At 66.6% G+C, this 223,567-nt stretch carries 204 protein-coding genes and 8 tRNA genes (2 of these 212 cut by a window edge); 114 read left to right on the plus strand and 98 right to left on the minus strand.

What is annotated here, in order from left to right:
- On the minus strand, window positions 1-61 hold the 5' end (the start) of the coding sequence (gene otnC / locus ACUTR7_RS08885) for a 3-oxo-tetronate 4-phosphate decarboxylase (protein WP_310637580.1). Its footprint begins 578 nt before the window's first position; only the first 61 of its 639 coding nucleotides appear in the window; its start codon is at window positions 59-61; its stop codon lies off the left edge, out of view.
- A gap of 146 nt (window positions 62-207) precedes the next feature.
- Complete coding sequence (locus ACUTR7_RS08890; RefSeq protein ID WP_013803197.1) at window positions 208-975, minus strand: FadR/GntR family transcriptional regulator; 768 nt, start codon at window positions 973-975, stop codon at window positions 208-210.
- Between the two features lie 206 nt (window positions 976-1,181).
- Between ACUTR7_RS08890 and cobT the strand changes: the two genes are divergently transcribed.
- A complete protein-coding gene (gene cobT, locus ACUTR7_RS08895) occupies window positions 1,182-2,312 on the plus strand; it encodes a nicotinate-nucleotide--dimethylbenzimidazole phosphoribosyltransferase (protein WP_445608636.1) in 1,131 nt (376 codons plus the stop codon).
- A gap of 20 nt (window positions 2,313-2,332) precedes the next feature.
- Here cobT and pdxR read toward each other — a convergent pair whose 3' ends face one another.
- Entirely contained in the window at window positions 2,333-3,796 is a 1,464-nt protein-coding gene (gene pdxR, locus ACUTR7_RS08900; RefSeq protein WP_445608637.1) for a MocR-like pyridoxine biosynthesis transcription factor PdxR, read from the minus strand.
- 105 nt (window positions 3,797-3,901) lie between these two features.
- Here pdxR and ACUTR7_RS08905 point away from each other — a divergent pair, with 105 nt between their 5' ends.
- Window positions 3,902-4,648, plus strand: coding sequence for a GNAT family N-acetyltransferase (locus ACUTR7_RS08905; protein ID WP_445608638.1), 747 nt, complete (start codon window positions 3,902-3,904; stop codon window positions 4,646-4,648).
- Here ACUTR7_RS08905 and ACUTR7_RS08910 read toward each other — a convergent pair.
- Window positions 4,624-5,529: a LysR family transcriptional regulator gene (locus ACUTR7_RS08910; protein WP_026062687.1), complete on the minus strand. Its 906-nt coding sequence runs from the start codon at window positions 5,527-5,529 to the stop codon at window positions 4,624-4,626. The genes ACUTR7_RS08905 and ACUTR7_RS08910 overlap by 25 nt on opposite strands.
- A gap of 143 nt (window positions 5,530-5,672) precedes the next feature.
- Here ACUTR7_RS08910 and ACUTR7_RS08915 point away from each other — a divergent pair, with 143 nt between their 5' ends.
- Complete coding sequence (locus ACUTR7_RS08915; protein WP_445608639.1) at window positions 5,673-6,680, plus strand: tripartite tricarboxylate transporter substrate binding protein; 1,008 nt, start codon at window positions 5,673-5,675, stop codon at window positions 6,678-6,680.
- Between the two features lie 9 nt (window positions 6,681-6,689).
- Here ACUTR7_RS08915 and ACUTR7_RS08920 read toward each other — a convergent pair whose 3' ends face one another.
- A complete protein-coding gene (locus tag ACUTR7_RS08920; RefSeq protein ID WP_445608640.1) occupies window positions 6,690-7,577 on the minus strand; it encodes a helix-turn-helix transcriptional regulator in 888 nt (295 codons plus the stop codon).
- A gap of 105 nt (window positions 7,578-7,682) precedes the next feature.
- On the opposite strand from ACUTR7_RS08920, the gene ACUTR7_RS08925 reads away from it, so the two are divergent.
- The gene (locus tag ACUTR7_RS08925) at window positions 7,683-8,171 is read left to right on the plus strand and encodes a DUF3237 domain-containing protein (RefSeq protein ID WP_016453040.1); all 489 of its coding nucleotides are present in this window, start codon (window positions 7,683-7,685) and stop codon (window positions 8,169-8,171) included.
- Window positions 8,172-8,218: 47 nt separating this feature from the next.
- Window positions 8,219-9,226, plus strand: coding sequence for a Bug family tripartite tricarboxylate transporter substrate binding protein (locus tag ACUTR7_RS08930; protein ID WP_013803189.1), 1,008 nt, complete (start codon window positions 8,219-8,221; stop codon window positions 9,224-9,226).
- Window positions 9,227-9,229: 3 nt separating this feature from the next.
- Here the strand turns inward: ACUTR7_RS08930 and nth are convergent, their stop codons facing one another.
- The gene (gene nth, locus ACUTR7_RS08935; RefSeq protein ID WP_043819386.1) at window positions 9,230-9,883 is read right to left on the minus strand and encodes an endonuclease III; all 654 of its coding nucleotides are present in this window, start codon (window positions 9,881-9,883) and stop codon (window positions 9,230-9,232) included.
- A 231-nt stretch (window positions 9,884-10,114) separates the two neighbouring features.
- Here nth and ACUTR7_RS08940 point away from each other — a divergent pair, with 231 nt between their 5' ends.
- Window positions 10,115-11,188: a PDDEXK nuclease domain-containing protein gene (locus tag ACUTR7_RS08940; RefSeq protein ID WP_445608641.1), complete on the plus strand. Its 1,074-nt coding sequence runs from the start codon at window positions 10,115-10,117 to the stop codon at window positions 11,186-11,188.
- Between the two features lie 74 nt (window positions 11,189-11,262).
- Here the strand turns inward: ACUTR7_RS08940 and ACUTR7_RS08945 are convergent, their stop codons facing one another.
- Window positions 11,263-12,171 (minus strand): LysR family transcriptional regulator, encoded by a 909-nt coding sequence (locus tag ACUTR7_RS08945; protein WP_013803186.1) that lies wholly within the window; start codon window positions 12,169-12,171, stop codon window positions 11,263-11,265.
- 115 nt (window positions 12,172-12,286) lie between these two features.
- Between ACUTR7_RS08945 and ACUTR7_RS08950 the strand changes: the two genes are divergently transcribed.
- The 4 genes from ACUTR7_RS08950 to ACUTR7_RS08965 all read left to right on the plus strand — a co-directional run bounded on the left by ACUTR7_RS08950 (window position 12,287) and on the right by ACUTR7_RS08965 (window position 16,408).
- Window positions 12,287-13,774: an amidase gene (locus ACUTR7_RS08950; protein WP_315530455.1), complete on the plus strand. Its 1,488-nt coding sequence runs from the start codon at window positions 12,287-12,289 to the stop codon at window positions 13,772-13,774.
- Window positions 13,775-13,833: 59 nt separating this feature from the next.
- Entirely contained in the window at window positions 13,834-14,820 is a 987-nt protein-coding gene (locus ACUTR7_RS08955) for a Bug family tripartite tricarboxylate transporter substrate binding protein (RefSeq protein ID WP_065346291.1), read from the plus strand.
- A 137-nt stretch (window positions 14,821-14,957) separates the two neighbouring features.
- Window positions 14,958-16,154, plus strand: a complete 1,197-nt coding sequence (locus tag ACUTR7_RS08960) for an aminotransferase-like domain-containing protein (protein ID WP_445608642.1) — start codon at window positions 14,958-14,960, stop codon at window positions 16,152-16,154.
- Entirely contained in the window at window positions 16,151-16,408 is a 258-nt protein-coding gene (locus ACUTR7_RS08965) for a SlyX family protein (RefSeq protein WP_012204678.1), read from the plus strand. The genes ACUTR7_RS08960 and ACUTR7_RS08965 overlap by 4 nt, the downstream gene beginning before the upstream one ends.
- 55 nt (window positions 16,409-16,463) lie before the next feature.
- On the opposite strand, the gene ACUTR7_RS08970 is transcribed toward ACUTR7_RS08965, so the two are convergent.
- The 3 genes from ACUTR7_RS08970 to ACUTR7_RS08980 form a co-directional block, all read right to left on the minus strand.
- The gene (locus ACUTR7_RS08970; RefSeq protein WP_012204679.1) at window positions 16,464-16,598 is read right to left on the minus strand and encodes a DUF3149 domain-containing protein; all 135 of its coding nucleotides are present in this window, start codon (window positions 16,596-16,598) and stop codon (window positions 16,464-16,466) included.
- 208 nt (window positions 16,599-16,806) lie between these two features.
- On the minus strand, window positions 16,807-18,234 hold the full coding sequence (locus ACUTR7_RS08975) for a M20 family metallopeptidase (RefSeq protein ID WP_197942993.1): 1,428 nt from the start codon (window positions 18,232-18,234) through the stop codon (window positions 16,807-16,809).
- Window positions 18,231-19,259, minus strand: coding sequence for a tripartite tricarboxylate transporter substrate binding protein BugE (locus ACUTR7_RS08980; RefSeq protein WP_445608643.1), 1,029 nt, complete (start codon window positions 19,257-19,259; stop codon window positions 18,231-18,233). The genes ACUTR7_RS08975 and ACUTR7_RS08980 overlap by 4 nt, the downstream gene beginning before the upstream one ends.
- Window positions 19,260-19,450: 191 nt before the next feature.
- On the opposite strand from ACUTR7_RS08980, the gene ACUTR7_RS08985 reads away from it, so the two are divergent.
- Complete coding sequence (locus ACUTR7_RS08985) at window positions 19,451-20,440, plus strand: LysR family transcriptional regulator (protein ID WP_445608644.1); 990 nt, start codon at window positions 19,451-19,453, stop codon at window positions 20,438-20,440.
- 116 nt (window positions 20,441-20,556) lie between these two features.
- Entirely contained in the window at window positions 20,557-21,105 is a 549-nt protein-coding gene (locus ACUTR7_RS08990; RefSeq protein WP_065346287.1) for a DUF2721 domain-containing protein, read from the plus strand.
- Window positions 21,106-21,160: 55 nt separating this feature from the next.
- Here ACUTR7_RS08990 and ACUTR7_RS08995 read toward each other — a convergent pair whose 3' ends face one another.
- A complete protein-coding gene (locus ACUTR7_RS08995; RefSeq protein ID WP_445608645.1) occupies window positions 21,161-22,066 on the minus strand; it encodes an HTH-type transcriptional regulator ArgP in 906 nt (301 codons plus the stop codon).
- Window positions 22,067-22,136: 70 nt separating this feature from the next.
- On the opposite strand from ACUTR7_RS08995, the gene ACUTR7_RS09000 reads away from it, so the two are divergent.
- Complete coding sequence (locus ACUTR7_RS09000) at window positions 22,137-22,787, plus strand: LysE/ArgO family amino acid transporter (protein ID WP_141833794.1); 651 nt, start codon at window positions 22,137-22,139, stop codon at window positions 22,785-22,787.
- 9 nt (window positions 22,788-22,796) lie between these two features.
- On the opposite strand, the gene ACUTR7_RS09005 is transcribed toward ACUTR7_RS09000, so the two are convergent.
- Window positions 22,797-23,108: a hypothetical protein gene (locus tag ACUTR7_RS09005; protein WP_012204686.1), complete on the minus strand. Its 312-nt coding sequence runs from the start codon at window positions 23,106-23,108 to the stop codon at window positions 22,797-22,799.
- A 30-nt stretch (window positions 23,109-23,138) separates the two neighbouring features.
- A complete protein-coding gene (locus ACUTR7_RS09010) occupies window positions 23,139-23,636 on the minus strand; it encodes an Lrp/AsnC family transcriptional regulator (protein WP_180317537.1) in 498 nt (165 codons plus the stop codon).
- Window positions 23,637-23,744: 108 nt separating this feature from the next.
- Between ACUTR7_RS09010 and ACUTR7_RS09015 the strand changes: the two genes are divergently transcribed.
- Window positions 23,745-24,647, plus strand: coding sequence for an EamA family transporter (locus ACUTR7_RS09015; protein WP_034391880.1), 903 nt, complete (start codon window positions 23,745-23,747; stop codon window positions 24,645-24,647).
- Between the two features lie 97 nt (window positions 24,648-24,744).
- Here ACUTR7_RS09015 and ACUTR7_RS09020 read toward each other — a convergent pair whose 3' ends face one another.
- Window positions 24,745-25,530, minus strand: a complete 786-nt coding sequence (locus ACUTR7_RS09020; protein WP_034391882.1) for a MetQ/NlpA family ABC transporter substrate-binding protein — start codon at window positions 25,528-25,530, stop codon at window positions 24,745-24,747.
- A 196-nt stretch (window positions 25,531-25,726) separates the two neighbouring features.
- Here ACUTR7_RS09020 and ACUTR7_RS09025 point away from each other — a divergent pair, with 196 nt between their 5' ends.
- A complete protein-coding gene (locus ACUTR7_RS09025; protein ID WP_063326593.1) occupies window positions 25,727-25,945 on the plus strand; it encodes a DUF3820 family protein in 219 nt (72 codons plus the stop codon).
- Between the two features lie 66 nt (window positions 25,946-26,011).
- On the opposite strand, the gene ACUTR7_RS09030 is transcribed toward ACUTR7_RS09025, so the two are convergent.
- Together ACUTR7_RS09030 and ACUTR7_RS09035 are read right to left on the minus strand one after the other, a co-directional pair.
- Window positions 26,012-26,575, minus strand: coding sequence for a hypothetical protein (locus ACUTR7_RS09030; protein WP_043819363.1), 564 nt, complete (start codon window positions 26,573-26,575; stop codon window positions 26,012-26,014).
- Window positions 26,576-26,829: 254 nt separating this feature from the next.
- Window positions 26,830-27,090 carry a hypothetical protein gene (locus ACUTR7_RS09035; RefSeq protein ID WP_128422609.1) on the minus strand — a complete coding sequence of 87 codons (261 nt, stop codon included), beginning with the start codon at window positions 27,088-27,090 and terminating at the stop codon, window positions 26,830-26,832.
- 1,000 nt (window positions 27,091-28,090) lie between these two features.
- Here ACUTR7_RS09035 and ACUTR7_RS09040 point away from each other — a divergent pair.
- From ACUTR7_RS09040 to ACUTR7_RS09085, 10 genes are all read left to right on the plus strand, one after another.
- Complete coding sequence (locus ACUTR7_RS09040) at window positions 28,091-29,299, plus strand: phage/plasmid replication protein, II/X family (RefSeq protein ID WP_236884664.1); 1,209 nt, start codon at window positions 28,091-28,093, stop codon at window positions 29,297-29,299.
- A gap of 10 nt (window positions 29,300-29,309) precedes the next feature.
- Window positions 29,310-29,681, plus strand: coding sequence for a hypothetical protein (locus ACUTR7_RS09045; RefSeq protein ID WP_445608646.1), 372 nt, complete (start codon window positions 29,310-29,312; stop codon window positions 29,679-29,681).
- Between the two features lie 2 nt (window positions 29,682-29,683).
- On the plus strand, window positions 29,684-29,896 hold the full coding sequence (locus tag ACUTR7_RS09050; RefSeq protein WP_445608647.1) for a hypothetical protein: 213 nt from the start codon (window positions 29,684-29,686) through the stop codon (window positions 29,894-29,896).
- A complete protein-coding gene (locus ACUTR7_RS09055) occupies window positions 29,893-30,033 on the plus strand; it encodes a hypothetical protein (RefSeq protein ID WP_445608648.1) in 141 nt (46 codons plus the stop codon). The genes ACUTR7_RS09050 and ACUTR7_RS09055 overlap by 4 nt, the downstream gene beginning before the upstream one ends.
- The gene (locus ACUTR7_RS09060; protein WP_445608649.1) at window positions 30,033-30,251 is read left to right on the plus strand and encodes a hypothetical protein; all 219 of its coding nucleotides are present in this window, start codon (window positions 30,033-30,035) and stop codon (window positions 30,249-30,251) included. The genes ACUTR7_RS09055 and ACUTR7_RS09060 overlap by 1 nt, the downstream gene beginning before the upstream one ends.
- 73 nt (window positions 30,252-30,324) lie before the next feature.
- The gene (locus tag ACUTR7_RS09065; protein WP_445608650.1) at window positions 30,325-30,558 is read left to right on the plus strand and encodes a hypothetical protein; all 234 of its coding nucleotides are present in this window, start codon (window positions 30,325-30,327) and stop codon (window positions 30,556-30,558) included.
- Window positions 30,559-30,669: 111 nt separating this feature from the next.
- Window positions 30,670-32,172: a hypothetical protein gene (locus ACUTR7_RS09070; protein WP_445608651.1), complete on the plus strand. Its 1,503-nt coding sequence runs from the start codon at window positions 30,670-30,672 to the stop codon at window positions 32,170-32,172.
- A 4-nt stretch (window positions 32,173-32,176) separates the two neighbouring features.
- Window positions 32,177-32,566 carry a DUF2523 family protein gene (locus tag ACUTR7_RS09075; protein WP_445608652.1) on the plus strand — a complete coding sequence of 130 codons (390 nt, stop codon included), beginning with the start codon at window positions 32,177-32,179 and terminating at the stop codon, window positions 32,564-32,566.
- Complete coding sequence (locus tag ACUTR7_RS09080; protein WP_445608653.1) at window positions 32,563-33,930, plus strand: zonular occludens toxin domain-containing protein; 1,368 nt, start codon at window positions 32,563-32,565, stop codon at window positions 33,928-33,930. Before ACUTR7_RS09075 ends, ACUTR7_RS09080 begins: the two co-directional genes overlap by 4 nt.
- A gap of 571 nt (window positions 33,931-34,501) precedes the next feature.
- Window positions 34,502-35,332 (plus strand): recombinase family protein, encoded by an 831-nt coding sequence (locus ACUTR7_RS09085; RefSeq protein WP_445608654.1) that lies wholly within the window; start codon window positions 34,502-34,504, stop codon window positions 35,330-35,332.
- A 108-nt stretch (window positions 35,333-35,440) separates the two neighbouring features.
- Here ACUTR7_RS09085 and serB read toward each other — a convergent pair whose 3' ends face one another.
- The 3 genes from serB to mfd form a co-directional block, all read right to left on the minus strand.
- Window positions 35,441-36,154, minus strand: a complete 714-nt coding sequence (gene serB / locus ACUTR7_RS09090) for a phosphoserine phosphatase SerB (RefSeq protein ID WP_012204694.1) — start codon at window positions 36,152-36,154, stop codon at window positions 35,441-35,443.
- Between the two features lie 79 nt (window positions 36,155-36,233).
- A complete protein-coding gene (locus tag ACUTR7_RS09095; protein WP_445608655.1) occupies window positions 36,234-36,899 on the minus strand; it encodes a hypothetical protein in 666 nt (221 codons plus the stop codon).
- Between the two features lie 17 nt (window positions 36,900-36,916).
- Window positions 36,917-40,411: a transcription-repair coupling factor gene (mfd, locus tag ACUTR7_RS09100; protein ID WP_445608656.1), complete on the minus strand. Its 3,495-nt coding sequence runs from the start codon at window positions 40,409-40,411 to the stop codon at window positions 36,917-36,919.
- A 161-nt stretch (window positions 40,412-40,572) separates the two neighbouring features.
- Here mfd and ispD point away from each other — a divergent pair, with 161 nt between their 5' ends.
- Complete coding sequence (gene ispD, locus ACUTR7_RS09105; protein ID WP_043819361.1) at window positions 40,573-41,403, plus strand: 2-C-methyl-D-erythritol 4-phosphate cytidylyltransferase; 831 nt, start codon at window positions 40,573-40,575, stop codon at window positions 41,401-41,403.
- Between the two features lie 16 nt (window positions 41,404-41,419).
- On the plus strand, window positions 41,420-41,899 hold the full coding sequence (gene ispF, locus ACUTR7_RS09110) for a 2-C-methyl-D-erythritol 2,4-cyclodiphosphate synthase (protein WP_013803157.1): 480 nt from the start codon (window positions 41,420-41,422) through the stop codon (window positions 41,897-41,899).
- A 102-nt stretch (window positions 41,900-42,001) separates the two neighbouring features.
- On the opposite strand, the gene ACUTR7_RS09115 is transcribed toward ispF, so the two are convergent.
- Window positions 42,002-43,504 (minus strand): ATP-binding protein, encoded by a 1,503-nt coding sequence (locus ACUTR7_RS09115; protein WP_012204699.1) that lies wholly within the window; start codon window positions 43,502-43,504, stop codon window positions 42,002-42,004.
- 243 nt (window positions 43,505-43,747) lie between these two features.
- A complete protein-coding gene (gene ompR, locus ACUTR7_RS09120; protein WP_017404718.1) occupies window positions 43,748-44,485 on the minus strand; it encodes an osmolarity response regulator transcription factor OmpR in 738 nt (245 codons plus the stop codon).
- A gap of 305 nt (window positions 44,486-44,790) precedes the next feature.
- On the opposite strand from ompR, the gene ACUTR7_RS09125 reads away from it, so the two are divergent.
- A complete protein-coding gene (locus ACUTR7_RS09125; protein ID WP_043819357.1) occupies window positions 44,791-45,537 on the plus strand; it encodes an SIMPL domain-containing protein in 747 nt (248 codons plus the stop codon).
- 72 nt (window positions 45,538-45,609) lie between these two features.
- Here ACUTR7_RS09125 and ACUTR7_RS09130 read toward each other — a convergent pair whose 3' ends face one another.
- Window positions 45,610-46,404, minus strand: coding sequence for a 3-hydroxybutyrate dehydrogenase (locus ACUTR7_RS09130; protein WP_012204702.1), 795 nt, complete (start codon window positions 46,402-46,404; stop codon window positions 45,610-45,612).
- A 177-nt stretch (window positions 46,405-46,581) separates the two neighbouring features.
- On the opposite strand from ACUTR7_RS09130, the gene ACUTR7_RS09135 reads away from it, so the two are divergent.
- The 4 genes from ACUTR7_RS09135 (at window position 46,582) to ACUTR7_RS09150 (ending at window position 50,415) form a co-directional block, all read left to right on the plus strand.
- Complete coding sequence (locus tag ACUTR7_RS09135; RefSeq protein WP_099750526.1) at window positions 46,582-47,481, plus strand: alpha/beta fold hydrolase; 900 nt, start codon at window positions 46,582-46,584, stop codon at window positions 47,479-47,481.
- Window positions 47,478-49,727 carry a RelA/SpoT family protein gene (locus ACUTR7_RS09140; RefSeq protein WP_034391898.1) on the plus strand — a complete coding sequence of 750 codons (2,250 nt, stop codon included), beginning with the start codon at window positions 47,478-47,480 and terminating at the stop codon, window positions 49,725-49,727. The genes ACUTR7_RS09135 and ACUTR7_RS09140 overlap by 4 nt, the downstream gene beginning before the upstream one ends.
- Window positions 49,728-49,794: 67 nt before the next feature.
- Window positions 49,795-49,871: transfer RNA gene (locus tag ACUTR7_RS09145), tRNA-Val, on the plus strand.
- A 130-nt stretch (window positions 49,872-50,001) separates the two neighbouring features.
- Window positions 50,002-50,415 (plus strand): DUF1801 domain-containing protein, encoded by a 414-nt coding sequence (locus ACUTR7_RS09150; protein WP_445608657.1) that lies wholly within the window; start codon window positions 50,002-50,004, stop codon window positions 50,413-50,415.
- 10 nt (window positions 50,416-50,425) lie between these two features.
- Here ACUTR7_RS09150 and speG read toward each other — a convergent pair whose 3' ends face one another.
- Window positions 50,426-50,956, minus strand: coding sequence for a spermidine N1-acetyltransferase (speG, locus tag ACUTR7_RS09155; protein ID WP_012204707.1), 531 nt, complete (start codon window positions 50,954-50,956; stop codon window positions 50,426-50,428).
- Between the two features lie 4 nt (window positions 50,957-50,960).
- Window positions 50,961-51,641 carry a TetR/AcrR family transcriptional regulator gene (locus ACUTR7_RS09160; protein WP_013803152.1) on the minus strand — a complete coding sequence of 227 codons (681 nt, stop codon included), beginning with the start codon at window positions 51,639-51,641 and terminating at the stop codon, window positions 50,961-50,963.
- Window positions 51,642-51,965: 324 nt separating this feature from the next.
- Here ACUTR7_RS09160 and ACUTR7_RS09165 point away from each other — a divergent pair, with 324 nt between their 5' ends.
- The 8 genes from ACUTR7_RS09165 to ACUTR7_RS09200 all read left to right on the plus strand — a co-directional run bounded on the left by ACUTR7_RS09165 (window position 51,966) and on the right by ACUTR7_RS09200 (window position 60,633).
- On the plus strand, window positions 51,966-53,333 hold the full coding sequence (locus ACUTR7_RS09165; RefSeq protein WP_445608658.1) for an NAD(P)-dependent oxidoreductase: 1,368 nt from the start codon (window positions 51,966-51,968) through the stop codon (window positions 53,331-53,333).
- Between the two features lie 34 nt (window positions 53,334-53,367).
- Complete coding sequence (gene preA / locus ACUTR7_RS09170) at window positions 53,368-54,687, plus strand: NAD-dependent dihydropyrimidine dehydrogenase subunit PreA (protein WP_445608659.1); 1,320 nt, start codon at window positions 53,368-53,370, stop codon at window positions 54,685-54,687.
- A 132-nt stretch (window positions 54,688-54,819) separates the two neighbouring features.
- Window positions 54,820-56,313: an NCS1 family nucleobase:cation symporter-1 gene (locus ACUTR7_RS09175; RefSeq protein WP_034391912.1), complete on the plus strand. Its 1,494-nt coding sequence runs from the start codon at window positions 54,820-54,822 to the stop codon at window positions 56,311-56,313.
- Window positions 56,314-56,343: 30 nt separating this feature from the next.
- A complete protein-coding gene (gene hydA / locus ACUTR7_RS09180; protein ID WP_197943000.1) occupies window positions 56,344-57,804 on the plus strand; it encodes a dihydropyrimidinase in 1,461 nt (486 codons plus the stop codon).
- A 24-nt stretch (window positions 57,805-57,828) separates the two neighbouring features.
- Complete coding sequence (locus ACUTR7_RS09185) at window positions 57,829-59,094, plus strand: Zn-dependent hydrolase (protein ID WP_445608660.1); 1,266 nt, start codon at window positions 57,829-57,831, stop codon at window positions 59,092-59,094.
- Window positions 59,095-59,164: 70 nt separating this feature from the next.
- Window positions 59,165-59,241 (plus strand) — tRNA-Val (locus ACUTR7_RS09190).
- Window positions 59,242-59,454: 213 nt separating this feature from the next.
- The gene (gene phaR, locus ACUTR7_RS09195; RefSeq protein ID WP_013803147.1) at window positions 59,455-59,994 is read left to right on the plus strand and encodes a polyhydroxyalkanoate synthesis repressor PhaR; all 540 of its coding nucleotides are present in this window, start codon (window positions 59,455-59,457) and stop codon (window positions 59,992-59,994) included.
- A 204-nt stretch (window positions 59,995-60,198) separates the two neighbouring features.
- On the plus strand, window positions 60,199-60,633 hold the full coding sequence (locus ACUTR7_RS09200; RefSeq protein WP_445608661.1) for a hypothetical protein: 435 nt from the start codon (window positions 60,199-60,201) through the stop codon (window positions 60,631-60,633).
- 203 nt (window positions 60,634-60,836) lie between these two features.
- Here ACUTR7_RS09200 and ACUTR7_RS09205 read toward each other — a convergent pair whose 3' ends face one another.
- The 4 genes from ACUTR7_RS09205 to ACUTR7_RS09220 form a co-directional block, all read right to left on the minus strand.
- On the minus strand, window positions 60,837-61,766 hold the full coding sequence (locus ACUTR7_RS09205; RefSeq protein WP_445608662.1) for a DUF2971 domain-containing protein: 930 nt from the start codon (window positions 61,764-61,766) through the stop codon (window positions 60,837-60,839).
- 408 nt (window positions 61,767-62,174) lie between these two features.
- A complete protein-coding gene (locus ACUTR7_RS09210; protein ID WP_216293581.1) occupies window positions 62,175-62,441 on the minus strand; it encodes a hypothetical protein in 267 nt (88 codons plus the stop codon).
- Window positions 62,438-62,968 (minus strand): hypothetical protein, encoded by a 531-nt coding sequence (locus ACUTR7_RS09215; protein WP_445608663.1) that lies wholly within the window; start codon window positions 62,966-62,968, stop codon window positions 62,438-62,440. The genes ACUTR7_RS09210 and ACUTR7_RS09215 overlap by 4 nt, the downstream gene beginning before the upstream one ends.
- Window positions 62,965-63,246 carry a hypothetical protein gene (locus tag ACUTR7_RS09220; protein ID WP_216293579.1) on the minus strand — a complete coding sequence of 94 codons (282 nt, stop codon included), beginning with the start codon at window positions 63,244-63,246 and terminating at the stop codon, window positions 62,965-62,967. The genes ACUTR7_RS09215 and ACUTR7_RS09220 overlap by 4 nt, the downstream gene beginning before the upstream one ends.
- Window positions 63,247-63,391: 145 nt before the next feature.
- On the opposite strand from ACUTR7_RS09220, the gene ACUTR7_RS09225 reads away from it, so the two are divergent.
- Both ACUTR7_RS09225 and ACUTR7_RS09230 read left to right on the plus strand, forming a co-directional pair.
- The gene (locus tag ACUTR7_RS09225) at window positions 63,392-63,841 is read left to right on the plus strand and encodes a D-Ala-D-Ala carboxypeptidase family metallohydrolase (protein ID WP_445608664.1); all 450 of its coding nucleotides are present in this window, start codon (window positions 63,392-63,394) and stop codon (window positions 63,839-63,841) included.
- Window positions 63,842-63,843: 2 nt separating this feature from the next.
- Window positions 63,844-64,419 (plus strand): hypothetical protein, encoded by a 576-nt coding sequence (locus ACUTR7_RS09230; protein ID WP_445608665.1) that lies wholly within the window; start codon window positions 63,844-63,846, stop codon window positions 64,417-64,419.
- Window positions 64,420-65,462: 1,043 nt separating this feature from the next.
- Here the strand turns inward: ACUTR7_RS09230 and ACUTR7_RS09235 are convergent.
- Window positions 65,463-66,404, minus strand: a complete 942-nt coding sequence (locus ACUTR7_RS09235; RefSeq protein ID WP_445608666.1) for a hypothetical protein — start codon at window positions 66,402-66,404, stop codon at window positions 65,463-65,465.
- A 326-nt stretch (window positions 66,405-66,730) separates the two neighbouring features.
- Entirely contained in the window at window positions 66,731-68,395 is a 1,665-nt protein-coding gene (locus tag ACUTR7_RS09240; protein WP_445608667.1) for a recombinase family protein, read from the minus strand.
- Here ACUTR7_RS09240 and rimO point away from each other — a divergent pair.
- Window positions 68,394-69,788 (plus strand): 30S ribosomal protein S12 methylthiotransferase RimO, encoded by a 1,395-nt coding sequence (gene rimO, locus ACUTR7_RS09245; RefSeq protein ID WP_013803131.1) that lies wholly within the window; start codon window positions 68,394-68,396, stop codon window positions 69,786-69,788. The genes ACUTR7_RS09240 and rimO overlap by 2 nt on opposite strands.
- A 150-nt stretch (window positions 69,789-69,938) precedes the next feature.
- A complete protein-coding gene (gene adhP, locus ACUTR7_RS09250; protein WP_445608668.1) occupies window positions 69,939-70,967 on the plus strand; it encodes an alcohol dehydrogenase AdhP in 1,029 nt (342 codons plus the stop codon).
- Between the two features lie 63 nt (window positions 70,968-71,030).
- Here adhP and ACUTR7_RS09255 read toward each other — a convergent pair whose 3' ends face one another.
- The 5 genes from ACUTR7_RS09255 to ACUTR7_RS09275 form a co-directional block, all read right to left on the minus strand.
- Window positions 71,031-72,449 carry an MATE family efflux transporter gene (locus tag ACUTR7_RS09255; protein WP_063326577.1) on the minus strand — a complete coding sequence of 473 codons (1,419 nt, stop codon included), beginning with the start codon at window positions 72,447-72,449 and terminating at the stop codon, window positions 71,031-71,033.
- A gap of 54 nt (window positions 72,450-72,503) precedes the next feature.
- Window positions 72,504-73,124: a DUF2239 family protein gene (locus ACUTR7_RS09260; RefSeq protein WP_445608669.1), complete on the minus strand. Its 621-nt coding sequence runs from the start codon at window positions 73,122-73,124 to the stop codon at window positions 72,504-72,506.
- A 138-nt stretch (window positions 73,125-73,262) separates the two neighbouring features.
- The gene (gene efp, locus ACUTR7_RS09265; RefSeq protein WP_012204719.1) at window positions 73,263-73,817 is read right to left on the minus strand and encodes an elongation factor P; all 555 of its coding nucleotides are present in this window, start codon (window positions 73,815-73,817) and stop codon (window positions 73,263-73,265) included.
- A 162-nt stretch (window positions 73,818-73,979) separates the two neighbouring features.
- Entirely contained in the window at window positions 73,980-75,113 is a 1,134-nt protein-coding gene (gene earP / locus ACUTR7_RS09270; RefSeq protein WP_445608670.1) for an elongation factor P maturation arginine rhamnosyltransferase EarP, read from the minus strand.
- Window positions 75,114-75,118: 5 nt separating this feature from the next.
- Window positions 75,119-76,003, minus strand: coding sequence for a LysR family transcriptional regulator (locus ACUTR7_RS09275; protein ID WP_012204721.1), 885 nt, complete (start codon window positions 76,001-76,003; stop codon window positions 75,119-75,121).
- 168 nt (window positions 76,004-76,171) lie between these two features.
- On the opposite strand from ACUTR7_RS09275, the gene ACUTR7_RS09280 reads away from it, so the two are divergent.
- The 16 genes from ACUTR7_RS09280 to ACUTR7_RS09355 all read left to right on the plus strand — a co-directional run bounded on the left by ACUTR7_RS09280 (window position 76,172) and on the right by ACUTR7_RS09355 (window position 93,246).
- The gene (locus ACUTR7_RS09280; RefSeq protein WP_043823498.1) at window positions 76,172-77,389 is read left to right on the plus strand and encodes a CaiB/BaiF CoA transferase family protein; all 1,218 of its coding nucleotides are present in this window, start codon (window positions 76,172-76,174) and stop codon (window positions 77,387-77,389) included.
- Window positions 77,386-78,375, plus strand: coding sequence for a hydroxymethylglutaryl-CoA lyase (locus ACUTR7_RS09285; protein ID WP_445608671.1), 990 nt, complete (start codon window positions 77,386-77,388; stop codon window positions 78,373-78,375). The genes ACUTR7_RS09280 and ACUTR7_RS09285 overlap by 4 nt, the downstream gene beginning before the upstream one ends.
- A 51-nt stretch (window positions 78,376-78,426) precedes the next feature.
- Complete coding sequence (locus ACUTR7_RS09290) at window positions 78,427-79,413, plus strand: Bug family tripartite tricarboxylate transporter substrate binding protein (protein ID WP_013803125.1); 987 nt, start codon at window positions 78,427-78,429, stop codon at window positions 79,411-79,413.
- A gap of 58 nt (window positions 79,414-79,471) precedes the next feature.
- Complete coding sequence (gene uvrC / locus ACUTR7_RS09295; RefSeq protein WP_013803124.1) at window positions 79,472-81,424, plus strand: excinuclease ABC subunit UvrC; 1,953 nt, start codon at window positions 79,472-79,474, stop codon at window positions 81,422-81,424.
- A 77-nt stretch (window positions 81,425-81,501) separates the two neighbouring features.
- Complete coding sequence (gene pgsA, locus ACUTR7_RS09300) at window positions 81,502-82,071, plus strand: CDP-diacylglycerol--glycerol-3-phosphate 3-phosphatidyltransferase (protein ID WP_026062576.1); 570 nt, start codon at window positions 81,502-81,504, stop codon at window positions 82,069-82,071.
- Window positions 82,072-82,523: 452 nt separating this feature from the next.
- A complete protein-coding gene (locus ACUTR7_RS09305) occupies window positions 82,524-82,796 on the plus strand; it encodes an HU family DNA-binding protein (protein WP_012204727.1) in 273 nt (90 codons plus the stop codon).
- 14 nt (window positions 82,797-82,810) lie between these two features.
- Window positions 82,811-82,886: transfer RNA gene (locus tag ACUTR7_RS09310), tRNA-Val, on the plus strand.
- Between the two features lie 60 nt (window positions 82,887-82,946).
- Window positions 82,947-84,842: a SurA N-terminal domain-containing protein gene (locus ACUTR7_RS09315; protein ID WP_063326572.1), complete on the plus strand. Its 1,896-nt coding sequence runs from the start codon at window positions 82,947-82,949 to the stop codon at window positions 84,840-84,842.
- Window positions 84,843-84,916: 74 nt separating this feature from the next.
- Window positions 84,917-84,992 (plus strand) — tRNA-His (locus tag ACUTR7_RS09320).
- A gap of 256 nt (window positions 84,993-85,248) precedes the next feature.
- Window positions 85,249-85,324: transfer RNA gene (locus ACUTR7_RS09325), tRNA-His, on the plus strand.
- 450 nt (window positions 85,325-85,774) lie between these two features.
- A complete protein-coding gene (locus ACUTR7_RS09330; RefSeq protein ID WP_013803121.1) occupies window positions 85,775-86,287 on the plus strand; it encodes a GspH/FimT family pseudopilin in 513 nt (170 codons plus the stop codon).
- A 23-nt stretch (window positions 86,288-86,310) separates the two neighbouring features.
- Window positions 86,311-86,832, plus strand: coding sequence for a type IV pilus modification protein PilV (pilV, locus tag ACUTR7_RS09335; protein WP_260263140.1), 522 nt, complete (start codon window positions 86,311-86,313; stop codon window positions 86,830-86,832).
- Window positions 86,795-87,655 carry a prepilin-type N-terminal cleavage/methylation domain-containing protein gene (locus ACUTR7_RS09340; protein ID WP_445608672.1) on the plus strand — a complete coding sequence of 287 codons (861 nt, stop codon included), beginning with the start codon at window positions 86,795-86,797 and terminating at the stop codon, window positions 87,653-87,655. The genes pilV and ACUTR7_RS09340 overlap by 38 nt, the downstream gene beginning before the upstream one ends.
- Entirely contained in the window at window positions 87,652-88,245 is a 594-nt protein-coding gene (locus ACUTR7_RS09345) for a pilus assembly PilX family protein (RefSeq protein WP_034392036.1), read from the plus strand. Before ACUTR7_RS09340 ends, ACUTR7_RS09345 begins: the two co-directional genes overlap by 4 nt.
- Window positions 88,246-88,291: 46 nt before the next feature.
- Window positions 88,292-92,752: a pilus assembly protein gene (locus ACUTR7_RS09350; protein WP_445608673.1), complete on the plus strand. Its 4,461-nt coding sequence runs from the start codon at window positions 88,292-88,294 to the stop codon at window positions 92,750-92,752.
- Between the two features lie 80 nt (window positions 92,753-92,832).
- Window positions 92,833-93,246: a type IV pilin protein gene (locus ACUTR7_RS09355; RefSeq protein ID WP_174549377.1), complete on the plus strand. Its 414-nt coding sequence runs from the start codon at window positions 92,833-92,835 to the stop codon at window positions 93,244-93,246.
- Window positions 93,247-93,351: 105 nt separating this feature from the next.
- Here the strand turns inward: ACUTR7_RS09355 and ACUTR7_RS09360 are convergent, their stop codons facing one another.
- Window positions 93,352-94,041, minus strand: coding sequence for a hydrolase (locus ACUTR7_RS09360; protein ID WP_013803115.1), 690 nt, complete (start codon window positions 94,039-94,041; stop codon window positions 93,352-93,354).
- 10 nt (window positions 94,042-94,051) lie between these two features.
- Window positions 94,052-94,678 carry an isochorismate family cysteine hydrolase YcaC gene (gene ycaC / locus ACUTR7_RS09365; protein WP_269196901.1) on the minus strand — a complete coding sequence of 209 codons (627 nt, stop codon included), beginning with the start codon at window positions 94,676-94,678 and terminating at the stop codon, window positions 94,052-94,054.
- A 132-nt stretch (window positions 94,679-94,810) separates the two neighbouring features.
- Between ycaC and ACUTR7_RS09370 the strand changes: the two genes are divergently transcribed.
- Window positions 94,811-95,713: a LysR family transcriptional regulator gene (locus ACUTR7_RS09370; protein WP_445608674.1), complete on the plus strand. Its 903-nt coding sequence runs from the start codon at window positions 94,811-94,813 to the stop codon at window positions 95,711-95,713.
- 428 nt (window positions 95,714-96,141) lie between these two features.
- Here ACUTR7_RS09370 and ACUTR7_RS09375 read toward each other — a convergent pair.
- From ACUTR7_RS09375 to ACUTR7_RS09385, 3 genes are all read right to left on the minus strand, one after another.
- Window positions 96,142-96,218 (minus strand) — tRNA-Arg (locus tag ACUTR7_RS09375).
- Window positions 96,219-96,303: 85 nt separating this feature from the next.
- On the minus strand, window positions 96,304-98,061 hold the full coding sequence (locus ACUTR7_RS09380; protein ID WP_065346269.1) for a M14 family metallopeptidase: 1,758 nt from the start codon (window positions 98,059-98,061) through the stop codon (window positions 96,304-96,306).
- 241 nt (window positions 98,062-98,302) lie between these two features.
- Entirely contained in the window at window positions 98,303-100,108 is a 1,806-nt protein-coding gene (locus tag ACUTR7_RS09385) for a DEAD/DEAH box helicase (protein WP_445608675.1), read from the minus strand.
- 267 nt (window positions 100,109-100,375) lie between these two features.
- On the opposite strand from ACUTR7_RS09385, the gene ettA reads away from it, so the two are divergent.
- The 3 genes from ettA (at window position 100,376) to ACUTR7_RS09400 (ending at window position 106,014) form a co-directional block, all read left to right on the plus strand.
- Window positions 100,376-102,037, plus strand: coding sequence for an energy-dependent translational throttle protein EttA (gene ettA / locus ACUTR7_RS09390; protein ID WP_013803101.1), 1,662 nt, complete (start codon window positions 100,376-100,378; stop codon window positions 102,035-102,037).
- A 60-nt stretch (window positions 102,038-102,097) separates the two neighbouring features.
- On the plus strand, window positions 102,098-104,701 hold the full coding sequence (locus ACUTR7_RS09395; protein ID WP_445608676.1) for a DUF1631 family protein: 2,604 nt from the start codon (window positions 102,098-102,100) through the stop codon (window positions 104,699-104,701).
- Between the two features lie 167 nt (window positions 104,702-104,868).
- The gene (locus ACUTR7_RS09400; protein ID WP_097202782.1) at window positions 104,869-106,014 is read left to right on the plus strand and encodes an FAD-dependent monooxygenase; all 1,146 of its coding nucleotides are present in this window, start codon (window positions 104,869-104,871) and stop codon (window positions 106,012-106,014) included.
- 6 nt (window positions 106,015-106,020) lie between these two features.
- Here the strand turns inward: ACUTR7_RS09400 and ACUTR7_RS09405 are convergent, their stop codons facing one another.
- The 10 genes from ACUTR7_RS09405 to ACUTR7_RS09450 all read right to left on the minus strand — a co-directional run bounded on the left by ACUTR7_RS09405 (window position 106,021) and on the right by ACUTR7_RS09450 (window position 114,995).
- Window positions 106,021-107,031, minus strand: a complete 1,011-nt coding sequence (locus tag ACUTR7_RS09405) for a P1 family peptidase (RefSeq protein WP_445608677.1) — start codon at window positions 107,029-107,031, stop codon at window positions 106,021-106,023.
- A gap of 66 nt (window positions 107,032-107,097) precedes the next feature.
- A complete protein-coding gene (locus ACUTR7_RS09410; protein WP_013803097.1) occupies window positions 107,098-107,490 on the minus strand; it encodes a copper-binding protein in 393 nt (130 codons plus the stop codon).
- Window positions 107,491-107,505: 15 nt separating this feature from the next.
- Complete coding sequence (locus tag ACUTR7_RS09415; protein ID WP_043824841.1) at window positions 107,506-108,036, minus strand: DUF411 domain-containing protein; 531 nt, start codon at window positions 108,034-108,036, stop codon at window positions 107,506-107,508.
- 36 nt (window positions 108,037-108,072) lie between these two features.
- A complete protein-coding gene (locus ACUTR7_RS09420; RefSeq protein WP_012204757.1) occupies window positions 108,073-108,564 on the minus strand; it encodes a cupredoxin domain-containing protein in 492 nt (163 codons plus the stop codon).
- Window positions 108,565-108,584: 20 nt separating this feature from the next.
- A complete protein-coding gene (locus ACUTR7_RS09425; protein ID WP_445608678.1) occupies window positions 108,585-109,967 on the minus strand; it encodes a multicopper oxidase family protein in 1,383 nt (460 codons plus the stop codon).
- 1 nt (window position 109,968) lies between these two features.
- Window positions 109,969-111,417 (minus strand): TolC family protein, encoded by a 1,449-nt coding sequence (locus ACUTR7_RS09430; protein WP_279213333.1) that lies wholly within the window; start codon window positions 111,415-111,417, stop codon window positions 109,969-109,971.
- Window positions 111,414-111,773 (minus strand): hypothetical protein, encoded by a 360-nt coding sequence (locus ACUTR7_RS09435; protein ID WP_392416112.1) that lies wholly within the window; start codon window positions 111,771-111,773, stop codon window positions 111,414-111,416. Before ACUTR7_RS09435 ends, ACUTR7_RS09430 begins: the two co-directional genes overlap by 4 nt.
- Before the next feature lie 121 nt (window positions 111,774-111,894).
- Entirely contained in the window at window positions 111,895-112,392 is a 498-nt protein-coding gene (locus ACUTR7_RS09440; RefSeq protein ID WP_445608679.1) for a hypothetical protein, read from the minus strand.
- A gap of 30 nt (window positions 112,393-112,422) precedes the next feature.
- A complete protein-coding gene (locus ACUTR7_RS09445) occupies window positions 112,423-112,809 on the minus strand; it encodes a DUF3703 domain-containing protein (protein WP_445608680.1) in 387 nt (128 codons plus the stop codon).
- The gene (locus ACUTR7_RS09450) at window positions 112,806-114,995 is read right to left on the minus strand and encodes a heavy metal translocating P-type ATPase (RefSeq protein WP_445608681.1); all 2,190 of its coding nucleotides are present in this window, start codon (window positions 114,993-114,995) and stop codon (window positions 112,806-112,808) included. The genes ACUTR7_RS09445 and ACUTR7_RS09450 overlap by 4 nt, the downstream gene beginning before the upstream one ends.
- Window positions 114,996-115,034: 39 nt before the next feature.
- Between ACUTR7_RS09450 and ACUTR7_RS09455 the strand changes: the two genes are divergently transcribed.
- The 4 genes from ACUTR7_RS09455 (at window position 115,035) to ACUTR7_RS09470 (ending at window position 118,140) form a co-directional block, all read left to right on the plus strand.
- Window positions 115,035-115,499: a Cd(II)/Pb(II)-responsive transcriptional regulator gene (locus tag ACUTR7_RS09455; protein ID WP_013803089.1), complete on the plus strand. Its 465-nt coding sequence runs from the start codon at window positions 115,035-115,037 to the stop codon at window positions 115,497-115,499.
- Window positions 115,500-115,571: 72 nt separating this feature from the next.
- Window positions 115,572-116,375 (plus strand): MlaE family ABC transporter permease, encoded by an 804-nt coding sequence (locus tag ACUTR7_RS09460; protein WP_012204765.1) that lies wholly within the window; start codon window positions 115,572-115,574, stop codon window positions 116,373-116,375.
- Window positions 116,376-116,440: 65 nt separating this feature from the next.
- Window positions 116,441-117,433, plus strand: coding sequence for an MlaD family protein (locus ACUTR7_RS09465; RefSeq protein ID WP_013803088.1), 993 nt, complete (start codon window positions 116,441-116,443; stop codon window positions 117,431-117,433).
- On the plus strand, window positions 117,430-118,140 hold the full coding sequence (locus tag ACUTR7_RS09470) for a hypothetical protein (protein WP_445608682.1): 711 nt from the start codon (window positions 117,430-117,432) through the stop codon (window positions 118,138-118,140). Before ACUTR7_RS09465 ends, ACUTR7_RS09470 begins: the two co-directional genes overlap by 4 nt.
- A 59-nt stretch (window positions 118,141-118,199) precedes the next feature.
- Here the strand turns inward: ACUTR7_RS09470 and ACUTR7_RS09475 are convergent, their stop codons facing one another.
- Window positions 118,200-118,364 carry a hypothetical protein gene (locus ACUTR7_RS09475; RefSeq protein WP_013803086.1) on the minus strand — a complete coding sequence of 55 codons (165 nt, stop codon included), beginning with the start codon at window positions 118,362-118,364 and terminating at the stop codon, window positions 118,200-118,202.
- 235 nt (window positions 118,365-118,599) lie between these two features.
- Window positions 118,600-119,628, minus strand: coding sequence for a porin (locus tag ACUTR7_RS09480; protein ID WP_013803085.1), 1,029 nt, complete (start codon window positions 119,626-119,628; stop codon window positions 118,600-118,602).
- A gap of 529 nt (window positions 119,629-120,157) precedes the next feature.
- Between ACUTR7_RS09480 and ACUTR7_RS09485 the strand changes: the two genes are divergently transcribed.
- Window positions 120,158-120,796, plus strand: a complete 639-nt coding sequence (locus tag ACUTR7_RS09485) for a LuxR C-terminal-related transcriptional regulator (RefSeq protein WP_034392075.1) — start codon at window positions 120,158-120,160, stop codon at window positions 120,794-120,796.
- A 24-nt stretch (window positions 120,797-120,820) separates the two neighbouring features.
- Here the strand turns inward: ACUTR7_RS09485 and ACUTR7_RS09490 are convergent, their stop codons facing one another.
- Window positions 120,821-123,472, minus strand: coding sequence for a hybrid sensor histidine kinase/response regulator (locus tag ACUTR7_RS09490; RefSeq protein ID WP_445608683.1), 2,652 nt, complete (start codon window positions 123,470-123,472; stop codon window positions 120,821-120,823).
- A 213-nt stretch (window positions 123,473-123,685) separates the two neighbouring features.
- Here ACUTR7_RS09490 and ACUTR7_RS09495 point away from each other — a divergent pair, with 213 nt between their 5' ends.
- Window positions 123,686-125,014 (plus strand): dicarboxylate/amino acid:cation symporter, encoded by a 1,329-nt coding sequence (locus ACUTR7_RS09495; protein WP_012204771.1) that lies wholly within the window; start codon window positions 123,686-123,688, stop codon window positions 125,012-125,014.
- Window positions 125,015-125,102: 88 nt separating this feature from the next.
- On the opposite strand, the gene ACUTR7_RS09500 is transcribed toward ACUTR7_RS09495, so the two are convergent.
- The 7 genes from ACUTR7_RS09500 to ACUTR7_RS09530 are packed head-to-tail and all read right to left on the minus strand — an operon-like array spanning window position 125,103 to window position 132,725.
- A complete protein-coding gene (locus ACUTR7_RS09500) occupies window positions 125,103-126,275 on the minus strand; it encodes a Gfo/Idh/MocA family protein (RefSeq protein ID WP_192368009.1) in 1,173 nt (390 codons plus the stop codon).
- A gap of 11 nt (window positions 126,276-126,286) precedes the next feature.
- Window positions 126,287-127,300 (minus strand): Gfo/Idh/MocA family protein, encoded by a 1,014-nt coding sequence (locus ACUTR7_RS09505; RefSeq protein WP_445608684.1) that lies wholly within the window; start codon window positions 127,298-127,300, stop codon window positions 126,287-126,289.
- A gap of 15 nt (window positions 127,301-127,315) precedes the next feature.
- Window positions 127,316-128,137, minus strand: a complete 822-nt coding sequence (locus ACUTR7_RS09510; protein ID WP_445608685.1) for a TIM barrel protein — start codon at window positions 128,135-128,137, stop codon at window positions 127,316-127,318.
- A 9-nt stretch (window positions 128,138-128,146) separates the two neighbouring features.
- Complete coding sequence (locus ACUTR7_RS09515) at window positions 128,147-129,070, minus strand: sugar phosphate isomerase/epimerase family protein (protein ID WP_445608686.1); 924 nt, start codon at window positions 129,068-129,070, stop codon at window positions 128,147-128,149.
- A gap of 24 nt (window positions 129,071-129,094) precedes the next feature.
- Window positions 129,095-130,138, minus strand: a complete 1,044-nt coding sequence (locus ACUTR7_RS09520; protein ID WP_445608687.1) for an ABC transporter permease — start codon at window positions 130,136-130,138, stop codon at window positions 129,095-129,097.
- A gap of 28 nt (window positions 130,139-130,166) precedes the next feature.
- Window positions 130,167-131,732: a sugar ABC transporter ATP-binding protein gene (locus ACUTR7_RS09525; RefSeq protein ID WP_445608688.1), complete on the minus strand. Its 1,566-nt coding sequence runs from the start codon at window positions 131,730-131,732 to the stop codon at window positions 130,167-130,169.
- A 3-nt stretch (window positions 131,733-131,735) separates the two neighbouring features.
- Complete coding sequence (locus ACUTR7_RS09530) at window positions 131,736-132,725, minus strand: sugar ABC transporter substrate-binding protein (RefSeq protein WP_445608689.1); 990 nt, start codon at window positions 132,723-132,725, stop codon at window positions 131,736-131,738.
- Window positions 132,726-132,991: 266 nt separating this feature from the next.
- On the opposite strand from ACUTR7_RS09530, the gene iolD reads away from it, so the two are divergent.
- From iolD to ACUTR7_RS09550, 4 genes are all read left to right on the plus strand, one after another.
- A complete protein-coding gene (gene iolD / locus ACUTR7_RS09535) occupies window positions 132,992-134,875 on the plus strand; it encodes a 3D-(3,5/4)-trihydroxycyclohexane-1,2-dione acylhydrolase (decyclizing) (RefSeq protein WP_445608847.1) in 1,884 nt (627 codons plus the stop codon).
- Window positions 134,876-134,940: 65 nt separating this feature from the next.
- Window positions 134,941-135,867, plus strand: coding sequence for a myo-inosose-2 dehydratase (iolE, locus tag ACUTR7_RS09540; protein ID WP_445608690.1), 927 nt, complete (start codon window positions 134,941-134,943; stop codon window positions 135,865-135,867).
- Between the two features lie 44 nt (window positions 135,868-135,911).
- On the plus strand, window positions 135,912-137,009 hold the full coding sequence (locus ACUTR7_RS09545; RefSeq protein ID WP_445608691.1) for a porin: 1,098 nt from the start codon (window positions 135,912-135,914) through the stop codon (window positions 137,007-137,009).
- A 136-nt stretch (window positions 137,010-137,145) separates the two neighbouring features.
- Window positions 137,146-138,120 (plus strand): DUF4434 domain-containing protein, encoded by a 975-nt coding sequence (locus tag ACUTR7_RS09550; protein WP_445608692.1) that lies wholly within the window; start codon window positions 137,146-137,148, stop codon window positions 138,118-138,120.
- 17 nt (window positions 138,121-138,137) lie between these two features.
- Here the strand turns inward: ACUTR7_RS09550 and ACUTR7_RS09555 are convergent, their stop codons facing one another.
- From ACUTR7_RS09555 to ACUTR7_RS09610, 12 genes are all read right to left on the minus strand, one after another.
- Window positions 138,138-139,283 carry an acyl-CoA dehydrogenase family protein gene (locus tag ACUTR7_RS09555; RefSeq protein WP_445608693.1) on the minus strand — a complete coding sequence of 382 codons (1,146 nt, stop codon included), beginning with the start codon at window positions 139,281-139,283 and terminating at the stop codon, window positions 138,138-138,140.
- A gap of 26 nt (window positions 139,284-139,309) precedes the next feature.
- A complete protein-coding gene (locus tag ACUTR7_RS09560) occupies window positions 139,310-140,011 on the minus strand; it encodes an alginate O-acetyltransferase AlgF (RefSeq protein ID WP_445608694.1) in 702 nt (233 codons plus the stop codon).
- Window positions 140,008-141,492: an AMP-binding protein gene (locus ACUTR7_RS09565; protein WP_445608695.1), complete on the minus strand. Its 1,485-nt coding sequence runs from the start codon at window positions 141,490-141,492 to the stop codon at window positions 140,008-140,010. The genes ACUTR7_RS09560 and ACUTR7_RS09565 overlap by 4 nt, the downstream gene beginning before the upstream one ends.
- A 57-nt stretch (window positions 141,493-141,549) precedes the next feature.
- Window positions 141,550-141,789 (minus strand): acyl carrier protein, encoded by a 240-nt coding sequence (locus ACUTR7_RS09570; protein ID WP_012204786.1) that lies wholly within the window; start codon window positions 141,787-141,789, stop codon window positions 141,550-141,552.
- A gap of 21 nt (window positions 141,790-141,810) precedes the next feature.
- Complete coding sequence (locus ACUTR7_RS09575; RefSeq protein ID WP_065346253.1) at window positions 141,811-143,391, minus strand: MBOAT family O-acyltransferase; 1,581 nt, start codon at window positions 143,389-143,391, stop codon at window positions 141,811-141,813.
- A gap of 13 nt (window positions 143,392-143,404) precedes the next feature.
- Window positions 143,405-144,538 (minus strand): alginate O-acetyltransferase AlgX-related protein, encoded by a 1,134-nt coding sequence (locus ACUTR7_RS09580; protein WP_445608696.1) that lies wholly within the window; start codon window positions 144,536-144,538, stop codon window positions 143,405-143,407.
- Window positions 144,539-144,542: 4 nt separating this feature from the next.
- The gene (locus ACUTR7_RS09585) at window positions 144,543-145,583 is read right to left on the minus strand and encodes an alginate O-acetyltransferase AlgX-related protein (RefSeq protein WP_445608697.1); all 1,041 of its coding nucleotides are present in this window, start codon (window positions 145,581-145,583) and stop codon (window positions 144,543-144,545) included.
- A 57-nt stretch (window positions 145,584-145,640) separates the two neighbouring features.
- Entirely contained in the window at window positions 145,641-148,508 is a 2,868-nt protein-coding gene (locus tag ACUTR7_RS09590; RefSeq protein ID WP_445608698.1) for an NfrA family protein, read from the minus strand.
- Entirely contained in the window at window positions 148,505-150,226 is a 1,722-nt protein-coding gene (locus tag ACUTR7_RS09595; RefSeq protein WP_012204791.1) for a glycosyl transferase family protein, read from the minus strand. The genes ACUTR7_RS09590 and ACUTR7_RS09595 overlap by 4 nt, the downstream gene beginning before the upstream one ends.
- A gap of 42 nt (window positions 150,227-150,268) precedes the next feature.
- A complete protein-coding gene (locus tag ACUTR7_RS09600) occupies window positions 150,269-152,497 on the minus strand; it encodes a hypothetical protein (RefSeq protein WP_445608699.1) in 2,229 nt (742 codons plus the stop codon).
- A 99-nt stretch (window positions 152,498-152,596) separates the two neighbouring features.
- Window positions 152,597-153,781, minus strand: coding sequence for a non-hydrolyzing UDP-N-acetylglucosamine 2-epimerase (wecB, locus tag ACUTR7_RS09605; RefSeq protein WP_445608700.1), 1,185 nt, complete (start codon window positions 153,779-153,781; stop codon window positions 152,597-152,599).
- 621 nt (window positions 153,782-154,402) lie between these two features.
- Window positions 154,403-154,492: transfer RNA gene (locus ACUTR7_RS09610), tRNA-Ser, on the minus strand.
- Between the two features lie 694 nt (window positions 154,493-155,186).
- Here ACUTR7_RS09610 and ACUTR7_RS09615 point away from each other — a divergent pair.
- From ACUTR7_RS09615 to ACUTR7_RS09625, 3 genes are all read left to right on the plus strand, one after another.
- Entirely contained in the window at window positions 155,187-156,170 is a 984-nt protein-coding gene (locus ACUTR7_RS09615; RefSeq protein WP_445608848.1) for a hypothetical protein, read from the plus strand.
- Window positions 156,171-156,215: 45 nt separating this feature from the next.
- Window positions 156,216-157,316: a peptidoglycan-binding protein gene (locus tag ACUTR7_RS09620; RefSeq protein WP_445608701.1), complete on the plus strand. Its 1,101-nt coding sequence runs from the start codon at window positions 156,216-156,218 to the stop codon at window positions 157,314-157,316.
- 64 nt (window positions 157,317-157,380) lie between these two features.
- Window positions 157,381-159,207 (plus strand): tetratricopeptide repeat protein, encoded by a 1,827-nt coding sequence (locus ACUTR7_RS09625; RefSeq protein ID WP_445608702.1) that lies wholly within the window; start codon window positions 157,381-157,383, stop codon window positions 159,205-159,207.
- Window positions 159,208-159,230: 23 nt separating this feature from the next.
- On the opposite strand, the gene ACUTR7_RS09630 is transcribed toward ACUTR7_RS09625, so the two are convergent.
- Complete coding sequence (locus ACUTR7_RS09630; RefSeq protein ID WP_445608703.1) at window positions 159,231-160,448, minus strand: MFS transporter; 1,218 nt, start codon at window positions 160,446-160,448, stop codon at window positions 159,231-159,233.
- A gap of 106 nt (window positions 160,449-160,554) precedes the next feature.
- Between ACUTR7_RS09630 and ACUTR7_RS09635 the strand changes: the two genes are divergently transcribed.
- The 4 genes from ACUTR7_RS09635 (at window position 160,555) to ACUTR7_RS09650 (ending at window position 165,730) form a co-directional block, all read left to right on the plus strand.
- Window positions 160,555-161,511 carry a LysR family transcriptional regulator gene (locus tag ACUTR7_RS09635; protein ID WP_445608704.1) on the plus strand — a complete coding sequence of 319 codons (957 nt, stop codon included), beginning with the start codon at window positions 160,555-160,557 and terminating at the stop codon, window positions 161,509-161,511.
- 120 nt (window positions 161,512-161,631) lie between these two features.
- A complete protein-coding gene (locus tag ACUTR7_RS09640; protein ID WP_013803066.1) occupies window positions 161,632-162,180 on the plus strand; it encodes an RNA polymerase sigma factor in 549 nt (182 codons plus the stop codon).
- Complete coding sequence (locus ACUTR7_RS09645; protein ID WP_083571152.1) at window positions 162,170-163,129, plus strand: FecR family protein; 960 nt, start codon at window positions 162,170-162,172, stop codon at window positions 163,127-163,129. The genes ACUTR7_RS09640 and ACUTR7_RS09645 overlap by 11 nt, the downstream gene beginning before the upstream one ends.
- A 222-nt stretch (window positions 163,130-163,351) precedes the next feature.
- The gene (locus ACUTR7_RS09650) at window positions 163,352-165,730 is read left to right on the plus strand and encodes a TonB-dependent siderophore receptor (protein ID WP_445608705.1); all 2,379 of its coding nucleotides are present in this window, start codon (window positions 163,352-163,354) and stop codon (window positions 165,728-165,730) included.
- Window positions 165,731-165,808: 78 nt separating this feature from the next.
- On the opposite strand, the gene ACUTR7_RS09655 is transcribed toward ACUTR7_RS09650, so the two are convergent.
- Window positions 165,809-166,072, minus strand: a complete 264-nt coding sequence (locus ACUTR7_RS09655; protein ID WP_445608706.1) for a hypothetical protein — start codon at window positions 166,070-166,072, stop codon at window positions 165,809-165,811.
- A gap of 205 nt (window positions 166,073-166,277) precedes the next feature.
- Here ACUTR7_RS09655 and ACUTR7_RS09660 point away from each other — a divergent pair, with 205 nt between their 5' ends.
- Both ACUTR7_RS09660 and ACUTR7_RS09665 read left to right on the plus strand, forming a co-directional pair.
- Complete coding sequence (locus ACUTR7_RS09660; RefSeq protein ID WP_319073292.1) at window positions 166,278-166,571, plus strand: DUF2789 domain-containing protein; 294 nt, start codon at window positions 166,278-166,280, stop codon at window positions 166,569-166,571.
- Between the two features lie 86 nt (window positions 166,572-166,657).
- Window positions 166,658-168,589, plus strand: coding sequence for a PAS domain S-box protein (locus ACUTR7_RS09665; RefSeq protein ID WP_445608707.1), 1,932 nt, complete (start codon window positions 166,658-166,660; stop codon window positions 168,587-168,589).
- A 439-nt stretch (window positions 168,590-169,028) separates the two neighbouring features.
- Here ACUTR7_RS09665 and ACUTR7_RS09670 read toward each other — a convergent pair whose 3' ends face one another.
- Complete coding sequence (locus tag ACUTR7_RS09670; RefSeq protein WP_013803059.1) at window positions 169,029-169,151, minus strand: hypothetical protein; 123 nt, start codon at window positions 169,149-169,151, stop codon at window positions 169,029-169,031.
- Between the two features lie 122 nt (window positions 169,152-169,273).
- On the minus strand, window positions 169,274-171,223 hold the full coding sequence (locus ACUTR7_RS09675) for a sigma-54-dependent Fis family transcriptional regulator (RefSeq protein WP_445608708.1): 1,950 nt from the start codon (window positions 171,221-171,223) through the stop codon (window positions 169,274-169,276).
- A gap of 320 nt (window positions 171,224-171,543) precedes the next feature.
- Between ACUTR7_RS09675 and ACUTR7_RS09680 the strand changes: the two genes are divergently transcribed.
- Together ACUTR7_RS09680 and ACUTR7_RS09685 are read left to right on the plus strand one after the other, a co-directional pair.
- Window positions 171,544-173,346, plus strand: coding sequence for an NAD(P)/FAD-dependent oxidoreductase (locus ACUTR7_RS09680; RefSeq protein ID WP_034392119.1), 1,803 nt, complete (start codon window positions 171,544-171,546; stop codon window positions 173,344-173,346).
- 69 nt (window positions 173,347-173,415) lie between these two features.
- Window positions 173,416-174,483, plus strand: coding sequence for a 2,3-butanediol dehydrogenase (locus ACUTR7_RS09685; protein WP_013803056.1), 1,068 nt, complete (start codon window positions 173,416-173,418; stop codon window positions 174,481-174,483).
- 127 nt (window positions 174,484-174,610) lie between these two features.
- On the opposite strand, the gene ACUTR7_RS09690 is transcribed toward ACUTR7_RS09685, so the two are convergent.
- Both ACUTR7_RS09690 and ACUTR7_RS09695 read right to left on the minus strand, forming a co-directional pair.
- Window positions 174,611-174,700 (minus strand) — tRNA-Ser (locus ACUTR7_RS09690).
- Between the two features lie 13 nt (window positions 174,701-174,713).
- Window positions 174,714-175,697 (minus strand): LysR substrate-binding domain-containing protein, encoded by a 984-nt coding sequence (locus ACUTR7_RS09695; RefSeq protein ID WP_445608709.1) that lies wholly within the window; start codon window positions 175,695-175,697, stop codon window positions 174,714-174,716.
- 162 nt (window positions 175,698-175,859) lie between these two features.
- Between ACUTR7_RS09695 and ACUTR7_RS09700 the strand changes: the two genes are divergently transcribed.
- Window positions 175,860-176,264 carry a tautomerase family protein gene (locus ACUTR7_RS09700; RefSeq protein WP_012204809.1) on the plus strand — a complete coding sequence of 135 codons (405 nt, stop codon included), beginning with the start codon at window positions 175,860-175,862 and terminating at the stop codon, window positions 176,262-176,264.
- Window positions 176,265-176,309: 45 nt separating this feature from the next.
- Here the strand turns inward: ACUTR7_RS09700 and ACUTR7_RS09705 are convergent, their stop codons facing one another.
- Window positions 176,310-177,227: an SPFH domain-containing protein gene (locus ACUTR7_RS09705; RefSeq protein WP_012204810.1), complete on the minus strand. Its 918-nt coding sequence runs from the start codon at window positions 177,225-177,227 to the stop codon at window positions 176,310-176,312.
- A gap of 100 nt (window positions 177,228-177,327) precedes the next feature.
- Window positions 177,328-177,753: an NfeD family protein gene (locus tag ACUTR7_RS09710; RefSeq protein WP_012204811.1), complete on the minus strand. Its 426-nt coding sequence runs from the start codon at window positions 177,751-177,753 to the stop codon at window positions 177,328-177,330.
- A gap of 149 nt (window positions 177,754-177,902) precedes the next feature.
- Between ACUTR7_RS09710 and ACUTR7_RS09715 the strand changes: the two genes are divergently transcribed.
- The gene (locus tag ACUTR7_RS09715; protein ID WP_269196862.1) at window positions 177,903-180,506 is read left to right on the plus strand and encodes an arginine/lysine/ornithine decarboxylase; all 2,604 of its coding nucleotides are present in this window, start codon (window positions 177,903-177,905) and stop codon (window positions 180,504-180,506) included.
- 95 nt (window positions 180,507-180,601) lie between these two features.
- Here ACUTR7_RS09715 and ACUTR7_RS09720 read toward each other — a convergent pair whose 3' ends face one another.
- The 3 genes from ACUTR7_RS09720 to ACUTR7_RS09730 all read right to left on the minus strand — a co-directional run bounded on the left by ACUTR7_RS09720 (window position 180,602) and on the right by ACUTR7_RS09730 (window position 184,034).
- Complete coding sequence (locus ACUTR7_RS09720) at window positions 180,602-181,657, minus strand: Bug family tripartite tricarboxylate transporter substrate binding protein (protein WP_445608710.1); 1,056 nt, start codon at window positions 181,655-181,657, stop codon at window positions 180,602-180,604.
- A 136-nt stretch (window positions 181,658-181,793) separates the two neighbouring features.
- Complete coding sequence (locus ACUTR7_RS09725) at window positions 181,794-183,041, minus strand: CaiB/BaiF CoA transferase family protein (protein WP_445608711.1); 1,248 nt, start codon at window positions 183,039-183,041, stop codon at window positions 181,794-181,796.
- A 39-nt stretch (window positions 183,042-183,080) separates the two neighbouring features.
- Window positions 183,081-184,034 (minus strand): hydroxymethylglutaryl-CoA lyase, encoded by a 954-nt coding sequence (locus tag ACUTR7_RS09730; RefSeq protein ID WP_043781550.1) that lies wholly within the window; start codon window positions 184,032-184,034, stop codon window positions 183,081-183,083.
- 157 nt (window positions 184,035-184,191) lie between these two features.
- On the opposite strand from ACUTR7_RS09730, the gene ACUTR7_RS09735 reads away from it, so the two are divergent.
- The gene (locus tag ACUTR7_RS09735) at window positions 184,192-184,923 is read left to right on the plus strand and encodes an IclR family transcriptional regulator (RefSeq protein ID WP_012204816.1); all 732 of its coding nucleotides are present in this window, start codon (window positions 184,192-184,194) and stop codon (window positions 184,921-184,923) included.
- Between the two features lie 27 nt (window positions 184,924-184,950).
- On the opposite strand, the gene ACUTR7_RS09740 is transcribed toward ACUTR7_RS09735, so the two are convergent.
- From ACUTR7_RS09740 to ACUTR7_RS09750, 3 genes are all read right to left on the minus strand, one after another.
- Window positions 184,951-185,871: a ZIP family metal transporter gene (locus ACUTR7_RS09740; RefSeq protein ID WP_012204817.1), complete on the minus strand. Its 921-nt coding sequence runs from the start codon at window positions 185,869-185,871 to the stop codon at window positions 184,951-184,953.
- A gap of 35 nt (window positions 185,872-185,906) precedes the next feature.
- Window positions 185,907-186,542, minus strand: a complete 636-nt coding sequence (locus ACUTR7_RS09745) for a superoxide dismutase (RefSeq protein ID WP_445608712.1) — start codon at window positions 186,540-186,542, stop codon at window positions 185,907-185,909.
- A gap of 61 nt (window positions 186,543-186,603) precedes the next feature.
- Window positions 186,604-187,056, minus strand: coding sequence for a hypothetical protein (locus ACUTR7_RS09750; RefSeq protein ID WP_445608713.1), 453 nt, complete (start codon window positions 187,054-187,056; stop codon window positions 186,604-186,606).
- Between the two features lie 120 nt (window positions 187,057-187,176).
- On the opposite strand from ACUTR7_RS09750, the gene ACUTR7_RS09755 reads away from it, so the two are divergent.
- Window positions 187,177-187,335, plus strand: a complete 159-nt coding sequence (locus ACUTR7_RS09755; RefSeq protein WP_156897953.1) for a hypothetical protein — start codon at window positions 187,177-187,179, stop codon at window positions 187,333-187,335.
- On the opposite strand, the gene fabI is transcribed toward ACUTR7_RS09755, so the two are convergent.
- Window positions 187,332-188,132, minus strand: coding sequence for an enoyl-ACP reductase FabI (gene fabI / locus ACUTR7_RS09760; protein ID WP_034392136.1), 801 nt, complete (start codon window positions 188,130-188,132; stop codon window positions 187,332-187,334). The two genes, ACUTR7_RS09755 and fabI, sit on opposite strands and share 4 nt — an antisense overlap.
- 112 nt (window positions 188,133-188,244) lie before the next feature.
- On the opposite strand from fabI, the gene ACUTR7_RS09765 reads away from it, so the two are divergent.
- From ACUTR7_RS09765 to ACUTR7_RS09780, 4 genes are all read left to right on the plus strand, one after another.
- A complete protein-coding gene (locus ACUTR7_RS09765; protein WP_043796336.1) occupies window positions 188,245-190,074 on the plus strand; it encodes an extracellular solute-binding protein in 1,830 nt (609 codons plus the stop codon).
- A 96-nt stretch (window positions 190,075-190,170) separates the two neighbouring features.
- On the plus strand, window positions 190,171-191,199 hold the full coding sequence (locus tag ACUTR7_RS09770; protein WP_013803046.1) for a microcin C ABC transporter permease YejB: 1,029 nt from the start codon (window positions 190,171-190,173) through the stop codon (window positions 191,197-191,199).
- 143 nt (window positions 191,200-191,342) lie between these two features.
- On the plus strand, window positions 191,343-192,470 hold the full coding sequence (locus ACUTR7_RS09775; protein ID WP_085929073.1) for an ABC transporter permease: 1,128 nt from the start codon (window positions 191,343-191,345) through the stop codon (window positions 192,468-192,470).
- The gene (locus ACUTR7_RS09780) at window positions 192,467-194,155 is read left to right on the plus strand and encodes an ABC transporter ATP-binding protein (RefSeq protein WP_043823549.1); all 1,689 of its coding nucleotides are present in this window, start codon (window positions 192,467-192,469) and stop codon (window positions 194,153-194,155) included. The genes ACUTR7_RS09775 and ACUTR7_RS09780 overlap by 4 nt, the downstream gene beginning before the upstream one ends.
- Window positions 194,156-194,173: 18 nt before the next feature.
- Here the strand turns inward: ACUTR7_RS09780 and ACUTR7_RS09785 are convergent, their stop codons facing one another.
- Window positions 194,174-194,800, minus strand: coding sequence for a lipocalin family protein (locus ACUTR7_RS09785; RefSeq protein ID WP_034398350.1), 627 nt, complete (start codon window positions 194,798-194,800; stop codon window positions 194,174-194,176).
- 244 nt (window positions 194,801-195,044) lie between these two features.
- Between ACUTR7_RS09785 and ACUTR7_RS09790 the strand changes: the two genes are divergently transcribed.
- A complete protein-coding gene (locus ACUTR7_RS09790) occupies window positions 195,045-195,206 on the plus strand; it encodes a hypothetical protein (RefSeq protein WP_012204826.1) in 162 nt (53 codons plus the stop codon).
- An 88-nt stretch (window positions 195,207-195,294) separates the two neighbouring features.
- Here the strand turns inward: ACUTR7_RS09790 and ACUTR7_RS09795 are convergent, their stop codons facing one another.
- On the minus strand, window positions 195,295-195,630 hold the full coding sequence (locus ACUTR7_RS09795) for a chaperone modulator CbpM (RefSeq protein WP_034392145.1): 336 nt from the start codon (window positions 195,628-195,630) through the stop codon (window positions 195,295-195,297).
- Entirely contained in the window at window positions 195,627-196,622 is a 996-nt protein-coding gene (locus tag ACUTR7_RS09800) for a DnaJ C-terminal domain-containing protein (protein WP_071955077.1), read from the minus strand. The genes ACUTR7_RS09795 and ACUTR7_RS09800 overlap by 4 nt, the downstream gene beginning before the upstream one ends.
- 168 nt (window positions 196,623-196,790) lie before the next feature.
- Here ACUTR7_RS09800 and ACUTR7_RS09805 point away from each other — a divergent pair, with 168 nt between their 5' ends.
- The 9 genes from ACUTR7_RS09805 to typA all read left to right on the plus strand — a co-directional run bounded on the left by ACUTR7_RS09805 (window position 196,791) and on the right by typA (window position 207,890).
- On the plus strand, window positions 196,791-197,636 hold the full coding sequence (locus ACUTR7_RS09805) for a c-type cytochrome (RefSeq protein WP_445608714.1): 846 nt from the start codon (window positions 196,791-196,793) through the stop codon (window positions 197,634-197,636).
- Window positions 197,633-198,976: a c-type cytochrome gene (locus ACUTR7_RS09810; protein WP_445608715.1), complete on the plus strand. Its 1,344-nt coding sequence runs from the start codon at window positions 197,633-197,635 to the stop codon at window positions 198,974-198,976. The genes ACUTR7_RS09805 and ACUTR7_RS09810 overlap by 4 nt, the downstream gene beginning before the upstream one ends.
- A gap of 9 nt (window positions 198,977-198,985) precedes the next feature.
- Window positions 198,986-199,387 (plus strand): thioredoxin family protein, encoded by a 402-nt coding sequence (locus tag ACUTR7_RS09815; RefSeq protein ID WP_013803038.1) that lies wholly within the window; start codon window positions 198,986-198,988, stop codon window positions 199,385-199,387.
- A 266-nt stretch (window positions 199,388-199,653) separates the two neighbouring features.
- A complete protein-coding gene (gene rimP / locus ACUTR7_RS09820) occupies window positions 199,654-200,232 on the plus strand; it encodes a ribosome maturation factor RimP (protein WP_034392158.1) in 579 nt (192 codons plus the stop codon).
- An 87-nt stretch (window positions 200,233-200,319) separates the two neighbouring features.
- Window positions 200,320-201,807, plus strand: a complete 1,488-nt coding sequence (gene nusA / locus ACUTR7_RS09825) for a transcription termination factor NusA (protein ID WP_012204833.1) — start codon at window positions 200,320-200,322, stop codon at window positions 201,805-201,807.
- A 23-nt stretch (window positions 201,808-201,830) separates the two neighbouring features.
- The gene (gene infB / locus ACUTR7_RS09830) at window positions 201,831-204,692 is read left to right on the plus strand and encodes a translation initiation factor IF-2 (protein ID WP_013803037.1); all 2,862 of its coding nucleotides are present in this window, start codon (window positions 201,831-201,833) and stop codon (window positions 204,690-204,692) included.
- 6 nt (window positions 204,693-204,698) lie between these two features.
- Window positions 204,699-205,070 carry a 30S ribosome-binding factor RbfA gene (gene rbfA, locus ACUTR7_RS09835; protein ID WP_012204835.1) on the plus strand — a complete coding sequence of 124 codons (372 nt, stop codon included), beginning with the start codon at window positions 204,699-204,701 and terminating at the stop codon, window positions 205,068-205,070.
- Between the two features lie 4 nt (window positions 205,071-205,074).
- Window positions 205,075-206,040: a tRNA pseudouridine(55) synthase TruB gene (truB, locus tag ACUTR7_RS09840; protein WP_012204836.1), complete on the plus strand. Its 966-nt coding sequence runs from the start codon at window positions 205,075-205,077 to the stop codon at window positions 206,038-206,040.
- Window positions 206,041-206,063: 23 nt separating this feature from the next.
- Entirely contained in the window at window positions 206,064-207,890 is a 1,827-nt protein-coding gene (gene typA, locus ACUTR7_RS09845) for a translational GTPase TypA (RefSeq protein ID WP_034398352.1), read from the plus strand.
- A 155-nt stretch (window positions 207,891-208,045) separates the two neighbouring features.
- Here typA and ACUTR7_RS09850 read toward each other — a convergent pair whose 3' ends face one another.
- The gene (locus tag ACUTR7_RS09850; protein ID WP_197943060.1) at window positions 208,046-208,933 is read right to left on the minus strand and encodes a LysR family transcriptional regulator; all 888 of its coding nucleotides are present in this window, start codon (window positions 208,931-208,933) and stop codon (window positions 208,046-208,048) included.
- Between the two features lie 83 nt (window positions 208,934-209,016).
- Here ACUTR7_RS09850 and ACUTR7_RS09855 point away from each other — a divergent pair, with 83 nt between their 5' ends.
- The 4 genes from ACUTR7_RS09855 (at window position 209,017) to ACUTR7_RS09870 (ending at window position 213,020) form a co-directional block, all read left to right on the plus strand.
- Window positions 209,017-210,213: a CaiB/BaiF CoA transferase family protein gene (locus tag ACUTR7_RS09855; RefSeq protein WP_445608716.1), complete on the plus strand. Its 1,197-nt coding sequence runs from the start codon at window positions 209,017-209,019 to the stop codon at window positions 210,211-210,213.
- A 1-nt stretch (window position 210,214) separates the two neighbouring features.
- Window positions 210,215-210,712, plus strand: coding sequence for a MaoC family dehydratase (locus ACUTR7_RS09860; protein WP_445608717.1), 498 nt, complete (start codon window positions 210,215-210,217; stop codon window positions 210,710-210,712).
- Between the two features lie 42 nt (window positions 210,713-210,754).
- Window positions 210,755-211,786 (plus strand): Bug family tripartite tricarboxylate transporter substrate binding protein, encoded by a 1,032-nt coding sequence (locus tag ACUTR7_RS09865; RefSeq protein ID WP_445608718.1) that lies wholly within the window; start codon window positions 210,755-210,757, stop codon window positions 211,784-211,786.
- A gap of 142 nt (window positions 211,787-211,928) precedes the next feature.
- Window positions 211,929-213,020, plus strand: coding sequence for an enoyl-CoA hydratase/isomerase family protein (locus tag ACUTR7_RS09870; protein WP_353175153.1), 1,092 nt, complete (start codon window positions 211,929-211,931; stop codon window positions 213,018-213,020).
- A gap of 74 nt (window positions 213,021-213,094) precedes the next feature.
- Here the strand turns inward: ACUTR7_RS09870 and ACUTR7_RS09875 are convergent, their stop codons facing one another.
- Entirely contained in the window at window positions 213,095-213,760 is a 666-nt protein-coding gene (locus tag ACUTR7_RS09875) for a TetR/AcrR family transcriptional regulator (protein WP_088165187.1), read from the minus strand.
- A gap of 156 nt (window positions 213,761-213,916) precedes the next feature.
- On the opposite strand from ACUTR7_RS09875, the gene ACUTR7_RS09880 reads away from it, so the two are divergent.
- Window positions 213,917-214,612, plus strand: coding sequence for a DAPG hydrolase family protein (locus ACUTR7_RS09880; RefSeq protein ID WP_445608719.1), 696 nt, complete (start codon window positions 213,917-213,919; stop codon window positions 214,610-214,612).
- A 15-nt stretch (window positions 214,613-214,627) separates the two neighbouring features.
- On the opposite strand, the gene ACUTR7_RS09885 is transcribed toward ACUTR7_RS09880, so the two are convergent.
- The 4 genes from ACUTR7_RS09885 to smpB all read right to left on the minus strand — a co-directional run bounded on the left by ACUTR7_RS09885 (window position 214,628) and on the right by smpB (window position 217,065).
- Window positions 214,628-215,467: an anti-sigma factor family protein gene (locus tag ACUTR7_RS09885; protein ID WP_445608720.1), complete on the minus strand. Its 840-nt coding sequence runs from the start codon at window positions 215,465-215,467 to the stop codon at window positions 214,628-214,630.
- A gap of 10 nt (window positions 215,468-215,477) precedes the next feature.
- A complete protein-coding gene (locus ACUTR7_RS09890) occupies window positions 215,478-216,035 on the minus strand; it encodes an RNA polymerase sigma factor (protein WP_445608721.1) in 558 nt (185 codons plus the stop codon).
- Between the two features lie 30 nt (window positions 216,036-216,065).
- The gene (locus tag ACUTR7_RS09895) at window positions 216,066-216,482 is read right to left on the minus strand and encodes a COG4315 family predicted lipoprotein (RefSeq protein WP_012204847.1); all 417 of its coding nucleotides are present in this window, start codon (window positions 216,480-216,482) and stop codon (window positions 216,066-216,068) included.
- A 109-nt stretch (window positions 216,483-216,591) separates the two neighbouring features.
- On the minus strand, window positions 216,592-217,065 hold the full coding sequence (gene smpB, locus ACUTR7_RS09900) for an SsrA-binding protein SmpB (protein ID WP_013803027.1): 474 nt from the start codon (window positions 217,063-217,065) through the stop codon (window positions 216,592-216,594).
- 168 nt (window positions 217,066-217,233) lie between these two features.
- Here smpB and ACUTR7_RS09905 point away from each other — a divergent pair, with 168 nt between their 5' ends.
- Both ACUTR7_RS09905 and ACUTR7_RS09910 read left to right on the plus strand, forming a co-directional pair.
- The gene (locus tag ACUTR7_RS09905; protein ID WP_034398355.1) at window positions 217,234-217,686 is read left to right on the plus strand and encodes a type II toxin-antitoxin system RatA family toxin; all 453 of its coding nucleotides are present in this window, start codon (window positions 217,234-217,236) and stop codon (window positions 217,684-217,686) included.
- Complete coding sequence (locus ACUTR7_RS09910; protein ID WP_065347244.1) at window positions 217,679-218,023, plus strand: RnfH family protein; 345 nt, start codon at window positions 217,679-217,681, stop codon at window positions 218,021-218,023. The genes ACUTR7_RS09905 and ACUTR7_RS09910 overlap by 8 nt, the downstream gene beginning before the upstream one ends.
- A 44-nt stretch (window positions 218,024-218,067) precedes the next feature.
- Here the strand turns inward: ACUTR7_RS09910 and ACUTR7_RS09915 are convergent, their stop codons facing one another.
- Window positions 218,068-218,622 carry a DUF4124 domain-containing protein gene (locus ACUTR7_RS09915; RefSeq protein WP_445608722.1) on the minus strand — a complete coding sequence of 185 codons (555 nt, stop codon included), beginning with the start codon at window positions 218,620-218,622 and terminating at the stop codon, window positions 218,068-218,070.
- Window positions 218,623-218,758: 136 nt separating this feature from the next.
- On the opposite strand from ACUTR7_RS09915, the gene guaB reads away from it, so the two are divergent.
- Window positions 218,759-220,234: an IMP dehydrogenase gene (gene guaB, locus ACUTR7_RS09920; RefSeq protein ID WP_013803023.1), complete on the plus strand. Its 1,476-nt coding sequence runs from the start codon at window positions 218,759-218,761 to the stop codon at window positions 220,232-220,234.
- A 113-nt stretch (window positions 220,235-220,347) separates the two neighbouring features.
- On the opposite strand, the gene ilvD is transcribed toward guaB, so the two are convergent.
- Complete coding sequence (gene ilvD, locus ACUTR7_RS09925; RefSeq protein ID WP_445608723.1) at window positions 220,348-222,042, minus strand: dihydroxy-acid dehydratase; 1,695 nt, start codon at window positions 222,040-222,042, stop codon at window positions 220,348-220,350.
- Between the two features lie 93 nt (window positions 222,043-222,135).
- Here ilvD and ACUTR7_RS09930 point away from each other — a divergent pair, with 93 nt between their 5' ends.
- The 3 genes from ACUTR7_RS09930 to ACUTR7_RS09940 form a co-directional block, all read left to right on the plus strand.
- Complete coding sequence (locus ACUTR7_RS09930) at window positions 222,136-223,065, plus strand: LysR family transcriptional regulator (RefSeq protein WP_445608724.1); 930 nt, start codon at window positions 222,136-222,138, stop codon at window positions 223,063-223,065.
- 142 nt (window positions 223,066-223,207) lie between these two features.
- Window positions 223,208-223,486, plus strand: coding sequence for a type II toxin-antitoxin system Phd/YefM family antitoxin (locus ACUTR7_RS09935; protein WP_012204855.1), 279 nt, complete (start codon window positions 223,208-223,210; stop codon window positions 223,484-223,486).
- A protein-coding gene (locus ACUTR7_RS09940; RefSeq protein ID WP_012204856.1) for a type II toxin-antitoxin system VapC family toxin crosses the window boundary here: on the plus strand, window positions 223,483-223,567 show its 5' portion. Its footprint extends 350 nt past the window's final position; the window shows 85 of its 435 coding nt (coding positions 1-85); its start codon is at window positions 223,483-223,485; the stop codon falls past the right edge of the window. Before ACUTR7_RS09935 ends, ACUTR7_RS09940 begins: the two co-directional genes overlap by 4 nt.

Genomic DNA, 223,567 nt, shown 5'->3' on the forward strand with positions numbered 1-223,567 from the left:
GCTGGAAGAGGCTGGCGCCGGTGGCGCAGATCTGCTCGCGGATGCGGGATTCGTCGCTCATGGGTGAACGCCCAGGCAAAGGCCAGGTGTGCCGGCTGGAAAAAGAGTTGTGACTGATATTGTCATCAGGTCATCATACAAATTTTGCGCAAAAACCCAAACAAGGTGAAAACCCTTGGCCATGCGCCAAGGGGTGGTTTCGGAGGTTCAGGGCTTGGCGGCCAGGATGTCGCGGGCCAGGCGTTCGCCGTCCTGCTCCCAGAAGCTGGCGTCGGCGCGGTGGATGCGGTCTATGGCGTTGCCCATGTGCGTGGCGGCGGCCTTGCGCGCGGCCTTGGGGTCGCCGGCCTCGATGGCCAGCACGATGCTGTGGTGCTCGCGTTCCACGGCCTTGCCGAAGTCCTCGCGCCGCGCCTCGTTGGCGCGCGTGATGCGCATGGCGCCGCGCAGGAACTGCGACAGGTAGTCCAGCGTGCTGATCAGGAACGGGTTGCCCGAAGCCTGGGCAATGGCGCGGTGAAACGCCATGTCTTCCTCCACGCCGTCACGGCCCAGCCGCACGGCCTCGGCCAGGGCGCTCTCCGCATCGTGGATGCGCTGCATGTCCTCTTCGCTGCGCCGGCGCGCCGCGAGCTCGGCCACCTCGGCTTCCAGCGCGCGGCGCACCTCGGTGATCTGGATCAGCGCATTCCTGCCAGCCGCCGGCAGGCCTTCGAAGTCCAGTGGCTCTATGCCTGCCGCCTTCACGAACACGCCGCTGCCCTGGCGCGATTCCACCAGGTTGCGCGACTTGAGCTGGGACACCGCCTCGCGCACCACGGTGCGGCTGACCTCGAGCTGCTGCACGAGCTCGGCCTCGGTCGGCAGCTTCTGCCCCGGCTGCAGATTGCCGGCGCGGATGCGCGCCTCCAGCTGCCGGGCAACCTGGTCCGCAAGCTTGAGACCGGGCTGGATGGCCGAGAAGGAAACCGTCATGGAGGGGGTGGGGGGCTGGGGAGACACGTGTGGCAGCGATTGTCTCAGAACGGGCCGGCCTGTACGGCCTGCTGCGGCAATCGACGCCCAGACCGTCCTTGGCGTCAGGAAAGAGGCCGATGGTTCTGCCGGAGTTGCGCGGCGCGCCATACTTGCGCCTTTGCAATCCGCCCGCCACGCCCGTCCCGGGCCAAGGCCGCTTCGCCATGTCAACGCCCACCCCGCATTCCGCTGCACCCACAGAACACTCGCACGATGGCGCCAATGCCGCCATCGCCTCCCTGGCCGATGCCGCCTTCACCCAGCGCGTGCAGCACGCCATAGACCACAAGACCAAGCCGCTGGGCGCGCTGGGGCGGCTGGAGCAGCTGGCGCTGCGCATTGCCTGCATCCTGGGCCAGGACAGGCCGGTGCTGCAGCAGCCGCAGATGCTGGTGTTTGCGGCCGACCACGGGCTGGCGGCGCGTGGCGTGTCGGCCTATCCGGTGGATGTGACCTGGCAGATGGTCGAGAACTTCATGGCCGGCGGCGCCGCCGTCAGCGTGCTGGCACGCCAGCATGGGCTGGCGCTGAACGTGGTGGACTGCGGCGTGGCGCGCGACTTTCCCGCGCGCGAGCAGGACCCCGACGACAAGCTTCCCCAGCCCGGCCAGCCGCGGCTGTGGCGCCGCAAGCTGGGCTACGGCACGCGCGACTGCAGCCAGGGCCCGGCTATGACAGCCGCCGAATGCGCCATGGCCCTGCGCAACGGCGCGGCCCTGGTGCGCCAGCTGCCGGGCAATGCGCTGCTGCTGGGCGAGATGGGCATTGGCAATACCTCCAGCGCATCCTTGCTGCTGGCGCGGCTGTGCGGCGAACCGCTGGCCGAGGTTACGGGTGCGGGCACCGGCCTGGATGCGGCCGGGCTGGCCCGCAAGATCGGGGTGCTGCAGGAGGTGCTGCAGCTGCACGCCCAGGCCACGGAACCGCTGGACGCGCTGGCGGCCATGGGCGGCTTCGAGGTCGCCACCATGGTGGGCGCCGTGCTGCAGGCCGCCGCCGAGCGCCGTGTCATCGTGGTCGATGGCTTCATCACCACGGCCGCCGTGCTGGTGGCCAGCCGCCTGCAGCCGGCCGTGCTGGAGCGCTGCGTTTTCTCGCACCGCTCGGGCGAGCCCGGCCATGTGCGCATGCTGGCCCACCTGGGTGCCGAGCCGCTGCTGGACTGGCAACTGCGCCTGGGCGAAGGCTCGGGCGCGGCCCTGGCCTGGCCGCTGCTGGTGTCGGCCTGTGCCATGCTGGGCGAGATGGCCAGCTTTGCGCAGGCAGGGGTGAGCACGCGTTCGGAGGAGGCATAGCCGCTGGAGCCGCGCCGCGGCTAGCGCGGTAACGCAGCTGCCGCCAGCTTGCCCAGCCGCCTGACCAGCGCGCCGAAGCGCGCGGCATCGGTGTTGCCATAGCCGATCACCAGGCCGTTGTCCTGGGGCAGCGGTGCCAGGGCGAAGGACGACAGGGCGCCCGGGTTCATGCCGGCGCGCCGCGCCTGCTCCACGATGGCACGGTCGGACAGGTCCGGCGGCAGCCGCACCGTCAGATGCAGGCCGCCGTGGCCGCCCAGCACCTCGTGCTCCACGCCCAGTTGCGTGGCCAGCGCCTCGCGCAGGGCCGCCTGGCGCTCGCGGTACAGGCGCCGCATGCGCCCCAGGTGGCGCGAGAACTGGCCGCTTTCCATGAAGTCCGCCATGGCCAGCTGCTCCAGGCGGTGGCCGCCGCGCAGCATCTCCTGCACGGCGGATGCCGCGCTGGTGGCCAGGGCCTGCGGCAGCACCACAAAGCCCAGGCGCAGTGCCGGGAACATGGTCTTGCTGAAGGTGCCCACATAGAGCACGGGCGCATCCGGCACCTGGCCCTGCATGGCTGCGATGGGCGTGCCCTGGTGGCGGAATTCGCTGTCGTAGTCGTCCTCGATGATCCAGGCCCCCGCGCGGCGCGCGCGCTCCAGCAGGTCCAGCCGGCGCGCCACCGACAGCACGGCGCCCGTGGGATATTGGTGCGACGGCGTGATCTGGATCAGCCGTGGAGGATGGCTGTCCCACAGGCCGGGCGCGATGGCTGCGCCATCCGCATCCACGCGCAGTGTGCTGACGCACAGGTCTCCCCCCGCAAAGGCCGACTTGGCGCCCCGGTAGCCGGGCTCCTCCAGCCAGGCATGGTCGCCCGGGTTGGTGAGCAGTTGCACGCACAGGTCCAGCGCACCCTGGGCGCCTTCGGTGACGATGATGCGCGAGGCATCGCAGCGCACGCCGCGCGAGATGCGCAGGTGCTGCGCAATGGCCTGGCGCAGTGCGGGCTCGCCCGCAGGATCGCCATAGTCCAGCGTGGCGTTGGCGGGAAGGCGCAATGCGCGGTCCTGCGAACGGCGCCAGGCGGGCAGGGGGAATCTGTCCAGGGCGGGCGTGCCCGGCGTCAGGGGCAGGCTGCGGTCGATGGCATGGCGCGTGGGCGCGATGCGGTCCAGGCGCCGGGCCGTGCGGGGTGCGCAAGGGGGCGCGGCTGCCGCCTCGGCGGCTGCCGTGGAATGGGTGGATACAGCCGCCACGCGCGTGCCCTGCCGGTCGGCGATCACATAGCCTTCGGCCGCCAGTTGCTCGTAGGCGATGAGCACGGTGTTGCGCGAGACCCCCAGATCCTCCGACAGCGCGCGCGAGGCCGGCAGGCGGTCGCCGGCCGGCAGGCGGCCCGCCAGGATGGCCTGCTTCAGGCGCTGGATCAGTTGGCGCTGGCGGGGAGCCGCTCCAGGGCCGGATTGCAAGGGACTGGTCAGCAGGTCGGAGGCGTGCATGCAATGGATGGCGTGGCACCATGAAATAAGGGAGATATGGCACTTTCAATGATGCCACGCCAGCGCTATCGTGGCCCTGCCAAATGACCTGACCAGGAATCTCCCATGCCCCCCGCACTCAATGCCCACTCCCAACCCGTAGGCCACGACCTTCCCAACTGGACCCCACGCCAGCGCCCGCCGCGCACGCCCATGCAAGGCCGCTACTGCCGGCTGGAGCCGCTGTCCGCCGCGCGCCATGCAGCCGATCTGTTCGATGCCTTCAGCCAGGCGCCGGACGCCAGCGACTGGACCTACATGTCGGTAGGCCCCTTCGCGGATGCCCAGGCCTATCTGCGCTTTTCCGAGGCCGCCCAGGCCAGCGATGACCCGCTGCACCACGCCGTCATCGACCTGGCCACGGGCCGTGCCATCGGCTCGCTGGCGCTGATGCGCGTGGACACGGCCAGCGGCGTCATGGAAGTGGGCTTTGTCTGCTACTCGCGCCGGCTCAAGCGCACGCGTGCGGCCACCGAGGCGCAGTTCCTGCTGATGCAGCGCGCCTTCGACGAGCTGGGCTACCGCCGCTACGAGTGGAAGTGCGACAGCCTGAACGCGCCGTCCCGAGCCGCAGCGGCGCGCCTGGGCTTCCAGTTCGAGGGGGTGTTCCGCCAGGCCGTGGTCTACAAGGGCCGCAGCCGCGACACGGCATGGTTCTCCATCATCGACAGCGAATGGCCGGCGCTGCGCGCGGCCTACCAGCGCTGGCTGGAGCCGGGCAACTTCGATGCGGGCGGCGGGCAGGTCCTTTCGCTGTCCAGCCTGGTGGAGCAGGGTGCGCCGCAGGCTCAGGAGACGGCAGGCGCGGCGTAGTAGGCCTGCAGCACCTCGATCAGGGCCTGCGCATGGCGCGGCAGCCGGCCCTGGTCGCGCACGAGGATGCGGCGCTCGCGCACGCTCCATGCGTCGGTCAGATCGATCAGCGCCAGCCCCATGCTTTCGCGGTTGCGCCGCGCGGCGCTCTCGGGAACGATGCCTATGCCCACGCCGGCGCCGATCATGCGGCACATGGCGTCGAAGCTGGACAGCTGTATGCGCAGCTTCATGGGCTTGCCCAGGCGCTCGGTCACACCTGCCAGAAATGTCTGCAGCGTGCTGCCCTGCTGCATGCCGATGGCGTCCTCGTCCAGCGTCTCGGCAAACGCAATGCGCTTGCGCCGCGCAAAGCGGTGGCCGCGCGGCGTGGCCAGCACCAGCCGGTCGGTGCTGAAGTGGATGGTCTGCAGGCCCAGCGTATCCACCTGGCCGGCCACGATGCCCAGGTCGGCCCGGCCGTCGAGCACGCCGCGCGCGATCTCGGCGTTGGGCCGCTCCTGCAGGTCCACATTCACGCGCGGGTGGTCGGCAAGAAAGGCGGGCAGGATCTCGGGAAGAAAGTCGGTCACGGCCGTGGTGTTGGCAAACACCCGCACATGGCCGCGCAGGCCGGCGCCGTACTCCTGCAGGTCGTGGCGCAGCTGCTCGGACTGCAGCAGCATGCCGCGCGCATGGTGCAGGAAGGCTTCGCCGGCCGGCGTGGGGCGCACGCCGCGCGCCTCGCGGTACAGCAGGGGCATGCCCGCCTGCTCCTCCAGCGCCTTGATACGCAGGCTGGCTGCGGCCAGGGACAGGTGCTGCCTTTGCGAGGCGCGCGTGAGGCTGCCCAGTTCGGCGGCATGCACGAACAGGCGCAGGTCCGTCAGGTCGAAGTGCATGAGGGGCATGAAGGGCGAAGAGGGCATGGGCGGGGTCAAGGCTTTGTCAATTCCGAAGGCCGGGTCAGGAAATGCGCGATTGTGCGCTGGCCCGGCACGGGCAACCATGCGGGCTTGCGACAAGACCAAATGGAGACATGACCATGCCGGATTCTTCCTTTCCCCTGCCGTCGAGCCTTTTGCGCCGCCGAAGCCTGGTGGCCGCCGCGCTTGCCTTGCCCGTGCTGGGCCGTGCCCAGGCCTGGCCCGCGCGGCCCATCGTGATGATCGTCCCGCAGGCGCCCGGCGGCACCAATGACATCGTGGGCCGGCTGGTGAGCCAGAAGCTGGCCGAGGTGCTGGGCGCCAGCGTGGTGGTCGAGAACCGGCCCGGCGCGGGCGGCAACATCGGCACCCAGGCCGTGGCCAAGGCGCCGCGCGACGGCCATACGCTGCTGATGACCATCAGCAGCAGCCAGGCCATCAACCCCGCGCTGTACCGCAAGCCGGGCTTTGATCCGGTGAAGGACTTCCGGCCCATCGGCCTGATCGGCTCCGTGCCCAATGTGCTGCTGGCCCACCCCGGCTTTGCTGCCAAATCCGTGCCCGAGTTGATCGCCATGGCCCGGGGCCGGCCCGACGAGTTCCGCTATGCCTCGGCCGGCAACGGCACGCTCAACCATCTGCTGGGCGAGATGCTCAACAGCATGGCGGGCATCCAGCTGCAGCATGTGCCCTACAAGGGCGTGGCGCCCGCGCTCAACGATGTGCTGGGCGGGCAGGTGCCGCTGCTGTTCGGCAGCCTGCCATCAACGCTGCCCCATATCCAGGCCGGTCGGCTGCGTGCGCTGGCCGTGAGCGGCGCGGCGCGCTCGCCGCTGCTGCCCGATGTGCCCACCATTGGCGAGACCGTGCCCGGCTACAACGGCACGCTGTGGGTGGGTCTGTTTGCGCCTGAAGGCGTGCCCGCGCCGGTGCTGGCGCAGTTGCAGGACGGCATGGCCCGCGCGCTGGCGGCCAGTGATCTGCGCACCCGGCTGGAAGCCTCGGGCGTGGAGCTGGCCGGGCCGGCGGACAGGCCCGTGCCGCCCGCCCAGATGGCGGCCCTGCTGCGCGAGGACATCGCCAAGTGGGCGCGCATCGTCAAGGCGTCCGGCGCATCGCTGGATTGACGCAAGGCCTCAGCTCTGCGGCTCCATGGCCAGCGCGAACAGCTCGCTGCGAAAGTGGATGCCCAGCCGCGCAAAGGCGCGGTTGCGGTAGGTCTTGACGGTTGGCAGGCTCAGGCACAGGTCGCAGGCAATGCCCTCATGCGTCATGCCCTGCAGCAGCCGGGCGCAGACATCGAGTTCGCGCGGCGTCAGGTCGGGCTGTGCCTGCAGCAGGCGCATGCGCAGGGCCGGCAGTGTCTGCCGCTGCCGGGGCTGGCTGGGTGGGGTGGCCGGGGCCGGGGCCAAGGCCGTTACCACGGCGGGCTGCGCCTGCGTCAGCGCAATGTGCTTGTGCGCCAGGGCCAGCAGCACGGGCGCCATGCTCCCGAAGCGGTCGATCTGCGCATCGCCCAGTGCCCTCTGGTGCTGGTGGCGATAGAAATTGACGGCAAACACACCGCCGTCGTCCTGGTGCTCGACGATGGACACGCGCTCGGCCATGCCGTGCGCGTCGTAGACCAGGGCGCGGTGCTCGCCCTCCACCTCCTGGGCCGTGATGTGGCACAGCGCCGTGCTGCGTGCCGGGCCGGCGTCGCCGTGGTTCCAGGTGCTGTCGCGCAGATAAGGACCCGAGAGATAGGCCCACCAGCAGTCGCGCGTGGTGTCGCGCGCCTCGCTGCTGGCCGACAGGAACAGCTGCGGCCGGCTGCGCGGGCCCGTGCGGTAGACAGACCAGGAGGCGGCGGGCAGCAGCGGGTTCATGGCCTCCAGCACCTGCCGGGCGAAGCCGGGCTCGCCTAGGCTGGCGACCATGTGGCCGATGGCGTGGCTGGGCACGTGGCCGGACGCATGGCCGGACGCATGGGCGCCCAGGGCGCTGGCGTCAGGGGTGTCGGAGGGGGCGGTCCAGTGTCTCAAGGGATAGCAGGGGCGGGCAGGGCGTTGTCATCTTCCGGGATGACGGCCGGCCCGGGCAATGGTGCTTATGCTAGGTCCGATCCCATCCACCGGAGCCCCAGAACCATGCCAGATGACGTGCCGCAGCTTGCGGCCTTGCCCGATCCGCGCTTTCGCTTCTTCGCCGACCTGAGCGTGCAGGTAGGCCCGCCGCAGGAGGTCGGTGCCACGGCGCACGGCGGGCGCCGACTGATCCCCATCCTGGGCGGCACGGCCCGGGGCGACGGCTGGAGCGCGCGCGTGCTGCCCGGAGGCGCGGACTTCCAGCGCATCGTGCACGGCGGGCTGGCCGAGCTCGATGCGCGCTATGTGCTGGAGACCGATGCCGGCGACCTGATCTATGTCTGCAACCAGGCGCTGCGCAGCGGCGACCCGGCGCACATGGCAAAGCTGGCACGCGGCGAGCCCGTGGACCCCGCGCACATCTATTTCCGCTGCGCGCCCCGCATGGAGACGGCCAGCCGTGCGCTGGCCTGGATCAACGAGCGCCTGTTCTTCGGCACCGGCGCGCGCCATCCCGATCGCGTGCAGATGCGCTTTCACGAACTGCTCTGAGCCGCGCCTTTCCCCTCTCGATACCCACAATGCAGGAGACAAGACACATGAAAAACCAGGCATCGAAGTCGCGCCGCACCGCCGTGGCCTGCGCACTTGCCGCCGTGCTGGCCACCGGGCTGGCTCCCTGGACCGTGGTCGGCGCCCAGCCGGCCTTTCCGAGCAAGCCCGTGCGCCTGCTCGTCGGCTTTCCTGCGGGAACCGGGCCGGACATCGTGGCGCGCCTGCTCGCGCAGAAACTCTCCGAGCAATGGGGCAACCTGGGCGTGGTCGTGGACAACAAGCCGGGCGCTGGCGGCCTCATCGCCGCCAGCGAGGCGGCACGCGCCGTGCCTGACGGCTACACGCTGATGCTGGGCGAGACCGGCCAGCTCAGCATTGCGCCCAACACCTACCAGCGCCTGCCCTACGACCCGCAAAAGGACTTCGTGCCCGTCAGCCAGGTCGTCACCTCCGACTTCGTGCTGCTGGTCAATCCGCAGAAGGTGCCGGCCCGCAATGTGCCCGATTTCGTGGCCTGGGCGCGCCAGCGCAAGGAGCTGTTCATCGCCACCTTCGGTGCCGGCACGCCCGGCCATTTCGGCGCCTTCATGTTCGGCAATGCCGTGCAGCTCAAGCCCGAGCCCGTGCACTACAAGAACACCAACGATGCCCTGGGCGGCCTGTTCAGCGGCGACGTGCAGGCCGTCTTCGCCACGGCGGCCCTGGCCGCGCCCCAGGTCAAGGCCGGCAAGCTCACGGCCCTGGGCAGCACGGGCGCCACGCGCACCCAGTCCATGCCCGAGCTGCCCACCATCCGGGAGCAGGGCTATCCGTCGCTGGAGTTCAATTCCTGGTTCGGCGTGGTCGCGCCCGCCAAGACACCGCCCGAGATCGTGGCCAGGCTGCAGGCCGACATCGTGCGCGCCCTGCAGCAGCCCGACAGCCGCAGCCGGCTGGAGGAGGCGGGTTTCCGCGTGACGGGCACCACGGGCGACGAACTCGCCCGCATCATGCGCGCCGATACGGTCACCTGGGGCAAGGCCGTGGCGGCCACGGGCTTCAAGGCCGATTGAGGCTCAGCGCTTGCCCGCAGCCGGGGCAGGCGTCTTGGGCGAGTAGTCGCAGTACGGCGCCACCACGCACTCCCAGCAGCGTGGCTTGCGGGCCTGGCAGACGTAGCGGCCCAGCAGGATGAGCCAGTGGTGCGAGTCCACGGCATAGGCCGGGGGCACGCGCTTCATCAACTGCATCTCCACCGCCAGCGGCGTCTTGCCCGGCGCCAGGCCCGTGCGGTTGCCCACGCGGAAGATGTGCGTGTCCACGGCCATGGTGGGCTCGCCAAAGGCCACGTTGAGCACCACGTTGGCCGTCTTGCGGCCCACGCCGGGCAGGGCTTCCAGCTCCTCGCGCGTGCGCGGCACCTGGCCGCCGTGGCGCTCGACCAGGATCTGGCAGGTCTGCATCAGGTGTTTGGCCTTGCTGCGGTACAGGCCGATGGTCTTGATGTAGCCCTCCAGCCCTTCAAGTCCCAGGTCCAGGATGGCCTGGGGCGTATTGGCCACGGGAAACAGCTTGCGCGTGGCCTTGTTCACGCCCACGTCCGTGGCCTGGGCCGAGAGCAGCACGGCAGACAGCAGCTCGAACACATTGGTGTATTCCAGCTCGGTCTGGGGCGAGGGATTGGCGGCCTTGAGCGTGGCGAAGAAGGGTTCGATGCTGGTGGTTTTCATTGTGGGGGCGCGTATCCATCGATGTGGCGTGCATTGTCATGCAAGCGCGGGTATTTGAAAGTGCGTAACAGGCTCTAGGAATGTTCTGATTTTTCATGTCTGCCAGGGTCAGATCGTCTGGTTATGCAGATGCGGCGTTGACTGGCCAAGGCCGCATCGCAATAGTCGGCCGGATCGATTCCGCCGACACCAGACATCCAGACATCACGCCACCAGGAGGGGGGCGACCACATGGCCACTCGCAAGATATCCGTTTCTCCCGCGCTCGCATCGTCACAGGCCCTGCTGGGCAATGTGCGGGACCTGATCGAGGCCGCGCGGCTTCGCGTGGCAGCCAACGTCAACAGTGAACTCACCCTGCTGTACTGGCACATCGGCCAGCACATCCATGGCCATGAATCCGAGGTGCGGCAGGCAGGCTGCAGCGATGAGGTCCTGCCGGTGCTGGCCGGTCATCTGGTCCAGGACTATGGCAGCAGCTTCTCGGAGAAGAACCTGTGGCGCATGACGCAGTTCTCCACCGCGTTTCCCGACCAGCCCCTGGTCGTCTCGCCGACCCGGAAATTGAGCTGGGCGCATTTCATCGTGCTGATTGCGATCAAGGACCCAGTGCAGCGCGAGTACTACGCCAGCATGGCGAGCCTCGAGCGCTGGAGCGCACGCACGCTGCGCAGCCGCATCGACTCCCAGCTCTATGAACGCCTGGCGCTGCCCTGCGATGCCGAGGCGCTGATCGCGCAGGAGCCGGTCACGCCGCGCAGCACGGAGCGCATGTCGCCGGCGCTGTTCATGCGCGATCCCTACATCTTCGACTTTCTGGGGCTGCACGATGCCTGGCAGGAGGGCGACCTGCAGGCCGCCATCATCCGCGAGATGGAGGCCTTCCTGCTGCGGTCGGGCACGGGCTTCACCCTGGTGGCGCGGCAAATGCACATGCATGTGGATGAGCAGGACTTCCACCTCGATCTGCTGTTCTACAACCGCAAGCTGCGGCGGCTGGTGGCGGTGGAGCTGAAGGTGGGCGAATTCACGGCCGAGGACAAGGAGCAGATGGAGCAATACCTGCGCTGGCTGGACCGGCATGAGCATGAGCAGGGCGAGAACACGCCGATGGGCATGGTGCTGTGCACGGGCAACAGCTCCGAGCAGATCGAGCTGCTGGAACTGGGACTGCGCGGCGTGCAGATGGCCGAGTACCTGCCCGGCCTGCCTGAGCGCCAGGCGTTGGCACAGCGGCTGCGGCAGGCCACACGCCGGGCGCAGTGGCATTGGGCGCAGCGCCAGCTGGAAGGCGGGCTGGCCTGAGCGCCTGCCACTGCGCTTGAGACCCGTTCCCCTTCTTTTTCTTCTTCTTCCTTCGTTCCCTTCTCCTCTTCCTCCTACCCAGGCGGCAGCAGTTCCCGCAGGTGCTCCACAAAGGCCCGCACGCCCTTGGACAGGGTGCGTCCGGACAGCGTCTGCAGCTCGATGGCGCGCGCATTCATGCCGCGCTCGCGGATGGGCGCCGCATGCAGCTCGCCTCGTCGCACGCGCTCGCGCATGGTGACCTCACCTCCCAGCGACAGGCCGCCGCCGTGCAGCACGAAGTGCACCAGGGTCTCGAACTGGCCGCTGACCAGGGCGGGCTCGAACACCAGGCGGCGGTGGCTGCAGGCGATGTCGAACAGCTGGCGCGCGGTGTTGGCGTCCTCGGGCAGGGCAATGGCATGGGGATGCATCTGGGCCAGGGTGATGCTGGCATGCCGGGCCAGCGCATGGTCGGGCCGCATGATGGCGACCACGGGCGAGACCTGGCGGTGCCAGACCTCGATGTCACGTGCCGCCGCGCGGCTGTAGGTCAGGCCCACATCGGCCTCGCCGCCCAGCACGGCCTGGGTCACGGCGGCAGGCGCCTCCACACGCAGGTGGAACTGCATGCCCGGGTACTGTTCGCGGAACAGCGCCATGGCGCGTGGCAGGAACTCGATGGCAAAGCCGCCCGAGCTGCACACGCGCACCACGCCCCGGCGCAGGCCCTGCAGGGCCTCGATGTCGGAGACCACACGGTCGGCCTCCAGCGCACCGCGGCGCGCGTGGGCGGCCAGCAGCTCGCCTGCCGGGCTGGGCGCCATGCCGCGCGGGCGGCGCTCGAACAGCGGCACGCCCAGCATCTCTTCCAGTCCGGCGACCTGGCGGCTCACGGCCGAGGGCGAGACATTGAGCCGCGTGGCGGCTTCGCTGACCGAGCCGCTGCGCACCACTTCGAGAAAGTAGCGCAGGGCCGTGTCCTGTAGGCGGTTGGAAAGCATGGTGGCCTGCTCGTGGTTTGCGAAAAACGCAACGATAAGCCAAGAAAAAGGCGATTGTCGAAATAATTTCGCCTGCTTATGCTGACTTCGTTCTGTCACAAAAACGAGGAAATCCATGGAGCCAAACGCAAGCACCGCAACGCAGCAGCCGGATCTGGCCACCGGGGGTGGTGGCGTCGTGGAGATGTCGGCCGTCGCGCTGTCAAAGGCCATCCAGGGCCGCGATCTGTCCTGCGTGGAGGTGCTGGATGCCTATTGCGCACAGATCGACCGCCTCAACCCCGTGGTCAACGCGCTGGTGTCTCCGCTGGACCGGGACTGGCTGCGCGGCCGCTCCCGCGAGCTGGACACGCTGCTGGCGCGCGGCCAGAGCCTGGGGCCGCTGCACGGCTTTCCCCAGGCACCCAAGGACATCATGCCGGCGGCCGGCATGGTGACGACCAAGGGATCGCCCATCTTCGCGGGCCAGGTCTCGCAGACCGATTGCGTGGTGTTCGAGCGCATGCGCGCAGGCGGTGCGCTGTTTGTTGCGCGCAGCAATTCGCCCGAGTTCGGCCTGGGCGGCCATACCTACAACCCGGTCTACGGGACCACGCGCAATGCCTTCGATCCTTCGCGCTCGGCAGGTGGCAGCAGCGGCGGGGCCGGCGTGGCCGTGGCGCTGCGCATGCTGCCCGTGGCCGATGGCTCGGACATGATGGGCTCGCTGCGCACGCCGGCCGCCTTCAACCATGTCTATGGGTTGCGCACCTCGGTGGGCTGCGTGCCGCATGGCCCTTCGGAGGAGGTGTTCTTCCAGCAGTTCAGCGTGGCCGGCCCCATGGCGCGGGACATTCCCGACCTGGCCCTGCTGCTGTCCGTGCAGGCAGGCTTTGATGCACGCCTGCCGCTGACGCGCCGCAGCGAGCCGCCCAAGGACTGGACCGCGCAGCTGCAGCGCGACTGCAAGGGCCTGCGCATCGGCTGGCTGGGGGACCTGGGCGGGCACCTGCCCACCGAGCCCGGCCTGCTGGAGACCTGCCGCGCGGCGCTGCAGCATTTCAAGACCATCGGCTGCACGGTGGAAGAGGCCGTGCCGGCCTTCGACTTCGAACGCCTGTGGCGCGCCTGGATCGACCTGCGCAGCTTCAGCGTGGCCGGTGCCAACGCCGCCCTGTACCGCGACCCGGCCACGCATGCCCTGCTCAAGCCCGAGGCCCTCTGGGAAATCGAGCGCGGCCTGGCGCTGCCGGCCATGGCGGTCTATGACGCGGCGCGTGTGCGCTCGGCCTGGTACGAAACCCTGCGCCGCCTGTTCGACAGCTACGACTTTCTGGTGCTGCCCTCCGCCCAGGTCTTCCCGTTCGATGCGGCGCTGGACTGGCCGCATGCCGTGGGCGGCCGCGAGATGGACACCTACCACCGCTGGATGCAGACCGTGGTGCCCGCCACCATGGCCGGCTTGCCGGCCCTGGCCGCGCCCGCAGGCTTCGGGCCGCAGGGGCTGCCTGCCGGGCTGCAGATCATCGGCCCGGCGCAGGCCGATCTGGCCGTGCTGCAGATCGGCCATGCCTATGACCAGGCCGGCGGCTTCTCGCGCGTGCGCAGCCCGCTGCTCGACTGAAACCGCTGCATCGAGTTTTCCCAGGTTCCCGTTCCCTCGTCCCCCAGGAGATCCGCGCCATGGCCTTGTCCCGTTCCCGTTTTCTGTCGTGTCTGATGGCCGGTGCCACGGCACTTGCGCTGCCCGCAGCCAAAGCCCAGCCCCAGTCCTACCCGGATCGTCCGATCAAGCTGGTCGTGCCGTTTGCGCCGGGCGGCGCCACCGACATCCTGGGCCGGCTGCTGGCCACTTCGCTGGGTGAACGGCTGGGCCAGCCCGTGGTCGTGGAAAACCGCCCCGGTGCAGGCACGGTGGTGGCGGGCGCGCTGGTGGCCAAGGCTCCGCCCGACGGCTACACGCTGCTGCTGGGCGCCAGCACCACGCTGACGCTCAACCCCGCCATCCGCAACCCGCTGCCCTATGACCCGCTGCGCAGCTTCACGCCGCTGGGGCTGGTGGCCGACATGGGCCTGGTGCTGGTGGCCCATAACGAAACGCCTGCACGCACGCTGCCCGAACTCGTGGCCCTGGCCAAGGCCGACCCCGACAAGCTGTCCTACGGTTCCTTCGGCACGGGATCCTCGGTGCACTTCGGCGGCGAAATGCTCAAGACCGCCACGGGCATGCGCATGGTGCATGTGCCCTTCAATGGCAGCTCGCCCAGCCTCACCGCGCTGATGGGCGGCCAGGTGCAGGTGGCCGTGGACACGGTGGTGGCCACCACGCCGCTGATCAAGGCCGGCAAGATCCGTCCCATCGCAGCGCTGGGCCCGCAGCGCCTGGCCCTGCTGCCCCAGGTGCCCACCGTGGCCGAAAGCGGCTACCCGGGCTTTGCCATGGACACCTGGTTTGCCTTCCTCGCCCCGGCCGGCCTGCCCGCACCCATCCAGAAGAAGCTGGAAAAGGCGCTGGCCGACGCCATGGCCGAGCCGGCCATGAAGAAAAAGCTGGTGGACATCGGCCTGTCGCCCGCATGGGGTCCGGCCAGCGCGCTGCAGGAGCGCATAGAGCGCGAACTGCCGCAAATGCGCGCCGTGGCCGCCAGAGCCGACATCAAGGTGGATTGAACGCAGCTGCCTTTCGGGAGAGAGGGGGAAGGCGCGAATCGACTCAGGGGGCTTCTAATCGTGCAGGAAAGCTGCGGCAGGATTGGCGACAATGCAGGCTTCGCCTTTTCATTGCACCGACAAAGAGACTCCTGCCCATGCAATTCGCCGACCGTCTGAACAACGTAGAAACCTCCGCCATCCGCGAGCTGTTCAAGCTGCTGGGCAAGCCCGGCATCATCAGCTTTGCGGGTGGTTTCCCGGACAGCGCCATGTTCGACGTGGCCGGCATCAGCGCCGCCTCCCAGGCTGCGCTGCAGCAGGAGCCGGGCGCCGCGCTGCAGTACGGTGCGACCGAAGGCTACCAGCCGCTGCGCGAGCAGATCGCCGCCTTCATGGCCGGCAAGGGCGTGCGCGAGCTGGCCCCCGAGCAACTGGTGGTGACCACGGGCAGCCAGCAGGCGCTGGACCTGCTGGGCAAGACCATGATCAACCCCGGCGACAAGGTCATCGTCGAAGGCCCGACCTTCCTGGCCACCATCCAGTGCTTCCGCCTGTACGGCGCCGAAGTCATCAGCGCGCCCATCGATGCCGAAGGCGCCCAGGTCGATGCGCTGGAGCAACTCATTGCCGAGCACCGCCCCAAGCTGGTCTACCTGATCCCCACCTTCGGCAACCCCAGCGGCGCCATGCTGAGCCTGGAGCGCCGCAAGAAGGTGCTGGAGCTGGCCGTCAAGTACCAGACCCTGGTGGTGGAAGACGATCCCTACGGCGACCTGTATTTTGGCGAAGCGCCTCCGCCCAGCCTGCTGGCGCTGTCCAGCGAGGTGCCCGGCAGCCGCGACTGGCTGGCGCACTGCGGCTCGCTGAGCAAGGTGCTCAGCCCTGGCCTGCGCATTGGCTGGCTGGTGGCCCCGGCCGAGCTGCTGGGCCGCGCCGTGATGTGCAAGCAGTTCAGCGATGCCCACACCAGCACCTTTGCCCAGGCCACGGCCGCGCAGTACCTGAAGTCCGGCGCCATGCCCGCCACCCTGGCCCATGTGCGCGAGGTCTACGCGCGCCGCGCCAAGGCCATGGGCGATGCGCTGCGCGAGCACCTCGGCGATGCCGTGGAATTCCTGCAGCCCCAGGGCGGCCTGTTCCTGTGGGTGCGCTTGACCGGCAAGGGCGGCGCGCTGGCCGATGCCGGTGAGCTGGCCAAGCGGGCCATTGCCCAGGGCGTGGCCTTTGTGCCGGGTGCGCCGTTCTTTGCGCAAAAACCCGATGCCACCAGCTTCCGCCTCTCGTTCGCCACGGCTGACGAGGACAAGATCCGCGAAGGCATCGCCCGCCTGGCCCAGGCGCTCAAGGCATGAGCGTGGCTGACGACGCAGAACATGGCGGCGGGCACGCAGACGCCGATGCCCTGCAGGCGCGCGTGATGGAGCTGGAGATCAAGGCCAGCTACACCGAAGACCTGCTGGAGCAGCTGAACCTGACCATCTACCGCCAGCAGCAGCAGATCGACCGGCTGCTTGACGAGCTGCGCGACCTGCGCCGCCGGGTGCCCGAAGGCGGACCCGCCGGCGGCGCGACCCATCTGCGCGACGAACTGCCCCCGCACTATTGAGTGCGCAGGGCTGCTGCGTGCGAATGCCCAGGCCAGCCCCTGCCTGGGCATTTCTTCATTCAAGCGGCTTGTTGGCCACGTGCTTCATCTTGCCCAGGAACAGGCGCAGGAAAAAGCCCGCCATGATCAGCATGAAGACGATGGCGCCCAGGCTCATCAGGCCGTAGTCGGTGGAAAAAAGATCAATCATCAGCTTCACAAGTCCTCCTGTGGTTTGTTGGTATCGGTGGGGTCCCGATCCAACTATCGCCGTGGCCTGGCGCGGAGGGCTTGTGATGGGTCAACGCGGCGGCGGGGTGGGTTTGCGGCAGCGCAAAGGGGCAAGCCCCGGCAAGCCCGGGCAAGCCCGGGAACTGGGCATGGGGTACGAGTCCATCATCCAGGGCGAGCCAAGCCCATCACCCCCGCATGAACGGCAACGGCACCTCCGCAGGAATCGGGCACGCATAGGGTCGGCCGCCCCGGCGCTCAAGCAGTTCCGCCTTGGCTTGGGCAATGCGTTCGGGCTGCTCCAGCAAGGCGATGGCCGTGGCCGCCAGCACCTGGGCGGCGCGCACCATGCCTGCGTGGGCCAGGCCGGACTGGCCTTGCGAGACCATCTGCCAGGAATGCAGCGGCGTGCCGAAGGCGTAGCAGGCCACCCAGGCCTGGACGGTGGGGGTGATCCAGCTCACATCGGCCACGTCGGTGGAGCCGAACAGGGTGTCCTCCACGGCAGGATCGTAGGGCGCCAGGCCTTCGAACACGGCCGGCACCTTGCCGCGCAGCACGCTGGCCAGCGGGCGGCTGACCTGGTCCACGTCGTTGCTGTCCAGCGTGGCCTGGAAGTCTCCGGCCAGGCGATGCAGGCCGGGGTCCACGTGCAGCGGGCCCAGGGCCTGCATCTGCGCATACATCACCTGGTTCAGCGTGCGGTTCTGCAGCAGGTTGGAGCAGGCCTTGTCAAAGACGATCTCCAGCCGGCAGTCCGTCATCAGCGCGGCGCCGCGCGCCACGTTCTGCACGCGCTCATACAGCGCTGCTGCCTCGTGGTTGCGTGCGGCCCGCACCAGGTACAGCACCTCGGCGCGCGCCTGCACCACGTTGGGCGACAGGCCGCCCGAGTCGGTGATGGCGTAGTGCACCCGCGCATCGGTGGGCATGTGCTCGCGCAGGTAGTTCACGCCCACGTTCATCAGCTCCACGGCGTCGAGCGCGCTGCGGCCCAGGTGCGGGGAATGCGCGGCATGCGAGGCCTTGCCGTGGAAGATGAATTTCGCCTGGATGTTGGCCAGCGTGCTCTGGCTGAACACGCCGGTGAAGCTGGCCGGGTGCCAGGTCAGCGCCGCGTCCACATCGTCGAAGACCCCGGCGCGCGCCATGAAGGTCTTGCCCGATCCACCCTCCTCGGCCGGGCAGCCGTAGTAGCGCACGCGTGCCTTGGCGCCGCTGCGGCGCAGGTGCTCCTGCAGCGCAACGGCCGCGAAATGCGCCGAGGTGCCCAGCAGATGGTGGCCGCAGCCGTGGCCCGCCAGGCCCGGGCTGTCGGTGGAAGGCGTGCAGACCAGGGCGCCGCTTTGCTGGTTCAGGCCCGACAGCGCGTCGTACTCGCCCAGGAAGGCCAGCACCGGGCCCTCGTCGCCCCATTCGGCCAGGAAGGCCGTGGGAATGCCGGCCACGCCGCGCGTGATGCGAAACCCGGCCTGCTCCAGCGCATCGATGTGCAGCCGGGCAGAAGCGGTTTCTGCATAGCGCAGCTCGGCCAGGGACCAGATGCTGTCGGCCAGGGCCGCCATGCGCGGGGACTGCTGCTGGAAGAAGTCCTGGAGATGCTCGACTGCGCTCATTCCGGCTTCACTCCTGCCTTGTCCAGCAGCGCCTTGTTGCGCTGCAGTTCGCTGGCGATCTGGGCCGGGAAGCGGGCCTGGTCCATCTCGGTGACCGAGGCGCCCAGCAGCTTCAGGTGCTTTTGCACCTCGGGCAGGCGCACAGCCTTCACCGACGCATCCTGCAACTGCCGGACGATGGCCGGTGGCGTGCCGGCCGGCACGACCAGCCCGAACCAGCTGATGCCCAGTTCGTTGAGCTGCGCGTAGCCCAGCTCCTTGAAGGTGGGCACATCGGGCAGGTCGGGCGAGCGGCTGTCGCCCGACAGCGCCACGGGGATGAGCTTGCCGCCCTTGATCTGGGGCATGGCCGAAGGCAGCTGGTCGGTCATCACCTGCACCATGCCGGCCAGCGCATCGTTGAGCGCCGGCCCGTTGCCGCGGTAGGGCACGATCTGCACCTGGGTCTTCATGGTCTCGTTGAAGGACGCCACCATCAGATGGCCCAGCGTGCCCAGGCCCGGAACGCCCGCGCTGTAGGCGCCGGGCTGGGCGCGCAGCTTGGCCAGAAAGCCCGGGAAATCCTTGACGCCCATCTTGGGGTGGACCATGTAGACCGACGGCATGGTCACCAGGTTGGCCACGGGCAAAAGCCTGCCTTCCAGCTTGGCGGCGCGCGTGTACAGCGAGGGATTGATGGTGGCCGTGCTCACCGTGGCCATGCCGATGGTGTAGCCGTCAGGCGCGGCCTGGGCAATGCTTTCGGTGCCGATCAGGCCGCCAGCGCCGGCCTTGTTGTCCACCACCACGGGCTGGCCCAGCGTGCTGCGCAGGCCCTCTGCGATCACGCGCGCAACGATGTCGGTGGAGCCGCCTGCCGCAAAGGGCACGATGAGCTTGACCGGCTTGTTCGGATAGGCGTCGGCCGCATGGGCCGTGGAGGCCGTGTGGGCCAGGGTGAGGCCGCACAACACGGCGGCAAGACCGGACGTGCCCAGCGAGAGCAGGGTGCGCCGCGGCAGCTGAAAGAGGGGTTTGGGTTGCATGGCATGGGTTCCATCTACGGGGGAAGGAGCCGCAGGCCTGGGCCGCGCCGGCTCCCGATGCAGGCGACTATAGAAATCCTGCCGCCCGCATGGGCCACGGTATTTGTGCCAAGCTATAAGCCGTTCCGATAGCTTGCCCTGCGCCACCTGTGGCGCGCCAGGGCCTGCCTGGGGAAAACACTGAGACTTCCATGAGCAATGACTTCGATGACCGCGACGGCCTGGACGATGCGGCCACGCCCCAGGGGCGGCTGCTGTATTCGCGCCTGACCAAGCATGTGCGCCTGCGCCAGCTGCAGTTGCTGGTGGCGCTGCAGCAATGCGGCTCGGTGGTGCAGGCCGCCGCCACGCTGCACATGAGCCAGTCGGCCGCCACCCAGGCGCTGGCCGAGATGGAGCGCGTGCTGGACATCCGCCTGTTCGAGCGGCATGCGCGCGGCATACGCCCCACGCTGGCCGGCCAGACCCTGGTGGACACGGTGCGCGGCGTGCTGGCCGCACTGGAGGAGGTGGCGGAATCGCTGGCCGCCATTCGCCGGGGCGCGGCGGCCGCGCTGCGCCTGGGCGCCATTCCGGCGGCAGCCCTGGCCATTCTTTCGCCCCTGCTGGCGCGGTTCTATGCCGAGCACCCCGAGGTGCATGTTGATGTGCACGAAGACGCCAGCACCCGGCTGCTGTCCCAGCTGCTGGGCGGCGGGCTGGACGCGGTGTTTTGCCGCGAGCCGGCGCTGCTGCCCGGCCCCTTCGTCTTCGAGCCGCTGCTGGCCGACACGGCCGTGGTGGTGGCCGCACGCTCGCATGCACTGGCCGGGCGCCGCGATGTACCGCTGCAGGCGTTGACCGGCGCGCGCTGGGTGCTGCCCACGGCCAACATCGCCGTGCGCGGGATTTTCGAGGCCGAGGTGCTCCAGGCGCTGCCCGATGCGCCCTGGTTTCCCGTCTCCACCGTTTCTCTGCCGATACTGGAGGGCCTGTTGAGCCAGCCCGGCGCCGTGGCCCTGGTGCCGCTGAGCATTGCGCCGGGCCTGCAGACCCATGCGCGCGTGTGCCGGCTCGATGTGCGGCTGACGGGCAGGTTGGCGCCCCTGGGCGTGGTCTGCCGGCGCGACCAGGCGCCTGCCCTGCTGACCGAGATGCTGTCGCTGTGCCGGCAGATGCTGGCAGCGCCACCGGCCCGCTGAATGCCAAAAGCTGGCGACATGGCCTCTTGCCGGCCCCGCTTGCGGCCACAATACTGTCCGCGCGAAAACACGGCAGCATGGCCGCACCAGACAACAGAAAGCACGCAGAGGACCGCATGATCAATTGGTCGCTAGACGCCGATACCGTCACCCACAGCATCCAGCTGGCGCTGGCGCCGGTGTTCTTTCTGACGGCCGTGGCCGGCATGATCGGCGCCGTTGCGGGGCGGCTGGCCCGCATCATCGACCGCGCGCGCAAGCTGGAAGAACTGCTGCGCAACCCGCAGGAAGAGGACTTCATCGCGCGCAGCCTCACGGAACTGCACTTTCTGCGCAAGCGCGGCCGGCTGGCCAATGTCTGCATAGGGCTGCTGACCGTCTGCGGCTTTTGCATCGGCCTGACCATTGCCCTGCTGTTCCTGGGCGAGGCCTACGGCATCAACGGCCATGGCTATGCGGTGCTGGGCTTTCTGTTCGGCGTGCTGATGTTTCTCTCGGCCCTGGCCTGCTTTCTCTGGGAAACCATCATGGCCACCAGCCTGCTGGACTTCCACACCCTGACCCGCGTGCGCGCGGCCGTGCGCACCATACAGCGGCCGGAACGCAACGACCAGGCCCAGGCTGAGCCGTCCACCCCGGCAGACGACACCGGCCGCCAGTCCTGAGCCGGGCGCGGACGGCGCCGCCGTCGCTGTCGCCATCGCCATCGCCGCTGCCCATTCACTCCATCGGGTCCAGGCAGGCCGCCGCGGCCTGGATCACGCAGTCGGTCAGCCGCTGCAGGCTGGCCTGCGCATTGCGCGCATGGGCCCAGTACATGGGAATGTCCAGGTCGTTGCCGGGCAGCAGCTCCACCAGGCTGCCTTCGGCTAGTTGCGCGCCGATCATCAGCGGCGGGTGCATGCCCCAGCCCATGCCCAGCTCGCAGGCCCGCGTATAGCCCTGGTTGGAGGGAAGAAAGTGGCGCGGCGTGTTGCGCCGCCCCTCCGCGCCCAGGCGCTGCAGCCACTGGTCCTGCAGGCTGTCCTTGCGGCCGTAGCTCATCATGGGCGTGCGCGCCATGGCCTCGGGCGTGATGCCGTCCTTCAGGTAGCGGCGGATGAAGTCGGGGCTGGCCGCCGCCACGTAGCGCATGCGGCCCAGCGGCCAGGTATTGCAGCCGGGAATGGCCGAGGAAGTGGCCGTGACGGCGGCCAGCACCTCTCCCTCACGGATGCGCTTGGCCGTGTGGTCCTGGTCGTCGATGCTGATGTCCAGCAGCTCATTGCCGTCGCGCGTGAAGGCGGACATGGCATCCATGAACCAGGTGGACAGCGAGTCGGCATTGACGGCCAGCTTGAGCGTGGGCAGGGCGGTCTGGCCCTCGGGGACCAGCTCCGGGTTCTTGCGGCGCAGATCGTTTTCGAGCAGGGCCACCTGCTCCAGGTGCAGGCACAGCCTGCGGCCCGCATCGGTGCCCGAGCAGGGCTGGCCGCGCAGCACCAGCACCTGGCCCACACGCTCCTCCAGCAGCTTGATGCGCTGGGAAACGGCCGAGGGCGTGACATGCAGCTTGCGCGCCGCGCGCTCGAAGCTGCCTTCGCGCACCACGGCCGCCAGGGCCTCGAGTCCGGCGTAGTCGAACATTTAGATATTCTTCATTTGGTTGAGTAAATGTAATTTTACTTAACCATTTGCCGGCCAGACAATCCCGGCCATGTGGACTGCAAATGTTTCTTCTTCCTGGCTGGCGGGCTTCACGGTCTGCCTGTCTCTCATCGTCTCCATCGGCGCCCAGAACCTCTATGTGCTGCGCCAGGCCGTGCAAGGCCAGCATGTGCGCGCCTGCGTGGCCTGGTGCGTGGTGAGCGACGTGGTGCTCATCGGCCTGGGCGTGGCGGGCATGGCCCGGCTGCTGGGCGACAACCCCGACCTGGCCCGCTACCTGACGCTGGGCGGCGCCCTGTTCCTGCTGGCCTATGGACTGATCGCGCTGTGGCGCATGGCCATGGCGCCCGATGCGCAACTGGCGGCATCGGGCGGGCAACTGGCCCCGCGTGGCCTGCTGGGCGTGGTCTCCACACTGGCCGTGATCACCCTGTTCAACCCCCATGTCTATCTGGACACGGTGCTGCTCATGGGCTCCATCGGCGCGCGCCAGGAAGGCGTGCTCAAGTGGGTCTATGTGGTGGGCGCCGCATCGGCCAGCCTGTCGTGGTTCGTGGCGCTGGCCTTTGCGGGCCGCCGCATGAAGCGCCTGTTCGAGAAGCCGCAGGCCTGGCGCGTTCTCGATGGCCTCACGGGCGTGATGATGCTGGCGCTGGCCTGGTGGGTGGCTGGCAGCGCGTTGGCACCGGCAGGTGGCTGACGGCGCAGATCAGTCTGCGGCCGGGGCTTGCTCGCCGGGCGCCCAGGTGCCCACGGCCTCGATGAGGTTCCAGCTGTTGCATTCGATGCAGTAGTGGCCCGTGGCGCCGGTTTTCTGGCTGGTCGCCTCGATGACGACCTTGTGGCCATGACGCTGGGCCTCGGACAAGGGCTGGATCTTGTCGTAGTTGTATTGCTCGGCCAGGTCGCCCCGGAAGGAAATGGTGATGCGGTCGCGCTTGGGATAGTAGTCACGCTCGTACTTGTCGAGGGTGCGTGTGGCGACGAGGCGGGCCATGCTGTCCGGTGAAGGTGCGCTCAAAGCAGTCTCCTGGTGTATGTCTAGGTTGTGTCAACTTGTTTCATTGTCGGGCTTGTGTTCTGCCATCGGCAACTGCAGCCCGGTCTTGATGCGTTCCAGAGCGATCGAGGTGGTGTAGCGCCGGATGTTGTCGTCTCCGGAGAACAGCCGCGCCGCCAGCGCCTGGTACTCCTGCATATCGGCAGCCGTGACGATCAATGAATAGTCGGCTTCCCCGGTCACGTAGTAACACTGCTGCACGGCGGGCTCGCGCGCCACGCGCGCGCGAAAGGCCAGGGACAGGTCCGGGCGCTCGTTGGCCAGCTGCACGTTGATGAGCACGGTGAGCGGGCGCCCCGTGCGCACGGGATCGACCACGGCCACGTTGGCCGTGATCACGCCCAGCTCCTGCAGGCGCCGTATGCGCCGCTGCACGGCCGGTGCCGAAAGGTGGACCCGCTCGGCAATGAGGCGCTGCGGCGTGAGGTTGTCGCGCTGGAGCACGTCGAGGATGGCGCGGTCAAAAGTATCGAGTGCGATGGCGGGCATGGGGAAGGGGCGGAAAACGGATGCGGGGCGGTCGGAAAGAGCGAATGTTGCGCGAAGAGGCCCCAAAACGAGCCTTTTGCATCGCTGGCCTGCAATATCGTACGGGCCATGACAACAAACACCACATGGAACCGCGCCTGGCCCCTGCTGGCCGTGCTGGGCTCGGTCACGGCATTGGGCGTGGGCACTTCTCTTGCCAAGCAGCTTTTTCCAGTGCTGGGCGCCCAGGGCACTTCGGCATTGCGCGTGGGCTTTGCCGCGCTGATCCTGGTGGCCATCTGGCGGCCCTGGCGCTGGACGCTGGCCCGCCCCCAGGCGTGGGCGCTGCTGCGTTTCGGCGTGGCGCTGGGCGCCATGAACCTGCTGTTCTACATGGCGCTGCGCACCATTCCCTTTGGCCTGGCCGTGGCCATCGAATTCTCCGGTCCGCTGGCCGTGGCCATCTACCACTCGCGCCGGCCGGTGGACTTTGTCTGGCTGGCGCTGGCCGTGGCGGGGCTGGCCCTGATTTTGCCGATAGGGGGCGCCGGCGCGGGCGGATTGGTGCTGGAGCCCGTGGGCATTGCCTGCGCCGTGGGCGCTGCCATCTGCTGGGCGCTGTACATCCTGCTGGGGCAGCGCCTGGGCAGCATTCCCAGCGGCCAGGCCGTGTCGCTGGGCCTGGTGTTCGCCGCCATGGTGGTGGTGCCTTTCGGCGTGGCCGAAGCGGGGGCCAAGCTGCTGCAGCCGTCCATCCTGGCCTTCGGTCTGGTGGTGGCGGCCATCTCCAGCGCCTTGCCCTATACGCTGGAGATGATGGCCCTGCGCCGCCTGCCACCGGCCACCTTCGGCATCGCCCTGGCCACGGAGCCTGCGATTGCCGCCCTCATGGGCATGCTGCTGCTGCATGAGCACCTGGTGGGGACCCAGTGGCTGGCCATCGCCTGCATCATGGGCGCGGCCATGGGCAGCGCCATCACGCGGCCCGCTGCGGCGGCCAAGGCGCCGGCCGAGGTGACGCCTGCAGGTTGAGTGGCGATACCAGGGAAGGGGAATGAAAAAAGCGCTGCCGAGGCAGCGTTTTTTTTGCGGGGACAGGATGCAGCCGAGCGGCTGCATTCCCTGCGCCTCAGAACGCAGGAACGACAGCGCCCTTGTACTTCTCGAGGATGAACTTCTTCACGTCGGGCGTGTGCAGCGCGTTCATCAGCTTGGCGATGTTGGGATCGTTGGCACGGTCCTGGCGCGAGACCACGATGTTGGTGTAGGGCGAATCGGAGCCTTCGATGAACAGCGCATCCTTGGTGGGATTGAGCTTGGCCTCGATGGCGTAGTTGGTGTTGATCAGGGCCAGGTCCACGTCAGCCAGCGCGCGTGGCAGCAGCGGGGCTTCGAGTTCCTTGAACTTGAGCTTCTTGGGGTTCTTGGCCACGTCCAGCGGCGTGGGGGTCAGGCTCTTGGGGTCCTTGAGCTCGATCAGGCCCTGCTTGGCCAGCAGGATCAGGGCGCGGCCGCCGTTGGAGGGGTCGTTGGGGATGGCGATGGTGGCGCCGTCCTTCAGATCCTTCACGTTCTTGATCTTCTGCGAGTAACCGCCGAAAGGCTCCACGTGGACCTTGCCATTGGGCACGGCCACCAGCGAGGTCTTGCGGTCCTTGTTGTAGCTGTCCAGGTAGGGCTGGTGCTGGAAGAAGTTCACGTCCAGCTGCTTGTCCTCGACGGCCGCATTGGGCTGCACGTAGTCGCTGAATTCCTTGATCTGCAGGTCGATGCCCTGGGCCTTGAGGGCCGGCTTCACATGGTTGAGGATTTCTGCATGGGGCACGGCGGTGGCGCCGACCTTGAGCACGTCGGCGGCCTGGGCCGTCAGGGCCAGCGTGGCAATCGCGATTGCGGAGAGGGCTTTCTTCAACATGACCGGAGGACTTTCTTCAACGGGTTGCAAAAACGCCGCAGGCCCGGTGGAGTGGTTCTGTATCGGGCGGTACGGCAGGCAGGCGCATAGTCTAGTGCGGCGCCAGCAGCCGCAATGAACAATTTTGCTATTTGGTTATAAGGCTGTGGCTTTTTATGCAGATTCTTGCGATGCCGCAGCGCGTACCATCGCCGCCATGGACTCCGAAATGCTGCAAAAGCTGGTGCAGGTGCACATGCCCTATGGCAAGTACAAGGGCCGGCTGATCGCCGACCTGCCCGGCAACTATCTGAACTGGTTTGCACGCGAAGGCTTCCCCAAGGGAGAGCTGGGCCAGTTGCTGGCGCTGATGCAGGAACTGGACCACAACGGCCTGTCGCACCTGCTGCAGCCGCTGCGCGCCGGGCCGCGCTGAAATGGCCGCCCTATAAAGCAAAAGGCCGCGACGGGCGCGGCCTTTTCGGGGAAAAACGCAGGCGGTTTACTTGGCGGCAGCGCGGGCGGCTTCTGCCTTGGCCTTGGCTTCGTCGGCCTTGCGCTGCAGCTCGGCTGCCTCGGTTTCAGCGGCCTTGGCCTTGGCTTCGGCTTCCTTGGCGGCCGCGTCCTTTTCAGGGGTCATGGCGCCAGCCAGCGCATTGCCGGCCATGGAGCCTGCAACGGCGCCCACGGCAGCGGCGCCCAGCGTGCCCATCATGCCGGAGCCGCGTGCTGCGGGAGCGGCAGCCGCGCCAGGTGCAGCAGCAGCGGGGGCGGCTCCGGCCGCAGGTGCAGCAGCGGGGGCTGCCCCAGCGGTCGGGGCTGCAGGTGCGGCCGGTGCGGCGGGGGTGGACGGAGTCGCCGCCTTGCTGGCGGTGGGCGCCGCAGGCGCTGCGGGCTGAGCGGGGGCCTTGCCGATCGACGCCGGGCGCACGGACTTGCCGCCGCTGCCCATGCGCTTGGCCTGGGCCAGCGTGGGCACGGTCAGCGATGCAATGGCCAGGGCGATCACGGAGGCAGTGGCGCGGAACGAAGTCTTCACGGAGTTTTTTCCAATCATGGTGGTCATGTACACGGTCGGCGCAGGCGGGCCCGCGCCGGTCGGCGCGCCACAGGCTGCCCGTATGCGGGCAGCCTGTGGCCTTGTGTGTCACATGGGGATGGGGAAGGAGATTCCAAGCACCGGCGCGCGGATGCGCCGGCGTGCAGCCTGCTGTTGTAGGTGGGCCACCCGGCGCTGGGGCGGTGGCCTATGGGGCTGCGTGAAGCATTGTAGAAAAGACTGGGGCTTGCCGGAAAAGCAAGCCCACAGAACATTCTCAGCTATTGATTGCGGAGCAGCAACCGCTCCCGCAGTCGGTCCCGGAGCGGGCTTTCTCGTTCTGCTTCAAGGGCCGCGACCGCCATCCATTTGCTGGCGTCTTCTCCTAAATCCATAGCAATGTTTCCAGCAAGCACGGGGCTCAGACGGCCACGCATTTTTGCTTGAGCAAAAGCTGCGGAGCTGATATTCAGGTCTTTGCACCAGGTGGCAGCTCGCTTGGATTTCAGCGCTTTTTCTAGCAGCTCAATCGTAGAGGTCATGGTTGCTCCAGGTCGTCAAGTGCTTTTGATGATATGACGACTCGTTAGTCGATTGGGTAACGACTCGTTAGTATCTGCGTGCTAACGAGTCGTTAGTTTTGGAGCCGGCCCCGAGTCTGAACAAGGCGCTTTTAGGGGGACACGTTGCTCGGTCGCAGGCAGTGAACAACAGCCGGGCCTACCGCCAGAAGCAGAGCAGGCGGCTCCTCATCACAACCCAGGAGCCGCCAGCATGCCTAAACCTCGATCTTCGTTCCGTCCTCCACCTGGTCAAACAAGCCTGGCCGCGCGCCTGGCGGCTCCCGACCAGGACGACCAGGTGGGGGGCACCCATCAGCGTGGCTACTTTATGTTCGCCGTGTTGTTTGCCCTGATGGCTGCATGCGTGTTTGCTCTCGGGCTCATGGAATTTGACTGTGAGCTCGGTCTGCGTCACGGATTCGTCAATCGCAGTTGCTGCTTGGTTGGGCGGTGCGACCAATGAGCCGCCGCCTCGACCCACCCCGTTCTGAACAGGCCCGATACCTGCTCAAGTGCGTCGTCATGTATCGCACAGCCCTGCGCTCCTGCGGCCCCGACTCTGTGGCCGCGCGCAACTGGCGCGATGCCTGCGCCAAAGAAGCGGGCTACATCATCTCCGGTGCTTATTGCACCGCTGGCCGCTGGGATGTGCCCCGATGACAGGCCGCCCCTACACCCACGCGGAGCATGCCGCGCGCTGCCGTGCTGCAGCCCAGGTCGGTCACACCCTCCAGTCACAGCATGTCCAGATCATGCGGCGCGGCGTTCTGTACTGCGCGCAGATCTGCAACGCATGGACCACCCCTGACGGTCAGGATCTCTGGACCGTCGAAACCTCGTTCCCGGAAGCCGCGCGCTTCACGGTGCCTTGCCGTCAGGTGCGCCTGTGCGAGCCCTGCTCGTGCGCTGCGGAGGGCACCGGAGCGGAGGGGGCCCCGCTTGCGGGGGAGGGTCCGCGCCGGGGCCCGGAGGGCGTGACGTGCTTGTAACACGTCACTTTAGTCTCACCGATGAGACTTTTCCTGTTCTGGACGCTGCCGTACCGGGCAACGTTGTCGACTTGGCAGAGCGCCGGGCCGGACGCGCGGAGTGGTACCCCGCGCCCATCACAAAAGCCCAGCTCGTCGGCTTCTGCGACTGGCTTTCGATCTACCAGCGGCACGCATGCGGCGGCCTGCCGCAGATATCGGACGGTGCGTTCATGCGCATCGACAGCGATGGCCAGGTCGAATCGATCACGCTCAAGAAATCGCGTATCGAAGGCTCATTCGAAACTGCTGTGTTCGTGCGCTGCGACGGCGAAACCGTCTGGTTTGAGGGCAACGTTTCGAAGTGGGGCAGGACCGACAACGTGTTCGGTTACTCGTTCATGCAGTGCCTGCAGATCATCAACCGCTTGTTGCTCTCGCTGGGCCTGCCTCCGTTCACCGAAGGTGAAAAGTTCATCACGAACTTCAAGGGCGAGCCTCGCACCTGCTGGACCGGCGCTGTGGTTACGCGCGTCGATGTGACCCAGAACTGGAGCGTGGGCGGCAAGGAAAACGCCTACCACTTCATGCGCTACCTGCAGAGCCAGCAGGCGAGTCGGCTGAAGACTGGGACCTACGGCGATGGCGAGACCGTGGACTTCGGTCGCGGCTCCCGCCGTGTCTATTTCAAGGCCTATCTCAAGGGGCCGGAACTGCGCCGCCATGCGGGCCGCGTCGCTGATTCCTCGACGTTCGAAAAGGCCCCCGTCGATCCATATGTCCTGCAGCTTGCCGACTGGTGCGATGCCGTTGGCCTGGTGCGTGTGGAGATGACTTTCAAGGCAACCAAGCTGCACGACATGGGCTGCCACTTCCTCGGGGGATTCGACATGAAGCAAATCGAGATGGAGTTCGAGCAGCGCTGCGAAGTGCTCACCCGCGCCTGCGCTGACGTGGACGAGTTGTCCGAACTTCCCAAGGCTCTGTTGTCCACCTATCGCATGTGGCAGGCCGGCGACGACCTGACCACCAAGCTGAGCCGCGCCACCTTCTACAGGCATCGGCGCGAGCTCCTTCCGTACGGGGTCGATATCGCCATCAAAAGCAACGTCGTCCCTTTGAAAACGAGGACCCGGGTAATCAAGCTCGGCCCGGTGTCCATGCCTGACTGGTACGAGCTACCGCCACCCGAAAGGAATCGAAATGGCACTCATGGTTGAAGTTGTGGGAATGAAAGCCTTCAAGGGCTTTGTGAACGGAGAGGGCATCAACAGCGGCACCGTGTACGCACGCGTGAAGCTGGACGACCGCTACAACAAGCCGGGCGAGAACTTCAAGGGCGGCTATGCCGTCGAGGACTGGAAGATGCCCGACGCGGATGCTGTGTTTCGCATGCAGCACATCCCACTGCCCTTCGTTGCCGAGCTCGAAGTCGAGCGCGTCAGCAACGGCAAAGAGTCCCGTGAAGTCGTCATCGGTGTGCGGCCCGTGGAGACCCTCGCGCAGGCCCCGGCACGGCCTGCTGCAGCGGATGCAGTGGTACCGGCTGCCGCTCGCCCTGAGGCCCGCCAGCAGGCCCCGGCAATGAAGGCTGCAGCCTAGCCATGGACGCTCTCACTCATGACCAGTTTCAACAGCTCATCGCGGGCCTGTTTTTTATCGCGGTCGCGGGGGGCATCTGCGGTGCCGTGGTGCTCAGCGCCTTCGTCCATGTCGCTGCGCGCTGCGTCCTCTTGATTGGTCGCTATTTCGACCGCCGTGACCGCATCGCGGCCGCTCGCCAGCGTGCCGATTTTTCTTCAGGAGTAGAGCCATGAGTACCTATGTCTGCTATGGCTGCGGATCGTTTTTCGACACCGATCAAGAGGAGGGTTCCGACGAAGTTGCTTGTACAGAGTGTGGGTCCATCGATACGGATTCGCAAAGCGATTACGAAGACTTCGTGGACCGCTGATGTCTGGCTACTTCGTCTGCTTGCAGCCCGGGGAAGTGCCCTGCCAGGCCATGCACCAGGTCGCGGTAACCGAGGTCACTTTGCAGGACCTGTCCGCACTTGGCATCACGCCTGGCAGCGTGTCCTTAGCAGTCGGCATCGGCTTCGGTCTTGTCTTCGCGCTCGCAATGCTCGGCTTCGGCCTGGGCGTTGCCTTGCGCACGGTTCGCAGTCTCTGAGGTTGCAGCCCAGAGCCCTGCGGCTCTGTGGTGCAAGTTCGCACCTTTTCAACCAACTTTTTAAGGAAAAATCATGTTCCAGCAAACACGAGCGATTGCTCGCAAATTCGGCGCCAAGGCTGTTGCAGCAACTGGCATGGCCATGGCCGTCACTGCCTCGCAGGCCGCAGGTATGGATGACCTGTTTGATGCCGTGGACATCTCCGGCATTGCCGCCAAGGCTACAGCACTGTGCTTGGTCATCGTCGGCATCGCCCTGGTCATGAAGGGCCCCTCGGTCGTCAAGCGCATCATCGCCAAAATCTAACAGGCGTTAGTCATGTTGGTCGTCGCCCTGGTTGTCGCTGTTCACGCCGTATTCGCGCTGATCGGCGCGATCGGGGCGATTTGTTTTTTCATGCTTGCGAGGATCTAGCGCATGCGTCTCGTCTATCGATTGATCTGCGCTTTGCTGCTCCTGCTGTGCATGCAACATGCCAGCGCTGTTGAGCCCACATGGACTTGGCGGCCATATGGTGGCGGTAACGCTTACAGCAATAGCGGCTCTTGCGTTAGCGACATCATCGCGGCGCATAAGCGCTCGTATCCCGATACTGGCGCTTGCTACACCTACACACAGGTTAGCGGTGTGATAAGTGGTGTCCCTTGGGCTGGTTACGAAGTGGGCGGTTGCGGCAGTGGCGGCACTGCTTGTATCGCCGAAAACCCGGTCTGTCCTGCGGGCTACAAACTGGAGGGCCTTCAGTGTATTGAGGATGGACCGAAGCAATGCGCGCAAGGCTCTGAGCTTGTTGATGGGCAATGTGTGTGCAAGCCTGGATTTGTGCAGGGCGATGGTGGTTGCTTCCCTGAAAAAGATAAGCCCTGTGCAGGTTTGGAAAACTGGTGTGCTGATAAGAAGAAATTGGGACTATCCCAATTATTCCGTGCTCCTGGAAAGAGCGGTGATTTTAGTTGCATAGAGGCTGGTGAGCCGTACTATGGCGATATATCAGGATGGAATCCAGCTTTCCCAGGCTGTACGCAAGGATGTCTATTGTCTAATGGGACCACAGTCGCCACTCAGGATGATTCTGGGAAATGGTGGACTCAAGGGCAGGGTAACTATGTTGGATCTGCTTGCAATCCCGATGTGATTAACAAGCTTAATGAGGGCACTCCCGAAGAAAAAGACATTACCCCGCCGGGGGCTAAAGATCCTGGAAAATGCAATGGTCAACCAGGGACTGTTAATGGTAAAGATGTCTGCATTCCTTGGTCCGGGGCAGAGGGCGATAACAAGACTGAGACGAAACAAAACCCGGACGGCTCCACTACAAAGACCGACACGAAAACCACATGCACAGGCAATAGCTGTACCACGACCACGACAACCACTGGTAAAGACAGCAGCGGCAACACGACTGGTACAACCACTACGAGCACCACGACTACCAAAGATGACTACTGCGCCAAAAACTCCGGTAGTGCTGTGTGTGGCGCACTCGACCCAACAAAGAAGCCGGGTACGGGCACTGGCGGGGGCTCTGGCAGCGGTTCAGGCAGTGGCTCTTGCGAAGGCGCCGACTGTGAAGATAACGATGGTCCCACGCTGCCCGGCAAGCCTGCCTTTGGTAAGTTTGGTGCCCCTGAGCAACCCAAGCTCTACACGGCCAAATACCCCGACGGCATAGCAGGCGTCTGGAGCGCGAAGACTGCAGAAATCAAGAGCGCACCGATTTCAAATCTCGTCGGGGATCTGATGCCCAAAGTAGCAGACGGAGGCACCCCTCCCACCTGGATCATTGACCTCGACATGGGCGGTATCGGCAACTTCGGCCAGCGCGACATATCGCCACCGAGCTGGCTCTGGGGCGTGCTCAAGGCCATCACCATTTTGTCCGCGCTGCTGCTTGCGCGTCGGCTCGTGTTTGGGGGCTGACATCATGCTCAACTGGCTCAAGAAAACCATCAGCGATTTTGTGGACTGGCTCAAGTCCGCATTCACCGACTATGTCGATTGGCTGAAAGAGACCGTCACGACTCTGGTCAAGTTTTTCTCTGACCTGGTCGTCAACGTCCTCAAGGCGCTGTGGGATATGGCCACGGACCTTGTGTGCTGGGTCATCGAAAAATTGCTCGACCTGGTTGTGTCCGCAGTCAAGGCTCTTGACATCAGTGGCCTGCAGGGGTTTGCTCCAGCTGGCGGCCTGCCTGCCGAGATCCTCAACGTCATGGCGCTGTGCGGTGTTGGATCTGCTGTGGCGATCATCACCACGGCCATCGGCATCCGGCTCGCGCTGCAGCTCATCCCGTTCACGAGGCTTGGCTCATGAGCGTCAATGGACTCGAAGGTATCCCCGGCTCTGGCAAGAGCTATGAGGCTGTGGCGTATCACGTCCTGCCTGCGCTCAGGGCTGGTCGCAAGGTCATCACGAACCTGCCGCTCAACGTCGATGCCTTTGCGGCTATCAATCCGGCTTGGCGCGATCTGATCGAGATTCGCACCCGGCCGGCGCCGCGGATTGGCGACTGGAACGCCGCCAACATCGCCGAGCATGAGGCATTCCGGCTGTGGACTGACCGCGAGCCCGAACCCCAGCCCGAAAACATCTTCACCTTCGGGTCTGTGTGGGACTACTACAGCACATGGCGGGGCGATAAGGATCAAGGCCCGCTGTACGTCATCGACGAATGCCACGTTGCGCTCCCAAAGATCGGCACGCCTGACGCGGTTGTGCAGTGGTTCAAGCTGCATCGGCACTACAACGCCGAAGTGCTGTTGATGACGCAATCATTCCGCGACATCAACCAGCCGATTGCCCAGCTCGTGGCCACGATGATCAAGTGCCGCAAGGCCGACATCCTGGGCAACGCAGATGAGTACATTCGGAAAGTCCATGCGGGCTATCGTGGAGCTGTCATCCAGACGGATCGCCGCAAGTACGAATCCAAGTACTTCGGGCTCTACAAGAGCAACACGCAAAGCAGCGGATCTTCGGAATCGAAGGTCCAGGACGTGTCGCCTTTCATTGTTAAATTCCGCCGCTTCACCTGGTGTTTTTGGGTCCTGGCCATCGCGTACATGGTCTACGCGTTTTGGCCCCAGGACGACACCAGCGTATGGGGCCACAAGACCGCGCCTGCAGCCAAAAAATCCACTGCGGCCCAGCCTGTGCATGTCCAGCATGCCGCTGCCGCGCCACAGGCCCAGCAAGCCCCCGCCCAGGCCCCACAGCAGCCTGCAGGCACCTCGGCGACCCCAACTGCACCCGAGGTCAAAGACCCGCTGTTTGGCAAGCTGCTGCACATGACTGGCGACCTCCGTAAGCAGGGCAGGGACCAGATCACATTTGTGGTTAGCAGTGAGGGGCGCCGCGTGTTTGATGTCACCAGCGACGACCTGGTGCAAGCTGGCTACAAGGTCCACCGCCTGGCGCACTGCATGGCGACGGTCACCTATCAAAGCGTGGTGCGTCCAGTGACCTGCGATGCGCCGTACACAGCCAGCGGCCGCGGTGATAAGCCGGTGGTCATTGACACAGCGACCGGCGCCCGTAGCGACCGGCCCACACAAACTTCAGCGGCGCCGCTCCATCTGGCCCCCCAGCTCGTCGCGCAGCAGGAGCCGCAGCATGAAGGCTACAGCGCTGCGCTCGCGCGACGCAATGCTCAGGTGAGATCTGTGTTGACAGATTGATTCTGTTACAACCCTGTCTATGCAACTCAAAGCAGCGACAGTATTTCTATTCGTCCTTCTGACTAGCTCGGCAAATGCTCAGGTGTATCGATGTGGCAATACATATAGCAACCAGCCGTGTAAAGGCGCGAAGGAGGTCGATACATCGCCTGCCTTGGCAGATCCCAGAGGCGCGCAAACCAAAGAGATATTTTTGTGTCGAGCTGCACCTGGGCGGCTGTATTGGAATCATGAACATTGCTCTGCTCGAGGGTGGACTGTCGAACGGATCGCAAGGGTGCCTCTGGCTGCTTCGTGGGATGACCAGGTCGAGATGGCACGTAGCCAAAAACGCAATGCGGAATCGCTGTCCAGTGCGCCCTATTCATCCGGTTCTTCGAGTGCAGAAGCACCGTCGAATCGATCAGCCTGCCAGCAGCTCGATGAGCGCATCAAGTGGCTGGATGGCTTGGCGCGAGTTGACAGCAGACCCTGGATTACCGAAGAGCGGCGTCTTTCGAGAGACAAGCAATTCAGGCTACGCTGCTGAGGGGTATGGGGCATCGCCCCATGTCAACACTTGCCGCGCAACATGCCCGGCGCCATCGCCCACCAGGTCAAATCCGCGCCTGGCCCGCGCTTCCAGATCTCGACCAGGTCGAACACATCGTTTAGCCGCAGCCCTCGCAAGCCGAGGCGTTTCGCGCGTTGGCAAAACCCTCGCAAACTGACCAAGCCTGCTGCGTGCCCTGGAAAAACGGTATTGCTGCAGGCATTTTCATTTCCACAAAATACGCTAGGAGAACGTATGCGTTATGGGTATGCGCGAGTCAGCACGCTCGATCAAGACACATCAATGCAGGCGAGTGCACTTGTCGCGGCACGGTGTCATGAGGTTGTTCAGGAAAAGCGATCAGCGGTGAAGCACAGGCCCGAGCTCGAAGCTCTATTGCTGCGTCTTCGTCGTGGTGATGAGCTCGTCGTTTACAAGCTGGACCGGCTCGCTCGCAGTCTCCGCGATTTGATCCGCATCATTGAGCATGTGCAGGGAGTTGGGGCCAGGCTTCGGAGCCTCACAGAGCCCGTCGACGTGGAGACTTCAATGGGGCGGATGATGCTGCAGGTCCTTGGCGCTGTTGCAGAGTTTGAGCGAAGCTTGATTAGAGAGCGGTGCATGGCGGGGCAGCTTGAGGCAATCAAGAAGGGCAAGACCCTTGGCCGGCCACCGAGCATCCCATTGCAGGATGCAAACGAGATCATCCAGCTTGCTGATTCCGGTATCCCGCAGCGTGCCATTGCGGAGGCATATGGCGTCAGCCCATCCAGTGTCTTCCGCTTGCACGCAGAGGCCACGGGCAGGAAACCTCGCAGATATGGCCAGCTTAGGCAGTTGGTTTACAACAACGTAAAACCCACTCGATGAGTGGGTTTTTGAGTGCTTTTAATGGCTTTTGCTATCAATTTTGATTGCTTCAAAAGCCATTGATTGCGGAGCGGCGCAGCGGCCTGCGCCCGCCGCTGCCGCCCGTTTTCAGCGCAGGACTTCCAGCAGGCGGTCCAGGCCGCCTTCGGTGATGGAGACCTTGGCTTCGTTGCGCACGCGCGGCTTGGCGTGGTAGGCCACGGACAGGCCTGCGACCTGCATCATGGGAATGTCGTTGCTGCCGTCGCCCACGGCGATGCACTGGTCGGGGCGAATGCCCAGCAGCGAGGCGACTTCCAGCAGGGTACGGCGCTTTTCGGCGCCGTCGCAGATGTCGCCCCAGGGCTGCTCGATCAGGCCGCCGGTCAGTGCGCCGTCACGCATCTCCAGCACGTTGGCACGCACGAAGTCGATGCCCAGCATGCCGCGCACATGTTCGGCAAAGTAGGTGAAGCCGCCCGAGACCAGCAGCACCTTCAGGCCCGCGGCCTGGGCTGCGCGCACCAGGGTTTCGGCGCCCGGCGAGAGCTTCAGGCGCTCGGCCAGCACGCGGGCCATGTCGGCCTCGGTCACGCCGACGAGCTTGCCTACGCGCTGGCGCAGGCTGTCCTTGAAGTCGGTGATCTCGCCGCGCATGGTGGCTTCGGTGATGGCCGAGACCTCGGCCTTCTTGCCGGTGGCGTCGGCGATCTCGTCGATGCACTCGATGGTGATCAGCGTCGAGTCCATGTCGAACGCGATGAGCTTGTAGTCGGCCAGCTTCAGTGGCGGCTGGATGCCGCGGATCAGCAGTCCGGGCGCGAATTCGGTGACATCGGTCATGGGTGGGGCTGCAAAAAGGGAACGGGCCGCCGGGCTGGCGGGAAACAGGCGCAAATCATATCCAGTGGCGGGCCTGCCGTCAGGCTGCGGGCGGCTGGCGCAGGTAGATGGCGTCCGACCAGGTGGCCAGCCATTGGGGGCGAAACACCACGAAGATGGCGGTGACCATGCCGGTGACCACGGCATCGCCCCAGGCCATGAGCCAGCGCGCGATGCGTGACAGATCCTCGTTGACGCCGGGCAGGGCGTGGCCCGCTGCCTGGGCCAGCAGCGCGGCGATGAAGACGCACAGCACCGTGCCTGCAAAGCCGCGCGCGAGGATGTAGACAAAGATCTGGTGCGGCAGCCAGCGCCGCAGCGCCGCACCCCAGAGCATGGCCAGCGTGGCGGGCACGATGCCCTGCCAGACCGAGATGCCCAGCGCATCGCCCCAGCCCAGGGCCGGCGACAACAGGGCGGCCAGCCCGCCCACGATGAGCAGCAGCGGCACGGCCAGAGGCCAGCCCAGCATGAGCACCACCAGCGGCGCAGATGACCACTGCAGTTGCAGCGGCATGCGGTGCAGCGTGGGCAGGGCCCAGATCCAGGGCAGCAGCACGAGCACGCCCAGCAGCGGCGTGACCAGGGGCGAGGCCATGCGGTCCTGCGGGCCGCCCGGACCAGTGCGGCCGGCCAGCATGCGCCAGGGGCACAGCCACAGCGCGGTGGCCAGGGCCAGCAGGGCGATGCTCGCTTCGAGGAACATGGCTGGAACGACGCGTTCTATGCGGGCTGGGCCGCCTTCGCCTCCACCAGCGGCTGGCCCAGGCTGCGCAGCACGTCGCGCACCATCTGGGCACGGTCCTTGGGGTTGTCCAGGGCACGCTCGATGCGCAGCTTCTCGTTGCCGGCCAGCTTGATGTGCTTGTTCTTCTGGATGAGGTGGATGATGGCCATCGGGTCCACGGGCGGCTGGGGCTTGAAGGTGATGTTGATGACGCCGGGCGCCGCATCCACCTTGACCACGCCGTAGGGCTGGGACAGCACGCGCAGGCGGTGCACGTCGATCAGCGTCTGCGCCTGGGGCGGCAGCTTGCCGAAGCGGTCCACGATTTCTTCGAGCAGGGTGTCGATCTGGTCGCTGGTGCGTGCCGTGGCCAGTTTCTTGTAGAAGGACAGGCGCAGGTGCACGTCGCCGCAGTAGTCGTTGGGCAGCAGGGCCGGCGCGTGCAGGTTGATGTCGGTGGAGGCCGACAGCGGGCTGAGCAGATCGGGCTCCTTGCCGGCCTTGAGGCTGCGCACGGCCTCGGACAGCATCTCGTTGTAGAGCTGGAAGCCCACCTCCATCATGTTGCCGCTCTGGTTCTCGCCCAGCACCTCGCCGGCGCCGCGGATCTCCAGGTCGTGCATGGCCAGGTAGAAGCCCGAGCCCAGTTCCTCCATCTGCTGGATGGCCTCCAGCCGCTGCTGGGCCTGTTTGGTCAGGCTGTCTAGGTCGGGCACCATCAGGTAGGCATAGGCCTGGTGGTGGCTGCGGCCCACGCGGCCGCGCAGCTGGTGCAGCTGGGCCAGGCCGAACTTGTCAGCGCGGCTGATGAGGATGGTGTTGGAGCTGGGCACGTCGATGCCGGTCTCGATGATGGTCGAGCACAGCAATATGTTGTAGCGCTGGGCCACGAAGTCGCGCATCACGCGTTCGAGCTCGCGCTCGGGCATCTGGCCGTGGGCCACGGCAATGCGTGCCTCGGGCAGGATTTCCTCGAGCTTTTGCTTGCGGTTCTCGATGGTCTCGACTTCGTTGTGCAGGAAGTAGCACTGGCCGCCGCGCTTGAGCTCGCGCAGCACGGCCTCGCGGATCACGCCCGTGCCCTCGTTGCGCACAAAGGTCTTGATGGCCAGGCGCCGCTGTGGCGCGGTGGCGATGACGGACAGGTCGCGCAGGCCTTCCAGCGCCATGCCCATGGTGCGCGGGATGGGCGTGGCCGTCAGCGTGAGCACGTCCACCTCGGCGCGCATGGCCTTCATGGCTTCCTTGTGGCGCACGCCGAAGCGGTGCTCCTCGTCGATGATCAGCAGGCCCAGGTTCTTGAACTGCGTGGACTCCGACAGCAGCTTGTGCGTGCCCACGACGATGTCCACCGAGCCGTCGGCAATGCCCTTGACGGCCGCCGTGATCTCCTTGCCCGAGCGAAAGCGCGAGACTTCGGCCACCTTGATCGGCCACTTGGAGAAGCGGTCCACCAGGGTCTGGTAATGCTGCTCGGCCAGCAGCGTGGTGGGCGCGAGGAAGGCCACCTGCTTGCCGCCCGTGATGGCCACGAAGGCCGCGCGCAGCGCCACCTCGGTCTTGCCGAAGCCCACGTCGCCGCAGACCAGGCGGTCCATGGGCTGGGGGCTGATCATGTCCTGGATCACGGCGTGGATGGCAGCGCGCTGGTCCGCCGTTTCCTCGAAGCCGAAGTCGTTGGCGAACTGCTCGTAGTCCTGGGGCGAGTAGCGGAAGGCATGGCCCTGGCGTGCAGCGCGGCGCGCATAGATGTTCAGCAGCTCGGCTGCCGAGTCGCGCACCTGCTCGGCCGCCTTGCGCTTGGCCTTTTCCCACTGCGTGCCGCCGAGCTTGTGCAGCGGCGCGTCCTCGGGCGAGACGCCCGTGTAGCGGCTGATCAGCTGCAACTGGCTGACGGGCACGTAGAGCACGGCGTTGCCCGCGTACTCCAGGTGCAGGAACTCCTGCACGGCCGGCGTGCCGTCAGGGTTCTTCTGGCCCATGTCCATGTTGACCAGGCCCTGGTAGCGGCCGATGCCGTGGTCCGAATGCACCACGGGGTCGCCCACCTTGAGTTCGGACAGGTCCTTGATCAGCGCCTCCACATCGCTGACCTGCTCCTGGCGGCGGCGCCTGCGGCCCGTGGGGCTGGTGGCGAACAGCTCCGTCTCGGTGACGAAGTCCAGGCCTGCCTCCACCCAGGCAAAGCCGTTCATCAGGCCGGCCGTGGCAATGCCCACCTTCTCGCCCGCATCGCCCTGGAACTCGGCCAGCGAGTCGAAGACCGGCGGGTTCACGCCCGAGGCGCGGAAGAAGTCCAGCAGGCTTTCGCGCCGGCCATCGGACTCGGCCAGCAGCAGGATGCGGTGGGCGCTGGTGGCAATGTGCCTTTGCAGGCGCGCCAGCGGGTCTTCCGCGCCGCGCACCACGGACAGGTCCTCCAGCTTCTGGAAGATGGCGCTGTCGGCCACGTCCTCGGTGCCTGGGCGCAGCGCGAGCTGGGCGTGCTCCTTGGCGCGCGTGTAGAACTGGTCGGCGGACAGGAACAGCACCTCGGGCGGCAGGGCCGGGCGCTCGGGGTCGCCCTGCACCAGGCGGAAGCGCTCCTTGGTGTCCTGCCAAAAGCGCTGGAAGGCCGGCTCCAGGTCGCCATGCATCACCACGGTGGCATCGGCGCCCAGGTAGTCGAACACGGTGGCCGTTTCGTCGAAGAACAGCGGCAGGTAGTACTCGATGCCGGCCGTGGCAATGCCCTGGCCCATGTCCTTGTAGATGCGGCTGCGCGTGGGATCGCCCTCCAGCAGCTCGCGCCAGCGCTGGCGGAACTTGGCGCGTGCATCCTCGTCCATGGGGAACTCGCGGCCGGGCAGCAGGCGCACCTCGGGCACGGGGTAGAGGCTGCGCTGGGTGTCGGGATCGAAGGTGCGGATGGAGTCGATCTCGTCGTCGAACAGATCCACGCGGTAAGGCTGCAGCGAGCCCATTGGAAACAGGTCGATCAGGCCGCCGCGCACCGCGTACTCGCCGTGGCTGACCACCTGGGAGACATGCTGGTAGCCGGCCAGCGTCAGCTGGGCCTTGAGCTTGGCCTCGTCCAACTTCTGGCCGCTCTTGAACTCGAAGGTGTAGCCGGCCAGGAAGGAGGGCGGCGCCAGCCGGTACAGCGCCGTGGTGGCGGGCACCAGCACCACGTCGGCACCATGCTCCTTGTCGCGCTGGTTGATGCGCCACAGCGTGGCCAGGCGCTCGCTGATCAGGTCCTGGTGGGGAGAGAAGCTGTCGTAGGGCAGGGTCTCCCAGTCGGGGAACAGCGCGCAGCGCAGGCCCGGGGCGAAGAAGGCCATCTCGTCGATCAGCCGCTGGGCATCCGAGGCGTCGGCCGTGACGATGGCCGTCACCCGGCCAGCAGCCTTCTCGCGCTCGCCCAGGCGGGCCAGCAGCAGGGCGTCGGCGCTGCCCACGGGGCGGGGCAGGGTGAAGCGTTTTCCGGGAGTGAGCTTGGGCAGTTCCATGGTGCTTGGACGTGGGCGCCGCAGCGCCTGGGCGAAGTAACGACAAAACCCCTCGGCACGCGCAGAGGGGTATCGAACCATTTTAGCCAGCACGCATGGCGGCCATTCAGGCATCCCCGCATGTCCATGGTGGCGCATGGCCGTCACTACAATGCGCCTCCATGACAGATCTGCTTGCGGCGGCTGCGCCCGCGTCCCTGGAGCCGGCCCGCCTGTGGGCCTTGATCCCCTGTGCGGGCACGGGCTCGCGCGCCATCGCACCCGATGCGCCTGCGCCTGAACTGCCCAAGCAATACCACCTGGTGGCCGGTGCGCCCATGGTGGCGCACACGCTGGCCGCCTTTGCGGGCACAGCGCGCGTGCACCACACCCTGGTAGTGATCGCGCCTGGCGATGATTTCTGGCGCCAGGGCCTACCGGGTCCGTCGCCCACGCGCTACTCCACGGCGGCCTGCGGCGGCGCCACGCGGGCCGAATCCGTGACCAATGGCCTGAAGGAGCTGCTGGCGCGCGGTGCGAGCGCGCATGACTGGGTGCTGGTGCACGACGCCGCGCGCTGCCTGGTGACGCCCGAACTGATCGATGCCCTGATCGACGCCTGCGAGCACGATGCCGTGGGCGGCCTGCTGGCGCACAAGCTGCCTGACACGCTCAAGACGGCCGTGACCGGGCCTGGCGGGGTGCGCGTGGCGGGCACGGTGGACCGCAGCGACAAATGGCTGGCGCAGACGCCGCAGATGTTTCGCATCGCGCCGCTGCTCGATGCCCTGGAGCACGCGGGATCGGCCGTGACCGACGAGGCCAGCGCCATGGAGGCCGTGGGCCAGCGCCCGCGCCTGGTGCCCGGCGGCGCGCAGAACTTCAAGGTCACCTATCCCGACGACTTTGCGCTGGCTGCCGCCGTGCTGTCGCAGCGCGCGCATGGCGCGACGCTGGAACGCTACCGGGGCAAGCGCGACCAGCCGCAGGCGTCGGGCAATCCGTTTTTCTGAACCTGGAATGTTTCACATGAATTTTCGTATTGGCGAGGGCTGGGACGTGCATGCCCTGGTGCCCGGGCGCAAGCTGATCCTGGGCGGCATCGAGGTGCCGCATGAGCTGGGGCTGCTGGGCCATTCCGATGCCGACGTGCTGCTGCACGCCATCACCGATGCGCTGCTGGGCGGTGCGGCGCTGGGCGACATCGGCCGGCATTTCCCCGACACCGACCCAGAATTCCGTGGCGCCGATTCGCTGGTGCTGCTGGTGGAGGCGGCGCGCCGCGTGCGCGCCACGGGCCTGGAGATTGGCAACATCGACAGCACCATCATTGCCCAGGCCCCCAAGCTGGCGCCGCACATTCCTGCCATGCGCGAGCGCATCGCCACGGCGCTGGGCCTGGCGCTGGACCAGGTCAACGTCAAGGCCAAGACGGCCGAGAAGCTCGGGCCCGTGGGCCAGCAACAGGCCATGGAGGCGCGCGCCGCCGCCTTGCTGTTCCGCGCCTGACCAGCGGGGTGCCATCCCCATGCAAAAGGCCCCGGCGATCGGTCAATGATCGCCGGGGCCTTTGTATCTGCCGAACGTATCTGACGAACGCGCGCTGCGGGCTCAGTCCTCTCCGTCCAGGGCGCCGTCCTGCGCACGCGGAGGCAGCTGGCGCTTGATCTGAGGGCGCTGCAGACGCTGCTCGGGCTCGGCACCCTTGGCCACGCCCGAGGCACGCTGCAACTGCACATGGGCAACCAGCCCGCCCGTGGAGGAGTTGGACAGCGCAAACACGCCGCCCATGCGCTGCACCGTCTTGTCCACGATGGACAGGCCCAGGCCCGCGCCCGCTGCGGCCGTGCGCGCAGAGTCGCCACGGAAGAAGGGCTGGGTCAGGCTGGCCAGCTGCTCGGGCGGCACGCCACGGCCATGGTCGCGGATGCGAATCACGACCCAGCTTTCGCGCTCAGATGCCGTCACGTCCACATGCGTGGTTTCGGTCTCGGGCGTCTTGCCGTAGCGGCGTGCGTTCTCGAACAGGTTGGAGATCACGCGCGCCAGTTCCACCTCGTCGGCCAGCACATAGACGCCTTCGGGCACGGCCATGCTGATCTGCAGCTCGCGGTGGTCCTGCACCGCATAGACGCAGGAAGACACCACGGCATGCAGGTTGACCGGGTTGAGGGTCACATGGTCGGGGCGGGCGTAGTCCAGGAATTTGTCGATGGTGGCGTCAAGCTGCACGATGTCGGCCACCATGTGCTCGCGCGCCACGTCGTCCACCACGCTCATCTCGGTCTCCAGCCGCAGGCGGGCCAGTGGCGTGCGCAGGTCGTGGGAGATGCCAGCCAGCATCACCGCGCGGTCCTGCTCCAGCTGGGCCAGTTTCTGCGCCATGCGGTTGAAGCCGATATTGACCTCGCGGATCTCGCTGGTGACGGCTTCCTCGTCGAGCTGGCTCGCGTCAAAGTCGCCATCTCGCACGCGGTTGGCCGCATAGCTCAACTGCTTGAGCGGCCGGTTGATCAGGCGCGCGATGGCTGCCGCCCCCGCCAGGGACAGCAGGCCGGCCGTGATCAGCCAGATCAGCCAGGTGCGCCCGCTGGCCGGCGTGAAGCGCGAGCGGTCCATCAGCAGCCATGTGCGGTCGCCATTGATGGTGAAGCCCACCCACAGCCCCGGTTCGCCATTGACGCTGCGCGCCACGATGGTGCCGTAGCCCAGGCGGCGCGTGAGCTCCTCGGTCAGGCGCTTGCCCAGCGTGCTCTGGTCCAGCAGCTCGAAGCTGTCACCAGGCTCGCGCGGCAGAATGCGCACGCCTTCCTGATCGGCCATGGTCTTGATCAGAGAGACGCGGTTGATGGCATCCGAATGCACCAGAGCCGCGCGGCTGAGGTTGACCAGCGAGGCGATCTGCTGGGCGGTGTGCAGCGTGCGTGGCTCGAACTCGAAGGCGCGCAGCGTCTGCAGCCACGCCAGGATGCTGCCCACCAGCAGCAGGGCCAGCAGGCAGAAGGTGCGCCAGAAAAGATTGAGTCCCAGCGGAGAGCGCGCAGTCATGCGCCGCTCGTAGTCGAGCGGCGCAGGGCTGGTGGCGTCGTGGGGCGGGACGGTGAAGGAACTCATGGAATGCGGTTCGTCATTCTAGGGGCCGGCTGCGAGATTACGCCTGTGCCGGCCAGCCTGCGTTACCGGTTGTCTCGGTCGACAGGGTGAGGTTTTGGCGCTGCGCATTGTCAACGGCACATAAAACGTTACGGCCCCAACCCAGGGACGCCGAGCAAGAGCCGCCTCGCGGCGAGGGCGTCGTCCCCCTCCCGCGGAGCGAGAGAGGGGGAAGGCGCGCAGCGCCTCAGGGGGTGATGCATTTCAGTTCGCGCCATCGGGTACGAACACGTAGCCCACACCCCAGACCGTCTGGATATAGCGCGGTGCGGCAGCATCTTCCTCGATCAGCTTGCGCAGGCGCGAGACCTGCACGTCCAGGCTGCGGTCGAAGGGCTCGAACTCGCGGCCGCGCGCCAGCAGGGCCAGCTTCTCGCGCGACAGCGGCTGGCGCGGGTGGCGCACCAGGGCCTTGAGCATGGCGAATTCGCCCGTGGTCAGCGGCAGTTCCTCGCCGTTCTTTTGCAGCACGCGCGTGCCCAGGTCGAAGGTGAAGGGGCCGAAGCTCACCACCTCGTTGTCGCCGGAAGGCGCGCCCGGCGCTTCCTGCGGCGGGCGGCGGCGCAGCACGGCATGGATGCGGGCCAGCAGTTCGCGCGGGTTGAAGGGCTTGCCCAGGTAGTCGTCGGCGCCCACTTCCAGGCCCACGATGCGGTCCACATCCTCGCCCTTGGCGGTCAGCATGATGATGGGCGTGCGGTCATTGGCCGAGCGCAGGCGGCGGCAGATGGACAGGCCATCCTCGCCGGGCATCATCAGGTCAAGCACGATCAGGTCCACTGTTTCGCGCAGCAGGATGCGGTTCAGCGCCTTGCCATCTTCGGCAATCATGATCTCGAAGCCTTCCTGCGTCAGGTAGCGGCGCAGCAGGTCGCGGATGCGCGCATCGTCATCCACCACCAGGATCTTGTCGGTGCGGTTGGTCGTAGTGGCCATGTTCATCCTCGGTCGGTCATTTGTAACAGCCGCCATTGTTACCAGCTTGGGCTGAAAAGTCTGGTCAAAACCCCGAACTTTTGCCGTGTGTTACAGATGTTGCGTTTAAATTTAGAACGGAAAATGTGTCTTTAGAATATTTAACTATGGGTTCACCGCGTTGATGCATTTATCGTTGCAATAATGTTGTGAATGACGGGGCGAATAGGCCTGAACGGCTCCACACCTGTCACCATCTGGCGGCATGCCGTAGCGAAAGGGCGGCATGCAGTTGTATCCCTGAACTACCTTTCATTTCAAAGGGTGAACGCATGAGCAAGCTTTCCAAACAGCTGTCCCGCCCCTGGGTCAAGTCCGTGGTCGCGGCCACTGCGCTGGCCTGTGCCAGCGGTGCCTGGGCGCAGAACGCCGCCTCGGCGCAGGCACAGCCGGCCAATGTGGTGCAGTTGTCTGCAGAAGGCTCGGTGGATGTGGTGCAGGACCTGCTGACCGCCACCTTGTCGGCCACGCGCGAAGGGCGCGATGCGGCCACGGTCCAGTCCCAGCTGCAGAAAGTGGTCGAGGCCGCCATGGCAGTGACCAAGCGCAGCGCCCAGTCGGGCCAGATGGATGTGAGCACCGGCAGCTTCGGCATCTATCCGCGCTATGGCAAGGACAACAAGGTGGAAGGCTGGCAGGGCCGCGCCGAGATTCTTCTGCAGGGCCGCGACTTCGCGCGCATCACGCAGACGGCGGCCCAGGTGCAGGACATGACGCTGTCGCAAGTGGGCTTCGGCCTGTCGCGCGAGGCCCGTGAAAAGGTCGAGGGCGAGGCCCAGGCCAAGGCCATCGAACAGTTCAAGCAGCGTGCCACCACGCTGTCCAAGAGCTTCGGCTTTGCCAACTACAGCCTGCGCGAGGTCAACGTGAGCAGCAGCGATACCTCGGTGCCCATGCCGCGTCCGCGCATGATGGCCATGTCCGCCAAGGCCGCTGGCGCGGAAATGGATGCCGTGTCCGTGGAAGCGGGCAAGGCGCAGGTGATGGTCCACGTGTCGGGTTCGGTGCAGATGTACTGACCGGGTGACCCATCCATGAAAAAAGGAGCGCCGTGGCGCTCCTTTTTTGGCAGTGGTCCTGTCTGGCCGCGATTACTGCGCAGCCCAGCCGCCATCCATGTTCCAGGCCACGCCGCGCACGTTGGCGGCAGCGGGCGAGCAGAAGAACACGGCCAGCTCGCCAAGCTCCTCGGGCGTGGTGAACTGCATCGAGGGTTCCTTTTCGCCCAGCAGCAGCTTCTTGGCTTCTTCATTGCTGATGCCGTGCTGCTCGGCCTTGGCGTCCACCTGCTTTTGCACCAGCGGCGTCAGCACCCAGCCGGGGCATATGGCATTGCAGGTGATGCCGGAGGTGGCGTTCTCCAGGGCCGTGACCTTGGTCAGCCCGACAATGCCGTGCTTGGCCGCAACATAGGCGGACTTCTGCGCCGAGCCCACGAGGCCGTGCACCGAAGCCACGTTGATGATGCGGCCCCAGCCCTTGCCGCCATCGGCCGCCTGCATCATGGGCAGGACCAGGCGCGAGGTGTGGAAGGCGCTGGACAGGTTGATGGCGATGATGGAATCCCAGCGCTCGGGCGGGAAGTCTTCCACGCGTGCCACGTGCTGGATGCCGGCATTGTTCACGAGGATGTCGATCTGGCCGAAGTTGCGCACGCTGTACTGGACCATGTCCTCGATGTCTGCCACGCGGCTCATGTCGGCACCGTGGTAGGCGACCTGGGCGCCGGCGGCCTGGCCTGCGGCCAGCACTTCGGCACGGGGGCCGTCCACATCGCCGAAACCATTGAGCACGATATTGGCGCCCTGGCGGGCCAGCGCCTTCGCGATCCCGAGGCCGATTCCGCTGGTCGAACCGGTCACGAGGGCGGTCTTGCCTTTCAACATAGAGAGTCTCCGAATGAATGTACGATGCAACACAGCCATTATCGGCGCCGGCTCCGCGAATGCGTTTCCATGAATCATCCTACGCTGAACTACGTATCCTGCCCGGCAGTTGCCGGGCGTGCCTCACCCTGGAGCCGTACTGCCAGCCCGGCTGCTCAAGAGAATGCGTCGCACCGCATGGCCTATTGGGAATGGAATCGCACCGGCGATCCGCACCATCCCCATGTCGTGGTCTGCGTGCACGGCCTGTCGCGCCAGGGGCGTGACTTCGACGTGCTGGCCGAGCGGCTCAGCGAACGCGCCCGCGTGATCTGCCCCGACGTGGTCGGGCGTGGCGAAAGCGACTGGCTGCAGGATCCGGCCGCCTACCAGGTGCCTCTTTACGCAGCCGACATGCTGGCCTTGCTGGCCCAGGTGCATGCGCAGGCGCCTGTCGAACAATTGGATTGGGTGGGCACCAGCATGGGCGGGCTGATCGGCATGGCGCTTGCAGGCCAGCCGGGGCTGCCGCTGCCGGCGCCCATCCGCAGGCTGGTGCTCAACGATGTGGGGCCTGTCATCGAGTGGTCTGCCCTGGAGCGCATAGGTCAGTACCTGGGCAAGGGCGTGCATTTTGAAAATCTTGAACAGGCAGCCCATGCGCTGCTCTTGATTTCCGAAGGCTTCGGCCCACATAGCGAAGGGCAATGGTCGCGATTGACGCGACCTATGATGCGCCCGGCCGCCGATGGCGGCTTGGTATTGCATTACGACCCGCAGATTGCAGTGCCCATGCAGCAGATGACGCCCGAGATGGCCCAGGCCGGCGAAGCGCTGCTGTGGCAGCTGTATGACCAGATCAAGGCACGCGTCTTGCTAGTTCGTGGTGCGCAGTCCGATCTGCTGACTGCGGCCACGGCGCAGGCCATGGCGCAGCGCGGCCCGAAGGCGCATTGCGTGGAATTTGAAGGGGTGGGGCATGCGCCCACCTTCGTCGCAGCAGGGCAGGTGGCCTTGCTGTGCCGGTTCTTATGGGGAGAAGAGCGCTTGCCAAGCACCATGAATCTTGCCGAGCAGGCCAGGGAGAGTGACGAATGAAGACCGCCAGCAGCGAGGCCGCCGTGCAGGCGCCTTCGCCCGCCGCAGCCGCGCCGGGCCAGGTGCCGGCGGTTCTGCCGCACCTGATCACGGCCACGTCGCAGACCCTGCCCGAACAGGTCAACGCGCTGGCCCGCGCGCGCACCTTTGCCGAGCCGCTGATCGCCACCGAGACCATGGAGTCCGGCGAGAACACGATGGCCCATGCCGATGCGGTGGCCGCCATCCTCAAGACCATCGGTGGCTCCGAAACGATGCAGGCGGCGATCTATCTGGTGCATGCCAGCGTGCACCTGAATCGTCCGCAGGAAGTGATCGCCAAGGCCTTTGGCGAGAATTTCGCCACCCTGGCCGTGGAAACCAACAAGCTCATGCGCGTGCAGCAGCAGGCGCGCGGCGCCGAGCTGGGCGGCCAGTATCTGGACGATGAGGCCACGCAGACCGAGAACGTGCGCAAGATGCTGCTGGGCTTCTCGCGCGATCTGCGTGTCGTGCTGCTGCGGCTGGCCTCGCGCCTGCAGACGCTGCGTTACTACGCCGCCAGCAAGCGCCCGGTCTCTCCCGGTATTGCGCGCGAGGCGCTGACGGTGTTCGCGCCGCTGGCCAACCGGCTGGGCATCTGGCAGATCAAGTGGGAACTGGAAGATCTGTCCCTGCGCTTCCTGGAGCCCGAGACCTACCGTGAAGTGGCTCGTCTGCTCGATGAAAAGCGCGTGGAGCGCGAGGCCTACATGGAGCAGATGCGGGCGCGGCTGGAGGCCGATCTGCGTGCGCACAGCATCAGCGCCACGGTGCAGGGCCGGCCCAAGCACATCTACAGCATCGTCAAGAAGATGCGCGGCAAGTCGCTGAACTTCGACCAGGTCTTCGACATCCGCGCCATGCGTGTCGTCGTGCCCACGATCAAGGACTGCTACGCCACCCTGTCCTGGGTGCATGAGCAGTTCACGCCCATCGAGGCGGAGTTCGACGACTACATCGCCAAGCCCAAGCCCAACGGCTACCAGTCGCTGCACACCGTAGTGCGCGACGAGACGGGCCGTGCCATCGAGATCCAGATCCGCACCCAGGCCATGCACGACCATGCCGAGCACGGCGTGGCCGCCCACTGGGCCTACAAGGAGGCGGGCACCAAGGGATACGCGGGCGTCACTGCCAGCAGCGAGTACGACGCCAAGATCGCCGTGCTGCGCCAGCTGCTGGCCTGGGGCAGCGACCTGGCGGGCGCGCACCATCGCGGCCTGTTCGAGGACCGCATCTACGTGCTCACCCCCGACGCTGCCGTCATCGAGCTGCCGCAGGGCGCAACGCCCGTGGACTTTGCCTACTCCGTGCACACCAGCCTGGGCCACCGCTGCCGTGGCGCGCGCGTGGACGGCGCCATGGTGCCCCTGAACACGCCGCTGCAAAACGGCCAGACCGTGGAAATCACCACGGTCAAGGAAGGCCGCCCCTCGCGCGACTGGCTCAATGCCGACCTGGGCTATCTGACCAGCAACCGTGCCAAGGCCAAGGTGCGCGCCTGGTTCAATGCCCAGGCCACGCACGAGACCGTCGCGCGCGGCCGGGAGGCCGTCGAAAAGCTGCTGCAGCGCGAGGGCAAGACCGCCGTCAAGCTGGAGGAGCTGGCGGTGCAGTTGGGCTTCAAGTCGGCAGATGCGCTGTTCGAGGTCGTCGGCAAGGACGAGTACTCGCTGCGCAATATCGAGACCGTGCTTCGGCCCGCTGAGGTGGAGGAAGAACCCGAGGAATTCACCCTCGTGCGCAAGGCGCGCGGCACGGACTCGCCCAAGGGCGGCGTGCTGGTGGTTGGCGTGGACTCGCTGATGACCCAGCTGGCAAAGTGCTGCAAGCCTGCGCCGCCGGACGACATCCGGGGCTTTGTCACGCGCGGCAAGGGCGTGAGCGTGCACCGCTCCGACTGCTCCAACTTCCGCGAGATGGCGGCGCGCAATTCCGAGCGCGTGATCGATGTGGCCTGGGGCCAGCCCAAGGCGGCCACCGTGGCCTCAGCCGTCTACCCGGTCGATGTGTCCGTGGAGGCGGCGGACCGGCAGGGCCTGCTGCGCGATATCTCGGAAGTCTTTGCGCGCGAAAAGACCAATGTCATTGGCGTGCAGACCCAGTCCGTCAAGGGAACGGCCTGGATGACCTTCACCGTGGAGGTGGCCGATTCGGGCCGCCTGAGCAAGGTGCTGGGCATCGTGGCCGCCGTGGCGGGCGTGCGTTCGGCGCGGCGGCGTTGAGCATGTTCAGGCATTTTTGCCTGGAGGCTGAAAAAGCCGTGCTAGAATCGCTTTCTCGAACAAACACAGGCGCGTAGCTCAGCTGGTTAGAGCACCACCTTGACATGGTGGGGGTCGTTGGTTCGAGTCCAATCGCGCCTACCAATTTTCCATTGCCAGATGGAATGCAAAAAGCCTTCTGATCACTCAGAAGGCTTTTTTGTTTGTGCGTTCTCCCTGTGGTCTTGCCTTGGCCTGTCTTGTGATCGAACATGCATCACTTTGGGAGACATGGATGATCAAGACAGTTTCGCCCGAGTCGGCCGCGTCGGCCAGCGTATTGATCAACCAGCGCATTGCCGAGCTGGGCGACTGGCGCGGCGAGGTGCTGGCGCATGTGCGCCGGCTCATCGTGCAAGCGCTTCCGGACGTGGCGGAAGAGTGGAAATGGTCGGTGCCGGTCTGGTCGTGCAGCGGCATTCTGTGCACGGGCGAGGCCTACCAATCGGCCGTGAAGCTCACCTTTCCCAAAGGCGCATCGCTGGCCGACCCGCAGCACCTGTTCAATGCCAGCCTTGAAGGCAAGGTGCGCCGTGCCATCGATATCCGCGAGGGCGAGGAGATCGATGCGCAAGCGTTCAAGGACTTGGTGCGCGAGGCAGCCGCCCTCAACGAGGCGGCTGCCAGGAAGAGGTCGCCGAAAGGATGAAGGTCCGCGCTCAGGTGCCGATGCCGGCCTGTGCCTGCAGGTAGTCGTTTTGCAGCAGGTACATGCGGATGGCGTTGCGGTACTGGCCGTTGGCGAAGAACTCGTCGATCAGCACGCCTTCCTGCACGAAGCCTATGCGCGCGTAGATGTGGATGGCCTTCTCGTTCTCCTGGTCCACATGGAGAAAGATCTTGTGCAGGTTGAGCGTCTTGAAGCCATAGTCCAGCGCCAGCCGCGTTGCCTGGGCTGCGATGCCCTGGCCTTGCTGCTCGGGGGCGATGATGATCTGGAATTCGGCGCGCCGGTGGATCAGGTCGATCTCCACCAGCTCGACGAGACCGGCGCGATCGCCCTGGTGCTCGACGATGAAGCGGCGCTCGGTCTGGTCGTGCACGTGGGCGTCATAGAGCGCGGAAAGCTCGTCGAAGGTCTCGTAAGGCTCCTCGAACCAGTAGCGCATGATGGCGGCATTGTTGTTGAGCAGATGCACGGAGCGCAGATCTTCGCGCTCCAGGGGTCTCAGGCGGATGCTGTGATTCATGCGCTCATTGTGCGAGAGCCGCGGTATCCGGCTGCAGGCCACGGATTACCAGCCGGTAGATCAGATCGGCCGCCGTGTCGTAGTCGTCGGCGGTCAGTTCCGGCCGGCCCAACAGCAGCGCGAACTGGGCCTGCTGATCGGCATAGGCCTGGGTCACGGACCAGAGGATGAACATCAGGTGGGTGAAATCCACGCGGGCAATCTTGCCCTGCGCCACCCAGCGCTCGAAGGCCTGCACGTCCGCCGCCAGCGCCGGGCCCACCTGGCTCGCTATGGCCTGCCCGAAGCGGGGCGCACCGGCCATCACCTCGCGCGTGAAGACACGGGAGCCATGGGGCCGTTCGCGCGAGGACTGCAGCTTGGCCCGGATGTAGATGCGCAGGGCCTCCGCAGGGTCGTCGCCGCGCAGCAGGTCGGACATGCCAGCCAGCCACTGCGTCAGCACGTCGCCCAGCACGCGCAGGTACAGCTCCTCCTTGCTGGCGAAGTAGTACAGCAGGTTGTGGCGGCTCAGGCCGGCGTCGTGCGCGATCAGTTCCAGCGATGCGCCTTCGAAGCCGTATTGCGCAAAGTGAAGCTCGGCCGTCTGCAGGATGTTCAGTTCCTTGCGCAGGCGTGCAGCCGTGGGTTTGCGCGTGGCCGATCGTGCCAGGGAAGGGGGCGCATTGTCAGAAAGGGTTGCCATTGCGCAGATGGTAAGTCGGGATAAGTGGCGCCATTTTGGTGCGATTGTCTGGCATCTTTCTTGCTGACGACTTTCTGGGTGATTTTACTGATTGGTAAATTTTTTCACCCGCGTAAATTCCGTTCCACCCCCAGTGCGCCCGACAAGAGGCGTCACTTACACATGCGAGGACCACGATGAAACCTCCGAAGACTGTGTTGTTGGATCCGGGGCCGTTCAGGAGTCCTTCCTGCGGCCCGCCTTGCGTTGTCCGAGATGGCCCGGCGTGCACCTGCATGCCGCGGCCCCTTTCACGCCCTCAATCCTGACTCTGGAGGATGCACCATGGATAGCCCCGCGCAACGCGCCTGCGGCATTGCCGCCGGCCGCCTGAACCTGGCCGATTACGCGGCCAATTTCTCCGACGCCCATCCCGCGCTGAACCGTTCCCAGGCCTTGATCGAGGCCGAGCGCTGCTACTACTGCTATGACGCGCCGTGCACCACGGCCTGCCCCACCAGCATCGATGTGCCGGCCTTCATCGCCCGCATCGCCCAGGACAACGTCCGTGGCGCGGCGCGCGAAATCCTGACGGCCAATCCGCTGGGCGGCATGTGCTCCCGTGTCTGCCCCACGGAGCAGCTGTGCGAGCAGGCCTGCGTGCGCAACACCCAGGAAGACAAGCCGGTCGAAATTGGTGCGTTGCAGCGTTATGCGACCGATGCCTTCATGGCCTCCGATGGTGCACCGCTGTTCCAGCGTGCCGCCGCCACGGGTCGCAAGGTGGCCGTGGTCGGGGCAGGGCCTGCCGGCCTGACCTGCGCCCATCAGCTGGCGCTGCAGGGCCACGAGGTGGTGCTGTTCGACGCCCGGCCCAAGCTGGGCGGGCTCAATGAATACGGCCTGGCCAGCTACAAGACTCCGGGCGATTTTGCGCAGAAGGAAATCGACTGGCTGCTGTCCGTGGGCGGGATCACGCCGCGCAACAACCAGCGGCTGGGGCGAGATTTCACGCTGGATTCGCTGCTGGCGGCGCACGACGCCGTATTCCTCGGCCTGGGCCTGGCGGGCGTCAATGCGCTGGGCGCGGCCGAGCCGCAGGCCGAAGGCTTGCGCAATGCGGTGGACTTCATTGCCGACATCCGCCAGGCGGCCGACAAATCCACGGTGCCGGTGGGCCGGCGCGTGGTGGTGATCGGCGGCGGCATGACGGCGGTGGATGCATCCGTGCAGGCCCGGCTGCTGGGCGCCGACGAGGTCACCATGTTCTACCGCCGGGGCAAGGATGCGCTGTCCGCCTCCTGGGTGGAGCAGGAATGGGCGCAGACCCATGGCGTCAACCTGCGGCTGTGGGCCGCGCCCCAGGAGATCCTGGTGCAGGACGGCAAGGTCTGCGGCGTGCGCATGGCCAGCACCCGCGTGGAGGGCGACAGGCTGCAGGTGACGCAGGAGGTGTTCGACGTGCCGGCCGACATGGTGCTCAAGGCCATTGGCCAGACCTATGTCGGCACGCCGGCGGGCGCGGCCATTGCCTTGCGTGACGGCCGCATCGACACCGACGACGAAGGCCGCACCAGCGTGCCGCGCGTGTGGGCCGGCGGCGACTGCCGCGCCGGTGGCCAGGACCTGACCGTGCAGGCGGTGGAGCACGGCAAGGTGGCCGCGCGAGCCATGCACCAGGCGCTGACCAGCGCCGTGGCGGCCGGGGTTTGAGCGGCTGTGCCCGCGCTTTTCAAGGAGCATTGACATGGCAGACATCAGCAGCCGCTTTCTGGGCATTTCCAGCCCCAATCCGTTCTGGCTGGCCTCGGCACCGCCCACGGACAAAGAGATCAACGTCACCCGCGCATTCGAGGCCGGCTGGGGCGGCGTGGTGTGGAAGACGCTGGGCGAGGACCCGCATGTGGTCAACGTGAACGGGCCGCGCTACTCCACCCTCATGGCGCAGGACCGGCGCGTGATGGGCCTGAACAACATCGAGCTGATCACCGACCGGCCGCTGCGCACCAACCTGGAGGAGATGACCCGCGTGAAGAAGGCCTGGCCTGACCGCGCGCTGATCGCCTCGCTGATGGTGCCCTGCGTGGAGGAAAGCTGGAAGCGCATCCTGCCCATGGTGGAGGACACCGGCGCCGACGGGCTGGAACTGAACTTCGGCTGCCCGCACGGCATGAGCGAGCGCGGCATGGGGGCGGCCGTGGGCCAGGTGCCCGAGTACATCGAGATGGTCACGCAGTGGTGCAAGCAGTACAGCCGGCTGCCCGTGATCGTGAAGCTGACGCCCAACATCACCGACGTGCGCTTTCCGGCGCGGGCGGCCAAGGCCGGCGGCGCGGATGCGGTGTCCCTGATCAACACCATCAACTCGCTGATGGGAGTGAATCTGGACACCCTGGTCATGCACCCCAGCACCGATGGCCAGGGCTCGCACGGCGGCTACTGCGGCCCGGCCGTGAAACCCATCGCCCAGAACATGGTGGCCGAGATCGCGCGCGACCCGCAGACGGCGGGCCTGCCCATCTCGGGGATAGGCGGCATCACCACCTGGAAGGACGCGGCCGAATACATTGCGCTGGGATGCGGCAATGTCCAGGTGTGCACGGCGGCCATGGTCTACGGCTTTCGCATCGTGCAGGACATGTGCGACGGGCTGTCCAACTACATGGACGCGCACGGCTTTGCGCGCATCGAGGACTTCCAGGGCCGGGCCGTGCCCACGGTCAGGGACTGGAAGGACCTCAACCTCAACCACATCGACAAGGCCGTCATCAACCAGGACAGCTGCATCCAGTGCGGGCGCTGCCACGTGGCCTGCGAGGACACCTCCCACCAGGCCATCACCTTCAGCAAGGAGGGCGGTGTGCGCCGGTTCGAGGTGGATGACACCGAATGCGTGGGCTGCAACCTGTGCGTGTCCATCTGCCCCGTGCCCGAGTGCATCACCATGCGCAGCCTGCAGCCGGGCGAGGTGGACCCCCGCACCGGCCAGACGGTCACCGGGGAGTATGCGAACTGGACCACGCATCCGAACAACCCCATGCGCCAGGCCGTGACGGCGCAGGGCTAGAGGGGGCATTGCGGCAGGTCGGCGCACGGCCCGCATCCGGGCCGACCTGGCACGAAATGCGCTTGATGGAAAAGGTCAGACCCTGGATCAGCAATGGATTGGTGATTTCTCTCTTCGAGAAGGAGCTTCGCAATGTCGCATGCCCCGCATTCCGGTGAGTCCACAGGCAGCCTGTGGAACCACGACCTCGCACCCACGCTGCCCAGGCAGCGAACCTGGACCTGGTACCACTTCGCCGCCCTGTGGATAGGCATGGTGATGTGCATTCCGGCATACACCTTGGCCGCCAGCATGATCACGAACGGAATGTCGTGGTCGCAGGCGGTGATGACGGTGTTCCTGGGCAATCTCATCGTGCTGATTCCCATGCTGCTCATCGGCCATGCCGGGGCCAGGTACGGCATTCCCTTTGCCGTGCTGGCCCGTGCCTCGTTCGGCACCCACGGGGCCAAGCTGCCCGCCCTGCTGCGGGCCCTGGTGGCCTGTGGCTGGTACGGCATCCAGACCTGGTTCGGCGGCATGATGATCTACACCCTGCTGGGCGTGCTGCTGGGCCATCCGCTGGAAGGCGAGAAGATCGCGGGCCTGGGCATCAATGTGGGGCAACTGGTGTGCTTTCTGGTGTTCTGGGCGATCCAGTTCTACTTCGTGGTGCACGGCATAGAGTCCATCCGCAAGCTTGAGACCTGGACTGCGCCGCTCAAGATCCTGATCTGCTTCGTGCTGCTGGGCTGGGTCTACCAGAAGGCCGGCGGCTTCGGCCCCATCATGGAGCAGCCTTCGCAGTACGCGCCGGGCGGTCCCAAGGCGGGCCAGTTCATGTCGGTGTTCTGGCCGTCGCTGACGGCCATGGTGGGCTTTTGGGCCACGCTGGCCTTGAACATTCCGGACTTCACGCGCTTTGCCAAGTCGCAGAAGGACCAGGTCGTGGGCCAGGCCATCGGCCTGCCCGTGCCCATGGGGCTGCTGGCCATGCTGGCGGTGGTGGTGACATCGGGCACCGTGGTGATCTACGGCAAGGCCCTGTGGGACCCCGTCGATGTTGCCAGCCGCATGACGGGCGCTGCCGTTCTGATCGCGCTCATCGTGCTGCTGATCGACACCGTGAGCGTGAACCTGGCGGCCAACCTGGTCGGGCCGGCCTATGACTTCTCCGCCCTGGCGCCCAAGAAGATCAGCTACCGCGTGGGCGGCTACATGACGGTGGCCATTGCCATCGTGATGATGCCCTGGAAGATCCTGGAATCGACCGAGGGCTACATCTTCACCTGGCTGATCGGCTACTCGGCCCTGCTGGGGCCGATCGCGGGCATTCTGATGGTGGACTACTTCCTGGTGCGCAAAAAGCAGCTGGTGGTGGAAGACCTCTACAGGGAAGAGGGCGTCTACCGCTACTCCAACGGCTGGAACTGGGTGGCCGTGGCGGCCTTCGCCCTGGGCGTGGCGCCCAACCTGCCCGGCTTCCTGCACGCGGCGTTCCCCGCTGCATTCCCGAACGTGGGTGATTTCTTCAAGCATGCCTATGACTACGCATGGTTCATCGGCCTGTTCATTGCCGGCGTGGTCTACCGCATCGGCATGGCAGGCCAGGTGACCAAGGGCGCTCCCGCGCTGAGCAAGGCATAGGCCGGACCAACCAACAGGAGGCATGACGCTATGGGTCAATCACAGGGTTCGGTATGGGTGCGTGGCGGCACGGTGGTGAATGCAGACCGGCAGGAGAAGGCCGATGTGCTGTGTGTGGATGGGGCGATCGCGGCCGTGGGGCCGGATGTGGCTGCCCTGGTGCCGGCCGGGGCGCAGGTGATCGATGCCTCGGGGCAGTTCGTCATGCCCGGCGGCATCGATCCGCACACCCACATGCAACTGCCCTTCATGGGCACGGTCACGGCCGATGACTTCTACACCGGCACGGCGGCGGCGCTGGCCGGTGGCACCACCAGCATCATCGATTTCGTCATTCCCGATCCACAGGAGCCGCTGCTGGACGCCTACCGCAAATGGCGCGGCTGGGCCGAGAAGGCTGCGGCTGACTACTCCTTCCACGTGGCCGTCACCTGGTGGAGCGACAGCGTCCATGCCGACATGGGCACGCTGGTGCGTGAGGAGGGCATCAACAGCTTCAAGCACTTCATGGCCTACAAGAACGCCATCATGTGCGACGACGAAACGCTGGTGAACAGCTTCAAGCGCGCGCTGGAGCTGGGCGCCATGCCCACGGTGCATGCCGAAAACGGCGAGCTGGTCTACCTTCTTCAGCAGGAAGTGGCCAAGATGGGCATCACCGGGCCCGAGGGCCATCCGCTGGCCCGCCCGCCCATGGTGGAGGCCGAGGCGGCCAACCGCGCCATCGCCATCGCCGGCGTGCTGGGCGTGCCCATCTACGTGGTGCATGTCAGCTGCACCGAGGCGGCGCAGGCCATTGCCGCGGCCCGTGCGCGTGGCCAGCGCGTGTATGGCGAAGTGCTGGCCGGCCATCTGGTGATCGACGAAAGCGTGTACCGCGACCCCGACTTCGCCAAGGCCGCCGCCCATGTGATGAGCCCGCCCTTCCGGGCCAAGGGCCACCAGGAGGCCTTGTGGCAGGGCCTGCAGTCGGGCCAGCTGCACACCACGGCCACCGACCATTGCACCTTCTGCGCCGCGCAGAAAGCCATGGGCCGGGACAACTTCGCCAAGATCCCCAACGGCACCGGCGGCGTGGAAGAGCGCCTTGCCGTGATCTGGGATGCGGGCGTGAACACCGGCCGGCTGACGCCCAGCGAATTCGTGGCCATCACCTCGGCCAACACCGCCCGGCTGTTCAACATCTATCCGCGCAAGGGCCTGGTCGGCGTGGGGGCCGACGCCGATCTGGTCGTCTGGGACCCTGCCGCCACCCACACCCTGTCGGTCAAGACCCAGCACTCCAAGGGCGACTACAACATCTTCGAGGGCCGCACCGTGCAAGGCATGCCCAGCCACACCATCAGCCAGGGCGTGGTGGCCTATGCGCGGGGCGATCTGCGTGCCGAGATGGGCAAGGGGCGCTATATCAAGCGCCCGGCCTTCGGCCCCAACTTCGACGCGGTGCAGCGCCGCGCCGCCACGCTGCAGCCCACGGCCGTGGCGCGCTGAAGCCCGCATGACAAGGAGACCGCAATGGATACAGATACCCAAGTGAAGCAGGACATTGCGCAGCTGCGCGTCAACGGAAGCCGGCTGTGGGATTCACTCATGGAGCTGGCGCAGATCGGCGCCACGCCCAAGGGCGGCGTCTGCCGCCTGACGCTGACCGACCTGGACCGCCAGGGCCGTGATCTGGTGACCCGCTGGGCGCGCGAGGCGGGCATGACGGTGACCATCGACAAGATCGGCAACGGCTTCATGCGCCGGCCCGGGCGCGACAACAGCCTGCCGCCCATCATGACGGGCAGCCACATCGACACCCAGCCCACGGGCGGCAAGTTCGACGGCAACTACGGCGTGCTGGCGGGGCTGGAGGTGGTGCGCACGCTCAACGACCACGGCATCGAGACCGAAGCGCCCATCGAGGTGGCCTTCTGGACGAACGAGGAAGGCTCGCGCTTCGTGCCGGTGATGATGGGCTCGGGCGTGTTCGCCAAGGCTTTCACGCTGGAGCATGCCTATGCGGCCACCGACTCCGAAGGCAAGACCGTCAAGGGCGAGCTCGAGCGCATCGGCTATGTGGGCAGCCAGGAACCGGGCGACCACCCGATCGGCGCCTACTTCGAGTCCCACATCGAACAGGGCCCGGTGCTGGAGGACAACGCCAGGACCATTGGCGTGGTCACCGGCGTGCTGGGCATCCGCTGGTACGACTGCGTGGTCACGGGCATGGAAGCCCATGCCGGCCCCACGCCCATGGCCCTGCGCAAGGATGCGCTGCAGGCCGCCGCGCAACTGATGCAGGAAGTGGTGGCCTGCGCCCACCGCCATCCGCCCCACGGGCGCGGCACCGTGGGCATGGTGCAGGTCCATCCCAACAGCCGCAACGTGATTCCTGGGCAGGTCAAATTCAGCATCGACCTGCGCAACGCCACCGATGCCGACTGCGAAGCCATGGACGCCGACATCCGCGCCGTGGCCGACCGCATCAGCCGGGAGACGGGCCTGCCCATAGCGATCAACCTGGTGTCCAGCTACCCCGCCCAACCCTTCCATGCCGACTGCGTGAATGCGGTGGCGCGCGCCGCCAAGGCCCTGGGCTACTCGCACATGCCCGTCGTCTCGGGCGCCGGGCATGATGCGGTCTACATGGCGCGGCTGGCACCGGCCGGCATGGTATTCATCCCCTGCAAGGACGGCATCAGCCACAACGAGATCGAGGACGCCACGCCGGCCGACATCACCGCAGGCTGCAATGTGCTGATGCACGCCATGCTGGAACGCGCCAGGGTGCTGTGATCGGAAAAACTGCGCAACTTGCCCGGAAGCCCTGTTTTGCACTGCTATACTTGCGGCTTCAACAAACGACAGGCGCGTAGCTCAGCTGGTTAGAGCACCACCTTGACATGGTGGGGGTCGTTGGTTCGAGTCCAATCGCGCCTACCAAACAAAGCAGTCTCACCAGGGGCTGCAGAAAATCCCGCTTCAAGCGGGATTTTTTTTGCCCGGACGGCGGCAAGGCAGCCATTCGCTCTGTCGCATGCGTTGATCACCATCAGGGTTACTGCTGCGCCAGGTGCTGTGTGCGCTGCCTAGAATCTGTTGCAGTGCAATAGATCAATTGCCCGTACAAGCACGTACAAGAGGAGAAGCATTGCAATGCAAGAGACGACAACAGCCGCCGCCCCCAGCGCCCAGCGCGTGATCAAGAAATACCCCAACCGCCGTCTCTACGACACCAACACGTCCTCCTACATCACGCTGACGGAAGTCAAGCAGCTGGTGATGAGCAACGAGCCCGTGGTGGTCAAGGACGCCAAGAGCGGGGAAGACCTCACGCGCAGCATCCTGCTGCAGATCATTCTGGAAGAAGAGGCCGGCGGCGCGCCCATGTTCTCCGAGACCGTGCTGGCCAACATCATCCGTTTCTACGGCCATGCCATGCAGGGCTACATGGGCTCCTATCTGGAAAAGAACGTGCAGATGTTCACCGACTTCCAGAACAAGCTGGCCGAGCAGGCGCAGGGCACCTCGCCCGAGGCCTGGAGCCAGTTCATGCGCATGCAGCCGCCCGCCATGCAGAACATGATGAGCAGCTACATGGAGCAGTCGCAGAACATGTTCACCCAGATGCAGGACCAGATGCAAAAGCAGACCGAGCAGATGCTGGGTGCCCTGGGCATCAAGCGCGGCAGCTGAGCTTTCAGGGATAAGTTCGGGGTCGATGTGCCAAGTTCACGCAGAACTGGACAATATCGCCCCTGATGAATCCCACGAGCGACGCAACAACCATGACAACCCCTGCCGGCGCGGCCGCTCCGCGCGTGGGCTTCGTGTCTCTTGGGGGCCCGTAGGATGCTGCATCCATACCCTTCAAAGGCCTCGCAAGTTTAGGTGCACTGTATGAGCGCTAACGCGGAATACAGCTACCTCTGGGATGGCACCGAGCCTGGTTGGGTGGTGCTGGAACACACGCGAGACGAGGCAGAAGTGTTGGTCGCGTTTGGCGTCGATGGGCCGACTCTCGCTGAGATCAAGGCACTCCGCTCGGTGTCAGCGGTCCTCAAAACATCGTCTGCTGCAGATGTTCTCAAACAACTGAGGGGCTTGCGCTCATTCTCTCTTGGTGTGCATGAGAGTCGGGTCGCCCGGAAGCTGCAACTGGATTGCCAGTCGATGGGCCTGAAGGTCTTCGATCTACCGGCTCAAGAGGTGTATCGCAGTCTTATCAATACATTGACAAAGCGGTTCCTGTTGATTGAAGACGAGCAGGCTTGCAGGTCAGTTGTCGCTGACGCCCTTACAAACGGGTTGCGGATTGTGCATTCTAAAAATTGAGATATGTGAAAGACCTCGTTGCCCCAGTGGAATGACCTGGATGGCAGAAGACAAGCGGACCGCTTGTTGCTTCATCGCTCACCTGAAGTTTATGTTCAGAATATTTGGTGGGCGGCGATTGGGCTGATCTAGGTAGTTGTAGCTTTTTCATAACTGTTAGACAAGGGCTCTCGTCTCGCCTTGAAGGGCGGAAATTTTTCGGCTTAGCTGCCATGGCGTCGATCAATTTCTTGCATGCTTTCAATATAACGTTCAAGCAAGCCATGGTGTTGCAATATGCGATATGTATTCCGGCCTGCTGCATCTTTCCGATGAGATTCTTCAATCCCACACCAGGAGCATTTTTCACTTTCTGTAGTTGTGGGCTCCTTGCAGGATTGGCAATATTTATTCGTTTGTTGGAAACCTTCGCCATCAAAAATTATTGTGTCTCCAGATTCATTGATGAAAAACGGCGTTGCTGAAGAGCGGCCAATTCTCATTTCAATATAATCGCATTCCATTGAATTACACTGTTTTTCAACCAGCCGTTTAGTTTCGATGGAAGCTCTCGCACCTACTGTGATAGAAGTTATGCATTCTGCAGGTACATCCATAAGCATAAGGCCATCCAATTTTCGCATTTCGCTGTCGTTCAAAATCATTCGGCGCTCTAATTCGTATGCCCACGCTGTTGTTTTTGTGAAGTAGGCTGCAAAATACAAGCCGTTTTGCAGCATGTGAAAATAACGAGGCTTTCCAATATATTGAGCTCTATCGAATAGAGATTTCAGACCTTGCAAGGGTGTGTCGCGATAGGTGACATTATCAAAATTGCCTTGAGGAAAGGCGGCTTTCAATTTTTCCTCTGAAAATTCAATAACTATTCCTGAGTGATTTCTGGCATAGTGAGCCCACATTGGAATGACTGTTGGGGAGCGTGAAAAGCATGTGGTTGGTAATTGTTGCAGTTTGCCAACGATTTCCTCATAGAATGCAGCTCCTTCAGGGTCTTGGTCAAATTCAACCGTTAAAAAAAGCTCATATGGATCATTGAAATCTTTTGGATATGAGCATTTGAACGTTCCCCCTGTTTCATTAGGAAATATTTTATCGAAGTAGGAGGCGTCTACATATTTATAAAGCATTGTCATTAAATATTACCATTTTCAATTAATTTGAGAGTATCTAAGATTAATAGGCTTATTTATTAATTGGCTCTAGTGAAATCGGATTTTAGGAGGTTGCATAATTTCTATTAAAATCTATATTTTCTCTTGGCCATTTTTTGCCAACTCATTTAAGTGTTTATTTTGCCGCTTACGTCTCAGGAAACCTATACCCCAATCAATACGTCCTGCTGCGTGCCGTTCAGTTCAACCTTTCCAGATGTCAGTCGCGTGCAGGCTGTATATTTTGTGACTGTAACGATAGCTCCTGCCGGAAGTGATGTTCACGGCACAAGTCGATTTTTGCAGAAGTTCCTTAGATCTATCTGCTATCCAATAGAAAAAAGCCCGCAGAGCTTAGTCGGAGGGCTTATTGTTGGGGCACTGCAGTCTCTACTCTGGCACATTTGCCTTGACTGTGTGGATTGGGTTGCTCAGGATGCGTAAGAAGCCTTTGCCCTGCAGGAAGTTGCGGTAGCAGTTGACGGCAACAGCCTGAGCTTCGCGCGCCACGTCTGTGCCAGCGGCAATGACTTGGCCGTCTTCGGTAATGATGGCCAGCCGCCCGGGCCTTCCATTGATGCTGACGCTCAGCCCCTCATGGCTCACAGCGCTGATTTGCACGCCCTCGATGGCGCCAGTGGGTTGTGTGCCGATCATGCGTGTGCCTCCCCTCTGTTCTTGCGGTACGGCTTTGTAGTGCTCAGGTCGCTATCAGCTTGCAGCATTTCGCCGCCGCTGCTCTCTGTGCGAGCGATCAGCCTGCGCGTCACTTCTTGGATCTCGTGGGCCGTCAACTGCTGCAACTGGAATTCATGCAGATCAATCGCGGTGGTGAGGGCGCCCAGTTCGTAGAAGTGCACGGCGCTGGGATGCCATGCGCTGCCGGCGCGGCAGCGTGCGAAGTAGGCTTCGCATGCGGCCTGGGCGCTGTCGAAATGTTCGGCCAGGCCGTGGACGATGCCCCCGCGCTCTACCTCCTGGGCCACCTGGATAGTGCTGTGCATGACAGTGGCGTGCAGCTCGGTGGCTGTGCCGGCGCGGATCTGCGCGAAGCATTCACGCACGGGGTCGATGATGGAGGCGATCTCCTTGCTCGTCAGCTTGGTGCCGTGGTGATTGATCACGGCAAATGTGTCGGGTCGGCCTGCCCAACGGCTGCGGAATGGTTTACGGCGTCCGCTCATGCCAGGCTCTCCAGTTCCTTGGTGTCGAAAATCTCAGCCTTGACGGCGGCGCCAGGCTTGCCCGAAAACTCTACTTTCCAGCCCTCGGCCGTGAGGCCCGCAACTGTGCCGTCCTGCCAGCGGTAGGCGCTGTTTGGGTTGAGAACGCGCACGCGCTTACCGACGATGGGGTCTGCTGTGTAGGGCTCCAGCTCTTCGGCCTCGAAACCCGCACGCTGGCCCACGCCGGCGCCAAATTCCACGATCAGTGACAGATCTCCAAGGCGCACCACGCCCACGCGGCCGCACTCTTTGTGTGGGCGCCCGGTTGTGCCATTGAGGCCAGCTTTTATGCGCACCAGGTCACCTAGCTCGAATGTGATTGCCTGGCTGGTGGCTGCTTGATCTGCTGCCCCGGTGCCGGCGTCCGCACTATCCTGCTATATGACCCCCCATTTCAGCTTGGCCGAACTCACGGCCAGCGCCACGGCACAGCGCCAGGGCCTGGACAACACGCCCACGCCCGAGGCCCTGCAGCGCCTGGCGCTCACGGCCGCGATGCTGGAGCGCGTGCGCGCGCACCTGGGCGTGCCCATCGTCGTGACCAGCGGCTACCGCTCGCGCGCCGTCAATGCAGCCGTGGGCGGTGTCACCAGCAGCGACCACGCTATCGGCGCGGCCGCTGACATCGTGGCGCCGAAGTTCGGCGCGCCCTACGCTGTAGCCAAGGCCCTGGCGCCGCACGTCAACGCGCTGGGCATCGGGCAGATCATCTATGAAAGCGTGGGCGGCAAGCACTGGGTGCACCTGTCCACACGCACGCCGGACAAGCCCGTCAATCGCGTGATCACTGTCAGCGGCAAAAGCACGCTGGTGGGCATTCAGGAGGTCTGACCATGGCGGCCCTGAATCCTCAATCCTGGGCCGTGCGCGTGACTGCTGCTGCGTTGCCCTATGTGTTGCTGGGCGTGGCCTGTGCCGCAGCAGGCGCGGCAGGGGGCTGGTATTTCACGGGGCTGGCCTGGCAGGCCAGCCTCGACCGCGAGGCGCTGGCCCGCGCCAATGCCCAGAGCCTCGCCGACAAGGCAGCCGATATCGCGCGCAAGGTAGACCGCAAAGCTGCTGACACGGCAGCCGGCGAACACGCTGCGGCACTCGAAACCCTGAGCAAACAACTAGGAGGCGCAAATGCGCAAATCGCTCTTCTATCTGGTCGTCAGTGTCTCGATACTGGCACTGTCTGGATGCTCAACGACATCGGCGCCGCTGCCTCCCGTGCAGATGATGTGCGAGCCGCTGCCGGCCACTCTCCGAGTGCGGCCCCGACCTCTGCCCCCGCTGCGCACGACGCTGCCGGATACGCCAGCGAACGGGATGTAGCCGAGGGCCTGGCTGTGTGTCGGAGCGGGTACGCCGAACTGCAGAGCCAGCTCGGCAAGATCCTTGATATCGAGGACGCTAGGTATCCATAAAAAAACCCCGGGGCACTAGGCCACGGGGTTGCTGTTGTGCATGCCTGTCTAGACTACACGCGCTATCGGTCACCTCCTTCAGGAGTGTTCTGCGGTACCCAGATGCGGAACACCTTGGCGCGTTTTGGGTACTGGCGTACCCCATCCACGACGCGGTACGGTCGGTAGATCCAATGACCGTCGGTTCTTGGATCAGTAGTAGAAGAAGACATGTATCTTCCTTTCTGCCTTGTAGGCATAAGGAAGGCCTACACAACTCGTTATACCCATACGGTTTGTCCCACGGGTACACTTGCGCTGTTGCCGCTACGACAACTGCAGGCCTTCTGGTTTGTAATCGGACCGGGGAGAGTTGGCGCTCTCTCCGGCCCACCTCCGCTAAAGTCGCCTTCGACGGATCTAGAAGTCTAGCCTAGATGTCGCGTCGCAACCTGGCAACATAACCCTGGAATTCCGGACCTGCAGGCGTCTTCCGGTTTGCTGACGAAGTTCTTGCTTCGCCGCTGTGTGCATTCAATATCAGCTCACTTTTCGGTAGCACTCTAAGCGCAGGGGGCGGCTGATCCCCTACGTGCACACCACGATGCGCTCGAAAGTGTCCACGACATTCTGGCGGGCCTGCTGCCGAGATCGATCTCCTGCGCTTCTACGTCGGCAGCCAGTACCCGTTAATCCGTTTCAGCCTCGGAGATGTCCGTGCGAGGCGCGATGTTCGAGATAGACAAACGGCAGGAGTAAGACTGGTTGTTGGCGGCACTGCTTGTGTGCACCGCGCTGCCGACGCCGCCCAGGCTCGCGCTATTGCCAGTCACCGGCGCCCTCGAGCTGCAGCGCCGCGCTGACGAACGAGCGGGAGAGCTGGCGCGCATTGCTGATGACGCCCGCTACCGAGACAGTGCTTGCGAGTGCGCTTTCGGCTTGGCCCACGCCATGACTTCAGCAACGGATTAGCAAGTATGTGTTGCCGGTGATCATGTCTACAGAAGGCTATACCGATAGCCTGTGAGTTTGTATATTCTGCGCAGTTTTTTGCTTTAGCTCTGTCATGGGAGTTTGTGACCAATTCGCCTGAGGCCGCCGCCATCATGAGACACCGATAGAACGCGATCTCGTGGGATTTCGATAATTCGATTCGATTCCGTTTCAAGATAAATTACTGCTTCAGTAGTGCGGAGAAGTAGAAATCCATCTATTTTCTGAAGTTGCGTTTGATTTATGGGGTCTTTGATTTCTAGAGTGATTGGGATTCCACCACCGTATCCAACGGTCCTTAGGAACTCTGCATACCACAATGGGTTAAAAAGAATATATATCCAGGCCATAAAGTAGAGAAAGGTTGCTACCCCACTTATCCACCAAATAATTCTTTTATTTGATAGTGCCAGTGTTAATATGAATATATATACGCCGAATCCTAAATTTAGTTCCGAGATTATTGGGATATTTATATTTAGTATTTTTTCAAATAGCAGCCAGTTTTCAAAATATCCAATAAGTCCCCCCACAACTCCTGTCGCTATAGATAGAAGAATAATCTGCCATAGAGGACGCTGAGATAAACGAAGAAAGACATATTTATATTGTTTGTTTACCTTTTCTCTGCGTTTTTCTCCCCAGTTAAAAGTGTATATTAGTGGGTAAAATGTATATTCAAAAGACCACAGGGCAACTTTCACTAGTAGTACACTTAGCAAAAATACTATTGCGCCAGTAAGTAGTAAAGAGAAGCTAGCAAGCGCAACTCCGGCTTTTAGATATGGAATTCCTTCAAGTGGTGGCCTGAATCCATGATATATGGAAAAACTGTACGTTGCGTATTCACTTAGAACTGAAATTATTCCTGCTCCTCCAAGAGCACCAAGCAATGCACCTAAGACTAGCTTTAACGGCATCGCAAAGCTTATTATTTGCGAAAACCTTTTCTTAAAGAAAACGAATCTTGTATGTGCAGAGGGTTTTGGTGTTTTTTTATGTATAAAATGCATGTGAATTATTTTCTGAATTTTAATTGCACATTTTCTGCAGCAGTGTGCTTTTATTTATGAGTGCGCGGTCATTGATTTGTAGATGGGTTTCTTGAGTAGGGCGATATTTCAGATATTGCATAGATACCAGGTAGATATTTCCTCGTCAAGCAGACCGCTCTAACTACGCACTGGTCGATTGGGATAGGTGGCGGACGGGCCTACATGATGGCGGCTACCGGGCGAGACAGGTTATAAGTTGAGGCATGCGGTCTGTCCTTTCGCTGCATAAGTAGACGTTAATTCGAGTATCAAGAGTGAGCGATTGTTGACTTGTGGTGAGCGACCTACTTGGATTGCTCCGGCTCATGGGTTGTTGAGGACTGTTCTCCTGCGATCCAATTGCCTTGCCTGTCCACAGTCAGCAACCGGGCGACGCCTCCGCGTGCGATCAGCACCAGGTCGATCTTGTAGTCTCGCTCCGAGGCATCGGGATGGGGATTGACGCCACGGGCGTACACCACGATGCGCTCAAAAGTGTCCGCAACAAGCTGGCGGGCCTGCAGCCTGGGCTGAATCTCCTGTGCCTGCACGCCTGCAGCCAGCGCACGCCAGGCAGCATCGGCTCCTGAAATATCTGTGCGTGCCGCACCTGCCAAGTCCAGTTCGGCAGCCTGCAGCCGAGCTTGAGCAGTGACCAGATCCATCTCCAGTTGGCGAGCGCGCCGAGCGAATACTGCCGGTGTGCCCTCGTCGGCGCTGGCCAGCATAGCGTCGGTTAGCTTGTCGAGCTGGGCACTGATCTGGTCCACCTCCTGGCGGGCTGTGGCCACTTGGGTGCGCGGCACCTGGCTGCGGTCTGCCCCATACAGCGCTTGCAGGTTCACGATGTCACTGCAATAGGACATGATGGCGCGCTCCACCGGCGCCACGCTGGTGCTCCCAAACACGGCGCATCCACCACCATAGGCAGCAGCCGAAGCGCAGAGCAGCCGCCGGTATCCGTCCCGGATGCGCCCATCGGGTAGGCGCTTCTTTGTTGCCAGGTGCTGGCCTGACATGGGCCGCCCGCAGTACCCGCAAACGGTGATGCCCAGCCCGGTGATGATATGTGGCAGATCGCCCTTGACCCGTCGCCGGCCGCTCTGCGCCGCCACCCGCTGAAGCTCAGTCCACTCGTCTGCACTCAAGACTGCGGGGTAGTAGTCTTTGAGCTGGTATTCCTCGCCGTCAAGGCTTACGGGCTTGATGCCCGCGAGCTGGGGCATCTTGATGATGCGGTAGACCTGGGTTGTGACGTTAACCTGCGTTGTCGAATACAGCCTCAACCCTTCGGCATCGAGTCGCTGCACGATGCCTTTGCCCCCGTGCCCTTGCGTGTACAGCTCAACTGCCCTGCGCACGGCCGCTGCACGCTCAGAGTCGATTTCCCACCCCGTTTCTGTCTCCTTGATCCATTCGGGGTCACGTCCTTGGCGCACACGTCCCCGGTACGTGCCGTTTTGCCATCCCTCGCACAGGCGCCTGATACTGGCCTTGACCCGCTTGCTCTTCGTGTCGCTTTCTTCGTGAGCGCGGATCATCACCAGCAGGCTGTAGACCAGATCCATGGGGTTTTCTTTGAGCCGTGCGCGGCTGTAGGCCTTTCCATCGCTCGCTGTGACCACGGTGATGCCCGCATTTACAATCTGGGCTAGTTGCGCCTGAGCCTGGATGGGCTCTGCGCGAGAGAGGCGGTCCAGCCCCTCCACGATCAGCACAGATCCATGCGGTACACGTCCGTCCTCCACGGCCCGCAGGAACACCCCGAGCGCACCACTTTTTATGTGCTGCTGGTGGTAAGCGCTCAGGCCCTCGTCGCGGAGGGTCAGGCTGCTGTCAAGCTGCAGGCCGTGCTCTGAGGCCCATTTTTCCGCGTATGCCAGTTGCCTGTCCGTGCTGCTCCCCGTTGACTGCTTGGGGTCCGAGAACCGCAGGTAGCTATAGACAAGACCTTTAGAAGTTTTTCCCATGAATGAAACTGCTGTCAAAGTGGATCGGCTGCCCCGTATAGGTATGGTATCCCTCGGGTGCCCCAAGGCACTCACGGACTCCGAACTCATCCTTACCCAGCTCAGCGCCGAGGGCTACCAGACCTCCAAGACCTTCGAGGGCGCTGACCTGGTGATCGTCAACACCTGCGGCTTCATCGATGACGCCGTGCGCGAGAGCCTGGACACCATTGGCGAGGCGCTGGCCGAGAACGGCAAGGTCATCGTCACGGGCTGCCTGGGTGCCAAGGCGGGCAAGGATGGCGGCAACCTGATCCAGGAAGTGCATCCCAGCGTGCTGGCCGTGACCGGGCCGCACGCCACGCAGGAGGTGATGAACGCCGTCCACACCCATCTGCCCAAGCCGCACGATCCCTTCATCGACCTGGTGCCGGGCGCCTTTGGCGAGGCGGGCATCAAGCTCACGCCCAGGCACTACGCCTACCTGAAGATTTCCGAGGGCTGCAACCACCGCTGCACCTTCTGCATCATCCCTTCCATGCGCGGCGATCTGGTTTCGCGTCCGGTGGGCGATGTGCTCAAGGAGGCGCGTGCGCTGTTCGAGGGCGGCGTCAAGGAGCTGCTGGTGATCAGCCAGGACACCTCGGCCTATGGCGTGGATGTGAAGTACCGCACGGGCTTCTGGGACGGCAAGCCGGTGAAGACGCGCATGCTCGAACTGGTGCAGACGCTGGCCGAGATCGCCGAGCCCTATGGCGCCTGGGTGCGCCTGCACTATGTCTACCCGTACCCCAGCGTGGACGAGATCATTCCGTTCATGGCCACGGGCCGCGTGCTGCCCTATCTGGACGTTCCCTTCCAGCACAGCCATCCCGATGTCTTGAAGCGCATGAAGCGCCCCGCCAACGGCGAGAGGAACCTGGAGCGCCTTCAGCGCTGGCGTGAGATCTGCCCGGATCTGGTGATCCGCTCCACCTTCATCGCGGGCTTCCCCGGCGAGACGGAGCAGGAGTTCGAGCACCTGCTGCAGTTCCTGCGCGAGGCGCAGATCGACCGCGCGGGCTGCTTTGCCTACAGCCCGGTCGAAGGCGCTGCCGCCAACGAGATTCCCGGCATGCTGCCCCTGGAAGTGCGTGAGGAGCGCCGTGCGCGCTTCATGGCCGTGGCTGAAGAGGTTTCCACTGCGCGCCTGCAAAAGCGCGTGGGCCAGACCATGCAGGTGCTGGTGGACAAGTCCGTGGGCCTGGGTAAGAAGGGTGGCGTGGGCCGCAGCTATGCCGATGCGCCTGAGATCGATGGCCTGGTGCATCTGCTGCCGCCCGAGAAGGCCAGCAAGACCTACAAGGTGGGCGACTTCGTGAAGGCGCGCATCGTGGGCACGCAGGGCCACGACCTGGTGGGCCAGCCCGTGTAAGGCCTGCATTCGCATCCCTGAAAAGCGGGCAAGGTTTTCCTTGCCCGCTTTTTTTGTCCTTGATGGTCCAAGGCCTGATTTTGATCAAGGCGTTCAGGTCGCTTCGCTGAAATGCTGTACCTACTTTGACGCAAAGAAAGGATGGCGCGAATGAACAGGACCATGAAGGCCGCCGTGGTGCGGGAGTTTGGCAAGCCGCTCACCATCGAGGAAGTCCCGGTGCCCAGGCCCGATCCCGGCCATGTGCTGGTGAAGATCGAGGCCTGCGGCGTCTGCCATACCGATTTGCACGCGGCGCAGGGCGACTGGCCCGTCAAGCCCAATCCGCCTTTCATTCCCGGCCACGAAGGCGTGGGCTATGTGGCCGCCGTGGGTGCAGGTGTCACCCATGTGAAGGAGGGCGACCGCGTCGGCATTCCATGGCTCTACACGGCCTGCGGCCATTGCGAGCATTGCCTGGGCGGCTGGGAGACGCTGTGCGAGCAGCAAAAGAACACCGGCTACTCCGTCAACGGCGGCTTTGCGCAGTACGCGCTGGCCGATGCCAACTTCGTGGGCCTGCTGCCGGGCAGCGTGGACCTGATCGAGATCGCTCCCGTGCTGTGCGCGGGCGTCACCGTCTACAAGGGCCTGAAGGTCACCGACACCAAACCCGGCAACTGGGTGGTGATCTCGGGCATCGGCGGCCTGGGCCACATGGCCGTGCAGTACGCCAAGGCCATGGGGCTGAATGTGGCGGCGGTGGATGTGGATGACGACAAGCTGGCGCTGGCCCGGCGCCTGGGCGCCCAGGTCACGGTCAACGCCATGACCACGGACCCTGCGGCCTACCTGAAAAAGGAGATTGGCAGCGCACACGGCGCCCTGGTGACGGCGGTATCGCCCAAGGCCTTCGAGCAGGCGCTGGGCATGGTGCGGCGCGGCGGCACGGTATCGCTCAACGGCCTGCCGCCCGGCAGCTTCCCGCTGCCCATCTTCAACATGGTGCTCAGCGGCGTGACCGTGCGCGGCTCCATCGTGGGCACGCGGCTGGACCTGCAGGAGTCTCTGGACTTCGCGGCCATGGGCAAGGTCAAGGCCACCGTGTCCACAGACCGGCTGGAGAACATCAACGACATCTTCGCGCGCATGCATGAAGGCAAGATCGAAGGGCGCGTGGTGCTGGACCTGAACGCCTGACGCCTTGCCCACTCCCAAAAAAACAGGCTTCCCTCGGGAAGCCTGTTTTGCCTGGCGCATGCCTTACACCATGCGGCGGATGGGGCGCTTCTTCCAGACCAGCTTGTAGTAGGCGGTCTGCAGGCACAGCGTCAGGGTGTAGGACAGCGGAAGCGCCATCCAGATCCCCATCAGCCCGAAGCCGCGGCTCAGCCACCAGGCCATGGGCAGCTCCAGCACGGCGAGCACCGTGATGGTGATGGCCGTGGGAATGACCACATCGCCGCTGGCACGCATGATGGACGACAGTGCGATGAAGCAGCCCAGCAGCAGGCCGCTCCACAGCACGATGTACAGCAGCTCGATGGCCAGCACCAGCACCTGCTCGTCGGTGATGAACATGCCCAGCAGCGGCCGTGCGAACAGGCTGCCGATCAGGGCCAGTGCGGCGCCCAATGCCAGGTTCATGCGGATGGCTGTGGCCGTGATGGCTCCCAGGCGCTCGCTGCGTCCCGCGCCGATGGCCTGGGCTCCGAGGATGGAGGCCGTGATGGCGACCGAGATCACGGGAAACTGCGCAAACGAGTTGATCTGGTTGACCGCGCCATAGGCGGCCGTGGCGCTGGAGCCGAAGCCGTTGACCAGCGACACGACGACCAGCCCGGCCATGGACGAGGCAATCATCTGCACGCCCGTGGGAATGCCCACGCGCAGGATGCTCTTGAGCAGGGTCCTGTCAATGCGCATCGCCTTCCACAGCGCGGCATTGGGAGCCAGCGGGCTGCCGATGCGGCGCAGCCGCCAGCCCAGCCAGGCCAGCGCCAGTGTGAAGCCCAGGATCATGGACACGCCCGCGCTGGCCACGCCCAGGCGCGGCAGGCCGGCCCAGCCCGCGATCAGCGCCGGGGTGCAGGCCAGGCCCGTGCCCGTGGAGATCAGCAGCGCCAGCATGGGCGAGACCGTGTCGCCCACGCCGCGCAGCAGCGAGGTGGCCAGCAGGAACACGAATAGCCCCGGCATGCCCAGCAGCACGATGCGCGAGTACAGCGTGGCCTGCTCCATGATGTCGGGTGGCGTGCCCAGCAACCGCATCAGCGGCTCGGTGAACAGCCCGCCGAACAGGGCCACGATGGCGCCGAACAGCAGTCCTATGCACATGGCCGTGCCCGCAATCGCGCGCAGCTTGTCATGCATGCGCGCGCCGTAGGCCTGGCCGATCAGCACCGAGGAGCCCGCGCCCAGGCCGATCACGAAGGCGATGAAGAGGAACATCACCGGAAAAAAGGCCGCGACGGCGGCCAGCGCCTGCACGCCCAGCATCTGGCCGATGAAGACGCTGTTGATGGTGCCCGACAGCGATTGCAGGATGTTGGCCAGCACCATGGGGCCCAGGAACACCAGAAAGGTGCGCCACAGCGGCTGGCTGCCGGCAATGGGCGGCCCGCCGTGGCTGGATGCGGCAGGCGCGGCGGCCTGGGGCAGGGGTTCGGTTGGTTTCGTCATGTTGTGTCTGGTAATGCGACGAGAAAAGCAGTGAGGTCGGGCCGGGTCAGGTCTTCAGTCCTGGGCTGGCGCCGCAGGTGAGCCCGCCCATACGGGGCCGCCCAGTTGCTGCAGATAGCTTCGCACATCCTCGGGCCAGGCGGCGGTGTGCCGTGCAAAGGCTTCGGCCTGGCGTGCAAACAGGGCGCGGCTGGCGTCCTCGAAATGGGGCAGGTCGCCCGCCATCTCGCTCATGAAGCGGTAGGCGGCTTCGGTGGCGGCGCGCACGGCATCCTGTGCGGCGTGCTTGCCGCGCGCCTCCTCGATCAGCCTGCGCAGTGCGCCGGAGGCGCCGCCGGGCTGGCGGTTGAGCCATTCCCAGTGGCGCGGCAGCAAGGTCACCTCGCGCGCCACCACGCCCAGCTTGGGGCGGCCCACGCTGCGGGGCGCGGCGGCTTCGGCGGGGGCAGGCGCTGAGGCCAGCTCGCTGCGCCAGTCCAGGTCCAGCCGCATGCCGCTGTGGTCGTCGAAAACCCACAACGGCGGTGCCGATCCACTGCCCTGCGCCTGTTGTTCATGGCTTTGCAGGAACTGCAGGACGGCAGGCCTGTCCCCCTGGAGCAGACGGCCATGGCCCTGGAAGATGGTGTAGCTGGGGGCGGGCTCGGTGGCCGCTGCGCTGGATTTGGTAGTCATGGCGCAGATATTAGCCGGGTAAAAATATCAAGTCAATTAAACCCGGGTTAAATTTTGTTGATCGTGCGGCATGCCGCCAAAGAAAAAGCCCCTGGCAGAGACTGCCAGGGGCTTCGCAGAGGGAACTGCAAGCGTTGTTTAGACGCGCTTGCGGTACTCGCCAGTGCGGGTGTCGATTTCGATCTTGTCGCCCTGGCTCACGAACAGGGGCACGGGCACTTCGAAGCCGGTGGCAATCTTGGCAGGCTTGAGCACCTTGCCCGATGTGTCGCCCTTGACGGCGGGTTCGGTCCAGGTGATTTCGCGTTCCACGGAAGTGGGCAGCTCGCAGGAGATGGCCTTGCCGTCGTAGAACACGACTTCGGCTTCCATGCCGTCTTCCAGGTAGTTGATGGCGTCACCCATGTTGGTGGCTTCCACTTCGTACTGGTTGAAGTCGGCATCCATCCACACGTACATCGGATCGGCGAAGTAGGAGTAGGTGCACTCCTTCTTGTCCAGGATCACGTTGTCGATCTTGTCGTCGGCCTTGAAGACGACTTCGGTGCCCATGTTGCCCAGCAGGGACTTGAGCTTCATGCGGACGGTGGCGGCGCCGCGGCCACCGCGAGCGTATTCGGTCTTCAGGACGATCATCGGGTCCTTGCCGTGCATGATCACGTTGCCGGCGCGGATTTCTTGAGCGATTTTCATAGCTTGCTTGGCTGAGGTTGAGCCGCTCAACAGGGCAGGCAAGCGAAGTCGCTGGGACGGTGCGCCTGCCGCAGTTCCGCGGCGGGTGCAACCCTGGTTGGTCGATGGCGGCCGGCTGGCGGTCGCCCGCAGCGGCGCCTCCAGGGAGGCAAAACGTGCATTCTAGCTTTTTTCGGTCACGAAAGCTTGTAGCTGCTCAATCAATGGGGTCTGTTGCAGCAGCCGCGAGCGTGCCGCCTGCACGCATTCCTGCCATTGCTGCAGCAGCGCAGGCGTGATTGCGGGCAACGTGCTTGCCGGTGCCAGACCGTTCCAGGCATGGTGGAAGGCGCGCAGGCTGGCTGGTGCCTGCAGCCAGTCAAGAAAGGCGTCGAGCTTGTCGTGATGGGCGTCGTCGTGCTGGGGATAGATGTGCCAGACCAGCGGCTGGCCCGCCCACAGTGCGCGTACCAGCGAATCCTCGCCACGCACCAGGTTCAGGTCGCAGGCCCAGAGCATTTCATCGAACTGAGGTTGGGGGCAGGGCTGCAGCGCATGCCGGGTCACCGCGCCTTGTTCCGTGGCGGGCACGCTGGCCATGGCCTGTTGCACGGCGGCGGCTGCGCGTCCCGGGGTCACCAGCAAATGCGTGGCCTGCGGCGCAGGGGGCGCTGCATGCAGTTGGGCCAGCCATTGAGGCAGGGCAGGGGGCTCGTAGCAGAACAGCGAGATGGCGCAATCGCCGGTGCCTATGCCGTGGCGTGTGCGCCAGGCCTGCCGGCCCTCGGAAGCAAAAGCTGCCTGGCGCGCGGCCAGGTCCGGCTCGCGCAGCAGGCCGCCCGTGGCGGCCGTGAAGCCCGGGTAGAAGAACCAGCGCGTCAACCCCGCAGCCGGCCCCGACATCAGCGGCGAGGGCAGGCGGTGGCAGCGCTCCACATAGTCCTCGGCCGACAGGTACTCCAGGTTGATCCACAGCGGTGACCGGCGCGCGATGGCCGCCAGAAAGGGCGGCGGGATCTCGCAGCCGAAGGCCTCGATGACCACATCGCCCACGGCCTGCGGGACATCCTGCGCCCGCGTGGGCCAGTCATGGACGCTGAGTCCGGCCGGGTGCGGCCGGGGAGCCATCCAGGCCAGGGCGCTGGCGTCGTCCATCCACAGCCGCACGCGCTGGCCGCGTGAGGCCAGGTCGGCCGCCGCGCGCCAGCACACGCCGATGTCGCCAAAGTTGTCTATGACCTGGCAGAAGATGTCCCAGGTCCGTACAACGGCCTGCTCTGGCAGAGGGGCCGGGGGGATGGGTTTGAAGGCAAGCATGGGGATCAGGGTTCGCACAGGTGTTCGACCAGCAACTGCGCCACGGGCGGCAGTGCCTCTTGCGAGCGCACGCACAGCATCAGCTGGCGCTCGGCCCAGGGCTCGTCCAGCGCAATGCAGCGCAGCGGCAGGGCGCCCAGGTACAGGCGTGCGCTGCCTTCGGGCAGGATGCCGACGCCCAGGCCCGAGGCCACCATCAGGCACAGCGCGTCATAGCCCGTGACCTTCATGCGCAGCCGGGGCTGCAGGCCCAGGTCGGCCGCGGCGCGCGTGATCTGGTGGTTGAGCGCGCTGCCCGCGTGCATGCCCACCAGGTCATGGTCCAGCACCTGGGCCAGCCGCAGCGAGCGCCGCCGTACCAGCGCATGGCCTTGGGGCACGATGACGATGAGGCGATCGCGCCGGTACGGGCGCAGGCGGATCTTCTCTCCGTAGCTGCCCTGGTTGAGGATGCCGATATCGGCCTCGTTGTCGGCCACGGCGCGTGCGATGTCGCTGCTCACCCGCTCCTGCAGGCGCACGTCCACATGCGGGTGCTGGTCCAGGAAGCGCTGCAGCTGCGAGGGCAGGAACTGGGTGATGGCCGAGATGTTGGCCATCACGCGAACATGGCCGCGCAGGCCGCTGCCGTACTCGCGCATCTGCTCGCCGATGCCGTCCAGGTCGTTGAGCACGCCGCGCGCCATGTTCAGCAGCGCATAGGCGGCGGCCGTGGGTACGCTGCCGCGGTTGCTGCGCGTGAACAGCTCCACCTGCAGCTGGCTTTCCAGCTCGGCCAGCCGCCGGCTGGCGGCCGAGGGGGCGATGTGTTCGCGTGCGGCGGCGCGGGCGATGGCGCTTTCCTCCATCACGGCCACGAACAGGCGCAGCGAAATCGGGTCGAGCTTCATGGGGTGGCGATTATCTCCCGGCCCCGCCCGGCTGGGTTCTGCCATGCCGGTTTGCGATGGCAGCGTCGCGCTTGAGCGTTTTGCAGCGCGCGCGGACGGCGGCAAGATCGGCGCCGCGGCAATGCCATCGGAGGCTGGCCGCAGGAGACAAAGAGGAAGCGCTAACCCATGACACAACAGACAAGGCTGGTTCCCACCCCCGGCGCACTCAACGGTGTGCGCGTGGTCGAGATGGGGCAATTGATCGCAGGGCCGTTCTGCGGCAAGACGCTGGGCGAGTTCGGCGCTGACGTGGTCAAGATCGAGGCGCCGGGCGCGGGCGATCCGCTGCGCAACTGGCGCCTGATCAAGAACGGCACCTCGGTCTGGTGGCAGGTGCAGTCGCGCAACAAGCGCTCGGTGGCGCTGGACCTGCGCCAGCAGGAGGGCCAGGACATCGCGCGGCGCCTGATCGCCGAGGCCGATGTGCTGGTCGAGAACTTCCGCCCCGGCACGCTGGAAGGCTGGGGCATGTCGCCCGAGGAGCTCCATGCGCTCAACCCCGGCCTGGTCATCCTGCGCATCTCGGGCTACGGCCAGACCGGCCCCTACCGCGACCTGCCGGGCTTTGGCGTGATCGGCGAGGCCATGGGCGGCCTGCGCCACCTGACGGCCGAGCCGGGCCGCGTGCCGGTGCGCGTGGGCGTCTCGATTGGCGACACGCTGGCCGCGCTGCATGGCGTGATCGGCGTGATGATGGCCCTGTACCACCGCAAGGTGAACGGCGGTGCCGGCCAGGTCATCGACGTGGCGCTGCACGAGGCCGTCTTCAACGTCATGGAAAGCCTGCTGCCCGAATACAGCGCCTTTGGTGCCGTGCGCGAGGCGGCGGGCAGTGCGCTGCCGGGCATTGCGCCGTCCAATGCCTATCCCTGCCAGGACGGGTGGGTGCTGGTGGCCGGCAATGGCGACTCGATATTCAAGCGCCTGATGGCCACCATCGGCCGCCAGGACCTGGCCGACGATCCGCAACTGGCCGACAACGCGGGTCGCGTGGCGCGCATCGCCGAGATCGACGCCGTCATCGGTGGCTGGACGCGCTCGCAGAGCGTGCAGGCCGTGATGGACCAGTTGGCGGCCGCGCGCGTGCCGGCCGGCAAGGTCTACACGGCCAAGGACATTGCCGAGGACCCGCACTACCGCGCCCGCGACATGATCCTCAGCCAGCACACGCGCGACGGCGACGACATCGAGGTGCCGGGCATCGTCCCCAAGCTCTCGCTCACGCCCGGCACGGTGCGCAGCAGTGCGCCCCATGTGGGCGATGACACCGATGCCGTGCTGGCCGAGGCCGGCCTCACGGCCCAACAGATTGCGCTGCTGCGCAGCAAGGGAGTGATCCAATGAATGCCGTCCACCCCACGGATGTCTGGCAGGGCGCGGGCCGCCGCGTCTTCTTCAACGAGGTCGGCACGCGCGACGGGCTGCAGATGGAGCAGGCCTTTGTCCCCACCGAGGACAAGATCGCCCTGGTCAATGCGCTGTCGCAGGCCGGCCTGTCCAAGATCGAGGTCACGGCCTTTGTCTCGCCCACGGCCATTCCCGCGCTGCGCGATGGCGAGATCGTCATGCGTGAGATAGAACGCCGGCCCGGCACCATCTACACGGCCCTGGTGCCCAATGCCCGCGGCGCCGAGCGCGCCATCGAGGCGCGCACGGACGAGCTCAACCTCGTCATGTCGGTCAGCGAAACCCACAACCTGTGCAACCTGCGCATGCAGCGCAGCCAGTCGTTCGCGGCGCTGGCCCAGGTCGTGGCCACGGCGCAGCAGGCGGGCGTGCCGGTCAACGTCTCGCTGTCGTGCTGCTTTGGCTGCCCCATGGAGGGCGACGTGCCGCAGCAGGAAGTCTTCGACTGGGTGCAGCGCTTTGCCGACCTGGGCGTGCAGGGCATCACGCTGTGCGACACCACGGGCATGGCCTTCCCGACCCAGGTGCGTGCCATGGTGGCCGCCTTCCGGCAGCGCTGGCCGCAGCTGGGGCTGACCCTGCACTTCCACAACACACGCGGTATGGCCCTGGGCAATGTGCTGGCCTCGATCGAGGCGGGCGGCGACCGCTTCGATGCCTCCATCGGCGGCCTGGGCGGCTGCCCCTACGCGCCTGGCGCATCGGGCAATGCCTGCACCGAAGACATCGTCCACGCGCTGCAGCTCATGGGCTACGACACCGGCGTGGACCTGGCGCAGATCGTCGCGGCCGCGCGCAGCCTGCCCGCGCTGATCGGCCATGACACGGCCAGCCAGATCGCCAAGGCCGGTGCCCGGCTGGACCTGCACCAGCCACCAGCCGACTTTGCAGCCATCCGCGAACGGGCCTTGGCCAAGGGCTGAGGTCGGCGCGCATTCTCATTCACAAGAACCGAGCAAACCAAGGAGACAAAGATGAAGAAGATTCAACGCAGACAGATCGCAGCCGTGGCCATGGCCATCGCAGGACTGGGCCTGGGCGGCACAGCCGCGCTGGCCCAGGGCGGCTACCCCGCCAAGACCATCACCATGATCGTGCCGGCCGCAGCCGGTGGCACCACCGACCTGGCGGCGCGCATGGCGGCCCAGGCGCTGGCGCCCGTCATCGGCCAGTCGGTGGTGGTGGACAACAAGGGCGGCGGCAACGGCTCCATCGCAGCCAGCCTGGTCAAGCGTGCCGAGGCCGATGGCTACACCCTGCTCATGCAGTACTCGGGCTATCACGTCATCTCGCCCCACCTGACCAAGGCCCGCATCTGGGAGCAGGGCGACTTCCAGCCCGTGGCCAATGTGCTGTCGGCGCCGCAGATCATCGTGGTGCGCTCCGAGCTGCCCGTGAAGACGCTGGCCGAACTCGTGGCCTATGCCAAGGCCAACCCCGGCAAGCTGAACTACGCCTCGTCGGGCAATGGCTCGCTGCAGCACGTGACGGGCGCCATGCTGGAGCAGCAGGCCGGCATCAAGATGGTCCACGTCCCCTACAAGGGCACGGGTCCCGCGCTGCAGGACCTGCTGGGCGGCCAGGTGGACCTGACCTTCGGCACGGCGCCGCCCTTCATGCCCCATGTGCAAAGCGGCAAGCTGCGCGTGCTGGCCGTCACCGGCGCGCAGCGCCTGCCCAGCCTGCCTGATGCGCCCACCACGGCCGAGGCCGGCTATGCGGGCGTCAACGCCACCTCCTGGTTTGCCGTGTTCGCGCCCGCCGCCACGCCCAAGCCCGTGATCGACAAGCTCACGGCCGACCTCAAGAAGGTGGTGGAGAACCCGGCCTTCAAGCAAAAGGCACAGGAGCAGGGCGCCACGGCGGACTACATGAACCCGCAGCAGCTGGGCGCCATGGTCAAGACCGAGTGGTCCAACTGGGCCCAGGTGGTCAAGTCCTCGAAGATCGAGGCCGAGTAAGAGCCCGGGGGCCCGCAGGCCCGCTGCGGCGGGCCCGGGCAGCGGCCACAATAGGCGCATGTCCGAATCCCATTCCGATGAACTGCTGGCCCAGGTGGCAGCGCTGCCGGGCCTGCCCGGCGTCTACCGCTATTTCGACGCGGCAGGCGGCCTGCTGTACGTGGGCAAGGCCATCAATCTCAAGCGCCGCGTCTCCAGCTACTTCACCAAGAACCATGGCGGCACGCGCATAGGCCACATGGTGGGCAAGATCGCCCGCATGGAGACCACGGTGGTGCGCTCCGAGGCCGAGGCCCTGCTGCTCGAAAACAACCTCATCAAGACGCAGCACCCCAAGTACAACATCCTGTTTCGGGACGACAAGAGCTATCCCTACCTGAAGATCACCGGCGTGGCCGCGCGCGACGGCCAGGCTGGCGAGCCTGCCCACCAGCGCTTCGCGCGCATGGCCTACTACCGTGGCGCCGTGGACAAGCGCCACCGCTACTTCGGTCCCTATCCCAACGCCTGGGCTGTCAAGGAAAGCATCCAGCTGCTGCAAAAGGTCTTCCGGCTGCGCACCTGCGAGGACACGGTCTTTGCCAACCGCTCGCGCCCCTGCCTGCTCTACCAGATCAAGCGCTGCAGCGGCCCTTGCGTGGATCTGATCTCGCCCGAAGCCTATGCGCTGGACGTGCGCAATGCCGAGGCCATGCTGCGCGGCGAAACCCAGGAACTGCTGCGCCAGCTGGAGGCCCGCATGATGGAGCACGCCGGGCGCATGGAGTACGAGCAGGCCGCCGAGGTACGCAACCAGATGACGGCGCTGTCGCGCGTGCTGCACCAGCAGGTCATAGAAACCGCCGACGACCGCGACGTGGACATCCTCGCCGTGAAGGTGCAGGGCGGCCGCGCCTGCGTGAATCTGGCCATGGTGCGCGGCGGCCGCCACCTGGGCGACCGGCCGTACTTTCCCGCCAACCTGGGCGATGCCGCCTCGGTCTACGCCGGCGAGGAAGAGGCCAATCTTGCCGAATCCGCGCGCCCGGTCGAGGACATCGTGCTGGAGGCCTTCATCGCCCAGCACTACACCGGCGTGGCCGTGCCGCCCGTGCTCATCGTCAGCCATCCGGTGGACAAGAAGCTGCTGGCCCTGTTGAGCGAGCAAGGCGGCGTGCGCATCACCGCCGTGCAGCAGCCGCGCGAGCAGCGGCGTATCTGGCTGGAGATGGCGCAAAAGAACGCCGACATCCAGATGGCCCGCCTGCTGGCCGAAGAAGGCTCGCAGCAGGCGCGCACGCGCGCCCTGGTCGAGGCGCTGGACCTGGCCTGCGAGAACCTGGACGAGCTCACCATCGAATGCTTCGACATCTCGCACACGGCGGGCGAGGCCACGCAGGCCTCCTGCGTGGTCTTCCATCACCACAAGATGCAAAGCAGCGAATACCGGCGTTTCAACATCGAAGGCATCACGGGCGGCGACGACTATGCCGCCATGCGCCAGGTGCTGACGCGCCGCTACAGCCGCGTGGCCGAAGCGCAAAGAGAGGCGGGCGGTGCCGAGCTCACGGGCAAGCAGCCGCAACTGCCGGACCTGGTGCTGGTCGACGGCGGCAAGGGCCAGGTCAGCATGGCGCGCGAAGTCTTCGAGCAGCTGGGCCTCGATGTCTCGCGCATCGTGGGCGTGGAAAAGGGCGAGGGGCGCAAGGTCGGCCTGGAAGAGCTGGTCTTTGCCGACGGGCGCGAGAAGATCTACCTGGGCTACGACTCGGCCGCGCTGATGCTGGTGGCCCAGATCCGCGACGAGGCCCACCGCTTCGCCATCACCGGCATGCGCGCGGCGCGTGCCAAGGTGCGCGTGGGCGGCGGCAAGCTCGAGGAGATTCCGGGCGTCGGCCCCAAGAAGCGCGCGCGCCTGCTGCAGCGCTTTGGCGGCGTGCGCGGCGTGTCCGAAGCCACCGTCGAGGACCTGTGCAGCGTGGACGGCATCTCGGCCGCGCTGGCTGAAGATATCTACCGTGCATTGCATTGAAATGACCGTCCCGCAGGCTGCATCGCGGGCCTTGAAACAGAACCTCAAACACCAAGGTACGTGACACAATGGCGGCCATGTTTCTCACAATCCCCACCTTGATGACCTGTACGCGGATCGTCGCGATTCCGCTGATCGTCGGGGTGTTCTACGCGCCGTTCGATGTGGCGACCCGCAACCTGGTCGCCACGGTCATGTTCATCGTCTTCGCGGCCACTGACTGGCTGGACGGCTACCTGGCGCGCAAGCTCAACCAGACATCGGCCTTCGGCGCCTTCCTCGATCCGGTGGCCGACAAGTTCCTGGTCTGCGCGTCGCTGCTGGTGCTGGTGCACCTGCAGCGCACCGATGTGTTCGTGGCCCTGATCATCATCGGCCGCGAGATCGCCATCTCGGCCCTGCGCGAGTGGATGGCGCACCTGGGCGCGGGCAAGAGCGTGGCCGTCCACATGCTGGGCAAGCTCAAGACCACGGCGCAGATGGTGGCCATCCCCTTCCTGCTGTATGACGGCCGCGTGTTCGGCATGATCGACACCGGCGTCTGGGGCCAGGTGCTGATCTGGGTGGCGGCGGTGCTCACCGTCTGGTCGATGGTGTACTACCTGCAAAAAGCCCTGCCCGAGATCCGCGCGCGGGTCACGCACTGAGGGCCTTTCCGGCCGTTCCCGGGATCCTGCGCCAGACACGTCAAACTGTCTGGCGTTGCTATTTTTTTGGAAGCATTTGAATCAGGCAGGGCAGCCGCTGCGGCGTCGTGGATGCGAAGCGGTGAGGCGCATTGCAGCACTGGCAAGGCCTGCAGCGGACAAGTCCATTGTCAACCCTTGTCAATTCGTGAAGCCGCTAGCCTGCGCCGGGCGCAAAAAACCGGCCGCAAAGCCAAAGCTGGCGCCAAAACCGCATAGAATCGTCCCCTGTCGCTGCGATGCGCAGCGTGCATTGACACCTGGAAGGTCGATGGCTTTAATTCACCGATGTCTGCCCCGAGGCAGGCGTCGAACGGCAAGCCAGATTCCGTATCCGTCGCGCCGGGTTTCTGGCCGAGCCAAGTTGGTGGCCGCAGAGACATCCCATTCACTTATTTCTCCAGAGGCATCTTGTGAATAAAACCGAACTGATTGAGCACATCGCTAACAACGCCGACATCTCCAAGGCCGCGGCTGCTCGTGCACTGGATTCCACGATTGAGGCTGTGAAGAAAACCCTCAAAAAGGGTGGTACAGTGTCGCTCGTTGGTTTTGGCACATTCGCCGTTGGTAAGCGCGCTGCTCGTACGGGCCGCAACCCCCGCACCGGCGAAACCATCAAGATCAAGGCCGCCAAGGTTCCAAAGTTCCGTCCGGGCAAGGCATTGAAAGATGCCCTGAACTGACACCAGTCAAGGTGGGGTGCTTAGCTCAGTTGGTAGAGCGGCGCCCTTACAAGGCGTAGGTCGGCGGTTCGACCCCGTCAGCACCCACCAAGAACAAAAGGCGAACGAAAGTTCGCCTTTTCTATTTCTGCCATTGAAAGACGACAGACCATGTTCGAATCCATCCGCAAGCATTCCAAGTTCGTGATGATCTTGTTGTTCTTGCTGATCATTCCCTCGTTCATCTTCGTGGGTGTGAACCAGAACTACTTCACAGAGTCCAGCGTCATCGTCGCACGTGTCGATGGTCATGAGATCAAGCAGGCCGACTGGGAGAACGCGCACCGCATGGAGAGTGATCGCCTGCGCGCCGAGAACCCCAACATCGACCCCAAGCTGCTGGACTCGCCGCAGGCGCGCTACGCCACGCTGGAGAAGATGGTGCGTGACCAGGTGCTGGCCGCTGCCGTGCAGAAGATGCACCTGGCAGCGTCCGATGCCCAGCTGGTGCGCACGCTGCAGGAGATTCCCGCGATTGCCGCGCTCAAGAAGCCTGACGGCTCGATGGATGCCGAGGCCTATCGCGCCCTGGTCGGATCGCAGGGCCTGACGCCCGAAGGCTTCGAGGCCAACCTGCGCCGCGAGCTGTCCATGAACCAGGTGATGGGTGGCGTGACGGGTACGGCCTTTGCGACCGACACCCAGGTCAAGCAGGCCATCGATGCGCTGTACCAGCGCCGCGAAGTGCAGGTGGCCCGCTTTGAAGCCAGCGCCTACGCCAGCAAGGTCCAGCCCACCGAGGCTGACCTCAAGGCCTACTACGATGCCCACACCAGCCAGTTCCAGCAATCGGAGCAGGCCAAGGTGGAATACCTGCTGCTGGACGTTCCCAGCATCGAGGCCGGCATTACGCTGAGCGAAGACGATGTGCGTTCCTACTACAACCAGAACGCCGAGCGCCTGGCCGGCCCCGAAGAGCGCCGTGCCAGCCACATCCTGATCAATGCAAGCAAGGATGCGCCTGCTGCCGAGCAGGAAAAAGCCAAGGCCAAGGCCGAGGAACTGCTGGCCGAGCTGCGCAAGGACCCCAAGCGCTTCGCCGAACTGGCCAAGGCCAATTCGCAGGACGGTGGCTCCGCTGCATCGGGTGGCGATCTGGGCTACTTCGGCCGCGGTGCCATGGTCAAGCCCTTCGAGGACGCAGCCTTCGGCATGAAGGTGGGCGACATCAGCGACGTGGTGCACAGCGACTTCGGCTACCACATCATCTCGCTGGTGGACATCAAGAAGCCCAAGGCGCCGAGCTTCGAGCAGATGCGTCCCAAGCTGGAAGCCGAACTCAAGCAGCAGCAGGCCCAGCGCAAGTTCGCCGAACTGGCGGAAGGCTTCTCCAACGCGGTCTACGAGCAGTCGGACAGCCTGCAGCCCGTGGCCGAGAAGTTCAAGCTCACCGTGCAAAAGGCAGACCATGTGACGCGCCAGCCCGGCCCCAACGTCAAGGGTCCCCTGGCCAACCCCCGCTTCCTGGAGGCGCTGTTCTCCAGCGACTCGCTGAACAACAAGCGCAACACCGACGCAGTGGAGCTGGGTTCCAGCCAACTGGTGGCCGGCCGCGTGGTGGAGTACACGCCTGCCCGCACGCTGCCCATGGCCGAGGTAGCCGACAAGCTGCGCACCCTGTACGTGGCGCAAAAGTCCGCCGAACTGGCCAAGGCCGATGGCGAGGCCAAGCTTGCAGCATGGAAGGCCAAGCCTGATGCGGCGCAACTGCCTGCCGCCAAGGTGATCAGCCGTGACCAGCCCGAAGGCCTGTCGCGCGAAGTGGTGGATGCCGCCCTGCGCGCACCGACCGCTCAGCTGCCTGCCTGGACGGGCGTTGACATGGGTGCCCAAGGCTATGCCGTGGTCAAGATCAACCGCATCGTCGAGCGCCCGGCCGATGATGCACAGGCTGCTGCCGCGCAGAAGCAGGACTTCCTGCGAAGCTCTGCGGTCGCAGAAGCTATGGCATACTACGAGCTTCTCAAGAAACAGCTCAAGGTGCAGATCAAGGTCCCGCGCCCCTGATGAGAGAAATTTCTAGCAAAACAGAAATTTCAGAAATCAAGCAGTTTTTTGGAATAGAATAGCGTTCTTCTACGGTGGCTGTAGCTCAGTTGGTAGAGTCCAGGATTGTGATTCCTGTTGTCGTGGGTTCGAGCCCCATCAGCCACCCCAAATAAAAAGATCCCCAGAGCAGAAATGCTCTGGGGATTTTTGCTTTGGGCGGCAGGGGGGGCTGGTTGTCCCCGAAAGCTCCAGGTACGCCGGGCAAGGTCCCTGCCGGCTGCGGCTGCATGGAGGATGGCGGCATCCTGCCCGTTGCCCGCGTCCCCCGATGCGCCTTTGTTCCTGCTGCTCCCGATCCGTCACGCAACGCCTGTTCCAAAGCATTTGCCTGCTGGTTTTTGGCATATAATCGAATGCTTCAACGGTGGCTGTAGCTCAGTTGGTAGAGTCCAGGATTGTGATTCCTGTTGTCGTGGGTTCGAGCCCCATCAGCCACCCCAAACAAGAAAATCCCCAGTGCAGAAATGCACTGGGGATTTTTGCTTTGGGCGAAAACTTTTTCTTTCTCGGGCTGGAAGCAGGCGGGATATTCGCATGGCCAATCGCGCTGCGGCTGGATTGCGGCCGCTCATGCTGCCGTGGATTTTCAGGCGTTTGATGCGAGGCCTGCCTGCCTGACTTCGCGATCTGCCGTATCGCCACCGTGGCCATGCCCGTTGCGCCGGCCGTTCCGCCGAGCTTGCGTGCGCGGACGGCGGGCCGGGCTTGCTGGATGGGGTGTTGCGCTCTGCGCAGGTTTCTATAAGACAAGTCCTATATTTGTCCCATGACCTGTGTCAATAGGTGTTTTGCATTGCTGTTGAATTACGATTGCAAACATCAATCAAGAGCAATGGCGCAGGGCTTGCAGGCCTGTCGCATGGTCTCCCGCCAACGAGAAGCACGCTTGCATGAAAAATCCCGGTTACACACGCAACGGCTGTCCAGGTGGCAGGTGGCAACGGCCCCGTGGCTTCACCCTCATCGAGATGATGGTTGTGGTGGCGCTGGTCGCGATTCTGGCCGCTCTGGCCGCTCCTTCCTTCATCGTCCAAATAGCCAACCAGCGCGTCAGCTCGGCTGCCCTCGAGTTGCAGTCGTTGCTGCAGCTGGCTCGCTCCGAAGCGGTCTACAAACGGGTGGAAAGCAGCTTCGTGGGCACGGGGCAGACATGGTCCGCCAAATCGGGGGGGCAACTGGTGCGCGAGGCCCGGGTGCCTGATGCCGTGACCGTGTCGCCCTCCGGTGATTCTTCCCAGGGCGTCCTGTTCGAAACCACGGGGACCGCCAAGCAGTTCTCCGGCGCCAGCACGCTGTACACGCTGACCGTCACGGCTCGCCATGCCACGCGCATGCACTGCTTGAGAGTGACTCGCGCCGGGCTTGTGCGCCAGCAGCGGCTGCCTGCCGGCGGCAGTTGCTGATGCGCGTGCAACGGGTCTGCAACATGTCCATTCCTTTTTCTTCTCGCAGGCAACGCGGCGCAGGCCTTATCGAGGTACTCGTCGCCGTGCTGCTGGTGGCCGTGGGGCTGCTGGGCGCCGTGCGCATCCATGTGCGTGCCATTGAATACACCGTGGATACCGAGCGGCGCCAGATGGCATCCATGCTGGCTTCCGAACTGCTGGAGACCCTGCGGGGGGATACGGCCACGGTCCTTGACGCGAAGGGCTCGCCCGTGGAGGAACTGGCCGGCTATCAGAAGCTACAGGGGGCCGCGATGCCCGCAGCCCCTGCGGCCTGCCAGCCTTTGCCGCAGCCGCGGGAGCAGCGCCTGGCCTGCTGGGGCGACCGGGCCCGCAAGCTGGTGCCCGATCTCACCGCGGACCGCATCGACAGCTCCTTCGCCGTGAGCGCCGATGCCGATGGCCTGGTGTCCGTGACGGTGGCCTGGCCGGTCAAGAAAGGCCAATGTCTGGATGGAAGCGACAATGAATTTTGCACATTCACGCTGCGGTCGCGGCTTTGAGCGCGGGCCGGGCGCACGGGCGTGCCGCATGCGCATGCCGTCACAGGCGGGCCTGTCCCTGGTGGAGATTATGGTGGCGCTGGCCATCGGCCTGTTCCTCGTGCTGATTGCCACCACCATCTACATGCAGGGGCTGTCGAGCTTCGGTTTTCGCGTGGGGCAGAGCGAGAACCTCGGCAACAGCCGGCTGGCACTGGCCGTGCTGGACTCCGAGTTTTCTAAGGCAGGCTACAGGAGGGACCCTTCGCAGGCGATGTTCGACGCATTTCCTGCCGATTCCTCGCCCCATCCCAACGGCTGCCAGTTCGCCCAGGGACAGGCGCTCTACGCGGCTGACGCGCAGAGCATCTGCCTTCGCTTCCAGCCCCGGGACGCTGCGGAAACCGATTGTGCGGGCACGCCCGCGAACCTGGGAGCCGCCGGCCCCTATGACGCTCCGGCGCCTGCGACCGGCATGTTCGCGGAGAAATACACCGTTGAAAGTGGTGTGCTGGTGTGCCGGGCAGCGCAGGAGGTTGTGCCGCTCGCCGATGGCGTGCGGGCGGTGCATTTCGAGTTCGGCATCGATCGGCAGACAGCGCCCGGCGCGATACGCAGGGTCGATGCCTTCGCGGCCACGTTGCCCGGGCAGCAGGAAGCCATCCGTTCCCTGCGCCTTGCCCTCTTGCTGGAAAGCTCCGGCAAGGTGACGCAGGGCATGGCCTCCACCGTCTGCGAGCGTTGGGCGCAACTGGGCGGCGCCGCGGCCCGATGCGATGCGAATGCCGGCCCCCTGCTGCAACTGGCCACCGGCACGCTCACCCTGAGGAATCTGATGCCATGACCGCGCTGATCGGAGCCCGGAGCCGCCGCTGCATGTCCTGTGTCCTGCACGGGCGCCAGCGCGGCAATGCCTTGCTGGTGTCCATGATCATGCTGCTGCTGGTGTTGTTGCTGGCGGTGGTCGGCATGCGCGTGGCCACGCTGGAGGCGCGCATCGCCGCCAACATGGTGGATAGCCAGCGGCTGTATGAAACCGCGGATGGCACGCTGCGAGAAGGCGAGCGCAAGCTGCTGGAGCATGCCGTCGCACTCAAGCCCTGCAATGGCGCCGGCACTCCGGTGGCCGAGGGCAGCGGCATTCCCTGCTCGGTGTCCGATGTGCGTACGGACTCCATCGGGCTCGGCACGGATTTCCGGACGACCAAGGCCAAGGCGGCCGGTTTTCAGAAGCCCGATGGGTACTGGTATCCCCGATACATCACGACCGCCTGTCCCAAGTCGGGTAGTGCGACGTCCGCGCTGGATGCACCCGCCACCGGCTGCACGGACTTCTATGAGGTCAATGCCCAGGCCACGGAAAAGTCGCAGGCCCAGGCCTGCGGAGCGGATGCGCTGTGCCTGCGGTCCAGCGTCAACATGTTCATAAAGTAAGCAGGGGGAGGGAGCTTCAATGGCTCGCATTGCAAGTTGGAAAACCATGCATGGCCCGAGGGCGCGCCAGGGCCGGGCACGCGCGTGGCCGGCCCTGGCGCTGTGGACGTGCGCACTGGCACTGGCCAGTACGCCGGCGCATGCCCAGGGGCGCGCGGACACCGTGCTGTCCCAGATGCCGCTGTTCGTGAACCAGGCGTTGGCGCCCTTGAACATGCTGGTGATGGGGCGTGACCACAAGCTGTACTACGAGGCCTACAACGATGCCTCCGACCTCAACGGCGACGGTGTGATCGATGTCGGGTACAAGCCGGACCAGATCGACTACTACGGCTACTTCAACAACAACGTCTGCTACAGCTATTCCAAGGGTGTTTTCGTGCCCTCGCAGGCAGCGACCGGAAGCAACAGGAAAAAGTGCTCGAACAACTGGAGTGGCGACTTCCTGAACTATCTGGGCACATCGCGCATGGATGCCATACGCCGCGTGCTTTATGGCGGCATGCGTGCGGAGGACACGGCTTCGCGCACCGTTTTGCAGACCGCCTACATTCCCAGGGATGCGCACAGCTGGGGCAAGGCCTATGACCCTGCGCGGGATCTCGAGGTCTACAGCATTTCGGACTATGCGCCGCTGCGCCAGCCGGCGTCCGGTACGCGCCATCTGTTTGCCGTCACCACGCTGGGGGAGGCCGCTGGCGTCATCACCCAGTTGCGCGTGCTCAATGACTCCTCGTTCCAGATCTGGGATTGGGTGTCCCAGGAGGGCTTTGCAGGGCAGAGCAACTGTGCAGGCGGCAATTCGTGCGCGCGAGGCACCAGCAGGATCACCGACTACAACCTGCTTGTGGAGGCCTGCTCCAGCAGCAATGTCCAGTTGCTCGAGGCCAGCTGCAAGGCCTATCCCAACGGCGGCAAGACCATCTACAAGCCCACGGGGCTGCTGCACGACTTCGGAGAGAACGGGAAGATGTACTTCGGCCTGCTCACAGGCTCGTACGAGAAAAACATCGCCGGCGGCGTGCTGCGCCGCAATATCAGCAATTTCGCAGAGGAGGTCGACCCTCAGACGGGCCAGTTCAGGACGGGTGTCAATGGCGTGGTCGCCAACATAGACCGCCAGCGCCTGATCGGCTACACCGGCGGCAAATACGTGGAATGCGGCTGGATCACGTCCGGCCCCATCAGTTCGCTGGACAAGCCTTCGAAGTGCGCCATGTGGGGCAATCCCATCAGCGAAATGATGTTCGAGACCATGCGCTATTTCGGCGGCGCGTCCCAGGCCCTCGGCATCTATGACTACGCCGGCGGCTCCTCCAAGGATGCGTCCCTGGGCCTGTCCAAGCCCGCCTGGGAAACGCCCTACAGGGCCAAGGCCGAAGGCGGGGGCGGCTACCAGTACTGCTCCCGTCCCGTCATGACGGTGCTCAGCGACATCAATCCCTCCTACGACGGCAAGCTGCCCGGCAGCCGCTACGCGAGCGTCAGTGCCAGCGCCCTCAATGGCTTCAATGTCTCTGACGAGGTGGCGGCCATCGGCTCGGCCGAGCGCATAGACGGGAAGAACTTCTTCATCGGCCAGTCAACGTCGGCCAATGCCGACCAGGCTCCTTCGGTCAAGACCATTGCAGACCTGTCCTGGGCGCGCGGCCTGTCTCCCGAGGAGCCCAGCAAGGAAGGCACCTACTATGCCGCCGGTGTGGCCCGTTTCGGCGCCAGGAATGCCATCTTCGGCAACAGCCAGGGCAAGAATGCGCTGAGGACCTACTCCGTGGCCATTGCGTCACCGCTGCCGGAAATACGCTTTCCGATCGGCGGCAAACGCTTTGTGACCATTGCGCCGTTTGCCAAGACCGTCTCCGGCAGTGCCGGCGGCAGCACCGTGAACAATGCGGTCTTCACGCCGACCAACCAGATCGTTGACTACTACGTGGTCAACATTGCCAACACGGGCAAGGCGGACATCGATGCCTCGGTCAATGGCGGGCGGCCCTATGCGGAGTTCCGCATCAACTACGAGGACGTGGAGCAGGGCGCCGACCATGACATGGACGCCATCGCGCGCTACACGGTCGCGCTGCAGGCCGATGGCAAGGTGAAGATCGACATGGTGTCCGAATACGCCGCTGGCGGCCTGGGACAGCACATGGGCTATGTGATCTCGGGCACCACCAAGGACGGCATGTACCTGGAGGTGCGTGACAAGGACACGGCCTCGGCCTACTACGCCTACAACACGCCACCCAATCGCGATCCGGGCTACTGCCGGGGCAGCATCTCGGCCCAGCAGCGCACGGAATGCACGAACCTGGGACTCACGGCCACCCGCAGCTTCACTCCCGGCAATGCGACCGATGCGGGCAGCTTCCTGAAGGGGCCGCTGTGGTATGCCGCCAAGTACGGTGTGCCGGACCGCGACCCCTCCAAGATCACGGGAGATCCGGACAACTATTTTCTGGTGACCAATGCCGGCACGCTCAAGGACCAATTGACCAAGGCGTTCAACGACATCCTGCAGAGCATCAGTTCCGTGACGGCGGTCAGCGTGGACATGCCCACTGCGACACTGGGCGAAGGCGCCGACCTGTACCGGACCACGTTCGAGGTCCAGTACTGGAGCGGCGACGTCATTCGCGAGAAGCTCACCACCAGCGACAGAACGCTGGTCTGGAGCGCGGCGGAACTCCTGTCGGCGCGGTCCGCCGATGACCGCAAGATCTACTATCCCAGCAGGACCGGCAGTGCCGTGTCGCTGAGCCCTTTCACGTACTCCAGTCTCAGCGGGCAGCGTTCCGATGCGTCCTGGCTGGCCGTGCTCAACACGGACCCGGCCACGAACTCCGCCGATGGCCAGGCAAAAAAGCGCATCGAGTTCCTGCGTGGCGAGGTGCGCGATGACTTGCGCGTGCGCAAGCCCCTGGCCAGCGGAAAGCCCAATGTGCTGGGCGATATCGTCAATTCCTCGCTGGTGCGGGTCAAGGGCGGCCTGTATCGCGCCTCCGCTGCGGACAAGCTGGAGGGCAGCGCCACCTATGCCGCCTTTGCCGCGAAACAGGCTGCCAAGGAGATGCTGTATGTGGGCGCCAACGACGGCATGCTGCACGCCTTCGACGCGGCATCGGGCAAGGAGGAGTTCGCCTTCATTCCATCGGGGGTGAAGAATTCGCTCAATGTCCTGACGTCCCGGTATGGCGCGGGCGGCGCTCCCCACCGCTACTTCGTGGACGGGACGCCCGTGGTCTCCGATGTCTACTTCGGCAACGCCTGGCACAGGGTGCTGGTCGGCAGCCTGGGCGCGGGCGGGCGGCAGGTCTTCGCGATGGACGTCACGGACCCCACCTCCCCCCGGTTGCTGTGGGAGTTCGGGGTTGAACAGGACGAACGCATGGGTTACTCGATGCCCGCGCCTGTCGTTGCGCGGCTCAACGACGCCGGCCGGTCCAAGGGCAGGTGGGTGGTATTCCTGTCCAATGGCTACCAGGCGTCGAACAGCGCCTCCGGCGAGTCCAGCCTGTTTGTGCTGGATGTCTCCAGTGGCGAGGTCATCCGGCGCTTTGATTTCGCGGCAGGCATGACGGCCGCGGAGTTGAACGCGCTGCCTGCGCCGAAAAACGGCCTGTCGCGCGCCGCCGTGGTGGACAACAACGGCGATGGCAAGGTGGACGTGGCCTATGCCGGTGATCTTGCGGGCAATGTATGGCGCGTGGACCTGGCCAGTGGTACCAGCGGCTCATGGAATGCGCAGCTGTTCTTTGTGGCACGCGAGTCCGAACGCAGCGGCGGCAAGCGGCTGTCCATCACCACCGCACCCTACGTGGTGCGGCACTCCAGCGGCAAGGGCGATGTGGTGGCCTTCGGCACGGGCCGCTTCATGACGGATGACGACAAGCTGGACACGCGCCGGCAATCGGTGTTCGGTATCTGGGATCGCTACGGCACACCCGCCACGACTGCGCCGCAGCCGCTGCCTACCGCCGGCAAGGGGCGCGGGGATCTGCAGGCCCAGCAGTTCACCCAGGTGAGCGGCTTTCCTGGCAAGTTCGCCCTGTCGGCCAACCCGGTCACCTGGTACAAGGACGCCACCAGCACCGCCGACTCCAATGTGTACAGCTGGGGCTGGTACGTCGATCTGCCGCGCGATGGAGAAAGACTGGTCTACGACATGAGCCTGTACGGGCGGGGACTGGTGTTCACCTCTATCCGGCCACCGCTGGGCGACCCCTGCTCCGCGGGCCTGGCCAGCACGATCTACGCCATCGATCCCGACACCGGGGGCAAGACCGACTATGTCGCCTTCGATGTGAACGGCGACGGCATCTTCAACGCCTCCGACAACCTGGCAGGCGAGCAGGTCAACGACCGCGAGGTGGGGCCGGGCAGGCCCACCATCAGCGGCGCGAAGATCTTCGACTCCAGCGGAGACCCAGTCAAGAGCGGGGGCGACGATATCAACAGCGGAGTGGACCGGGGGCGACAGAGCTGGCGCCGCCAGCCCGCGAACCCGTGACCGCCATGCCATCCACTACACACAGGGGCCTGCCGGCCCCGGCCGTCTGGCTGGCCCTGCGGGCCCCCAAGGAGAAATGCGTGCGCAGCAAGCTACATGGATTCACGCTGATCGAGCTGATGATCACGGTGGCGGTGGTCGCCATTCTTTCGGCGATCGCCTACCCCTCCTACCAGGAATACGTGCTGCGATCGCGGCGCGTGGAGGCGCAAAGCCTGCTGGGCGAGGCCGCCGCCCGGCAGGAGCGCTGGCGGGCGCAGAACGGCGGCTACACAAGCTCCGTCGCCAACCTCAGACTGCCCTGGGGGGACAAGTCCGAGAACGGCCACTACACCCTGACGATGGCCACGACCGCCAATGACGGCGGCTACACGCTCAAGGCCACGCGCACCGGCCGCCAGGCATCGGACAGGCGCTGCGGCGACTACACCCTGAACGCCCTGGGCGTGAAGGGCATCTCGCCCTTGGGAACGGTGGGAGACTGCTGGCGCTGAGCGCCACCGGGGCCGGGGCCTCAGTCCTGCGCCTCATCCACAAATTCCACCATGGCCGCCGACACCTTGGGCAAGCGGTCTCGTACCCGTGCCGTGCTACCGCAGTCAGGTGCGTTGCGAATCCAGCTGCTCACCGTTCCTGGCCACTTCCTGCGCCTTGGAGTAGCTTTCGATCAGCAACTGGTAAGGCGGGAAGACTGCGCTGTAGGCCTGCGCCCACTGCAACGCGTCCTCACGGTTCCAGGTCTTTTGCACCTCCGAGCACACCGCCGCCGTGTCCATCGGCACGACACCAGCCTGCACGATGCGCGCCAGCGTGATCTCCTGCGCCATTTTCGAGTAGGTCCCCGAGGCGTCGATCACCGCGAAGACCTGGTAGCCCTCGTGCACTGCGGCGATGCTGGGGAAGGCCATGCAAACGCTGGTGATCGTCCCCGCGATGATGAGCTGCCTGCGCCCAGTGGCCTTGACGGCAGCGACGAACTCCGGGTTGTCCCAGGCGTTGATCTCGCCCTTGCGCGCAACGTACCGGGCATGCGGGGCGTACTGGTGGATCTCGGGGATCAAGGGGCCGTTCGGACCCTGCGGCACCGATGCGGTGGTGATGACCGGGATCTTCGCCAGTGTCGCTACCTTGGCGAGTGTGGTGGCATTGGCACGCACCTCGGTGAAGGGCATGTCCTTGATGGTCTGGAACAGGCCGCTTTGATGGTCGATCAGCAGCATCGCCACATTGTCGGGATCGATGACCGGGCGGGCGCCGTTGAAGTTGGCGATGGTTTGGGGTGTGCTCACGGTCTTCTCCTCAATTGCCCTGGGTGAGCGTGGTGTGGCTCGTGATCAGGTTGCGGTAGTCGGGGATGTGGTTGGAAAACAGAGTGCCCAGCCCCTGCACGTCGTTGCGCCAGTCGCGGTGCAGTTCGCAGGCAGCGCCGAACCAGCTCATCAGTTGCACGCCGGCCTGCGACATGCGATTCCACGCCGCATCGCGGGTGATGGAGTTGAAGGTGCCGGAGGCGTCAGTGATCACGAAGACGTCGAAGCCTTCCTCGATGGCCGACAGTGCGGGGAAGGCTACGCACACCTCGGTCACCACGCCGGCGATGATCAGTTGCTTCTTGCCCGTGGCCTTCACGGCCTTGACGAAATCCTCGTTGTCCCAGGCGTTGATGTTGCCGGGCCGGGCGATGTAGGGCGCCTGGGGAAACTGGCTCTTGAGCTCCGGCACCAGCGGTCCGTTGGGGCCGTTCTCGAAGCTGGTCGTCAGGATGGTGGGCAGCTTGAAATAGCTGGCGATGTCGGCCAGCGCCAGCACGTTGTTCTTGAACTTGTCCGGGTCGATGTCGCGTACAAGGGATAGCAGGCCGGTCTGGTGGTCTACCAGCAGCACGGCGGCGTTGTCCTTGTCCAGGCGGACGTAGGGCTTGGTCATGGTGAATCTCCTTGGGTCGCCCAGACAAAGGTCTTGGCTGACGGATAGAGAATAGGATTCGAACGATGAACGCGGTAGTCGTTAATAATTGCCATCAGAGTCCTATCTGAGGAACGATGAAGGCGGTGTGCAATGAAAGACCTGAACGACCTCTACTACTACGTGCAGGTGGTGGACCACGGCGGCTTTGCGCCCGCGGGCCGCGCGCTGGGGATGCCCAAATCCAAGCTGAGCCGGCGCATCGCGCAGCTTGAGGAGCGTCTCGGCACGCGCCTGATCCAGCGCTCCACGCGGCGATTTGCCGTCACCGAGACCGGCCAGACCTACTACGGCCACTGCAAGGCGATGCTGGTGGAGGCCGACGCCGCCGACGAGGCCATCGCGCTGACCCACGCCGAGCCGCGCGGCATCGTGCGCATGACCTGCCCGGTGGCGCTGCTCGATGCGCGCATTGCCGACATGCTGGCAGCCTTCATGGCCGCGTACCCGCGCGTGGAGATCCACCTCGAGGAAACCAACCGCCGCGTGGACGTGGTGGGCGAAGGAATCGACGTTGCCATCCGCGTGCGCCCGCCGCCGCTGGAGGACAGCGACCTGGTGATGCGCATGCTCGCCGAGCGCGGGCAATGCCTGGTGGCCTGCCCGCAGCTGTTGACAGGCGGCATCCCCCAGGTGCCCGCCGACCTGGCAGGCCTGCCGAGCATGGACCTGGGCCTGCCGCAGCACGAGCATGTGTGGCACCTGATCGGCCCGGACGGCACGCAGGCGGCCATCCGCCACCGGCCGCGCCTGGTCACGCGCGGCATGCTGGCGCTGCGCGCGGCGGCCTTGGCGGGGGTGGGCGTGGTGCAACTGCCCTCGATGATGGTGCGCGAGCAGATCACGCGCGGTGAACTGGTCCACGTCATCCCGGGCTGGGCGCCACGGCGCGAGATCATCCATGCGGTGTTCGCCTCGCGGCGCGGGCTGCTGCCGGCCGTGCGGGCGCTGCTGGATTTCCTGGCAGAGCGATTTGAGGCGCTGGACGAAGACTGAGCTGCCGGCAAGCCGACTGGCTACCACCCGGAGCTCCATCTTCATCGCTGACAGATGAATGATCCGGCCGGGTACCTTGATGCCTTCCACCTCCGGAAGCTGCTTTTCCAGAGCGACCAGATTTTCAATCAATCGGGACCGTGCGATCACGCGGCCGTCGTGTTAGATGTGCGCCGAGCGGACGCCAGGAGACAGCTCTTGTGCGCCATCGATCCTGCCCGTAGAGCACGGCAATGTCCCGGTGCTTGCCGTTAGTCAGGCATGTAGTCAGGCACGTCGAACCCACCCCGGATGGCATCACGTCAAGCGTGTATCGCGCCACCGGGGCGCCGTTGGACGATATCGAAAGCTAGGGGTACCTGAAGCCCGAGACCAGTGCGGGCCCTTGGACTTCTTTGGACGTATTGGGATTTCTTGGGATGCCAGGATGGCCTGCCCGGAGGGACTCGAACCCCCGACCTATTGCTTAGAAGGCAATTGCTCTATCCGGTTGAGCTACGGGCAGGTATGGCCGCTGACGGGCCAGCGCGGATCATACCCGCAATGGGCGGGCGCTCAGGGCTTGGCGGCGTGCCCTGGCGCCCTTGCCGTCATTCGGCGTCGTCTTCTTCCTCGAAAACCACCGAAGGAGGTGCCATCACGCGCGCCATGTCGGTCATCGTGGGCACCAGGCCGCGTGCAAGGTAGCTGTAGGGCGTGTCCGGCTCCAGTGCCGCAGCGGCAAGATTGGCCATGGGCTGGTTCATCGTCAGGTAGTAGCTGCCCACGGGCGCTTCGACGGCGCCGCGCGTGAGCGCATAGGCGCCGCTGGCGGGCGTGGCCGAGCGGGCTTCGTTGTACGAGTCGGCCAGCAGCTGGCCGGGCTCGGCCACCTTGAGCACCTGCAGGCCCAACAGGCGCAGCCTGTCCACGGCGGGCTGGGCGCTGGCGGACAGCCAGTAGCCGCAGGAGCGTGGGCGCGACAGCGTGGTGCGCGGCTGCAGCGAAGCGTTCCAGTCCACGCGCACCTGCTGGTCGGCGCCCGTGTCGGGCTGGATCATGGTGAGGGTGCGCTGCTCGGGGGTCTGCTCGGCCAGTACGGCCAGTTGCTGATGGCAGGCAAGGGAGGCGGTCTCGCGCGCCACGAAGGCCTGCACCTGGGTGAGGTCCTTGGCGCGCTCGGCGCTGGAATGCAGCATGCGTGTGGACGCGGTGACCAGGGTGTGCACGCGCCGCTGGATGTGGGCGCGGCCCAGGTCCGAGCCACGGCTGCTGACCAGGTAGCCCACCGAGTTCTTGAGCCCGCTGACGTTGCGCAGCGAATCGGGCGCAAGGCTGCCCATGGAGATGGACTTGTCCTGCAGGTCCTGGCTGGTGGTGTAGTACCAGTCGCTGCTCAGCCCGGCCTGCGACAGCGCGGTGCGCAGCGGCGCCGTGTACCACTCGCGCGCAGCCTTGGTCACGAATTCATTCTGGTTGGCCGTGGCCGAGTACTGCAGCAGGGCGTCGTAGCGCTGTATGGCCTGGTACTTCTGCAGGAAGACGCTGGCGGCGGGGAACTCCTGCAGGTCCACCACGGCGACGGGGCGGTAGTCGCGCGCCAGCGTGGCCAGGGCCTTGGCCTCCGGCGTGTTCAGGAGCAGGTGGTCATGGGCGATGTCGGTGCCATCGGCTGCGTTGCGCGTGCCGGCTTCCACGGCGTCGGGGTTGGCGCGCGGTACGAGGATCACGTTGATCTGCTGCAGCAGCGGCTCCAGCAGGCCGCCGGGAGCGAGCTCGCGGGCGATGATGAGCAAGGCCTCCGTGCCCGCAGGTTCGTCGCCGTGCTGGCCGGCCACGAGCATGACCGTGGGGCGACGGCTGTCATAGAGCGCCGACGGCTGAATGCCGGGTGCGCGCGTGGCCACCAGGGCCTGGATGGGGCTGCCGCGCTGCGAGCTGCCGGGCTGCACGATACCCAGGCGCGTGTCGCGGCCCAGGGATTTGCTGGCCTGGCTGTTCAGCCAGGAAGACAGTTCGCTGGCCGTCGTGAACTGGTTGCGCTGCGGCGCCAGGCCCGGTGTGTCGTAGCGGGTGGCTGGATCGGGAAAGCGCGCAGCCACGGCCGCGTTGTAGGGCAGGGGGACCAGGTTGTTGGCCGGCGCGATGGGCTGCGTGGTCGCCTGGGGCACCACCGGGGTGGCAGGAGCCGGCCGGGTGGGGGCGGGCGCCTGGGGCTTGGAGGTGGTGGGCCATGGCGGCAGCGGGGTGCTGGCGCAGGCGGAAAGCAGGGCTGCGCACGCCAGGGCCGACCACCGCAACCTGTCCTGTGGCAGCTCCGAATCGGGGCGCTGGCTGGAGGGGGTGGCGTGTGGGGTCTGCAGTGTCATGGCGTGGCCTTGAGGAACCAGTCGGGGGAGTCTTTGGAAATCCGGGAAAAGGGCGCGGCCTTCAATCGCCGCAGGCCGCAATGCTATCGGGATGATAGCCATGCAGGCTTGCGGCGCGCTGTCGGCTGAATGCGCAATCTGCGCCATGTGAAAAGGGCTGCAGCCCCGGAGAGATGCAGCCCTTTTTTGTTGGCGGATTCCTCGGCTTGCCGCAGGGCATGCCAAGGAGCCGTGGTGCAGGTCAGCGACCGTAGCCGCCGCGCGAGGGGCCGCCACGGCCACCGCCGCCGAAGCCGCCACCACCGCCGCCATTGCCGCCATTGCCGCCGCGGTTGAAGCCGCCACGGCGGCCGCGTTCGGCCATGGTGTCCACGCTGGTGCGCATCGGATCGGGCTGGCCGCCACCTGCGCTGCCACGGGGGCCGCTGCTGCGTGCATGGCCCAGCTGCGTGCCCAGGTGGGCATCAGCGCGCGGGGGTTGGTCATCGAAGCGACGGACACCGCCGCCGCCGCCTTCGCCGTCAGGGCGCGGGCCGCGCCTGGGGGCGTTCTGGGGGGCTGCCTTGGGGCGGTGGGCGGCGCCGGAGCCATTGCCCGGGCCATCGAAGCGATCGCGGCGCGGCTTGTTGTTGGCGCTTGCACCGGCGTGGTTGCGGCCACGACCCTGGCCGCCGGCGTTGCCTTCGGATCGGCCTTCGTCCGAGCCGGCCTTGGGGGCCTGGCCACGGCCACCTGCGCGGCCGCCACGGTCGGGCTGGGTGGCCTTGGTGGTGCGGATGCGGTCCATCATTTCCTGGCGCGCAGCCTTGGCGGCGGCCTGCATGACGTCACGGCTGGGCGGCTTGCCCGCACCGCCCCAGATGGTCTGGCGGCCCATGGCGATGGGTTCGGCCACTTCGTCCTCTTCAGGGCCGAAGCCTTCGAGCACCTGCACAGGGATTTCCTGCTTGGTGAAGCGCTCGATGTCCATCATGAAGCCTTCTTCGTCCATGCAGACCAGGCTGACGGCGTGGCCTTCGCGACCGGCACGGCCCGTGCGGCCGATGCGGTGCACGTAGTCCTCGGACACGTTGGGGATCTCGTAGTTCACGACGTGCGGCAGCTCGTCGATATCGATGCCGCGTGCAGCGATGTCGGTGGCGACCAGGGCGCGCAGCTCGCCGGTCTTGAAGCCGGCCAGGGCCTGGGTGCGGGCGCTCTGGCTCTTGTTGCCGTGCAGCGCCATGGCGCTGATGTTGTTCTTGGTCAGGAATTCGGCAACGTTGTTGGCGCCGAACTTGGTGCGCGTGAACACCAGAACCTGGCTCCAGTTGTTCTCGTTGATGATGTGCAGCAGCACCTGCTTTTTCTTGCCGCGGCCCACGGGGTGGATCACCTGGGTGATGCGCTGCACGGTGGTGTTGCTGGGCGTGACCTGGATGGACTGCGGGTTGCGCAGCAGGCCGTTGGCCAGGTCGCGGATCTCGTCGCTGAAGGTGGCCGAGAACAGCAGGCTTTGCTTGTCCTTGGGCACCAGGGCCAGCACCTTCTTGACGTCATGGATGAAGCCCATGTCCAGCATGCGGTCGGCTTCGTCGAGCACCAGGACTTCGACGGTGGACAGGTCCATGAAGCCTTGCTGCTGCAGATCCAGCAGGCGGCCCGGCGTGGCGACCAGGATGTCCACGCCCTTCTTGATGCGGTCGATCTGGGGCTTCATGCCCACGCCGCCGAAGATGACGGTGGAGTTGATGTCCAGGTACTTGGCGTAGCTGCGCACCGATTCCTCGACCTGTGCGGCGAGTTCACGCGTGGGCGTCAGCACCAGGGCGCGGATGCCCTTGCCGCCGAACTTGTTGCGCGGCACCTGGCCTTGCGAGAGGCGGTGCAGCATGGGCAGGGTGAAGGCAGCGGTCTTGCCGGTGCCGGTCTGGGCACCTGCCAGCAGGTCGTGGCCGGCGAGCACCGCAGGGATGGCCTGTGCCTGGATGGGAGTCGGGTTCTCGTAACCCTCCTCAAGCACGGCCTTCAGAATGGCGGGAGCCAGATTCAGTTCTTCAAATGTCATGTGATCAAAGATGCGCCCGTCCGGGGCGCTGGGTATCTGCCTGTCGAGGCAACCAGGGCGGTTGCCGGACCAGTCGTAGGCGGATGTAGTTCAATGTCGGGAGCCTGGAAAACAGCGTCCATCGTCCCCAGCTGGAATGCTGATGTCACGGGCAACTGGAACCCGTGACGCAGGGTATTGTCGCATGCGCGGATAATCACGGCTGGCGTGCAACCGATTTGTTGCCCGGTTTTTGCAGAAATCAACGATTCAAGTACTCGGACCAGAATGGCTCAATACGTTTTCTCGATGAACCACCTCACCAAGACCGTGCCGCCCAAGCGGCAGATCTTGAAGGACATCTCTCTCAGCTTTTTCCCGGGCGCCAAGATCGGCGTGCTGGGTCTGAACGGCTCGGGCAAGTCCTCGCTGCTCAAGATCATGGCTGGGGTGGACAAGGAATTCGAAGGCGAGGCGCTGCCCATGCAGGGCCTGTCCATCGGCTACCTGCCGCAGGAGCCGCAGCTCAATGCGGAGCACACCGTGCGCCAGGCCGTGGAAGAGGCCATGGCCGAAGTCAACGCGGCCCGTTCGCGCCTCGATGAAATCTACGCCGCCTATGCCGAGCCCGATGCCGACTTCGACGCGCTGGCCGCCGAGCAAGGCGAGCTCGAAGCCAAGATCGCCGCTGCCGGCACCGACTCCGAGCACCAGCTGGAGATCGCTGCCGACGCCCTGCGCCTGCCGGCCTGGGATGCCGTGATCGGCAAGCTGTCCGGTGGCGAAAAGCGCCGCGTGGCCCTGTGCAAGCTGCTGCTGTCCAAGCCCGACATGCTGCTGCTTGACGAACCCACCAACCACTTGGATGCCGAGTCCGTGGAATGGCTGGAGCAATTCCTGCACCGCTTCACCGGCACCGTGGTGGCCATCACCCACGATCGCTACTTCCTGGACAACGCTGCCGAGTGGATTCTGGAACTGGACCGGGGCCACGGCATTCCCTACAAGGGCAACTACTCCGAATGGCTGTTCCAGAAGCAAAGCCGCCTGGAGTCCGAGCAAAAGGGCGAGGAAGCCCGTGCCAAGGCCCTGAAGAAGGAACTGGAGTGGGTTCGCCAGAATGCCAAGGGCCGCCAGACCAAGTCCAAGGCCCGTATTGCGCGCTTCGAGGAACTGAGCGATTTCGAATACCAAAAGCGCAACGAAACCCAGGAAATCTTCATTCCTGTGGCCGAGCGCCTGGGCACCCAGGTCATCGAGTTCAACAACGTCACCAAGAGCTTTGGCGACCGCGTGCTCATCGACAACCTGACCATGAACATCCCCGCTGGCGCCATCGTCGGCATCATCGGCCCCAACGGTGCCGGCAAGTCCACGCTGTTCAAGCTGATCGCGGGGCGCGAGCAGGCCGACTCCGGCGAAGTCATCGTGGGCCAGACGGTCAAGATGGCCTATGTGGAGCAGACGCGTGACGCGCTGGCCAACGACAAGACGGTGTGGGAAGACATCTCGGGCGGGCTGGACATCATCAACGTCGGCAAGTTCCAGATGGCGTCGCGCGCCTACGCAGGCCGCTTCAACTTCAACGGCCAGGACCAGCAAAAGAAGGTCGGCAACCTCTCCGGCGGCGAGCGCGGCCGCCTGCACCTGGCCAAGACGCTGATCCAGGGCGGCAACGTGCTGCTGCTGGACGAGCCCTCCAACGACCTGGACGTGGAAACCCTGCGCGCGCTGGAAGATGCGCTGCTGGAGTACGCGGGCACGGTGCTGGTGATCTCCCACGATCGCTGGTTCCTCGACCGTATCGCCACGCACATCCTGGCGGCCGAAGGCGATTCGCAATGGGTGTACTTCGACGGCAACTACCAGGAGTACGAAGCCGATAAGAAAAAGCGTCTGGGCGAGGAGGGTGCCAAGCCCAAGCGCATGCGCTATAAGGCACTGAAGTAAGCATCAAAGGCAAGCCTCAAAGCGCCTCCGGCACGGGCTGGAGCCTGTATTCTTCGGGCCATGAATCCTCCACCCGTTTCTGTTGCGGCGTTGCAAGCCTGCCTGGTGCAGGCTGTTCGCGGCTCGGAGGCGCTGATCCTGCGGCTGCTGCAGCGCACGGCGCATGCCATGGAGCAGGCCGACCAGCCGGGCTCCGGCCTGCCGCGCCGCGCTGAAATCCCCGAGGCACTGGAGCTGCTGGCCCGCCACCGGGCGCCCATGCTCAAGGGCTATGGGCGGGCGCTGCTGGAATGCTTTGGTCAATCCGGCGGCGCTGCTGCCTGGCCCCCTGTGCCTGGCATGTCCGGTGCGTCCGGTGTGCCCGGCACCACCGATTTCGCCTCCCTCTCCCTCCTGGACGACTCCGTGCTGCAGTCGCAGCTGGCCCACCAGCGCCTGCTGCAGCATGTGGCGCCGCAGGTGGAGATCGCGCTGGCCGAGCTCGACGCCCTGGTCAGCGCCGTCCAGGGCCTGGACCGTGTCCAGCCCGAACGCAATCCGCTGCGGCCCCACAGCTATGTGCAGGCGCTGCAGCGCGTGATCGACGACACCGGGGTGGACCCCGGCTCCGCCGCCTGCTGGCTGGGCTTCATGCGCGAACACCTGGGTGCGCTGCTGGTGTCCGAGTACGGCCATATCGCCCAATCCCTGCGTGACAAGGGGGTGCAGCCTGCGGCCTATGGCCTGGCGCCGGTACAGGCCCCTTCGCCCGACGCGGGACGCCGCCATTCCGACCTGCCGGGGCAAAGCCGCTGGCGGGCACCTTCCCACTATGGCGATGCCGTGGCCCAGAGCCGCGCCTATGGCTCCTTTGGTCAGCAGGCCCAGGAAGATGAGTTGACGCGGCGCCTGGTGGCGGCCCTGCTGTCCGATCCACGCTGGATGGATTCGCACCGCGAGGCGCCCGCTGCGGCGCCTTCTTCCATGTTGGCGCTGGCCCACACATCCTCCTATTCCGTGCCCGGGCAGTTTGCGCCGGCCATGGACGGCGCAAGCCGCCTGCAGACCACCGCCTGGCAGGGCAGCGAGACGGCACCCACCGTGCTGGCGGCGCTGCCCGAAGGCTGGACTTCGCTGAGCTGCATGGCGCTGGAGTCCGTGCAGCACCACTCGGCCCAGCTGGAGCAACTGATGCAGGCGCTGCAGCCGCCCGAGCAGCAGGAGCCCGCACCCGGCGTGCGCGCCGACGACGGCGCCGCGCTGCACACCCTGCAGCGCATGATGCGTTTCATGGCGGCCGACACGCGCCTGCTGCCTTCCGTGCAGCGCACCGTGGGCCGTCTGGAGCCGCTGCTGCAGCAGCTGGTGGTCCAGGACGCGCGCTTTTTTGAAGACCGCAGCCACCCCGCGCGCCAACTGCTCGATGAGCTGACGGCACGCAGCCTGTGGTTCGACAGTGAATCCGCGCCCGGCTACGGTCAATTCCTGCAGGTGGCCGATTCCGCCGCCATGCGGCTGGCGGCCCTGCAGCGTGCCGATGCGTCGGCCTTTGCCACGGTGCTGCAGCAGCTGCGCGACGGTTGGGGCGGCAGCGGCATGCAGCCCGTGGGTCCTGGCGAAATGCCGGAAGGCGGCACGGTGACCGGGCCTGTCTCGGCTGCGCTCAGGCATGTGGAAAGGCGGGGCGTGGACCCGCGCTGGCCCGAAACCGCCATGCCCAGGGCCGAGCAGATTGCAGCCGCCATCCGGCGCCTGCCCAGCGCCCAGGGCGTGCCCGATGACATTCTGGAATTCGCCACGGGACCCTGGGCCGAAGTGATCGCCAGCGTTCAGGAACCCGTGGACGGCAGCGAGGCCCGGGACCCCGGCGGCTATCTGGCCCTGGTGCCCAGCCTGCTGTGGAGCGTGTCGGCGCACGCAGGCCGCGATACCGACCGCCTGGTGGCGCTGGCACCCCGGCTGCAGGCCCGGCTGCGCGCCGGCCTGCGCAGCGTGGGGCGTACGGAAGAGGAAATCCAGGCCTTTGCCGCGCGCCTGGCCGGCCTGCACCAGGACGCGCTGGATGCCGGTGTGGTCCGCCAGCCCATAGAGAGCGTGGACATTTATCTGGACTCCGTACCGCCGACCATCTACGGGTCGGACTCGGTGCTGGCATCCCTGTCTTCCTCCACTGGTGCGGCAACGCTTGGCCAGACAACGCCCGGCTCCCTGGCGGGCCGTCTGCCGCAGTCGTTGTTTGGCCTGGCGGCCTCCCTGCCGGTGCCGCTCGATGTGCGGCAGCCGATGGTGGACGATATCGGCGCGCTGACCGAGCAGGACCTGGAACTGCCCGAGGCGCTGCAGGATGAGCTGCCGGCCACCCCGGCTGCACAAGCGCCGCAGGCCCTTGCTGGGCTTGCGGGGCAGGCTGCGTTGGCCGGTGGCGAAGCCGCCCCGATGCCTGCCGAGCCCGCGCTGCCCCTGGAGCCACCGCCGCCGGTGGTTCCCGTGGTGTCCGAAGACTGGGCGCTGGGCACCTGGGTGGAACTGTCCAACGCCCGGCAGTGCATCCGCACCCAGCTGACCTGGGTCAGCCCGCAGCAGACGCTGTTCCTGTTCACGGCCACCGATGGCAGCACCCAGTCCATGACGCGCCGCATGCGCGACAAGCTGCTGGCGCAAGGGCAACTGCGGCGCGTGGACTGAGGCGCCTGCCGGACATGCGCCGGCGCCGATGGGGACGAATCGTGCCCAATTCGGGCCTTGCGGAGGTTGAGGCCCGAGGCCTGTCAAAAAGACAATGTCCTGCATCGGTGCGCTCCGGATCACGGGGCGCATCACCGAATAGACCCCACCAGCAGGAGACAGGAACCATGGCGCGTTTGAGGATAGGCATCGTCGGAGCAGGCATTGGCGGACTGGCGGCAGCCAATGCGCTGCACCAGGCAGGGCATGAAGTATTGGTGTTCGAGCAAAGCCGGCAGTTCCTGCGCGTGGGCGCGGACATCAACCTCACGCCCAATGCCGTGCGCGCCCTCGATGGCCTGGGCGCCGACATTGCCGCCGCCGTGCGCGCCAGCGCCGCCCGGCCCACGCACCGCATCAGCCGCAACTGGGACACGGGCGAGGAAACCTCGCGCCTGACCATGGGTGACGAGGCCGAGCGCAAGTACGGCGCCCCGCAGTTGACCATCCACCGCGCCGATCTGCTGGCCGCGCTGGCCGATGCCTTTCCGCTGGACCAGGTGCAGTTGGGCAAGCGTGCCAGCCAGATCACGCAGACGGGGCAAGGCGTGGGCATCGCCTTCACCGATGGCAGCGAAGTGGCCGGGCTGGACGCACTCATTGGCGCGGACGGCATCCACTCCGTGGTGCGCGCGGCCCTGTTCGGTGCCGAGAGCCCGCGCTTCACGGGTGTGGTGGCCTTCCGCGCGGTGGTGCCCACCGAGCGCGTGCGCCATGTGCCCGACATCCAGGCCTTCACCAAATGGTGGGGCGCCACGCCGCAAAGCCAGATCGTGACCTTTCCTCTGAACCAGGGGCGCGACACCTTCATCTTCGCCACCACGGCCCAGGATTCCTGGCACGAGGAATCGTGGACCACGCCCGGCAGCGTCGAGGAGTTGCGCGGCTTCTACGCCGATTTCCATCCCGATGCCCGGGCGCTGCTCGACGCCTGCGATGGCGTGCTCAAGACCGCGCTGTACGAGCGCGATCCCCTGCCGGCCTGGTCGCAGGACCGCATCACGCTGCTGGGCGATGCCTGCCACCCGATGATGCCCTTCATGGCCCAGGGTGCAGGCATGGCCATCGAGGACGCCGTGGTGCTGGCCCGCAACCTGGATGCTGCCCCGGGTCCGCAGCAGGTGCCCGAGGTCCTGGCGCGCTACCAGGCCATGCGCATGCAGCGCACCAGCGAGATCCAGATCGGCTCGCGCGGCAACAACTGGCTGCGCGCCGGTGGCAATGCCGATGGCGTCTACGGCTACGACGCCTGGGCGGTTGCGCTGCAGGCCTGAGCCCGGTCAGGGCCGGCAGGCGGCCAGCTCCCTGGCGCAGGGCAGCTCCAGCCCTTCGGCCGTGGTCAGCGAATGCGCGGCCAGCACGGCGCGCACCGTGGCCAGGGCCACGGCCTCGGCGGCCATGGCGGACAGGGTCAGCATGCCCAGCGAGTGCTCGGCCAGGCCGGTGCCCAGGGCGAACAGCGTGTCGCCATCGCTCATGGTGTGCACGGGGCGTATGGCGCGTGCCAGGCCGTCATGGGATACCACGGCCAGGCGCTGGGCCTGGACCTTGGAGATGCGTGCATCGGTGGCAATCACGCCGATGGTGGTGTTGGTGCCTGCCAGCAGCGGCCGGGGCTCTTCGCCGCGCAGCAGGGCACGGCAGGTGTCGTGCAGCTGGCGGCCATCGGGGCTGCGCGCGCCGGCCAGCAGCGCGCCGCTGTGGGGGTCGACCACATCGCCCACGGCATTGCAGGCGATCAGCGCGCCCACGGTGACGCCGTGCACGGTGAGCGAGGCCGTGCCGATGCCACCCTTCATGGCGCGATCCATGCCGAAGACCTTGCCCACGCAGGCGCCCATGCCGGCGCCCACATTGCCCTCGGCAGGCCGCGCGGTGCTGGCGGCCTGGCAGGCCGCATGGCCGGCATCGGCACCCGGGCGGATGCGGCTGTCGCCCACCGCCAGATCGAACAGCACGGCGGCCGGCACGATGGGCACGCGGCCCACGCCCACATCCAGCCCTATGCCCTGCTCATCCAGCCAGCGCATGGCGCCGCTGGCCGCGTCCAGCCCCCATGCGCTGCCGCCCGAGAGCATGACGGCATGCACCTGCTGCACCAGGTTGGAAGGATGCAGCAGGTCGGTCTCGCGCGTGCCGGGGGCGGCGCCACGCACATCGCAGCCCCCCACGGCACCGCCGCGCGCCAGCACGACGGTGCAGCCCGTGGGGCGGCGGGCATCGGTGTGGTGGCCTACCTCGATGCCCTGTACGCGGGTGATGGAGCCGGGGTCTGAGTCGGTGCTTGGCATGCGCTGCTCTGCTCGGTGATGGACAGGCCTTCACCTTAGCCGAAACGGCAGCCCTGCACCCGGTCTTCAGCGCAGCACTTCCAGCTGCGTGACCACGAAGGCGCCCTGGTCCTGCTCGGCGCGAAAGCGCACCTTGTCGCCGGCCTTGAGGGCGGGCTCGGGTGCAGCCACGCGCAGCTGGAAGACCATGGTCATGGGCGGCATGCCCAGGTTCTTGAGTTCGCCGTGGCGCAGCGTGACCTTGCTGGTGCGAGCATCCCAGCGCGTGACCTCGCCTTCGCTGAGGTCCTGGCTGGCGGCGGCGGGTGCGGTTTCTGCAGATTGCGCGCCATGCGCCGCATGGTCGTGGGCCGTGGCCTGGGCACCGGCCCAGGCCGGGATCAGCGCGGCGGCAAGGGCCAGGCGCACGGCAAGTGCGGTACGGGACGTACGGGAAACAAGGAGGGCTGTGTTGTGCATGGTGTGCTCCGGGGTTCAGCGGTAGCTGGTGAAGGTGCGGGTGGAAACGTCGCTGTTCATGAGGTTCTTGGTGATCAGCAGCACCTCGTAGGGGTCCTTGCGGCCGCCGTACTCGGGGCCGTCCATGCCGGGGCTGCCCACGGGCATGCCGGGCACGGCAATGCCCAGCGCCTTGGGCTTTTGCTTGAGCAGCTTGTGCACGTCGGCCGCAGGCACATGGCCTTCGAGCGCATAGCCTTCGACCAGGGCCGTGTGGCAGGAGCCCAGGCGCGCCGGAATGCCCAGCCTGGCGCGCACGGCGCTGTTGCCGGTGTCGTGCACGGTGACGGCAAAGCCGTTTTGCTCCATGTGCACCACCCAGTCCTGGCAGCAGCCGCAGTTGGGGTCCTTCCAGACCTCGACGGGGATGCGGGTGCTGGGTGCTTCTTTGGGCACCGTGGGTGCAGCCGCCCACAGCGAAGGGGCGGCGAATGCCGTGCAGGCCAGGGCCATGCGGCGCAGCGCACTGCGGCGCGGGTGGGCGGATGCCATGCGTTCATGTTTCATGGGGTGCTCCTGAAGGGGGGGGAAGAAGGGGCGCGCTCATTGCGTCACCGTGATGGTTCCGCGCATGCCGGCCTGGTAGTGGCCGGGGATGAGGCAGGCAAAGTCGAAGCTGCCTTCGCGGTTGAAATTCCAGACCAGGTCGCCGGATTTGCCGGGCGAGACATGGGCCATGTAGGGCTCGCCGTGCTCCATGGTGGGGAACTTGAGCATCATCTGCGCGTGCTCGTCCAGCGAGGCCGGCGTGCCCAGCACGATCTCGTGCATGACCTGGCCCTTGTTGGCCACGCGCAGGCGCACCGTCTCGCCGCGCTTGACGCTGATGCGCTCTGGCGTGAAGCGCATGTTGTCGCTCATGTCCAGGGTGATGGTGCGCCGGGCGGCCGAGGCATCGCCGGCAATGCCCCAGGGCTTTTGCTCCTTGACCGCGGCGGTCTTGGGAGCGTCATCGTGGGCTTCGCTGCCATGGGCGAAGACGGCAGCGGGGCCGGCGAGCAGTGCGGTGGCGAGGAGGAGGGCAAAGGTGTTCATGAGGTGCTCCTTGGATGGCATCAGTGGTGCTCATGGCCCGCACCGGGCTTGCGCACGCTGGGTGCGCCGGGGGACTGGCCGGGCGTGGTCTGGCGCGGTGCGGAGGCTTCGGCCGCCGGCCCCTTCCATTCATAGGCCACGCTGCCCTTGGGGTGGGTGAACCAGCCCGGGTCGCCGTAGTCGTTGGCGCCCAGCTGCTCGCGCACCTTGAGGCTGGTGAACATGCCGCCCATCTCGATGGGGCCGAAGGGGCCCGTGCCGGTCATCATCGGGAAGGTGTTGTCGGGCAGGGGCATTTCCATGGAGGCCATGTCGCCCATGCCGCGCTCGCCCATGACCATGTAGTCGGGCACGATCTTCTGGATCTTGCCGACCAGGCCCCGGTGGTCCACGCCGATCATGGTCGGCGTGTCATGCCCCATGGCGCCCATGGTGTGGTGGCTCTTGTGGCAGTGCAGGGCCCAGTCGCCCAGCTCGTCGGCGATGAACTCCACCTGGCGCATCTGGCCCACGGCCACGTCGGTGGTCACCTCGGGCCAGCGAGCGGACCGGGGCACGGGGCCGCCGTCGGTGCCCGTGACCTCGAATTCGTGGCCGTGCAGGTGGATGGGGTGGTTGGTCATGGTCAGGTTGCCCACGCGCAGGCGCACGCGGTCGCCACGCCTGGCGACGACGGGGCTGATGGCGGGGAACACCCGGCTGTTGAAGGTCCAGATGTTGAAGTCCGTCATCTCGGCCACGCGCGGCGTCATGGAGCCGGGCTCCACGTCGTAGGCCGACAGCAGGAAGGCGTAGTCGCGCTGGACCTCGGCGATCTGCGGATGGGCCGCCTTCGGATGCGTGATCCACAGGCCCATCATGCCCATGGCCATCTGCACCATCTCGTCGGCATGCGGGTGGTACATGAAGGTGCCGGGGCGGCGCGCCGTGAACTCGTAGACGAAGGTCTTGCCGGGCGGGATGTGCGGCTGGGTCACGCCGCCCACGCCGTCCATGCCGTTGGGCAGGCGCTGTCCGTGCCAGTGCACGGTGGTGTGCTCGGGCAGGCGGTTGGTCACGAAGATGCGGACCTTGTCGCCTTCCACGACCTCGATGGTCGGTCCCGGGCTCTGGCCGTTGTAGCCCCACATGTTGACGAAGAAGCCCGGTGCCACCTCGCGCACCACGGGCTCGGCCACCAGGTGGAATTCCTTGACGCCTGCGTTCATGCGCCAGGGCGTGGTCCAGCCGTTGAGCGTGACCACGGGGCGGTAGGGGCGGCCGTTGGGCGGTGCCAGCGGAGCGGCGGTTTCGGCCGAGGACTGGGTCGCTGCCTCGGGCAGGGCGGCCAGGGCCACGCGGCTGACGGCGGCGCTGGAGACGGCGGCCACGGCCGCGCCGGTGAAGAAGTTGCGGCGGTTCATGTCAGTGGCTCGCTGTGTTCGTGGGAGTGGGTGCGGCGGCGCTGGATGCGGCCTCGACCGTGCCTGGCGAGGTTCCGGCCAGAGCCAGCTGCAGGTCGGTGTCGGCCAGCCAGAAGTCGCGCTGGGCGTCGGTGGCGGTGGCCACGGCCTGGGCGCTGTTGCGGGCCTCGGCCAGCAACTCCCAGACGCTGACGAACATGCCGTTGTAGCGGAGCATGGTTTCGTCCTGGATGAAGCGGCGCAGCGGCAGCACCTCGGCCTGCTGCTGGTGGGCCAGGTCCCAGGCCGTGCGGTAGCGCATCCAGCTGCTGCGCGCCTCGGCCCGCGCCTGGATGGCGCCTTGCTGCAACTGGGCCGCGCTGCGCTGGACCTCGGCGCGTGCGCGGCCGCTGGCGGCGCCACCCCAGTCGAACAGCGGCAGGGGCAGGTCGATCTCCCAGCCGCGTGTCACATCGCTGTGTCCGGTGGCCCGGTCCGTGGCGGTGTTGCGGTTGTAGCCCAGGCCGATGTCGCCGAACATGGCGCCCAGGCGTGCCCAGCCACGGCGCTCGGCCAACTGGTCCAGGTCGCGGCGCAGGGCGCGCAGGTCCAGGCGCTCGCGCAGCGCGGTGGCTTCGGCGTCGTCCCCGGAGCGCAACTGCGTGGCCGCCTGCGGGATGGCGGGCAGCTGGTCGGGCAGCTTGAAATCGATGCGCCGTCCCCACAGGCCCATCAGACGGGCCAGTTGCTCATGCTCGGCCGTGGCGGCCAGGCGCGCACGCGCCAGCTGGGCTGCGGTGTCCTGCTGGATGCTGAGCTCGCGCGCCTGCTGCAGCCGGCTGAAGTTGCCCACGCGGGCCATGCGCCGCGCCAGCTCGGCACCGGCCTCGGCCGCTTCGTGCATGCGCTCGCTGGACGCCAGCTGCTGGCGTGCGGCCACGGCGCGCAGCCAGGCGCGGCGCGTGTCGGCGGCCAGCCGCAGCACATCCTGCGCGGCGGTCAGGGTGGCCTGTTCCATCTGCATGCCCTGCCAGCGGCTGCGCCAGGGCAGGGTGATCAGGCTGACCAGGCCAAAGCTCAGCTGGCGCTCGATCTCGCGCTCGTCGCTGTTGACCATGCGGCCCAGGGCCAGCGTGGGGTTGGGCAGGGTCAGGGCCTGAACGCGTTCGGCATCCTGCACGCCCAGTTGCGCGAGGCGCGCCTGCAGGCCGGGGTTGTTGAGCAGTGCGATGCGCACGGACTGGTCCATGTCCAGCGGCTGGCGCAGCCACTCGTCGATGCGCTGCTGCGCCGCGTCGCGGGCCTGCAGATCGGTTGGCGGCAGTTGGGCGCCGTCCGGCAGGCGGCTGGCGGTATGGGATTGGACCGCGCCGCGCAGGCCGTCGGGCGAGATGCTGGCGCAGCCGGCCAGGGCCAGCACGGCAGCCATGGCGCCGACCAGCCGGGTGGGGGCGAAGAGGGTGCGCTTCATGGCCGGCCTCCGTGCTGCATGTGAGAGCCGTGCGGGGACGGCGCAGGCGTGGATCGGCCGCCCTGGGCGGCTTCCCAGCGCAGGATGTCCATATGGCCGTTGGGAAACTCGGCCACGGCCGCATTGGCCTGGCGCCAGTCGGTCAGCTCGGTTTCCACGGCGCCACTGGCCGGCAGCGCGGCATGGCGCAGCGGCAGGCTGGCCGCAGCCGGATCGATGGCGCCGGTCAGGCCTGCGGAGGAGGAGGCCGGGGGGAGGCTGCCGTCATGGACCTGGGCCCATGCAGCGGGGCTGGAGACGGCAAGGGCCGCCAGCCCGAATTGGATAAGGGGGACGAGAAAATGCGCTCGGCGCATGGTGTTCTCCTGAATGCGAAACGGACAACGCATCCGCGGCCAGACGCCCCGCCATGCCCGCAAGCGGGCTGCCCATGGAGGGGCGGCAGGGATGGCGCGGACGCACTTCGGGCGTCAGGCTTCAGGAAATGGGTGGCTTGATGGCCTGCAGCTTGGCCGCGCTGGCAAAGCGCGCGCTGCCTTGGGGGCGCAGTGCGGCGGACGGCGCTGCGCCGTCCGAACCGATCTGGCCAGGAGTGAAAAGGGCCGAATGGCAGATGCCGCACAGGGTGCAGCTGGGCCCATGTTCATGTTCGCCGCAGCTGCCGCCCGCAGGGCCACCGGCCTGGGGAGCGCAGGCTGCACTGTGCTCGGCGTGTGATGCGTGATCTGGGCCGTGATCTGCGGCGTGCGCCGCGTGATGCTGCTCAGGGCTGTCCGGCGATTGCGTGATTTCCAGCGCGACTTCGGGCGCGTGGTGGTGGAGTGCCGACGCCGGAGCCAACGCTGGCGCAGATGCGGCAGCCGGCGCCAGGGCCGACATGACCGGCGCAGCCCCCATGGCCATGGCGTCGCCCAGCAGGCCACGAAGGACCAGCAGCAAGACCAGGACAATGGACAGGGGGCGGCGCATAGGCATGGATGATACCGGACGGTGCTGCGAAGTTCCTCAGGTGCGGGCCCTTCGCCCGGGCGGGCGGCGCGTGGCGCGCAGGGCCTCGGCGATCAGGGCCGATACGGCGGGCGGCATGTCCATGGGCAGGGTGGCAGGCACCGTGGCGCGGCCTGTGTTGCCGCGCGGCAGCCGGTCCAGCAGGTGACCAGCAGGCACCAGGGCCAGGCGCAGCAACTGGCCGGCCACCTCCCCGCCATCGCGCAGTTGCAGCGCATGGCGCAGCATCCAGCAGTGGGATCGCCAGTGCAGGCCCAGCAACTGCTGGCCCAGCACATGGCTGGCCTCCAGCATCAGCCAGCGCTGTGCGGGCGCCTGGTCCTGGCTTGAACGGAAGCTGTGCAGCAGGTGGGTGAAGGCGGCGCGGCGCTGGGCGTCGGTCATGCCGCCTCCCTGTCGCTGCCCCAGCGGCGCAGCCGCAGGCCGTTGGCGACCACCAGAAGGCTCACACCCATGTCGGCGAGCACAGCCAGCCACATGCTGGCGTTGCCGGCCAGGGCCAGTGCGAAGAACACCAGCTTGACGCCCAAAGACAGGGCGATGTTCTGCCAGAGCACGGCGTGGGCGCTGCGCGACAGCTCCACCACCTCGGGCAGGCGGCGCAGGTCGTCGTTCATCAGCACCACGTCGGCGGTTTCCATGGCCATGCCCGTGCTGTGCATGCCGCCCATGGCAAAGCCGATATCGGCCTGGGCCAGCGCCGGTGCATCGTTGATGCCGTCGCCCGTCATGGCGGTGGGGCCGTGGGTGCGCTGCAGCTCGGCCAGTGCGTCGAGCTTGTCCTGGGGCAGCAGGCCGCCGCGCGCATCCTGGATGCCGGCTTCGGCAGCGATGGAGCGCACGGTGGCCGTGTTGTCGCCGCTGAGCACCACGGGCTGCACGCCCAGGGCCTGCAGGCGCGCCACGGCCTCGCGGGCCTGGGGCCGCAGCGGGTCGGCCACGGCGAACAGGGCCCGCACGCCGCTGCTGTCGGCCAGCAGGGTCACGGTGCGGCCCTGGGCTTCGTGCATGGCCAGGCCGGCGCGCAGCGCGGCGCTGTCCCAGCCTTGCTCCTGCACCCAGCGCAGGTTGGCCAGGGTCCAGAGCTGGCCGTCGATCTCGGCCTGCACGCCACGGCCGGGCAGGGCCAGCAGCTTGCTGACCGAGGCCCGTGCGGCCACGCCGGCATCGGCCTGGAGGCCGGAAGCAATGGCGCGCGAGACCGGGTGGTCCGAGCGGCCGGCCAGTGCCAGGGCATATGCGGCGGGCTGGCTGGAGTCCTGGGCCGCGTCTTCTTCGCTCCAGGATTTCCATTCGACCAGCCTGGGGCTGCCCGTGGTCAGCGTGCCGGTCTTGTCCAGGGCAATGGCGCGCAGCTTGCGGGCAGATTCCAGCGCCTGGCCGCCCTTGATCAGCAGGCCGCGGCGTGCCGCGGCCGTGAGCGCGCTGACCACGGTGACGGGGGTGGACAGCACGAGGGCGCAGGGGCAGGAGATGACCAGCAGGGCCAGCGCCTGGTAGGCCGCGTCATGCCAGCTCCAGTCCATGACCAGCGGTGCCAGCACCGCCAGCGCAATGGCCAGCACCAGCACGATGGGCGTGTAGACGGCAGCAAAGCGGTCGACGAAGCGCTGGGTCGGCGCCTTGGAGGCCTGGGCCTGCTCCACGGCATGGACGATGCGCGCAATCAGGCTGTCATTGGCCGCCGAGGTGACGCGCATCTGCAGCTCGCCATCCTGGTTGATGCTGCCGGCGTAGAGCTCGTCGCCTGGGGCCTTGTCGGCCAGGGCGCTTTCTCCGGTGATGGGCGCCTGGTTGACCGAACTTTGGCCTCGCAGGACCACGCCGTCCAGCGGCACGCGCGCGCCGGGGGCCACGCGCACGGTGGCGTCCAGCGCCACGTCGGCGGCGGCCACGCGCTGCACGCTGCCATCGGGCTGGAGCACGTCGGCCGTCTCGGGCGCCATCTGCAGCAGGCTGCGGATGGCATTGCGCGCCCGGTCCATGGCCTGGTCCTCGATGCGCTCGGCCGCGGCGTACAGGGCCATGACCATGGCGGCCTCGGGCCACTGGCCGATGGCGAAGGCACCCGTGACGGCAATGGCCATCAGCGCATGGATGCCCAGCTTCAGGCGCAGCACGTCGCGGATGCCGGCCTTGTAGACGCCCAGGCCCGACAGGGCAATGGCCAGCACGGCCACGGCCATGCCGCCGTATTGCAGGGCCGGCACGCCGCCCTGGGAGCCGCTGAACCAGTGGGCGGCTTCGGCCAGCACGGCTGCAATCAGCGCGGCCGTGATGCGCGGCCAGCCGGGCAGCACACTGTGGTCGTGGCCGGCATGGGGATCGCTCTCGTCGTGACCGTGGTCATGGTCGTGGTCATGGGCGTGATCGTGGCCATGGCCCTCGCCATGCGCATGCGAGTGGCCTTGCGCCTTCTTGCGGGCCGGCGTGGGCTGGGTGATGGTGAAGGGCGCGCAGCAATCGGTGCCGCAGGCGGAAGACGGCGAAGTCGAGGCGGGCTTGGAAAGGGCTGGGGAGGCTTTCAGGGCCTCGTTGCCCTGAGGGCTTGGCAGGCGATTGGAGTTCATGCGAGCATTGGAAACGGTGAAGTCACTTCAAGGTCAAGCATGTCACAGCATGAATCTGCGCGCTGGCGCATCGGCGAGGCGGCCAAGCGTTCCGGCGTGGCCGCCGCCAACATCCGCTACTACGAGAAGGAAAGGCTGCTCAGTGCAGGCGTGCGCGAGGACAACCAGTACCGGCTGTACAGCGACAGCGATGTGCACCGGCTGCGCTTCATCCGCCTGTGCCGCGCCATGGACATGTCGCTGGACGAGGTCCGCACCCTGCTGGCGCTGGACGGCGCCAGCAAGGCCGACTGCGTGGCCGCCAACGAAACCCTGGACGCCCACCTGGGCCATGTGCGCGAGCGCCTGGCCGAGCTGCGCGCGCTGGAGCATGAGCTGATGCAGCTGCGCAGCCAGTGCGACGGGTCGGACAGCTACTGCCATCTGATCGAGGCCCTGCATGCCCAGGCCGACGAACCGCTGGCACCCGCCCTGGGCAGCTCCGGCGCCAAGCGCCATGTGTAGCGCCGTCTGCAGCTGCCTGTCTTGCGCCGGCGTCCGACGGACCGTCCCGGTACGGCTCGCTATCATCGCCCGATGAGCCTCAGCCACGCAGCCCTGTCCCTTCCCGACCGCATCTGGGCGGCGCTGCGCGACCATGCGCTGGCCTGGTGGCGCAGCGTCTACCTGGGCGCCGTGCTGCTGGTGCTGGCCATGTCCCCTTCCAGCTACCGGCGCGGTGCACGGCGTGCCATGGCGCACCAGATCTATGTGCAGACCGGGCCCATCCTGCTGGGTTTCACGGCGCTTGCGGCCCTGTTGTGCGCGGTGATCACGCGCATCGTAATCGTCACGGCGCTGAGTTATGGGCTGTCGCGCTATGCGCTGGAGATGGTGGTGCGTGTGCTGGTGATCGAGCTGATCCCGCTGACGGCCGCGCTGTTCGTGGCCATGCGCTGCACCATTCCCAATGGCACGCTGATTGCGCAGCTGCGCGCGCGGGGCCAGCTCCAGGCCTGGCAGGAGCGCGGCTCCGACCCGCTGCGCATGGCCCTGGTGCCGCGCGCCGCCGGTGGCGTGTTTGCCTCGGTCACGCTGGCCGTGCTCAGCTGCGTGGTGGCCCTGGTCACCGTCTACCTGAGTGTCTATGGCTTCACGCTGGCGGGCCTGCCCGGCTACACGCGCATCTTCGGCCAGATCTTCACGCCGGCCGTGACCCTGGTCTTCGTGCTCAAGACCTGGTTCTTCAGCCTCACCGTGGCCATCATGCCCATGGCCTCGGGCCTGTATGCGCCGCTGCGGCGCCACCGGCTGGGCGGCGCGGCGCTGGGCGGCTTTGCGCGCATGTTTGCCGTGCTGCTGGTGATCGAGGTGATCTCGCTCATGGGCAACTATTACTGAGAACGCCCGCTGAACTCCACGAACTCCACATGCACGGCAAGGCCCGTGCCAGAACAAGGAATGCCATGACCGATACGCGGCGCACGCCGCCAGACCCCTGGGACGGCGAGGAAATCGAGGCCCTCAAGCCCGTGGCGCACCTGCGCGCCAAGGCGGCGGGCCTGCTGCTGTTCACGCTGGTGCTGATTCTTGGATCGGCCCTGTACCTGCTGTACTCGCGCGGCGTGTTCGACGCCACGCAGCGCCTGGTGCTCACGGCCGACGACTCCGAGGGCGTGAGCGTGGGCATGGACATGACCTTCTCGGGCTTTCCGATCGGGCGCGTGCGCCGCATCGAACTGGCCGAGGACGGCAATGTGCGCATCCTCATCGACGTGCCGCGCAAGGACGCGCACTGGCTGCGCGAGTCCAGCGTCTTCACCCTGGTCAAGGGGCTGGTGGGGGGCACCACCATCAAGGCCTACAGCGGCATCCTCAGCGATCCGCCGCTGCCCGACGAGGCCGTGCGCCCCGTGCTGCGCGGCGATGCCACGGCCGAGCTGCCGCAGATCATGTCCACGGCCAAGGAAGTGCTGGGCAACATCGCCCAGCTCACCGCGCCGGACTCGGCCCTGGGCGGGTCGCTGACCGAGCTGCGCGGCCTGGCCGGCCGGGCCCAGGGGCCGGGCGGCGTGCTGGGAGTGGTCATGGGCAGCGAGCAGGAGGCGCGCAAGGTGACGGCCCTGCTGGACCGCGCCAACGCCACGCTGGCCCGCATGGAGCGCATGGTGGCGCGGGCCGACAGCCAGGTGTTCGACGCCGGCGGCGTCATGCCCGAGGTGCGTTCCACCGTGGTGCAGCTCAACGGCCTGCTGGCCGACACGCGCCGCACGCTGGGCAAGGTGGACGCCGTGCTGGCCGAGGCCCAGGCCGTGGGCTCCAATGCGCGCGAGGCCACGGCCGACCTGGGCGCCTTGCGGGCCGAGGTCGAGGGCAACCTGCGCCGCCTGGAAGGCGTGCTGGCCGACCTGCAGCGCAAGTGGCCGTTTGCCCATCAACCGGAGTTGAAGCTGCCATGAGCTCTGCCGCAACCCTCCTGGCGCGCCATGCCGGCGCCGTGCTGACCCTGGTGCTGGCCGGCTGCAGCAGCCGCCCGCCCGCGCCGGACTGGGCGCTGAATGCCGAATCGGCTTCGCAACGCGCATCCACCGCCTACCTGGAAGGCCGCCAGCGCGTGCAGGCCATGGAATGGGACAAGGCCCGCGCCGAGGTGGCCGCCACGGGCCGCACCGACCTGGCCGCGCGTCTGGAGCTGATGCGCTGCGCGGCCCAGGTGGCCAGTCTCGAATGGGACGACTGCCCCGGCTACCAGGCGCTGGCGCTTGACGCTGCGCCGGCCGAGGCCGCCTATGCGCGGTATCTGCAAGGCAAGCTCCGGCCCGAAGACGTTGCGCTATTGCCAGAATTGCAGCGCCCCGTGGCACAGGCGCTGCTGGGCGGGTCTGCGTCGGCGCTGGCCGCCGTGAGCGCCATCAAGGAGCCGCTGCCTCAGCTGGTGGCGGCCGGCGCGGCCCTGCGATCGGGTGCGGCAGAGCCGGGCTTGTTGATGCTGGGCGCCGACATAGCCTCGGCCCAAGGCTGGCGCCGCGCGGTGATGGCCTGGCTGCTGCTGCAGGCCAGGGCCCATGAGCAGGCGGGCGAGGTGGACAAGGCCCAGGCCGTCAGGCGCAGGCTGTCGCTGCTGGAGAAGACGGCCAGCGGTGGGGGCACATCGGCCGGCAAATGAAAACAGCGCCAGTCCGAAAGGGATGGCGCTGGGCAGGCATTTGCAGGCGTTTGCAGGGCTTACATCGACGACAGCAGGGCGCCCGGGTCTTTTTGCAGCAAGGTGTCTGCAGCCGGGGCGGCGCTGTCCAGCCAGAAGGTGGCAACGCTGGCGGCTACGGCAAGCACGACCGTGGCGGTGAAGGCGATGAAGGGATGACGTCCGAAGGGGCTGGGTCTGCGCATGGTGGACCTCCTGTCTGGCAGCGCAGGCAGAGCATTGGGCTGGGCCTGGACTCCATTGCACACCGAATTGCGCAGCGCGGCTGTCGGACAATCGCTTTCTCTCTTGACGTTTGTAAAAAAGTACTGAGAGAAAATTTCTATCGACTTTCAAGAGGCCGAAAAAAAAGCGAGGCAGAGCCTCGCTGAAAGTTCGGGACGTAAGTCCCTGGCCCGTGCTGGCAGGCCAGGCGTCGCCTTAGAAACGGTGGCGGATACCCGCGATCAGGCTGGTGCCCGACTTCAGGTCCGTGATGCGGTCGTGCATCAGCACGGTGTACACATCGGTGCGCTTGGACAGGTAGTGGTCGTAGCCCAGGCTGGCCGTGGTGCGCGTGGAGTCCACGGCGCCGATTTCGGCCTTGGTGCGGGCCAGGGCTGCCTTGATGGTGCCGGCGCTGGTTACGGGCACGTCCAGGCCCAGCGAGTAGGTGCTGTTCTTGCGGTCCAGATCCTTGACCTTGGCCTGGCCGTAGGTTGCGTACAGCTTGGCCACTTCGAAGTTGTAGGTGCCGCCCAGCATCCAGTCGGTCTTGGTGGGCATCACGGCCAGGCTCACGGGGTTGCTGATCTGGGCGCGCTCGTAGAAGGCCACCAGGCTCAGAGGGCCGCCGAAGTACATGGCGTTCACGCCGATGTTCTTCTTGCCGGAATCGCCGCCCTTTTCACCGAACTGGTAGTGGACGTTGGCCTGCAGGCCGCCGAACTTGGGCGTGGTGTAGACGACTTGGTTGCTCCAGCCGGTGTCGGATGGCGTGGTCAGGTTGGCCGAGCCCCAGGCTGTCGTGCCCACGTTGGCGTGCAGCACCAGCGGGGAGATGGTGAAGGAGTCGCCGAAGGGGTTGGTCAGGATGGTGGGCAGGAAGTTGGGCGCCATGCCGCGGCCCAGGCGCACCGTGCCGAAGCCGCCGGACAGGCCGACGTTGGCATCGCGCGAGAAGTACGGGTCACCATCGAAACGGCCGGGGCTGCCAGTGTCCACACGCATGAAGGCCGTCAGCTGGAAATCGACCTTCAGGCCGCCGCCCAGGTCTTCCTGGCCCTTCATGCCCCACCAGGAGGTGGTCATGCCGCCCGAACCCACGACACCCTTGCCGCTGGCGTCGCCAGCCATGCGCATGGAGCCGGCATAGGCGTCCACCAGGCCAGTCAGCTGGACCGAGCTTTGGGCGTGTGCAGCGCCGGCGCAGGCCAGTGCAGCGGCCAGTGCGATGAAGGAACGTTTCATGTTGAGGAGTCTTTCATTGTTGGAGAGTGGAAACGGGCGGCCAGTGCTGTGACCGGGGCAGACGATGAACCAATCGCCCGGGCTGGGCTACGTGGCAAACCTGGGACAGTGGCGTTTTCGCATCAGGGGCGGGCTGGCGTCGGCACGTCTTTGCGGCCTGCGTGCAAGGCGGTCTTGACTGGCTAAGCCGCGTATTACAACGCATCCGAGCCATTGCGCCGGCCATAAAGTGGTGTCTTTGACACAGTTATGACGAAACTTAATTTGTGTTTTGCACTCTCGCGGCTTGAACACTGCCGTGCACTGGGATGGGGCCGGGGCACCAGGGCTGTGCAGCAGGTCGTTGCAAGAGGGCTCAAAGGTCAATTCAGGGCTCCTTGTTCGTCGGTTGGGCGGTGGATTTGTGCCTGTTGCCAGGCCTTTGGCTGCAACTGATTGCAAACAGCGTGCCAGCTTGCAACCCGGCCATGGGCCAGGCCTGGGGCCCATGAGCCGGGCATGTGCTTCCAGACGTGTCAGACTCGCGCCCATGTCCGAATCCACCCTGCTCGTTGCCGATGACCACCCGCTGTTCCGCGCCGCGGTGATCCATGTGCTGCGCGAGGCCCTGCCGCAGTTCGCCGTGCTGGAGGCCGCAAGCGCCGCCACGCTGGGCGCGGCGCTGCAGCAGCACCCCGAGATCGAGCTGGTGCTGCTGGACCTGGCTATGCCGGGGGCGCGCGGTTTCTCGGCGCTGCTGCATGTGCGCGGCGAGTACCCCGATGTTCCGGTGGTGGTGATTTCGTCCAACGACCATCCGCGCGTGATCCGCCGTGCGCAGCAGTTCGGTGCCGCGGGCTTCATTCCGAAATCGGCGCCGGCCGAGGCCATAGGCACGGCGCTGCAGGAAGTGCTGGACGGCGGCAGCTGGTTCCCGCCCATGGCCGCCGAGCGCTCCGAGGCCGACGCCGCGCTGGCCGCGCGGCTGGCCCAGCTCACGCCCCAGCAGTTCCGCGTGCTGCTGTGCCTGGCCGATGGCCTGCTCAACAAACAGATCGCCCACGAACTGGGGCTGGCCGAGAACACCGTCAAGGTGCACGTGACGGCCATTCTCAAGAAGCTGGAGTGCTACAGCCGCACGCAGGCGGCCGTGCTGGTCAAGAGCCTGGAGAACGACGGCACGGTCTGAACGCCAGGCCCTGCCGTGCCACGTCTATCGGTGGCGCAGCAGCATCTGGCTCATGAGCGCGCGCAGCGCGGGCGGGCGCACAGGCTTGGCCAGAAAGCCCCAGCCGCGCTCGGCCGCCTGGCGGCGCACCATGCCGTCGCGCTCGGCCGTGACCAGGATCACGGGCGGCGACTGGCCCCAGCGCTGGCACAGCTGGGCGTACACATCGGGGCCGTGCAACTGGCCCAGGCGCACATCGAGCAGCACCAGCTGCGGCGCTTCGCCGGGCGCGGCCAGCGCCAGCGCCTCGGCCGGGCCGCCGGCCAGCGGCACGTTGCAGCCCCAGCGCTGCAGCAGGGCGCGCATGGCGGTGCAGGACTGGGCATCGTCTTCCACGTACCAGGCGCTTATGCCCTGCAGCGGTGCGTCCTGGCCTGCCTCGCCGGAGTGCGTGGCCGCGGCGATCTGCGGCACGGCTGCGGGATCGCCCAGCGGCACGCAGACCCAGAACACGCTGCCCCGGCCCAGGTGCGAGCGCAGACCGATTTCGTGGCCCAGCAGGCGGCCCAGGCGCTCGACGATGGCCAGGCCCAGCCCGGCGCCACGGTCGTCGCCATGGCCTTCGTCCAGGCGGCGGAATTCCTCGAAGATCTCGTGCTGCAGGCTTTCGGGAATGCCCGGTCCCTGGTCGTGCACCTCGATGCGCAACTGCTGGCCCTGGCGCCGGCAGCCGATGACGATGCGGCCCTGGCGCGTATAGCGTATGGCGTTGGACAGGAAGTTCTGCAGGATGCGGCGCAGCAACGCCTCGTCGCTGCGCACCACGCAGCGCGTGTCCACCGCGCTCAGGCGCAGGCCCCGGCTTTCGGCCAGGATGCCGAAGTTGTGGCGCATGACCCGCAGCAGCGGTCCCAGCGCGAAGTCGCGCACGCGCACCTCCAGCTGGCCCGATTCCATGCGCGAGATGTCCAGCAGGCTGCCCAGGATGGCGTCCTGCGCGGCCAGGGCGCCGTCGATGCTGTCGGCCACATGGCGGCCCGCGTCGTCATGCAGATGGCTGCGCAGCAGGGAGCTGAACATGCGCGCGGCGTTCAGCGGCTGCAGCAGGTCGTGCACGGCGGCGGCCACGAAGCGTGTCTTGTAGCGGTTGGCCTGCTCGGCCTCGCGCTTGGCTTCGGCCAGGTCGCGCGTGCGCTCGGCAATGCGCTGCTCCAGCGCATCGGCCAGCGAGCGCAGCTCGCGCGCGGCGTTCTTGTAGCTGGTGATGTCGGCGTAGCTGGTGACGAAGCCGCCATCGGGCAGCGGGTTGCCGCGGATCTCCAGCACCGTGCCGTCGTCCTTGGTGCTTTCGCGCAGGTGCGGGCTGCCGCTGCGCAGATGCTGCAGCCGCCGGTGGATGGCCTCCTCGATGGGGCCGGGCCCCAGCAGGCCGCGCCGGGCGTTGTAGCGGAACAGGTTCTCTATGGGCTGGCCCGTGCGCAGCAGTTCGGAGGGAAACCGGAACAGCTCCACGTAGCGCGAGTTCCAGGCCACCAGGTTGAGGGCGGCATCGATCACCACCACGCCCTGGGGCAGGTGCTCCAGGCTGCGGCTCAGGCCCGTGTCGGCCTGGCGCGCGGCCTGGACGATGCCGTCCTGGGCCGTGCGCAGCTCCTGGGCATGCTGGCGCAGCACGGTCTCCAGCTCCAGGCGGCTGCGCAGGCGCAGCGCGGCCAGCCGCCTGCGCTGGCGCACGAACAGCACCAGCAGGCCCAGGGCCAGCCAGCCGCCCGCAGCGGCCGCCGCTGCCCAGCGGCTGGCCACGGTGCTGGTCTGCGTGTCGTGCAGCAGGTGCAGTTGCCAGTCGCTGCCGGGCAGAGGCAGGGTCTGCCACAGCGTGGTGCCGGGCAGGGTGGGTTCCTGCATCTGCACCAGGCGGCTGCCTTGCTCCAGGCCCTGGCGCACGCGGTAGCGCATGGGGTGCAGTTCTTGGTCGATGTACTGGCGCGTGGCGGCCAGGTCCGCCTCGTCGGCGGGGCTCAGGGGTGACAGCAGGCGGTAGCGCCAGTCGGGCTGGCTGGCCAGGAAGACCACGCCGTGCTCGTCCGAGGCCATGACCACGTCGGGCGTCTGCAGCCATTCGCGCTCCAGCTCCAGCAGCGCGATCTTGATCACCACCAGGCCCGCGACGGCGTTCTGTTCGTCCAGGATGGCCTGCGACAGGAAGTAGCCCGGCAGGCCCGTGGTCAGGCCGATGCCGTAGAAGCGCCCGCTGCCGCGTGACAGCGCCTGCTGCACATAGGGCCTGAAGCTGTAGTCCACGCCCACGTTGCTGCGCGTCTCGCGCCAGTTGCTGGCAGCCAGGGCCGTGCCGTGGCGGTCGATCAGGGTCAGCGTGGACGACTGGCTGGCGCCGTTGGCCTGCTCCAGCTTGCGGTTGAGGGCATCGACCTCGGCGGGAGACAGCGGGTGGGTGAGGGCGGCGCGCAGCTGCGCGTCCAGCGCCAGCACCTCGGGCAGGGTGCGGTAGCGGTCTATGCGCTGGCCCAGGGCCTGGGCGTAGAGGCTGAGCTGGCGCTGCACGCTTTCGGCCTCGCCGCGCAGGGCACGGTGGTAGACCAGCTCACCGGCCAGCAGCATGCAGGCGAGCATGCCGCCGAACAGCAGCAGCAGGGTCCAGAAGGAACGGCGTGAAGGGCGTCGAACGGGTTGGGGCATGGTGGTCTGGACCCGATTGGGCGCCAGCTTGGTGCCTTCCAGGGGCGGGAAGGAGTTGGGGATTACCCTGATTCTGCGTGCATTCTCCCTGGGAGAGCGCCTGCGCCTAATACCAATAGGTTATCGGCGCCGGAGCACGCCAGCGGTACAAACTGGACCTCGCCGCACCTTGGTGGTGCGCCCACCCCCACACAGTCCCGCCGGAGCCGCACCATGCATGCCGTCCCCACCCACGCCGCCAGCCCCGAGCGGCTGCCTTTCTACCGCCAGCTGTATTTCCAGGTGGTGGTCGCCATCGTGGCAGGCGTGCTGCTCGGCCACTTCGAGCCCCAGTACGCCGAGCAGTTCAAGCCGCTGGGCGATGCCTTCATCAAGCTGGTGAAGATGATCATCGCGCCGGTGATCTTCCTGACCATCGTCACCGGCATTGCGGGCATGACGCACCTGCGCACCGTGGGCCGCGTGTTCCTCAAGGCCATGGCCTACTTCCTGTTCTTCTCCACGCTGGCCCTGGTGGTCGGCATGGTGGTGGCGCACGTGGTGCAGCCGGGCGCAGGCATGAACATCAACCCGGCCGACCTGGACCAGGCCGCCGTCAAGGGCTATGTGGCCAAGTCGCACGAGCTGACGCTCACCGGCTTTGCCATGGACATCATCCCCAAGACGCTGGTCAGCCCCTTCGTGGGCGACAACATTCTGCAGGTGCTGTTCGTGGCCGTGCTGTTCGGCATCTCGCTGGCCATGGTCGGTGATGCGGGCAAGCCCGTGCTCAACTTCCTGGAGGCGCTGACGGCCCCCGTGTTCAAGCTGGTCGGCATCCTGATGAAGGCTGCGCCGCTGGGAGCCTTCGGCGCCATCGCCTTCACCATCGGCAAGTTCGGCCTGGGTTCGCTGGTGAACCTGGCCTGGCTGGTGGGTTCGTTCTACATCACCTCGCTGCTCTTCGTGGTGGTGGTGCTGGGCTTCGTGGCGCGGCTGTGCGGCTTCTCGGTGCTCAAGCTGGCGCGCTACCTGAAGGCGGAACTGCTGCTGGTGCTGGGCACCTCGTCCTCGGAATCGGCCCTGCCTTCGCTGATGCAGAAGATGGAGCGCGCCGGCTGCGGCAAGTCCGTCGTGGGCCTGGTCGTGCCCACGGGCTACTCCTTCAACCTGGACGGCACCAACATCTACATGACGCTGGCCGCGCTGTTCATCGCCCAGGCCACCAACACCCACCTGACCCTGGGCCATGAGATCGCGCTGCTGCTGGTGGCCATGCTCAGCTCCAAGGGCGCTGCCGGCGTGACCGGCGCAGGCTTCATCACCCTGGCCGCCACGCTGGCCGTGGTGCCCGAAGTGCCCGTGGCCGGCATGGCCCTGATCCTTGGCGTGGACCGCTTCATGAGCGAGTGCCGCTCGCTGACCAACTTCATGGGCAATGCCGTGGCCACCGTGGTGGTCTCGCGCTGGGAAAACGAGCTGGACTACAGCAAGCTCAATGCCGCCCTGGATGGAGAGCCTGTGCAGGCCCTGCCCGCCGAGGCCGCAGCCGTCAAGGCCTGAGTCCGCAGGCCCCGGGCACCAAACCCTCTCCTGCTCGATGCGGCGGCCTTGGCCGCCGCATTCGCTTGCGATGCGCCCCGCATCGCTCTCAGCGATAGTCGATCCACACCCCGCCTGCGTCGGCCGAACGCACGCAGTTCTCCACCCAGCGCACTCCCTCGACGCCCGCCTGGATGTCCGGATAGCGGATCTTGCCCAGGGCCAGGCTGTCGCCCCGGTCCGTGGCATGCATGGCCAGGGCGAAGCGGCGGTAGAGGTTGGCCCAGGCCTCGAACAGGCCCTCGGCATGGCCGGCGCCGATGCGGTCTTCCTGTCGTGCAGCGGGATGCAGGTAGTCCATGCCGCGATCGAGCACCTGGGCCGGCCGGCCCTGGATTTCGTGGCGCAGCTGGTTGGGATGCTCGTCCCACCATTCCAGGCTGGCCTTCGAGCCGATGACACGCAGCCTTTGCCCATGCATGGAGCCGCTGTTGACCGCGCAGGCCCACAGATAGCCCATGGCGCCGCCCCGGTACTGCATGAGGGCGAGGGCGTTGTCCTCCAGCGGGGCGCGGCTGCCGATGAAGCTCTGCCGCGAGCACATCAGCCGCTCTATCTCCAGCCCGGGCAGCACCAGCTGCGAGAGGTACAGCGGATGCGTGCCGAGGTCGCCCAGCACATAGCTGGGGCCGGCATGGGCCGGGTCCATGCGCCAGCGCGCGGCCGGGCTGGAGGCTTCCACCGCCTCGCTGTGAAAGCCGTGCGAGAACTGCATCTGCACGATGCGGATCTCGCCCAGCTCGCCCTGCGCGACCATCTCGCGCGCCTGCTCCATGAGCTGGTGGCCCGCGTAGCCGTAGGCCACGCCCACGATCCGCCTGCTGGCACGCGACAGCTCCAGCAGCTGCAGAGCTTCGGCCGTGGTGAAGCACAGCGGCTTTTCGCAGACCACGTGCAGCCCCGCCAGCAGCGCGGCCCTGCAGATCTCGAAATGGGTGTTGTTGGGCGTGGCGATGGACACGGCGCGGATGCCGTCCGGGCGGCGCGCCTCGGCCTCGAACATGGCGCGGTAGTCGGCATAGCAGCGCTGCGCATCCAGGCCCAGCCGCTCGCCGAACTGCCGGCCGCGCACCGGGTCGATGTCGAAGGCCCCAGCCACCAGCTGCAAGCCGTGGTCGCGCTGCGCCGCCGATCGGTGCACCGGGCCGATCTGGCTGTCCTGTCCCCCGCCTACCATGGCCCAGGCAATCGGGTGGCCGGGCATGGGTGTTGCGTCGATCATGGTGTTCACCTTCAGCTTTGGTAGAACGCGGGCCGGGGCGCCGCCGCCATGCGCTCTACGACGCCGGAGGACTGGGCCAGCACGCAGGCATCGGCGGCCACGGCGGCGGCATGGCCGTCCCAGGCCGAGGGACCCGTCAGCCGCTGGCCGCGCACGCCGTCGATGAAGGCCTGAAGCTCCACGTCATAGGCGGCCATGAAGCGCTGCTTCCAGTCGGTGAGTATGGGTATGGAGTACATGGCCGCGCTTTTCAGGGAGACGGCTGCGGGGTCGGGCAGGCGCGCAATGCCTGTCTCGCCCACCACTTCGCACTGGATGTCGTAGCCATAGCGGCAGTTGACGAACACCTCCACATCGATGCGGATGCCGCCCACGGTCTCCAGCAAAACGATCTGCGGGTCGGCCAGATGCGGCAGGGCGTGGCGCGTTCTCTTCGGGTACACCACCTGGGCACTGGCGTATTCGTCGTCCAGCAGCCAGCGCAGCACATCAAGCTCATGGATCAGCGTATCGGTGATGGCCATGCCGGTGGTGTAGCCGTCGGCCACGCAGGGATTGCGGTGCGCGCAGTGCACCATCAGCGGCGCGCCGATCTGGCCGCTGGCGATGGCCTGCCGCAATGCCCGGTAGCCTGCGTCGTAGGGGCGCATGAAGCCGACCTGCACCAGCCGCTGCCCATGGGCCATCTCCGCCTGCACGATGCGCAGGCAGCCGGCAGCGGTGACTGCCAGCGGCTTTTCGCAGAACACCGGCTTGCCCTGGGCGATGGCCGCCAGCACCAGTTCCTCGTGCGTGGGCCCCCAGGACGTGACCAGTACCGCCTGCACCTGCGGCGCGGCAATCAGCGCCGGGCCGCTGTCAAAGGCCTCGATGTCCGGGCCGTGCCGGGCCATCACCTCACGCACCTGCTGCGCATCGATGTCCGTCATCGCCACTACCCGTGCGCCCGACAGCGTCTGGCACATCCTGCGGACATGGTCCTGGCCTATGGCCCCGCAGCCAATCACTCCGATCTGCAATGTCATGTCGTCCTCTCCTCGTCAAAGCAATGAATGGCGGATGAAGTCCATGCTTTGCCGCAGCAAAGCCTCGCTGTCGGCCGCTTGCGTGATCCCTTCCGCGAACGGCTCGAACGAGACCGGGGCGCTGCAGCCGCGATCGAGCAGGGCGCGCAACTGGGCGATGTTGCCCAGGCGGTCGCCTTCGCCGACCAGCACGCGATGGCCGTCGCGCATCTGGCCGTCTTCGATCCGGTGGTCCTCGACGCCCGAGACATGCACCAGCCCGGTCTGTTCGGGAAAGAACAGGTCTTCGCCCGCCAGGTGGTGGTGGAAGCTGTCGTGCACCAGCTTGAAATGGCGCTCGCCCGCGGCCTCATGGATGGCGGCCACCGCATCGGACTTGCGGCGCAGTGCGCACTCGGCAAAGCCCAGGGGCTCGACCAGGCCCTGGATGCCGTGGCCGTCGAGGATGGGGCGCAACCGCCGCAGCGCCTGCACCAGGTCGCGCCGCCGTTCGCCCGGCGTGCGCGCATCGGCCCGGTCGTTCAACGGACACATGACCAGGGCCTGCGCGCCGCAGTCACGCGCATACACAGCCAGTTCGCGCGCCTTGCGTTCGATGCCTGCGTCAAAAACGTCGAAGGGATACAGCGCGTTGATGGACAGGATGGTGATGCCCGCCTGCTGCGCTGCAGCCCGGATCGCGGCGGGCGCCGTGCCGTCGCGGATCTCGGCGTGGGGCAGATCGTTGCGGATCTCGATGGCCGACACGCCCAGGCGCCGGCACATGGCCAGGTAGTCGGCAAACGGCATGCGAGAGGCGCTGATGCGGTTGATGGCGAAGTGGATGGGCTGGTGCATGGCAAGGGCTCAGGCTGGCAGGGGCAGGACGGCGGGGGAGAAATGCCTGTTCAGGTAGCGCTGTATCTCCCGGCGCATGAAGCGGCTGGATTCGGCGGCCCGCTCCTCCCAGGCGAACACGCAGGACGACAGCACGCCGTCGAAGCCGGCTGCGCCCAGCGTGCCGAAGAACAGGTTCCAGTCGATCTCGCCCTGGCCCATGTCCAGGTGCTGGTGCACGCGGATGTGGTGCGAGCCCGGCGGGTTGACGATGTAGCGCAACTGGCTGCTCTTGCGGTGGTCGAAGGTATCGGCCACGCGCACATGGGCCAGCAGCGGCGCCGCCTCGCGCAGCATGGCGGCCATGTCGCCGCCGTAGTGGAAGGTGTGCGGGGCGATGTAGGACAGGCGCAGTGCCTTGGAGGCCATGTTGCCCACGATGTCCATGGCCGGCTGCAGTTGCTCTATCCAGTCCTCCGGGTGGGGCTCCACGGACAGCGTGATGCCTTCGCGCTCCAGGATGGGCAGCAGCTCGTCCATGGAGCGGAACCAGGCGGCCTCGCACATCTCCTTCGGATTCGCGCCGGCAGGACCGTTCACCGAGCGCTCGGGCGATGCGCCTCGGCCGAACTCGGACACCATCAGCGCGCAGTCCATCTCCACGGCGACTTCGATGGCCTTTCTCCAGCAGCGCATGGCCCATTGCCGTTCGTCCTCGAACGGGCTGGCCCAGCGGTACATGGGCTGCAGCGATGCCAGCGCCACGCCGCTGGCGCGCATCGCCTGGCGGAACCCGGCCATGCGCTCCTTGGTGGCGCGCGGCATCACCCACCAGTCCAGGAAGTCGCTGCGCGGCGACAGTTCGATCTGGTCATAGCCCAGCTCGGCCACGGCGTGCGGCAGGCGGTCCAGGCACTCGTGCCGGATCATGTAGGGATCGAGGGCGATTTTCATGATGCCTCCCTGCAGGGCGCGCCGTCAGCGCCGCGCCTTCTTGTTGCGGTACTGGTCGGCGACCACGGCCGCGACGATGATGGCGCCCTTGACCATCTCCTGGTAGTAGGCGTCGATGCGGATGAAGGTGAAGCCCGAGGTCATGACGCCCAGGATCAGCACGCCGATCACCGTGCCGGTGATGCGGCCCACGCCGCCCGCCAGCGAGGTGCCGCCGATCACGACGGCGGCGATCGCATCGAGCTCGTACATGACGCCCATGCCGGACTGGCCGGAGATGGCCCGCGCCGCCGTCACCGTGCCGGCGATGCCGCTGAGCACGCCGGCAATCATGTAGACCCAGACCAGATGCCGGCGCACGTTGATGCCCGAGACCACGGCAGCCTGGCGGTTGGCGCCGATGGCGTAGGTGAACTTGCCAAAGCGCGTATGGCGCAGCACGGTGTGGAAGACGGCGGCAAGCACCAGGAAGATGAGCACCGGATGGGCGCCGGAGCCCAGCGCCGCGAACTCGTCCGTCAGCATGGAGACGGGCGTGCCGTTGGTGAACCACTTGGCAAAGCCGCGTGCCGCGACCATGGTGCCCAGCGTGGCGATGAAGGGCGGGATGCCGGTGAAGGCGATCAGCGAGCCATTGATCAGCCCGACCATCAGGCCCACGCACATGCCGGCCAGCACGGGCCAGACCACGGGCAGATCGGTGAGTTGGGGGAACACCGCGCGCGGAAAGTCCGATACCTGCGCCAGGCTGGCCGACACCACGGCGGCGGCGGCCACCACGGAGCCGGAGGACAGGTCGATGCCGCTGGTGATGATGACCAGGTTGACGCCTACGGCGATGATGCCGACCACCGCCATCTGCAGCACGATGATCTGCAGCCGCTCGGCGTTGAGCAGAAAGCTCTGGCCCACGGTGAGCCAGCCTGCCGCCTCGAAGAACAGGGCGATGCCCAGCAGCACGAGGAAGATGCTGAGCTCCGGCGGCCACCGGGCGCGCTGCTTTCGGGCGGGCCGGGCCTGCGCTTGGGTTTTCGTTTGCGCTTGCGAAACCGTCTGGGAATTGCTCATCTTGCGTGTCTCCGTTGCGTATCGGGGCTCAGCGGGAGGCCAGTTCCATGATCCGCACCTGGTCGGCGTCCCTGCGCTCGACGATGCCGGTCATGCGCCCCTCATGCATGACCAGGATGCGGTCGCTCATGCCCAGCACCTCGGGCATTTCCGAGGAGACCATCAGCACGGCAGTTCCCTGGGCCGCGAGCGCGCCCACGAGTCGATGGATCTCGGCCTTGGCGCCCACGTCGATGCCGCGCGTCGGCTCGTCCAGGATGAGGATGCGCGGGCGCGTCAGCAGCCAGCGGCCGATCAGCACCTTTTGCTGGTTGCCGCCCGACAGGTTGCGGATGTCCTCGTGCAGCCCGGGGGACCGGACCTGCAGCGTGCGGGCCATGTCCTCGCATTCGCGCGCCACGGCGGCATGCGCGACCAGACCCCAGCGCACATGGCACTCGTGCAGCAGCGCCACCTCCATGTTGGCCAGCAGGTCCAGGCCCATGAAGCAGCCCGTGTCCTTGCGGTCCTCGGTGAGAAAGGCCATGCCCAGCCGCATGGCCTGGGCAGGCGAGGTGATGCGCACCGGCTCGCCACCGATGCGGATCTCGCCGCAGGTGGCGGGCACGACGCCGAACAGCGCCTCGGCAAGATTGGAGCGCCCGGAGCCCACCAGGCCGGCCACGCCCAGGATCTCCCCGGCGCGCAGCTCGAAGCGCAGGCCATGGAACACGCCCTCGACGCCCAGCCCGTCCACCGAGAGCACCACATCGCCCAGGGCCACGTCCTGCTTGGGGAACATCCGGGTGATCTCGCGCCCGACCATCATGCGGATGATGTCGTCGCGCGTGACATCGGCCGATGCATGCGTGCCTATGTACCTGCCGTCGCGGAACACCGAGAACTCGTCGGCGATCTCGAACAGCTCGTTCATCTTGTGCGTGATGTAGACGATGCCTTTGCCCTGGCCGCGCAGGTGGCCGATGATGCGAAACAGGTGCTCCACCTCCCGGTCGGTGAGCGCGGAGGTGGGCTCGTCCATGATCAGCACCTCGGAGTCGAAGGACACGGCCTTGGCGATCTCCACCATCTGGCGGCTTGCCACGCTCAGCGTGCGCACCTCGGAGTCGGGGTCCATGTCGATGGCCAGCCGCTCGAACAGGGCCTGGGTTCGCTGGCGCAGCTGGCGGTGGTCGATCAGGCCCAAGCGGTTGACGGGCTCGCGGCCTATCCAGATGTTCTCGGCCACCGTCATGCTGGGCATGAGGTTCAGCTCCTGGTGGATCATGGCGATGCCTTGCCTGAGCGCATCCAGCGGGCTGCGCAGCGTGACGGGCCGGCCCCTGAGGCGGATCTCGCCGGTGTCGGGCGCATGCACGCCGGCAATGATCTTCATCAGGGTGGATTTGCCGGCGCCGTTCTCGCCCATCAGCGCATGCACGCTGCCGCTGCGCAGGCGCAGCTGCACATCGGCCAGCGCCACGACGCCCGGAAACGACTTGCCCACCCCACGCACCTCCAGCAGGTCGCTGCAGGCATGGGGCACGTGTTGCGCGCGCGGTGCGGCAGGCGCGGGTGGGCCGCGGTCCGGCCCGTGCACAGGGGATGCGGACATGGCTCAGGGCCTGGCGTACTGGCCCATGTTCTCGGGCGTCACCAGCTCGAAGGGCACGTTCACGAAGCGCTCCACGGGCTGTTTGCCGGCCAGGCGCAGGGCGGCATCGACCGCCTTGGCGCCCTGTCCGGCCAGGTTCTGGAAGACGGAGACCTTGAGGTCGCCGTTCTTCATGGACGACAGCCCGTCGGGCGTGGCGTCTATGCCGGCCACGATGGTGTCGGTCCTCCACTTGCGGGCCGCCTTCAGCGCGTTGATGGCGCCAATCGCCATCTCGTCGTTGTTGGCGAGGATGGCGTCGAACTTCATGCCCGAGCTCAGCCAGTTCATGGTGATGTCCTGGCCCTGCGTGCGGCTCCACTTGCCCTCGCGCTTGTCGAGGATCTTCATGTCCGCGCATTCCGGCGTGGCCGCCACTTCCTCGATGTCGCGGGTGCGGGTGCGCGCCGATTCGTTGGAGAGCTCCCCCATCAGCACCAGGATGTTGCCGCGGCCCTCCAGCAGCTTGCAGACCTGGCGGGCCTGCAGCGTGCCCGAGAGTTTTTCGTCGGAGGCCACCACGGCGGTGCCTGCGGGCAGCTTGTCGAAATCGACGGGCTGGCGGTTCACGTAGACCAGCGCGATCCCGGCGTCGCTCACCATGCGGGTGATTCTGGGCGTGGCGTCGGTGTCCACCGGGTTGACGATGATGGCGTCGGCCCGCTGGGCAATCATGTTCTGGATCTGGCTCAGCTGCTTGCCCACATCGTTGCTGGCGTCCTCGATCTGCAGCTCGGCCCCGTGTTTTTTGGCCGCGTCCACGATGCCGTTGCGCAGGATGGTCAGGCCGGTGTCGTCGAAGAGCGCCATCGCCACGCCGATCCTGAGGGGCTGCGCGTGGGCTGGCGCCTGTGTCAGCGCCTGGGTCTGCTTCTGCGTCTGAGCCTGGGAATGCACGGGCAGTGCTGCCAGAAAGGCGGCGGCAATGGCCGCCAGCAGGTGGTTTTCCCTCATCCCTCGTCTCCTTGTCCTTGAGCGGCAGCGGGGCGCGTTCACATCCCGCCTTGACTCGCCAAACACCGGATTGCCCCGGACCCTGAGGAGAAATGTAGTTCTGTCCCTCTAATTTTTGGAAATTAATTTCTAAGTAAATACACCTAAGGAAAAAAATTTCTAATAGTTTTAATCTTTTTCCATGTTCTGAACGCTGGCCAAGCGCTGCCTGCGGACAGCCCCCGAGCAATGGCCATGGAAAGGCAAGGCAAGAGATGACAGGCACCGTGACCGGCACCGTGAGATTGACCGTCAGCCAGGCGCTGGTCCGCTACCTGGCCGCCCTGCAGGCCGAGGTGATGCAGCCCGATGGCCGCACGGCCGTCCAGCCCTATTGCGCAGGGGTGTTCGCCATCTTCGGACATGGCAACGTGGCCGGGCTGGGCGAGGCCCTGCATGCCCAACGGCAGCGGCTGCGCACGCTGCGCGCACACAGCGAGCAGGGCATGGCCCATGCGGCCGTGGCCTTTGCCAAGGCGCACTTTCGCCAGCGCATGATGGCCGTGACCTCGAGCATCGGGCCCGGCGCCACCAACCTGGTGACCCCGGCCGCGTTGGCGCATGTGGCGCGGCTGCCGCTGTTGCTGCTGCCCGGGGACATCTTTGCCTCGCGCCTGCCCGATCCCGTTCTGCAGCAGGTGGAGAGCTTCGAGCAGGGTGATCTGAGCGCCAACGACTGTTTGCGCCCGGTCACGCGCTACTTCGACCGCATCATGCAGCCCGAGCAATTGCTGGTGGCCTTGCCGCGTGCCATCCAGGTCATGACCGACCCGGCCCAGTGCGGCCCCGTCTGCCTTGCGCTGCCGCAGGATGTGCAGACCCAGGCCTTCGACTGGCCCATGGATTTCTTCCACCCGCCGCTGATCCGCCTGCGCCGCCAGCCGGCCGATGCCGCCGGGCTGGCCGAGGCCGTGGCCTTGCTGGCCTCCGCCAAAAGGCCGCTGATCGTGGCCGGCGGCGGCGTGCTGTACAGCCAGGCCTGGGAGGCCTTGCGCGTGTTTGCCGAAACGCATGGCGTGCCGGTGGCCGAGTCGCAGGCCGGCAAGGGCAGCCTGGCCTGGGACCACCCGCTCAACCTGGGCGCCATGGGCGTCACGGGCTCGCCCGCCGCCAACCACGCAGCCCGGCAGTGCGATGTGCTGCTGGCCGTCGGCACGCGGCAGCAGGATTTCACCAGCGGCTCGCATGCGCTGTACGGCCATGCCAGGGTGCTGGCCCTGAATGTGCAGCCCCTGGATGCCGCCAGGAAACGCGGCCAGCCGCTGGTGGCCGATGCGCGTGTCGGCCTGGCCCAGCTTGGCGCGGGATTGGCCGGCTGGCGCGCCGATCCGCAGTGGACGGCCGACAGCCGCGCCCTGGCCGCAGCCTGGGCAGAGCGCGTGGCGGCGCTGACTTTGCACGTGCCCAAGGGCGAGCTGCCCTATGACGCCGAGGTGATAGGCGCCGTGCGCGAATCGGCCGCCGACGCCGGGCTGGACAGCGCCTGCAGCGACATCGTGGTCTGCGCGGCCGGCACGCTGCCGGCCGAGCTGCACAAGCTGTGGCGCAGCGGCCTGCCGGGCAACTACCACGTGGACTATGCCTATTCCTGCATGGGCTACGAGATCGCGGGCGGCCTGGGCGTGAAGCTGGCGCGGCCCGAGCGCGAGGTCATCGTGCTCGTTGGCGATGGCTCCTACATGATGCTCAACGCCGAGCTGGCCACCTCGGTGCTGCTGGGCCGCAAGATCATCGTCGTGGTGCTGGACAACCGCGGCTACGGCTGCATAGAGCGGCTGCAGGTACGCTGCGGCGGCGCCAGCTTCAACAACATGCTCGACGACTGCGTGCCCGAGGGGGGCGAGCGCTCGTCCATCGATTTCGCCCGCCACGCCGCCGCCATGGGGGCCGAGGCGGTCCACGTGGGCGGTGTGCAGGAACTGCGCCGCGAAATGCTGCGTGCGCGGGTGTCCCACCGCAGCCAGGTGCTGGTGATAGACACCACCCACCACCGCACCACGGCCGACGGCGGCGCCTGGTGGGAGGTTGCCGTGCCCGAGGTCTCGGGCCGCCCCGAGGTCCAGGGCGCGCGGCGCGAGTACCTGCACCACAAGGCAGGCCAGCGGCGCTGACGCCGCGCAACCGTCGCCCCGTCCGACTTCTGCCCATCTGCCCATCTGCACCAAGGAGGACTCGCATGACCTGGAAGGTACGCATCGGTATCAATCCCCTGTCCTGGATGAACGACGACCTGCCCTCGCTGGGGGGCGATACGCCGCTGGACACGGCACTGAAGGAGGGCGCCGAGATCGGCTACGCGGGCTTCGAGCTGGGCAACAAGTTTCCGAAAACCGGGCCCGCGCTCAAGGCCAGGCTTGACGCGTACGGGCTGGCCTGCGTCTCCGGCTGGTACTCGGGTTTTCTGGCGCAGGCCGATGCGGGCAGCGACGACCAGGTCCTTGCCGCCGAGGCCGAGCGCTGCAAGCCCCACATGGACAGGCTGCGCCACAACGGCGTCGACGTGGTGGTCTATGGCGAATGCGCGGGCACGGTCCAGGGGCAGATCGGCACGCCTGTGTCCCGGCGCCCGCGCTTTGCCGACGATGCTGCCTGGCAGCGCTATGCGTGGCGGCTGGATGCCTTTGGCGCGCACCTGCTGGAGTGTTACGGCATCCGGCTGGCCTATCACCACCACATGGGCGCCCATGTGGAATCACCGCAGGATGTGGACCGCCTGATGGCGCTGACCGATCCGCGCAAGGTCTTCCTGCTGTTCGATACCGGCCATGCCTACTACGGCGGGGCGGCCGATCCGGCGGCGCTGCTGAAAAAACATGTGGCGCGCGTGGCGCATGTGCATTGCAAGGATGTGCGTCCCCAGGTGATTGCCCAGGCACGCCAGGGCGACTGGAGCTTTCTGCAGGGCGTGGTCAACGGCATCTTCACGGTGCCGGGCGACGGCGCGCTCGACTTCGAGGCGGTGCTGCGCACGCTCAGGGATGCCGGCTACCAGGGCTGGCTGGTGGTCGAGGCCGAGCAGGACCCCGCCATCGCGCCCGGCTACACATACGCGAAAAAGGGCTACGAGACGCTGCGCGCGCTCGTGGACCGGCTGGGCGCCTGAGGCCATCCGGCATCGAGGCATGAAAACCAAGGGAGGACACCGTCATGACATCTGCAATCCACCACGCCCTGCGGGGCCCTGCGGCCCGGGCCACCGTGCCTTGCCTGTGCGCTGCGGCGCTGGCCGGCGCAGCCAGTCTGGCCACGGCGCAAGGCAGCGTCACGCTGTATGGGCGCATCGTCAGCGGCGTTGACTACATGAACCGGATTGCCGAAGGGCCGGGCCGGTCTTCCGATCAACTCCGGCACGCCGGGCAATGGGGCGCAACCTGGTGGGGGCTGCGCGGGGCCGAGGACCTGGGTGGCGGCCTGAGCGCCGTCTTCCATCTCGAAAGCCAGTTCTCCGCCGACGACGGCACGGTGGGCGACAGCTTCTTCAGCCGCTATGCGGTGGTCGGCCTGCGCAGCCAGGACTACGGCACGCTGCTGCTGGGCCGGGCCATGGGCATTCCCGATGGCGAGGTCTGGGCGCTGGACCCCATGGGCCTGCAGGCCATGGGCGCGGGCACGCTGCAGGGCAACCGGACCTGGGGGTCGCGCCCCAATGCCATCAGCTATCAGTCGCCGGCCTGGGGTGGGCTCTCGTTTCGCACCCAGCTGGGGCTGAACGGAGAGGCGGGCCGTTCCCGGGCCGGGCGCCAGGTCGCCGCCAGCGTGGGCTATGAGCAGGGGCCGCTGGTGCTCAAGGCCTTCTACGAGGAAATCCGCGACGGCAACGGCGCGTTCGCCTCGCTCTACGCGGCATCGCGCCTGTATACGGTGGGCGCAACCTACCGCGTGGGCGGCCTCAAGCTGTTCACGGGCTACAGCCAGATCCGGTCAGGTGCGCTGACGGTGGCCGACGCCGACAACCCGGCAGGCGCCCGCAGGCAGCAGACCTACTGGATGGGCGCCAACTACCAGGCAACGCCGGCCCTGGTGCTGGTGGGCGGCGCCTACCGCGCCAACCGCAGTGGCGGCGGCGCCAGCCTGGTGAGCCTGGGGGCCAACTACCATCTTTCCCGGCGCACCATGCTGTATGGCACGGTGGGCGCCGTCTCCAACGGCGGCGGAGCCTCGTTCTCGGTGGAGGCCAACAGCGGCAAGCCGCTGCCTGGTTCGGGCCAGCAGGGGCTTTACGCGGGCGTCGTGCACTCGTTCTGAAGCCGCCTTCGCCGCGCATCAACCCTCGGCCCGGTCGGGTCAAGTCCGGGTGGGCCGGCTCTTGCGGGGCGGCTGCCGCGCCGCTTGGCTGTATTCTTGGTGCTTCGCTTCACGCAGCCTTGCGGCCGTTCCCACCATGCATTTGTCCAGACGCGAATTCCTCGGCGCCGGCGCGGCCGCCGCCTGTGCCTCGCTGGTCGGTTGCGCGGCCTCGGCGCCCGTGTCGGGCAGTTTCCTGCAGCCGTGGCGTAGCCATCTGGAGATGCCGCGCGACCAATGGCGCCAGCGCCTGGCCGCCACCCAGGCGCTGGGCTGCCGGGAGCTGTTCGTGCAATGGAGCGGCCTGCAAGGCGATTCCGAGGCGGACAGCTGGATGCTGGCCGACGCGCAGATCGCCGACCTGCTGGACATCTGCACCGAACTGGGCATGGGCGTGCACCTGGGCCTGCCCTATGACGAGCGCTGGTGGAAGCAGATCAGCCTTTCCAACGCAGCAGGCCCCGCGCCCTACCTGGCGCATATCGCCGAGCAGGGCGCCAGCCACATGTACACCAGCACCTGGCCGCGCCATGCGGCCTTTCGCGGCTGGTACATCCCCTACGAGCTGGAGCAATACCACTGGGCCGCGCCCGAGCGCATCGAGCTGCTGGTGAGCGCACTGCAGCCACTGGCGCAGGCGGCAGCGGCCACGTCCGGCCAAGTGCCCGGCATCTCCACCTATTTCAGCCAGCTGCAGACGCTGGGCAGCCTGCCCACGCTGTGGAGCATCCTGCTGGACCGCGTGTCCCTGCGCCCCATGGTGCAGGACGGCGTGGGCGTGGCGGGACTGCGCAACTACGAGGCGCTGGCACCGCTGCAGCAGATGCTGCTGGAGCGCAGGACGCCGTTCGACCTCATCGTGGAACTGTTCGAGCAACTGCCGCCCACGCGGCCCGATGGCTCGGACTTCCAGGCGCGCACGGCCAGCTTCGAGCGCGTGCGCCGCCAGTGGGACGTGGCCCGCGACTACGGCGCCCAGCGCGTCGTCGCCTTCGCCATCGACCCCTGGGTGTTGAACGACACGCCGGAGGCCCGGCAACTGTTGCGCGAGTGGAAGGCCGCCGCCCGCTGAGCGCGGTGGCTGCCGGGTCAGAAGCGCTTGCCGATGATCTCTCTGAGGATTTCGCTGCTGCCCCCGAAGATCCGCAGTGCCCGTGCATCGGCCCAGGCGCGGCCAATGCCGTATTCGGCCATGTAGCCGTAGCCGCCGTGCAGTTGCAGCAGCTCGTCCAGCACCTGGCCCTGCAGCTCGGTGGCGTTGAGCTTGGCCATGGCGGCGGTGACGGAGTCCAGTGAGCCTTCCATGTGCTGGGCCAGGCAGTCGTCCAGGAAGACGCGCAGCATGGTGGTCTTGGCCAGCGCGTCGGCGAACTTGAAGCGGGTGTTCTGGTAGTCGAGCACGCGGCGCCCGAAGACCTTGCGGTTGCGCACGAACTCGGCGGCCTCGTCCAGCATGCCTTCGGTGGAGGCTGCCGCACGCAGCGCGATCGCCAGCCGCTCCTGCGCCAGCTCCTGCGTCACATGCTCGAAGGCGGCGTTCTCGCGGCCCAGCAGGTGGTCGGCCGGCAGGTGCAGCTCGTCGAAGAACAGCTCGCAGGTGTCCTGGCTGTGCTGGCCTATCTTGCGCAGGGTGGCACCCTTGCCCAGGCCTTTCATGCCTTCTTCCACCACGAACAGCGACAGGCCGCGCGCGCCCAGGTCGGGCTCGGTGCTGGCCAGCACCACCATCAGGCCGGCGTTGACGCCGTTGGTGATGAAGGTTTTCTGTCCGTTGAGCACGTAGCCGCCGCCTTCGCCCTCGCTCTTGCGGCGGGCGCGCGTGCGCACGGCCTTGAGGTCGCTGCCCGCGCCGGGCTCGGTCAGGGCGATGGCGCCTATCAGCTCGCCCGTGGCCATGCGCGGCAGCCAGCGGTCCTTCTGCACCTGCGTGCCGAAGTTCCAGAGATAGGGCGCCACCATGTCGGAATGGATCGAAAAGCCGATGCCCAGGCAGTTGGCGCGCGCCAGCGCCTCGATGACCACGGCCGCGTGGCCGAAGTCGCCGCCCTGGCCGTAGGGCGGGGGCAGGTCGCAGTTGAGCAGGCCGCTGTCGCCGGCCTTGCGCCACAGGGCGCGCGGCGTGATGCCCTCTGCCTCCCAGTCATTGATGTGGGGCAGGATCTCGGTGGCCACGAATCGGTCCACCTGTTCCTTGAACAGCAGGTGGTCTTCACGCAATACGGAGCGGGTGCGCATGTCTGTGTCGGTCTCCTTGGGCTGGGTCAGGGACGATAGGTGTCGGTGGCGCTGGCCTGGCCGCGCAGCACGGGTGCGGCGGCCGTACCTGTCATGAACAGGCTGTAGTGGTCGCCCGGCTGCAGCTGGGGCAGCGCCAGCGGCGCGCTGGCCGCAGTGGCGCAGGTGGCGGCGAGCTGGGCACTGACCGGGTTGATGGAGCGGCTGGCCGACTTGGCGGGCGCCACGCCCGTGAAAAGCGGCGTGCCCGTGCCGGCGATCTTGAGCCCGCCTTCGGTGCAATCGTCGATCAGGTTGTAGAAGCGCAGCTCGGCCTTGAGCGCGTCCTGGCTTCCGCCGGAGTCGTCGATGGACGTGAAGCGCGCGGCCGCGTTCTTGCCCTGGCGCTGCGGCACCAGGGTGGTGAAGCTGCCCGGCGCCACCTTCATGCTGCCGGCGCTCTTGCCGTCCACCTGGATGGCAAAGGGCGTGTCGCCCTTGACGATGGCGTAGCTGCTGGCCGGCTTGCTGCCGGACAGCGTCTGCTCGGGGCCGTCGCCTATCTTCACGCGCAGGCTGCCCGCGTCGGGGTGGACCACGCGCACGAAGGACGAGCCTGCGGGCGGGCGCGCTGCATAGAGCTGGGCCAGCGTGCCTTCGGCATGCGCGGCGGGCAGGCAGGAGAGCCCGGCCAGGCCGGCCAGGGCGAGCGCGACGGTACGCATCACGGGGGAAAAAGCGGAGGTCATGCCTGCGGGTCCTTGGTTTCCTTGGCGGGGCGCATGCGTGCATCAAGGTACATGCGCTCCAGTTGCTTGCGGTCGGCCTTGTCAGTCTGCGTCAGCGGAAAGCCGTGGCAGGCCAGCAGTTCCGACGGAATCATGTAGGGCGGCACGCGCTGGGCCAGCAGTTCGCGCCACCCGGCCAGGTCTTCGGGCAGGGGCTGCATGCCGGGCGGGCCGCTGCGGTCCAGGTCCACGAAGCCGATCATGCGCACGATGAAGCCATCGGGCCGCTTGAGTGCCACCGCCGCACCTGCGCGCACGCCAGGCAGGGTGGCCAGCACGGCATCGACCTCGGCCAGCTCGATGCGGTAGCCGTGCATCTTGATCTGGTCGTCGCGCCGGCCGTGGAAGGTGACCAGGCCGTCGTCGTCGATCTCGCCCAGGTCGCCCGTGCGGTAGCCGCGCTTGCCGTTGCGCATGAACATGCGTGTGGCGTGCAGGTCGGGGCGGTTGAGGTAGCCGCGCATCACGTGGTCGCCGGCCACGCAGATCTCGCCTTCGTCCAGGAACACATCGGCATAGGGCTTGGCCCGGCCGATGGGAAAGGGCAGCGGCGCGCGCTGGCGCAGCGCGGGGTCGATCTCCACCCAGGTGGTGGAGCAGGTGGCCTCGGTGGGGCCGTAGGAGTTGATGATGCGCGCCTGGGGAAAGCGGCTCCACAGCGCCTCGGCCACGGTGGGCGTGAGCGATTCGGCGCCGAAGACGAAGACGCGCAGGTCGGGCAGGTGCTGCTGGTCGAAGTCGGCATCCAGCAGCTGCTGGCGCACGAAGGAGGGCGTGGATGCCCAGACGTTCACGTGGGTGCCCGCCAGGTAGGCGGCAAAGGCCTGGCGGTCGGCAATGGTCTCGCGCGCGCACAGCACGCAGGCGCCGCCCGTGACCAGGGCGCCCATCCAGTTGAACAGCGAAAAGTCGAAGCTGAACAGCATCTGGTCCATGAAGACCGGCGCCTCGCCCAGGGCCAGGCAGTCGCGTATCCAGCCGGCGAACAGGCCCAGGCTCTCCCGCCCGATCTGCACGCCCTTGGGATCGCCCGTGCTGCCCGAGGTGAACATGATGTAGGCCAGCGATTTTTCCTGCAGCGGCTGCGCGGCGATGCCGGTGTCCAGGAAGCTGCGGGCCTGCGCGTCGTAGTGCAGGCCGGCCTGCACCAGCGTGGCGATGCGCGCCATGCGCTCGGGCGGGTTGATCACGTCCACCGGCACGAAGGGCACGCCCAGGCGCAGGCAGCCGAGGATGGCCACGAGGAACGCGGTCTCCTTGTGCCCCGTGATCAGCAGCGGCTCGTCGCGCCGCGCGCCGCGCGCCAGCGCCTGCTGTTCCCATTGCGCCACGGCCTGGGCCAGTTGCTGCCAGTCCAGCGTGCCGGCGGCATCGATCACGGCGGGCCGCGCGGTGTCGGCGCCGGGCTCGGTGAAGTCGAAGCGGTCAAAACTGAATCGCATGCGGGCTCCTTGTTGCGCAGGGACAAAGGGACAGGGCGGCGGCGTGCAGGCGCTGCATCAGGCCTTGCGCTGCTCGGCCACGTACTGCGCCAGCGTGTGCACGGATTCCAGGTGCAGGTCGATCTCCGATGGCGGTATCTTGACGCCGAATTCCTTTTCGATGGCCAGTGCCACGTCCACGGCGGACAGCGAGTCCACCAGGCCCGATTCGAGCAGCAGCGTATCGGGCTCGACCGAGGTCAGGATGATGGCGCCGATGATCTGGGCAATCTTGGTTTCGATGTCATTCAGGGACATGGTTTCTCTCCAACAGGTGTTTCAGAACTGGAAATACAGGAAGCGGGTTTCCTTGTGCAGGTTGACCAGGCACAGGAAGAGCAGGACCAGGGTCACGGCCGTCCAGCCTGCGCTGGGGCGCCAGCGCATCCAGGCGCGGGGCGCTTCCTGCACCTTGAACATGGCGGGCGAGAAGCGGCCCAGGATCTGGTGGGCATTGGGCGTGAACCAGGCAATGGCCAGCAGCAGCAGCACCAGGGCCAGCTGCATGTGGTGGCCTATGGCCAGGCGGATGGCATCGCCCAGTGCCAGGCCCTGGACGTGGGACAGCGACTCCAGCGCCTCCACGCCGCGCAGGCCGGCCATGCCCTTGAGCAGCAGCATGGCGTCGCCCACGCCGTGGGCGCGGAAGAAGGTCTGGGCGATGAGCACGGCGATGAAGGTGATGACAACGCACAGCGCCTGCACGCCCCGGCCCGACTTGCGTGCGGCGGCCGGCTTGCGGCTGACCACGAAGATGCGCCAGGCATGGTTGACCGACAGGTAGAAGGCATGCAGCAGGCCGAAGATCACGTACTGCAGGCCCGCTCCGTGCCAGATGCCCGCCAGCCCCATGGTGAACAGCGTGGGCACGACGATGGTGGCCGCAAAGCCGCCGGGCGTGCGCGCGGCGCTCGATCCCACGGACAGGCCGCGCTTTTCGCGTGCGCGCGAGATGGCCATGGCCACGGGGTAGTACAGGTAGGCCGTGAGGTAGCGCGTCAGCGTCATGTGCCAGCGTGCCCAGAAGTCGATGATGCTGCCGGCCTTGTAGGGCGAGTTGAAGTTCAGCGGGAAACGGATGCCGAACATGCGCGCCAGGCCCAGCGCCATGTCCGAATAGCCCGAGAAGTCGAAGTACAGCTGCAGCGCGTAGCTGAGGCTGGCGCCCCAGGCGGCCCAGAACTGCAGCTCGCCGGGCGCGGCGAATCCCGCGTCTGCATAGGGCGCGATCTCGTCGGCCAGCAGCACCTTCTTGGCCAGGCCGATCACGAACAGCGTGCCGCCGATGGACAGGTTGTCCGCGCGGAACCGGTAGTTATCCGGCTGCGCGAACTGCGGCATCATTTCCTTGTGGTGCAGGATGGGCCCCGCGATCAGGTGCGGGAAGAAGGTCACGAACAGCACGTAGCTGAGCAGGCTGCGTTCCTTGACGATGCCCGAGCGGCAGTCCAGCAGGTAGCCGATCTGGGTGAAGGTGAAGAACGAGATGCCCAGGGGCAGGATGAGCTCGTGCATGCCGCCCTGCGTCAGCCCCCATTCGCCCAGGAAGTTGAACAGCGTGGCGAAGTACTTGTAGTGGAACAGCGCCGCCAGGTCGGCGCCCACGCCCAAGGCGGTGACCAGCCCCTGCAGCCGCGCGCGGCCCGCAAAGCGCAGGATAAGCAGGCTCACCACGTAGTTGAAGGCGATGGACAGGGCCAGCAGGGCGACGAACTGCGGGTTCCACCAGCCGTAGAAGACAAAGGACGTCAGGCACAGCCAGAACGCGGCCAGCCGCAGGCTGATGGCCCCGGCCAGGTAGTGGCCCGCCAGCGCGATGGGCAGGAACAGCAGCAGGAAAAGATAGGAATTGAACAGCATGTAGCGGGCGGGGTCACGCAGGCGGGGAGGCGGCGTCCATCTCCTTGAGCGCCGCTTTTTCATCGTCCGTCAGGGGCAGGGACAAGGTGTTTTCCGAGAACTCCCAGATCACCAGCCGCAGGCTGGCCGGCCAGGAGGCGCGGCGCTTGAGCGCGGCCACCATGGCGCCGCTGAACTGGCCGCCGTCCATGCTGAGGTTCCAGACTTCCTGGCCCAGCGCGCGGCCGAGCTGCGGCGCGAAATTGCTGCGCAGCCCGTTGGAGCTGCCGGCCAGCAGCACCTGCACGGGCGGCGTCTCGTCCAGCAGGCCGCCGCCGCGCACGGGGGCAATGGTCTGCGGGCGCACCTGGTCGCGCCGTGGGCGCCAGCCGGCCGGGGCATCGGCCAGGCCGGCCAGGGCCAGCAGGTCGCCGGGCAGCGGCTGCAGCGGCCCGGGCGCGGATTCCTCGAAGGCCTGGGCGCCGCGCTGCCCGCCCAGCAGCGGCAGCGCGGCCTGGGCCACGGCCAGGGCGGCGGCGCGTGCGCCCTCGGCATTCATGTGCACGTCGGTGCGAAAGAAAACGGGTTGTGCCTGCTCCTGTGTCTGCAGGGCAGGGCGCAGATCGGCGAAGGCAATGCCGTCGGCCTGCAGGCGCTGCTGCCACAGGTCCAGGCGCTGGAGCATCACGGGTGCCACGGGCAGGCCGCACAGATGGGCGGCCTCGATGCGCGACTTGTCGGGCACGGCCACCACCAGGGTGGCAATGCCTTTGTCCTGCAACTGCCGGGTCCAGTGGCGCAGCAGGCGCTGGCGCGCCTCGAAGGGCGCGGCGCCCGTGCCGGGCTGGGGCCGCAGGCCGTCGCGGTAGAACATCCATTGCGGGCAGCCCAGGGCCACCTGCGCTCCCGTGTCGCCCAGCAGGCGGTAGCGCAGCGCGGCCTGGCCGGTTTCCAGCGAGGACTGCGCAGGCAGGCGCAGGCCCTTGTTCAGCGCCGCGCCCGCGCGGCCATCCAGCCAGGCGGCCAGTTGCAGCTCGCCGGCCTTCGGTCCCCCGCTGGCCAGCGTCCAGCCGCCCCAGGCCAGGCCCGACAGCAGCAGGGCGCCCCAGATCCAGGCGTTGCGCCGGTGTCCTTTGTCGGTTTGCAGTTCTTGCGCGGTGGGGTCCACGGTGTCAGCCCTTGAGCGCGGCCCGCAGCCGCTCCAGCCAGGTGGCGTTGGGCATGAGCGAGGCGTTGTCCCACTGGCCGGCCGCGTTGGGGCCGTAGCTGTAGGTGGGCTCGAACATCTGCCACACCAGCACCTGGGGCTTGTGGGACTTGAAGGCCGGCGACTCCAGGTACTCCAGCAGCATGGTCCACTGGCCCACGTTGCCGGGCTTCCAGTTCAGCGAGACCGGGCGGTCCAGCAGGTTGGAGAGCTTTTGCGGAAAGCCGAAGTAGGGCTGGACCATGCTGTGGCCGGTGACATGGACGGGGGCGGGCTCATCGTCGAGCAGGCCCTTGGCCGGAGCCTGGCGGCGCACGGTGTAGACCTCGCGGCCGATCTGCTTGCGCTCGTCGGCGGTGAGGAACAGCTCGGCCAGGTCGCCATAGCGGCGCTCGGTGACGGTATCGCCCAGGGCCAGGCCGCTGCCGGCGCTGCCGGCCAGCTGGGGCACCTCGCCCTGGACCATGCGGGCGGTGGCCTCGGCCGTGGCGTCGGCTGCCGCCTGGGTCCAGTGCTGGTCGGTGCGGTAGAACACGTCCTTGCCGCTGTCGCGCACGGTGCGCAGCACGGCCTCGTCGTCAAAGCTGGGAATGCCGGCAGCCTGCAGCGCCTGCAGCACCTGCTTGTAGCGGCCCTGGACATCGGCGCTCATGGCCTTGCCGTCGGGCATCTTGTCGGCATAGAAGCGCACCTTGTCGGGCAGCAGCAGCACCTGCAGCTTCACGCCGCGCGCGGCCAGCAGGTTGCGCGCCTCGGTGATCAGCCGGGTGGATTCGGTGATGCCGGCGCGGTCCACCTGGGTCAGGCTGCCCCAGCCCGGAAACAGCCAGCCGTCCTTGCCCCTGAGAACGATGGAGGAGCTGTCCTGTGCCTGGGCCTGTGCCGTACCCTGCGCTGCCAGCGCGCCCAGCACCAGGGCGCAGCCGGCCAGCCCGCGTGCGGCGCGTGCCATGCCCGAGCGCAGTCCCTGCAGGGCGGGGCGGGGTGCTTGCTTGGTCGAATCCATGGGAGCTTTCTCCTTTTCTCTTGTCTGTGTGGTGGTGGCGGCGGCGGGGCAGGGCTTTCAATAGGACAGCGTCAGCGTCATGAACAGGCCCTTGGCGCGGTCGGCCTGGCCGCCACCGATGTTGAAGCGGTACTGCATGGACCAGTCCAGATAGGACTGGGCCGTGCTGTAGTGGCTTTCGCGGAACCATTGGCGCAGGCTGACGCCCACGCCGGCGCTGGCGGACCAGCTGCTGCCATTGCCTTGCAGGGCCAGCGTCTGCCCCTGCTGGGCGGCCAACTGGGCTGCGGTGGGCGTGGCGCCCGGGGCGGCCTGCAGGGAGCGCACATCGACGCGGTTCCTCTGCTTGATCCAGTCGGCCGCGACCACGCCGAACGGGAAGATCACCAGGCCCTGGTTGATGCCGTCGGCGCGGAAGCTGCGCCCGATGCGGGCCTCGGTGGAGAAGAACCATTGCTCGCGCTTGTAGCGGCCCGAGCCGTCGCCCACCAGGGCGCCGTTGGTCTGGTCGGTCAGCGTGAAGCGCGAGGCCATGCTCTGGTTGGCATAGCCGGCCTGGCTGTAGCCCTCCATGGTGAACCAGCTGGAGCGGTCCGTGCGCCGGCCCGTGCCCTCGTAGAAGCCGTGGGTGACATAGGCCAGCCAGCCGCCCTGGCCCGCGCCTGCGCTGTATTTGGCCGAGATGGGATTGCCCAGCGCCGGGCCCGTGGGGTTGAGCGGATCGCGCCCGCTCATCAGGCAGCGCAGCTGGGGCGATTCCGGCGTGATGAAGCCCGAGCGCGTGGCGGAGCCGATGTTGAACTGGCGCTCTATGCCGAAGGTCAGCGCGTACTTGGTGGACGGCGTGAAGCGCATGCCCAGCGAGCCCGTGGTGGTGGGCAGGCCAGAGATGCCGCGGTTGTCGCCGGCCTGCACATTGATGGGCAGGCCGGTGCAGGGGTCGATGGCGCTTTGGCCCAGCGTGGTGCCGCCGCCGTCATGCAAGGTGCTGCCCAGCCGCCCGTAGACATCGAAGATGCGCGTCGATGAGTTGAGGAAGTTGGACGGGCGCCAGTAGGCCTCGGCCGTGCCGAAGACCGCATCGCCCGCCTGCGTGAGGATGCCGTCCGAGAACGCACGCCCCGCAGGCCGCGCACCCCGGTAGCCCATGGAGACGATGGCGCCCCATTCGCGCGAATAGCCGGAGACGGCGCTGCGTGCGTTCTCGCGCTGGCCGGGCGTGAGCTTGGCGGTGCCGGCGTCGTCCAGGTCGATGGCTTCCTTGAAGGTGCGCACGGCGCCCCGGTTGTCGCCGGTGCCGGCCAGCGCATAGCCTTCGTCCAGCATGGCGCCCGCTGGCGCCTCGCCCGTGGCGCGCGCCGCGCGAAAGTCCTGCAGCGCCTTGGCCGGCTCTTCCTGGCGCGAGTACAAGTAGCCGCGCTGCATCAGCAGCTGGGGGTCGTTGGGGGTGAGGGACAGGGACTTGTCCAGCCGCAGCAGGGCCTGGCCCTGCTGGTCGCGGTTGCCTGCGGCCAGCGTGGTGGTCAGCAGCTTTTGCAGTTGCGCATTGTCGGGGTCCTGCTCCACGGCCGTTTGCGCATGTTCGATGGCGGCCTTGTAGTCCTGGCGCGCGTAGGCCGCATAGGCCTGGGCGCTGGGGCCGCCCGTGCCCTGGGCATCGGAAGGCTGCAGCTCGCAGACCGTGCCGTAGGGCGTATCGCGGCAGTCCTGCAGCGGCGGCGGGTAGTCGGCCATGGCCAGGGTCTGCGAGGCACCGCGCGTATCGGCCACCATGGGCGTGTCGCGGCCTGGGCGCAGGTCATCGGCTTGCTTGAGGCGGCGGGCCACGGATTCATCCTGTGCCGGCATGGGCGCCAGCAGCGCGCGGGCGCGTGCCGCGTCGCCAGCGGCCAGGGCCGCGTCGGCCGCGATCAGGCGCAGGTTGGCGGACTGCTTTTCGTCCAGCCAGTCCTGCTTGAGCACGGCATCGAAGTCCTCGTTGGCCTGTGCGGTCTTGCCCTGGCGCTGGCGGATGTAGCCGCGCATGCCCAGCGCCGCTGTGTCTTCGTTGTCCTGCGCCAGCGCCTCGTCTGCGGCTTTTTCCGCATCGGGCAACTGCTCGGCCAGCAGCAGCGAGGTGATCAGCAGCAGGCGGTGCGATGCCGTTCCCGGCGCCAGCGCCACGGCCTCGCGCGCAAAGGGCACGGCCTGCGCCGGGTTGTTGGCGATCAGCGCCTGGTAGGCCTTTTGCGCCGGCAGCACGGCCTGGCTGCGGCGCAGGGTCTGGCGCTTGGCCACCAGGTCGCTTTTGTTGGGTGGGTCCAGGGCCAGGGCGGCATCTGCGGCCTCGATGGCGGCGCCCAGCTGCTCCTGCGCCTCCAGCGCGCCTATCCACAGCAGCGCCCACTGGCCCTGGCTGGGGTCCAGGCGAAAGGCCTGCTCGGCCCTGCGCGCGCTGTCCGCGTAGTTCTTGGCGTTGTAGTCGGTGTAGGCCTGCGTGGCGATGGGAAAGGCCTTGTTGTAGGCCTCGGAAGCCGTGGCCCCCGCAGGCCCGCCCGCTGCCCCACCTGCCGCTGCGGCCCGCACATTGGTTTCGGCCTGCTGCAGCGTGGCCTCGTCCAGCCCGGCGGCGCGGGCCGAGGCGATGGCCTTGAGCGCTTCCTCGTTCTTGCCCTGCTTTTGCAGCGAGTAGATCAGCAGCATGCGCAGGCGCAGCAGGTCGGGGCGCAGCTGTACGGCCGATGCGGCGGCGGTCGCGGCCCGTGCAAAGCGGCCGGCCTGGTAGTGGGCATAGGCCTGGTTGGCCAGTTGCCACGCGCGGCCCCTGAGCGGCGCCTCCGCCTTGACGGCCGCCACGGCCTGCGGCCAGGCCGGCGGCGTGTTCCAGCCGGCGCCCAGCAGCGCGGCCAGCGTGAGAGGGCGAACGAGGGGAGCGAGATGCTTCATATGCCGGCCCTTGGGGTGCTTGGAATGCCTTGTGCGGGAATGTCGGGATGCACCGTGGGGTCGGTGGGCTCCCCCTGCTGGAAGCTGATGGCCTCGCGCAGCGTGGCCTCGTCCAGCCAGCCCTGCTCCATGAGGATGGCGCCCAGCGGACGGCGTTCGCGCTGCTGTATCTCCAGCGCGGTGGCCAGCCGGGTTTCGTCGATGGCCTGCCATGACAGCAGCAGCTCGCCCAGGCGCTGGCGCTGGTGGCTCAACTGGTCGGTGGACGGGAAGTCGTGCATGGTCTTGTCCCAGGCCAGGCGCTTGCCCGTGACCAGGTGGACGATGAACAGCTTCCAGGCGCGCGCCGCCGCCATGGCATTGATGAAGTTGCCGATCACCATGCGCGGGATGGACAGCATGGCGTGCTCCCAGCCGTACAGGCGCGAGACGAACCAGGCGCGCTGCACCACGCGCAGCAGCAGGGCGATGACGTTGACGCTCATCAGCGTCACCAGCCAGCCGTTGGGAGCGAACAGGGACGGGTAGTACACCGTCCACCAGCCCATGTGATCGGCCAGCAGGAACAGCAGGAAGTTCAGCAGTAGCAGATAGGCCAGGATGGCCACGAAGGAGGTCACCAGCCCCTTGCGGTCCCGGAACAGCAGGTACTTGGTGGACAGCGGCCCGGCCCAGCCGACCTGGCTCCAGCCCTGCAGGCCGATGCCCAGTGTCCAGCGCGCCTTTTGCCGGTAGGCGGTCTTGAAGGTGTTGGGAAAGAACTCGCGGATGCCCAGCGGCATGGTCAGCGTGGACACCTTTTCCTTGCCCAGGCCGAACAGCGGCTTGCGCCGTATCACGTAGTCCACGGGGAACTTGCCGAAGATCTGCTTCATGCCCCGGCGTGCCAGCCGAGCGCCGATGTCGTAGTCCTCGGTCAGCGTGTCGGTGTTGAAGGGCTGGTTGTGGGTCTCGGCCGCCAGTTCCTCCATCGCCTTGCGCGAAAAGCAGGTGCCCACGCCGGCCGAGGGCACCATGTGCGACATGCTCTCGCGCACCACCAGGTCCTTGGTGTGCCATTCGGCGAATTCGTCCATGTAGGTGCCGGCCACCAGCTCGTACCACTCGCGCTCCAGGGAGGTCACGGGCAGCTGGATGAAGTCCATGCGCGGCAGCAGGTAGTTGTAGTACTTGAGCTCCAGCGGGTGCAGCACGTCCTCGCTGTCGTGCAGGATCACGCCGGCAAAGGGCTCGGGCTGCAGCGTGTTCTGCTGGAAGATGGCCTGCACGATCCAGTTGAGGCAGTCGGCCTTGCAGGTGGGGCCGTCATGGGGCACCTCCACGCGGACCAGCTGGCGGTAGCGCCGGCGCATGCGCTCGACCTCGTTCTTGGTGCGCTCGTCGTTGCGGTAGGTGCCCACGAAGATCATGTAGTTCTTGTAGTCCAGCGTGCCCACCATGCTCTCGAGCATGGGCGCGATCACGTCGTACTCCAGCCAGGCCGGCACCATGATGGCCAGCGGCTTTTCCTCGACCTCCTGCAACTGCTGTGCCTTGAGCGGCTGGTAGCGGCGCTTGACGGTCAGCGCGCGCCAGGCCTCGCGCACCCAGTACCAGGCGTCGATGAACAGGTCGTCGATGCTGGACAGCAGGATGACGACGGCCACCACGGCGCTGACGATCTCCAGCGCGTGGTAGTAGTCGGCCACCAGGTAGGGCCAGTAGAGGGAAGAGATCATGGCGATCGCCTCATGCCGTCGTCATCGTTGCCCGGGCCGGGCTCAGTGCTTGGACTGCTTGCTGCGCGCCACCGCCCAGGCCAGCACCACCAGCAGCAGCACCACGAACAGCGCGATGGCGATGCCCGGCACGCTCCAGGACAGGAAGTTGCGCCATTCGTGGAAGGCGCCTTCGCGCGGACCCGACGGAATGCCGGTTTCGGGATTGCTGCTGTCCACCCAGGCCAGCGGGCCGTCGCCACCGATCACGGCGATGTTGCCGCGATTGAGCAGGAAGGGCTCGCCCAGGCCGCCCGTCCACTCGCCGATGGCATGCCACAGCACGCCCTGCTGGCCGCCTGCCGTGACCACTTCGGCCGAGGACAGTTGCTTGAGTCCCTTGATGTCCAGCCAGTCCGCCGACTTGCCGCGGATGCGCAGCTGCTGCCGGTCCGTCACCGTCACCAGGGGCTTGGCGCCGTCCACGGCCACTTCCATGGCGACAAAGGGCATGGAGGGCTTGGCCGTTGCATCGGCCTGGGCCACGACCAGCTCGGCCTGCGAAGCCGACAGGCCGCTGGCGGCCGCCAGGTTGGCCATGCGCTCCAGCGCGGCCGGCGCCGCCGACAGATAGCTGGCGGGCACCAGGAACTGCGACTTGGCGCCCAGCAGCGGCAGCAGGCCGATGAAGCTGCCGTTGGCCTCGGCCTTGCCGGGCGTCACGTAGCTGATGGCCGGCAGCACGCTGGCGGGGTAGGGCTGGGGAATCTCGTTGCAGTCGGCCGAGTAGGGCTGGCGCTGCACGGACACCCGCAAGGTGTTGTTGATGCCCAGCGCATAGCCGGGCACACGGGCGCGCAGGCGTTCGGGCTGGCCGTTGGCCTCCAGCTGGCGGGCCGACAGCAGCATGCCGTTCCAGAACAGCGTGGCCACGGGGCGCGTGGCCGAGGCGCCGGGGGCGGCGGCCACGTACAGCGTGATCTCGCCCGGCATCTGGCCCTGCGAGGCCACGGCGCTCAGCGGGAAGTTCATCGTCCAGTCGCCGCGCGACAGCACGTCGAAGCTGTCGGGACTGCCGCCCAGGCTGGACAGGCGTATGCCCTTGGCCTCGTCCCATTGCGGGGGCTGGGCCGCGGCCACGGTCACGTTGTCGCTGACCAGCAGGCGCTGCAGGGCGGCCTCTTGCAGGCCGGCCACGCGCGCACCCGCGTCGGCGGCCACGGCCAGCACCATCTGGCGGCCCATGGGCAGGGCGCGCAACTGCTGCGAGGCCAGCGCCTCGTTGGCCAGCGGTGCGCGCCGGGCGCGCCATTGCTGCAGGGCCTGGCCCGCATCGGGATCGGACGCCAGCTGGGCCTGCAGGGCCGCGAAGGCGGCGGTCAGGCGCTGCTGCAGTGCCTTGTCGGCCACCACGATGTCTCCGCTGACCTGGGCGGCCCCCAGCATGAGCAGCGCGCCCAGTTCGGCGTCACTGGCCAGCTTGTGCTGGGGCTCGGCGCCGCGCAGTGCGGCAAAGGCGGGCACGCCGGCCAGGGCGGCGGGAACCTCCAGGCCGCGCAGGTCCAGCGTCTCCCCCACGGCGGGCAATGCGTTCACCGTCATGCGCCTGTTGTTGCGCTGCAGGCTGGCGCCGATGCGCCAGGCACTGTCGAACGAGGCCTGCTCCAGCTGCCTGCCCGCCACCAGCACGGTGGTGCGCACGGGCAGGGTGTTCCAGACATCTTCGATGCTGCGCACATCGCGCGGGTCCACGCGGTAGCTCAGCCGTGTCTGCGGCGAGATGGTCAGGGAGTTGGCCAGGGAGTGGTTGTCATCGCATCGCACCTGGCCGTTGCGGCTGCGCCAGTTCACGCCCAGCCGCACGAAATCGCTGGCGCGGGCCTGCTGGGCGACGGGCAGCGTGCGCTGCAGCGTGCCGTCACCGTCGGGCACGGTCTGCGACACGGCGGGCGTGCCGTTGAGCGAGATCACCACGGTCGAGACGCCGGGCTCGCCCTTGAGGTAGCGGCTGTCGAAGGCAATGCTGGCATCGCCCAGCGGCAGGCCGCGCGGCACGGGCAGGTAGAAGTCCTGGGTGGCCGTGCCGGCCAGCACCACGGGATCGACGATGCCCAGCTCCTTGAGCGTGACGCTGCGCTGCAGCCCGTCGCTGGCGCCCAGCTGGCGTATGGCGTCACCCAGCGCCGAGGCCGAGGCCGTCTGCGCGAACAGGGCGCCCAGGCCCAGCAGCGAACCCAGCGCCCAGCGGGCCCCGGTGCGGGAAAACGAATGGCGGTGGATGGTCGGTTGCATGGGGGGCCTCTTTTTGACTTCGGTGCTCGGTTCGTGACGCGATTCGTGACACGTTCAGTTGCTGCAGGGCGGCTGCCGTTGCAGTGGGGCGGGTGGCCTTCAGGCCGCAGCCATGCCCTTGCCCATGGCGGCGAGGGCGCCTGCGTGTCCAGCGGCAAACTCCTCGAAGGGCTGTCCCAGCAAGGCCCGTACGATGCGCTGCGAGGCCTGTCCGTCGCCATAGGGATTGATGCGGCGCGCGAATGATGCGCGATGCCCTTCATCGGTCAGCAGGCGGTTCACCTCGGCCACGATGCGCGCGCGCTGCGTGCCCACCAGCATCACGGTGCCGGCCGATACGGCCTCGGGCCGCTCGGTCACATCGCGCATCACCAGCACGGGCTTGCCCAGGTAGGGCGCCTCTTCCTGCACGCCACCGGAGTCGGTCAGGATGATGTGGGCGCGCTGCATGAACCAGACGAAGTCCACATAGTCCAGCGGATCGATGAGGCGGATGTTGTCCATGCCGCCCAGCGTGCGCATGACCACTTCGCGCACGGCGGGGTTGAAGTGCACGGGGTAGACGATGAGCAGGTCCGGATGGCGCTGCGCCAGCTCGGCCAGCGCAGCGCAGATGTTCTGGAAGCCTTCGCCGAAATTCTCGCGCCGGTGTCCCGTGACCAGCAGCAGCGGGCGCTGCGCATCCACCCAGGGATGGCGCTGGGCAATGGCACGGGCCAGCTCGGGCTGGGCATCGAGCCGGTCGCACAGCGTGGCCAGCGCATCGATGACGGTGTTGCCCGTCACGGCGATGCGGCCCTGCAGGTTCTCGCCCAGCAGGTTGGCGCGCGACGTGGGCGTGGGCGCAAACATCCACTGGCTGACCACATCGACCACACGGCGGTTCATTTCCTCGGGAAAGGGCTGGGCCAGATCCCCCGTGCGCAGGCCGGCTTCCACATGGCCCACGGGAATGTGCCGGTGAAACGCTGCCAGCGCGCAGGCCGTGGCCGTACTGGTGTCGCCGTGCACGAGCACGTAGTCGGGCTTTTCCTGCTCCAGCACGCCGTCGGCGCCCGCCACCACGCGGGAGAACAGGCCGTTGAGTGTCTGGCTGGGTTGCATGACGGCCAGGTCGTGCCGGGCCTGCAGGCCGAACAGCTCCATCACCTGATCCAGCATCTGGCGATGCTGACCCGTCACGCACACCACACTTTCGATGCCGCGCGTCTGCGACAGGGCCGTCACCAGCGGCGCCATCTTGATGGCCTCGGGACGGGTCCCGAAAAACGAAAGAATTTTCATGCCAACCCCTTTTGCGTTTTCCTGTGCTCTTCGCTTGTGCGTTCTTGTGCTGCGCTGTACCCGGCAGGGGCGGGACCCGTCTCAGCCCGAAGACGGGCCGGGCAGGCTGCAAAGCGGTGTGGAATATACGGCGGGTTTTTGGAATTTTCGATCGATTGCTCCGGTTCGATTGAAAACTATCGTCAATTGAGAGAAATTGACGGAAGTTAAGAGGACTTGAGGGAGCTTGATGACCTTGCTTTCCATTGGGGAACCTCCGTCGAATCTCAAGCGCCGCAAGCCATGCGCGCCATGGGGCTGGATGCACGTTCGCGCCAGGGGTGCTGTTGCACAAAGCTGCGCGCCTGGGGGCTTTGTTGCAGCTAGTACATCACCGAAACAAGGATGTGCTTGTCAGACGCTTGCCTATTGCTGCCAGCTGCTGCCTATTGCAAGCCCTGGGGCGCGTCTGCGCAAGGCTTGGAGGGGGTGTCCGTGCTGTCGCTTTCCCTGATGTGCGGCCGGTGCGCGGGGCCGGGGCAGGGGCGGGCGCGGCGGGCGCAAACCTGGGCATGAACCTTGCCACAAGCCGGCCCGGAAACGAAAACGGGCCCCGTGTAGGGGCCCGTTTTGCTGGGTGTATGGCGGAGAGGGCGGGATTCGAACCCGCGGTGGGGATTAGCCCACACACGCTTTCCAGGCGTGCGACTTAAACCGCTCATCCACCTCTCCGAAGCCAGCGATTATAGCAGTGATTTCGGGTGATCACGGTAAGAAGCTGGAACCGGCAGCGATGCGGGTGCGCCCCGGTGCACCTTGCAGGTACAACCGGCAAGGCAGCCCCGGTCGTTCAGCCGCAAGCCATTTGGGATGGTGAATGGTTGCAGTATCGTGAAATCCGGCGAGCTTGTGATGCGGGTCCATCCAAGGAATCCTCGGTGCGCACTATTTGCAGTTGGCAACCCATGGCGTATCCGCATTGATTCAGGTTTTCCTCAGCCCGAGCATTCGATGGAGGCAGATGTCGGGAGCTGTCATGTATACAAGAAGGTATTTTCTTTGCTTTGTGAAATTGGGGTGAATTTCATGTAAGTCATTGATGTTGTTGATTTTTGTTCAAATGAAATTTATCTGGTTTGAAAGGTTCCAGAATGCATCCTGGATGAATTGCAAATGTTGAATGCAATTCTCAAACGCCGGATGCATTTTGCAACAGACGCCGCATGCCAGCTTGTAGACAATGCCTGCGGCGCCGGGCCTTGAAATGCCTGTTTCAAGCCCATTGCGGCAGATTCCTCCTGTATTGCGGCGTGTCGACAGCCCAGGCCAATCATAGAAACCCGCTATCACCATGGCTCACCATTCAATGCGCTCCGATTTTTACTGTGGCGGGGCGCTGCCATGGCGGGCACTGGCCTTGAGCCTTGTGGCGGTGCTGGGCGCTGGGGCGGCGTTCGCTGCCGGGCCGCAGCGGCAGGTGCTGGAAAGCCTGCCGTCCGGCACGGCCAAGGGGGCGCCTGCCTATGAGTTGTCGCTGCCTGCCTGCACGGCGGCGCCTTGTCCCTTTGAGTTGCGGCTGGTGCGTGCCGGTGTGCAGCAGGGCCAGCCAGCGGCGCTGTCCTGGCCGGCGTCCAGGGGGCCGGCGCAATTGGCGCAGCCCGATCCGCTGTACGGCGTGGGTGATCCGCTGTCTGCGGCAGCAGGGCTCCAGCACCTTGAGCGCGTGTGGACGACTGGCGAGGAAGAAGACACCGTCACCGCTGCCGTGCGCAGCTTGCGCCTGCCCGGCGTGCAGGGCGGCTCGCGTGCGCTGCTGGTCACGCAGATGGGGGGCTTTGAGCATCCCAAGCGCCGCCATGCGCTGTATGTCGCGACCGCCCAGGGCCCGCACCTGGCCTGGCAGTACGACGAGCCCCAGGGCAACTACCAAAGCTGGGTGCTGGCGCCCACGGGCCGGATTCCGGTGCTGCTGGTGCGCTATGCATCACCGCAGGACGATGCGCCCGACCAGATCGAGACCCGCAGCCTGCGCTGGAACAAGGGCCGGCAGGCGTTTGCCGAGCAGGCCTCGGCACCACCGGCCGCCGTGCAGGCCGTGGTGGCGGCGCGCTATGACAGCGTGGCGGCAGCGCGTGCCGCACGCGCGCAGCAGGCCGAATGCCTGGGCGCCTATTCCGTCGTGCGCACACGCCCCGCAGGCGCCGCACCCCATCACGCCCTGGTGCAGGTGGCGGCGGACATGGCGCAGGCGCATGCCGAATCGCTGCGGCTGCGTGCCTGTTCGGCCAGCCTGCAGCCGCGCACCGTGCCATTGGTGCACCTGCTGCCGGATGCCGGCCTGAATCCCGGCAAAAAAACCGGCAACAAACCCGACCGCAAACCCGAGCCCAAACCCGAGCCCGCCCGCTGAGCCGTTGCTGCGGGCCATATCGACAACCACAAAGAGGGGAGAAGCATGCCTGACATCAAGGACAGCGTAGGCGAGGGCGGCAGCAACCAGGTGCATGACGTGGCCCTGCTGCAGGCCATGCTGCGCGTGGTCAAGGACGCCAAGAACGCGCCGTATCTGGGCGTGGACTACGACGGCAGCTACGGCGCGCAGACGCGCGCCGCGCTGGAGCGTTTCCAGAACGACCACAAACTGGCCGCCGCCAAGGCCGCGCCGGGCCAGCCGCAGGCCGGGGGTGCCAAGGAGGCGCTGGGCCTGGCGGCAGTCGGAGGGGCCACGGTGGCCAAGCTCAGCGGCATGCTGCCGGCCTCGCACCAGGGCATGCGCGCCGCGCAGAACTCCAAGACGGTGTACCTGGAGGCCAAGGCCCAGGACGTGGCCACCAGCAAGGCCGCCATTGCCAACGATGCGGAGTACGAGCCCACCTTCCGCGCCAAGCTGGCCAGCCTGGTGCAGCAGATGTATGACACGCACAAGATCGCGCTGTGGATCACGCCCACGGGGCGCCGGCGCACCTTTGCCCAGCAGGCCGCCGAGACCCAGACCAAGGCCGGCCCGGGCGAGAGCAACCACAACTTCGGCCGCGCGGCCGACATCGGCTTCAAGCGCTTCCAGTGGGTCAAGGGCGACGGCAGCATCGTCACCGACGCCGACTGGCTCAACCAGCTGGAGGCCGTCAAGTCCGCCGATGCATCGCGCTGGTGGAATGAGCGCGACAGCCTGGCGGCCAAGCAGGGCCTGCTGCCGCTGAAGTTCGAGCGCGTTCACCTGCAGGCTTTCGCGCAGCAGGGGGTGAGCAACCAGCGCTCGCTGGCCAAGCTGCTCAACGCCGTGTCGCAGAACAACATGGGCTGGAAATCCGCCTACCAGGCAGACCTGCAGTCCCAGGGCAAGCATTGGGTGAACGTGGGGTCCGCCAAGTCCATCTGGGCCGGAACAGCCTCCGTGACCAAGGCCGATCTTGCCAAGGCCCGCACGGCGGCCACCGGCAAGCAGGTCAAGGAAGCGCAGATCACCCAGAACGAGGTGGACGCCATGCGCCGCATGCTCAAGGCCGATTTCGAGCAGGCCGACCTGAACTGGTCCAAGTGGGCGCCCGTGCCCTGAGCCTGGCCGGACGCCTGCCGCGCAGGCAGGCGTCACTCCCATCGCATCTTCCGGAGAGAGCATCTTGAGAATCGACCCTTCGACGGGCGAGGCCGCCCTGCGCGCGCCACTGTCCCTTTCGCTGCCCCTGCCTGTGTCCCTGTCCGCGTCCCTTCCGGCGTCCCTTCCCGCCATGGACGCTGACGCAGCGCCGGGCGGGCCGCCTGCCATCCGCGCCCCGCAGGACGTTCTTTCGGGCGTGCGGGTTGCCTCGCAGCTGCTGCAGGACTTTCGCCCCATCACCGAAAGCATCGAGTGGGAGCTTGGCCACCTGCACTGGGCGCAGGCCGGCCTGCTGACCTTTGCCGAGAACGAAGTGCCCTACGTTGTCAACAACAGCGGCCGCCTCTCGGAAGATGCGGCGGCCCTGCTGTTCCACCACTGCGCGGACACCGCGCCGCAAGGCGCCATCGCCGTGCTGGAATTGGGCGCCGGCTGCGGCCTGTTTGCGCGCATGTTCCTGCAGGCCTTCCGGCACCTGTGCCAGCAGGAAGGGCGTGATTTCGACCAGCGGCTGGTCTACTACGTCACCGACGGCTCTCCCCGCACGGTCGCGCAATGGCAGGAGCGCGCCCTGTTTGCCGAGTTCGGCGGCCAGGTCGTGGCCGGCTGCTGCGACGCCATGCGGCCCGAGGCCGTGCAGCTGCCGGACGGCAGCACGGTGCCCCTGCCGCCGCTGCACGCCGTGTTCTGCAACTACGTGCTGGACGTGCTGCCTGCCACCGTCGTGCGGCGGCAGGGCGACGGGCCGGTGCAGGAATTGCGCATACGCACCCGCCTCACCGATGACGCCCAGCTCGTGCGCCAGTACACCGCACTGTCGCCGGGCGAGATCCGTGCCCTGGTGGACCATGCGGATGCGGCCCAGCGTGCGCGCCTGTTGCCCCTGGTGGGCCTGTTCGAGCAGGAGGTGGGCTTCTTCGACTGCGACCAGGCAGCGTTGTCGCCCTGGGTGGATGCCGCCTTGTCCGTCAGCGAGGCGGCACCGCGCCTGCTGGTCAACCACGGCGCCTTTGGCGCGCTGCAGACGTTGCAGCGGCGGCTGGCGCCCAAGGGGCTGGTGCTCATCAACGACTACGGCGCCTGCACGCCCGAGGCGGCGGCCCAATCGGGCGCCTCCCAGCGCTTTGGCCGCACCAGCGCCATCGGCCTGAACTTTCCGCTGCTGGCGCAATTGTTCGGGCGCGAAGGCTGGCAGGTGCTGGCGCCTTCGGGCGATGCGCAAAGGGCCATCCATGCGCGGCTGCTGATCGGCGAGGGATGCGAGCGCACGGCGGCAGCCTTTCTCAACCGCTTCAGCGCCGATGCGCAGCAGTTCTTCGAGGCACCGGCCCAGGAGGCCCGCACGCACCTGGAGTCGGGCCGCCAGGACGCCGCCCTGGAAAGCTACCGCCAGGCCATCACCCGCAGCCCGCGCGACTGGCGGCTGCTGGGCGAGGTGGCCGAATTCGTGGGCCTGCAGCTGCGGGACTTTGCCGCCGGCATCGAGCTGGCGCGCAGCGCGCTGGACCTCAATCCCTGGCTCAGTACCTGGCTGTGGAATGTGCTGGGCGACTGCCTGTTCTGCCAGGAGCAGTTCGCGGCCGCGCATGAGGCCTACCTGCAGGCCGAAGGCATAGACCCGCGCGATGCGCGCACCCAGCTCAACCTGGCCTACACCTGGCAACAGCGCGGCGACCCGGCGCGCGCGCTGGCCTGCATCGCCCAGGGCCTGGCGGGGGATGCGCACGGCGTGCACACGCAGCGCCTGATGGAAAAGCAGCAGCAGATCCTGGCGCAGATCGCTGCCCTGCGCGCCTCGGAGCAGCAGCGGCTGGCCCAGCGCGCGGCACGGCTGCAGGGCGGGGCATAGGCCTGCCGGCAGCCTGCAGAAGTTCAGCGGTTGCGGCCCGCCAGCCGCACGGCCAATGCCGCCGCTGAAGCCGCGCAGGCCAGGGCCACCACCCCGCCCCAGCCCCACTGCGCCAGGGCCAGTGCGCCCAGCGCCGAGCCCGAGGCCATGCCGATGAACACGCCCGTGAACAGCAGCGCATTGAGCCGGCTGCGTGCAGCGGGGTCCAGGCCATACACCAGGGTCTGGTGCGCCACCAGCGTCGCCTGGATGCCGAAGTCGAAACCGATGGCGCTGGCCACCAGCAGCGGCAGCTGTGCGCCGGTCGGCAGCCAGGGAGACAGTGCCAGCACGGCAAACGACGCCAGGGCCAGGCCCGCACCCAGGCAGGTCACGCGCTGCGGGCCGCTGCGGTCGGCCAGCCGGCCTGCCAGCGGCGCGGCCAGCGCACCGGCGGCGCCCGCCAGGCCCAGGGCGCCGGCTGCGGCGCTGCCCATGTGGAACTGCTGGTGCAGCATGACGGCCAGCGTGGACCAGAAGGCACTGAAGGCCACCGACAGCAGGCCCTGGGCCAGGGCCGCACGGCGCAGCGCGGGCTGGCCGCGCCACAGCTGCACCATGGAGCCCAGCAGCGCGCCATAGCCCAGTTGCGTGGTCGGCCTGAAACTGGGCAGCCCGCGCCACAGGGCCGCCCCCAGCAGTGCCATGGCAGCGGCGGCCAGCAGGTAGACGCTGCGCCAGCCGCCATGCTCGGCCAGCAGCCCGCTGACCACGCGCGACAGCAAAATGCCCAGCAGCAGCCCCGTCATCACCGTGCCCACCACCTTGCCGCGCTGTTGCTCGGGCGCCAGCGTGGCGGCGGCCGGCACCACATCCTGCGCCAGGGTGGCGGCCAGGCCCACGGCCAGGCTGGCGGCCAGCAGCGGCGCCAGGCCCGGGGCCAGGCCGCTGGCCAGCAGGGCCAGCATCAGCGCGGCGGTCTTGGCCAGGATGATGCGCCGGCGGTCCATGCGGTCGCCCAGCGGGGCAAGCAGCAAAATGCCCAGCGCATAGCCCAGCTGGGTCAGCGTGGGCACAAAGCCCACGGCGCGCTCGCCCGCGCCCAGGTCGGGGCCGAGCACGCCCAGCATGGGCTGGCTGTAGTAGAGCGAGGCCACGCCCACTCCCGCCGTGGTCGCCATCAGCAGCACCAGCGACCGGGGCATGCCGGACGCCTTTTCGCTGGTGGCCGCTTGGTTATGCGTAGATTGAATGCAAGACATGTTGATCCGCCGATACGGCGTGTTTGAGAAACGATGGCCGTAGTGTGGTGCGATGCAGCAACCCACGGTAGTGGCTGCATCCGCAGAATCGATATACGCTTGGCGTATGACCTTCGCCGACCTCTCCCTGTCTTCGGGCGCAGACCGCATCGAACTGCTGCAGACCTTTGTGCGCATCGTCGAAAGCGGCAGCCTCTCGGCCGCCGCGCAGCAGATGTCCACCACCCAGCCCACGGTCAGCCGGCGCCTGCAGACGCTGGAGCGCGCGCTGGGCCTGCGCCTGCTGCGGCGCTCCACCCACGCCATGGCGCTGACCGACGACGGAGAACGCTGCCTGGCCCATGCGCGCGAACTGCTCGATACATGGCGGGCGCTGGAGTCCGACCTGCGCGGCGCCCAGGACACGCCGCGCGGCCTGCTGCGCGTGGTCGCGCCCCATGCCTTCGGCCAGGACCAGCTCATGGCGCCGCTGCTGCAGTTCCTGGGCCGCCATCCGGCCGTCAAGGTCGAGTGGCTGCTGCATGACCGCCAGCCGGACTTCATTGCCGAGGGCATCGACTGCGCCGTGCAGGTGGGCGCCGTGGTCGATCCATCGGTGGTCGCGCTGCGCGTGGCCGAGGTGCCGCGCATTGCCGTGGCCGCGCCTGCCTTGCTGGGGCAGGGCAGCGTGCCCCAGCACCCGCGCGAGCTGCAGGGGCTGCCCTGGATTGCGCTGCGCACTTTCTACCAGCGCGAGCTGGAACTGCACCGCGTGGGCGATGAGCGGGTGTGCAAATCCTGGCGCCTGCAGTTCGAGCCCCGGCTCAGCACCGACAGCCTTTATGCGCTGCGCAACGCCGCCCTGGGCGGGCTGGGTGCGGCCCTGGCCTCGGCCTGGATCGTGCGCGACGATCTGCAGGCGGGCCGCCTGGTGCACCTGGCCCCGGATTGGCAGGCCGCGCCGCTGCCCGTGCACCTGGTGTATCCGCCGGCGCGCCACCAGCCGGCGCGGCTGCGTGCCTTCATCGCGGCCATGCGGGAGGTCATGCCGGGACTCACGGGAATGCGCGCGCCGCTGCCCTGAGCCGTTCGCCCGCCGCTGTTGCGGCGGCGCGTCACCGCCCGGTTTGCCAACGGTAAGCATGGCAACTGCATAGGATAATAAGAATCATTTGCGATCTTCTTCGCGATTGGCTTTTCCTCCATGCCGTCCCCCTCCACGCTACAACCGCCCGCCGAGCCCCTGCTGGCCCAGCTGGTGCAGCACTATGACGAACTGGTCGGTTTCCTGCGCCACCGCTTCGGCGATGAATGCCAGCCCCGCGAAATCGTCAACGAGCTGTGCCTGCGGTTGATGGAGCGGCCCGTTCCCCAGGGCATTGCCAACCCGCTGGCCTTTCTGCGGCATCTGGCGCGCGACCTGGCCATAGACCGCCACCGGGCCCAGGCGCGCCGGCCCGAAACGCCCTTCGATGGCGCCGAGCTGGAAGAGCGCCTTGCCCCCGCCGCAGCCATGCCGCTGTCCCCGCCCGAGCTGGCCGTGGCCGCCGCCCAGCGCCAGCGCGCGCTGCTGGTGGCGATAGAGCAGCTGCCCCAGGCCAGCCGCGAGGCCTTCATCCTCACCAAGCTCTACGGCATGCCGCAGGAAGAGGCCGCACAGCGCATGGGCATCTCGCGCGGCATGGTGGCCCGCCATCTGGCGCGTGCACTGCGCGATGTGCAGCCCGTGCTCACGGCCGACCATGCCGCCTGAGATCACGCGCAGCACAGGCGGCACGCGCAGCGCGCGCCAGGGTGCTTCTGCGCAGTCTTCGGGGCGCAGCGCCCATCTGCCCGTCGATGACGCCCTGGCCCCCTTTGCCGACATGCTGCGCCGGCACCTGCCCACGCCCGAGGAAATCGAGCAGGCCGCCGCCCAGCGCCAGAAGCTGCGCCAGCGCAGGGCGCTGCGCGCAGGCACGGCTGCGGCCCTGGCGGCGCTGGCGCTGCTGCTCTGGGCCGACCCCGCGCTGCAGCGCCAGACCCTGGCGACGGCCGTGGGCCAGCGCCAGAGCTGGCAACTGGCCGATGGCAGCGAGGTGCGGCTGAACACCGGCTCGCGCGTGCAAGTGGCGCAGCACCTGCGCTCGCGCCGCCTGGTGCTGGACCAGGGGGAGGCGTCCTTCGAGGTATCCCATGCCTTCTGGCACGGCTGGGTGCCCTGGCTGCAGCGGCCCTTCACCGTGCAGGCCGGCGGCGTGGTGGTGCAGGACATCGGCACCGTGTTCGGCGTGCACCGCCATGAGGATGGTGCAGACATCACCGTGCTGCAGGGCAGGGTGCGCGTGCATTCCATGGAGGGTGGCGGCGCACCCGTGGAGCTGTCCACCGGCCAGCACCTGCGCACGCGCGCCGGCCGGCCGCTGCCGCAGCTCGTGCCGGCAGAGGCGGGCGACGGCGCCGCTGCCCTGGCCGCCCTGGCCTGGCGGGAGGGCCGCCTGGTGCTGGACGGCACGCCGCTGTCCGAGGCCGTGGCGCAGATGCAGCGCTACCGCAGCGCACCCATCGTGCTGGCCGACCGGCATGCGGCGCAGTTGCGCATCTCGGGGCAGTTCGACCTGGACCGCATCGACCAGCTGCTGGACCTGCTGCCCCGCCTTGCCCCCGTGCAGGTGCGGCATGAGGACGACGGCCGCGTGCTGATCTCCACGCGCCACAGGTAGGCGCAGGTAGGCGCAGGTAGGCGCAGGTAGGCCGCCCGGCAGTTGTCCCTGCAGCCGCTGGCTTGATTAAGAAATTTTCCTTGGCCATGTGTACAAACCTGCGCGCTGCAGCGGCTTACAGGCAGACCGGCATCGCGCCCGGGGCCGAGCTGGCCCTGGAGGGGCCTGCCGCCACCGCCGTACCCCGTATTCCGTACCCAACGCCTCAGGAGAGATGTCGCCATGAACCCTTCCCCTACCGTCACCGGCCTGCCGCGCCTTCGCATCGCGGCCCTGGCCGCCGCACTGTGCATTGCCGGCATGGCCCATGCCCAGCCCCTGGCCGTGGACCTGCCTGCCCAGCCGCTGGCCCAGTCGCTGAACGCGCTGGCGCGCCAAAGCGGCGCCCAGATCATCTTCCTCACCGATGTGGCCCAGGGTCTGCAGGCGCCTGCGCTGCGCGGCACGCTGGAAGTGCGCGAGGCCCTGCAGCGCCTGCTGGCCGGCAGCGGCCTGCAGGTGCGTGCGCAGGATGAGCGCACCTTCACCGTGGAGCGCAGCGGCGGCCCGGCTGCCAGCTCCGGCGCTGGGGGTGCCGTCATGGCAGAAGTACGCGTGCTGGCCTCGCGCGCGGAGGACACGGCCTACTACGCCCCCTCGGCCGCCAGCGGCACCAAGACCGAGGCGCCGCTGCGCGACGTGCCCCAGACCATCAATGTGATCCCCCAGCAGGTCATGCGCGACCAGGCCGCCACCTCGCTGCAGGACACGCTGCGCAACGTGGCCGGCATCGGCCTGTCGCACGGCGACGGCCAGCGCGACCAGGTCAGCATCCGCGGCTTCACCAGCATCGGCGACCAGTTCGTGGATGGCTTCCGCGACGACGCGCTGTATTTCCGCGACCTCTCCAACATCGAGCGCGTGGAAGTCGTCAAGGGCCCGGCCGCCGTGCTCTATGGCCGGGGTTCCTCGGGCGGCCTGGTCAACCGCGTGACCAAGAAGCCGGGCGTCAATGTCTCCGACGTGGCCGTCAGCGTGGGAAGCTGGGCCGACAAGCGTGCCGAATTCGACGTGGGCCGCGCGCCCGAGGGCAGCGACTGGTCCTGGCGCGTCACCGGCGCCGCCGAAGACGCCAACAGCTACCGCAGCCAGCAGTTCCTCAAGCGCGAGACCATCGCCCCCTCCGTCATGTGGAAGCCGGACGGCAACACCTCGCTGACGCTGCAGGCCGAGCTGCTGCGCGACAAGCGCGTCACCGACTTCGGCATTCCCGCCTATCGCGGCCGCCCCGTGGATGTGGCGCCCGGCACCTACTACGGCTCGGCCAATGCGCGCGATGCGGACACCTCCGAATCCACCGTGGGCTCCTTCACTGCCACCTTCAACCACCGCTTCTCGGACACGCTGCGCGTGCGCAACGCGCTGCGCTACTACCACTACGAGCTGGACCGCCAGAACACCTTGCCGGCCGGCACCACCAACGAGGCGGCCGGCACCGTGGCGCTGACCCGCTCGGGCGTGGACCGCAACGAGCACGGCATCTTCAACCAGACCGAGCTGATCCAGAATTTCAGCACCGGCAGCGTGCTGCATGAAGTGCTCTACGGCCTGGAGCTGGGCCAGCAGAACAAGGATGCGCTGTCCTACAGCGGCGGCACCCTGGCCAACGTGAACCTCTGGAACCCCGTGCTGCCCGTGGCCCCGCTCAACGGCGGCGGCACCCTGAGCGGCAGCACGCTCAACCGCTACCTCACGCGGGCCCTGTACCTGCAGGACCAGGTCACGCTGTCGCCGCAGTGGAAGCTGCTGGTGGGCCTGCGCTATGACCGCTTCGGCCAGGAAACCGACAACCGCCTGGCCGGCCAGAGCGATTTCAGCCGCACGGACTCCACCTGGAGCCCGCGCGCCGGCCTGGTGTGGCAGCCCGATGCCGTGCAGTCCTATTACCTGTCGGTCAGCCGCTCCTACCAGCCTTCGGCCGAGATGTTTGCGCTGTCGGCCACCAATGCCGCCATCAAACCGGAAAGCACCACCAACTATGAAGTGGGCGGCAAATGGGACCTGATGGACGGCAAGGCCATGGCGACGGCATCGCTGTTCCAGCTGGAACGCACCGACATCAAGACCACCAACCCGGCCCAGCCCACCCAATTGATCCCCATCGGCACGCAGCGCACGCGCGGTCTGGAGCTGTCGCTGTCCGGCGAACTGCGCCCCGGCACCCAGGCCACCTTCAGCTACGCCTACCTGGATGCCGTGGTCACCGAATCCACCACCGTGGACGCCGGCCAGCCCGTGCAGGGCAAGCGCGCCACCATCACGCCCAGGAACTCCCTGTCTGTCTGGCTCACCCAGCGCCTGGGCGATGCCTGGACCGTGGGCGGCGGCCTCAACTACGTGGGCGACCGCTTTGCCAACCCCGGCAACACCGTCACGCTGCCCGCCTACACGGTGGTGGATGCCATGGCCCAGTACCGCATCGGCCGTGCCACCACGGTGCAGCTGAACCTGCGCAACCTGTTCGACCGCCGCTACATCGTCTCGGCCCACGGCACCAGCCCCAACCTGAACCTGCCCGGTGCGCCGCGCAATGTGATGGTGACGCTGCGGCACAGCTTCTGAGGCCGCGCCGGCAGCGCCGGCCTCTCCAAAAGACAAAGGCCCACGCAAGTGGGCCTTTGTCCATCCGGGCCGTGCCGTTTACTCGGTCGCCTTCTTCAGCGAGTCCTTGGCGTTGTCTGCCGACTGCTTGGAGCGCTTCTTGTGGTAGTCCGACTTGACGTTGTTCACGGCCTTGCCGACCGGCCCGCTGTCCTTGGCCTTGGCGTCGGCCTGCTTTTCCTTCACCTTGTGGTCTGCGGCGTCGGCGGCCTCGGAGGCGGCCTTGCCCACCTGGGCGTGGGCGGTCGACAGGCCTGCGGCGAAGGCAAAGGAAATGGCGGTGGCAAGCAGCAGTTTTTTCATGGAATAGATGTCCTGTGATGAGGTGGCTGCATGGTGCGCCAGTGCGCTGGTGCCGCCTTGTAGGAGCAGGGCTGTGCTGTGCGCGGGCACTGCGGCCCAAGCGCAGAAGGGCTTCCGACGGTAGCTTGCTTCGGTGTCCGACATGGGGCTGCCGGCCGAGCTTCTAGCCTTGGAGCAACTCCGCCACACCCAAGAAGGACACACCATGATCACAGCCGAACCCACCATGACCAACCTCTTCGATCAGCTGGGACTGGACTCCAGCCCGGAGGGCATCCGTCAGTTCATTCTTTCGCACCGCCTGGAGAAAAACACGCTGCTGGTGGACGCGCCGTTCTGGACCGACGCGCAACGCGCCCTGTTCTCGCAGCAGTGGCATGCCGATGCGACCTGGGCGCTGGTGGTGGACCAGCTCAGCGAGGCCTTGCATTCCGAACCCGACCTGGACTCCGTGCCTGCCCCGGTGGCTTCCGAGCACGAGCAGGAAGCGCGTCCCTGATCCTGTGATGCAACCGCTTGCGATGAATCCGTGCTGCTTACAATTTTCGCGGCGCATTCAACCCATTTGCCTACGGAGTCGCTCACATGCTGACCTCGAATGGTCTGGCGTCGGCCTCTCCAGGCTCCGACGCTCTCTTGCCCCTTGACCCGGGCCACGCCGTTCTGGATGCGTTTCCCGACGCCGTCTTTGTCGTCGGGCTCGACGGCCGTCTGGCCCACTGCAACCGCCAGGCCCGCAGCCTGCTGGACCACTCCGGAGATGCGCTGGAGGGCAGCGTTTTCGAAGAGCGGTTCGTGGCCCAGGCTGCGCGTTCAGGCTGGGCAAGCCGCCAATGGGAGCCTCCTGCCCAGGCCGCACAGCCCCGGCAGGCCAGCTGCTGGCCGCTACTGACCTGTTCAGGGCGCGAGCGGCCCGTGGCTTCGAGCACATCGCGCATACGGCTGCCGGACGGCAGCCCGGCGTTGCTGCTGTGCGTGCGCGAGGCCGATGCGCACCCGCGTGCAGCGCCGCCGCCCCTGTCCAGCCCGCTTTCCAGCGCCGAGCGCAGCTTTGCCTTGCTGGTGCAAAGCGTGACCGACTATGCGATCTACATGCTCGACCCCGAAGGCCGCATCGTGAGCTGGAACCTGGGCGCCAAGCGCATCAAGGGCTATGAGGAGGAGGAGGTCCTCAACACCCATTTCTCGCGCTTTTACACGCCCGAAGACCAGCAGGCCGGGCTGCCCCAGGCGGGGCTGCGCACGGCGGTCAGCACGGGCCGCATGGAGGCCGAAGGCCTGCGCGTGCGCAAGGATGGCTCGCGCTTTTGGGCCTCGGTGGTCATCGATGCCATCTACGATGACGGCCGGCTGATCGGCTTTGCCAAGGTCACCCGCGATGTGACCGAGCGCAAGGCCGCCGAATCCCAGCTGCGCCAGGCCTTGAAGATGGAGGCCATCGGCCGCTTCACGGGCGGCGTGGCCCATGACTTCAACAACCTGCTGATGGCGGTGCTCAGCAGCCTGGAGCTGCTGCGCAAGCGCATGCTGCCCGACGAGCGGCTGCGCGCGCTGGTGGAGACCGCCACGCGCGGCGCTCAGCGTGGCGCCTCGCTGACCCAGCGCATGATGGCCTTTGCGCGGCAGCAGGAATTGAAGACGGAGGCCGTGGACGTGGCGGTGCTGCTGTCGGGCCTGCAAGGTCTGCTGCAGCAGGCGGCCGGCCCGCATATCTTTCTCAAGATGGCCCTGGCCGCCAACCTGCCGCGCATCCTCACCGACCCCAGCCAGTTCGAGAGCAGCATGCTCAACCTCGTCGCCAACTCGCGCGACGCCATGCCGGGCGGCGGCGTCATCAAGATCGCGGCGGCCGTGGAAACGATGCTGCCGCGCCAGCTTGCAGGCCTTGCCGCAGGCTCGTATGTCTGCGTGCGCGTGGAGGACACCGGCGAGGGCATGGACGAGCAGACGCTGTCCCGCGTGGTCGAGCCCTTCTTCACCACCAAGGGCGTGGGCAAGGGCACCGGCCTGGGCCTGGCCATGGTGGACGGGCTGGTGGCCCAATCCGGCGGCAAGCTCGTGCTGCACAGCACACCGGGCAACGGCACCACGGTGGAGATGTGGATGCCCATCTCCAAGGACGAGAGCACGGCCTGCCACCTGGGCGCCCAGCGCACGCAGGACGTGGGACCCATGGACGTGCTGCTGGTGGACGACGACCCGCTGGTGCTGGCCAACGCCTCGGCCCTGCTGGAGGACCTGGGCCACCGTGTCACGGCCCTCGGCGCCGGGCAGGAGGCCATCGACCTGCTGGCGCGCCAGGCACGCTTTGACGTGGTCATCTCCGACTACGCCATGCCCGGCATGAACGGCGTCGAGCTGGCCGAACACATTGCGCAGCGGTATCCAGGCTTGAATTTCATCCTGGCCAGCGGCTTTGCAGACATCCCGGCGCTGCCGCCTGGAATGACGCGGCTGGCCAAGCCGTATTCGCAGGAGGATCTGAGCCAGTTGCTGCATCAGTTGGTGAGGGCGTGAGCACCCATGGAGATGGCCTGCGAAGCGTTTTCGCAAGCCATCACATCAAGATGGCAGGGTGGAGACAATGGCGCGATTGGCCTGCAGGTGGGCTTCAATCGACGCCAATTGCGCGTCGTAATCACTGATGACCTGCTGCGCGGAGGCACTCCGCGGCATCCTTGTTTTTAGAAAAACAAGAACGGGTATGACGATCAAGGAAAGCAGCCACGCTAACGTGAGCGCACGTGTTGATGGCAGGCATCTTGATCTGGTTTTCTGGGGTAATCCAAAGCCAAAGCTGCCCATAGATGCCAAGTCACCCGGCCGTATTCATTGCATGGCCCATGGGTAGCGAGCCGGGCAGCGAGCCGGGCAGTGTAGCGCTGAATGCGGCGGGTTTGACCAGGCTGCATGCGCAGCCGGACCTGCTCCAGTTGTTGCAGCCGTGGGGGAGGGCTCAGACACCTGCCTTCTCGAACAGCCGGCGCAATACCTGCATGGGCAGGAACCTGACCTTTCGCCGTTTCAGTTCCCGCCGGAACAGGCGCTCGCGTTCAATGAAGTTGATCTTGGGTTTCATCTTTTTTTGGGGCTGCAATGGACGAAACGCGCCAATCTACTGGTGAACGCCGCAGCTCCTGTAACACCGTGTCAGCGACGCTTCGGGATTGCCGGTTGCCGGTTGCCGGTTGCCGCTCGGCCCTATGGCCCGCGCCATTGGGCATGCCGCACGCCAAGCTGCAGCTGCTGGATGCGGCGGTGGATGGTGGAGCGGCTGACGCCGAGCTGGCGCGCCGCCTCGGAGACGTTGCCCTGGCATTGGGCCAGCAGTTGCTCCAGCGCCTGTGCGGCGGGCTCGCTGGTGTTGCTGGCCAGGGCGGCGGCGCAGGGTGGGGTGCCGTGCAGTGCGTCGGGCAGGTGGTCGGGCTCGATGGTGCCGTCGCCATCGTTCCCGCACAGGGCTGCGGCGTAGCGCAGCGCGTTGTGCAGCTCGCGCAGATTGCCGGGCCAGGCGTGCGCGGCCAGCAACGCGCGGGCCGCGTCGCCCAGGTGCAGATGGCTGCCCAGCGTGGCCAGCATCTGGTCGGCAATGGCCTGCAGGTCGCTGCGCTGGCGCAGGGCGGGCAGTTGCAGCTCGGCGGCATTGAGGCGGTAAAGCAGGTCTTCGCGGAAGCTGCCGCGCCGCACCAACTCGGCCAGCGGCCGGTGCGAGGCCGAGATGACGCGAACGGACACGGCCCGTGGCGCGCGGGCGCCCAGCGGGGTGATTTCGGATTCGGACAGGACACGCAGCAGCTTGGCTTGCAGGGCCAGTGGCATATCGCCGATCTCGTCGAGGAACAGCGTGCCTTCGTGTGCCGCGGCGATCAGGCCCTCGCGGCCCTTGCTGGCGCCGCCGGTCCAGGTGCCGGGCAGGTAGCCGAACAGCTCGCTTTCCAGCAGCGCCTCGGGAATGGCCGCGCAGTTGATGGCGACGAAGGCGCCGCTGCGGCCGCTGCTGGCATGCAGCGCGCGGGCCAGGTATTCCTTGCCTGCGCCGGTCTCCCCTTGCACCAGGATGGGCAGCGTTTGCGGCGCGAGCCGTGCGGCCTTGCGCAGCAGCGTCTGCAGCTTGGCATCGCCCGTGTCCAGCGCCTGCAGCGCTGCCGGCAGCGGGGGCTGCGCCGGCGTTGCCTGCGCGCGCAGGCGGCGTGTCGGGCGCTGTGGCTCCATGGCATGGGCGAAGAGGATGCTGCCGTCGCGGGCGCGGATGATGCGCTCCTGCGCCGGGCGATGGCGGCGCAGCTCGGGAAGGTGGCGCAGGTCCACGTCGAAGAAGCGCTCCAGCGGCTGGCCGATGAGCTTGTGGCGCTGGCGCCAGTCCAGCTGCGCGGCGGCCACCAGCAGGCGGGCGCCTGCGTGGGTCATGGCGCGGATGCGGCCCCGTGCGTCCACGCTGATGGAGGCGTCGGGATCGACGTCGAGGAAATCGGGCGACTGCGCCAGGCGCACCACCCAGTCCTGGCCGGACTGGGCCATCAGGTTGGCCTGCTCCACGCGCCGCGCGGCGGCCACGACGAGGTTCAGCGCCAGGTTCTGGCTGGCCCGCTCGGCAGGCGAGCGCAGCAGCGACAGGTCCAGCACCGCAGCGAGTTCGCCGTGCATGTCGTAGATGGGCGCGGCCGTGCAGGACAGGCCGGTGTGGGTGAAGTCGAAATGGTCGCTCTGGTGCACGGTCAGCGCCTCGCCCGTTTCCAGGCAGGCGCCCACGGCCGAGGTGCCCGAGTGGTCCTCGCGCCACTGCGCGCCCAGGTACAGGCCTGCGCGGCGCAGGTCGCCAGCGTCGGCCTCGTGCCCGAGGAAGTCCACGGCCACGCCGTGCCGGTCCGCCAGCAGCAGCACGTAGTCCAGGCCCTTGAGCTGCTGGTACAGCCGCTCCAGCGCATGGCGGGCGATGTGGATCAGCGGCTCGGATTCCTCGCGGTGCGCGCGCAGCTGGCCGTCGGTCACGATGTGGGCTTCGCTGGTATGCGCCGGGTCAAGCCGGTGGGAGTCGATGCAGCGGCGCCAGCTGCGCAGCACGGCGCGGTCGCGCTCTTGGCCGCGGTTGGAGTAGCCGAGGCCGAAGGCTTCGATTTCCTGGATGTGCGAGGCGTAGGACTGCAGGGGCATGGCGTGGAGTCGATGCGGGCTTTGAACGTGCCGCAGACGATTCTGTGCCCTGTGCGGCGCAGCGCCAATCAAGACTTACCCACTGCCCCTGCTGCGCTGCAGCACGCCTGGTGCGACAGGTGTCGCAGGGCTGCCCCACCTGTCGCGGGCGGCAACGCCGGGCAGCGGGGTGCAAGGCGCAGGGTTTGTACCGGAGGCGCGCAGGCAACCCCTTGATTTGCCTGGTGCATCCTGCCGCCGGGCCTGCCTGGCATGGTGATTGCGTAAGAGGGCCTGCCCGAAGAAAAACCAGCGGGCATGACCGCATCAAGGAGACAACCATGACCGATACGACGCCCAACGCCCGCGCCAAGGCGCTGCTTGACCAACTCAACCATGCCCTGGGAGACCGCGACTTCGCGGCCGCCAGCCGCCTGTTCGCCGATGAATGCTATTGGCGCGACCTGGTGCTGCTGACCTGGAACATCAAGACCATGGAAGGGCGCAGCCAGATCGCCGACATGCTGGCTGCGCAGCTGGACGCCGCGGCGCCCGTGCGCTTTTCGCTGGACGAGCGCGAGGCGGTGGAGGAGGCCGATGGCGTGGTGTCCGCCTGGATCGTGATCGATACGCGCCATGCGCGCGGCGGCGGCCATGTCCGCATCAGGGACGGACGCATCTGGACGCTGCTGACGGCCGCCCAGGAGCTCAAGGGCCATGAGGAACCCATGGGCACGCGCCGCCCGATGGGGGCCGAGCACGGCATCCGGCGTGGCCGCCAGACCTGGCTGGAGCGCCGCCAGCAGGAGGCCCAGGAGCTGGGCCGTGACAAGCAGCCTTTCGTGCTCGTCATCGGCGGCGGCCAGGGCGGCATTGCGCTGGGCGCGCGGCTGCGCCAGCTGGGGGTATCGCATATCGTCATCGACCGCCAGGCGCGCCCTGGCGACCAGTGGCGCAACCGCTATAAATCGCTGTGCCTGCACGACCCGGTCTGGTACGACCACCTGCCATACATGCCTTTCCCGGACAACTGGCCCGTGTTCGCGCCCAAGGACAAGATCGGCGACTGGCTGGAGATGTACACCAAGGTGATGGAGGTCAACTACTGGCCCTCCACCGATTGCCTGAACGCCCGCTTCGATGAGGACAGGCAGGAATGGGAAGTCACCGTGGAGCGCAACGGCGAGACGCAGGTGCTGCGCCCCAGGCATGTGGTATTCGCCACCGGCATGTCGGGCAAGGCGAATGTGCCCAAGATCAAGGGCCAGGACGTCTTCAAGGGCGAGCAGCAGCACTCGTCCCAGCACCATGGACCGGACGCCTACGCCGGCAAGAAGGTGGTGGTGATCGGTGCCAACAATTCAGCGCATGACATCTGCGCGGCCCTGTGGGAGCACGGCGCCGATGTGACCATGGTGCAGCGCTCGTCCACGCACATCGTGCGCTCCGATTCGCTGATGGACATCGGCCTGGGCGACCTGTACTCGGAGCGCGCCGTGGCCAGCGGCGTGACGACCAGGAAGGCGGACCTGATCTTCGCCTCGCTGCCCTACCGCATCATGGCCGACTTCCAGGTGCCGGTGTACAACCGCATCCGCGAGCGCGACGCGGACTTCTACCGCAAGCTAGAGGCGACCGGCTTCATGCTGGACTTCGGTGATGACGACTCCGGCCTTTTCATGAAGTACCTGCGCCGCGCCTCGGGCTACTACATCGACGTGGGGGCCTGCGATCTGGTGATCGACGGCAGCATCAAGCTGCAGGCGGGCAAGCAGATCAGCCACCTGTCGGAAAACGCGGTGGTGCTGGCCGATGGCACCGAGCTGCCGGCGGACCTGGTGGTCTACGCCACGGGCTATGGCTCCATGAACGGCTGGGTGGCCGACCTGATCAGCCAGGAGGTGGCAGACAAGGTGGGCAAGGTCTGGGGCCTGGGCTCGGACACCACCAAGGACCCGGGACCGTGGGAGGGTGAGCAGCGCAACATGTGGAAGCCCACGCAGCAAGAGGCGCTGTGGTTCCACGGCGGCAACCTGCACCAGTCGCGCCACTATTCGCTGTACCTGGCGCTGCAGCTCAAGGCGCGGCAGGAAGGCCTGCCAGTGCGTGTCTATGACCTGCAGCAAGTTCATCACCTGCGGTAAGGCCGAATAATCGCCATGGGGCGGCTGTGCCGCCCGCCAACCCAGCCTTGCAAAACAGAAAGTTCAATCATGAAAGCAGCACGTTTCTACGACCGGGGCGACATCCGCATCGAAGACATACCCGAACCCGTGGTGGAGCCCGGCACCGTGGGCATCGAGGTGGCCTGGTGCGGCATCTGCGGCACGGATTTGCATGAGTTCATGGAAGGGCCGATCTTCATTCCGCCCTGCGGCCATCCGCACCCCATCTCGGGCGAGTCCGCACCCATCACCATGGGGCACGAGTTCTCCGGCGTGGTGTACGCCGTGGGTGCGGGCGTCGACGATATCAAGGTCGGTCAGCACGTCGTGGTGGAGCCCTACATCGTGGCCGACGACGTGCCCACGGGGCCGGGCGACCACTACCACCTGTCCAAGGACATGAATTTCATCGGCCTGGGCGGGCGCGGCGGCGGGCTGTCCGAGCGGATTGCGGTCAAGCGCCGCTGGGTGCACCCGATCTCCAATGCCATTCCACTGGACCAGGCCGCGCTGATCGAGCCGCTGTCCGTGGGCCACCATGCCTATACCCGCAGCGGTGCCAAAGCGGGTGATGTGGCGCTGGTCGGCGGCGCAGGCCCCATAGGCCTGCTGCTGTCCGCCATCCTGAAGGCCAAGGGCCTGACGGTGGTCATCACCGAACTGAGCGCCAAGCGCAAGCAGAAGGCGCGTGAATCGGGCGTGGCCGATCACATCCTCGACCCCTCCGAAGTGGACGTGGTGGCCGAGGTGATGAAGCTCACCGGTGGCAAGGGCGTGGATGTGTCGTTCGAATGCTCCAGCGTGAACAAGGTGCTGGACACGCTGGTGGCGGTGACGAAGGCCACGGGCGTGGTGGTGATCGTGTCCATCTGGAGCCATCCGGCCACCATCAACGTGCACAGCGTGGTCATGAAGGAGCTGGACGTGCGCGGCACCATTGCCTACTGCAACGACCACCAGGAAACCATCAAGCTGGTCGAGGAGGGCAAGATCAACCTCGAGCCCTTCATCACCCAGCGCATCCAGCTCGATGACCTGGTGGCGCAGGGCTTTGACACGCTGATTCACAACAACGAATCGGCGGTGAAGATCATCGTGCAGCCACGGCTCAGGTAGGCCGGGCGGCAGGCCTGAATCGAACCCGCTGCGATCAGGAGCGGGTTCACCCGATTCCTGTCGTGCGGTCACACGCTGCACAAAGAAAAAAGCCCTTGATTGAATCAATCAAGGGCTTAGATCATTTTGGCGGAGAGGGCGGGATTCGAACCCGCGGTGGGGATTAGCCCACACACGCTTTCCAGGCGTGCGACTTAAACCGCTCATCCACCTCTCCGAAGACCGCGATTCTAGCATCGATTTTTGGGGGCGGCGGCGAAGTTGCCTGCCTGCGTGATCGGCATGCCTTGGACGGCTGGCACTTGCGGCATGGCCCGCACCTGCGCCTGCAGCCACGTGCACAGGGTGTCGAGCCGGGCAGGCGCGGCGGTGCTGCGGCGCAGTGCCAGGTAGCGGTAGCCGGAGGCCCTGAAGCCGAAGGGTGCCAGCAGGCGGCCGGCCTGCACGTCGTCCATCACCAGGTGCCAGGGAGCAACGGCTGCACCCAGGCCGCGCAGCGCCGCTTCCAGCGTGAAGTAGTAGTGCTCGTAGACGGGGCCTGCCGCTGCGGGCGGGGCCATGTCCATGGAGGCGGCCCACAGGTCCCAGGCATCGCGCCGGCCGCGCGTGTGCAGCAAGGGGAGGCTGGCCAGGTCCTGGGGCCGCGCGACAAGCCCGGCCATTGCGGGGGACATCACGGGGCCCAGGTATTCGTCGAAAAGCGGCAGGGCCATCTCGTCGTCTGCAATGGCCTGGCCGCTGTTGCCGCTGCTGTCGGTGGGGATGGCCGTGATGAGCAGGTCGCAGCCTTCGCGTGCAGCGTCGGTGCCGGTGTCCGTGGTGCGCAGGCGCACCTCGATGCCGGGGTGGTGCGCGTGGAAGTCGAACAGCCGGGGGATCAGCCATTTGACGGTGAAGGTGCTGAAGCAGGCCACGTCCAGCGGGCCTTCGTGGGCGTCGCCCAGGCTGCGCACCGCCTCATGGATCTGCTCGAAGGCCTGGGTGAGCGCGGGCTGCAGGGTGCGCGCCGCTGCGGTGAGCGTGGGGCGGGCCTTGGTGCCAGCGAACAGCGCCAGGCCCAGGTGCTGCTCCAGCTGCCGTACCTGGCGGCTGACGGCGCCGGGTGAGACGCACAGCTCGTCTGCCGCCGCTGTCATGCGGCCCAGGCGTGCGGCAGCTTCAAAGGCGCGCAGGGCGGCCAGCGGGGGCAGGCGGCGGGTCAGGGGTCGGGTCATGGCGCGGGTGGAGGCTATGTGAGTTCCAGGTACATAGAACCGGCCGAATCATCGCTTTTCAGGCAATGGGCCGGTGGATAGATTTGCCGCTTCGGCCGGCAATTCCTGCGTGGATTCTGGCCGGACTCTCCCTCTCCATTCGATCCCAAAGCACATAGCACCATGCCCTTCGTCCACACCTATCTGCCCCAGTCCACCTCCACTTCTCAGCGCGATGCCGTCGTGCAGGGCATCCACCAGGCGCTGGTGCAAGGCATCGGCATGCCCGAGGACGAGCTGTTCAACATGGTGCACCCGTACGCTCCCGGGCAGTTCGCGTTCAGCCGCAGTTTCAACGGGGTAGCGCGTTCGGATGCGGTGGTGGTGGTCGAGATCACCATGCGGCGCGGACGCAGCGATGCGATGAAGAAGGCCTTGTATGCGGCCATTGCGCGCAACCTGCACGAGGGGGCCGGGGTTGCGCCGGCCGATGTGTTCATCTTCATGCATGAGAACGACTACTCGGACTGGTCCGTGGGCCATGGGCGCTTCGCCATGGCACTGGTGCAGCAGACCGGCGCGCAATGAAAAACGGGCCGCGATGGCCCGTTCTTCGTGGGGTTCCGGCGGATCTCAGCTGGTGCGCTGCCCGGTCTGGATCATCTTCATGGCCGAGGTGATCAGGCTCGATACCTCGGTCATGTTGCTGGGAACGATCAAGGTGGTGGTGGCGTCCGATGCCACCTGGCTGTAGGCCTCGACGGCCTTTTCGGCCACCTTGAGCTGCACGGCCTGTTCGCCGCCGGGCTGGCGGATGGCGTTGGCCACGCGTTCGATGGCCTGGGCGGTGGCGTCGGCCACGGCCTTGATGGATTCGGCCTCGCCCTGGGCCTTGTTGATGACGGCTTGCTTCTCGCCTTCGGAGCGTGCGATGAAGGCTTCGCGCTCGCCGGTGGCGATGTTGATCTGTTCCTGGCGGCGGCCTTCGGAGGCGGCGATCAGGGCGCGCTTTTCGCGTTCGGCCGTGATCTGGGCCTGCATGGAGCGCAGGATTTCGGCCGGCGGCGTCAGGTCCTTGATTTCATAGCGCAGCACCTTCACGCCCCAGTTGAGCGCGGCCTCGTCGATGGCGGAGACCACCTGGGCATTGATCATGTCGCGCTCCTCGAAGGTCTTGTCCAGCTCGAGCTTGCCGATCACGCTGCGCAGCGAGGTCTGGGCCAGCTGGGTGACGGCCATGATGTAGTTGGACGAGCCGTAGCTGGCGCGCATGGGGTCGGTGACCTGGAAGTAGAGGATGCCGTCCACCTGCAGCTGGGTGTTGTCGCGCGTGATGCAGACCTGGCTGGGCACATCCAGTGGGATTTCCTTGAGGCTGTGCTTGTAGGCCACGCGGTCCACGAAGGGCACGAGGAAGTTCAGGCCCGGCGTGAGCGTGCCGGCGTACTTGCCAAGGCGTTCCTTGACCCAGGCGTGCTGCTGGGGCACGACCTTGACGGATCGTGCGATGAAGATGGCCGCGATGACGGCGATGACGATGGCGATTTCCATGGTGTCTCCAAGCCCGGAGGGCATTCAGTGAAACAAGAGAGTGAGGCGAAGGGGCGCGAGGACTGCATCCCCAGGTGTGCGCAAGAGGTACAGCGGTGGCTCAGAGCTTGTCCACGAGCAGCCGGTTGCCGACGACCTCGGCCACGCGGTGCATGCCGGCCGAGGGCAGGTTGCCCGGGCGGCCGATCACGGTCCATTGGGCGCCACGGTAGCGGACCTGGGCCGTGCCGTCGGAATTCCATTGCTCGACCATGACGGACTCGCCTATGTCGAGGTTGACATCGCGGTTGCTCGATGCCGGCTGGCGGCTGGGCTGGCGGCGGCGCACCAGATAGCAGGCCAGCACGAAGGCGCTGCCCAGCGCGGCGGCGATGATGATCTGTGCAATGGGCGCCAGGCCCGCATGCGCGCACAGCGCGCCGACGATGGCGCCCAGCGCCAGCATCAGCAGATAGAAGCTGCCGGTCAGCAGCTCGGCGATGACCAAGGCGCCGGCGACTAGCCACCAGATGGTGGAATATTCCATGCGTGAGACTCCCTTTGTGACAGTTGCTTGTGTTTAGTGCAGCACATTCTGGGTGAAAATCCGCACGCTTCAAAGGCGCAATAAGGATATTCCTTACACTTCGCGCCTGTTTCGTTTTTTGGCCCGCTCAGGTTACGGAGGCTGCCCCCATGAAGTTTCGCTTTCCCATCGTCATCATCGACGAGGACTACCGCTCCGAGAACACCTCGGGCCTGGGCATCCGCGCCCTGGCCCAGGCCATCGAGGAAGAAGGTTTCGAGGTGCTGGGCGTGACCAGCTACGGCGACCTGTCGCAATTCGCGCAGCAGCAAAGCCGGGCCAGTGCCTTCATTCTGTCCATCGATGACGAGGAGTTCTCGCTGGGCGATGGCGGAACCGATCCCGTGATCCACAGCCTGCGCAGCTTCATCGGCGAAGTGCGCCGCAAGAACGCCGATGTGCCGATCTACATCTACGGCGAGACCAAGACCAGCCGCCACCTGCCCAACGACATCCTGCGCGAGCTGCACGGCTTCATCCACATGTTCGAGGATACGCCGGAGTTCGTGGCCAAGCACATCATCCGCGAAGCCAAGAGCTACCTGGAAGGCGTGCAGCCGCCGTTCTTCAAGGCGCTGCTGGACTATGCGGAAGACGGCTCCTACAGCTGGCACTGCCCCGGTCACTCGGGCGGCGTGGCCTTCCTGAAAAGCCCCGTGGGCCAGATGTACCACCAGTTCTACGGCGAGAACATGCTGCGCGCTGACGTGTGCAACGCGGTGGAGGAGCTGGGCCAATTGCTGGACCACAACGGCGCCATCGGCGAGAGCGAGCGCAATGCCGCCCGCATCTTCAATGCCGACCATTGCTACTTCGTGACCAACGGCACGTCCACGTCGAACAAGATCGTGTGGCACCACGCCGTGGCGCCCGGCGACGTGGTGGTGGTGGACCGCAACTGCCACAAGTCCATCCTGCACTCCATCATCATGACGGGTGCGATTCCGGTGTTCCTCAAGCCCACGCGCAACCACTTCGGCATCATCGGCCCGATCCCGCAAAGCGAGTTCTCGGTGGAGTCCATCCAGGCCAAGATCGCGGCCAATCCGCTGCTCAAGGGCGTGGATGCCAAGACGGTCAAGCCGCGAGTGCTGACGCTGACGCAGTCCACCTACGACGGCGTGCTCTACAACACCGAGACCATCAAGAGCATGCTGGACGGCTATGTGGCCAACCTGCACTTCGATGAGGCCTGGCTGCCGCACGCTGCCTTCCACCCGTTCTATGGCAGCTACCACGCCATGGGCAAGAAGCGCGCGCGCCCCAAGCACTCGGTGGTGTATGCCACGCAGTCCATCCACAAGCTGCTGGCCGGCATCAGCCAGGCCTCGCATGTGCTGGTGCAGGACAGCCAGACCGAAAAGCTGGACCACCACCTGTTCAACGAGGCGTACCTGATGCACACCTCGACGAGCCCGCAGTACAGCATCATCGCCAGCTGCGACGTGGCCGCCGCGATGATGGAGCCGCCCGGCGGCACGGCCCTGGTGGAGGAGTCCATTCTGGAAGCGCTGGACTTCCGCCGCGCCATGCGCAAGGTGGAGGACGAGTTCGGCGACGACGACTGGTGGTTCGAGGTCTGGGGTCCCGAGAAGCTGGCCGATGAAGGCGTGGGCTCGGCCCAGGACTGGATCATCCGCGGCCATGACGCGGCGCCCAAGCGCTCCAAGGCCAAGAACGGCAAGGAGTTCGACAACTGGCACGGCTTCGGCGAGCTGGCCGACGGCTTCAACATGCTGGACCCGATCAAGTCCACCATCGTGACGCCGGGCCTGGACCTGGACGGCGATTTCTCGGACACGGGCATCCCCGCCTCCATCGTGACCAAGTACCTGGCCGAGCACGGCGTGGTGGTGGAGAAGACGGGCCTGTACTCGTTCTTCATCATGTTCACCATCGGCATCACCAAGGGCCGCTGGAACACCATGCTGACGGCGCTGCAGCAGTTCAAGGACGACTACGACCGCAACCAGCCGCTGGCGCGCATCCTGCCCGAGTTCTGCCAGCAGCACCGCCGCTACGAGCGCATGGGCCTGCGCGACCTGTGCCAGCACGTGCACCAGCTGTACGCCAAGTACGACATCGCCCGCCTGACGACCGAGATGTACCTGTCGGACCTGCAGCCCGCCATGAAGCCCACCGATGCCTACGCCCACATCGCGCAGCGCAAGACCGAGCGCGTGGAGATCGACCACCTGGAAGGCCGCATCACCGTGGGCCTGGTCACGCCGTACCCGCCCGGCATTCCGCTGCTGATTCCCGGCGAAGTGTTCAACCGCAAGATCGTGGACTACCTGCTGTTTGCGCGCGAGTTCGCCAAGGAGTGCCCAGGCTTCGAGACCGACATCCACGGCCTGGTGGAACTGCAAAGCGAAGATGGCGAAGTGCGCTACTACGCTGACTGCGTGGCCGGGACCGCGCCGGCCCGCAAGACGCCGGCAGGTGGCAAGCCTGCTGCGAAGAAGGCCGTGAAGACTGCAGCCAAGCCTGCGGCCAAGGCAGCCGCCAAGACAGTTGCCAAGGCAGCCGCGAAACCGGCAGCCAAGCCGGCCGCCAAGGTTGCCAAGGCCGCCGCGGTCAAGGCGCCTGCCAAGCGCCCCGCAGCGCGCAAGGCGCAGCCGGCCGCGCCTGAAGTCGGCACGGCAGCCAAGCCTGCGCGTGGCCGCAAGATGGTGCAGGTGGGGGACGATGGTCCCTTCGGCCGCACGATCTGATCGCCGGGCCGGCTGACGGCCCATAAAAAAGCGCGGGTCCCGAAAGGGGCTCCGCGCCTTTTTCATTGCGCCGCTGCGGCGTTGTTGTTCCGTGGTCACTCCAGGCGTATCTTTGCGTCGCGGATCAGCGCGGCCCAGTCGGTCTGTTCCTTGAGCAGGTATTGGGCCGCATCCTGGATGCTGCCGCCCAGGGCCGTGCTGCCCTCGGCCTGCAGTTGCTGCTGAACGGCGGGCTGCTGCAGGGCTGCGTTCACGGCGGTGTTCATCTTCTGCACGATGGCAGCCGGCGTGCCCTTGGGCGCGACGATGAGCTTCCAGTCCACGGCCTCGAAGCCTGCATAGCCCGACTCGGCCACGGTGGGCACCTCGGGCAGGATGGGCAGGCGCTTGGCCGAGGTCACGGCCAGGGCGCGCAGCTTGCCGCCCTTGAGTAGCGGATAGACGGCCTGGGGCGTGCCGAACATGTAGTGCGTCTGCTTGCCCAGCAGGTCGGTCACGGCCGGCGCTGCGCCCTTGTAGGGCACGTTCAGCACCTGGATGCCGGCCTTGAAGGCCAGCATCTCGCCGGCCAGGTGGCCTACCGTGCCCGTCGATGCCAAGCCCTGGCGGATGCCGCCCGGGTCGGCCTTGGCGGCCTTGACCAGGTCCTGCACCGACTTCCATGGCGAGTCCTGCGGCACGACCAGCACCGTGGGCTGGGCAGCGACCAGGGCCACGGGGATCAGGTCGGTGCGCGGGTTGAAGGGCATGCTGGGCAGCAGGGCGGGGTTGATGGCGAGGTTGGCGGTCTGGCCCATGCCGAAGGTATAGCCATCCGGCGCGGACTTGGCCACTGCATCCAGGCCGATGTTGCCGCCCGCGCCGGGCTTGTTGTCCACGACCACGGTCCATTTGTTCAGCGTGCCCACGCGCTCGCTGATCTGGCGCGCGACCGCGTCCGTGCCGCCGCCCGGCGTGTAGGGCACGACCATGCGCACGGCGCGTGAGGGCCAGTGGTCGGGCTGGGCCTGGGCCGCCAGCGGGAGCAGGGCGGCAGCCAATGCGGGCAGGGCGCACAGCAGCAACTGGCGGCGCTGGGCGGAACAAGGGCGGGCCTGGGTCTGTGCCTGTGTCCGGTTTTGGGCGGTCGGGTTGCGGTGGATGGCGGGCATGGTGTTGTCTCCGGGAATTTTGGGAAAAGGCCTCCCCGCCGGGCGCGTGGCAAGCGTCGTCCGGTAAGGGGTGGATGGGATGGAAGGGCGCCGCGCGCCGGGTGGACGGCGGCGCCTTCAGTGGCTCAGCCTGGCGTCAGTGGGAAGCCTTGGCGTGGCTGTCGGTGGCGTCGCCCCGGGCCAGGGCCAGGGCCTGCTCGCTGCTGTAGCCCAGGGCGGTGAGGATCTCCAGGCTGTGCTCGCCCAGGCGCGGTGGCGACAGGCGCACATCCAGGCGCTTGCCGTCCAGCGTGAAGGGCAGCAGCACGGTCTTGGTCTCGCGGCCATCGGGCAGGGTGATGGGGGCCAGCGCGCCCGTGGCGTTCAGGTGCGGGTCTTCCAGCAGGTCCTGCGGGCGTGCGATGGGCGCGAAGGGCAGGCCGTTCTTCTCGAAGATCTCCGCAATGTGGGCGGCGCTGTGCGGGGCCATCTTCTCGCGCAGCAGCGGCATCAGCCAGCTGCGCGCCAGCACGCGGTCGTTGTTGCTGCCAAGGCGCGGATCGTCGCGCAGCTCGCCCAGGCCGAAGGCGTCGCAGAACAGGCGCCAGGCGCCATCGCTGACCACGGCCAGGAAGATCTGCTCGCCGTCCCGGACTTCGAACACGTCGTAGATGGCCCAGGCCGAGATGCGTGCCGGCATGGGCGCGGCCGGCTTGCCGGTGACGGCGAACTGCATCATGTGCTGGGCGACCAGGAAGATGTTGTTCTCGAACAGCGCGCTTTGCACTTCCTGGCCGCGCCCGGTCTTCTCGCGCTGGGCCAGGGCGGCCATCGCGCCCATGGCGCCGAACATGCCGCCCATGATGTCGTTGACGCTGGCGCCTGCGCGCAGCGGGTCGCCGGGGCGGCCCGTCATGTAGGCCAGGCCTCCCATCATCTGCACCACTTCGTCCAGCGCCGTGCGGTGCTCGTAGGGGCCGGGCAGAAAGCCCTTGTGGCTCACGTAGATGAGGCGCTCGAAGCGGTCCTTGAGGCTGTCGTAGTCCAGGCCCAGCTTGCGCATGGTGCCGGGCTTGAAGTTCTCGCAGACCACGTCGGCCGTGGCGATCAGGCGCAGCGCGGCCTGCTTGCCTTCCTCGGTCTGCAGGTCCAGCGTCAGGCTTTTCTTGTTGCGGTTGAACAGCGGGAAAAAGCCCGAGCCCGAGCCCAGCAGCTTGCGCGTGGCATCGCCGTCGCGGCCGTGGCCCACGGGCTCGATCTTGATGACTTCGGCGCCCAGGTCGGCCAGCATCATGCCGCAGGACGGGCCCATGACCATGTGGGTGAACTCGACCACGCGTATTCCTGCGTAGGGCAGTGGCGTGGCCTGGCCTGAGGCCGTGTCGGGGGAGTTGGGTTGGCTCATGGAAAAACGGTGAATGAATGTGGGGGTTGTCGCTGCGGCTCAGGCCGGTGCGTAGATGCGGGGCACAAAGCCCTTGGGCAGGCCGGCCAGCGGCGTCATGCCGTGCAGCTCCTCACCGGGCAGGCCTGCGGCCAGCGGCTGGCGGGCGGCGATCAGGCGATCGATGTCCACGCCGGTGCGGATGCCCATGGCCTCGAACATGAAGACCAGGTCTTCGGTGACCACGTTGCCCGAGGCGCCGGGCGCATACGGGCAGCCGCCCAGGCCGGCCAGCGAGGCATCGAAGGTGCGCACGCCAGCCTCGTAGGCGGCCAGGCAGTTGGCCAGGCCCAGGCCGCGCGTATTGTGCATGTGGGCCGCGCCTGCATGTTCGCCCAGCTCGGCGCGCAGCCGTGTGAACAGGCGCCGCACCTGGGCCGGGTTGGCCATGCCCGTGGTGTCGGACAGGCCCGATTCATCGGCGCCCGCCGCCACGCAGGCCAGGGCCAGTGCAATCACTTCGTCCTCGGGCACCAGCCCCTGCAGCGTGCAGCCGAAGGCCGTGGAGATGCCCGCCTCGATCAGGGCCTGCGGCGCGATCTCGTCGCGCAGCGCGGCAATGGCCCGCACCTCGTCCACCATCTGCATGGGCGTCTTGCGTACATTGGCCATGGAGTGCGCGGGGCTGGCCGAGACGGGCAGCGTGACCTTGTGGGCGCCGGCGCGCAGCGCGGCCTCGGCGCCGCGCAGATTGGGGGCCAGGGCCATCACGGTGACGCCGGGCAGGGTGATGGCCTGGGCGACCACCTCGGCCGCGTCGGCCATCTGCGGCAGCAGCTTGGGCGAGACGAAGGAGCCGACTTCGATCTCCTGCAGGCCTGCATGGGCCAGCGCGGCGATCCAGGCCAGCTTGTGCGCCGTGGACATGGTGGAGGCCACGGACTGCAGGCCATCGCGCGGGCCGACTTCGCTGATGAGTACGTCAAAACGGTGGGAGGACATGGGCAGTTGCATCCGGTGGTGGGTGTCGATGGTGGCGGATTCACCTGTTGACATCGGGGTTCTGTGTGGTTCTAATAGATAGAACTACATTCTCTCTATTGAAATATTCCCTGCTGCACGCGCCATCGTCAAGCCTGCGTGCCTGGGGTTTTCCCTTGGGTGCCTTTTTATGCCTCGCAAATCAGTGACGGAATCGGTGGCCGACGAGAATGCCGCGCCGGGCGGCGTGGCGGCCGTGGACAGGGCCTTGAGCCTGCTGGCAGCGTTTCGCGACGGCGACGACGGGCTGACGCTGGCCCAGTTGTCGGAGCGCACGCGCCTGTACAAGAGCACCGTGCTGCGGCTGCTGGCCTCGCTGGAGCATGGCGGCTGGGTGCTGCGCATGGATGACGGCCGCTACGCCGTGGGCCCGGCCGTGGCGCGGCTGAACACCGTCTATGCCCGGCATTTCTCGCTGGACAGCGTGGTCATGCCCGTGCTGCGCACCCTGGTGCAGGCCACGGGCGAAAGTGCGGCCTACCACGTGCGCCAGGGCCAGGACCGGCTGTGCCTGTACCGCGTGGATTCGCCCCATCCCGTGCGCGACCACGCACGCACGGGCGATCTGCTGCCGCTGGGCCAGGGCGCAGGCGGGCGCGTGCTGTCCGCGTTCGATGCTGAGCTGTACGCCGCATCGCGCGGCGGCAGCCGCACGCAGCTGGCCCGTGTGCGTGCCGATGGCTACTGCGCCATGGTGGGAGACAGGCACCGCGAGATCGCCGGGATTTCGGCCCCCGTGTTCAAGCGCGATGGGGAATTGGCAGCGGCGCTGACACTGACCATGCCAGCCCACCGCTATGAAGAGCGCCACGCCCGCCATGTGCTGGCGGCGGCGCGGGAACTGGGGCTTTTGCTACCCTGAGCCAGGAGGCGTGTGCGGTGCGTGGACTCAGCCCAGGGCCGTGTCCAGCACCATCATCAGCACGAAGCCCAGCATGAGGCCGCCCGTGGCAAAGGCTTCATGGCCCTTGCGGTGCGACTCGGGAATGATTTCGTGGCTGATCACGAACAGCATGGCGCCCGCTGCAAAGCCCAGGCCCCAGGGCAGCATGGCTGCCGAGCCGCTCACGATGGCTGCCCCCAGCACGGCGCCCACGGGCTCCACCAGGCCGGAGGCCATGCCCAGCAACACGGCAAAGCTGCGCTTGTAGCCTGCGGCCAGCAGGGCCACGGCCACCACCAGGCCTTCGGGCACATCCTGTATGGCAATGCCCGTGGCCAGCGCATTGGCGCGCAGTCCGTCGTTGCCCGCATAGCCCACGCCGATGGCCAGGCCTTCGGGCAGGTTGTGCAGGGTGATGGCGAAGACGAACAGCCAGGTGCGCTGCAGCTTGCGCGCGCCTTGCGGGTCCAGGCCTTCGCGGCCCTTGATGAAGTGCTCATGGGGCAGGAGCCTGTCCATGAGCATGAGGGCGGCACCGCCCATCAGGATGGCCGAACCTATGACCCCGCCAGCCGCCCAGCTGCCGCCACCGAACAGTTCCTGGGTGCGCACGGCCTCCAGTCCCGGCAGGATCAGCGAGAAGGCGCAGGCGGCCAGCATGACCCCGGCGCCAAAGCCGAACAGGGTGTCCTGCGTGCGTTCGGACAGGCGCTGGGACAGCATCACGGGCACGGTGCCCAGTGCGGTCGCCAGCGCGGCGGCCGAGCCTCCGGCCAGGGCCTGGAAGACCACCGGATGGTTCTGGGCGTAGGCCCAGAACTGGCTGGTGAGCGCCCAGGCGCCGGCCATCATGATGGCCAGGCCTATCCACAGGCGGATGTTGGACCGTACGCTGGTCTTGGAGCGGAAGCGTTGTGGCAGATCCATGCTGGTCGAGGTCAGAGTTTGGCGTTGCGGACCGTTCAGCCGCGTGCGGCGGCGTAGCGGCGGGCCACTTCGGCCCAGTTGACTACGTTGTAGAACGCCGCGATGTATTCAGGGCGGCGGTTCTGGTACTTGAGGTAGTAGGCGTGTTCCCACACGTCCAGGCCCAGGATGGGGGTGGCGCCGGAGCCGACGCTGGCCATCAGCGGGCTGTCCTGGTTGCCACTGCTTTCCACGGCCAGCTTGCCGTCCTTGCCCACCACCAGCCAGGCCCAGCCGCTGCCAAAGCGCGTGAGCGCGGCCTGGGTGAAGGCGGCCTTGAAGGCATCGAAGCCGCCCAGTTCCCGGTCAATGGCCTGGGCCAGTTCGCCCGAGGGAGCACCGCCGCCGCCCTGGTCCACCGGGGCCATCACGGTCCAGAACAGGCTGTGGTTGGCGTGCCCGCCGCCGTTGTTGCGCACGGCACCGCGAACGCCTTCGGGCAGCAGGGACAGGTCGGCGATCAACTGCTCCACGGGCTGGCTGCCGTGCGGCGTGTCCTTGAGCGCGGCATTCAGGTTGTTCACATAGGCCTGATGGTGCTTGGTGTAGTGGATCTCCATGGTCTGCGCATCGATATGGGGCTCCAGCGCGTCGTAGGCGTAGTTCAGGGGAGGCAGGGTGTAGTTGCTCATGTGGTTTCTTTCAGGGACTACGGGGAAAAATCGGTGCGTTGCGATGTCTGTGCGGCGGCAATCAATGCGCCAGCCGGGGCGGCAGGGCCGTGGCTGTGCAGTCGAAGACGCGGGCCGAGGCCTGAAGCGCCGCATCGATGCGGGGCTGGCTGCCGTGCTGGCGCTGCCACTGCAGCAGGGCTGAATGGGTTTCGCGCATATGGCGCCAGGCGGCGCTGCACACGGCGGCCGCATGGTGGCGCGCATCACCCAGGGCCAGCAGGCCCTGGTGCGCCTCGCACAGGTATTCGATGGCCAGTGCGGGCTGCTGGCGCAATGCCAGCAACTCGGCCAGGTTGTGGTGGGAGACCACCCAGGCGGCCATGCAGTGATCGGCGTGGTCCGCCAGCAGCGGGCCGGTGATGAGGCGCTGCGCCACATGCAGGGCCTTCATCTGCATGGCGAGCGCGCTTTCGATCTGGCCTGCATGGAAATGCCCATGGGCGCGGCGCGCCAGCTGTTCCCATTGATTCAAGGATGCTTCGGAGGGTGCCGGGACGGGAGAGGGCAGACTGAGGTCAGAGGTTGCTTGCATATCTGCTGGCTCCGAGGTTTTCAGAGGTTCTTTGATATTGATCTGAGAATTGTATTATTCATGAGAATCATTCTCATTCAAAACAAAAATGACCGTATGCAATCCGATGTGTATTTCCTTTCGCGCATCGGCAGGATGCGGATGCCTGGATTCCAGGCGAAAAAAAGCCCCGCAGGCGGCAATGCCTGCGGGGCGGGTCGCAGTCTGGCGTTGACTTAGACCTGGTCGGCCGACAGGCCTGCAGTCTGGCTGAAGCCGCCGTCCACGTAGGTGATCTCGGCCGTCACGCCCGAGGCGAGGTCCGACAGCAGGAAGGCGGCCACATTGCCCACGTCCTCGATGGTCACGTTGCGGCGCAGCGGCGATGCATCGGCCACGCGGCCCAGCAGCTTGCCGAAGTCCTTGATGCCCGAGGCGGCCAGGGTCTTGATGGGACCGGCCGAGATGCCGTTGGCGCGGATGGCGCGGCCGTCTGCCGTGCGGCCCACGGCCTCGGCCAGGTAGCGCACCGAGGCTTCCAGCGATGCCTTGGCCAGGCCCATGGTGTTGTAGTTGGGGATGGAGCGCAGGGCGCCCAGGTACGACAGGGTCAGCAGCGAGGACTTGTCGTTGAGGTAGGGCAGGGCCGCCTTGGCCATCGCGGGGAAGCTGTAGGCGCTGATGTCGTGCGCGATCTTGAAGCCTTCGCGCGACAGGCCGTCCAGGAAGTTGCCGGCGATGGCCTCGCGCGGTGCAAAGCCGATGCTGTGCACGAAGCCGTCGAACTTGCCCCAGGTCGCGCCCAGGTCGGCGAACAGCTTTTCGATCTGGGCATCGTCTGCCACGTCGCAGTCAAAGATCAGCTTGGAGTCGAATTCGGCGGCGAACTCGGTGATGCGGTCCTTGAAGCGCTCGCCCACATAGCTGAAGGCCAGCTCCGCGCCCTGTGCATGGCAGGCCTTGGCGATGCCGTAGGCGATGGAGCGGTTGGACAGAACGCCCGTGATCAGCAGTTTTTTACCGGCGAGAAAGCCCATTGTTGTTCTCCAGAGAAAGTGAGTGGAAGTGCGCACCAGCTGGCGGCGACGGCCGGGGCCCGCGTCAGCGTTTGCCAGCGGAAGGGCTGGCTGCGTGGTGCAGAATTGTCGCATGCGCCATTGGATGATTTCTTCGCTGCTGCTGGCCTCGGCGTGTGTGCCGGCCTGGGGCTCGCATGCCTATGCCCTGTGGGGCGAGCCCCGCTATGCCGAGGGCTTCAGCCATTTCGACTATGTCAACGCCAAGGCCCCCAAGGGCGGCGAGCTGCGCCTGGTGAGCAATCTGCGCATCTCCACCTTTGACAAATACAACCCGTTCACCATCAAGGGGTCGTCGCCCGCCTATCTGGCGGAGCTGATGTTCGACACCCTGCTGTGGCCCTCGCTGGACGAGACCGCCACCGGCTACGGATTGCTGGCCGAAGACGTGCAGGCCGCGGCCGACGGCCTGTCCGCCACATTCCGGTTGCGGCCCCAGGCACGTTTTCACAACGGCAAGCCCGTGCTGGCCGCCGATGTCAAGTTCAGCTATGACACGCTGGTGGGCCCGCATGCACTGCCCGGCTACAGAACGCTGTTCTTCGATGTGGCGGGCGTCGATGTGCTGGACGAGCGCACTGTGCGCTTTCGCTTCAAGCAGCCGAACCGGGAATTGCCGCTGACCGTGGGGGCCATTCCAGTGTTCAGCCGCGACTGGGGCGTGGAAAACGGCAAGGCCAAGCCCTTCGACCAGGTGGTTACGGACACGCCCATCGGCAGCGGGCCCTACAAGATAGGTCCCGTGCGATTCGGCAAGGACATCACCTATGTGCGTGACCCGGACTACTGGGGCCGCGATCTGCCTGTGCGCGTTGGCACGGCCAATTTCGATCGCATCTCCGTCAAGATCTACCGCGACAACACGGCGAGGCTGGAGGCGCTGAAGGCCGGGGAGTTCGACCTCATGCGCTTTTACAGTGCCGGCGACTGGGCGCGGCGCCTGTACGGCAAGCGCTTCGACCGGGGCGAGCTGGTCAAGGGCGAGTTCAGCAACAAGCTGCCATCGGGATTCCAGAGCTATGTGCTCAACGTGCGCCGGCCTGTGCTGCAGGACGTCCGGGTGCGCCGCGCCCTGGGCCTGGCCATGGACTACGAGTGGATGAACCGGCAGATGTTCTACGGTTCCTACCAGCGCGTGCGCGGGTTGTTCGGCAACACGGCCTGCGAGACCCATGGCGAGCCCTCGCCAGAGGAGCTGGCGCTGATGGAGCCCTTGCGCAAGAGCATTCCGCCAGAGGCCTTCGGCCCCATGGCCGAGCCGCCGCGCACCGATGGCGACAGCTCGTTGCGCGGAAATCTGCGCCAGGCGCGGCAATTGCTGGCCGATGCCGGCTGGACCATTCAGGATGGCGTGCTGCGCAACGCGCGGGGCCAGGCCATGGAGCTGGAGTACCTGGACAGCAGCGAGTCGGGCATACGCCAGGTCTCGCCCTGGATACGCAATCTGGAAAAGCTGGGCATCCGGCTGCGCTTTCGCTCGGCGGACTTTGCGCTGTACCAGCAGCGCGTGGAGAAGTTCGACTACGACATCATCTCCATCGCCTACCAGGGCACGAACAATCCAGGCCAGGAATTCGCCGACCTGTTCGGCAGCCAGGCGGCGGCAACCGAGGGTTCCGGCAATTTCCCCGGCGTGAAGAACCCGGCGGTCGACGCCATGATCCGCCGCATGACCGAGGCCAAGACAGAGGCGCAACTGTTGCCTGCCTGCCACGCACTCGAACGCATCATCACGCACGGCCACTACCTGATTCCGCAGTGGAGCGCGGGCACGCACCGCATGGTCTACGACTCCTGGCGCCTGGTGCGACCGGCCGTGGTTCCGGCCTATGCGAAGGGCGAGAGCTGGGCCATGGACACCTGGTGGGCGCGTATGCCGGTGCTGACCGCGCCGCCTCCATGAGCCGGCGTTGCGGCTGTGTCGTTGCGATCCGTTGCATGATGAGGGCGTGCCCTGGCCGGAGCCCCTCCCCGCAATGGACATAATGCAAGACTTCTTATGTGGGCCTACATATTCAAACGCTTGCTGCTGATGGTGCCGACCCTGCTGGGCGTACTGCTGCTGACCTTCGTGGTCGTGCAGTTCGTGCCCGGTGGCCCGGTCGAGCAGTATCTGGCCGAGGCCAAGGCCAGCGTGGGCCGTGGCGGCGAGGGCGGTGGCCTGGCCTACCGTGGCAACCAGGGGGTGGACCCCCAGCGCATAGAGCAGATCAAGGCCCTCTACGGCTTTGACAAGCCGGCCCATGAGCGCTTCTTCCAGATGCTCGGGCAGTTCGCGCGGTTCGACCTGGGGCGCAGTTTCTTTCAGAACAAGGATGTCTGGCAGCTGATCAAGGAGAAGCTGCCGGTCTCGGCCAGCCTGGGACTGTGGACCTTTTTCATCAGCTACCTCGTTGCCGTGCCGCTGGGCATTGCCAAGGCCGTGCGGGCCGGCTCGCGGTTCGACTTCGCCACCACGCTGCTGATCCTGGTCGGCTATGCGATTCCGGGTTTCGTGCTGGGCGTGGCGCTGTTGGTGATCTTTGGCGGCCAGTTGCAGTGGTTTCCGCTGCGCGGGCTGACTTCCTCCAACTGGGACGAGCTGTCCTGGGGCGCGCGCATCGTGGACTATCTCTGGCATATCGCGCTGCCGGTGACGGCCATGGTGGCGGGCAGCTTCGCCATCACGGCCATGCTGACCAAGAATGCCTTCCTGGAAGAGATTCGCAAGCAGTACGTGCTGACTGCGCGTGCCAAGGGCCTGTCCGAGCGGCAGGTGCTCTACCGCCATGTGCTGCGCAACGCGCTGATCCCCATCGTCACCGGATTTCCGGCCGCCTTCATCGGGGCCTTCTTCACGGGCTCGCTGCTGATAGAGACACTGTTCTCGCTGGACGGCCTGGGCCTGCTCAGCTATGACAGCGTGATTCGGCGCGACTATCCCGTGGTGCTGGGCACGCTGTATCTGTTCACGCTGATCGGCCTGGTGACCAAACTGGTCAGTGACCTTTGTTATGTGTGGGTGGATCCGCGTGTACGGTTTGATTGAGCGCCCCCTGAACGGCTGCGCCGCCTCCCCCTCTTGCTTTGCGGGGGGAGCGTTCGGGCCATTGGCGGCTGGCGCAGGCCCTTGCCTGGTGTCCCTGACTTTGGGCGGTCGCGCCACTGTGATGCAGCAACATGGAAACTGAGATGCACTCCCTTGCCGCTCCAGGCGCAGGGCTGCCCGGAGCAGCGCCTGTACCGCTGGCTGTGGTGGCAGTGTCGCCAGCGCGGCGGGCCTGGATGCGGTTCAGGCGCAATCGGCTGGGGTATTGGAGCCTGGTCGCTTTTTGCGTGATGGTGGTGCTGAGCCTGGGCGCCGAGCTGATCAGCAACGACCGGCCCCTGGTGGTGCGCTATGAGGGCCAGACCTACTGGCCGCTGTGGAACGATTATTCCGAGAAGACTTTCGGCGGCGACTTCGAGACGGCCACCGACTACCTGGACCCCTTCATCCGCGACCGCCTGAGCCAGGGCGACAACTGGGCGCTGTATACGCTCAATCCCTATGGGCCACAGGCGCTGAACTACTTCGCGACCTCGCCCAATCCGGCACCGCCCTCGCGCGACAACCTGCTGGGTACGGATGACCGGGGGCGCGATCTGCTGGCCCAGCTGATCTACGGGTTTCGCGTCAGCGTGCTGTTTGCGCTGGCGCTGACGGCGTCAGGCGTGGTGCTGGGCGTGGTGACGGGGGCCGTCCAGGGTTTTTTCGGCGGCAGGACCGATCTGGCATTCCAGCGCTTCATCGAGATCTGGGGCTCCATGCCCGAGCTGTATCTGCTGATCATCTTCAGCGCGGTGCTGGCGCCCAGCGTCTCGCTGCTGCTGGTGCTGCTGTCGCTGTTCGGCTGGATGGGCCTGTCGGACTACGTGCGTGCCGAGTTCCTGCGCAACCGCCAGCTGGACTATGTGAAGTCGGCGCGGGCGCTGGGCGTGGGCAATGGCGCGCTGATCTGGCGCCATCTGCTGCCCAACAGCATGACGCCCGTGGTGACCTTTTTGCCGTTTCGCATGAGTGCGGCCATCCTGGCCCTGACCTCGCTGGACTTCCTGGGGCTGGGTGTGCCGCCTGACACCCCCAGCCTGGGTGAGCTGCTGAACCAGGGCAAGAACAGCATCGATGCCTGGTGGATCTCGCTGTCCACCTTTGCCGTGCTGGTGGTGACGCTGCTGCTGCTGACCTTCATGGGTGATGCGCTGCGCGATGCGCTGGACCCGCGCAAGGCCGCTGCCAGCGATGCCGCCCCCGGTGTCGATGCAAAGGACGCCGCATGAACGCAGAGCAGCCGGCAATGGAGCTACCTTCGCCCCCCGGCCGTGGCCGGACATTGCTGTCCGTGCGCAACCTGCGCGTGCGCTTCGGCAGCAAGGATGTGGTGCACGGCGTGAGCTTCGACCTGGCGGCAGGCGAGAAGCTGGCGCTGGTGGGCGAGTCCGGCTCGGGCAAGACCATCACCGCGCTGTCGCTGCTGCGGCTGGCTGGAGACGCTCAGCTGGGCGGCCAGGCCCTGTTCGACGGCCGCGACCTGCTGCGCCTGCCCGAGCGCGAGATGCGCGCCGTGCGCGGCGGCGACGTGGCCATGATTTTCCAGGAGCCCATGACGGCGCTCAACCCGCTGATGACCGTGGGCGAGCAGGTGGGCGAGGTGCTTCGCCTCAAGCAGGGGCTGACGCGAGCGCAATCCCTGGTTCAGGCCACCGAATTGCTGGCGACCACCGGCATTGCCGAGCCTGTGCGCCGCGCCCGCGCCTTTCCCCACCAGCTCAGTGGCGGGCAGCGCCAGCGCGCCATGATCGCCATGGCGCTGGCCAGCAGCCCGCGCCTGCTCCTGGCCGATGAGCCGACGACGGCACTCGATGTCACGCTGCGCGGCCAGATCCTGCAGTTGCTCGATGACCTGCAGCGCCAGACCGGCATGGCCGTGCTGATGATCACGCACGACCTGCATCTGGTGCGGCGCTTTGCCGACCGCGTGGCGGTGATGGAGCGCGGGCAATTGGTGGAGCAGGGCGGGGTGTCGGCGGTCATGGCGGCTCCGCGCCATGCCTATACGCGCAAGCTGCTGGCCAGCGTGCCGCGCCGCGACCTGATCGAGGTGGAGGCAGGCGCCCAGGCCACGGCTGGCGAGCCGCTGGTGCAGGCACAGGGCCTCAAGGTCAGCTATCCGGTGCCGCTGGCAGGTATGCGCGGATGGTTCGGCCAGGGGCGCTTCGTCGCCGTGCAGTCCGCAGACCTGGCGCTGTTGCCCGGGCGCACCGTGGGTGTGGTCGGTGAATCGGGATCGGGCAAATCCACGCTGGCCCAGGCCGTGCTGGGGCTGCTGCCCCATGAAGGACGGCTGCGCATTGCCGGCCATGCCTGGCAGCAGCCAGCCACGCGCAACTCGCCCGCCAACCGTGCGCTGCGGCGCAAGGTGCAGGTGGTATTCCAGGACCCGTATTCATCGCTGTCGCCCCGGCTGACGCTGGAGCAGATCGTTGGCGAGGGCCTGCGCGTGCATGCGCCGTCGCTGACGGCGCCGCAGCAACGCGACCGCATCGTGGAGATGCTGTCGGCCGTGGGCCTGACGCAGGAACAGTTTCCCGGCCTGCTTGACCGCTATCCCCACGAATTCTCGGGAGGCCAGCGCCAGCGCATCGCCATTGCACGCGCCCTGGTGCTGGAGCCCGAGGTGCTGGTGCTCGACGAGCCCACCAGCGCGCTGGATGTGACCATTCAGCAGCAGGTGCTGGGCCTGCTGCAGCGGCTGCAGCGCGAGCGGGGCCTGGCCTATCTGCTGATCACGCATGACGTGGACGTGATCCGCGCCATGGCCCATGACGTGGTGGTCATGAAGGATGGCGCCATCGTCGAATCCGGCCCCGTCGCCCAGGTGCTGGGCGCGCCGCGCCAGGCGTACACGCAGCGGCTGGTGGAGGCCGCCGGCTTCTCGGGCGACGGCATGCCCGAGGGGTTCTGAGGCAGTTGCCGGTCCGCGCTACCAGCTGCCCGTGGGATTGACTCCGTCCTGCAGGATCCACTGGACCTTGTCCACGGGCACACCCAGCAGCCGGGCCTGTGCCAGCAGGCGTGCCGCCACGCCGTCGGCCAGTTCGGGCGTGCGCGAAAGAATCCAGAAATAGCGCAGGTCCGATCCCACCACCATGGCCCAGCGGTACTCGGCATCAAGAGCCACCACGTTGTAGCCGCCGTAGAACGGGCCGAAGAAAGAGACCTTGAGCGCCGCAACGTCCGGGCCGTGCACCGTGCGGGCCTTGCCCTCGGAGGATTTCCAGCGCCGGTGGCGGGCGTCGTAGCCCCGGTTCAGCACGTGCACCGTTCCGTCGGGAAGCTGTGTGTACTCGGCCTGGGTGCGCTCCAGGCCTTTTTCGAAACTGTGGTCGATGCGGGCCACTTCATACCAGCGGCCCATGTAGCGCTGGATGTCCCAGCCGCGCACCGGCTCCACGGTAGGGGGGATGGGTGGGTTGCGCAGGCCCTTCCACAGCAACGCTGCTGCGGCGGCGCCTACGGCAAGCCCTGCCAGGCCGGCCGTGGGCAGCACCCAGGCGGGGCGGGAAGTGGATGGGGTAGTTGACTCTGTATTGGGGTGGCGGGGTGACATGGTGCGGAACTCCGTGTTCAGGCAGACGTGCATGCCAGGGTCTTGCGCGCTTGGCAGCGTGCTCCTACTTTAGGACAGAAAACCGGGCCGCAGTGTAGGCCGGCGCTGCCTGCACCGGTGCTGTGCGGGCCGCGCAACGCTGGAACTTTCCCTATGCCAGAGCAGGCCATGTGTTTTTTTGTGCGCGGTCATGCAGGTCTATGGCCTAATTGCGCGTTCTCATTTTTTTGAAGAAGGAAATGCCATGGGCAACAAGATCGTTACCGAAGCCGACCGCAAGTTCACTCCCCAGCCTCCCCTGCCCAACGGCGTCACCCTGCCGACGCCCGGCCGTGGCCAGCGCGTGAGCCGCGCCCGTGGCGCCCACACCCATACCAAGAAGAACCCCGGCAAGCGTCACCGCTGAGCACGGCGGGCCGCATGCATGCCTGCTGCGGCCACGTTCTGAAAGCAAAAGCCCTCTTTCGAGGGCTTTTGCTTTTGAGGCGGCGTTCTCAATGCTGCAGTGCCTGAAGCTTTCGGCGCAGCATCTGCACTTCCTCGATCAGGTCCGCCGTCAGCGCGGCCAGCTGAGGGTCGGCATCGAAGCTGTGCTCCAGATGGGCTATGCGGCGCGCGCGCACCAGGGTCTGGCTGCTGAAGCGCCACTGTGCCTGCGGCGCGGCCGCTTCGCCGGACGGCTCGTTTTCGCAGTACAGCACGCCGGTCTGCACACGCTCCACCACCCAGGCGGTGTTGCGCTGGCAGTGGCGGGCCAGATCCTGCAGGTCCAGAGCGCCTTCGTCCAGCAGTTCTGCGGGCTCGTAGAAGGGGTACAGCGGCGTGCTCATCGCGTGGCTCCTTGGCCCGCTGCGTGCTGGCGGGCATCGAACGAGGGAAAGGCCTGGGCCAGTGCCGCATAGGCCTGGCGCTGGGCGTCGGTCTGGGGCTCGGGCAGGGCGATGCCCAGCACCAGGTACAGGTCGCCCGGCGTGGCGGCGGGCAAGCCCTTGCCCTTGATGCGCAGCTTGCGGCCAGCGCGGCTGCCTGCGGGCACGCTGACCTCGAATTCACCGGCAATGGTGGCCACGCGGACCGGGCCGCCCAGTGCGGCTTCCCAGGGGGCCAGGGACACGGGCTGGTAGACATCCTTGCCCTCGGCCCACCAGCGCGGGTCATGGCGCAGGTGCACTTCCAGCAGCAGATCGCCTGCCGGGCCGTTGCCCAGGCCCGGGCCGCCCTGTCCGGCCAGGCGGATCATCTGGCCTTCGCGCACGCCCTTGGGAATGCTGACCTGCAATTCCTTGTCGCGCGCCACCGGGTGTCCGTCCTCATCCAGCACCGTGGTGCGCAGGTGCAGGCTGCGCTGCGCGCCCTGGTAGCTGTCCAGCAGGTCCAGCTCGATGCTGGCGTGCTGGTCCTGCCCGCGCATGTCGGGTGGGGCGCGATGCTGGCCGCCCCCGCCCGCATGGCGGGCACGCGCGCCCTGGCCGAACATCTGTGAGAAGAACTCGCTGAAGTCCGCGTCGCCCTCCGGCATGGCGCCGTCGCTGCTGCGAAAGTGAAAGTCCTGCCCTTCCCAGCCAGGTGGTGGCTGGAAGCCGCCGGCGCCGGGCCCGCTGCGGCGCGGCGCATCGGCCAGGGCGTCATAGGCTGCGCGCTTTTCGGGGTCCGACAGCACGGCATTGGCTTCGTTGACTTCGGCCATGCGCTCGGAGGCGTCCGCCTCCTTGCTGACATCGGGGTGGTACTTGCGCGCCAGCTTGCGGTAGGCCTTCTTGATGTCATCGGCACTGGCCTGCCTGTCCACGGCCAGGATGCGGTAGTAGTCCTTGTAATCCATGAATTTCCGTCCTCCGGCCCTTGCGGGCGATGTTCTGGACAAACCCGAAAGCAGCATAGCCCGGTCATGGCAGGGTCTCAACCGATGGGCCTTTTCCTGCTTGACTGGCATCTTGTGACGGGTTCATTACATTCGCGCGTCGGCAGGACGGAACAGGAGGCGTCGGACATGGCACATGGCAGTCGGTGGCGGGCTGGGCGGGGGCGCACAGGCTCCAGGGGATGGAGGGCCCTGCTGGGCGCATGGCTGGTGGCCGGCGCGTGTGGAACCTGCGGGGTGATGGCGCAGACCGCGCAGACCATGCAGCCAGCACCGGGCGTGCCCATGGCAGACCTGCCGCCCGCCGTGGTCAGCGCCCCGCTGCCCGATGTGGGCTCCATGGCCTTCAGGGTGCTGGCCTGCACGGCCTGCCATGGTCCCGAGGGCCGGGCCACGCCCAGCGGCTACTTTCCGCGCATTGCGGGCAAGCCCGCAGGCTATCTGTACCGCCAACTCAAGAACTTCCAGCAAGGGCGCCGCAGCTATCCGGCCATGAACCGGCTGATCGAATTCATGTCGGACGACTATCTGCGCCAGATCGCCACGCACTTCGCAGGCCTGGAGCTTCCCTATGCCCCGCCTGTGCCGGCGCAACTGCCGCCCGCTGAGCTCGCCCGTGGCGAGCAACTGGTCTTGCGGGGCGACGCGCAGCGCGGCCTGCCCGCCTGCGCTGCCTGCCATGGTGAGCGGCTCATGGGTGCGGGTGACGATGTTCCGGGCCTGCTGGGCCTGTCGCGCGACTATCTGAACAGCCAGATCGGTGCCTGGCGCTCCGGCCAGCGCAAGGCGGCAGCGCCCGACTGCATGGACCAGGTGGCCAAGGCGCTGACAGCGCAGGAGGTCGTAGCCGTCACGGCCTGGTTGTCATCACGCCCCGCACTGGCAGCGCCGGGCGCACATGAAGCCCTGGCCCTGCCCATGCCGCTGCGCTGCGGCGCCGTGGCCGCCATTGCTGGCCAGGAGGGCAAGCCATGAACACCCTGGCAGAAAACGCGGCAAGCGGGAACGCACACGGGCGACGGCGGCTGGCCAGGGTGGCAGGGCTGGCGTTGCTGATCATCGCCCTGCTGGGCGCGCTCCTGGTCTGGCTCAACCTGCGGGGCGAGCAGGGCGTGCACGCCTATGGCCATGGCGGCTGGTCAGGCGCGCGCGAAACGCCGGCCGCCTTGATAGAGCGCGGTGCCTACCTGGCCCGCGTGGGCAACTGCGCAGGCTGCCATACGGCGGCTGGCGGCGCCGAGTATGCGGGCGGGCGGGGCCTGCCCACCTCGTTCGGCACGCTGTACACCAGCAATCTCACGCCTGACAAGGAAAGTGGCCTGGGGCTGTGGACGGCCCAGGACTTCTGGCGTGCAATGCATAACGGGCGGTCACGGGAAGGGCGCCTGCTGTATCCGGCCTTTCCATATGACAGCTACACCCATGTGACGCGCGCCGACTCGGACGCGCTGTTTGCCTATCTGCAAAGCCTGCCTGCCGTGCGCGCGCAGGTGCCCCGGCATGCGCTGGACTTTCCCTATGGCTGGCAGGGCTCGCTGGCTGTCTGGCGCGCGCTGTTCTTCACCCCGCAGGATTGGCAGGACCGGCCGCAGAAGGCGGCTGCCTGGAATCGCGGTGCCTATCTTGCCCAGGGCCTGGGGCACTGCGCGGCGTGCCATGCACCGCGCAACGGCATGGGTGCCTCGTCCCAGGTCATGTCCGGTGGCTTTGTGGCAGGGCAGGCCTGGTATGCGCCGTCGCTGCTTGATCCGGGAGAAGCTGGCGTGCGCGCAGGCCAGGAGTCCGCCTGGGTGCAGTTGCTGCAGACGGGTTCGGGTCCTTCGGGATCGGCGCTGGGCCCCATGGCCGAAGTCGTGGCGCGCAGCACCCAGCACTGGCAGCCGCAGGATCTGCAGGCCCTCGCTTCCTACCTGCAGGAGCAGGGCGCGGCAGCAGGCCCGCCCAGGAGCAGGCCTGCTGCCGCGCCCGTGCCATCCGGGCAAATGGCCCTGGGGCGGGCCGTCTACGAGCGGCAATGCGCGGTTTGCCATGGTGCCGAGGGCCAGGGGACGCCGGGCGCGTTTCCCGCGCTTGCGGGCAATGCCTCCGTGACCCTGGCCGAACCGCGCAACCTGTTGCTGGTGCTGCTGGAGGGGGGCTACCCACCCTCCACCCGGCAGCAGCCGCAGCCGCACGGCATGCCGCCTTTCGGTCATGTGCTGTCCGACGCACAGGTGGCCGCCGTGGCCAGCTATGTGCGCAACGCCTGGGGCAACAAGGCGGCGGAAATCGGTAACATGGAGGTTTATCGCGCCCGGGAAGGGCGTGGTTTCTGAGAGGCTTTCATGGATTCAATGGCCGGCAAGCTGCCGGACGACAGCGACGCCACCCGCCCCTGGTGGGTGGTTTGCCTGTGCGCGCAATGGTGCGGCGTTTGCAACCAATACCGAAGCACGTTTGCGGAACTGGCAAGCCAGTTCCCGCAGATGCGCTTTGTCTGGCTTGATGTCGAGGACCGCGAGGACGTGGCCGGAGACCTGGACATCGAAACCTTCCCCTCGCTGCTGGTGGCCGATGGCGAGCGCGCACGTTTTCTGGGGCCGGTGCTGCCCCAGGCGGGGGTTGTGGCGCGCATGCTGCAGTCACTGGCCCAGGACCCGGGCGCGGCCCCTGCCGATCCCGCCGAGGCGCAGGCCCTCTTGCGTCGGCTCCAGTCGGCGCAGGCGCTGGAGCGCGTTGGCGTCTGAGCCTCGGGCAAGGGCGGGTGGGCCGGCATGAGGCGCCTCGTCCTGTCCCCGCTTTTGTGCGGGGCGGGCTTGGCCTGAAGGTCGTTTGCGGATACAATGACATATTCACGACCAAACGGGCGGGTACCAACCGCCCTTTTTTTTGGGCGATCTTCGGGCGACCTTCGGGATTGCCATGGGGCTCGGCGCTGTTGGGACATGGCTGCTGCCAATGTTTCAGGGGCGTTCCGGGTCTTTTGTGTTTGCAGGACTGAATTTAAATACACGTGGCACTACAGCAAATCGTTGAACAAACCGTGACAGGTCTGGGCTATGACCTGGTGGAAATAGAACGCTCGGCGGGCGGGCTGTTGCGCGTCACAATTGATTTGCCTTGGCAGCCCCCGGTGGAGGGTGAGCCGGTGGTGCCGGAGCAGTTCGTGACAGTCGAGGACTGCGAGAAGATCACGCGCCAGCTGCAGTTCGCGCTTGAGGTTGATGGCGCAGATTACACGCGCCTTGAGGTCTCCTCCCCTGGTATCGACCGCCCCCTGCGGCACGAGCAGGACTTCACCCGCTTTGTCGGTGAAGTCATCGACCTGACCCTCAAGGAGCCCATCGGCGCCGCCGCTGAAGGGCAGGTCAGCGCCAATCGCAAGAAATTCCGCGGCACGCTGGAGCGTGCCGAAGATGGTGGCTGGCAGATCGTCTGGAGCGACGAGCCACCCGTCAAGCCTGGCCAGAAGGTCAGCAAAAAGCGTGTTCCCGCGCCCCTGCAGGCGCTGGGCTTCACTCTGGAGGAGCTGCGCGAGGCGCGTCTGGCTCCCATCGTGGATTTCAAGGGGCGTTCTGCCAAGCCGGTCTGATCGGAGCAGGCAGGGTACGTCGAATCATTGGGGCAGGAAGGGCACTGCCATCCCCTTCCTGTGTGATTGAAATAGGAGAGTCGTCGCATGAATCGCGAATTGTTGATGTTGGTAGAAGCCATTTCGCGCGAAAAGAACGTGGAGCGCGATCTGGTGTTCGGTGCAGTGGAATCGGCCCTGGCCCAGGCCACCAAGAAGCTGTACCAAGGTGAGGTGGACATCCGCGTGGCCATCGATCGCGATAGCGGTAACTACGACACCTTCCGCCGCTGGCTGGTGGTGCCCGATGATGCGGGCCTGCAAAACCCCGATGCCGAAGAAATGCTGATGGACGCACAGGACCGCGTCCCCGGTATCTCCGAAGGCGAGTACATCGAGGAAGAGATCGAGTCGGTGCCCATCGGCCGCATCGGCGCCATGGCGGCCAAGCAGGTCATCCTGCAGAAGATCCGTGACGCCGAGCGCGAAATGCTGCTCAACGAGTTCCTGTCGCGCGGCGACCGGATCTTCACGGGCACCGTCAAGCGCATGGACAAGGGCGACATCATCGTCGAGGCCGGCCGTGTCGAAGGACGCCTGCGCCGCAACGAGATGATCCCCAAGGAAAACCTGCGCAACGGTGACCGCGTGCGGGCCATGATCATGGAAGTGGACGCCACGCTGCGCGGCGCGCCCATCATCCTGTCGCGCTCGGCGCCCGAGTTCATGGTCGAGCTGTTCCGCAACGAAGTGCCCGAGATCGAGCAGGGCCTGCTGGAGATCAAGAGCTGCGCTCGCGATTCCGGCAGCCGCGCCAAGATCGCCGTGCTCAGCCATGACAAGCGTGTCGATCCCATCGGCACCTGCGTCGGCGTGCGAGGCACCCGTGTCAACGCCGTCACCAATGAACTGGCTGGCGAGCGCGTGGACATCGTGCTGTGGTCCGAAGACCCTGCACAGTTCGTGATCGGCGCGCTGGCTCCGGCCAATGTGTCGTCCATCGTTGTGGACGAGGAAAAGCATGCCATGGACGTGGTGGTTGACGAGGAAAACCTCGCCATCGCCATCGGCCGTGGCGGTCAGAATGTTCGCCTGGCTTCCGAGCTCACCGGCTGGAAGATCAACATCATGGACGCGGCTGAGTCTGCGCAAAAGCAGGCGGACGAGTCCGCTGTTGCGCGCCAGCTGTTCATGGAAAAGCTCGATGTGGACGAGGAAATCGCCAACATCCTCATCGAGGAAGGTTTCGAGACCCTGGAAGAAGTGGCCTATGTGCCGCTGCAGGAAATGCTCGAAATCGAGGCGTTCGACGAAGAGACGGTGAACGAGTTGCGCACCCGGGCGAAAGATGCACTGCTGACGCAGGAAATCGCGCACGAGGAAAACGTGGGCAAAGTGTCGCAGGATCTGCTGACGCTCGAGGGAATGACTCCGGAGATCGTGGACAAGCTGGCCGAGGCCGATGTGCACACCCGAGACGATCTGGCCGATCTGGCCATCGACGAGTTGACCGAGCTGACCGGGCAGACCGAGGAAGAAGCGAAGGCTTTGATCATGAAGGCGCGTGAACACTGGTTCACCGAAGGGCAAGAGTAAGGTCAGGGAGGTTCAGAGCATATATGTCCAGTAATACGGTTGCCGAGTTTGCAAGAGAGCTCAACAAGACCCCTGACACGTTGCTGCAGCAGCTCAAGGCTGCAGGCGTCGCCAAGGACAACGCATCGGATGCGTTGACCGACGGCGACAAGCAGCAACTGCTCAGCCATCTGCAGGCCAGCCACGGAAGTGGCGCCAAGAAGATCACGCTGACCAAACGGTCCACAAGCGAGATCAAGCAGGCCGATTCGTCGGGCCGCGCCCGCACCATCCAGGTGGAAGTGCGCAAGAAGCGCACCTTCGTCAAGCGTGACGAGGTCGCCGAGGGCGCCTCCGATCCCGCTGTCGTTGCCGCTGCCCAGGAGCAGCGCGCGGCATCGGAGCGCGAGTCCCAGGATCTGGTGCGCCGCGAAGGGGAAGCACGTCGCCAGGCCGAAATGATCGGCCGCGAGGAGGAAGAATTGGCACAGCAACGCCGTGAGCGCGAAGAGCGCGAACTAGTTCAACAACGCGAACGAGAAGCCGAAGAGCGCGCAAGCGCCTATGCGGCTGCAGAAGCCGCAAAGATCCTCGAGGCCAACCGCGCAAAGCAGGAAGCTTCGCGTGAGCAGGCTGCCGGCCAGGCCGCGCGCGCCGAAGCCCAGGTTGCGGCTCGCGTCAAGGCCGAGGAAGAATCCAAGGCCCGCGCGGCCGAGGAAGCCGAACGCGCCAAGGATCTGGAAGACCGCCGCCGCAAGGCGCTGGCCGAGGCCGAAGCCATTCGCGCCATGATGGCTGCGCCCAAGAAGGTGCTCGTGGCCAAGAAGCCTGAAGAGCCCAAGCCCGTGGCCAAGCCTGCAGCGCCCGCTGCCGGCGATGCCAAGAAGACCACGCTGCACAAGCCCGCTGGCACGACCGCCGGTGGAGCCGGTGCGCGTGCGGGTGCGCCTGCCGGTGCCGGCAAGGAAGTCAAGTCCGCCAAGCTCTCGTCGAGCTGGGCTGGCGATGGCAAGAAGAAGGAAATCAAGACCCGTGGCGACAGCTCCGGTGGCGTGGGTGGCCGTTCCAACTGGCGCGGTGGCCCGCGTGGCGGCCGTCGTGGCAATGACCGTCATGACGGTCAGCACCAGAGCGCGGCAGCGGAATTCCGTGCCATCGAAGTGCACGTGCCCGAGACCATCACCGTGGCCGAGCTGGCCCACAAGATGTCGGTCAAGGCGTCCGAGCTGATCAAGGTGCTGATGAAGATGGGCCAGATGGTCACCATCAACCAGCCTCTGGACCAGGACACGGCCATGATCGTGGTCGAGGAAATGGGCCACACGGCCAAGGTCGCCGCGCTGGACGATCCCGAAGCCTTCACGGCCGAGGAAGTGTCCCAGCAGGAAGCTGCCCAGGAGTCGCGTGCTCCCGTGGTCACCGTCATGGGCCACGTGGACCACGGCAAGACCTCGCTGCTGGACTACATCCGCCGCACCAAGGTGGCGTCGGGCGAAGCCGGTGGCATTACCCAGCACATCGGTGCCTACCATGTGACGACGCCCCGCGGCATCGTCACCTTCCTGGATACCCCGGGCCACGAGGCCTTCACGGCCATGCGTGCCCGTGGTGCCCAGGCCACCGACATCGTCATCCTGGTGTGCGCTGCCGACGACGGCGTGATGCCCCAGACCAAGGAAGCCATCAAGCACGCGAAGGCGGCTGGTGTGCCCATCGTGGTTGCCATCACCAAGGCCGACAAGCCCGATGCCAACCTCGACCGCGTCAAGCAAGGCCTGGTGGCCGAGCAGGTGGTGCCTGAAGAGTACGGCGGCGAGTCCCCGTTCATCGCCGTGTCCTCCAAGACCGGCCAGGGCATCGACGAGCTGCTGGAGCAGGTTCTGCTGCAGGCCGAAGTGCTGGAGCTGACCGCTCCCGTGGAAGCCGCTGCCAAGGGCCTGGTCATCGAAGCCCAGTTGGACAAGGGCCGCGGCCCTGTGGCCACGGTGCTGGTGCAGTCCGGTACGCTGAAGGTGGGCGACGTGGTGCTGGCAGGCCAGACCTACGGCCGCGTGCGCGCCATGCTGGACGAAGACGGCAAGCAGACCAAGTCTGCCGGCCCCTCCATCCCGGTGGAAATCCAGGGTCTGTCCGACGTGCCCCAGGCCGGCGACGACTTCATGGTGCTGCAGGACGAGCGTCGTGCCCGCGAAATCGCGACCTACCGCGCCGGCAAGTTCCGCCACACCAAGCTGGCCCGCCAGCAGGCTGCCAAGCTCGAGAACATGTTTGCCGAAATGGGTGCAGGCGAGGTCCAGACCCTGCCCATCATCATCAAGGCCGACATGCAGGGCTCGCAGGAAGCGCTGGGCACATCGCTGCTCAAGCTCTCGACCGACGAGATCCGCGTTCAACTGGTCTACTCGGGCGTGGGCGGCATCAGCGAGTCCGACGTGAACCTGGCGCTGGCCTCCAAGGCCATCATCATCGGCTTCAACGTCCGGGCAGATGCCCAGGCGCGCAAGACGGCCGAGAGCAACGATGTGGACCTGCGCTACTACAACATCATCTACGACGCAGTCGAAGAGGTGAAGGCGGCCATGTCCGGCATGCTGGCTCCCGAGCGCAAGGAAGAGATCATCGGCATGGCCGAGATCCGCACCGTGTTCGTGGCTTCGAAGATCGGCACCGTGGCCGGCTCGTACATCACGCAAGGCCAGGTCACGCGCAATGCGCATTTCCGCCTGCTGCGCGAGAACGTGGTCATCTACACGGGCGAGATCGAATCGCTCAAGCGCCTGAAGGACGACGTCAAGGAAGTCAAGGAAGGCTTCGAGTGCGGTATCAAGCTCAAGAACTACAACGACATTCGCGAAGGCGACGTGCTCGAAGTGTTCGAGATCAAGGAAATCGCGCGCTCGCTGTAATTCGCCATGGCAACACGCAAGTCCGCTGCGCCGAATCGCAGCTTCAAAGTCTCTGACCAGATCCAGCGTGATCTGGCAGAGCTGATCGCGCGCGAGTTGAAGGACCCGCGCGTGGGCATGGTCACGCTGCAAAGCGTGGAGGTGACTCCGGACTATGCCCACGCCAAGGTCTACTTCAGCCTGCTCGTGGGCGATCCACAGGCGACGCAGGAAGCGTTGAACCAGGCTGCAGGCTTCCTGCGCAATGGCCTGTTCAAGCGCCTGCACATCCACACCGTGCCCACGCTGCACTTCATCTACGACCGCACCTCCGAGCGTGCGGCCGACATGAACGCCTTGATTGCCAAGGCCGTTTCTTCGCGCGGAAAGGAAGAGTAGCCCCATGAACGCGCCACGCACAAGGGTGCAGCGGCGCCCTGTGCATGGGGTGTTGCTACTCGACAAACCGCTGGAGCTGTCCAGCAACGACGCCTTGCAAAAGGTCAAGTGGTTGCTGCGCGCCGAAAAGGCCGGACACACCGGCACGCTGGACCCGTTGGCCACCGGCGTGCTGCCGCTGTGCTTCGGTGCGGCGACCAAGTTCAGCCAGTTGCAGCTTGAAGCTGCCAAGACCTACGAGGCGATTGCGCGCCTGGGCCAGACCACGACCACGGCCGATGCCGAGGGCGAGGTGCTGCGCGAGCGCGCCGTTGACCTCGCCGCCCTCACGGCCGAGCGATTGGCCGCCGTGCAGGCGCAGTTCACGGGTGCGATCCGCCAGGTGCCACCCATGTACAGCGCCCTCAAGAAGGACGGCAAGGCTCTCTATGAATATGCGCGTGCCGGCATCGAAGTCGAGCGCCCGGCGCGCGAAGTGACAATCCACGCACTGGAGCTTTCGCTGACGCAAGACAGCGAAGGCCTGCCTGCGATCCGGATGCTGGTGACCTGCAGCAAGGGCACCTACATCCGCACGCTGGCCGAGGACGTGGGCGAGGCCCTGGGCTGCGGCGCGCACCTGCGCGCGCTGCGCCGTATCGACACCGGGGGGCTGGGTGTCGAGCGCTGTATCTCGCTGGAGGCGCTGGCCGCCATGGGCGAGGGCGAGCGTCTGCAGCAGTTGCAGCCTGTCGACGCCCTGCTGGCCAGCCACACGGCTGTCACGCTGGGCGAGCAAGATGCGGCCCGTTTTCTCACGGGCCTGCCCCGCAAGGGCGCTTGGGCCGATGCCGAGGCGGTGGCTGTGTATGGCGAGAACCCACAGGCTCTGCTGGGAGTGGGGCGCGTGGTGCGTGGGGAACTCATCCCCGGGCGCCTGCTCAGTTCACTGGAAATTCAACAGATTTTGGAAGACACGCCGCGCCCATGACGCAGCGGCAATGGGAAAACACTATGAGCAAACAAATCCGCAATATCGCGATCATCGCCCACGTGGACCACGGCAAAACCACCATGGTGGACCAGCTGCTGCGCCAATCCGGAACCTTCGCCGAGCACGAGAAAGTCGTGGACACGGTGATGGACAACAACGCCATCGAACGCGAGCGTGGCATCACCATCCTGGCCAAGAACTGCGCCGTGAGCTGGAACGAGACGCACATCAACATCCTCGACACACCCGGCCACGCGGACTTCGGCGGTGAAGTGGAGCGTGCCCTGTCCATGGTGGACGGCGTGGTGCTGCTGATCGACGCGCAGGAAGGCCCCATGCCCCAGACGCGCTTCGTGACCAAGAAGGCACTGGCCCTGGGCTTGAAGCCCATCCTCGTGGTCAACAAGGTGGACAAGCCCGGTGCGCGTCCCGACTACGTGGTCAACGCCGCCTTCGACCTGTTCGACAAGCTGGGTGCCACCGACGAGCAGCTGGACTTCCCCGTGGTGTACGCCTCGGGCATCAACGGCTGGACCTCGCTGGAAGAAGGCGCTCCTGGCGAGCAGTGGGGTCCCGACATGTCGGCCCTGTTCGACACCATCCTGAAGCACGTTCCCGCCGTCAAGGGTGATCCTGCCGCTCCGCTGCAAATGCAGATTTCGGCGCTGGACTACTCCACCTTCGTGGGCCGTATCGGCGTGGGCCGCATCACCTCCGGCACGCTCAAGCCTTCGACCGACGTGCTGGTCATGGAAGGTCCTGACGGCAAGAGCTACAAGGGCCGCATCAACCAGGTTCTGAAGTTCCAGGGCATTGACCGCGTGCAAGTGACCGAAGCCGGTCCCAGCGACATCGTGCTGGTCAACGGCATCGCCGACCTGGGCATGGGCGTCACGCTGACCGACCCGCTGAACCCCCAGCCGCTGCCGATGCTCAAGATCGACGAGCCCACGCTGACCATGAACTTCTGCGTCAACACCTCGCCGCTGGCAGGTCGTGAAGGCAAGTTCGTGACCAGCCGCCAGATCTGGGACCGCCTGCAAAAGGAACTGCGTTCCAACGTGGCCCTGCGCGTCAAGGAAACCGACGAAGACGGCATCTTCGAAGTGTCGGGCCGCGGCGAACTGCACCTGACCATCCTGCTGGAAGAAATGCGCCGTGAAGGCTACGAGCTGGCCGTGTCCAAGCCCCGCGTGGTCTACCGCGACGTGGACGGCGTGCGCCACGAGCCTATCGAGCTGGTGACGGCCGACATCGAAGAAGGCCACCAGGGTGGCGTGATGCAGGCCCTGGGCGAGCGCAAGGGCGAGCTGGTCAACATGGAACCCGATGGCCGCGGCCGCGTGCGCCTGGAGTACCGCATTCCTGCGCGTGGCCTGATCGGCTTCACCAACGAATTCCTGAACCTGACCCGTGGTTCCGGCCTGATCTCCAACATCTTCGACAGCTACGAGCCGCACAAGGGCGAAATCGGCGGCCGCAAGAACGGTGTGCTGATCTCCATGGACGAAGGCGAAATCTTCACCTACGCCCTGGGCAAGCTGGATGACCGTGGCCGCATGTTCGTCAAGGCCAACGATCCCGTGTACGAAGGCATGATCATCGGCATCCACAGCCGTGACAACGACCTGGTGGTCAACGCCACGCGTACCAAGCAGCTGACCAACTTCCGCGTGTCCGGCAAGGAAGATGCCATCAAGATCACGCCCCCGATCGACCTGTCGCTGGAATACGCGGTGGAATTCATCGAGGACGACGAGCTGGTGGAAATCACCCCCAAGAGCATCCGCGTTCGCAAGCGCCACCTGTCCGAGAACGAGCGCAAGCGCGCTTCGCGCGGCGCATAAGCGCTGTTGCGACCAGGGCGCACGCAAGCCGCATGGCTTCACCGCCCTGACTGTCAAAGGCCGCATCTGCGGCCTTTGTCTTTTTGGCGCGCCGCTCTCAGGTGTGCCGGCGCAACGGCAAAGGAACTGCTGCTGCTGTTGCTTGCTACTGCTTGCTACTGCAGCTGCAGCAGCAACTCGCGCAGGCGCTGCCCGGCCGCTGCGCTTTGCTGCGGATTGAGCGCCAGGGCCAGGCCGATGGAGGGCAGGTTCTCGGTATCTGCCAGCGCGCGGAACACCACCCCCGGCGTGCTGCCCTTGGCCACCACGGCTGGCACCAGCGCCACGCCCAGGCCCGCACCCACCAGGCTGACCAGGGTCTGCGCCTGCACGGCATGCTGCTTGACCTGTGGCATGAAGCCCGCGTTCTGGCAGGCCAGCACCACCAGCGCGTGCAGGCCGGGCACCTCGCTGGGGCGGTAGTTGATGAAGGGCTGGTCCGCCAGGTCCCGCAGCCGCAAGGCGGGCCGCTGCAGCAGCGGGTTGCCTTCGGGCAGCACGGCCACCAGCTCGTCCTTTTCCACGGGCGTGATGGACAGCTCGGTGGCCTGCGTCACCGGGTAGCGCAGCAGGCCGGCATCGAAATCGCCGCTGGCCACCTGCGCGCAGATCTCGCGCGTGGTCGATTCGGTCAGCACCAGGTCGATCAGCGGATATTCGCTGCGAAAGGCCTGCACCAGCCGCGGTATCAGCGAGAACGTGGCCGAGCCTATGAAGCCTATGTGCAGGCGCCCGCGCTCGCCGCCGGCCGTGGCGCGCGAGACCTCCTGCATCTGGCGCGCATGGTGCAGGGCCAGCTCGGCACTTTCCAGGGCCGCCTGGCCTGCCTCGGTCAGCGCCGTGCCCCGGCGGTCGCGCTGGAACAGCTGCACGCCCAGGCTGTCTTCGAGCCGGCGGATGGATTGGGACAGCGGCGGCTGCGACATGTGCAGCTGCTCGGCCGCCTGCCGGTAGTTGAGCGTGCGGGCCAGGGTGACGAAGTGACGCAGTTGGCGCAGGTCCATTGATATCCACCGTGTATCAGCGATGCTGAATTAAGTCTTAGACGCGACTTCAAAGATATCAAATACTGGCTCCCTGAAGCAACATGGAGACCACAGTGCAGGCTGCGTTGACAGGGATTCGGGTGCTGGATCTGTCCAGCGTGGTGTTCGGGCCGCTGGCCAGCCAGATGCTGGCCGACTATGGCGCCGAAGTCATCAAGATCGAGCCGCCGGCCGGCGACTCCACGCGCCATACCGGCCCGGCCGTGGAGCCCGGCATGGCCGCCATGTTCATGGGCACCAACCGCAGCAAGAAGAGCGTGGTGCTGGACCTCAAGCAGGAAGAATCGCGCCAGGCCCTGCATGCGCTGCTGGCCACGGCCGATGTGTTCATGCACAGCATGCGGCCGCAAAAGCTGGCCCCGCTGGGCCTGGACCCCGCAACGCTGCGCGAGCGCTATCCGCGCCTGGTCTATGCAGGCCTGCATGGCTTTGGCGAGGACGGCCCCTATGCAGGCATGCCCGCCTATGACGATGTCATCCAGGGCATGAGCGGCCTGGCCGACCTGATGGAGCGCCAGACGGGCGATGCGCGCTACCTGCCCACCATTGCGGCCGACAAGACCTGCGCCCTGGTGGCCGCGCATGCCGTGCTGGCGGCGCTGTTCCAGCGCGAGCGCAGCGGCCATGGCTGCTTTGTGGAAGTGCCCATGTACGAGACCATGGTGGGCTTCAACCTGGTCGAGCATTTCTACGGCATGCACTTCAGCCCGGCGCTCAGCGGCGCAGGCTACCCGCGCGTGATGGCGCCCTGGCGCAAGCCCTACAGAACGCTGGACGGCCACGTCTGCATGATGCCGTACACCGATGCGCACTGGCAGCGCTTCTTCGCCGCCGTGGGCCAGCCGCAGCTGGCCCTGGACGCGCGCTTTGTCAGCCAGGCCAGCCGCACGGCCCACATTGCCGAGCTGCTGGAGACCGCTGGCGAGCATGTGGCGCTGCACGGCACCCGGTACTGGCTCGATACCTGCCAGCGCCTGGAGATTCCCGCCGCCCCCGTGGCGCGCATGGACGATCTGCCCGCCGATCCGCATCTGCAGGCCACGGAGTTCTTCGTGCCGCTGCAGGACCCCGCCATGGGCACCGTGCACCTGCCTCGCTCCTCCGTGCGCATGGATGGCCGGCAGGCCCCCATGGGCATGCCACCGCGCCTGGGCGAGCACACGGCGGCGCTGCTGGCCCAGGCGGGCTGGAGCGCCGAGCGCATCGCCGGCCTGCAGATCACGCAACAGGAGACATGAGATGACAGTGAACACCCCGCAGCCCCACCCCGGCGCCGCCTGGAACGCCGTGCCCCGCATGGGCCAGGGCTTTTTCTGGCAGGACCTGCAGGTTGGCCAGCAGCTGCGCACCTTCCGCCGCACCGTGACCGAGTCCGACCTGGTCGCCTTCATCAACGCCACGGGCATGCTGGAGGCCATCTTCATCGAGGAGGGCTACGACGGCGGCGCCATTGCCGGCCGCCCCGTGCCGGGCGCCATGACCTATGCGCTGATCGAAGGCTTCATCCTGCAAAGCATGATCCAGGGCACGGGCCTGGCCATGCTGGAGCTGCACCAGAAGATCCTCGGCCCCGTGCTGGTGGGCGACACCATCGAGGCCCTGGTCGAAGTCACCGCCATCAAGCCCACCTCCAAGGGCAACCGCGCCGTCGTCACTTCGCGCATCGAGGTCTTCAACCAGGGCCGCCAGAAGGTCATGGAATACACGGCCGTGCGCCTGCTGGCCGGGCGCAGCTAGGCGGCCACAAGCATTCCCATAACGACATCAGGAGACAAAAGCATGGACAAGCAGATCGACAAGGCGGCCCGCAATAGAAGGCGCCGCATGGCGCTGGTCACCCTGGCGGCCCCTATTGCGGCGGCTGCGGCGGTGGCAGTGGGGGCGTCACTGCCTGGCGCCGCGCTGGCGCAGCAGCCCTGGCCCAGCAAGCCCATCACGATGGTCGTGCCCTTCCCGCCGGGCGGGCCCACCGACCTGGTGGCGCGTGTGCTGGCCCAGCAGGTCGGCCAGCAACTGGGCCAGACCGTCATTGTGGACAACCGGCCCGGAGCCAATGGCAACATCGGCAATGCCCTGGTGGCCAAGGCCGCGCCCGATGGCTATACCGTGCTCTACAACACCTCGTCCATTGCGCTGAGCCCGTCGCTCTACAAGAAGATGAGCTACGACGTGGGCAAGGACCTGATGCCTGTGGCGCTGACGGCCGTGGTGCCGCTGGGCCTGGTGGTCAACCCCAAGCTGCCGGTGAAGAACGTGCAGGAGTTCGTGCGCCATGCCAGGGACAAGACCGGCCAGCTGTCCTATGGCTCGGCCGGCAACGGCAATGTCACCCACCTGGCGGCCTTCCAGGTCGTGCAGCACTACCAGATCGAGGCCAGCCACGTGCCCTACAAGGGCAGCGCGCCGGCCGATGTGGATCTGGTGGCCGGGCAGATCGACTTCATGACCGACACCATCAATTCCGTCGCACCCTTCATCAAGGAGGGGCGGCTCAAGCTGCTGGCCGTCAGTTCCTCCAAACGCCTGCCCAACTTCCCCGATGCACCCACGCTGGCCGAAAGCGGCATGTCCGGCTTCGAGGCCGGTGCCTGGCAGGGCGTGATGGTGCCGGCCAAAACGCCGGCCGCCATCATCCAGCGGCTCAACCAGGAGCTGATGCGCGCGCTCAAGGACCCGGGCGTGGTCGAAAAGCTGCAGCTGCAGGGAGCCGAAGGCCTGGGCTCCACGCCGGAGGAATACGGCGCCTACATCCGCAGCGAGATCAAGCGCTGGGCCGGCGTGGTCAAGAGCACGGGCGTCTCTCTGGACTGAGTGCGGGGCGTTGCGGCACCTGTCGCGCAGTTGCGCATATTGGCACCTGTTTGTCAGGGGTGGGCGCGGTTTTTCAGCTATGGTTGCGGCTCATTGCCCCGGGCTGCCGGGGCAGGGCATGCATAGCAACAAGGAGCAAGATATGACGGGAGCTGCCGGCGAAGTCCTCAGCGAAGTGCGGGGCCGCATGGGCATGATCACCTTGAACCGGGCCAAGGCGCTGAACGCGCTGTCGCTGGGCATGGTGCGCGATCTGCTGGCCACCCTGCTGGCCTGGCAAAAGGATGAGCAGGTGCTGGCCGTAGCCATCCGAGGCATGGGCAAGGAAGGGGTTTTCGGCGCCTTCTGTGCGGGCGGGGACATCCGCTTCCTGCATGGCGCGGGCAGCACGGGCAATCCGCAGCTGGAGGACTTCTTCACCGAGGAGTACGCGCTCAACCACCTGATCCACACCTTTGGCAAGCCCTACATCGCCTTCATGGACGGCATTGTCATGGGCGGCGGCATGGGCATCAGCCAGGGCGGCACGCTGCGCATCGTCACCGAACGCACCAAGATGGCCATGCCCGAGACGGCCATCGGCCTGTTCCCCGATGTGGGTGGCGGTTACTTCCTCTCGCGCTGCCCGGGTCACGCGGGTGAGTGGCTGGCGCTGACGGGCGATGTGATCGGCGCGGCCGATGCGCTGGACTTCGGCCTGGCCGATGGCTACCTGCCCTCGGACCAGCAGCCTGCGCTGTGGGACGCGCTGGCCGACGGCAGCTTTGCCGATGCAGCGGCCATCGAGGCCCTGGTGAAGTCGAAGTTCACGGCCCCGGCCAAGCCAGCGGCCCAGCCCCGCGCCGAGATCGACCGCGTGTTTGCCCTGCCTACGGTGGCTGCCATGGTGCAGGCGCTGGAAGCGGCAGATGGCGAGTGGGCGCAGCACACGGCAGCCACGCTGCGCAAGCGCTCGCCGCTGATGCTGCACGTGGTGCTGGAGCAGATCCGCCGCGCGCGCGGCATGACGCTGGCCCAGGACCTGCGCATGGAGCGCGACATGGTGCGCCACTGCTTCTACCTGCGCCCGGGCCAGAGCGAGACCATCGAAGGCATACGCGCACTGGCCGTGGACAAGGACCACCACCCGCGCTGGAACCCCGCGCGCATCGAAGACGTGCAGGAAGCGCAGTGGCGTGCCTTCTTCGACAGCCCCTGGCCCGCGCACTCGCACCCGCTGGCGGCGCTGGACTGATCGCGGCGCAGAGCGTTCAGCGTTCAGGCTTCCAAAAGGCCATCCGGCGCCATGCCGGGTGGCCTTTTTTTCATTCAACGATCCGCAGGCTCCATGCGGCAGGAATGGCCTGCCAGCAGCCGTACCGCGTCGTCAATGCGCGGGCCCGGATCCCATTCGGGCACGGGCGGCGTCAGGCCCAGGGCCATCTGCCGCAGCGGTTCGGCAATGACCATGGACAGCAGCAGGTCGCAGACGACTTCGGGCTGTTCGGCCCGCAGCAACCCCTTGCTGCACTGGCGCCGCAACCAGTCCACCAGCATGCCGCGGCCGCGCTCTATGCCGTTGCGCTGGTAGACCTCCAGCAGCTCCGGCTTGGCGGGGAAATCGGTGGTGAGCAGGCGGAACATGCCCACCGCCTCGGCCGACAGCACGCGCGCGGCAATCACGCGCAGGATCTCGGCCAGCGCTGGCGCCACCTCTGAGGCCGACTGCGCATCGGCCGACAGGGCAGGGCGGAAACCGTCGGTCCAGCCGCGCACCACCAAGGCCACCAGATCCTCGCGGTTGGCGGCAAAGCGGTAGAGCGTCTTCTTGGCCAGCCCTGCGCGCCTGGCCACGGCTTCCATAGTGGTGGCGGCATAGCCTTCGTTGAGCAAGAGCCAGGTGGCGGCGGCCAGGGCGGCGTCGTTGGCCTCGTGCTCGGGCCGGGCCGGCCGCCCGCGCGGCCTGGGGGCCGCAGGAGTGATTTCGGATTCCATTGGATTTCTTGTCGTTCCGTTCGGTGTTGTGCAGGGGCGGGCCTGGTTGTGCAGCATTTTGTTACCCGGCAGGGATTATCCGATTGTTTGGAAACGTTTAGCGTTTCTTTAATATAAGATGGCTTTTCCTCATCAACCCAGGAACGGAAAACATCCATGAACCCCCATGCCTTCGAGCCCGACATTTCCCGCATCGACGAGCTGCTGCACATCACGCCGCTGAGGCTGGAGACGGGAATCCAGCGCCTGCCCAGCGGCTGCCTGGTGGTGGCCTGCCGCACCGACCTGCATGGCTGCAGCGGCCGCATGCTGGACTGGTGGTTCAAGTTCTTCGAGACCACGCAGCACATCAAGTGGTGGCATCCGCACGACCACATCGCGCATCGCGGCTGGGATGCGCGATGGAAGAAGGGCGAGAGCTACATCGGCGCGTCCATCGAGGCCGTGGAGTCCCTGGCCGATATTCCGCCCGTGGCGGCCAGGCTCAAGTTCCATGATCCGCGCGAGCTTTTCGACCCTGCGCAACTGGAGCTGGCCTTTGCCGAAAAACGCGCCTCGGCCGCCGTGTATGCGCGCATCGGATTTGGCGAGCATGTGCAGCTGGACGCCAGCGGGGACCCCATGGACGGGCAGATGGTGCACCTGGCGCGTGACACGCCTTTTGGCTGCGTGCTGCGCAGCCGCTTTTTGCTGGGCCAGTCCTGCGCCGACCCGGCGACCGAGCTGCCTGACGCGCTGGGCCTGGGCCTGCTGCGCCATTGCTACACGGAGTTCACCTACCTGTCGCGCTTCCTGCCCTCGCTGTACTACGGCGAGCATGGCAACGGCGAGGCGGCGCCGCTGCCCTGGTAGACGTGGCCCCAGGCTTCAAAGCTGCTGGTGCACGGCCGTGGCCAGCTGCAGCAGCCGGTTGCGCGGCAGGGCGCCGCTGAGCGCATAGCCAAAGCCCTGGTCCACCCAGTAGAAGCTGGGCACGGGGCCGTCGCTGCTGAAGTGAAAGGCGGTCTCGCCGCGCGTGGCCGGGTCCTGCAGCGCGCCCAGGTACAGGGTGATGCGCTCGCCCGCCGCGTCCTGGTACATGAACTGGGCGCGTGCGCCGCTGTCGCCGGGCAGCAATCGGCCGCCCACCAGCTCATAGCCCAGGTCCGTGAGGGCCGGCAGCTTCAGCGGCCGGCCCAGGCGCTTGGACAGCCACTGCAGCAGATGGGCCTGCTGCGCGGCCTCCACCTCGACCGGGTGGCGTTGCTCGGGCTGGTAGACCGCGTGTGCGACGGCCGCCTGGTGGGCGAAGCGGGCCGGGGTGGCGGCAGCCAGCGTGGCCGCCGTTGATGGCGCGGCAGCGGGCACCGCCTGCTGCCCATGCACCAGCCAGCCCAGGCCGAAGGCCAGCATCCAGCCCGCGGCCATGCCACCCCAGCGCCACCACTGCTGCTGGCGCTGGTGCAGGCCCTGCAACTGTTCGGCGGCGGCGCGCATTTCGTCGGGCATGCCGGGTGCATCCCGGGCGGCATGCAGGGCGCGCAGCAACTGGCGCTGGCGTTGCCATTGCTCCACGCGCGCGGCACTGTCTTCGTCCAGCTGGTCACGCAGTGCCTGCGCCTGCTGCGCGGGCAGGCGGCCATCGACCAGGGCGTGCAACTGCTCGTCGGAAATGGGCGGGGGCAAGGGCGAGGAAGATGAAAGAGGGGTGGGGGCGGATGCGGTCATGGCGGCCTCGTCATTTGAGCCGGCGCAGCGCGGGGGCTGCGGCTTGGGGTGTTGCGGCCTTGGCAGTCGGTGCTGACTGTGCAGGCGCTGCAGAGGTGGCCGATGGGGCCTCCATCAATTCGCGCAGCCGGGACCGTGCGCGCGACAGGCGCGACATCACGGTGCCCAGGGGCAGCTGCAGCACGCGCGCCGTGTCGGCGTAGCTCATGTCCTCCACGCTGACCAGCAGCAGCACGGCCCGCTGCTCGGCGGGCAGGCGCTGCAGGCAGCGCTCCAGGTCCAGGGCCGCGTCGCTGCTGTCCTCGGGTGCGGCCAGGGTCTCGGACAGGCTGTCTATGTCCAGCCACTGCCCGCGCGCGGCAGAGCGCCGCTGGTTCAGGTAGAGGTTGTGCATCAGCGTGAACAGCCAGGCGCGCAGATCGCCGTCGGGGCGCCACAGCAGCCATTTGCGGCAGGCACGCTCCAGCGTGTCCTGCACCAGGTCGTCGGCGGCCCAGGCATCGCCTGCCAGCAGCCGCGCATAGCGGCGCAGGCCGGGCAGGTGCTCCAGGATCTGGCTGCGGTCCATGGGCAGGTCCGAAGGCGGATGCGGCTGGAATCAGGGGCGTGCGGTATGCCAGACGCCCATGACGCCGTCGCCCGTGGTGTCACCGGCCTTGCCGTCCTTCACCCAGTAGTACAGCGGCTTGCCCTTGTAGGCGATCTGGCTGCTGCCATCGTCGCGCTGGATCACGCTGTAGTTGCCGCCGGACGGCGCCTGCTTGCCCATCAGCGGCGGCCAGTTGGTCGCGCAGGGGCCGTTGCAGACGGACTTGCCGCTGCCGGCCGTGTCCTTGTCGAAGGTGTAGAGCGTCATGCCGTTGGCGCCGACCAGCATGCCGTTTTGCACGCTGACCGCGCTGGGCGGGGTCTGGCCAGAGGCGTTGGCCGCAGGCGCGGAATAGCAGCCTGCCAGGGTCAATGTCAGGGCTGCCGTGAAGGCACAGGTACCAAGTTTCATGCCGAGCTTCTTCATCGCTGTCTCCGGTGCTTGCCGGCGCGCGAAATTGCGGCCGGACACTGCAATGAACACTGGGCCGTGCCGGTTTATTCCGCAGCAGTGCAAAAAAAGCTGCGGATGCCCGTCAACGGTTGAAGCTCTTCATGGCGCGCTCGACCTCGCGCTTGCCTTCGCGGTCCTTGATCACGTCGCGCTTGTCGTGCTCGGCCTTGCCCTTGGCAAGGGCGATGTCGCACTTGACGAAGCCGTTCTTCCAGTGAAGGTTGATGGGCACCAGCGTGAAGCCCTTTTGCTCGACCTTGCCGATCAGGCGCAGGATGTCGTCCTTCTTGAGCAGCAGCTTCTTGATGCGCGCCGCGTCGGGGTTGACGTGGGTGGAGGCGGTCTTGAGCGGGTTGATCTGGCAGCCGAGCAGGAACAGCTCGCCGTCCTTGACGATGACGTAGCCGTCGGTCAACTGCACCTTGCCGCTGCGCAGCGCCTTCACTTCCCAGCCGTGCAGCACGATGCCGGCCTCGAAGCGTTCCTCGAAGAAGTAGTTGAACGCGGCTTTTTTGTTGTCGGCGATGCGCGACTGTGTTTCAGGTTTCTTGGCCATGGAGTAATAGATGCGGCGAAAACCTGGAGATGAAAGCTCTCCATACAATACTGGATTGCCGTCTCGCCTCCGTGCGGGATTTTAGTTTCGCCTTGCCGTCATTGTGACAGCCGTATGCGCCATGACCGCGCAGCCTGTGTTTTGCATGCCGTGCAGCCCGCCCCATTCATGAAAAAAGTCAACAAGTCCGTCCTGATCTGGTACAGCCCCCAAGAAATGTTTGCCCTGGTGACGGACGTGGCCCACTATGCCGACTTCCTCCCGTGGTGCGACCAAGCCAGGGTGCTGGAGCAGGACGAGCAGGGCATGACGGCCGAGGTGGGCATTGCATTCGGCGGCATGCGCAAGTCCTTCGTCACGCGCAACACGCACAGCGTGCTCGACGATGGCGGGCGCCAGGTCAGCATCCGCCTGATCAAGGGGCCGTTCTCGCGGCTGGAGGGCAACTGGATGTTCCGCCCCGTGGGCGACGGCTCGCAGCGTGCCTGCCGCGTGGAGCTGCAGCTGGACTATGGCTTTGACAACATGGCGCTGGCCGCCGTGGTCGGCCCGGTGTTCGACCGCATCGCGGGCTCCATGGTGGATGCCTTCGTCAAGCGCGCCGAGCAGGTCTATGGCTGAACCCCGGCCGTTTCTGTGCATCACGCTGGCATGCAGCCCGCGTGCCGGTGAAGTCGTTGAACTGGCCCTGCAATTGCCGGCCGGTGCCTCGATTGCCGACGCAGTCGAGGCCGCTGGTGGCTGGCAGGCGCTGGGCTTTGCACAGGAGGGGCCCGCTGGCCTTTGGGGCCGCAGCGCACCATTGACGCAAGGCTTGCGCGACGGCGATCGCGTGGAGCTGTACCGGCCCTTGACCGTGGACCCCAAGGTGGCGCGCCGCGAGCGTTTCGCACGCCAGGGCGCTCGGGCCACGGGGCTGTTCCAGCGCCAGAGGCCTGGAGCCAAGGCCGGCTACTGAGCCGGCCCGCACGGGCCGGGTTGGGACCGAGCCGGATTCGGCACTCAGCGCACTGCGCCGCAATCGGAGGCGATGATGGCGTCGGCGCGCTTGAGTTCCGCATCGCGCGTGGCGTCGTCCATGAAGCCGCGCTCGCCCTGCTCATTCGTGTAGCCCAGCAGGCGGCCCGAAGACAGCGCGGTCTTGGACTGCTTGGCGCGTGCGCAGTTGTCCTGGCGCTGCTTGGCAAGCCGTTCCTTTTCTGCCTTGGCCTTGGCGGCCTCCTGGGCTTCGGCCTTGCGCTTTTGCTCTTCCAGGGCCTTGTCGGTGCCTGCGGGCTTGGTGTCCTTGGCGGCTGCGGCAGGTGCTGCCGGTGCCGTGGCGTCCGCCGCAGGCGCCGTGCCTGCATCCGCAGCTACCGCAGCGGCAGAGGGCGCGGCTGCAGGCGGCGGTGTGCTGCCGCCAGGCTGGCGCAGGATGTTCTTGGCCGGAATGTCAGGGGGTGGCGCGCGGTCGCTGAAGACCTTGCGGCCTGTGGCGTCGACCCATTGCCATTGGGCGGCTGCGGACAGCGAACAGGCGGCAAGCGCGGCTAGCAAAACAAGCTTGGTGGCATGCATGGTGATTGGGGTGATCGGGCCGGTTGCAGGTAGCAATAGCAGGAAATGATGGCGGGCAGCGATAGCGGGGAACAATGGCCTACAGCATACATTGTGATCCGGCGCACGGGTACAATCCTTCTTTTGGAGCTCTCACATGCGCCTTCTCGGTAAAGCCCTGACCTTCGACGACGTCCTCCTGGTCCCCGCTTTCTCCCAGGTCCTGCCCAAGGACACCTCGCTCAAGACGCGCTTTTCGCGCAACATCTCCCTGAACATCCCCCTTGTGTCCGCCGCCATGGACACCGTGACCGAAGCGCGTCTGGCCATTGCCATCGCGCAAGAGGGCGGTATCGGCGTCATCCACAAGAACATGACGGCAGAGCAACAGGCTGCCGAAGTGTCCAAGGTCAAGCGCCACGAATCCGGCGTGGTGCACGACCCCGTGGTCATCACCCCCGAGCACACCGTGCTGCAGGTGCTGCAGCTGTCCGAGAACCTCGGCATCTCCGGCTTTCCCGTGTGCGACGGCGGCAAGGTGGTCGGCATCGTCACCAGCCGCGACCTGCGCTTCGAGACCCGCTACGACGTCAAGGTCAGCCAGATCATGACGCCGCGCGAGCGCCTGATCACCGTCAACGAGAAGGACGGCACCACGCCCGTGGAAGCCAAGGCCCTGCTCAACAAGCACAAGCTCGAGCGCATCCTGGTCGTGAACGACGCCTTTGAACTCAAGGGCCTGATCACCGTCAAGGACATCACCAAGCAGACCACCTTCCCCAATGCAGCGCGTGACAGCGCAGGCCGCCTGCGCGTGGCCGCCGCCGTGGGCGTGGGCGAGGGCACCGAGCAGCGCGTGGAGCTGCTGGTCAAGGCCGGCGTCGATGCACTGGTGGTGGACACGGCCCACGGCCACAGCAAGGGCGTGATCGACCGCGTGCGCTGGGTCAAGCAGAACTACCCGCAGGTCGATGTCATCGGCGGCAACATCGCCACCGGCGCCGCTGCGCTGGCACTGGCCGAGGCAGGCGCCGACGCCGTCAAGGTCGGCATCGGCCCTGGCTCCATCTGCACCACGCGCATCGTCGCCGGTGTGGGCGTGCCCCAGATCATGGCCATCGACAGCGTGGCCCAGGCCCTGCAGGGCACGGGCGTGCCGCTGATCGCCGACGGTGGCATCCGCTTCTCGGGCGACATCGCCAAGGCCCTGGCCGCTGGCGCCTCGACCATCATGATGGGCGGCATGTTCGCCGGCACCGAAGAGGCTCCGGGCGAAGTCATCCTGTACCAGGGCCGTTCGTACAAGAGCTATCGCGGCATGGGCTCCATCGGCGCCATGCAGCAGGGCTCGGCCGACCGCTACTTCCAGGAATCGAGCACCGGCAACCCCAACGCCGACAAGCTCGTGCCCGAAGGCATCGAAGGCCGCGTGCCCTACAAGGGCTCCATGGTCTCCATCGTCTACCAGATGGCCGGCGGCGTGCGCGCTGCCATGGGCTACTGCGGCTGCGCCACCATCGAGGAGATGAACAACACGGCCGAGTTCGTGGAGATCACCGCCGCAGGCATCCGTGAATCGCACGTGCATGACGTGCAGATCACCAAGGAAGCGCCCAACTACCGCGCCGACTGATCCAGATCCAGCGCCTTGGCGCGAGATGGAAAAGAGGTCCGGGCAGCCGCTGCCCGGACCTCTTTTTTTCGTGCGCTCACGAAGCTCAGATGGCGAAGCTCAGATGACGAAGCTCAGATGGCGAAGTTGTCCAGCACCGCGCCCGAGCTGGCGCTCGATGCGTTGAACGCGAACTTGGCCTGCACGCCCCGCGTGTAGCGGGGCGCGGGAGCCTTCCATGCCGCGCGGCGCTGGGCGAGCACGTCTTCGGGCACGTTCAGTTGCAGCTGCAATGCGTGCGCGTCGATGGTGATCGAGTCGCCCTCGTGCACCAGCGCGATGGTGCCGCCCACAGCCGCTTCCGGCGCCACGTGGCCGACCACCATGCCCCAGGTGCCGCCGGAGAAGCGGCCATCGGTGATCAGGCCCACGCTCTCGCCCAGGCCGGCGCCGATCAGGGCGCCCGTGGGGGCCAGCATTTCCGGCATGCCGGGGCCGCCCTTGGGGCCCAGGTAGCGCAGCACCATCACGTCGCCGGCCTGTATCCTGCCGTCGAGGATGGCCGCCAGTGCCGATTGCTCATCGTCGAACACGCGTGCCGGGCCGGTGATGACCGGGTTCTTCAGGCCCGTGATCTTGGCCACCGCACCTTCCGGGCTCAGGTTGCCCTTGAGAATGGCCAGGTGGCCCTGCGGATAGAGCGCATCCGAGAGGGGGCGGATGACCTGCGGGTTGGGCGGTTCGTCAGGCACGCCGGCCAGGGTCTGCGCGATGGTCTGGCCCGAGATGGTGATGCAGTCGCCGTGCAGCAGGCCCGCATTCAGCAGGATCTTCATGACCTGCGGGATGCCGCCCGCCTGGTGCAGGTCCACCGCCAGGTATCTGCCGCTGGGCTTGAGATCGCACAGCACCGGCACCCGCTGGCGGATGCGCTCGAAGTCGTCGATGGACCAGGGCACGCCGGCCGCATGGGCGATCGCGAGAAAGTGCAGCACGGCATTGGTGGAGCCCCCGGTCGCCATGATCACCGAGACCGCGTTCTCGATGGACTTGCGCGTCACGATGTCGCGCGGCTTGAGGTCCATCTTGATGGCCTCGATCAGCACCCTGGCGGATTCCTTGGCCGAGTTTTCCTTTTCATCATGGGGATTGGCCATGGTGGAGGAGTAGGGCAGGCTCATGCCCAGCGCCTCGAACGCGCTGGACATGGTGTTGGCGGTGTACATGCCGCCGCACGAGCCCGTGCCGGGGATGGCGTGCTGCTCGATGTCCTTGAGCTCCTGGTCGCTGATCTTTCCCGCGGCGTTTTCGCCAACGGCCTCGAACACGCTGACGATGTTCAGGTCCCGGCCTTTCCACCTGCCGGGCAGGATGGTGCCGCCGTAGACATAGATGGCCGGCACATTGGCGCGCAGCATGCCCATCATGCCGCCGGGCATGTTCTTGTCGCAGCCGCCGACCACCAGCACGCCATCCATCCACTGGCCGCCCACGCAGGTCTCTATGCAGTCGGCGATCACCTCGCGGCTGACCAGCGAGTACTTCATGCCTTCCGTGCCCATGGACATGCCGTCCGAGATGGTCGGCGTGCCGAACACCTGCGCGTTGCCGCCGGCCTCCTCGATGCCTGCGATGGCCGCGTCCGCCAGCCTTTGCAGGCCGGAGTTGCACGGCGTGATCGTGCTGTGGCCGTTGGCCACGCCGACCATGGGCTTCTTGAAATCCTCTTCCTTGTAGCCCATGCCGTAGAACATGGAGCGGTTGGCTGCGCGCGCCTTGCCTTCGGTGATGTGGGAGCTGCGGCGGTTGATCGGGTTCGGCGGGGTCATGGCATGTCTCTCGTTGTGGGGGTTGGATGAGTATGGGCCGACTGATTCATCTGATCCAATCCTATTCATCGGCATGATTGATATGCTGCGCATATGAATGAGCCCCCCATTGATCTGCGCGTCTGGCGGCAATTCCTGGCCGTGGCGGACGAGCTGCACTTCGGCCGCGCCGCGTCACGCCTGCACATGACGCAGCCGCCGCTCACCCAGGCCATCGCCCAGCTGGAGCGCAGCCTGGACGTGGCGCTGTTCGAGCGCTCGAGCCGCCACGTCGCGCTGACGCCCGCCGGCGAGGCGCTTGTGCCGCAGGTGCGTGAGCTTCTGGCGCAGGCGGCAGCGCTGCCCGGGATTGCGCGGGCTGCGGCAGCGGGGGAAGTGGGGCGCGTGCGGCTGGCCTTTGTCTCCACCATCGGCTTCACCCGGCTGCCGCTGTGGGTGCGGGACTTCGTGGCAGGCACGCCCGGTGTGGCGCTGGAGCTGGTCGAGGCCACCAGCGATGTGCAGATGGAGGCGTTTGAGCGCGGACAGATCGATGCCGGGCTGATGCTGCATGCCCCCGGGCATGCGCCGGCCGGCCTGGAGCGCCTGGCCGTGGGACGGGAAGCCATGGTGCTGGCCCTGCCGCAGCAGCATGCGCTTGCCGGCGCGGACCGGCTGATGCTCGACGAGGTGCTGGAGCAGCAGCTGGTGATCTTTCCGCGCCGCATCATGCCCTCGCTCCATGACGCGGTGACGGATCTGTACCGACGGCACGGACATGTGCCGCGCATCGCGCAGCAGGCGATACAGATGCAGACCATCGTGAACCTGGTCTGGGGCGGCATCGGCCTGGCCTGGGTGCCCGCCAGCGTGATGCAGTTCTGCAGGCCCGGCGTGGTCTACCGCGAGGCGGTTTTCGCCAGCACCCGTGCAGGCAGCAAGGCCGTTGCCCTGCCGGTCTGCGAGACCAGCCTGGCCTGGCCTGCCGGAGCCATGTCGCCCGCGCTGGCGCGGTTTGTCGACTTCGTGCGCGAACAGCGCTGAGTGGCGTTCACCGACAGCCCCCCCCGAGGCAAGGCCCGCGAATATCCGCATGGTTCTGGTCTGAATTTTTGGAAATTCTGGCCAGAATGATAGAATTCGGGCCAGGCCGGACACCAGGCCTGTTTTTGTTTTCAGCCCCGCCATGCAATCTGTCGGCATCTACGAAGCCAAGACCCGTTTCTCCGCCCTGATCGAACTTGTCGAGCAGGGCGAGGAAGTGCGCATCACCCGCCACGGCAAGGAAGTGGTGCGCATGCTGCCGGTGCGCCGCCGCCCCGTGATCACCGACGAGCAGATCGCCCGCGAGCTGGAGCAGATGCAGGCGCTGCAGGCCACGGTGCGGCCGGCCCAGCCGGCCCAGTCGGCACAGGCACCGGACTCCACCACCCGACTGCGCCACGCAGGCCGGAGCCAGGCATGACCTCCTTCGTGCTTGATGCCTCCGTCACCGCCGCCTGGCTGCTGCCCGATGCCGCCAGCGTGCACACCCAGCGCCTGTATA

Source organism: Delftia sp. NA_296.1 (genome assembly GCF_052692095.1).

Coding starts and splice junctions, on each gene's coding strand:
- ACUTR7_RS08890 (WP_013803197.1), bottom strand. CDS start 975: ATGACGGTTTCCTTCTCGGCCATCCAGCCCGGTCTCAAGCTTGCGGAC.
- cobT (WP_445608636.1), top strand. CDS start 1,182: ATGTCAACGCCCACCCCGCATTCCGCTGCACCCACAGAACACTCGCAC.
- pdxR (WP_445608637.1), bottom strand. CDS start 3,796: ATGCACGCCTCCGACCTGCTGACCAGTCCCTTGCAATCCGGCCCTGGA.
- ACUTR7_RS08905 (WP_445608638.1), top strand. CDS start 3,902: ATGCCCCCCGCACTCAATGCCCACTCCCAACCCGTAGGCCACGACCTT.
- ACUTR7_RS08910 (WP_026062687.1), bottom strand. CDS start 5,529: ATGCACTTCGACCTGACGGACCTGCGCCTGTTCGTGCATGCCGCCGAA.
- ACUTR7_RS08915 (WP_445608639.1), top strand. CDS start 5,673: ATGCCGGATTCTTCCTTTCCCCTGCCGTCGAGCCTTTTGCGCCGCCGA.
- ACUTR7_RS08925 (WP_016453040.1), top strand. CDS start 7,683: ATGCCAGATGACGTGCCGCAGCTTGCGGCCTTGCCCGATCCGCGCTTT.
- ACUTR7_RS08930 (WP_013803189.1), top strand. CDS start 8,219: ATGAAAAACCAGGCATCGAAGTCGCGCCGCACCGCCGTGGCCTGCGCA.
- nth (WP_043819386.1), bottom strand. CDS start 9,883: ATGAAAACCACCAGCATCGAACCCTTCTTCGCCACGCTCAAGGCCGCC.
- ACUTR7_RS08940 (WP_445608641.1), top strand. CDS start 10,115: ATGGCCACTCGCAAGATATCCGTTTCTCCCGCGCTCGCATCGTCACAG.
- ACUTR7_RS08945 (WP_013803186.1), bottom strand. CDS start 12,171: ATGCTTTCCAACCGCCTACAGGACACGGCCCTGCGCTACTTTCTCGAA.
- ACUTR7_RS08950 (WP_315530455.1), top strand. CDS start 12,287: ATGGAGCCAAACGCAAGCACCGCAACGCAGCAGCCGGATCTGGCCACC.
- ACUTR7_RS08955 (WP_065346291.1), top strand. CDS start 13,834: ATGGCCTTGTCCCGTTCCCGTTTTCTGTCGTGTCTGATGGCCGGTGCC.
- ACUTR7_RS08960 (WP_445608642.1), top strand. CDS start 14,958: ATGCAATTCGCCGACCGTCTGAACAACGTAGAAACCTCCGCCATCCGC.
- ACUTR7_RS08965 (WP_012204678.1), top strand. CDS start 16,151: ATGAGCGTGGCTGACGACGCAGAACATGGCGGCGGGCACGCAGACGCC.
- ACUTR7_RS08970 (WP_012204679.1), bottom strand. CDS start 16,598: ATGATTGATCTTTTTTCCACCGACTACGGCCTGATGAGCCTGGGCGCC.
- ACUTR7_RS08975 (WP_197942993.1), bottom strand. CDS start 18,234: ATGAGCGCAGTCGAGCATCTCCAGGACTTCTTCCAGCAGCAGTCCCCG.
- ACUTR7_RS08980 (WP_445608643.1), bottom strand. CDS start 19,259: ATGCAACCCAAACCCCTCTTTCAGCTGCCGCGGCGCACCCTGCTCTCG.
- ACUTR7_RS08985 (WP_445608644.1), top strand. CDS start 19,451: ATGAGCAATGACTTCGATGACCGCGACGGCCTGGACGATGCGGCCACG.
- ACUTR7_RS08990 (WP_065346287.1), top strand. CDS start 20,557: ATGATCAATTGGTCGCTAGACGCCGATACCGTCACCCACAGCATCCAG.
- ACUTR7_RS08995 (WP_445608645.1), bottom strand. CDS start 22,066: ATGTTCGACTACGCCGGACTCGAGGCCCTGGCGGCCGTGGTGCGCGAA.
- ACUTR7_RS09000 (WP_141833794.1), top strand. CDS start 22,137: ATGTGGACTGCAAATGTTTCTTCTTCCTGGCTGGCGGGCTTCACGGTC.
- ACUTR7_RS09010 (WP_180317537.1), bottom strand. CDS start 23,636: ATGCCCGCCATCGCACTCGATACTTTTGACCGCGCCATCCTCGACGTG.
- ACUTR7_RS09015 (WP_034391880.1), top strand. CDS start 23,745: ATGACAACAAACACCACATGGAACCGCGCCTGGCCCCTGCTGGCCGTG.
- ACUTR7_RS09020 (WP_034391882.1), bottom strand. CDS start 25,530: ATGTTGAAGAAAGCCCTCTCCGCAATCGCGATTGCCACGCTGGCCCTG.
- ACUTR7_RS09025 (WP_063326593.1), top strand. CDS start 25,727: ATGGACTCCGAAATGCTGCAAAAGCTGGTGCAGGTGCACATGCCCTAT.
- ACUTR7_RS09030 (WP_043819363.1), bottom strand. CDS start 26,575: ATGACCACCATGATTGGAAAAAACTCCGTGAAGACTTCGTTCCGCGCC.
- ACUTR7_RS09035 (WP_128422609.1), bottom strand. CDS start 27,090: ATGACCTCTACGATTGAGCTGCTAGAAAAAGCGCTGAAATCCAAGCGA.
- ACUTR7_RS09045 (WP_445608646.1), top strand. CDS start 29,310: ATGAAAGCCTTCAAGGGCTTTGTGAACGGAGAGGGCATCAACAGCGGC.
- ACUTR7_RS09050 (WP_445608647.1), top strand. CDS start 29,684: ATGGACGCTCTCACTCATGACCAGTTTCAACAGCTCATCGCGGGCCTG.
- ACUTR7_RS09055 (WP_445608648.1), top strand. CDS start 29,893: ATGAGTACCTATGTCTGCTATGGCTGCGGATCGTTTTTCGACACCGAT.
- ACUTR7_RS09060 (WP_445608649.1), top strand. CDS start 30,033: ATGTCTGGCTACTTCGTCTGCTTGCAGCCCGGGGAAGTGCCCTGCCAG.
- ACUTR7_RS09065 (WP_445608650.1), top strand. CDS start 30,325: ATGTTCCAGCAAACACGAGCGATTGCTCGCAAATTCGGCGCCAAGGCT.
- ACUTR7_RS09070 (WP_445608651.1), top strand. CDS start 30,670: ATGCGTCTCGTCTATCGATTGATCTGCGCTTTGCTGCTCCTGCTGTGC.
- ACUTR7_RS09075 (WP_445608652.1), top strand. CDS start 32,177: ATGCTCAACTGGCTCAAGAAAACCATCAGCGATTTTGTGGACTGGCTC.
- ACUTR7_RS09080 (WP_445608653.1), top strand. CDS start 32,563: ATGAGCGTCAATGGACTCGAAGGTATCCCCGGCTCTGGCAAGAGCTAT.
- ACUTR7_RS09085 (WP_445608654.1), top strand. CDS start 34,502: ATGCCCGGCGCCATCGCCCACCAGGTCAAATCCGCGCCTGGCCCGCGC.
- serB (WP_012204694.1), bottom strand. CDS start 36,154: ATGACCGATGTCACCGAATTCGCGCCCGGACTGCTGATCCGCGGCATC.
- ACUTR7_RS09095 (WP_445608655.1), bottom strand. CDS start 36,899: ATGTTCCTCGAAGCGAGCATCGCCCTGCTGGCCCTGGCCACCGCGCTG.
- mfd (WP_445608656.1), bottom strand. CDS start 40,411: ATGGAACTGCCCAAGCTCACTCCCGGAAAACGCTTCACCCTGCCCCGC.
- ispD (WP_043819361.1), top strand. CDS start 40,573: ATGACAGATCTGCTTGCGGCGGCTGCGCCCGCGTCCCTGGAGCCGGCC.
- ispF (WP_013803157.1), top strand. CDS start 41,420: ATGAATTTTCGTATTGGCGAGGGCTGGGACGTGCATGCCCTGGTGCCC.
- ACUTR7_RS09115 (WP_012204699.1), bottom strand. CDS start 43,504: ATGAGTTCCTTCACCGTCCCGCCCCACGACGCCACCAGCCCTGCGCCG.
- ompR (WP_017404718.1), bottom strand. CDS start 44,485: ATGAACATGGCCACTACGACCAACCGCACCGACAAGATCCTGGTGGTG.
- ACUTR7_RS09125 (WP_043819357.1), top strand. CDS start 44,791: ATGAGCAAGCTTTCCAAACAGCTGTCCCGCCCCTGGGTCAAGTCCGTG.
- ACUTR7_RS09130 (WP_012204702.1), bottom strand. CDS start 46,404: ATGTTGAAAGGCAAGACCGCCCTCGTGACCGGTTCGACCAGCGGAATC.
- ACUTR7_RS09135 (WP_099750526.1), top strand. CDS start 46,582: ATGGCCTATTGGGAATGGAATCGCACCGGCGATCCGCACCATCCCCAT.
- ACUTR7_RS09140 (WP_034391898.1), top strand. CDS start 47,478: ATGAAGACCGCCAGCAGCGAGGCCGCCGTGCAGGCGCCTTCGCCCGCC.
- ACUTR7_RS09150 (WP_445608657.1), top strand. CDS start 50,002: ATGATCAAGACAGTTTCGCCCGAGTCGGCCGCGTCGGCCAGCGTATTG.
- speG (WP_012204707.1), bottom strand. CDS start 50,956: ATGAATCACAGCATCCGCCTGAGACCCCTGGAGCGCGAAGATCTGCGC.
- ACUTR7_RS09160 (WP_013803152.1), bottom strand. CDS start 51,641: ATGGCAACCCTTTCTGACAATGCGCCCCCTTCCCTGGCACGATCGGCC.
- ACUTR7_RS09165 (WP_445608658.1), top strand. CDS start 51,966: ATGGATAGCCCCGCGCAACGCGCCTGCGGCATTGCCGCCGGCCGCCTG.
- preA (WP_445608659.1), top strand. CDS start 53,368: ATGGCAGACATCAGCAGCCGCTTTCTGGGCATTTCCAGCCCCAATCCG.
- ACUTR7_RS09175 (WP_034391912.1), top strand. CDS start 54,820: ATGTCGCATGCCCCGCATTCCGGTGAGTCCACAGGCAGCCTGTGGAAC.
- hydA (WP_197943000.1), top strand. CDS start 56,344: ATGGGTCAATCACAGGGTTCGGTATGGGTGCGTGGCGGCACGGTGGTG.
- ACUTR7_RS09185 (WP_445608660.1), top strand. CDS start 57,829: ATGGATACAGATACCCAAGTGAAGCAGGACATTGCGCAGCTGCGCGTC.
- phaR (WP_013803147.1), top strand. CDS start 59,455: ATGCAAGAGACGACAACAGCCGCCGCCCCCAGCGCCCAGCGCGTGATC.
- ACUTR7_RS09200 (WP_445608661.1), top strand. CDS start 60,199: ATGAGCGCTAACGCGGAATACAGCTACCTCTGGGATGGCACCGAGCCT.
- ACUTR7_RS09205 (WP_445608662.1), bottom strand. CDS start 61,766: ATGACAATGCTTTATAAATATGTAGACGCCTCCTACTTCGATAAAATA.
- ACUTR7_RS09210 (WP_216293581.1), bottom strand. CDS start 62,441: ATGATCGGCACACAACCCACTGGCGCCATCGAGGGCGTGCAAATCAGC.
- ACUTR7_RS09215 (WP_445608663.1), bottom strand. CDS start 62,968: ATGAGCGGACGCCGTAAACCATTCCGCAGCCGTTGGGCAGGCCGACCC.
- ACUTR7_RS09225 (WP_445608664.1), top strand. CDS start 63,392: ATGACCCCCCATTTCAGCTTGGCCGAACTCACGGCCAGCGCCACGGCA.
- ACUTR7_RS09230 (WP_445608665.1), top strand. CDS start 63,844: ATGGCGGCCCTGAATCCTCAATCCTGGGCCGTGCGCGTGACTGCTGCT.
- ACUTR7_RS09235 (WP_445608666.1), bottom strand. CDS start 66,404: ATGCATTTTATACATAAAAAAACACCAAAACCCTCTGCACATACAAGA.
- rimO (WP_013803131.1), top strand. CDS start 68,394: ATGAATGAAACTGCTGTCAAAGTGGATCGGCTGCCCCGTATAGGTATG.
- ACUTR7_RS09240 (WP_445608667.1), bottom strand. CDS start 68,395: ATGGGAAAAACTTCTAAAGGTCTTGTCTATAGCTACCTGCGGTTCTCG.
- adhP (WP_445608668.1), top strand. CDS start 69,939: ATGAACAGGACCATGAAGGCCGCCGTGGTGCGGGAGTTTGGCAAGCCG.
- ACUTR7_RS09255 (WP_063326577.1), bottom strand. CDS start 72,449: ATGACGAAACCAACCGAACCCCTGCCCCAGGCCGCCGCGCCTGCCGCA.
- ACUTR7_RS09260 (WP_445608669.1), bottom strand. CDS start 73,124: ATGACTACCAAATCCAGCGCAGCGGCCACCGAGCCCGCCCCCAGCTAC.
- efp (WP_012204719.1), bottom strand. CDS start 73,817: ATGAAAATCGCTCAAGAAATCCGCGCCGGCAACGTGATCATGCACGGC.
- earP (WP_445608670.1), bottom strand. CDS start 75,113: ATGCTTGCCTTCAAACCCATCCCCCCGGCCCCTCTGCCAGAGCAGGCC.
- ACUTR7_RS09275 (WP_012204721.1), bottom strand. CDS start 76,003: ATGAAGCTCGACCCGATTTCGCTGCGCCTGTTCGTGGCCGTGATGGAG.
- ACUTR7_RS09280 (WP_043823498.1), top strand. CDS start 76,172: ATGACACAACAGACAAGGCTGGTTCCCACCCCCGGCGCACTCAACGGT.
- ACUTR7_RS09285 (WP_445608671.1), top strand. CDS start 77,386: ATGAATGCCGTCCACCCCACGGATGTCTGGCAGGGCGCGGGCCGCCGC.
- ACUTR7_RS09290 (WP_013803125.1), top strand. CDS start 78,427: ATGAAGAAGATTCAACGCAGACAGATCGCAGCCGTGGCCATGGCCATC.
- uvrC (WP_013803124.1), top strand. CDS start 79,472: ATGTCCGAATCCCATTCCGATGAACTGCTGGCCCAGGTGGCAGCGCTG.
- pgsA (WP_026062576.1), top strand. CDS start 81,502: ATGTTTCTCACAATCCCCACCTTGATGACCTGTACGCGGATCGTCGCG.
- ACUTR7_RS09315 (WP_063326572.1), top strand. CDS start 82,947: ATGTTCGAATCCATCCGCAAGCATTCCAAGTTCGTGATGATCTTGTTG.
- ACUTR7_RS09330 (WP_013803121.1), top strand. CDS start 85,775: ATGAAAAATCCCGGTTACACACGCAACGGCTGTCCAGGTGGCAGGTGG.
- pilV (WP_260263140.1), top strand. CDS start 86,311: ATGTCCATTCCTTTTTCTTCTCGCAGGCAACGCGGCGCAGGCCTTATC.
- ACUTR7_RS09340 (WP_445608672.1), top strand. CDS start 86,795: ATGAATTTTGCACATTCACGCTGCGGTCGCGGCTTTGAGCGCGGGCCG.
- ACUTR7_RS09345 (WP_034392036.1), top strand. CDS start 87,652: ATGACCGCGCTGATCGGAGCCCGGAGCCGCCGCTGCATGTCCTGTGTC.
- ACUTR7_RS09350 (WP_445608673.1), top strand. CDS start 88,292: ATGCATGGCCCGAGGGCGCGCCAGGGCCGGGCACGCGCGTGGCCGGCC.
- ycaC (WP_269196901.1), bottom strand. CDS start 94,678: ATGACCAAGCCCTACGTCCGCCTGGACAAGGACAACGCCGCCGTGCTG.
- ACUTR7_RS09370 (WP_445608674.1), top strand. CDS start 94,811: ATGAAAGACCTGAACGACCTCTACTACTACGTGCAGGTGGTGGACCAC.
- ACUTR7_RS09380 (WP_065346269.1), bottom strand. CDS start 98,061: ATGACACTGCAGACCCCACACGCCACCCCCTCCAGCCAGCGCCCCGAT.
- ACUTR7_RS09385 (WP_445608675.1), bottom strand. CDS start 100,108: ATGACATTTGAAGAACTGAATCTGGCTCCCGCCATTCTGAAGGCCGTG.
- ettA (WP_013803101.1), top strand. CDS start 100,376: ATGGCTCAATACGTTTTCTCGATGAACCACCTCACCAAGACCGTGCCG.
- ACUTR7_RS09395 (WP_445608676.1), top strand. CDS start 102,098: ATGAATCCTCCACCCGTTTCTGTTGCGGCGTTGCAAGCCTGCCTGGTG.
- ACUTR7_RS09400 (WP_097202782.1), top strand. CDS start 104,869: ATGGCGCGTTTGAGGATAGGCATCGTCGGAGCAGGCATTGGCGGACTG.
- ACUTR7_RS09405 (WP_445608677.1), bottom strand. CDS start 107,031: ATGCCAAGCACCGACTCAGACCCCGGCTCCATCACCCGCGTACAGGGC.
- ACUTR7_RS09410 (WP_013803097.1), bottom strand. CDS start 107,490: ATGCACAACACAGCCCTCCTTGTTTCCCGTACGTCCCGTACCGCACTT.
- ACUTR7_RS09415 (WP_043824841.1), bottom strand. CDS start 108,036: ATGAAACATGAACGCATGGCATCCGCCCACCCGCGCCGCAGTGCGCTG.
- ACUTR7_RS09420 (WP_012204757.1), bottom strand. CDS start 108,564: ATGAACACCTTTGCCCTCCTCCTCGCCACCGCACTGCTCGCCGGCCCC.
- ACUTR7_RS09425 (WP_445608678.1), bottom strand. CDS start 109,967: ATGAACCGCCGCAACTTCTTCACCGGCGCGGCCGTGGCCGCCGTCTCC.
- ACUTR7_RS09430 (WP_279213333.1), bottom strand. CDS start 111,417: ATGAAGCGCACCCTCTTCGCCCCCACCCGGCTGGTCGGCGCCATGGCT.
- ACUTR7_RS09435 (WP_392416112.1), bottom strand. CDS start 111,773: ATGCGCCGAGCGCATTTTCTCGTCCCCCTTATCCAATTCGGGCTGGCG.
- ACUTR7_RS09440 (WP_445608679.1), bottom strand. CDS start 112,392: ATGCCTATGCGCCGCCCCCTGTCCATTGTCCTGGTCTTGCTGCTGGTC.
- ACUTR7_RS09445 (WP_445608680.1), bottom strand. CDS start 112,809: ATGACCGACGCCCAGCGCCGCGCCGCCTTCACCCACCTGCTGCACAGC.
- ACUTR7_RS09450 (WP_445608681.1), bottom strand. CDS start 114,995: ATGAACTCCAATCGCCTGCCAAGCCCTCAGGGCAACGAGGCCCTGAAA.
- ACUTR7_RS09455 (WP_013803089.1), top strand. CDS start 115,035: ATGTCACAGCATGAATCTGCGCGCTGGCGCATCGGCGAGGCGGCCAAG.
- ACUTR7_RS09460 (WP_012204765.1), top strand. CDS start 115,572: ATGAGCCTCAGCCACGCAGCCCTGTCCCTTCCCGACCGCATCTGGGCG.
- ACUTR7_RS09465 (WP_013803088.1), top strand. CDS start 116,441: ATGACCGATACGCGGCGCACGCCGCCAGACCCCTGGGACGGCGAGGAA.
- ACUTR7_RS09470 (WP_445608682.1), top strand. CDS start 117,430: ATGAGCTCTGCCGCAACCCTCCTGGCGCGCCATGCCGGCGCCGTGCTG.
- ACUTR7_RS09475 (WP_013803086.1), bottom strand. CDS start 118,364: ATGCGCAGACCCAGCCCCTTCGGACGTCATCCCTTCATCGCCTTCACC.
- ACUTR7_RS09480 (WP_013803085.1), bottom strand. CDS start 119,628: ATGAAACGTTCCTTCATCGCACTGGCCGCTGCACTGGCCTGCGCCGGC.
- ACUTR7_RS09485 (WP_034392075.1), top strand. CDS start 120,158: ATGTCCGAATCCACCCTGCTCGTTGCCGATGACCACCCGCTGTTCCGC.
- ACUTR7_RS09490 (WP_445608683.1), bottom strand. CDS start 123,472: ATGCCCCAACCCGTTCGACGCCCTTCACGCCGTTCCTTCTGGACCCTG.
- ACUTR7_RS09495 (WP_012204771.1), top strand. CDS start 123,686: ATGCATGCCGTCCCCACCCACGCCGCCAGCCCCGAGCGGCTGCCTTTC.
- ACUTR7_RS09500 (WP_192368009.1), bottom strand. CDS start 126,275: ATGATCGACGCAACACCCATGCCCGGCCACCCGATTGCCTGGGCCATG.
- ACUTR7_RS09505 (WP_445608684.1), bottom strand. CDS start 127,300: ATGACATTGCAGATCGGAGTGATTGGCTGCGGGGCCATAGGCCAGGAC.
- ACUTR7_RS09510 (WP_445608685.1), bottom strand. CDS start 128,137: ATGCACCAGCCCATCCACTTCGCCATCAACCGCATCAGCGCCTCTCGC.
- ACUTR7_RS09515 (WP_445608686.1), bottom strand. CDS start 129,070: ATGAAAATCGCCCTCGATCCCTACATGATCCGGCACGAGTGCCTGGAC.
- ACUTR7_RS09520 (WP_445608687.1), bottom strand. CDS start 130,138: ATGAGCAATTCCCAGACGGTTTCGCAAGCGCAAACGAAAACCCAAGCG.
- ACUTR7_RS09525 (WP_445608688.1), bottom strand. CDS start 131,732: ATGTCCGCATCCCCTGTGCACGGGCCGGACCGCGGCCCACCCGCGCCT.
- ACUTR7_RS09530 (WP_445608689.1), bottom strand. CDS start 132,725: ATGAGGGAAAACCACCTGCTGGCGGCCATTGCCGCCGCCTTTCTGGCA.
- iolE (WP_445608690.1), top strand. CDS start 134,941: ATGACCTGGAAGGTACGCATCGGTATCAATCCCCTGTCCTGGATGAAC.
- ACUTR7_RS09545 (WP_445608691.1), top strand. CDS start 135,912: ATGACATCTGCAATCCACCACGCCCTGCGGGGCCCTGCGGCCCGGGCC.
- ACUTR7_RS09550 (WP_445608692.1), top strand. CDS start 137,146: ATGCATTTGTCCAGACGCGAATTCCTCGGCGCCGGCGCGGCCGCCGCC.
- ACUTR7_RS09555 (WP_445608693.1), bottom strand. CDS start 139,283: ATGCGCACCCGCTCCGTATTGCGTGAAGACCACCTGCTGTTCAAGGAA.
- ACUTR7_RS09560 (WP_445608694.1), bottom strand. CDS start 140,011: ATGACCTCCGCTTTTTCCCCCGTGATGCGTACCGTCGCGCTCGCCCTG.
- ACUTR7_RS09565 (WP_445608695.1), bottom strand. CDS start 141,492: ATGCGATTCAGTTTTGACCGCTTCGACTTCACCGAGCCCGGCGCCGAC.
- ACUTR7_RS09570 (WP_012204786.1), bottom strand. CDS start 141,789: ATGTCCCTGAATGACATCGAAACCAAGATTGCCCAGATCATCGGCGCC.
- ACUTR7_RS09575 (WP_065346253.1), bottom strand. CDS start 143,391: ATGCTGTTCAATTCCTATCTTTTCCTGCTGCTGTTCCTGCCCATCGCG.
- ACUTR7_RS09585 (WP_445608697.1), bottom strand. CDS start 145,583: ATGGATTCGACCAAGCAAGCACCCCGCCCCGCCCTGCAGGGACTGCGC.
- ACUTR7_RS09590 (WP_445608698.1), bottom strand. CDS start 148,508: ATGAAGCATCTCGCTCCCCTCGTTCGCCCTCTCACGCTGGCCGCGCTG.
- ACUTR7_RS09595 (WP_012204791.1), bottom strand. CDS start 150,226: ATGATCTCTTCCCTCTACTGGCCCTACCTGGTGGCCGACTACTACCAC.
- ACUTR7_RS09600 (WP_445608699.1), bottom strand. CDS start 152,497: ATGCAACCGACCATCCACCGCCATTCGTTTTCCCGCACCGGGGCCCGC.
- wecB (WP_445608700.1), bottom strand. CDS start 153,781: ATGAAAATTCTTTCGTTTTTCGGGACCCGTCCCGAGGCCATCAAGATG.
- ACUTR7_RS09620 (WP_445608701.1), top strand. CDS start 156,216: ATGCCTGACATCAAGGACAGCGTAGGCGAGGGCGGCAGCAACCAGGTG.
- ACUTR7_RS09630 (WP_445608703.1), bottom strand. CDS start 160,448: ATGTCTTGCATTCAATCTACGCATAACCAAGCGGCCACCAGCGAAAAG.
- ACUTR7_RS09635 (WP_445608704.1), top strand. CDS start 160,555: ATGACCTTCGCCGACCTCTCCCTGTCTTCGGGCGCAGACCGCATCGAA.
- ACUTR7_RS09640 (WP_013803066.1), top strand. CDS start 161,632: ATGCCGTCCCCCTCCACGCTACAACCGCCCGCCGAGCCCCTGCTGGCC.
- ACUTR7_RS09645 (WP_083571152.1), top strand. CDS start 162,170: ATGCCGCCTGAGATCACGCGCAGCACAGGCGGCACGCGCAGCGCGCGC.
- ACUTR7_RS09650 (WP_445608705.1), top strand. CDS start 163,352: ATGAACCCTTCCCCTACCGTCACCGGCCTGCCGCGCCTTCGCATCGCG.
- ACUTR7_RS09655 (WP_445608706.1), bottom strand. CDS start 166,072: ATGAAAAAACTGCTGCTTGCCACCGCCATTTCCTTTGCCTTCGCCGCA.
- ACUTR7_RS09660 (WP_319073292.1), top strand. CDS start 166,278: ATGATCACAGCCGAACCCACCATGACCAACCTCTTCGATCAGCTGGGA.
- ACUTR7_RS09665 (WP_445608707.1), top strand. CDS start 166,658: ATGCTGACCTCGAATGGTCTGGCGTCGGCCTCTCCAGGCTCCGACGCT.
- ACUTR7_RS09670 (WP_013803059.1), bottom strand. CDS start 169,151: ATGAAACCCAAGATCAACTTCATTGAACGCGAGCGCCTGTTCCGGCGG.
- ACUTR7_RS09675 (WP_445608708.1), bottom strand. CDS start 171,223: ATGCCCCTGCAGTCCTACGCCTCGCACATCCAGGAAATCGAAGCCTTC.
- ACUTR7_RS09680 (WP_034392119.1), top strand. CDS start 171,544: ATGACCGATACGACGCCCAACGCCCGCGCCAAGGCGCTGCTTGACCAA.
- ACUTR7_RS09685 (WP_013803056.1), top strand. CDS start 173,416: ATGAAAGCAGCACGTTTCTACGACCGGGGCGACATCCGCATCGAAGAC.
- ACUTR7_RS09695 (WP_445608709.1), bottom strand. CDS start 175,697: ATGACCCGACCCCTGACCCGCCGCCTGCCCCCGCTGGCCGCCCTGCGC.
- ACUTR7_RS09700 (WP_012204809.1), top strand. CDS start 175,860: ATGCCCTTCGTCCACACCTATCTGCCCCAGTCCACCTCCACTTCTCAG.
- ACUTR7_RS09705 (WP_012204810.1), bottom strand. CDS start 177,227: ATGGAAATCGCCATCGTCATCGCCGTCATCGCGGCCATCTTCATCGCA.
- ACUTR7_RS09710 (WP_012204811.1), bottom strand. CDS start 177,753: ATGGAATATTCCACCATCTGGTGGCTAGTCGCCGGCGCCTTGGTCATC.
- ACUTR7_RS09715 (WP_269196862.1), top strand. CDS start 177,903: ATGAAGTTTCGCTTTCCCATCGTCATCATCGACGAGGACTACCGCTCC.
- ACUTR7_RS09720 (WP_445608710.1), bottom strand. CDS start 181,657: ATGCCCGCCATCCACCGCAACCCGACCGCCCAAAACCGGACACAGGCA.
- ACUTR7_RS09725 (WP_445608711.1), bottom strand. CDS start 183,041: ATGAGCCAACCCAACTCCCCCGACACGGCCTCAGGCCAGGCCACGCCA.
- ACUTR7_RS09730 (WP_043781550.1), bottom strand. CDS start 184,034: ATGCAACTGCCCATGTCCTCCCACCGTTTTGACGTACTCATCAGCGAA.
- ACUTR7_RS09735 (WP_012204816.1), top strand. CDS start 184,192: ATGCCTCGCAAATCAGTGACGGAATCGGTGGCCGACGAGAATGCCGCG.
- ACUTR7_RS09740 (WP_012204817.1), bottom strand. CDS start 185,871: ATGGATCTGCCACAACGCTTCCGCTCCAAGACCAGCGTACGGTCCAAC.
- ACUTR7_RS09745 (WP_445608712.1), bottom strand. CDS start 186,542: ATGAGCAACTACACCCTGCCTCCCCTGAACTACGCCTACGACGCGCTG.
- ACUTR7_RS09755 (WP_156897953.1), top strand. CDS start 187,177: ATGAGAATCATTCTCATTCAAAACAAAAATGACCGTATGCAATCCGAT.
- fabI (WP_034392136.1), bottom strand. CDS start 188,132: ATGGGCTTTCTCGCCGGTAAAAAACTGCTGATCACGGGCGTTCTGTCC.
- ACUTR7_RS09765 (WP_043796336.1), top strand. CDS start 188,245: ATGCGCCATTGGATGATTTCTTCGCTGCTGCTGGCCTCGGCGTGTGTG.
- ACUTR7_RS09770 (WP_013803046.1), top strand. CDS start 190,171: ATGTGGGCCTACATATTCAAACGCTTGCTGCTGATGGTGCCGACCCTG.
- ACUTR7_RS09775 (WP_085929073.1), top strand. CDS start 191,343: ATGCACTCCCTTGCCGCTCCAGGCGCAGGGCTGCCCGGAGCAGCGCCT.
- ACUTR7_RS09780 (WP_043823549.1), top strand. CDS start 192,467: ATGAACGCAGAGCAGCCGGCAATGGAGCTACCTTCGCCCCCCGGCCGT.
- ACUTR7_RS09785 (WP_034398350.1), bottom strand. CDS start 194,800: ATGTCACCCCGCCACCCCAATACAGAGTCAACTACCCCATCCACTTCC.
- ACUTR7_RS09790 (WP_012204826.1), top strand. CDS start 195,045: ATGGGCAACAAGATCGTTACCGAAGCCGACCGCAAGTTCACTCCCCAG.
- ACUTR7_RS09795 (WP_034392145.1), bottom strand. CDS start 195,630: ATGAGCACGCCGCTGTACCCCTTCTACGAGCCCGCAGAACTGCTGGAC.
- ACUTR7_RS09800 (WP_071955077.1), bottom strand. CDS start 196,622: ATGGATTACAAGGACTACTACCGCATCCTGGCCGTGGACAGGCAGGCC.
- ACUTR7_RS09805 (WP_445608714.1), top strand. CDS start 196,791: ATGGCACATGGCAGTCGGTGGCGGGCTGGGCGGGGGCGCACAGGCTCC.
- ACUTR7_RS09810 (WP_445608715.1), top strand. CDS start 197,633: ATGAACACCCTGGCAGAAAACGCGGCAAGCGGGAACGCACACGGGCGA.
- ACUTR7_RS09815 (WP_013803038.1), top strand. CDS start 198,986: ATGGATTCAATGGCCGGCAAGCTGCCGGACGACAGCGACGCCACCCGC.
- nusA (WP_012204833.1), top strand. CDS start 200,320: ATGAATCGCGAATTGTTGATGTTGGTAGAAGCCATTTCGCGCGAAAAG.
- infB (WP_013803037.1), top strand. CDS start 201,831: ATGTCCAGTAATACGGTTGCCGAGTTTGCAAGAGAGCTCAACAAGACC.
- rbfA (WP_012204835.1), top strand. CDS start 204,699: ATGGCAACACGCAAGTCCGCTGCGCCGAATCGCAGCTTCAAAGTCTCT.
- truB (WP_012204836.1), top strand. CDS start 205,075: ATGAACGCGCCACGCACAAGGGTGCAGCGGCGCCCTGTGCATGGGGTG.
- typA (WP_034398352.1), top strand. CDS start 206,064: ATGAGCAAACAAATCCGCAATATCGCGATCATCGCCCACGTGGACCAC.
- ACUTR7_RS09850 (WP_197943060.1), bottom strand. CDS start 208,933: ATGGACCTGCGCCAACTGCGTCACTTCGTCACCCTGGCCCGCACGCTC.
- ACUTR7_RS09855 (WP_445608716.1), top strand. CDS start 209,017: ATGGAGACCACAGTGCAGGCTGCGTTGACAGGGATTCGGGTGCTGGAT.
- ACUTR7_RS09860 (WP_445608717.1), top strand. CDS start 210,215: ATGACAGTGAACACCCCGCAGCCCCACCCCGGCGCCGCCTGGAACGCC.
- ACUTR7_RS09865 (WP_445608718.1), top strand. CDS start 210,755: ATGGACAAGCAGATCGACAAGGCGGCCCGCAATAGAAGGCGCCGCATG.
- ACUTR7_RS09870 (WP_353175153.1), top strand. CDS start 211,929: ATGACGGGAGCTGCCGGCGAAGTCCTCAGCGAAGTGCGGGGCCGCATG.
- ACUTR7_RS09875 (WP_088165187.1), bottom strand. CDS start 213,760: ATGGAATCCGAAATCACTCCTGCGGCCCCCAGGCCGCGCGGGCGGCCG.
- ACUTR7_RS09880 (WP_445608719.1), top strand. CDS start 213,917: ATGAACCCCCATGCCTTCGAGCCCGACATTTCCCGCATCGACGAGCTG.
- ACUTR7_RS09885 (WP_445608720.1), bottom strand. CDS start 215,467: ATGACCGCATCCGCCCCCACCCCTCTTTCATCTTCCTCGCCCTTGCCC.
- ACUTR7_RS09890 (WP_445608721.1), bottom strand. CDS start 216,035: ATGGACCGCAGCCAGATCCTGGAGCACCTGCCCGGCCTGCGCCGCTAT.
- ACUTR7_RS09895 (WP_012204847.1), bottom strand. CDS start 216,482: ATGAAGAAGCTCGGCATGAAACTTGGTACCTGTGCCTTCACGGCAGCC.
- smpB (WP_013803027.1), bottom strand. CDS start 217,065: ATGGCCAAGAAACCTGAAACACAGTCGCGCATCGCCGACAACAAAAAA.
- ACUTR7_RS09905 (WP_034398355.1), top strand. CDS start 217,234: ATGAAAAAAGTCAACAAGTCCGTCCTGATCTGGTACAGCCCCCAAGAA.
- ACUTR7_RS09910 (WP_065347244.1), top strand. CDS start 217,679: ATGGCTGAACCCCGGCCGTTTCTGTGCATCACGCTGGCATGCAGCCCG.
- ACUTR7_RS09915 (WP_445608722.1), bottom strand. CDS start 218,622: ATGCATGCCACCAAGCTTGTTTTGCTAGCCGCGCTTGCCGCCTGTTCG.
- guaB (WP_013803023.1), top strand. CDS start 218,759: ATGCGCCTTCTCGGTAAAGCCCTGACCTTCGACGACGTCCTCCTGGTC.
- ilvD (WP_445608723.1), bottom strand. CDS start 222,042: ATGACCCCGCCGAACCCGATCAACCGCCGCAGCTCCCACATCACCGAA.
- ACUTR7_RS09930 (WP_445608724.1), top strand. CDS start 222,136: ATGAATGAGCCCCCCATTGATCTGCGCGTCTGGCGGCAATTCCTGGCC.
- ACUTR7_RS09935 (WP_012204855.1), top strand. CDS start 223,208: ATGCAATCTGTCGGCATCTACGAAGCCAAGACCCGTTTCTCCGCCCTG.